The organism is Pseudomonas sp. MG-9, from assembly GCF_018729515.1.
In the GTDB taxonomy this organism is placed as follows: domain Bacteria; phylum Pseudomonadota; class Gammaproteobacteria; order Pseudomonadales; family Pseudomonadaceae; genus Aquipseudomonas; species Aquipseudomonas serboccidentalis.
Genome location: NZ_JAHHZH010000008.1, coordinates 1 through 227163, shown reverse-complemented (window position 1 = coordinate 227163; position 227163 = coordinate 1). Strand labels below are relative to the sequence as shown.

General features: G+C 60.3%; 216 protein-coding genes and 4 tRNA genes (1 of these 220 only partly in view). 125 read left to right on the top strand and 95 right to left on the bottom strand.

Going from position 1 to position 227163, the window contains the following annotated elements:
- The 3 genes in view from mpl to KKQ10_RS21450 are tightly spaced (each overlapping or abutting the next) and all read left to right on the top strand, a layout consistent with a single transcriptional unit that may run on beyond the window.
- Window positions 1–405 carry the final stretch of a UDP-N-acetylmuramate:L-alanyl-gamma-D-glutamyl-meso-diaminopimelate ligase gene (gene mpl, locus KKQ10_RS21460; protein ID WP_127651215.1) on the top strand. Its footprint begins 945 nt before the window's first position, so 405 of the gene's 1350 nt are visible here — the last part of the coding sequence; its start codon lies beyond the left edge, outside the window; its stop codon occupies window positions 403–405.
- Window positions 402–1049, top strand: coding sequence for a flavin prenyltransferase UbiX (ubiX, locus tag KKQ10_RS21455; RefSeq protein WP_215502221.1), 648 nt, complete (start codon window positions 402–404; stop codon window positions 1047–1049). The genes mpl and ubiX overlap by 4 nt, the downstream gene beginning before the upstream one ends.
- Entirely contained in the window at window positions 1042–1326 is a 285-nt protein-coding gene (locus tag KKQ10_RS21450) for a YceK/YidQ family lipoprotein (protein WP_127651213.1), read from the top strand. The genes ubiX and KKQ10_RS21450 overlap by 8 nt, the downstream gene beginning before the upstream one ends.
- A gap of 134 nt (window positions 1327–1460) precedes the next feature.
- On the opposite strand, the gene KKQ10_RS21445 is transcribed toward KKQ10_RS21450, so the two are convergent.
- The 3 genes from KKQ10_RS21445 to KKQ10_RS21435 form a co-directional block, all read right to left on the bottom strand.
- Window positions 1461–2102, bottom strand: a complete 642-nt coding sequence (locus KKQ10_RS21445; RefSeq protein ID WP_127651212.1) for an oxidoreductase — start codon at window positions 2100–2102, stop codon at window positions 1461–1463.
- A 27-nt stretch (window positions 2103–2129) separates the two neighbouring features.
- Window positions 2130–3857 carry a C13 family peptidase gene (locus KKQ10_RS21440; protein WP_215502220.1) on the bottom strand — a complete coding sequence of 576 codons (1728 nt, stop codon included), beginning with the start codon at window positions 3855–3857 and terminating at the stop codon, window positions 2130–2132.
- Window positions 3858–3968: 111 nt separating this feature from the next.
- On the bottom strand, window positions 3969–4424 hold the full coding sequence (locus KKQ10_RS21435) for a MaoC family dehydratase (RefSeq protein ID WP_003228575.1): 456 nt from the start codon (window positions 4422–4424) through the stop codon (window positions 3969–3971).
- A 180-nt stretch (window positions 4425–4604) separates the two neighbouring features.
- On the opposite strand from KKQ10_RS21435, the gene KKQ10_RS21430 reads away from it, so the two are divergent.
- The 5 genes from KKQ10_RS21430 (at window position 4605) to KKQ10_RS21410 (ending at window position 7273) form a co-directional block, all read left to right on the top strand.
- A complete protein-coding gene (locus tag KKQ10_RS21430) occupies window positions 4605–4967 on the top strand; it encodes a CidA/LrgA family protein (RefSeq protein WP_095139173.1) in 363 nt (120 codons plus the stop codon).
- Window positions 4967–5683 (top strand): LrgB family protein, encoded by a 717-nt coding sequence (locus tag KKQ10_RS21425; protein ID WP_127651210.1) that lies wholly within the window; start codon window positions 4967–4969, stop codon window positions 5681–5683. Before KKQ10_RS21430 ends, KKQ10_RS21425 begins: the two co-directional genes overlap by 1 nt.
- 10 nt (window positions 5684–5693) lie before the next feature.
- A complete protein-coding gene (locus tag KKQ10_RS21420; protein WP_127651209.1) occupies window positions 5694–6284 on the top strand; it encodes an LON peptidase substrate-binding domain-containing protein in 591 nt (196 codons plus the stop codon).
- Window positions 6285–6398: 114 nt separating this feature from the next.
- On the top strand, window positions 6399–6632 hold the full coding sequence (locus KKQ10_RS21415; RefSeq protein WP_215502219.1) for a hypothetical protein: 234 nt from the start codon (window positions 6399–6401) through the stop codon (window positions 6630–6632).
- A 68-nt stretch (window positions 6633–6700) separates the two neighbouring features.
- Window positions 6701–7273, top strand: coding sequence for a hypothetical protein (locus tag KKQ10_RS21410; RefSeq protein WP_215502218.1), 573 nt, complete (start codon window positions 6701–6703; stop codon window positions 7271–7273).
- A 55-nt stretch (window positions 7274–7328) separates the two neighbouring features.
- On the opposite strand, the gene KKQ10_RS21405 is transcribed toward KKQ10_RS21410, so the two are convergent.
- Both KKQ10_RS21405 and KKQ10_RS21400 read right to left on the bottom strand, forming a co-directional pair.
- On the bottom strand, window positions 7329–8645 hold the full coding sequence (locus KKQ10_RS21405) for a bifunctional DedA family/phosphatase PAP2 family protein (protein WP_215502217.1): 1317 nt from the start codon (window positions 8643–8645) through the stop codon (window positions 7329–7331).
- A 133-nt stretch (window positions 8646–8778) separates the two neighbouring features.
- Window positions 8779–9498 carry a DNA-3-methyladenine glycosylase gene (locus KKQ10_RS21400; protein ID WP_215502216.1) on the bottom strand — a complete coding sequence of 240 codons (720 nt, stop codon included), beginning with the start codon at window positions 9496–9498 and terminating at the stop codon, window positions 8779–8781.
- 177 nt (window positions 9499–9675) lie between these two features.
- Between KKQ10_RS21400 and KKQ10_RS21395 the strand changes: the two genes are divergently transcribed.
- From KKQ10_RS21395 to KKQ10_RS21335, 13 genes are all read left to right on the top strand, one after another.
- Window positions 9676–10947, top strand: coding sequence for a glutamate-5-semialdehyde dehydrogenase (locus KKQ10_RS21395; RefSeq protein WP_215502215.1), 1272 nt, complete (start codon window positions 9676–9678; stop codon window positions 10945–10947).
- Window positions 10948–10975: 28 nt separating this feature from the next.
- Window positions 10976–11638, top strand: a complete 663-nt coding sequence (gene nadD, locus KKQ10_RS21390; protein WP_425518809.1) for a nicotinate-nucleotide adenylyltransferase — start codon at window positions 10976–10978, stop codon at window positions 11636–11638.
- A gap of 72 nt (window positions 11639–11710) precedes the next feature.
- Window positions 11711–12205: a ribosome silencing factor gene (gene rsfS, locus KKQ10_RS21385; protein WP_007960601.1), complete on the top strand. Its 495-nt coding sequence runs from the start codon at window positions 11711–11713 to the stop codon at window positions 12203–12205.
- Between the two features lie 9 nt (window positions 12206–12214).
- Entirely contained in the window at window positions 12215–12682 is a 468-nt protein-coding gene (gene rlmH, locus KKQ10_RS21380; protein ID WP_003185785.1) for a 23S rRNA (pseudouridine(1915)-N(3))-methyltransferase RlmH, read from the top strand.
- Between the two features lie 10 nt (window positions 12683–12692).
- The gene (gene mrdA / locus KKQ10_RS21375; RefSeq protein WP_127651202.1) at window positions 12693–14588 is read left to right on the top strand and encodes a penicillin-binding protein 2; all 1896 of its coding nucleotides are present in this window, start codon (window positions 12693–12695) and stop codon (window positions 14586–14588) included.
- Window positions 14589–14619: 31 nt separating this feature from the next.
- Window positions 14620–15723 (top strand): rod shape-determining protein RodA, encoded by a 1104-nt coding sequence (rodA, locus tag KKQ10_RS21370; protein WP_164747885.1) that lies wholly within the window; start codon window positions 14620–14622, stop codon window positions 15721–15723.
- A gap of 17 nt (window positions 15724–15740) precedes the next feature.
- Window positions 15741–16751 carry a lytic murein transglycosylase B gene (gene mltB, locus KKQ10_RS21365; protein WP_007960589.1) on the top strand — a complete coding sequence of 337 codons (1011 nt, stop codon included), beginning with the start codon at window positions 15741–15743 and terminating at the stop codon, window positions 16749–16751.
- Entirely contained in the window at window positions 16751–17761 is a 1011-nt protein-coding gene (locus KKQ10_RS21360; protein ID WP_127651200.1) for a septal ring lytic transglycosylase RlpA family protein, read from the top strand. The genes mltB and KKQ10_RS21360 overlap by 1 nt, the downstream gene beginning before the upstream one ends.
- Before the next feature lie 187 nt (window positions 17762–17948).
- Complete coding sequence (locus KKQ10_RS21355; RefSeq protein ID WP_025108693.1) at window positions 17949–19106, top strand: D-alanyl-D-alanine carboxypeptidase family protein; 1158 nt, start codon at window positions 17949–17951, stop codon at window positions 19104–19106.
- Window positions 19107–19192: 86 nt separating this feature from the next.
- Window positions 19193–19468, top strand: a complete 276-nt coding sequence (locus tag KKQ10_RS21350) for a DUF493 domain-containing protein (protein WP_027612895.1) — start codon at window positions 19193–19195, stop codon at window positions 19466–19468.
- Window positions 19468–20115, top strand: coding sequence for a lipoyl(octanoyl) transferase LipB (gene lipB / locus KKQ10_RS21345; protein WP_215502214.1), 648 nt, complete (start codon window positions 19468–19470; stop codon window positions 20113–20115). Before KKQ10_RS21350 ends, lipB begins: the two co-directional genes overlap by 1 nt.
- A gap of 25 nt (window positions 20116–20140) precedes the next feature.
- A complete protein-coding gene (gene lipA / locus KKQ10_RS21340) occupies window positions 20141–21139 on the top strand; it encodes a lipoyl synthase (protein ID WP_160768663.1) in 999 nt (332 codons plus the stop codon).
- A 249-nt stretch (window positions 21140–21388) separates the two neighbouring features.
- The gene (locus KKQ10_RS21335; protein WP_215502213.1) at window positions 21389–22336 is read left to right on the top strand and encodes a S66 peptidase family protein; all 948 of its coding nucleotides are present in this window, start codon (window positions 21389–21391) and stop codon (window positions 22334–22336) included.
- Window positions 22337–22439: 103 nt separating this feature from the next.
- Here the strand turns inward: KKQ10_RS21335 and KKQ10_RS21330 are convergent, their stop codons facing one another.
- The 5 genes from KKQ10_RS21330 to leuS all read right to left on the bottom strand — a co-directional run bounded on the left by KKQ10_RS21330 (window position 22440) and on the right by leuS (window position 28540).
- Window positions 22440–23762: a lytic murein transglycosylase gene (locus KKQ10_RS21330; protein WP_215502212.1), complete on the bottom strand. Its 1323-nt coding sequence runs from the start codon at window positions 23760–23762 to the stop codon at window positions 22440–22442.
- Between the two features lie 61 nt (window positions 23763–23823).
- The gene (gene arfA, locus KKQ10_RS21325) at window positions 23824–23988 is read right to left on the bottom strand and encodes an alternative ribosome rescue factor ArfA (RefSeq protein ID WP_047296807.1); all 165 of its coding nucleotides are present in this window, start codon (window positions 23986–23988) and stop codon (window positions 23824–23826) included.
- A gap of 174 nt (window positions 23989–24162) precedes the next feature.
- Window positions 24163–25200, bottom strand: a complete 1038-nt coding sequence (gene holA, locus KKQ10_RS21320) for a DNA polymerase III subunit delta (RefSeq protein WP_127651194.1) — start codon at window positions 25198–25200, stop codon at window positions 24163–24165.
- A gap of 39 nt (window positions 25201–25239) precedes the next feature.
- Window positions 25240–25845 (bottom strand): LPS-assembly lipoprotein LptE, encoded by a 606-nt coding sequence (locus KKQ10_RS21315; RefSeq protein WP_127651193.1) that lies wholly within the window; start codon window positions 25843–25845, stop codon window positions 25240–25242.
- 88 nt (window positions 25846–25933) lie between these two features.
- Window positions 25934–28540, bottom strand: a complete 2607-nt coding sequence (gene leuS / locus KKQ10_RS21310; protein ID WP_215502211.1) for a leucine--tRNA ligase — start codon at window positions 28538–28540, stop codon at window positions 25934–25936.
- A gap of 255 nt (window positions 28541–28795) precedes the next feature.
- On the opposite strand from leuS, the gene KKQ10_RS21305 reads away from it, so the two are divergent.
- Together KKQ10_RS21305 and KKQ10_RS21300 are read left to right on the top strand one after the other, a co-directional pair.
- Window positions 28796–29119 (top strand): hypothetical protein, encoded by a 324-nt coding sequence (locus KKQ10_RS21305; RefSeq protein WP_127651191.1) that lies wholly within the window; start codon window positions 28796–28798, stop codon window positions 29117–29119.
- 106 nt (window positions 29120–29225) lie between these two features.
- Entirely contained in the window at window positions 29226–29987 is a 762-nt protein-coding gene (locus KKQ10_RS21300; protein WP_127651190.1) for a YdcF family protein, read from the top strand.
- Between the two features lie 86 nt (window positions 29988–30073).
- On the opposite strand, the gene lnt is transcribed toward KKQ10_RS21300, so the two are convergent.
- The 5 genes from lnt to miaB form a co-directional block, all read right to left on the bottom strand.
- Window positions 30074–31597 carry an apolipoprotein N-acyltransferase gene (lnt, locus tag KKQ10_RS21295; protein ID WP_215502210.1) on the bottom strand — a complete coding sequence of 508 codons (1524 nt, stop codon included), beginning with the start codon at window positions 31595–31597 and terminating at the stop codon, window positions 30074–30076.
- A gap of 14 nt (window positions 31598–31611) precedes the next feature.
- Window positions 31612–32451, bottom strand: coding sequence for a CorC family transporter (locus KKQ10_RS21290; protein WP_025108706.1), 840 nt, complete (start codon window positions 32449–32451; stop codon window positions 31612–31614).
- Between the two features lie 5 nt (window positions 32452–32456).
- Entirely contained in the window at window positions 32457–32951 is a 495-nt protein-coding gene (gene ybeY / locus KKQ10_RS21285) for an rRNA maturation RNase YbeY (protein WP_215502209.1), read from the bottom strand.
- Complete coding sequence (locus KKQ10_RS21280; protein WP_215502208.1) at window positions 32944–33942, bottom strand: PhoH family protein; 999 nt, start codon at window positions 33940–33942, stop codon at window positions 32944–32946. Before KKQ10_RS21280 ends, ybeY begins: the two co-directional genes overlap by 8 nt.
- Window positions 33943–34185: 243 nt before the next feature.
- Complete coding sequence (miaB, locus tag KKQ10_RS21275; protein WP_003228520.1) at window positions 34186–35514, bottom strand: tRNA (N6-isopentenyl adenosine(37)-C2)-methylthiotransferase MiaB; 1329 nt, start codon at window positions 35512–35514, stop codon at window positions 34186–34188.
- A 133-nt stretch (window positions 35515–35647) separates the two neighbouring features.
- On the opposite strand from miaB, the gene KKQ10_RS21270 reads away from it, so the two are divergent.
- Window positions 35648–35977, top strand: a complete 330-nt coding sequence (locus KKQ10_RS21270; protein WP_003185742.1) for a DUF1820 family protein — start codon at window positions 35648–35650, stop codon at window positions 35975–35977.
- Between the two features lie 106 nt (window positions 35978–36083).
- Here KKQ10_RS21270 and KKQ10_RS21265 read toward each other — a convergent pair whose 3' ends face one another.
- From KKQ10_RS21265 to KKQ10_RS21250, 4 genes are all read right to left on the bottom strand, one after another.
- Window positions 36084–36638 (bottom strand): tetratricopeptide repeat protein, encoded by a 555-nt coding sequence (locus KKQ10_RS21265; protein ID WP_047296791.1) that lies wholly within the window; start codon window positions 36636–36638, stop codon window positions 36084–36086.
- A gap of 224 nt (window positions 36639–36862) precedes the next feature.
- The gene (hemL, locus tag KKQ10_RS21260; protein ID WP_215502207.1) at window positions 36863–38146 is read right to left on the bottom strand and encodes a glutamate-1-semialdehyde 2,1-aminomutase; all 1284 of its coding nucleotides are present in this window, start codon (window positions 38144–38146) and stop codon (window positions 36863–36865) included.
- Between the two features lie 15 nt (window positions 38147–38161).
- On the bottom strand, window positions 38162–38785 hold the full coding sequence (thiE, locus tag KKQ10_RS21255) for a thiamine phosphate synthase (RefSeq protein WP_127651185.1): 624 nt from the start codon (window positions 38783–38785) through the stop codon (window positions 38162–38164).
- Window positions 38786–38803: 18 nt separating this feature from the next.
- Window positions 38804–39601, bottom strand: coding sequence for a hydroxymethylpyrimidine/phosphomethylpyrimidine kinase (locus KKQ10_RS21250; protein ID WP_007960553.1), 798 nt, complete (start codon window positions 39599–39601; stop codon window positions 38804–38806).
- 404 nt (window positions 39602–40005) lie between these two features.
- Between KKQ10_RS21250 and KKQ10_RS21245 the strand changes: the two genes are divergently transcribed.
- The 4 genes from KKQ10_RS21245 to KKQ10_RS21230 all read left to right on the top strand — a co-directional run bounded on the left by KKQ10_RS21245 (window position 40006) and on the right by KKQ10_RS21230 (window position 46487).
- Entirely contained in the window at window positions 40006–42360 is a 2355-nt protein-coding gene (locus KKQ10_RS21245) for a hybrid sensor histidine kinase/response regulator (protein WP_215502206.1), read from the top strand.
- 97 nt (window positions 42361–42457) lie between these two features.
- Window positions 42458–44107: an acyl-CoA dehydrogenase family protein gene (locus tag KKQ10_RS21240; protein WP_215502205.1), complete on the top strand. Its 1650-nt coding sequence runs from the start codon at window positions 42458–42460 to the stop codon at window positions 44105–44107.
- 172 nt (window positions 44108–44279) lie between these two features.
- Complete coding sequence (amn, locus tag KKQ10_RS21235) at window positions 44280–45779, top strand: AMP nucleosidase (RefSeq protein WP_164747922.1); 1500 nt, start codon at window positions 44280–44282, stop codon at window positions 45777–45779.
- A 72-nt stretch (window positions 45780–45851) separates the two neighbouring features.
- Window positions 45852–46487: a pseudouridine synthase gene (locus KKQ10_RS21230; protein WP_252191701.1), complete on the top strand. Its 636-nt coding sequence runs from the start codon at window positions 45852–45854 to the stop codon at window positions 46485–46487.
- Here KKQ10_RS21230 and KKQ10_RS21225 read toward each other — a convergent pair.
- Window positions 46482–46691 carry a DUF2788 domain-containing protein gene (locus KKQ10_RS21225; RefSeq protein WP_127652409.1) on the bottom strand — a complete coding sequence of 70 codons (210 nt, stop codon included), beginning with the start codon at window positions 46689–46691 and terminating at the stop codon, window positions 46482–46484. The two genes, KKQ10_RS21230 and KKQ10_RS21225, sit on opposite strands and share 6 nt — an antisense overlap.
- A 128-nt stretch (window positions 46692–46819) precedes the next feature.
- Window positions 46820–47299, bottom strand: a complete 480-nt coding sequence (locus tag KKQ10_RS21220; protein WP_007909658.1) for an Lrp/AsnC family transcriptional regulator — start codon at window positions 47297–47299, stop codon at window positions 46820–46822.
- Between the two features lie 456 nt (window positions 47300–47755).
- Between KKQ10_RS21220 and KKQ10_RS21215 the strand changes: the two genes are divergently transcribed.
- Entirely contained in the window at window positions 47756–48808 is a 1053-nt protein-coding gene (locus KKQ10_RS21215) for a DUF6515 family protein (protein WP_215502204.1), read from the top strand.
- A gap of 41 nt (window positions 48809–48849) precedes the next feature.
- Here KKQ10_RS21215 and KKQ10_RS21210 read toward each other — a convergent pair whose 3' ends face one another.
- Window positions 48850–49758, bottom strand: a complete 909-nt coding sequence (locus tag KKQ10_RS21210) for a cation diffusion facilitator family transporter (RefSeq protein WP_127652411.1) — start codon at window positions 49756–49758, stop codon at window positions 48850–48852.
- A gap of 9 nt (window positions 49759–49767) precedes the next feature.
- Window positions 49768–50187 (bottom strand): periplasmic Zn2+ metallochaperone PmcY, encoded by a 420-nt coding sequence (gene pmcY / locus KKQ10_RS21205; protein WP_025108718.1) that lies wholly within the window; start codon window positions 50185–50187, stop codon window positions 49768–49770.
- A gap of 364 nt (window positions 50188–50551) precedes the next feature.
- Between pmcY and hrpB the strand changes: the two genes are divergently transcribed.
- The 3 genes from hrpB to KKQ10_RS21190 all read left to right on the top strand — a co-directional run bounded on the left by hrpB (window position 50552) and on the right by KKQ10_RS21190 (window position 54211).
- Entirely contained in the window at window positions 50552–53071 is a 2520-nt protein-coding gene (hrpB, locus tag KKQ10_RS21200; RefSeq protein WP_215502203.1) for an ATP-dependent helicase HrpB, read from the top strand.
- A gap of 128 nt (window positions 53072–53199) precedes the next feature.
- On the top strand, window positions 53200–53772 hold the full coding sequence (locus KKQ10_RS21195) for a hypothetical protein (RefSeq protein WP_215502202.1): 573 nt from the start codon (window positions 53200–53202) through the stop codon (window positions 53770–53772).
- A gap of 13 nt (window positions 53773–53785) precedes the next feature.
- Window positions 53786–54211, top strand: a complete 426-nt coding sequence (locus KKQ10_RS21190; protein ID WP_215502201.1) for a hypothetical protein — start codon at window positions 53786–53788, stop codon at window positions 54209–54211.
- A gap of 181 nt (window positions 54212–54392) precedes the next feature.
- On the opposite strand, the gene KKQ10_RS21185 is transcribed toward KKQ10_RS21190, so the two are convergent.
- Window positions 54393–55802: an amino acid permease gene (locus KKQ10_RS21185; protein ID WP_215502200.1), complete on the bottom strand. Its 1410-nt coding sequence runs from the start codon at window positions 55800–55802 to the stop codon at window positions 54393–54395.
- 331 nt (window positions 55803–56133) lie between these two features.
- On the opposite strand from KKQ10_RS21185, the gene KKQ10_RS21180 reads away from it, so the two are divergent.
- The 8 genes from KKQ10_RS21180 to KKQ10_RS21145 all read left to right on the top strand — a co-directional run bounded on the left by KKQ10_RS21180 (window position 56134) and on the right by KKQ10_RS21145 (window position 65509).
- Window positions 56134–57144, top strand: coding sequence for a TauD/TfdA family dioxygenase (locus KKQ10_RS21180; protein WP_252191700.1), 1011 nt, complete (start codon window positions 56134–56136; stop codon window positions 57142–57144).
- A gap of 4 nt (window positions 57145–57148) precedes the next feature.
- Entirely contained in the window at window positions 57149–58732 is a 1584-nt protein-coding gene (locus KKQ10_RS21175) for a phenylalanine aminomutase (D-beta-phenylalanine forming) (protein ID WP_215502199.1), read from the top strand.
- The gene (locus KKQ10_RS21170; protein WP_215502198.1) at window positions 58729–59790 is read left to right on the top strand and encodes a pyridoxal phosphate-dependent aminotransferase; all 1062 of its coding nucleotides are present in this window, start codon (window positions 58729–58731) and stop codon (window positions 59788–59790) included. The genes KKQ10_RS21175 and KKQ10_RS21170 overlap by 4 nt, the downstream gene beginning before the upstream one ends.
- 79 nt (window positions 59791–59869) lie before the next feature.
- The gene (locus KKQ10_RS21165) at window positions 59870–60610 is read left to right on the top strand and encodes an alanyl-tRNA editing protein (protein ID WP_215502197.1); all 741 of its coding nucleotides are present in this window, start codon (window positions 59870–59872) and stop codon (window positions 60608–60610) included.
- A gap of 25 nt (window positions 60611–60635) precedes the next feature.
- Window positions 60636–61535 (top strand): hypothetical protein, encoded by a 900-nt coding sequence (locus tag KKQ10_RS21160; protein WP_252191699.1) that lies wholly within the window; start codon window positions 60636–60638, stop codon window positions 61533–61535.
- A 136-nt stretch (window positions 61536–61671) separates the two neighbouring features.
- Window positions 61672–63054, top strand: coding sequence for an FAD-binding oxidoreductase (locus tag KKQ10_RS21155; protein ID WP_215502196.1), 1383 nt, complete (start codon window positions 61672–61674; stop codon window positions 63052–63054).
- A gap of 38 nt (window positions 63055–63092) precedes the next feature.
- The gene (locus tag KKQ10_RS21150) at window positions 63093–64328 is read left to right on the top strand and encodes an ATP-grasp domain-containing protein (protein WP_215502266.1); all 1236 of its coding nucleotides are present in this window, start codon (window positions 63093–63095) and stop codon (window positions 64326–64328) included.
- Window positions 64325–65509: an MFS transporter gene (locus tag KKQ10_RS21145; protein WP_215502195.1), complete on the top strand. Its 1185-nt coding sequence runs from the start codon at window positions 64325–64327 to the stop codon at window positions 65507–65509. The genes KKQ10_RS21150 and KKQ10_RS21145 overlap by 4 nt, the downstream gene beginning before the upstream one ends.
- Before the next feature lie 12 nt (window positions 65510–65521).
- On the opposite strand, the gene KKQ10_RS21140 is transcribed toward KKQ10_RS21145, so the two are convergent.
- On the bottom strand, window positions 65522–66436 hold the full coding sequence (locus KKQ10_RS21140; protein ID WP_215502194.1) for a LysR family transcriptional regulator: 915 nt from the start codon (window positions 66434–66436) through the stop codon (window positions 65522–65524).
- 222 nt (window positions 66437–66658) lie between these two features.
- Here KKQ10_RS21140 and KKQ10_RS21135 point away from each other — a divergent pair, with 222 nt between their 5' ends.
- The 4 genes from KKQ10_RS21135 to KKQ10_RS21120 all read left to right on the top strand — a co-directional run bounded on the left by KKQ10_RS21135 (window position 66659) and on the right by KKQ10_RS21120 (window position 71123).
- Window positions 66659–68149 carry an aldehyde dehydrogenase gene (locus tag KKQ10_RS21135; RefSeq protein ID WP_215502193.1) on the top strand — a complete coding sequence of 497 codons (1491 nt, stop codon included), beginning with the start codon at window positions 66659–66661 and terminating at the stop codon, window positions 68147–68149.
- Between the two features lie 350 nt (window positions 68150–68499).
- Window positions 68500–69486: an ABC transporter substrate-binding protein gene (locus tag KKQ10_RS21130; protein ID WP_127652424.1), complete on the top strand. Its 987-nt coding sequence runs from the start codon at window positions 68500–68502 to the stop codon at window positions 69484–69486.
- Between the two features lie 9 nt (window positions 69487–69495).
- The gene (locus KKQ10_RS21125; protein WP_047602568.1) at window positions 69496–70299 is read left to right on the top strand and encodes an ABC transporter permease; all 804 of its coding nucleotides are present in this window, start codon (window positions 69496–69498) and stop codon (window positions 70297–70299) included.
- Entirely contained in the window at window positions 70287–71123 is an 837-nt protein-coding gene (locus KKQ10_RS21120) for an ABC transporter ATP-binding protein (protein WP_215502192.1), read from the top strand. Before KKQ10_RS21125 ends, KKQ10_RS21120 begins: the two co-directional genes overlap by 13 nt.
- A gap of 43 nt (window positions 71124–71166) precedes the next feature.
- Here KKQ10_RS21120 and KKQ10_RS21115 read toward each other — a convergent pair whose 3' ends face one another.
- Both KKQ10_RS21115 and KKQ10_RS21110 read right to left on the bottom strand, forming a co-directional pair.
- A complete protein-coding gene (locus tag KKQ10_RS21115) occupies window positions 71167–72246 on the bottom strand; it encodes an endonuclease/exonuclease/phosphatase family protein (RefSeq protein ID WP_215502191.1) in 1080 nt (359 codons plus the stop codon).
- A gap of 74 nt (window positions 72247–72320) precedes the next feature.
- Complete coding sequence (locus KKQ10_RS21110) at window positions 72321–72995, bottom strand: YciC family protein (protein ID WP_215502190.1); 675 nt, start codon at window positions 72993–72995, stop codon at window positions 72321–72323.
- A gap of 178 nt (window positions 72996–73173) precedes the next feature.
- Between KKQ10_RS21110 and KKQ10_RS21105 the strand changes: the two genes are divergently transcribed.
- The 3 genes from KKQ10_RS21105 (at window position 73174) to KKQ10_RS21095 (ending at window position 75285) form a co-directional block, all read left to right on the top strand.
- The gene (locus KKQ10_RS21105; protein ID WP_215502189.1) at window positions 73174–73929 is read left to right on the top strand and encodes a DUF2076 domain-containing protein; all 756 of its coding nucleotides are present in this window, start codon (window positions 73174–73176) and stop codon (window positions 73927–73929) included.
- 229 nt (window positions 73930–74158) lie between these two features.
- A complete protein-coding gene (locus tag KKQ10_RS21100; protein WP_007949802.1) occupies window positions 74159–74638 on the top strand; it encodes a LabA-like NYN domain-containing protein in 480 nt (159 codons plus the stop codon).
- 41 nt (window positions 74639–74679) lie between these two features.
- On the top strand, window positions 74680–75285 hold the full coding sequence (locus KKQ10_RS21095; protein ID WP_127652428.1) for a 3'-5' exonuclease: 606 nt from the start codon (window positions 74680–74682) through the stop codon (window positions 75283–75285).
- Window positions 75286–75412: 127 nt separating this feature from the next.
- On the opposite strand, the gene KKQ10_RS21090 is transcribed toward KKQ10_RS21095, so the two are convergent.
- Window positions 75413–75865, bottom strand: coding sequence for an Lrp/AsnC family transcriptional regulator (locus KKQ10_RS21090; RefSeq protein ID WP_127652429.1), 453 nt, complete (start codon window positions 75863–75865; stop codon window positions 75413–75415).
- A gap of 163 nt (window positions 75866–76028) precedes the next feature.
- Here KKQ10_RS21090 and yedA point away from each other — a divergent pair, with 163 nt between their 5' ends.
- Window positions 76029–76970, top strand: coding sequence for a drug/metabolite exporter YedA (gene yedA / locus KKQ10_RS21085; RefSeq protein WP_215502188.1), 942 nt, complete (start codon window positions 76029–76031; stop codon window positions 76968–76970).
- Window positions 76971–77035: 65 nt separating this feature from the next.
- The gene (rhlE1, locus tag KKQ10_RS21080; RefSeq protein ID WP_215502187.1) at window positions 77036–78376 is read left to right on the top strand and encodes an RNA helicase RhlE1; all 1341 of its coding nucleotides are present in this window, start codon (window positions 77036–77038) and stop codon (window positions 78374–78376) included.
- Between the two features lie 139 nt (window positions 78377–78515).
- Here rhlE1 and KKQ10_RS21075 read toward each other — a convergent pair whose 3' ends face one another.
- Together KKQ10_RS21075 and KKQ10_RS21070 are read right to left on the bottom strand one after the other, a co-directional pair.
- The gene (locus KKQ10_RS21075; protein ID WP_215502186.1) at window positions 78516–79760 is read right to left on the bottom strand and encodes a TIGR03862 family flavoprotein; all 1245 of its coding nucleotides are present in this window, start codon (window positions 79758–79760) and stop codon (window positions 78516–78518) included.
- Between the two features lie 279 nt (window positions 79761–80039).
- A complete protein-coding gene (locus tag KKQ10_RS21070) occupies window positions 80040–80960 on the bottom strand; it encodes a histone deacetylase family protein (protein ID WP_127652433.1) in 921 nt (306 codons plus the stop codon).
- A gap of 96 nt (window positions 80961–81056) precedes the next feature.
- Between KKQ10_RS21070 and KKQ10_RS21065 the strand changes: the two genes are divergently transcribed.
- The 3 genes from KKQ10_RS21065 (at window position 81057) to KKQ10_RS21055 (ending at window position 83191) form a co-directional block, all read left to right on the top strand.
- The gene (locus KKQ10_RS21065; protein WP_127652434.1) at window positions 81057–81626 is read left to right on the top strand and encodes a GNAT family N-acetyltransferase; all 570 of its coding nucleotides are present in this window, start codon (window positions 81057–81059) and stop codon (window positions 81624–81626) included.
- A gap of 105 nt (window positions 81627–81731) precedes the next feature.
- The gene (gene tesB / locus KKQ10_RS21060; protein ID WP_127652435.1) at window positions 81732–82601 is read left to right on the top strand and encodes an acyl-CoA thioesterase II; all 870 of its coding nucleotides are present in this window, start codon (window positions 81732–81734) and stop codon (window positions 82599–82601) included.
- Window positions 82598–83191 (top strand): HAD family hydrolase, encoded by a 594-nt coding sequence (locus KKQ10_RS21055; protein WP_127652436.1) that lies wholly within the window; start codon window positions 82598–82600, stop codon window positions 83189–83191. The genes tesB and KKQ10_RS21055 overlap by 4 nt, the downstream gene beginning before the upstream one ends.
- Before the next feature lie 117 nt (window positions 83192–83308).
- Here KKQ10_RS21055 and KKQ10_RS21050 read toward each other — a convergent pair whose 3' ends face one another.
- Together KKQ10_RS21050 and ypfJ are read right to left on the bottom strand one after the other, a co-directional pair.
- A complete protein-coding gene (locus KKQ10_RS21050) occupies window positions 83309–84262 on the bottom strand; it encodes an alpha/beta fold hydrolase (RefSeq protein WP_215502185.1) in 954 nt (317 codons plus the stop codon).
- Complete coding sequence (gene ypfJ / locus KKQ10_RS21045) at window positions 84263–85156, bottom strand: KPN_02809 family neutral zinc metallopeptidase (protein WP_127652438.1); 894 nt, start codon at window positions 85154–85156, stop codon at window positions 84263–84265. It lies immediately after the preceding gene.
- A 285-nt stretch (window positions 85157–85441) separates the two neighbouring features.
- Between ypfJ and KKQ10_RS21040 the strand changes: the two genes are divergently transcribed.
- On the top strand, window positions 85442–86218 hold the full coding sequence (locus KKQ10_RS21040) for an IclR family transcriptional regulator (protein ID WP_215502184.1): 777 nt from the start codon (window positions 85442–85444) through the stop codon (window positions 86216–86218).
- Between the two features lie 144 nt (window positions 86219–86362).
- Window positions 86363–87253 (top strand): DMT family transporter, encoded by an 891-nt coding sequence (locus KKQ10_RS21035; protein ID WP_127652440.1) that lies wholly within the window; start codon window positions 86363–86365, stop codon window positions 87251–87253.
- A 101-nt stretch (window positions 87254–87354) separates the two neighbouring features.
- Here the strand turns inward: KKQ10_RS21035 and KKQ10_RS21030 are convergent, their stop codons facing one another.
- Window positions 87355–88692 (bottom strand): MFS transporter, encoded by a 1338-nt coding sequence (locus tag KKQ10_RS21030; RefSeq protein WP_127652441.1) that lies wholly within the window; start codon window positions 88690–88692, stop codon window positions 87355–87357.
- A gap of 346 nt (window positions 88693–89038) precedes the next feature.
- On the opposite strand from KKQ10_RS21030, the gene quiC reads away from it, so the two are divergent.
- Both quiC and KKQ10_RS21020 read left to right on the top strand, forming a co-directional pair.
- Complete coding sequence (gene quiC, locus KKQ10_RS21025) at window positions 89039–90940, top strand: 3-dehydroshikimate dehydratase QuiC (protein ID WP_215502183.1); 1902 nt, start codon at window positions 89039–89041, stop codon at window positions 90938–90940.
- 102 nt (window positions 90941–91042) lie between these two features.
- A complete protein-coding gene (locus tag KKQ10_RS21020; protein WP_127652443.1) occupies window positions 91043–91720 on the top strand; it encodes a TetR/AcrR family transcriptional regulator in 678 nt (225 codons plus the stop codon).
- Between the two features lie 78 nt (window positions 91721–91798).
- Here the strand turns inward: KKQ10_RS21020 and KKQ10_RS21015 are convergent, their stop codons facing one another.
- Together KKQ10_RS21015 and aroQ are read right to left on the bottom strand one after the other, a co-directional pair.
- The gene (locus KKQ10_RS21015) at window positions 91799–92653 is read right to left on the bottom strand and encodes a shikimate dehydrogenase (protein ID WP_215502182.1); all 855 of its coding nucleotides are present in this window, start codon (window positions 92651–92653) and stop codon (window positions 91799–91801) included.
- Complete coding sequence (gene aroQ / locus KKQ10_RS21010) at window positions 92650–93099, bottom strand: type II 3-dehydroquinate dehydratase (protein ID WP_215502181.1); 450 nt, start codon at window positions 93097–93099, stop codon at window positions 92650–92652. Before aroQ ends, KKQ10_RS21015 begins: the two co-directional genes overlap by 4 nt.
- A gap of 332 nt (window positions 93100–93431) precedes the next feature.
- Between aroQ and KKQ10_RS21005 the strand changes: the two genes are divergently transcribed.
- Together KKQ10_RS21005 and KKQ10_RS21000 are read left to right on the top strand one after the other, a co-directional pair.
- Window positions 93432–93860, top strand: coding sequence for a DUF4160 domain-containing protein (locus KKQ10_RS21005; RefSeq protein ID WP_215502180.1), 429 nt, complete (start codon window positions 93432–93434; stop codon window positions 93858–93860).
- Entirely contained in the window at window positions 93857–94303 is a 447-nt protein-coding gene (locus tag KKQ10_RS21000) for a DUF2442 domain-containing protein (RefSeq protein ID WP_215502179.1), read from the top strand. Before KKQ10_RS21005 ends, KKQ10_RS21000 begins: the two co-directional genes overlap by 4 nt.
- Window positions 94304–94359: 56 nt before the next feature.
- On the opposite strand, the gene trmA is transcribed toward KKQ10_RS21000, so the two are convergent.
- A complete protein-coding gene (trmA, locus tag KKQ10_RS20995) occupies window positions 94360–95439 on the bottom strand; it encodes a tRNA (uridine(54)-C5)-methyltransferase TrmA (protein WP_215502178.1) in 1080 nt (359 codons plus the stop codon).
- Window positions 95436–96731, bottom strand: coding sequence for an NCS2 family permease (locus tag KKQ10_RS20990; protein ID WP_127652627.1), 1296 nt, complete (start codon window positions 96729–96731; stop codon window positions 95436–95438). Before KKQ10_RS20990 ends, trmA begins: the two co-directional genes overlap by 4 nt.
- 222 nt (window positions 96732–96953) lie before the next feature.
- Between KKQ10_RS20990 and KKQ10_RS20985 the strand changes: the two genes are divergently transcribed.
- The gene (locus KKQ10_RS20985) at window positions 96954–97403 is read left to right on the top strand and encodes a DUF4879 domain-containing protein (RefSeq protein ID WP_127652626.1); all 450 of its coding nucleotides are present in this window, start codon (window positions 96954–96956) and stop codon (window positions 97401–97403) included.
- Between the two features lie 66 nt (window positions 97404–97469).
- Window positions 97470–98021, top strand: coding sequence for a DJ-1 family glyoxalase III (locus tag KKQ10_RS20980; RefSeq protein WP_215502177.1), 552 nt, complete (start codon window positions 97470–97472; stop codon window positions 98019–98021).
- Window positions 98022–98027: 6 nt separating this feature from the next.
- On the opposite strand, the gene KKQ10_RS20975 is transcribed toward KKQ10_RS20980, so the two are convergent.
- Window positions 98028–99266, bottom strand: a complete 1239-nt coding sequence (locus tag KKQ10_RS20975) for an MFS transporter (protein WP_127652624.1) — start codon at window positions 99264–99266, stop codon at window positions 98028–98030.
- A gap of 391 nt (window positions 99267–99657) precedes the next feature.
- On the opposite strand from KKQ10_RS20975, the gene KKQ10_RS20970 reads away from it, so the two are divergent.
- From KKQ10_RS20970 to KKQ10_RS20960, 3 genes are all read left to right on the top strand, one after another.
- Complete coding sequence (locus tag KKQ10_RS20970) at window positions 99658–101100, top strand: cytochrome ubiquinol oxidase subunit I (RefSeq protein ID WP_215502176.1); 1443 nt, start codon at window positions 99658–99660, stop codon at window positions 101098–101100.
- 3 nt (window positions 101101–101103) lie between these two features.
- A complete protein-coding gene (gene cydB / locus KKQ10_RS20965; protein WP_102354486.1) occupies window positions 101104–102111 on the top strand; it encodes a cytochrome d ubiquinol oxidase subunit II in 1008 nt (335 codons plus the stop codon).
- A gap of 99 nt (window positions 102112–102210) precedes the next feature.
- The gene (locus KKQ10_RS20960) at window positions 102211–102378 is read left to right on the top strand and encodes a DUF2474 domain-containing protein (RefSeq protein ID WP_215502175.1); all 168 of its coding nucleotides are present in this window, start codon (window positions 102211–102213) and stop codon (window positions 102376–102378) included.
- Window positions 102379–102452: 74 nt separating this feature from the next.
- Here KKQ10_RS20960 and KKQ10_RS20955 read toward each other — a convergent pair whose 3' ends face one another.
- Together KKQ10_RS20955 and KKQ10_RS20950 are read right to left on the bottom strand one after the other, a co-directional pair.
- The gene (locus KKQ10_RS20955; RefSeq protein ID WP_127652621.1) at window positions 102453–103577 is read right to left on the bottom strand and encodes a methyltransferase; all 1125 of its coding nucleotides are present in this window, start codon (window positions 103575–103577) and stop codon (window positions 102453–102455) included.
- 146 nt (window positions 103578–103723) lie between these two features.
- Complete coding sequence (locus KKQ10_RS20950) at window positions 103724–104452, bottom strand: helix-turn-helix transcriptional regulator (RefSeq protein ID WP_215502174.1); 729 nt, start codon at window positions 104450–104452, stop codon at window positions 103724–103726.
- A gap of 316 nt (window positions 104453–104768) precedes the next feature.
- Between KKQ10_RS20950 and KKQ10_RS20945 the strand changes: the two genes are divergently transcribed.
- Entirely contained in the window at window positions 104769–105545 is a 777-nt protein-coding gene (locus tag KKQ10_RS20945) for a ferredoxin--NADP reductase (protein ID WP_127652619.1), read from the top strand.
- A gap of 42 nt (window positions 105546–105587) precedes the next feature.
- On the opposite strand, the gene mscL is transcribed toward KKQ10_RS20945, so the two are convergent.
- Window positions 105588–106001 (bottom strand): large-conductance mechanosensitive channel protein MscL, encoded by a 414-nt coding sequence (mscL, locus tag KKQ10_RS20940; protein ID WP_127652618.1) that lies wholly within the window; start codon window positions 105999–106001, stop codon window positions 105588–105590.
- A gap of 286 nt (window positions 106002–106287) precedes the next feature.
- Here mscL and katB point away from each other — a divergent pair, with 286 nt between their 5' ends.
- The 3 genes from katB to radA are packed head-to-tail and all read left to right on the top strand — an operon-like array spanning window position 106288 to window position 109837.
- Window positions 106288–107829: a catalase KatB gene (katB, locus tag KKQ10_RS20935; protein WP_215502173.1), complete on the top strand. Its 1542-nt coding sequence runs from the start codon at window positions 106288–106290 to the stop codon at window positions 107827–107829.
- A 60-nt stretch (window positions 107830–107889) separates the two neighbouring features.
- Window positions 107890–108426 carry an ankyrin repeat domain-containing protein gene (locus tag KKQ10_RS20930; protein ID WP_127652616.1) on the top strand — a complete coding sequence of 179 codons (537 nt, stop codon included), beginning with the start codon at window positions 107890–107892 and terminating at the stop codon, window positions 108424–108426.
- 43 nt (window positions 108427–108469) lie between these two features.
- Complete coding sequence (gene radA, locus KKQ10_RS20925; protein WP_003228407.1) at window positions 108470–109837, top strand: DNA repair protein RadA; 1368 nt, start codon at window positions 108470–108472, stop codon at window positions 109835–109837.
- A gap of 94 nt (window positions 109838–109931) precedes the next feature.
- Here radA and KKQ10_RS20920 read toward each other — a convergent pair whose 3' ends face one another.
- Window positions 109932–110300 carry a PilZ domain-containing protein gene (locus KKQ10_RS20920; protein WP_127652615.1) on the bottom strand — a complete coding sequence of 123 codons (369 nt, stop codon included), beginning with the start codon at window positions 110298–110300 and terminating at the stop codon, window positions 109932–109934.
- A gap of 159 nt (window positions 110301–110459) precedes the next feature.
- Between KKQ10_RS20920 and KKQ10_RS20915 the strand changes: the two genes are divergently transcribed.
- The 5 genes from KKQ10_RS20915 (at window position 110460) to KKQ10_RS20895 (ending at window position 117528) form a co-directional block, all read left to right on the top strand.
- Window positions 110460–112526 carry a carbon starvation CstA family protein gene (locus KKQ10_RS20915; protein WP_127652614.1) on the top strand — a complete coding sequence of 689 codons (2067 nt, stop codon included), beginning with the start codon at window positions 110460–110462 and terminating at the stop codon, window positions 112524–112526.
- A gap of 15 nt (window positions 112527–112541) precedes the next feature.
- The gene (locus tag KKQ10_RS20910; RefSeq protein WP_003228401.1) at window positions 112542–112739 is read left to right on the top strand and encodes a YbdD/YjiX family protein; all 198 of its coding nucleotides are present in this window, start codon (window positions 112542–112544) and stop codon (window positions 112737–112739) included.
- Window positions 112740–112885: 146 nt separating this feature from the next.
- Complete coding sequence (gene yjiA, locus KKQ10_RS20905; protein ID WP_425518808.1) at window positions 112886–113872, top strand: GTPase; 987 nt, start codon at window positions 112886–112888, stop codon at window positions 113870–113872.
- 309 nt (window positions 113873–114181) lie between these two features.
- Window positions 114182–114331 carry a hypothetical protein gene (locus KKQ10_RS20900; RefSeq protein WP_215502171.1) on the top strand — a complete coding sequence of 50 codons (150 nt, stop codon included), beginning with the start codon at window positions 114182–114184 and terminating at the stop codon, window positions 114329–114331.
- Between the two features lie 56 nt (window positions 114332–114387).
- Window positions 114388–117528: a type 2 lanthipeptide synthetase LanM family protein gene (locus KKQ10_RS20895; protein WP_215502170.1), complete on the top strand. Its 3141-nt coding sequence runs from the start codon at window positions 114388–114390 to the stop codon at window positions 117526–117528.
- Here the strand turns inward: KKQ10_RS20895 and KKQ10_RS20890 are convergent.
- The 8 genes from KKQ10_RS20890 to morA form a co-directional block, all read right to left on the bottom strand.
- Complete coding sequence (locus KKQ10_RS20890) at window positions 117455–118156, bottom strand: GntR family transcriptional regulator (RefSeq protein ID WP_215502169.1); 702 nt, start codon at window positions 118154–118156, stop codon at window positions 117455–117457. The genes KKQ10_RS20895 and KKQ10_RS20890 overlap by 74 nt on opposite strands.
- 24 nt (window positions 118157–118180) lie before the next feature.
- Window positions 118181–118885: a FadR/GntR family transcriptional regulator gene (locus KKQ10_RS20885; RefSeq protein WP_215502168.1), complete on the bottom strand. Its 705-nt coding sequence runs from the start codon at window positions 118883–118885 to the stop codon at window positions 118181–118183.
- Between the two features lie 49 nt (window positions 118886–118934).
- Window positions 118935–120248, bottom strand: a complete 1314-nt coding sequence (locus tag KKQ10_RS20880; RefSeq protein WP_215502167.1) for a C4-dicarboxylate transporter DctA — start codon at window positions 120246–120248, stop codon at window positions 118935–118937.
- A gap of 268 nt (window positions 120249–120516) precedes the next feature.
- Window positions 120517–120735, bottom strand: a complete 219-nt coding sequence (locus KKQ10_RS20875) for a hypothetical protein (protein WP_215502166.1) — start codon at window positions 120733–120735, stop codon at window positions 120517–120519.
- Window positions 120736–120776: 41 nt separating this feature from the next.
- The gene (locus KKQ10_RS20870) at window positions 120777–121070 is read right to left on the bottom strand and encodes a hypothetical protein (protein ID WP_215502165.1); all 294 of its coding nucleotides are present in this window, start codon (window positions 121068–121070) and stop codon (window positions 120777–120779) included.
- Between the two features lie 83 nt (window positions 121071–121153).
- Window positions 121154–121726 carry a hypothetical protein gene (locus tag KKQ10_RS20865; RefSeq protein WP_215502164.1) on the bottom strand — a complete coding sequence of 191 codons (573 nt, stop codon included), beginning with the start codon at window positions 121724–121726 and terminating at the stop codon, window positions 121154–121156.
- Between the two features lie 293 nt (window positions 121727–122019).
- Entirely contained in the window at window positions 122020–123273 is a 1254-nt protein-coding gene (glyA, locus tag KKQ10_RS20860) for a serine hydroxymethyltransferase (RefSeq protein WP_123463984.1), read from the bottom strand.
- 210 nt (window positions 123274–123483) lie between these two features.
- Window positions 123484–127332, bottom strand: a complete 3849-nt coding sequence (gene morA, locus KKQ10_RS20855) for a cyclic di-GMP receptor MorA (protein WP_215502163.1) — start codon at window positions 127330–127332, stop codon at window positions 123484–123486.
- A gap of 295 nt (window positions 127333–127627) precedes the next feature.
- Here morA and ettA point away from each other — a divergent pair, with 295 nt between their 5' ends.
- Together ettA and gdhA are read left to right on the top strand one after the other, a co-directional pair.
- A complete protein-coding gene (ettA, locus tag KKQ10_RS20850; protein ID WP_025108770.1) occupies window positions 127628–129292 on the top strand; it encodes an energy-dependent translational throttle protein EttA in 1665 nt (554 codons plus the stop codon).
- A 348-nt stretch (window positions 129293–129640) separates the two neighbouring features.
- Complete coding sequence (gdhA, locus tag KKQ10_RS20845; RefSeq protein WP_215502162.1) at window positions 129641–130978, top strand: NADP-specific glutamate dehydrogenase; 1338 nt, start codon at window positions 129641–129643, stop codon at window positions 130976–130978.
- Here gdhA and KKQ10_RS20840 read toward each other — a convergent pair.
- From KKQ10_RS20840 to KKQ10_RS20825, 4 genes are all read right to left on the bottom strand, one after another.
- Window positions 130975–131469, bottom strand: coding sequence for a GreA/GreB family elongation factor (locus KKQ10_RS20840; RefSeq protein WP_127651928.1), 495 nt, complete (start codon window positions 131467–131469; stop codon window positions 130975–130977). The genes gdhA and KKQ10_RS20840 overlap by 4 nt on opposite strands.
- 71 nt (window positions 131470–131540) lie before the next feature.
- Window positions 131541–131897, bottom strand: a complete 357-nt coding sequence (locus tag KKQ10_RS20835; RefSeq protein WP_215502161.1) for a hypothetical protein — start codon at window positions 131895–131897, stop codon at window positions 131541–131543.
- Window positions 131898–132109: 212 nt separating this feature from the next.
- Complete coding sequence (locus tag KKQ10_RS20830) at window positions 132110–133963, bottom strand: Lnb N-terminal periplasmic domain-containing protein (protein WP_127651929.1); 1854 nt, start codon at window positions 133961–133963, stop codon at window positions 132110–132112.
- Window positions 133964–134232: 269 nt separating this feature from the next.
- Window positions 134233–134721, bottom strand: a complete 489-nt coding sequence (locus KKQ10_RS20825; RefSeq protein ID WP_007950971.1) for a DUF3015 domain-containing protein — start codon at window positions 134719–134721, stop codon at window positions 134233–134235.
- A 301-nt stretch (window positions 134722–135022) separates the two neighbouring features.
- Here KKQ10_RS20825 and KKQ10_RS20820 point away from each other — a divergent pair, with 301 nt between their 5' ends.
- Window positions 135023–137461, top strand: coding sequence for a Lon protease family protein (locus tag KKQ10_RS20820; RefSeq protein ID WP_127651930.1), 2439 nt, complete (start codon window positions 135023–135025; stop codon window positions 137459–137461).
- Window positions 137462–137772: 311 nt separating this feature from the next.
- Window positions 137773–138102: a PA4575 family protein gene (locus KKQ10_RS20815; RefSeq protein ID WP_007963794.1), complete on the top strand. Its 330-nt coding sequence runs from the start codon at window positions 137773–137775 to the stop codon at window positions 138100–138102.
- Window positions 138103–138108: 6 nt separating this feature from the next.
- On the opposite strand, the gene KKQ10_RS20810 is transcribed toward KKQ10_RS20815, so the two are convergent.
- The gene (locus tag KKQ10_RS20810; RefSeq protein WP_215502160.1) at window positions 138109–139941 is read right to left on the bottom strand and encodes a hypothetical protein; all 1833 of its coding nucleotides are present in this window, start codon (window positions 139939–139941) and stop codon (window positions 138109–138111) included.
- A gap of 175 nt (window positions 139942–140116) precedes the next feature.
- Here KKQ10_RS20810 and KKQ10_RS20805 point away from each other — a divergent pair, with 175 nt between their 5' ends.
- The 3 genes from KKQ10_RS20805 (at window position 140117) to bamJ (ending at window position 141786) form a co-directional block, all read left to right on the top strand.
- Window positions 140117–140605, top strand: a complete 489-nt coding sequence (locus tag KKQ10_RS20805) for a TIGR00645 family protein (protein WP_003228371.1) — start codon at window positions 140117–140119, stop codon at window positions 140603–140605.
- Between the two features lie 135 nt (window positions 140606–140740).
- Entirely contained in the window at window positions 140741–141037 is a 297-nt protein-coding gene (locus KKQ10_RS20800) for a DUF6482 family protein (protein ID WP_215502159.1), read from the top strand.
- A gap of 131 nt (window positions 141038–141168) precedes the next feature.
- A complete protein-coding gene (gene bamJ, locus KKQ10_RS20795) occupies window positions 141169–141786 on the top strand; it encodes a BamJ family beta-barrel-assembly machinery protein (protein WP_003228367.1) in 618 nt (205 codons plus the stop codon).
- Between the two features lie 132 nt (window positions 141787–141918).
- Here bamJ and KKQ10_RS20790 read toward each other — a convergent pair whose 3' ends face one another.
- The 3 genes from KKQ10_RS20790 to KKQ10_RS20780 all read right to left on the bottom strand — a co-directional run bounded on the left by KKQ10_RS20790 (window position 141919) and on the right by KKQ10_RS20780 (window position 143842).
- Window positions 141919–142176, bottom strand: coding sequence for a PA4570 family protein (locus tag KKQ10_RS20790; protein WP_008078558.1), 258 nt, complete (start codon window positions 142174–142176; stop codon window positions 141919–141921).
- Window positions 142177–142372: 196 nt separating this feature from the next.
- Entirely contained in the window at window positions 142373–142714 is a 342-nt protein-coding gene (locus tag KKQ10_RS20785) for a zinc ribbon domain-containing protein YjdM (RefSeq protein ID WP_025108781.1), read from the bottom strand.
- 159 nt (window positions 142715–142873) lie between these two features.
- The gene (locus KKQ10_RS20780; RefSeq protein WP_215502158.1) at window positions 142874–143842 is read right to left on the bottom strand and encodes a polyprenyl synthetase family protein; all 969 of its coding nucleotides are present in this window, start codon (window positions 143840–143842) and stop codon (window positions 142874–142876) included.
- Window positions 143843–144083: 241 nt separating this feature from the next.
- On the opposite strand from KKQ10_RS20780, the gene rplU reads away from it, so the two are divergent.
- The 5 genes from rplU to KKQ10_RS20755 all read left to right on the top strand — a co-directional run bounded on the left by rplU (window position 144084) and on the right by KKQ10_RS20755 (window position 147903).
- Window positions 144084–144395 carry a 50S ribosomal protein L21 gene (gene rplU, locus KKQ10_RS20775; protein WP_003228361.1) on the top strand — a complete coding sequence of 104 codons (312 nt, stop codon included), beginning with the start codon at window positions 144084–144086 and terminating at the stop codon, window positions 144393–144395.
- Window positions 144396–144430: 35 nt separating this feature from the next.
- Window positions 144431–144688 carry a 50S ribosomal protein L27 gene (rpmA, locus tag KKQ10_RS20770; RefSeq protein WP_003228360.1) on the top strand — a complete coding sequence of 86 codons (258 nt, stop codon included), beginning with the start codon at window positions 144431–144433 and terminating at the stop codon, window positions 144686–144688.
- A 194-nt stretch (window positions 144689–144882) separates the two neighbouring features.
- Window positions 144883–146106, top strand: coding sequence for an Obg family GTPase CgtA (gene cgtA, locus KKQ10_RS20765; RefSeq protein WP_064589260.1), 1224 nt, complete (start codon window positions 144883–144885; stop codon window positions 146104–146106).
- Window positions 146107–146304: 198 nt separating this feature from the next.
- A complete protein-coding gene (proB, locus tag KKQ10_RS20760) occupies window positions 146305–147423 on the top strand; it encodes a glutamate 5-kinase (RefSeq protein WP_215502157.1) in 1119 nt (372 codons plus the stop codon).
- A 12-nt stretch (window positions 147424–147435) separates the two neighbouring features.
- A complete protein-coding gene (locus tag KKQ10_RS20755) occupies window positions 147436–147903 on the top strand; it encodes a CreA family protein (protein ID WP_025108784.1) in 468 nt (155 codons plus the stop codon).
- A gap of 181 nt (window positions 147904–148084) precedes the next feature.
- Here the strand turns inward: KKQ10_RS20755 and rpsT are convergent, their stop codons facing one another.
- Window positions 148085–148357 carry a 30S ribosomal protein S20 gene (gene rpsT / locus KKQ10_RS20750; protein ID WP_003228351.1) on the bottom strand — a complete coding sequence of 91 codons (273 nt, stop codon included), beginning with the start codon at window positions 148355–148357 and terminating at the stop codon, window positions 148085–148087.
- 252 nt (window positions 148358–148609) lie between these two features.
- On the opposite strand from rpsT, the gene murJ reads away from it, so the two are divergent.
- From murJ to ispH, 6 genes are all read left to right on the top strand, one after another.
- Window positions 148610–150148: a murein biosynthesis integral membrane protein MurJ gene (gene murJ / locus KKQ10_RS20745; RefSeq protein WP_215502156.1), complete on the top strand. Its 1539-nt coding sequence runs from the start codon at window positions 148610–148612 to the stop codon at window positions 150146–150148.
- Between the two features lie 129 nt (window positions 150149–150277).
- The gene (ribF, locus tag KKQ10_RS20740; RefSeq protein ID WP_003228347.1) at window positions 150278–151216 is read left to right on the top strand and encodes a bifunctional riboflavin kinase/FAD synthetase; all 939 of its coding nucleotides are present in this window, start codon (window positions 150278–150280) and stop codon (window positions 151214–151216) included.
- A gap of 13 nt (window positions 151217–151229) precedes the next feature.
- The gene (gene ileS / locus KKQ10_RS20735; RefSeq protein WP_215502155.1) at window positions 151230–154061 is read left to right on the top strand and encodes an isoleucine--tRNA ligase; all 2832 of its coding nucleotides are present in this window, start codon (window positions 151230–151232) and stop codon (window positions 154059–154061) included.
- The gene (lspA, locus tag KKQ10_RS20730) at window positions 154054–154566 is read left to right on the top strand and encodes a signal peptidase II (protein WP_127651939.1); all 513 of its coding nucleotides are present in this window, start codon (window positions 154054–154056) and stop codon (window positions 154564–154566) included. The genes ileS and lspA overlap by 8 nt, the downstream gene beginning before the upstream one ends.
- 7 nt (window positions 154567–154573) lie before the next feature.
- On the top strand, window positions 154574–155011 hold the full coding sequence (fkpB, locus tag KKQ10_RS20725; protein ID WP_215502265.1) for an FKBP-type peptidyl-prolyl cis-trans isomerase: 438 nt from the start codon (window positions 154574–154576) through the stop codon (window positions 155009–155011).
- 209 nt (window positions 155012–155220) lie between these two features.
- A complete protein-coding gene (gene ispH, locus KKQ10_RS20720) occupies window positions 155221–156165 on the top strand; it encodes a 4-hydroxy-3-methylbut-2-enyl diphosphate reductase (protein WP_215502154.1) in 945 nt (314 codons plus the stop codon).
- Here ispH and KKQ10_RS20715 read toward each other — a convergent pair.
- On the bottom strand, window positions 156122–156691 hold the full coding sequence (locus KKQ10_RS20715) for a GspH/FimT family pseudopilin (protein WP_215502153.1): 570 nt from the start codon (window positions 156689–156691) through the stop codon (window positions 156122–156124). The two genes, ispH and KKQ10_RS20715, sit on opposite strands and share 44 nt — an antisense overlap.
- Window positions 156692–156821: 130 nt before the next feature.
- Here KKQ10_RS20715 and KKQ10_RS20710 point away from each other — a divergent pair, with 130 nt between their 5' ends.
- Genes KKQ10_RS20710 through thiO form a run of 7 tightly spaced genes read left to right on the top strand, consistent with a single transcriptional unit; the run spans window position 156822 to window position 163589 of the window.
- Window positions 156822–157295 (top strand): GspH/FimT family pseudopilin, encoded by a 474-nt coding sequence (locus KKQ10_RS20710; RefSeq protein ID WP_215502152.1) that lies wholly within the window; start codon window positions 156822–156824, stop codon window positions 157293–157295.
- A complete protein-coding gene (gene pilV, locus KKQ10_RS20705) occupies window positions 157292–157741 on the top strand; it encodes a type IV pilus modification protein PilV (protein ID WP_215502151.1) in 450 nt (149 codons plus the stop codon). Before KKQ10_RS20710 ends, pilV begins: the two co-directional genes overlap by 4 nt.
- Complete coding sequence (locus tag KKQ10_RS20700) at window positions 157738–158451, top strand: PilW family protein (protein ID WP_215502150.1); 714 nt, start codon at window positions 157738–157740, stop codon at window positions 158449–158451. Before pilV ends, KKQ10_RS20700 begins: the two co-directional genes overlap by 4 nt.
- Before the next feature lie 10 nt (window positions 158452–158461).
- The gene (locus KKQ10_RS20695) at window positions 158462–158941 is read left to right on the top strand and encodes a pilus assembly PilX family protein (protein ID WP_127651946.1); all 480 of its coding nucleotides are present in this window, start codon (window positions 158462–158464) and stop codon (window positions 158939–158941) included.
- Entirely contained in the window at window positions 158928–162014 is a 3087-nt protein-coding gene (locus KKQ10_RS20690) for a pilus assembly protein (protein WP_215502149.1), read from the top strand. The genes KKQ10_RS20695 and KKQ10_RS20690 overlap by 14 nt, the downstream gene beginning before the upstream one ends.
- Before the next feature lie 15 nt (window positions 162015–162029).
- Window positions 162030–162431 carry a type IV pilin protein gene (locus KKQ10_RS20685; protein WP_215502148.1) on the top strand — a complete coding sequence of 134 codons (402 nt, stop codon included), beginning with the start codon at window positions 162030–162032 and terminating at the stop codon, window positions 162429–162431.
- 57 nt (window positions 162432–162488) lie between these two features.
- Complete coding sequence (thiO, locus tag KKQ10_RS20680; protein WP_215502147.1) at window positions 162489–163589, top strand: glycine oxidase ThiO; 1101 nt, start codon at window positions 162489–162491, stop codon at window positions 163587–163589.
- Between the two features lie 90 nt (window positions 163590–163679).
- Here thiO and KKQ10_RS20675 read toward each other — a convergent pair whose 3' ends face one another.
- From KKQ10_RS20675 to KKQ10_RS20660, 4 genes are all read right to left on the bottom strand, one after another.
- Window positions 163680–165026 carry a sigma-54-dependent transcriptional regulator gene (locus KKQ10_RS20675; protein ID WP_215502146.1) on the bottom strand — a complete coding sequence of 449 codons (1347 nt, stop codon included), beginning with the start codon at window positions 165024–165026 and terminating at the stop codon, window positions 163680–163682.
- Window positions 165023–166612 carry a sensor histidine kinase gene (locus KKQ10_RS20670; protein WP_215502264.1) on the bottom strand — a complete coding sequence of 530 codons (1590 nt, stop codon included), beginning with the start codon at window positions 166610–166612 and terminating at the stop codon, window positions 165023–165025. Before KKQ10_RS20670 ends, KKQ10_RS20675 begins: the two co-directional genes overlap by 4 nt.
- Window positions 166602–166835 carry a PP0621 family protein gene (locus tag KKQ10_RS20665; protein WP_127651951.1) on the bottom strand — a complete coding sequence of 78 codons (234 nt, stop codon included), beginning with the start codon at window positions 166833–166835 and terminating at the stop codon, window positions 166602–166604. The genes KKQ10_RS20670 and KKQ10_RS20665 overlap by 11 nt, the downstream gene beginning before the upstream one ends.
- Before the next feature lie 126 nt (window positions 166836–166961).
- Window positions 166962–167978, bottom strand: a complete 1017-nt coding sequence (locus tag KKQ10_RS20660) for an outer membrane protein assembly factor BamD (protein WP_215502145.1) — start codon at window positions 167976–167978, stop codon at window positions 166962–166964.
- 151 nt (window positions 167979–168129) lie between these two features.
- On the opposite strand from KKQ10_RS20660, the gene rluD reads away from it, so the two are divergent.
- The 8 genes from rluD (at window position 168130) to KKQ10_RS20620 (ending at window position 175007) form a co-directional block, all read left to right on the top strand.
- A complete protein-coding gene (gene rluD, locus KKQ10_RS20655; protein ID WP_007963852.1) occupies window positions 168130–169092 on the top strand; it encodes a 23S rRNA pseudouridine(1911/1915/1917) synthase RluD in 963 nt (320 codons plus the stop codon).
- Entirely contained in the window at window positions 169089–169811 is a 723-nt protein-coding gene (pgeF, locus tag KKQ10_RS20650; protein ID WP_215502144.1) for a peptidoglycan editing factor PgeF, read from the top strand. Before rluD ends, pgeF begins: the two co-directional genes overlap by 4 nt.
- 130 nt (window positions 169812–169941) lie before the next feature.
- Window positions 169942–172506 (top strand): ATP-dependent chaperone ClpB, encoded by a 2565-nt coding sequence (gene clpB / locus KKQ10_RS20645; protein ID WP_127651954.1) that lies wholly within the window; start codon window positions 169942–169944, stop codon window positions 172504–172506.
- 297 nt (window positions 172507–172803) lie between these two features.
- Window positions 172804–172879, top strand: a tRNA-Asn gene (locus KKQ10_RS20640).
- 9 nt (window positions 172880–172888) lie between these two features.
- Window positions 172889–172965 (top strand) — tRNA-Pro (locus KKQ10_RS20635).
- Window positions 172966–172970: 5 nt separating this feature from the next.
- Window positions 172971–173046 (top strand) — tRNA-Lys (locus KKQ10_RS20630).
- 97 nt (window positions 173047–173143) lie between these two features.
- Window positions 173144–173220: transfer RNA gene (locus tag KKQ10_RS20625), tRNA-Pro, on the top strand.
- 161 nt (window positions 173221–173381) lie between these two features.
- The gene (locus KKQ10_RS20620) at window positions 173382–175007 is read left to right on the top strand and encodes a methyl-accepting chemotaxis protein (RefSeq protein WP_215502143.1); all 1626 of its coding nucleotides are present in this window, start codon (window positions 173382–173384) and stop codon (window positions 175005–175007) included.
- A gap of 265 nt (window positions 175008–175272) precedes the next feature.
- Here KKQ10_RS20620 and KKQ10_RS20615 read toward each other — a convergent pair whose 3' ends face one another.
- From KKQ10_RS20615 to KKQ10_RS20600, 4 genes are all read right to left on the bottom strand, one after another.
- On the bottom strand, window positions 175273–176571 hold the full coding sequence (locus tag KKQ10_RS20615) for an NAD(P)/FAD-dependent oxidoreductase (protein ID WP_127651956.1): 1299 nt from the start codon (window positions 176569–176571) through the stop codon (window positions 175273–175275).
- 63 nt (window positions 176572–176634) lie between these two features.
- Entirely contained in the window at window positions 176635–176808 is a 174-nt protein-coding gene (locus KKQ10_RS20610; protein ID WP_127651957.1) for a DUF3094 family protein, read from the bottom strand.
- Between the two features lie 50 nt (window positions 176809–176858).
- Complete coding sequence (locus KKQ10_RS20605; RefSeq protein WP_215502142.1) at window positions 176859–177386, bottom strand: MOSC domain-containing protein; 528 nt, start codon at window positions 177384–177386, stop codon at window positions 176859–176861.
- Window positions 177383–178009, bottom strand: coding sequence for a DUF1780 domain-containing protein (locus KKQ10_RS20600; RefSeq protein WP_003228301.1), 627 nt, complete (start codon window positions 178007–178009; stop codon window positions 177383–177385). The genes KKQ10_RS20605 and KKQ10_RS20600 overlap by 4 nt, the downstream gene beginning before the upstream one ends.
- Before the next feature lie 130 nt (window positions 178010–178139).
- Here KKQ10_RS20600 and KKQ10_RS20595 point away from each other — a divergent pair, with 130 nt between their 5' ends.
- The 3 genes from KKQ10_RS20595 to KKQ10_RS20585 all read left to right on the top strand — a co-directional run bounded on the left by KKQ10_RS20595 (window position 178140) and on the right by KKQ10_RS20585 (window position 179574).
- Window positions 178140–178607: an FAD/FMN-containing dehydrogenase gene (locus tag KKQ10_RS20595; RefSeq protein ID WP_215502141.1), complete on the top strand. Its 468-nt coding sequence runs from the start codon at window positions 178140–178142 to the stop codon at window positions 178605–178607.
- Entirely contained in the window at window positions 178604–179293 is a 690-nt protein-coding gene (locus KKQ10_RS20590) for an energy-coupling factor ABC transporter permease (RefSeq protein WP_215502140.1), read from the top strand. The genes KKQ10_RS20595 and KKQ10_RS20590 overlap by 4 nt, the downstream gene beginning before the upstream one ends.
- A gap of 65 nt (window positions 179294–179358) precedes the next feature.
- Window positions 179359–179574: a hypothetical protein gene (locus KKQ10_RS20585; RefSeq protein ID WP_041065358.1), complete on the top strand. Its 216-nt coding sequence runs from the start codon at window positions 179359–179361 to the stop codon at window positions 179572–179574.
- 6 nt (window positions 179575–179580) lie between these two features.
- On the opposite strand, the gene yacG is transcribed toward KKQ10_RS20585, so the two are convergent.
- The 5 genes from yacG to pilB are packed head-to-tail and all read right to left on the bottom strand — an operon-like array spanning window position 179581 to window position 184192.
- Complete coding sequence (gene yacG, locus KKQ10_RS20580) at window positions 179581–179781, bottom strand: DNA gyrase inhibitor YacG (protein WP_127651961.1); 201 nt, start codon at window positions 179779–179781, stop codon at window positions 179581–179583.
- Complete coding sequence (gene coaE / locus KKQ10_RS20575; protein WP_127651962.1) at window positions 179778–180401, bottom strand: dephospho-CoA kinase; 624 nt, start codon at window positions 180399–180401, stop codon at window positions 179778–179780. Before coaE ends, yacG begins: the two co-directional genes overlap by 4 nt.
- Complete coding sequence (locus KKQ10_RS20570; protein WP_127651963.1) at window positions 180398–181270, bottom strand: prepilin peptidase; 873 nt, start codon at window positions 181268–181270, stop codon at window positions 180398–180400. The genes coaE and KKQ10_RS20570 overlap by 4 nt, the downstream gene beginning before the upstream one ends.
- A gap of 1 nt (window position 181271) precedes the next feature.
- Window positions 181272–182489, bottom strand: coding sequence for a type II secretion system F family protein (locus KKQ10_RS20565; RefSeq protein ID WP_215502139.1), 1218 nt, complete (start codon window positions 182487–182489; stop codon window positions 181272–181274).
- Window positions 182490–182491: 2 nt separating this feature from the next.
- On the bottom strand, window positions 182492–184192 hold the full coding sequence (gene pilB / locus KKQ10_RS20560; protein ID WP_215502138.1) for a type IV-A pilus assembly ATPase PilB: 1701 nt from the start codon (window positions 184190–184192) through the stop codon (window positions 182492–182494).
- Between the two features lie 226 nt (window positions 184193–184418).
- Between pilB and KKQ10_RS20555 the strand changes: the two genes are divergently transcribed.
- Together KKQ10_RS20555 and KKQ10_RS20550 are read left to right on the top strand one after the other, a co-directional pair.
- Entirely contained in the window at window positions 184419–184859 is a 441-nt protein-coding gene (locus tag KKQ10_RS20555; RefSeq protein WP_127651966.1) for a pilin, read from the top strand.
- A gap of 294 nt (window positions 184860–185153) precedes the next feature.
- Window positions 185154–185510 carry a BON domain-containing protein gene (locus KKQ10_RS20550; RefSeq protein WP_127651967.1) on the top strand — a complete coding sequence of 119 codons (357 nt, stop codon included), beginning with the start codon at window positions 185154–185156 and terminating at the stop codon, window positions 185508–185510.
- A 235-nt stretch (window positions 185511–185745) separates the two neighbouring features.
- On the opposite strand, the gene KKQ10_RS20545 is transcribed toward KKQ10_RS20550, so the two are convergent.
- The 16 genes from KKQ10_RS20545 to dksA all read right to left on the bottom strand — a co-directional run bounded on the left by KKQ10_RS20545 (window position 185746) and on the right by dksA (window position 206748).
- Window positions 185746–186042 (bottom strand): DUF2845 domain-containing protein, encoded by a 297-nt coding sequence (locus KKQ10_RS20545; protein WP_215502137.1) that lies wholly within the window; start codon window positions 186040–186042, stop codon window positions 185746–185748.
- A complete protein-coding gene (locus tag KKQ10_RS20540) occupies window positions 186042–188990 on the bottom strand; it encodes a DUF748 domain-containing protein (protein ID WP_215502136.1) in 2949 nt (982 codons plus the stop codon). The genes KKQ10_RS20545 and KKQ10_RS20540 overlap by 1 nt, the downstream gene beginning before the upstream one ends.
- A gap of 191 nt (window positions 188991–189181) precedes the next feature.
- Complete coding sequence (locus KKQ10_RS20535; protein WP_127651970.1) at window positions 189182–190198, bottom strand: class I SAM-dependent rRNA methyltransferase; 1017 nt, start codon at window positions 190196–190198, stop codon at window positions 189182–189184.
- A gap of 145 nt (window positions 190199–190343) precedes the next feature.
- The gene (locus tag KKQ10_RS20530; RefSeq protein WP_215502135.1) at window positions 190344–191216 is read right to left on the bottom strand and encodes an oxygenase MpaB family protein; all 873 of its coding nucleotides are present in this window, start codon (window positions 191214–191216) and stop codon (window positions 190344–190346) included.
- A 51-nt stretch (window positions 191217–191267) separates the two neighbouring features.
- Complete coding sequence (gene acs / locus KKQ10_RS20525; RefSeq protein ID WP_215502134.1) at window positions 191268–193205, bottom strand: acetate--CoA ligase; 1938 nt, start codon at window positions 193203–193205, stop codon at window positions 191268–191270.
- Between the two features lie 231 nt (window positions 193206–193436).
- Window positions 193437–195101, bottom strand: coding sequence for a glucose-6-phosphate isomerase (gene pgi, locus KKQ10_RS20520; protein WP_215502133.1), 1665 nt, complete (start codon window positions 195099–195101; stop codon window positions 193437–193439).
- A 230-nt stretch (window positions 195102–195331) separates the two neighbouring features.
- Window positions 195332–195712, bottom strand: a complete 381-nt coding sequence (gene panD / locus KKQ10_RS20515; protein WP_003228271.1) for an aspartate 1-decarboxylase — start codon at window positions 195710–195712, stop codon at window positions 195332–195334.
- Between the two features lie 161 nt (window positions 195713–195873).
- Window positions 195874–196734, bottom strand: a complete 861-nt coding sequence (gene panC, locus KKQ10_RS20510) for a pantoate--beta-alanine ligase (protein WP_215502132.1) — start codon at window positions 196732–196734, stop codon at window positions 195874–195876.
- Window positions 196731–197531, bottom strand: a complete 801-nt coding sequence (gene panB, locus KKQ10_RS20505; protein ID WP_127651977.1) for a 3-methyl-2-oxobutanoate hydroxymethyltransferase — start codon at window positions 197529–197531, stop codon at window positions 196731–196733. Before panB ends, panC begins: the two co-directional genes overlap by 4 nt.
- A 404-nt stretch (window positions 197532–197935) precedes the next feature.
- Window positions 197936–198421: a 2-amino-4-hydroxy-6-hydroxymethyldihydropteridine diphosphokinase gene (gene folK, locus KKQ10_RS20500; RefSeq protein WP_215502131.1), complete on the bottom strand. Its 486-nt coding sequence runs from the start codon at window positions 198419–198421 to the stop codon at window positions 197936–197938.
- A 3-nt stretch (window positions 198422–198424) separates the two neighbouring features.
- Window positions 198425–199825: a polynucleotide adenylyltransferase PcnB gene (locus KKQ10_RS20495; protein ID WP_215502130.1), complete on the bottom strand. Its 1401-nt coding sequence runs from the start codon at window positions 199823–199825 to the stop codon at window positions 198425–198427.
- A gap of 734 nt (window positions 199826–200559) precedes the next feature.
- Window positions 200560–201996, bottom strand: coding sequence for a sigma-54-dependent transcriptional regulator (locus tag KKQ10_RS20490; RefSeq protein WP_127651980.1), 1437 nt, complete (start codon window positions 201994–201996; stop codon window positions 200560–200562).
- A gap of 22 nt (window positions 201997–202018) precedes the next feature.
- Window positions 202019–204973 carry a sensor histidine kinase gene (locus KKQ10_RS20485; protein WP_007963899.1) on the bottom strand — a complete coding sequence of 985 codons (2955 nt, stop codon included), beginning with the start codon at window positions 204971–204973 and terminating at the stop codon, window positions 202019–202021.
- On the bottom strand, window positions 204957–205133 hold the full coding sequence (locus KKQ10_RS20480) for a hypothetical protein (protein ID WP_003176118.1): 177 nt from the start codon (window positions 205131–205133) through the stop codon (window positions 204957–204959). Before KKQ10_RS20480 ends, KKQ10_RS20485 begins: the two co-directional genes overlap by 17 nt.
- Before the next feature lie 77 nt (window positions 205134–205210).
- Window positions 205211–206107 carry a tRNA glutamyl-Q(34) synthetase GluQRS gene (gene gluQRS, locus KKQ10_RS20475; protein ID WP_127651981.1) on the bottom strand — a complete coding sequence of 299 codons (897 nt, stop codon included), beginning with the start codon at window positions 206105–206107 and terminating at the stop codon, window positions 205211–205213.
- 197 nt (window positions 206108–206304) lie between these two features.
- The gene (dksA, locus tag KKQ10_RS20470) at window positions 206305–206748 is read right to left on the bottom strand and encodes an RNA polymerase-binding protein DksA (protein WP_127651982.1); all 444 of its coding nucleotides are present in this window, start codon (window positions 206746–206748) and stop codon (window positions 206305–206307) included.
- 334 nt (window positions 206749–207082) lie between these two features.
- Between dksA and KKQ10_RS20465 the strand changes: the two genes are divergently transcribed.
- Together KKQ10_RS20465 and sfsA are read left to right on the top strand one after the other, a co-directional pair.
- Window positions 207083–208255: a pyridoxal phosphate-dependent aminotransferase gene (locus tag KKQ10_RS20465; RefSeq protein WP_215502129.1), complete on the top strand. Its 1173-nt coding sequence runs from the start codon at window positions 207083–207085 to the stop codon at window positions 208253–208255.
- On the top strand, window positions 208255–208968 hold the full coding sequence (sfsA, locus tag KKQ10_RS20460; protein ID WP_127651984.1) for a DNA/RNA nuclease SfsA: 714 nt from the start codon (window positions 208255–208257) through the stop codon (window positions 208966–208968). Before KKQ10_RS20465 ends, sfsA begins: the two co-directional genes overlap by 1 nt.
- Here the strand turns inward: sfsA and KKQ10_RS20455 are convergent.
- Window positions 208965–209282, bottom strand: coding sequence for a Rieske (2Fe-2S) protein (locus KKQ10_RS20455; RefSeq protein WP_215502128.1), 318 nt, complete (start codon window positions 209280–209282; stop codon window positions 208965–208967). The genes sfsA and KKQ10_RS20455 overlap by 4 nt on opposite strands.
- A 162-nt stretch (window positions 209283–209444) precedes the next feature.
- Here KKQ10_RS20455 and KKQ10_RS20450 point away from each other — a divergent pair, with 162 nt between their 5' ends.
- The 4 genes from KKQ10_RS20450 to KKQ10_RS20435 are packed head-to-tail and all read left to right on the top strand — an operon-like array spanning window position 209445 to window position 212993.
- Complete coding sequence (locus tag KKQ10_RS20450) at window positions 209445–210317, top strand: heme/hemin ABC transporter substrate-binding protein (RefSeq protein WP_215502127.1); 873 nt, start codon at window positions 209445–209447, stop codon at window positions 210315–210317.
- Between the two features lie 50 nt (window positions 210318–210367).
- Window positions 210368–211351 carry a FecCD family ABC transporter permease gene (locus KKQ10_RS20445; protein WP_215502263.1) on the top strand — a complete coding sequence of 328 codons (984 nt, stop codon included), beginning with the start codon at window positions 210368–210370 and terminating at the stop codon, window positions 211349–211351.
- Window positions 211351–212118 carry a heme ABC transporter ATP-binding protein gene (locus KKQ10_RS20440; RefSeq protein WP_215502126.1) on the top strand — a complete coding sequence of 256 codons (768 nt, stop codon included), beginning with the start codon at window positions 211351–211353 and terminating at the stop codon, window positions 212116–212118. The genes KKQ10_RS20445 and KKQ10_RS20440 overlap by 1 nt, the downstream gene beginning before the upstream one ends.
- A 20-nt stretch (window positions 212119–212138) precedes the next feature.
- Window positions 212139–212993 carry a ChaN family lipoprotein gene (locus KKQ10_RS20435; protein ID WP_215502125.1) on the top strand — a complete coding sequence of 285 codons (855 nt, stop codon included), beginning with the start codon at window positions 212139–212141 and terminating at the stop codon, window positions 212991–212993.
- 226 nt (window positions 212994–213219) lie between these two features.
- On the opposite strand, the gene KKQ10_RS20430 is transcribed toward KKQ10_RS20435, so the two are convergent.
- The 4 genes from KKQ10_RS20430 to KKQ10_RS20415 all read right to left on the bottom strand — a co-directional run bounded on the left by KKQ10_RS20430 (window position 213220) and on the right by KKQ10_RS20415 (window position 216589).
- Window positions 213220–214020, bottom strand: coding sequence for a Crp/Fnr family transcriptional regulator (locus KKQ10_RS20430; RefSeq protein WP_215502124.1), 801 nt, complete (start codon window positions 214018–214020; stop codon window positions 213220–213222).
- A 15-nt stretch (window positions 214021–214035) separates the two neighbouring features.
- Entirely contained in the window at window positions 214036–214308 is a 273-nt protein-coding gene (locus KKQ10_RS20425; protein ID WP_064392505.1) for a TfoX/Sxy family protein, read from the bottom strand.
- A gap of 288 nt (window positions 214309–214596) precedes the next feature.
- A complete protein-coding gene (locus KKQ10_RS20420) occupies window positions 214597–214941 on the bottom strand; it encodes a pentapeptide repeat-containing protein (RefSeq protein ID WP_064589208.1) in 345 nt (114 codons plus the stop codon).
- A gap of 91 nt (window positions 214942–215032) precedes the next feature.
- On the bottom strand, window positions 215033–216589 hold the full coding sequence (locus KKQ10_RS20415) for a bifunctional aminoglycoside phosphotransferase/ATP-binding protein (RefSeq protein ID WP_215502123.1): 1557 nt from the start codon (window positions 216587–216589) through the stop codon (window positions 215033–215035).
- Between the two features lie 116 nt (window positions 216590–216705).
- On the opposite strand from KKQ10_RS20415, the gene mrcB reads away from it, so the two are divergent.
- Genes mrcB through KKQ10_RS20400 form a run of 3 tightly spaced genes read left to right on the top strand, consistent with a single transcriptional unit; the run spans window position 216706 to window position 220140 of the window.
- Window positions 216706–219030: a penicillin-binding protein 1B gene (gene mrcB / locus KKQ10_RS20410; protein ID WP_127651992.1), complete on the top strand. Its 2325-nt coding sequence runs from the start codon at window positions 216706–216708 to the stop codon at window positions 219028–219030.
- Between the two features lie 16 nt (window positions 219031–219046).
- Entirely contained in the window at window positions 219047–219805 is a 759-nt protein-coding gene (locus KKQ10_RS20405; protein ID WP_127651993.1) for a tetratricopeptide repeat protein, read from the top strand.
- Window positions 219805–220140, top strand: coding sequence for a YqcC family protein (locus KKQ10_RS20400; protein WP_215502122.1), 336 nt, complete (start codon window positions 219805–219807; stop codon window positions 220138–220140). Before KKQ10_RS20405 ends, KKQ10_RS20400 begins: the two co-directional genes overlap by 1 nt.
- A gap of 99 nt (window positions 220141–220239) precedes the next feature.
- Here KKQ10_RS20400 and KKQ10_RS20395 read toward each other — a convergent pair whose 3' ends face one another.
- The gene (locus KKQ10_RS20395) at window positions 220240–220656 is read right to left on the bottom strand and encodes a DUF4124 domain-containing protein (RefSeq protein ID WP_215502121.1); all 417 of its coding nucleotides are present in this window, start codon (window positions 220654–220656) and stop codon (window positions 220240–220242) included.
- A gap of 399 nt (window positions 220657–221055) precedes the next feature.
- Between KKQ10_RS20395 and KKQ10_RS20390 the strand changes: the two genes are divergently transcribed.
- The 6 genes from KKQ10_RS20390 (at window position 221056) to msrQ (ending at window position 227033) form a co-directional block, all read left to right on the top strand.
- Window positions 221056–222780, top strand: coding sequence for an acetolactate synthase 3 large subunit (locus tag KKQ10_RS20390; RefSeq protein ID WP_098968456.1), 1725 nt, complete (start codon window positions 221056–221058; stop codon window positions 222778–222780).
- Between the two features lie 2 nt (window positions 222781–222782).
- Window positions 222783–223274, top strand: coding sequence for an acetolactate synthase small subunit (ilvN, locus tag KKQ10_RS20385; RefSeq protein ID WP_003205610.1), 492 nt, complete (start codon window positions 222783–222785; stop codon window positions 223272–223274).
- A 48-nt stretch (window positions 223275–223322) separates the two neighbouring features.
- Window positions 223323–224339, top strand: a complete 1017-nt coding sequence (gene ilvC, locus KKQ10_RS20380) for a ketol-acid reductoisomerase (protein ID WP_003228216.1) — start codon at window positions 223323–223325, stop codon at window positions 224337–224339.
- A 148-nt stretch (window positions 224340–224487) separates the two neighbouring features.
- A complete protein-coding gene (gene pssA / locus KKQ10_RS20375; protein WP_127651995.1) occupies window positions 224488–225345 on the top strand; it encodes a CDP-diacylglycerol--serine O-phosphatidyltransferase in 858 nt (285 codons plus the stop codon).
- Between the two features lie 63 nt (window positions 225346–225408).
- The gene (gene msrP, locus KKQ10_RS20370; RefSeq protein ID WP_215502120.1) at window positions 225409–226422 is read left to right on the top strand and encodes a protein-methionine-sulfoxide reductase catalytic subunit MsrP; all 1014 of its coding nucleotides are present in this window, start codon (window positions 225409–225411) and stop codon (window positions 226420–226422) included.
- The gene (msrQ, locus tag KKQ10_RS20365) at window positions 226422–227033 is read left to right on the top strand and encodes a protein-methionine-sulfoxide reductase heme-binding subunit MsrQ (RefSeq protein ID WP_215502119.1); all 612 of its coding nucleotides are present in this window, start codon (window positions 226422–226424) and stop codon (window positions 227031–227033) included. The genes msrP and msrQ overlap by 1 nt, the downstream gene beginning before the upstream one ends.
- The last annotated feature ends 130 nt before the right edge of the window (window positions 227034–227163 follow it).

Genomic DNA, 227163 nt, shown 5'->3' with positions numbered 1-227163 from the left:
GAGAAAGTCGCCGAAGTGCGCGGCATCACCATCTATGACGACTTCGCCCACCACCCGACCGCGATCGCCACTACTCTCGACGGTCTGCGCAAACGCATCGGCGACGCACCGCTGATCGCGATCATCGAACCGCGTTCCAACTCGATGAAGCTCGGCGCGCACCGTGACGGTTTGCCCGACAGCGTGGTCGATGCCGATCAGGTGATCTGGTACGCCCCGGCCAACCTCGGCTGGGATCTGGGTGCCACTGCCGCGTTGTGCACCGTGCCGTCGATCGTCAGCGATTCGCTCGAAGGCATCATCGAGCGCGTGAAGAGCCAGGCCCAACCCGGCACTCATGTGGTGATCATGAGCAACGGCGGCTTCGGCGGCCTGCACGGCAAACTCGCCGAGGCGCTTAAATGAACACTCTTTCCCAGGACGGCGGCCCGGAACGCATCACGCTGGCGATGACCGGTGCTTCCGGCGCGCAGTACGGTTTGCGCCTGCTCGATTGCCTGGTGCGCGAAGATCGCGAAGTGCACTTCCTGATCTCCAAAGCTGCGCAACTGGTGATGGCCACCGAGACCGACGTCTCGCTGCCGGCCAAACCGCAGATGATGCAGGCGTTCCTGACCGAGTACACCGGGGCGGCCTCCGGGCAGATCCGCGTGTACGGCAAGGAAGACTGGATGTCGCCGGTAGCCTCGGGCTCCGGCGCGCCGGCAGCGATGGTTGTGGTGCCATGCTCCACCGGCACCTTGTCGGCGATTGCCACGGGCGCCTGCAACAACCTGATCGAGCGGGCGGCGGACGTGACGCTGAAGGAGCGTCGCCAGTTGATTCTGGTGCCGCGCGAGGCGCCGTATTCGAGCATTCATCTGGAGCACATGCTCAAGCTGTCGAACATGGGCGTGACCATCCTGCCGGCCTCGCCGGGCTTCTATCACCAGCCGCAGACCATTGATGACCTGATCGATTTCGTCGTGGCGCGGATTCTCAATTTGCTGGGCATTCCTCAGGACATGCTGCCGCGTTGGGGCGAGCATCATCTGAGCAGCGATGAATAAGCTGCTGACGATTGTGCTGGCGCTGCAACTGGCCGGCTGCGCCACCGTGCGTACGCTGGATGCGGCTAAGCCGGGCGCACCGGTGGTGTATTCCGGGACGCGGCTGGATTTGTATGCGATGAACGGCGGGTGTTGTGCAATGGACCGTTTCGGGGCTGAAGCGCCGAGCTATCCGGGGGTGGACCTGCCGGCGAGTGCCTTGCTCGATACGCTGTTGTTGCCGTTGTCGTTGCTCACCGTGATCGGCGTGGGGTTTCAGGCGACTGGCGGATTGTAAAAGCAAAAGATCGCAGCCTTCGGCAGCTCCTACAGGGTGAACATAAATCCCGTGTAGGAGCTGCCGAAGGCTGCGATCTTTTGATTCTGGGAGTGCTGCGCACTCCATCGTCAGCTTGCTGGCGATTGCATTGATTACTTGCCGAGTTTGCGCAGCTCATCCGACTCGACAATCCGCACCCCATCCTGCTCCTCAAGCGCCAGGCGCCACATCGCCCGGGCCAGTTGGCAGGCTTCGATGCCGCGGTATTTGCCGGGGATCAGTTTGGAGAACGGCGCGGCCAGTTGTTCGCCCAGGCGCGGTTCGGTGCGCTCACCCAAGAGCAGCGACGGCCGGCAAATGGTCAGTTGCGGCCAGTTCTGGGCGCGCAGCGCTTGTTCCATTTCGCCTTTGACCCGGTTGTAGAAAATCGATGACTTCGGATCGGCGCCCAGCGCACTGATCACGATCAGATGCCGTGCGCCCATTTCCCGGGCGCGCTTGGCGAACGCCACCACCATGTCCAGATCCACCGCGCGAAATGCCGCTTCCGAGCCTGCCTGCTTGATGGTGGTACCGAGGCAGCAGTAGGCGATATCGACGCGACCGCTGAGTTGCGGCAGAAAGGCCTGTGGGTCGCCGACCGGGTTTTCCAGGTGCGGATGTTCAGCCAGTGGCCGGCGCGACGGGGCGAGCACGCGGGTGATCGTCGGCTCGTTGAGCAAGCGGTCGAGCAGGTGTTCACCGGTCAATCCGGTGGCTCCGGCAAGCAATACGTGCTGAGGCGTCAAGTACATTGTGTCTCTCCCTTGATACTGTTCAGCTTAGTTGCTGTTTGTCGCTCCGTCGTTCAATGCAGCGCTTTGCAAAGCTTTTCTTGCTTGCTGTTTGCGCAGCAGTTGCCAGTGCGACAGCACAGTCTTGGGTGCCCAGATCTGTGGTTCCGAGGCTTCGAAATTGTCGGCCAGTTCACGCTCGGCAACGGTGGCCTTGGCCAGTTTGAAGGCTTGTTCCAGATCGTCGGTCTGGTTCAGCGCCTGGGCGAACAAGGCGTCGCCGAAGTAGGTGAAGTTGGCTTCTTCCGAGCAGCCGAACGACACGCGATCGGCACGCGAGGCGGTCATGATCAGTGTGCGCTCATCTTTCAACGCAGGGATGAAACCACCGGAATAGCACGATGAAATCACGATCACCTTGTCGCGATTTTTCAGCGGTGCGAGCACGGCGGCGAGTTCATCGGCGGGCAGGTCGGCCAGCTCCATGCGTGGCTGGTCGAGCACCAGTTCGTGTTCGGCGGTGCCGTGGCTGGTCAGGTAGATGAATACCAGATCTTCCGGGCCACTGCGTTCGGCCAGGATCTGCGCGGCGCGGCGCAGGTTTTCGCGGGTGGCCATCGGCCGGTCGCCGAGGTGGTCGCGGTGGTTGACCAGACGAATCTGGCCGTAAGCACCGAAACGCGTGGTGAGCATGTTGGCGACGTAGTCGGATTCGCGTAGGAACACGCTTTGCTTGCCGTCGCCACCGAGGGTCAGGGTGTACAGCTCGACCGCCGGCGTCGAGGCGGGCACGGCGGACAGCGCGTCATCGAGCAGGCGGCCCTGAGCCAGCAAACCGAGTTCGAGGATGTCGGGCAGGAGCTTGCCGTCGGCGTCGCGCACCCGTTGGCTGTTGATCCAGGTGCCGCTGAGTACGGTGCCATCGGTCAGCACCAGGGTGCCGCGTCCGGCGTAGCTGTCGTTGTCGAAACCGCCAATGTAGAAACTGCCGTCAGACAGATTCAAACGGCCCTGACCGCTGAAGCGCCAGTCATTGAAGTAGCCGATGTAATGGCTGCCGTCGGTGCCGATCAGTTCACCCTTGCCGGTCAGTGCGCCTTCCTTGAACTGGCCGAGCCACACGTCGCCATCGGCGTTTTCATAGCGGCCCTTGCCGTGCAACTGGCTGTTCTTGAAACCACCGACATAGATGTCGCCATCGGCACTGTTGAAGGTGCCATTGCCTTCGAGCTGGCCGTTGACGAAATGGCCGCTGAACGAGTTGCCGCTGGCGTCGCCGCGTTGGCCTTCGCCGTTGGGTTTGCCGTGGGCGAACTGGCCCTGATACGAGCTGCCGTCGTCCATTTCCAGGCGGCCCAGCCCGGAATACTGGTCGGCCTTGAACTCGCCACGGTAGGTCATGGCGTTTTCCTTGAGGGTACCTTCGCCGTCGCGCCGGCCCTGCCTGAAGCCGCCGGTGTAACTGCTGGCGTTGGTGGTCAGACTGCCCTGACCATCGAACAGGCCCTGCTGGAACTGGCCGCGATAGATCTCGCCGTTACTGCCGTGCCACTCACCCTGGCCATGCCATTGGCCCTTGTCGAACTGCCCGGCGTACCAACTGCCGTTGGGATAGTCGACCCGGCCCTGGCCTTGCAGCAAGCCGTTGACCAGTTCGCCGCGATAGCGTCCGCCGTCCGGCAGGCGCGCATCCGGAGGCAACAGCGATTCGCCGTCGCCGCACGCGGTGAGCATCAGGATCAGGGCAAGGGGTGCAAGGGAAGCGAGTGGGCGCATAGCGGGATCCGGGCAATTAGGCGACCGAGTATGCCGCAGCTATGTGACCTTATACAGCCGGTAAAAACAGCGCTGATGCGAAACAGCGTGCGCTGTTTCGCATCCGGTGACTCAAACGAAGCAGAGCGACAGCGGCTCGGCGATGTAGGCCGGTTTGTCCGAGCCCTCTATCTCAAGCGTGGCGGTGGCCTTGAGCAGCCATTGACCGGGTTTCTTCTCGGTCACTTCGGCCAGATCGACCTTCAGGCGAACTTTTGAATTGACCTTCACTGGCTGGATGAAACGCACACTGTCCAGACCGTAGTTGACCACCATCTTCAGGCCTTGCGGCAGCACGAGGATGTCTTCCATCAGTTTGGGGATCAGCGACAGCGACAGGAAACCGTGGGCAATGGTGCTGCCAAATGGCGTTTGCGCGGCTTTGACCGGATCGACATGGATGAACTGATAATCCCCGGTGGCTTCGGCGAACAGGTTGATGCGCTCCTGATCGATGGTGAGCCATTCGGAACGTCCGAGTTCCTTGCCGACATAATCTTTGAGCTCTGCAACGGGAACATAGGGCATTGAGACTCTCCTTGGGTTCATCGGTTTTATAGTTTTTCAGGTGGGGGATTTGACCGCCCTGCGAACCACTGTAGATCAACATGGCGATTTGCTCCGGTCAACCGACCATGCTTTTGGCGAATGCCGATCCATAGCGCTGCCGTGCTTATAATGCCGATGACTTGCGGGGGGAGATGTCTGATGTTGTTACGTGGCCTGACCATGCTGGTGCTGTTCCAACTGCTCGGCACGGCGCTCAACCATTTGCTGTTGCCGGTGCTGCCGGGGCCGATCATCGGCCTGCTGCTGTTGCTGGTGTTCCTGATCATTCGCGGTGAAGTCGGCGAGCCGCTGAACCTGGCGGCCGGCAGCCTGCTGCGTTATCTGCCGTTGCTGCTGGTGCCGCCGGCGGTGGGCGTGATGGTTTATGCGAGCGACATTGCCGCCGATTTCTGGGCGATTGTCGGCGCACTGGTGCTGTCGCTGATCCTGTCGATGGCCTTCGCCGGGGTGCTGATGCAGCGCCTGGTCAAGCGACACGCGCCGCACTCGGAGGAGTCCTGATGCTCTTCGATTGGCAAGGCGCCTGGGTCTCGGTGATCCATCACCCGCTGTTCGGCATCGGCATCACCCTGGGTGCCTATCAACTGGTGCTGGCGGCGTTCGAGAAAACCCGCTGGATCTTTCTGCAACCGGTTCTGGTCTCCATGCTGTTGGTGATCGGTGTGCTGGTCGGCTGCGGCCTGACCTACGCCGAGTACCGCAAGAGCACCGAGATCCTCAGCATTTTGCTGGGCCCGGCGACAGTGGCGCTGGCAGTGCCGCTGTATCTCAACCTCAAACGCATCCGCCAATTGTTCTGGCCGATTTTTACTACGCTGGTGATAGGCGGGGTGGTCGCCACGGGCATGGGTGTGTTGCTGGGCTGGTGGTTTGGCGCCGAGCACATGATTCTGATGACCATGGCGCCGAAGTCGGTGACCTCGCCGATTGCGATGCTGGTGGCCGAACAGATCGGTGGAGTCGCGGCGCTGGCGGCGGTGTTCGTGTTGATCACCGGGGTGATCGGCGCGATCTTCGGCCCGGCGTTGCTGACCCGCCTCGGCGTGCACAGCCCGGAGGCGCGTGGCATGGCGTTGGGCATGACCGCGCACGCGGTCGGCACCTCGGTGGCCTTGCAGGAAAGTGATGAATGCGGCGCCTTTGCGGCGCTGGCGATGAGTTTGATGGGCGTGGCCACGGCGGTATTCCTGCCGTTGGCGGTGTCGATGGTGGTCTAAGGAAATGTCTATGAGTCTGCCGCTTTTCCCGCTGAACACGGTGCTGTTTCCCGGCTGCAACCTCGACTTGCAGATCTTCGAGGCGCGTTACCTGGACATGATTGGTCGCTGTATGAAACAGGGTGGCGGCTTCGGCGTGGTGTGCATTCTCGACGGTCACGAAGTTGGCGTCGCACCACAAGGTTTTGCTCTGGTCGGCTGTGAAGCGCGGATCACCGATTTCCAGCAGCAGGACAATGGCCTGCTGGGGATTCGCGTGCAGGGCGGGCGGCGTTTCCATGTGCTGCGCACTGAAGTGCAGCGCGATCAACTGATCCTCGCCGACGTCGAATGGCTCGACGATGAGCCGGAACAACCGTTGCAGGATGAAGACGCCGATCTGGTGGCGCTGCTCAGGGCTCTGGCCGAGCACCCGATGGTCGAGGCGTTGAACATGGGCAACGAAGCGCTGGGGCAGCAGTCGCTGGCCAATCAGTTGGCGTATCTGCTGCCGTTCGCCGAAGAAGACAAGATTGACCTGCTGCAACTCGACGATCCGCAGCAGCGGCTGGATGCGATCCAGGCGCTGCTCGATGAGTTGCAGGGCGAGTTGTTCGCGTAGTTGCACTCTGAATTAACTCGTGGCCTCTGCCAGTATTGTTTTGCTTTCGTCTTTGCCTTACTTTTTATTCATCAACAGGAAGTTGGTGGTCTTAATAATTGTAAGGATGAAGTCATGACTGTTTACGAGGACGAATGGGCGTTTTGGGATGACATAGCGGGAAAGTATATTTTCAAACACGCAGATACCGATCGCAACGTTACAAACGTTATTGAGGCGGCCGGTGTTTACGCTGACCTGATGGTCATCGCTCGTCGCAAAAGAAGGGCAGCTAAAATCCCTGAAGGCGATATGCCGAGAGTTTCAATGACAGCGGCCAGTTTTATGGCAGCCGGCGCATCCAGGTAAACCCAATATTTTAATAAAGACCCACGATTGTCGTGGATAGACAGTCTGGCGTCTGTGTGAGTGTTTTTATGTCTCTAATAAATATCAATAACAATTCATTTACAGTAAATCTTTATGTCGACGGCCTGCCGGTAGTGCTTAGTCAGCAGCGCCTGAAGCAGCGTCTGCGCGATTCGCGGATCATCAGGCGCGAGCGGCTGGAGGTCGAAGCCGCTCTTGCCAGTCGCGAGGGTTCGGACTTTCTTACATTGGCTGATCATGAAGATGACAAACCGCTGTTGCTCAGGTTTACACCCCAAGGTGACAAGTATGTCATTCAGACGATTTTAAAAGGTGATTATGATCAGGGGTACTTGGCAATCAGTCAGTCTGCTCGCCATGTTTTTGTCGGTGATGTTGCTCAGGGTAGTCAATTCACGTTGGTGAAACATGATGTAGAGAATGCCCGGTTCAGCGATCTGGATAAAGGCCCCTGTCATGTTGCTCTCGCGGCTAAGGGGCGTAACGCGATATACCTGGCCAGTGAAAATGGTAGACGCTACTTCAAGGATGTTGATCCCAATATGAGTCAGCATGATGCGTTCAATAACACGCCGGTTACGTTTATTCTGAAAGTTATCGACAGACCCGAAGAAGGATGATGAGCGCCAACCGAATTAATCCGGCAATCTCGGCCGCGCTTCATCAACGTTGTCATCAATAGGCGTAACGCAACATCGTGTGCGGCAAATGGCGCAGGACGAACAGGCTGAACAACACCAGCAGCGCCGGCAGAATCAGCCACCAGACTTTGAACGGCATCGGGTTGAGCGGCGTCTGGCGCTGACTCAGCCACAGGCCTGCTGCACACACGCACGCCGCGAGCATCGCGCCCGCCAGGATATCCGTCGGCCAGTGCGCGCCCAGATACACCCGCGACAAGGCAATCGACAGCGCCGGTATACAGCCGAGCAGCAGCCAGGTCAGGCGCATGCGCGGCGGTTGGCCGCGCCCGGCGAGGACCGCGAGCACCAGAAACAGCGCGAACGAACCCGAGGCATGGCCGCTGGGCATGCTGTAACTGGTCAGCGGATCGGTCAGCACTTCCGGGCGTACCCGGGCGAAAAACTGTTTGGTGCCCGTGTTGAGCAGCGCCGTGCACAGTAGCGTACCGCCGGCAAAGATTGCCTGGCGCCATTGCCGGCACAGCAGCAACAGACCGGTGAGCAGGGCGCTGAACATCAGCATGTTGTGGAATTCACCGATCAGGGTGAGCGTCACCGCGATTTCATCCAGCATCGGCTGACGATGTTCCTGTACCAATGTCATGACACCCTGATCGAGGGCGCTCAGATACGGATAGCCAACGAACAGCCCGATCAGAATCAACAGGCTCATGCTGCTGATCCAGACGGTCGCCCGGCGATGCTGGCGCAAGCTGCTGTTGACGCTCAGGCCGACCATCACCGCGATACTGGCGGCGACGATGCCGGCCTGCAGCCAGAAACCTTCCGGCAGCGGCAAGCGGATCGCCGCGCCAGTGGCCCAGCCCGGCAGCAGGTAGGCGACGCTCCAGCCGGCCGCGGCCAGCAGGCTGACGGCGGCAAAGCGCGGGAAGGGCATGTCGCACATGCCGGCGACCATCGGCAGCATCGGCCGCAACGGGCCGATAAAACGCCCGACCAGCAGGCTGGCGATGCCGTAACGCTGGAAGTAGGTTTCTGCACCGGCCATCCACTCCGCATGGTGGCGTAGCCCCGGCAGGCGGCGGATGTTCTGGTGGAAATGCCGGCCGAGGAAGTACGAAATCATGTCGCCCAGAATCCCGCCGAGAAAGCCCAGCAGCAGGGTCTCGCTCAACGACAGCGCGCCACTGCCAGCCAATACGGCGACAGCAAACAGCAACACCGTGCCCGGCACGATCAGCCCGGCAATCGCCAGGCACTCCACGCAGGCGACGATAAACACCGCTGCGGCCAGCCACTGCGGATTGGCGGCAAGCCACCCGGTCACGCTATCGAGCCATGGGCCCATACAAACAACTCCATCAAATCTTCAATTGATCCTTGTAGGAGTGAGCCTGCTCGCGATGGCGCCCGGTCAGTCGATTTCTTCGTTGACTGATACACCGCTATCGCGAGCAGGCTCACTCCTACAGTGAGTTCCTTTACTTCAGACCTGCCTCTAACCCCGGCAGCAGGAAGTAATCGCGCCCTTCGACCTGACCCCGACGTAGCGGGTTCCGCGTGCACCATTGTGCGTAACTGGCGTCGACGAAACGGTACATCAGGTGTTCGTCGCGGCCATGGGGGATGCCCAGGCGGGTGGTTTGAATGATCTGCGCCGGCGCCGGCCCGGTGTCTTCCACCAGCAGCACTTCATGATCGAAACGCTTGGCGTCCCACACCGGCACCTTCAATCCCAGTGCCTTGCACAGCAATGTCTGGCCGGCGCACAGCTTTTGCGAAGGCCGTGGGCGCCCCTGAGCATCAGGGTTGTTCAGCAGCATTTGCGCCAGGCTCGCCGGCCCGCTGATTTCATCGACCCACGGGTAGGCGGATTTGATCAGCACCGCGTTGCCCGGCCCTTGGGCACTGAAGTTCAGCGAATCACCGCCGCGGGCGTAATACATATAGATGTGCCCGCCATCCAGAAACAAGGCCTTACGCTTTTCCGTGTAGCCGAGGGACGCATGACTGCCTTTTTCCGCGCAGTAATAGGCTTCGGTCTCGATGATCCGGGCGCTGAGCCACAAATCGCCGACCCGGTGGCGGATGACTTTGCCGAGCAGGTCGCGGGCCAGCAGCTGCGCGTCACGGTCGAAAAAAGCGTCCGGAAGGCCCAGAGGCAGGCGCTCGGCGGTGGCGCGAACGGTCAGGTTGGACATGGCAAACGGTGTTTATCCAGGCGAAGGAGGTCGTGATGATAACAATCCGAGGCTTAATTACGGCTGAACGTCGGCAAATTGCAGTCCATTTCGACCATCCGCCTGTCACCGCTGTTAGTCCCGGGACGCGACAGCTATAATCTGCCGCTTTCCTCTTTGCCAAGACCCCAGCAGACCATGACTGAGTCCGTTCTTGACTACATGACCCGATTGGGTCGCGCCGCCCGCGAAGCTTCCCGGGTCATCGGCCGTGCCAGCACCGCGCAGAAAAACCGCGCCCTGCAGGCTGCTGCCAATGCCCTGGACGCGGCACGCGCCGAGCTGGCCGCCGCCAATGAACAGGACCTGGCTGCCGGCCGCGCCAATGGCCTGGAGCCGGCACTGCTGGAGCGTCTGGAACTGACCCCGGTGCGCATCGACGGCATGATCGTCGGCTTGCGCCAGGTCGCAGCATTGCCGGATCCGGTCGGTGCGATCCGCGACATGAGCTTTCGCCCGTCCGGCATTCAGGTCGGCAAGATGCGCGTGCCGCTGGGCGTGATCGGGATCATCTACGAATCCCGTCCCAACGTGACCATCGATGCCGCCAGCCTGTGCCTGAAGTCGGGCAACGCGACCATCCTGCGAGGTGGCTCCGAAGCGATTCATTCCAACCGGGCGATTGCCGCGTGCATCCAGCGCGGTCTGGCCGAGGCCGAATTGCCGGCAGCGGTGGTGCAAGTGGTCGAAACCACCGACCGTGCCGCCGTTGGCGCGATGATCACCATGCCCGAGTACGTCGACGTGATCGTGCCGCGCGGTGGCCGAGGCCTGATCGAGCGCATCAGCCGCGATGCCCGCGTGCCGGTGATCAAGCACCTGGACGGCATCTGCCACGTCTATGTCAGTGCCCACGCCGATCTGGCGAAAGCCCAGCGCATCGCCTTCAATGCCAAGACCTACCGTTATGGCATCTGTGGTGCGATGGAGACCTTGCTCGTCGATCAAAGTGTTGCGAAGGATTTCCTGCCGGCGATGGCTGCCCAGTTCCGCGAAAAAGGCGTCGAGCTGCGTGGCTGCGAGCGCACCCGGGCGATCATTGGCGCCGTGGCGGCCAGCGAAGACGACTGGAACACCGAGTATCTGGCGCCGATCCTGTCGATTCGTGTGGTCGACGGGTTGGACCAGGCCATCGAACATATCAACCATTACGGCTCGCACCACACCGACTCGATCATCAGCGAAAACCTCGCGGACACCCGTCGTTTCGTGGCCGAAGTCGATTCGGCGTCGGTGATGATCAACACTCCGACCTGCTTTGCCGATGGGTTCGAATACGGATTGGGTGCCGAGATCGGCATTTCTACTGATAAGCTGCACGCCCGCGGCCCGGTGGGCCTCGAAGGACTGACCTGCGAGAAGTACATCGTGGTCGGTGACGGCCAGTTGCGCGGCCAGGCGACGGTCTGACTTGACCGACCTCGACCTGACAGCGCCGCTGCCTGACAGCGAACTCCGACCCCGGCGCATCGGCGTACTGGGCGGCACGTTCGATCCGGTGCACATCGGCCATTTGCGCGGTGCGCTGGAAGTGGCCGAAGCGCTGCTGCTCGACGAGTTGCGCATGATGCCCAGCGCCCGGCCGCCGCATCGCGATACGCCACAGGTGTCGGCGCAGGATCGGCTGGCAATGGTCGAATGCGCGGTGGCCGGAGTGCCGCCGCTGGTGGTGGACGCCCGCGAATTGCAGCGGGACAAACCGTCCTACACCATCGATACCCTGGAGTTGATGCGTGCCGAAATGGCCGCTGAGACCCAGGTTTTTCTGCTTTTGGGCTGGGACGCATTTTGCGGCCTGCCCACTTGGCACCGCTGGGAAGAGTTGCTCCAGCATTGCCACATCCTGGTGCTACAGCGCCCGGACGCCGACAGCGAACCGCCGGATGCCTTGCGCAACCTGCTGGCAGCGCGTTCGGTGAGCGACCCGCTGGCCCTGAAAGGGCCGAGCGGACAGATTGCATTCGTCTGGCAGACACCGCTCGCGGTTTCCGCCACCCAGATCCGTCAACTGCTGGCCAGCGGTAAGTCGGTACGTTTCCTGGTGCCCGACGCGGTCCTGGCCTACATCGATGCGCACGGTCTGTACCGTGCGTCGAACTGAACAAGGCGTGCTTCACTGATACGAATCCACGTATCGCCAAGCCGCCGAATACATGAGCAAAACGAGTTTTATATGACCGACAAAGATGTAAGCAAAGTTAAGCGCAAAGGCACGTTCAAGAGCGCGCCGCTGCCGGAAGTCGCCAACACCAACGAGCCGCTCAAGGGCGACGAGCTGGTCAAGGTTGCCGTGGCAGCCCTGGAAGACGTCAAGGCACAAGACATCCAGATCATCGATGTTCGCGACAAGCAGAGCATCACCGACTACATGATCATCGCCACCGGTACTTCCAATCGCCAGATCAACGCGATGCTGGACAAGGTCCGCGAAGAAGTCAAAAAGCAGGGCGCCAAGCCGCTGGGCGAAGAAGGCAAGGGCGACAGCGACTGGGTTCTGCTGGACCTGGATCTGGTGATCGTGCACATGATGACCGCCTCGGCACGTCAGTTCTACGACCTGGAACGCCTGTGGGCCGGTGCCGAGCAAAGCCGTGCGGCAGATGCCAAGCACCACAGCCCGGAAAACACCCACGAGCATTTCACCAAGCTCAACAAAGACCAGCTGTAAGGGATTGCTGTGCGACTGCGACTGATCGCCGTCGGTTCACGCATGCCCAAGTGGGTGGAAGAAGGCTGGCATGAATATGCCAAGCGTCTTCCGTCCGAGCTGGCGCTGGAACTGGTGGAAATTCCGCTCAATACCCGTGGCAAGAACGCCGACGTGGCCCGTTTCATCCGCCAGGAAGGCGAAGCCATGCTGGCCAAGGTCGGGCCGAACGAGCGGATCGTCACGCTGGAAGTCCACGGCAAGCCCTGGAGCACCGAGCAACTGGCGGTCGAACTTGACCGTTGGCGGCTGGATTCGCGCACGGTCAATTTCATGGTCGGCGGCCCCGAAGGGCTGGCGCCGGAAGTCTGCGCCCGCGCCGATCAGCGCTGGTCGTTGTCGCCGCTGACCTTGCCGCACCCGCTGGTGCGGATCCTGATCGGCGAACAGCTGTACCGTGCCTGGACCGTGCTGTCCGGTCACCCTTACCACAAGTAGTCCTGCCCTCATGTCTCAGCCGATCCGCATCAAGGACCACGAAAAGGACGCCCGCCTGGTGCGTAGCCGCGTCGTGTTCGGGGCCATTGCGGTCATGCTGTTGATCGGCGTGCTGATTGCGCGGCTGTACTACTTGCAGGTGATCCAGTACGAGTACCACTCGACGCTCTCGGAAAACAACCGCGTTCATGTGCAGCCGATTCCGCCGACCCGTGGGCTGATCTTCGACCGCAACGGCGTGGTGGTGGCGGACAACCGCCCCAGCTTCAGCCTGAGCATGACCCGCGAGCGCTCCGGCGACTGGCAGCAAGTGCTCGACGTGATCGTCGAAGTGCTGCAGTTGACGCCCGAGGACCGGGTGATCTTCGAAAAACGCATGCGTCAGGGGCGCCGGCCGTTCGAGCCAGTGCCGATCCTGTTCGAGCTGACCGAAGAGCAGATCGCCCGGATCGCGGTGAACCAGTTCCGCCTCCCGGGCGTGGAAGTGGTCGCGCAGCTGGTACGCCACTACCCGCAGGGCGCGCATTTTGCGCACTCGGTGGGTTACATGGGGCGGATCAACGAGAAAGAGCTCAAGACCCTCGACCCGGTCAACTACAGCGGCACCCATCACATCGGCAAAACTGGCATCGAGCGTTTCTACGAGCCGGAACTGCACGGGCAGGTGGGTTACGAGGAAGTCGAGACCAACGCCCGGGGCCGCGTATTGCGCGTACTCAAGCGCACTGATCCGATTCCCGGCAAGGACATCGTCCTGAGTCTGGACATCAAACTGCAGGAGGCGGCGGAAGCTGCGCTGGGCGGGCGGCGTGGCGCGGTGGTGGCGCTCGATCCGAACACCGGCGAAGTGCTGGCGATGGTCAGTCAGCCGAGTTTCGACCCGAACCTGTTCGTCACCGGCATCAGCTTCAAGGCGTATGCCGAGCTGCGCGATTCCATCGACCGGCCACTGTTCAACCGGGTGCTGCGCGGTCTGTATCCGCCGGGTTCGACGATCAAGCCGGCGGTGGCGATTGCCGGCCTCGATGCCGGTGTGGTGACAGCGTCGAGCCGGGTGTTCGACCCCGGTTACTACATGCTGCCCAACTACGATCACAAGTACCGCAACTGGAACCGCACCGGTGACGGCTTCGTCGACCTCGACACAGCGATCATGCGTTCCAACGACACCTACTTCTATGACCTGGCGCACAAGCTGGGCATCGATCGGCTGTCGGCCTACATGAACAAGTTCGGCATCGGCCAGAAGGTCTCGCTGGACATGTTCGAAGAATCCCCCGGCCTGATGCCGTCCCGCGAATGGAAGCGGGCAACCCGCAAGCAGGCGTGGTTCCCGGGCGAAACCCTGATTCTGGGGATCGGCCAGGGCTACATGCAGTCCACGCCGTTGCAGCTGGCGCAGGCCACGGCGCTGGTGGCCAACAAAGGCATCTGGAACCGGCCGCACCTGGCCAAGACCATCGAAGGCGTCAAGCCTGTGGATGAGAACCCGATGCCGGACATCGTCCTGCGCGATCCGTCGGACTGGACCAAGGTCAACCACGGCATGCAGCAGGTGATGCACGGCGCCCGGGGGACCGCGCGCAAAGCAGCGATCGGGGCGCAATACCGGATCGCCGGCAAGTCGGGTACGGCCCAGGTAGTGGCAATCAAGCAAGGTGAGAAGTACGACCGCTCCAAGGTTCAGGAGCGCCACCGCGACCACGCCTTGTTCGTCGGATTTGCCCCGGCCGACAACCCGAAAATCGTCGTCTCGGTGATGGTCGAGAACGGTGAGTCCGGCTCCGGTGTCGCCGCGCCAGTGGTGCGTCAGGTCATGGATGCCTGGCTTCTGGACCAGGATGGTCGGTTGAAGGCCGAATACGCCGGTCCTATCAATGCGGAGGCTACGGCCCGTGAAGAATAATTTCGATCGCATGCTCTCCAGTGAGGATGTGATGCGTCGCCGTGCGACGCTGCTGCAACGTCTGCATATCGATGGCCCCTTGTTGATCCTGCTGCTGATTCTCGCCGCAGGCAGCCTGTTCGTGCTGTATTCGGCCAGCGGCAAGAGCTGGGACCTGCTGGGCAAACAGGCGACTTCGTTCGGCATCGGCCTGGTGTCGATGATCGTCATCGCGCAATTCGAACCGCGGTTCATGGCGCGTTGGGTGCCGCTCGGTTATGTGATCGGGGTGGTGTTGCTGATGGTGGTGGACATCATGGGCCACAACGCCATGGGCGCCACGCGCTGGATCAACATCCCCGGGGTGATCCGCTTTCAGCCTTCGGAGTTCATGAAGATCCTGATGCCGGCGACGATTGCCTGGTATCTGTCCAAGCGCACGCTGCCGCCGCAGCTCAAGCACGTCGGTATCAGCCTGATGCTGATCGGCGTGCCGTTCATACTCATTGTGCGTCAGCCCGACCTCGGCACCTCGCTGCTGATTCTGGCCGGCGGCGCCTTCGTGCTGTTCATGGGCGGGCTGCGCTGGCGCTGGATCCTCAGCGTGCTGGCCGCCGCGGTACCCGTGGCGATCGCCATGTGGTTCTTCATCATGCACGACTACCAGAAGCAGAGGATCCTGACGTTCCTCGACCCGGAAAGCGACCCGCTCGGCACCGGCTGGAACATCATTCAATCAAAAGCCGCCATCGGCTCCGGCGGCGTATTCGGCAAGGGCTGGCTGCTGGGCACCCAGTCGCACCTGGACTTTTTGCCGGAAAGCCACACCGACTTCATCATCGCCGTACTCGGCGAAGAGTTCGGTCTGGTGGGCATCTGCGCGCTGTTGCTGATCTATTTGCTGTTGATCGGTCGCGGCCTGGTGATTACCGCCCAGGCGCAGACACTGTTCGGCAAATTGCTCGCCGGCGCGTTGACCATGACGTTTTTTGTTTATGTTTTCGTCAACATCGGTATGGTCAGTGGCCTGTTGCCGGTGGTGGGTGTGCCGTTGCCCTTCATTAGCTACGGAGGAACTTCGCTGGTGACACTGCTGTCAGCGTTTGGGGTTTTGATGTCGATTCATACGCATCGCAAGTGGATCGCACAGGTTTGAATAAGGTGAAGAGTTCAATGCAAGTCATGCGCAGCTGGGCGACTCGTTACGCGCCGTGGGTCGGCCTGGTCGGCATCCTTGGCAGCGCGCAGGAAGCGCTGGCCGGCGATTACGAAGGCTCGCCACAGGTGGCCGAATTCGTCGGTGAAATGACCCGCGACTACGGTTTTGCCGGTGAGCAACTGATGGCGGTGTTCCGCGAGGCGCAGCGCAAGCAGGCGATTCTCGACGCCATCTCCAAACCCGCCGAGCGGGTCAAACAGTGGAAAGAATATCGCCCGATGTTCATCACTGACGCGCGCATCGCCCGTGGTGTGGACTTCTGGCGCCAGCACGAGGCCGTACTGGCCCGTGCCGAGCAGGAATACGGCGTGCCGGCACAAGTCATCGTGTCGATCATCGGCGTCGAGACCTTTTTCGGACGTAATACCGGTAATTATCGGGTGATCGATGCCTTGTCCACGCTCGGTTTCGACTATCCTCCCCGTGCCGAATTTTTCCGCAAGGAGCTGCGTGAGTTTCTGCTGCTGGCTCGCGAAGAGCAGGTTGATCCATTGACCCTCAAAGGCTCGTACGCCGGGGCGATGGGCCTGCCGCAGTTCATGCCGAGCAGCTTTCGCGCCTATGCGGTGGATTTCGACGGTGACGGGCACATCAACATCTGGACCAATCCGGATGATGCGATCGGCAGCGTCGCCAGCTATTTCAAGCGTCATGGCTGGGTCGCCGGCGAGCCAGTGGTCAGCCGCGCCGATGTGCGCGGCGAGCAGGTCGACGAAGGCCTGACTACCGGGATCGAACCGACAAAGACGGTTGGAGAGTTGCGGGCGCTGGGCTGGTCAAGTCATGATGCGCTGCGCGATGATATGCCGGTTACTGCATTTCGCCTCGAAGGCGACAACGGCCCTGAATACTGGATGGGCCTGAAGAATTTCTACGCGATCACGCGTTATAACCGCAGCGTGATGTACGCCATGGCCGTACATCAACTGTCTGAAGAGCTGGTAAAAGCACGGGGCGTCAAGTAATGCGGGCATTGCCTATCAATAAACCCCTGAAGCTGGTGGCTTTCGCTGCGTTGGCGGTGCTGGTCGCCAGTTGTTCGACCAGTCGCGCGCCCACCCAGAAAACTTCCTCCACCGCGGTGCGTGCGCAGCCGGGGCTGGACATCAACCGCGCGCACAAAGATGGCGCGCCGTGGTGGGACGTGGATGTTTCGCGCATCCCGGATGCCACACCGACCCTGCACACCGGCCCGTACAAGGCCAACCCGTACACCGTGCTGGGCAAGACCTATTTCCCGTTGCAGGAATCCAAGACCTACGTCGCCTCGGGCACGGCGTCCTGGTACGGCACCAAGTTCCACGGCCAGAACACCGCCAACGGCGAAGTGTATGACCTGTACGGCATGAGCGCCGCGCACAAGACTCTGCCACTGCCAAGTTACGTTCGGGTGACCAACCTGGACAACAACAAGAGCGTGATCCTGCGGGTCAACGATCGCGGGCCGTTCTACTCCGACCGGATCATCGACTTGTCCTACGCGGCCGCCAAGAAACTCGGGTATGCCGAAATCGGCACCGCGCGGGTCAAGGTCGAGGGCATCGATCCGCAACAATGGTGGGCCGCCAAGGGCCGTCCGGCACCGTTGATGCTCAACGAACCGCAGGTCGCGCAGAATAGCGCGCCGGTGATCACGGCCTCGGCCGGTACCATCGAGCAATGGACTCCGCCGCCACAGCAACATGCCTCTGACACTGTCCCTGTACAGATCAGCGCAAAAAAAAACGCTTCTGTACCAGCGTCTGGCCAGTATCTGCAGGTGGGCGCGTTCGCCAACCCGGACGCTGCAGAACTCCTGAGGTCGAAGCTCAGCGGGATGGTGAGCGCTCCGGTGTTCATCAGCTCGATCGTGCGCAATCAGCAGACCCTGCATCGGGTACGCTTGGGGCCGATCGGTTCGCCGGGTGAAATCGCCCAGGTGCAGAACAGTGTGCGCCTGGCCAATCTCGGCTCGCCGAGTGTGGTCACCGAGTAATACACGTAGCACTTGATTGACGGTTCACTTGCGGTTTTGGGGGGTGGACCAGGTTGTTGGCTCGTCGAAGAACAAAAGCCCGGCAAGGGTGACTGGAGTGAGCAACTGAACACGCGATGGCCCGTTAGAAGGCTGTCTGAATAGTTTTGCCTTCGGGCAAGTTTCCATTAGCGATTTCGAGAGACGGATGAACATCACCACCTTTGCCAAACGCCTGTGTCTGCTAGTCCCGCTGCTCCTCTCGCCTGCCGCCTTCGCGGCCGAGATGATGCCGTCGCCACCTCAACTGGCTGCAAAAGCCTACGTGCTCATGGACGCCAGCAGCGGCAACGTGCTGGTCGAGAACAACGGTGACCAGCGTCTGCCGCCAGCCAGCCTGACCAAACTGATGACCGCGTACATCGCTACGCTGGAAATCCGTCGCGGCCAGATCGGTGAGAACGACCCGGTGACCGTCAGCGAAAACGCCTGGCGTACCGGCGGTTCGCGGATGTTCATCAAAGTCGGCTCGCAAGTGACCGTCAGCGACCTGCTGCACGGCATCATCATTCAGTCCGGCAACGACGCCAGCGTCGCGCTGTCCGAGCACATCGCCGGTAGCGAAGATGCCTTCGCCGACCTGATGAACAAGACCGTTACCGATCTGGGCATGACCAATTCCCACTTCATGAACCCGACCGGTCTGCCGAACCCTGAGCACTACTCGTCGGCTCACGACATGGCGATTCTGGCCCGTGCGATCATCCACGAAGACCCGGCTCACTACGCGATCTACTCGCAGAAAGAGTTCTTCTGGAACGGTATCAAGCAGCCTAACCGCAACCTGCTGTTGTGGCGCGACAAGACTGTTGACGGTCTGAAAACCGGTCACACCGACGAAGCCGGCTACTGCATGGTGTCTTCGGCGGTACGTGACGGCCAGCGTCTGATCGCAGTGGTGTTCGGCACCAACAGCGAAGTGGCCCGTGCCGCTGAAACCCAGAAACTGCTGACCTACGGCTTCCGTTTCTTCGAAACCCAGACCTTCTACCAGAAGGGCACCGAACTGGCGCAAGCCCCGGTGTGGAAGGGCACCACCAGTCAAGTCAAGGCCGGCCTGGCTGAAGACTTGACCATGACCCTGCCAAAAGGCCAGCTGAAAAAGCTCGCTGCCAGCATGACCATGAACCCGCAACTGACCGCGCCAATCGCCAAGGGCGACGTGATCGGTAAAGTCGAAGTGAAACTGGACGACAAAGTGGTGCACAGCGCCGACCTGATCGCCCTGGACGCTGTCGAGGAGGGTGGTATCTTCCGCCGCATGTGGGATAGCATCCGTCTATTCTTCTACGGCTTGTTCAACTGATTTTGTGTTGACCTGCATGGCCCCGCCCCGATCCGGTGCGGGGCCATGTGCGTTACCACGGCTTGCGCTCTAGAGGCCGTTACGCCATGACCGATACCGAAGTAAAGGCGCCAAAGATCGAATTTCCGCAGACTGATTATCCGATTAAGGTGATCAGCGATACGGGCGTCGGCAACAAAGACAAGATCATCGACATCGTCAAGAAACACGCGACCATCAATGATGAGCGCATCGACGAGCGTCAAAGCAGCAACGGCAAATACACCACCATCCAGTTGCACATCGTCGCGACAGACCAGGATCAGCTGTACAACATCAACAGCGAACTGCGGGCTTCCGGCTTCGTACACATGGTGTTGTGATGCAGGGCACGCTGGGCTTTCGCGAACTTGGCCAGATGGCTTACGAGCCGGTCTGGCATGCCATGCAACGCTTCACCAACGAACGGGGCAGCAATGCCGCCGACGAAGTCTGGCTGGTCGAGCACCCTCCGGTGTTTACCCAGGGCCAGGCCGGCAAGGCCGAACACTTGCTGCTGCCGGGGGATATCCCGGTGGTGCAGGTCGATCGTGGCGGGCAAGTGACTTATCATGGCCCAGGCCAATTGGTCGCCTACCTGTTGCTGGACGTGCGCAAGCTGGGGTTCGGCGTACGTGATCTGGTCACGCGCATGGAACAGTGCCTGATCGAACTGCTGGCCAGCTACGGCGTGACCGCCGCAGCCAAGCCAGATGCTCCCGGCGTCTACGTCGACGGAGCGAAAATCGCTTCTCTGGGTTTGCGGATTCGCCACGGTTGCTCCTTTCATGGCCTGGCCCTGAACGTGGATATGAACCTGGAGCCGTTTCGACGGATTAATCCCTGCGGCTATGCCGGGCTGGCGATGACCCAGCTGAGCGATCACGCAGGATCGATTGAATTTGCCGAGGTAAGTGCCCGGCTGCGCGCGCAGCTCGTCAAACACCTCGACTATGCTGAGCAGACGACCCTGACGGGCGGAATCGACTGATATGACTACTGATGCAGTGCAAACCATGATCCCGACGCTCGACGTGACCGAGCGCCCGGCCCCGCGTCCCAAGGTTGAAGCCGGCGTCAAGCTGCGCGGCGCCGAGAAGGTTGCACGCATCCCGGTAAAGATCATTCCGACCACCGAACTGCCGAAGAAACCTGACTGGATTCGTGTGCGCATCCCGGTTTCGCCGGAAGTCGATCGCATCAAGAGCCTGCTGCGCAAACACAAGCTGCACAGCGTCTGCGAAGAAGCGTCCTGCCCGAACCTGGGCGAGTGCTTCTCCGGCGGCACCGCGACCTTCATGATCATGGGCGACATCTGCACCCGTCGCTGCCCGTTCTGCGACGTCGGCCACGGCCGTCCGAAGCCTCTGGACGTCAACGAGCCGGAAAGCCTGGCGATCGCCATCGCTGACCTGAAGCTCAAGTACGTAGTGATCACCTCGGTTGACCGCGACGACCTGCGTGACGGCGGTGCCCAGCACTTTGCCGACTGCATCCGCGAAATCCGCAAGCTGTCGCCGAACGTGCAGCTGGAAACCCTGGTCCCGGACTACCGTGGCCGCATGGACATCGCGCTGGAAATCACCGCCGCCGAGCCGCCGGATGTGTTCAACCACAACCTGGAAACCGTGCCGCGCCTGTACAAGGCTGCGCGTCCGGGTTCGGACTACCAGTGGTCGCTGACCCTGCTGCAGCGCTTCAAGCAGATGATGCCGCACATCCCGACCAAATCCGGCCTGATGCTGGGCCTGGGCGAGACGGACGAGGAAGTCATCGAAGTCATGAAGCGCATGCGCGAACACGACATCGATATGCTGACCCTCGGCCAGTACCTGCAACCGTCCCGCAGCCACTTGCCGGTGCAGCGTTTCGTGCACCCGGACACCTTCGCCTGGTTCGCCGAGGAAGGTTACAAGATGGGCTTCAAGAACGTTGCTTCCGGCCCGCTGGTACGTTCGTCGTACCACGCTGACGAGCAAGCGAAACTGGTCAAGGCCGAGCTGCTCGGTTCCTGATTCAGCGCTGAACGCCTCTGAAAATACCCGCCTTGGCGGGTATTTTTGTTTGGGCTGGTTTACCTCCGAACCCTGTGGCGAGGGAGCTTGCTCCCGTTGGGTTGCGCAGCGAGCCCAAGTTTTTTGGGACTGCTTCGCACTCCAGCGGGAGCAAGCTCCCTCGTCACAAGTTATTGGGTAGTCTCAGCTCTTTTGTTTATTTCTGTTCCTGACTACTGTGTGTGCATGAATTCGCAGGGAGACCCATGGATGACCGTTCGACCGACTCACACCCTCGTTGCGCACAAACCGGTGCCGGCGCTGCCGCCAGAAGGGCTGATTGGCGTGATCGCCCCCGCCGGCCCCGGTAGTCTGGACACCGACAAGGCTGTGCAGTGGATGCGTGCCCGGGGTTACCAGTTGCGGGTGTTTCCCGGTGTCTACGAGAAGGACGGCTATCTGGCCGGCAGCGACGACGTACGCCTCAATGACCTGCACGCGGCGTTCGCCGACCCCGAGGTCGACGCGATCATCTGCCTGCGCGGTGGCTACGGCACGCCACGTCTGCTGGACCGGATCGACTTCGACCTGTTGAGCCGCCACGCCAAGCCTTTTGTCGGCTACAGCGACATCACCGCGCTGCATCTGGCGATCAGTCGCTACGCCGGGTTCGTGACCTTTCACGGTCCGTTGCTCAATGCCGACCTGCTGGGCGACAAGGAGCCGCCGACCGTCACGTCATTCTTCGCCATGCTGCGCGGTCAATTGAAGGCGGGGAGTGTGCTGAGCCATCCGGTGGCTTATCCGTTGACCACCGTGGAGCCCGGCATCGCCCATGGGCGGCTGCTGGGCGGCAATCTGGCGATGATTGCCGCGACGCTGGGCACGCCTTACGAAATCGACGTGGAAGGTGTGATCCTGCTGATCGAGGACATCAACGAGCCGCTGTACAGGATCGACCGCTTGCTCACGCAGATGCGTCTGGCCGGCAAACTGGCCAGGTTGCGTGGGGTGCTGGTCGGTGATGTGGCCGGGGTGGATATCGACGCGTTGAACCGCTTGCTCAAGCAGACCTTCGAACCGTTGCGGATCCCGGTGTTGTCCGGCTGGCGCAGTGGGCATTGCGATCCGAACCTGACGCTGCCGATGGGCGCGTTGGTAAGGCTGGATGCGGGGAAGAAGGAGTTGATGCTGGAGCAGGATGTGGTCACCCGATAATGCGGGGGTGAAGCAAAAAGATCGCAGCCTTCGACAGCTCCTACAGGATAAACATCAATCCCGTGTAGGAGCTGCCGAAGGCTGCGATCTTTTGATTTTTGCTTTATTGGGTCCGCAGGCTCTCAAGCAGCTTATGCGTCGGATACCCGTCCGCCGGCCAGCCAAACGCCTGCTGTGCACTGCGAATCGCTTTACGCGTATTGGCACCGATGATCCCGTCCGCCGTGCCTGCATCGTAATTGCGCGCACTCAGCAGGGTCTGCAGTTCGATGCGCTCGGTGCGGCTCAATGGCAGATCATCTTTTGGCCAGGTGCCATTGATCAGCCCATCACCGTTGAAACGTTCGGACAGCAGGCTCACCGCCAATGCATAGGACGACGAGTTGTTGTACTTGAGGATCGCCCGGAAGTTGTCGAGGATCAGGAACGCCGGGCCGCGATAGCCGGCCGGCAGCAGCAGGGCCGCGGAGAGCTGTTCCGAACCGGCCGGGGCCTGACCGCCATTGGGCAGGATCACGCCCAATTGACGCCATTCGGCAACGCTCTTGCGAATCGCGCCATCGGCCAGGGTGTAATTGAAACCGCTCGGCAGTTGCACTTCGAAGCCCCACGGCTGACCGCGCTGCCAGCCGGAGCTTTGCAGGTAGTGCGCGGTGGACGCCAGCGCATCGGCGGGGCTGCCCCAGATGTCGCGGCGACCGTCACCGTCGAAGTCCACGGCATGGGTGTTGTAGGTGGTCGGAATGAACTGGGTCTGGCCCATCGCGCCGGCCCACGAGCCCAACATCTTCTCCGGGGTGATATCGCCTTGTTGCAGGATCTGCAGCGCCGCGATCAGTTGTGCATGGGCAAAGCCCGGGCGACGGCCTTCGTAGGCCAGGGTCGCCAGCGAGTTGATCACTGACTTGGTGCCCTGGAACTGGCCGAAATTGCTTTCCATGCCCCACACCGACACCAGCGCCTGACGGTCCACGCCATAACGCTGCTCGATGCTTTGCAGGATGTCGGCGTACTGACTGATCAGCGCCTGGCCCTTGCGCACCCGCAGCGGCGACAGGGCACCATCGAGGTATTCCCACACCGGGCGAGAGAATTCCGGCTGACTGCGGTCGGCTTTGATAACACTGGCATCGAAGCTGACACTGGCAAAGGCGCGATCGAACAGGTCAGCGCGTATCCCGGCTGCCAGCGCATCTTTGCGGAAACCTGCCTGCCATTCGGCGAAGGTCTGGGTCGGCTGGATATCGAGATTGTCACCTGATGGCACTACCGGCGGGATGATGGCCGGGGCGGTGACTGCAGGGGCGGTCTGTAGCGGTTGCGCATCGGCGGCGGTCGGTTTTTCCGCACAGGCGACAAGCAGAATGAAGCTGGAGGCAGCGATCAGTTGGCGAATGGGCCAACGACGGGAAAGACTGAAGGGCATGCACAGTTCCAGGGAATACGAATCAGGTGCAGACCTTAACATGAGCGAGGGGTACTGCGCTTCAGGCAGCCAGAAAGTAAGAAGCCTCCCAGCTGTCAGACTGGAAGGCTTCGCGACGGTAGCTGCCTTTGCCCTTGCTTGGTCGTTCCTGGCGGCTGCGGAACAGGGGTTGGGCGACGATGGATTTGGCCTTGTTCGGGCCATGTTTTGATGGCTTTTTGCTCATGATGGATCTCTCGATGGGTGGGGTTTGCGCGGAAAATAATCTGCCGATGTCGGGCGTCTGTCTATAGGGCAAATGCAGGTTTTTTTGTAGGAAAACAAGATCAAAAGATCGCAGCGTGCCGCAGCTCCTACAGGGATTAGTGTAGGAGCTGCCGGAGGCTGCGATCTTTTGAGCTTATTCGGCAGGCAATGACAGGCGTTGGCCAGCCATCAACAACGCCAATCGGCTCAGGCTCATCCACGGCGAACCGGCGGCCTGGCCCTTGATTTGCGCATCGATGCGCTGGGCTTCGAGCAGCAATTGCGCCCAGCGTTGCGCCGAGTAGCGTTGCAAGGCCTTGCTCATCAGCGGTTTGCGCTTATCCCAGACCGGTGGCTTCGACTGGCTGAAGCACTTGTCCAGCGGCGTGCCCTGGCTGTACTGCAGTGAGATATTGGCCAACAGGCGCAACTCCCGCGCCAGCGCCCAGAGAATCACCGGTGGCTCGACGCCTTCACCGCGCAGGCCTTCGAGCATGCGCAGCGCATGGGCCGGTTCGCCGTTGAGCACGGCGTCGGTCAGGCCGAACACATCGAAGCGGGCACTGTCGGCCACTGCGGCCTGCACGGTTTCGACGGTGATCTGTCCACCTTCGGCCATCAGCTTGAGCTTTTCGATTTCCTGCGCGGCGGCGAGCAGGTTGCCCTCGACGCGGGCGGCAATCAGTTCGACGGCGTCCTGACTGGCGGATAACCCGGCCTGCGACAGACGTTGACGAATCCAGCTCGGTAGCTGATTGGCGTCCACCGGCCAGATCTGGATGAACTGGGTCTGCTGACCTTCGACCAGCGCCTTGCCCCACTTGGTCTTCTGTGCACTGCCATCGAGCTTGGGCAGGCTGATCAGCAGCACCGTGTCTTCGGCGGGGCGCGAGCAGTATTCGATCAGTGCGGCAGCGCCCTTGTCTCCGGGTTTTCCCGAAGGCAAGCGCAGTTCCAGCAGACGTTTTTCGGCGAACAGCGACATGCTGGCACCGGCCTGCAGCAACGTGCCCCAATCGAAATTGGCGTCGGCGGCGAACACCTGGCGTTCGTCGAAACCTTGCTGGCGGGCAGCACTGCGGATGGCGTCGGCGGCTTCCTGGCACAGCAGCGGGTCATCGCCACTGATGATATAGACGGGCGCTAGCGCGCCTTGCAGGTGTTTGCCGAGTTGAGCGGGAGCGAGCTTCATAAGAAGGGGCGTACGGGGCGCCTGAGCGCCCCGTACGTCTTACTGCTGCGGTACTTCGAGCGGCGACTGACGCGGGGTTTCCGCTTCAGCCTTCTGTGCCGCCTTCAGCGCATCGGCTTCGGCTCTTGCCCGGTCGTTGGCTGCTTGCTGCAATTGCTGCAGTTGGCCTGGAGTCAGCTGTTGCAGGCGCAGCATCATGCGCTGAACCAGCTCGCGACGGGTTTCGCGACGGGCGTCGTTGGCTTCCTGATCGGAGCCGACGAGGTTGTTGCCGTCGTGAATGAACACTTTCTGCACTTCGAGCTTGTCGCTCAGCAGGTTCAGGTTGTGTTCGCCGACGATGTCGTAGTTCAGAACGGTGTTGACCTGATACTCGCCAGTACGGCCAGCGCCGGCGTAGCTGAGGATACGCTGGCTTTCCTGCTCGTCAGACAGGTACAGCTTGTACGGTGCACCGTTGTAAACCTTGACGCCGCTGGACTCGAGCACTTGACGCAGTTGGGTGACAGTCTCGCCATAGGCGTTGCGGGCGCCCAGATCAAGTTCCTTGATCGTCAGTTCGTTGGTGCCGGTGCCACGCAGCTGGAAACCGCAGGCGCTCAGCAGAACGGCCAGGCCCATCACCAGCAGATTGCGTTTGATCATTGTGTTGCTCCCCTTGAAACCATGTGGGCCGACCCTGCGGCCCGAAAGGTTTTACAGAGCGCCAGGCAGACCGGGCGCTCAATCCAATTTAGCTGGCGACGATGTTGACCAGTTTGCCTGGTACGACGATCACTTTGCGAATGGTCAGACCGTCGACGAAACGCAGGACGTTTTCGTTGGCACGGGCCGCCGCTTCGACTTCTTCGCGCGTCGCGCTGGCCGGCATGTCGATCTGGCCGCGCAGCTTGCCATTGACTTGAATGACCAGTTGCAGGCTGTCCTGTACCAGGGCGCTTTCATCGACCGCTGGCCATCCGGCATCGATCACGGCGTTGGCATGACCCAGTTGCTTCCACAGCTCGTGGCTGATGTGCGGCGTGATCGGGGCCAGCAGCAGCGTGACGGCTTCCAGGCCTTCGTGAATCAGCGCGCGATCCTGTTCGGTAGCTTGCGCAGCTTTCTCCAGCACGTTCATCAGCGTCATCACCTGAGCGATGGCAGTGTTGAATTTGTGGTTCTGGCCGACGTCGTGGCTGGCCTGCTTGATGGCCAGGTGGATGGCGCGGCGAACGGCTTTCTGCTCGTCGTTCAGGCCGGCGATGTCCAGTTTGCCCGGCAGGCCCTGGGTCACGTGGGTCTGCGCCAGACGCCAGACGCGCTTGAGGAAGCGGTGCGAGCCTTCGACGCCGGAGTCGGACCATTCGGCGCTCATGTCTGGCGGCGAGGCGAACATCATGAACAGGCGGCAGGTGTCGGCGCCGAACTGATCGATCATCGACTGTGGGTCGACGCCGTTGTTCTTCGACTTGGCCATTTTTTCGGTGCCACCGATTTCCACCGGCAAGCCGTCGGTTTTCAGTTTGGCGCTGATGACCTTGGCCTTGCTGTCACGCTCCAGTTCCACGTCCGCCGGGTTGAACCAGGTGTAGGCACCATTGGCTTCGCGACGGTAGTAGGTCTCGGCGATCACCATGCCTTGGGTCAGCAGGTTCTTGAACGGCTCGTTGGAGCTCACCAGGCCTTCGTCGCGCATCAGCTTGTGGAAGAAGCGCGCGTACAGCAGGTGGAGAATGGCGTGCTCGATACCGCCGATGTACTGATCCACCGGCAGCCAGTGGTCGGCTGCGGATTTTTCCACCAGGCCACCTTCGAAGTGCGGCGAGGCGTAGCGGGCGTAGTACCACGAGGACTCGACGAAGGTGTCCATGGTGTCGGTTTCACGCTTGGCCGGCTGGCCGCATTTCGGGCAGCTGCACTCGTAGAATTCCGGCATGCGTGCCAGCGGCGAACCAGCGCCGTCCGGCACCACGTCTTCCGGCAGCACCACCGGCAACTGGTCTTCCGGCACCGGCACGTCACCGCAAGTGGTGCAGTGGATGATCGGGATCGGGCAGCCCCAGTAGCGCTGACGGCTGATGCCCCAGTCGCGCAGGCGGAACTGGGTGCGCGAGGCACCGAGGTTTTTCTTGATCAGGGCGACTTCCATGGCGTCGAACGCGCCGGTGAAGTCCAGGCCGTCGAATTCGCCGGAGTTGATCAGCGTACCGTGCTCGCCGTAAGCGTCTTGCCACGGGGCCGGGTTGGTGTCGCCGGAGCTGGTACGCACCACCGATTTCACCGGCAGGTTGTACTTGTGAGCGAATTCGAAATCGCGCTCGTCGTGAGCCGGTACTGCCATCACGGCGCCGTCGCCGTAATGCATCAGCACGTAGTTGGCGACCCACACCGGCAGTTTTTCGCCGGTCAGCGGGTGCTCGACGAACAGGCCGGTCGGCAGGCCTTTCTTCTCTTGAGTGGCGACGTCGGCTTCGGCCACGCTGCCGCCCTTGCATTCAGCGATGAACGCTTGCAGCTCAGGGTTGTTCTGCGCCGCGAGGCTGGCCAGGTGGTGCTCGGCGGCGACGGCAACGTAGGTCGCGCCCATCAGGGTGTCCGGACGGGTAGTGAAGACTTTGAGGGTGCCTTCTTCGCCGATCGAGTCGACGTTGTACGGGAACTGCACTTCCATGCCGCGGGATTTGCCAATCCAGTTGCGCTGCATGGTCTTGACCTGTTCAGGCCAGCCAGTCAGTTCGTCGAGGCTCTCCAGCAGCTCATCCGCGTAAGCGGTGATCTTGAAGTAGTACATCGGGATTTCGCGCTTTTCGATCAGCGCGCCGGAACGCCAGCCGCGACCGTCGATCACCTGTTCGTTGGCCAGCACGGTCTGGTCGACCGGGTCCCAGTTCACGGTGCCGTTCTTGCGGTAGATCACGCCTTTTTCGAACAGGCGAGTGAACAGCCATTGTTCCCAGCGGTAGTAGTCTGGCTTGCAGGTGGTCACTTCACGGGACCAGTCCACCGCCAGGCCCAGGCTGCGCAGCTGGGACTTCATGTAGGCGATGTTTTCGTAGGTCCACTTGGCGGGCGCCACGTTGTTCTTCATCGCGGCGTTTTCCGCCGGCATGCCGAAGGCGTCCCAACCCATCGGTTGCAGGACGTTCTTGCCTTGCATGCGCTGGTAGCGGGAGATCACGTCGCCGATGGTGTAGTTGCGCACGTGCCCCATGTGTAGCTTGCCGCTGGGGTAAGGGAACATCGACAGGCAGTAGTAGGTCTCCTTGCCTGGCTGTTCACTGACTTCAAAGGACTTTTGCTCGTCCCAGAACGACTGGGCGGCGGCTTCGATTTCACGGGGCTGATATTGTTCGTGCATGGCTACTTTTGTACTGGATAGGGGTGGCCTAATCCTCTTCAATGCGCCATCCGGGAATGATCCGGACGAGCTGGAAGTGGAATTACAGGAAGCGCCGTAGCATACATGACCGCGCTTGGCCTAGGGAAACCCTGATTACAGCTGTTTGGCCGGTCAAAAACATGGCGAGGGCCGTTGGTCGCGGCGTGCAGCCGGTTTGTGCAGCGAAGCTAAGCTCTTATTGGGGAGTGAGTCTTATCTTCAATGAGGTGAGGGATGGTGGAGCAACGGCAAAAAAACGTGACGAAACCCGAGTTGTACGAACGGTTGATGGATCGTCTGGGCATGGCTCTGGACGCTGCCAAAACCGCTGGCCGGCTGCGCGATGAGCGCCCCTTGGAGCTGGAATTGCGTGGCTTGAGTCCCGCCGAGTTCAAACTGGTCAAGGCCTATCTGGATCGCAGTGAGCGTGAAACGCATGGATACCTGTCGCAGGCAGTGAAACAGCTCGATGCAGCACATTCAGCCAAGGTCATCTGGCTCAAGGACAAGGCGCCCGGCAGAGACACCGTCAAGGTTCGTTCTGTACAGGCCAAGTAAACGCATGGCAGGTCAAAAAACGGATCTTTTTCAACGCGATCCGACCCTACCGGTTGTAACGCTTTATTAACACTCTTAGGCTTCGGGCATCTCTGGAGATGCCCCGATGCCTTTTCGTTACTTCATCAAACAACTTTTATTGCCGCCCGGCATTCTTTTGCTGCTGTTGCTGGTTGCGTGGTGGCTGCGCCGCTCCCGGCCGCGGCTGGCCGGCCTGTGTTTTGCCATGGGTCTTGGTGGATTCTGGCTGATGAGCCTGCCGGTGGTCGTGCAGTGGGGCGCCAAAGCGCTGGAGCGTGAACCGCCGCTGCCCCGTGATGCGTGGACGGCGCTGGCGCAGCGGGCCGATGCCATCGTGGTGCTGGGTTCTGGCCGTGAGCGTGGCGATCTGGCCTGGGGCGAGGATCAGCCGACGGGCGTGGGGCTGGAGCGTCAGCGCTATGCCGCGCGGCTGGCCAAGGCGTCCGGGCTGCCGATCCTGACCAGCGGCGGTTTGCATTACGGCACGCCGCCGACCGAGGCGAAGCTGATGGCCGATTCGCTGCTCGATGATTTCGGCGTGACCACGCGCTGGCAGGAAGGTGAAAGCCGTACTACCTGGGAGAATGCCAAATTCAGCGCCGACATCTTGTTGCCCCAAGGCATCAAGCGCGTCGTGGTGGTAACGCAGGCCTGGCATATGCCACGCGCTGTGTGGTGTTTTCAGCAGGCAGGATTCGAAGTGGTGCCGGCGCCCGTAGGGTTCCTCGGGACCGATAATGCGCGACCGTTCGGTGGCTGGCTGCCGGAGTTCAAGTCGATCTGGCAGAGCGGGCAGTTGCTGAATGAGGCGGTGGGGCAGGTGGGGTATTCGCTTTTTTACCGCTGAAGATCAAAAGATTGCAGCTTTCGGCAGCTCCTACTGAGGATGTGTGATGCTTCTGTAGGAATTGCCGAAGGCTGCGATCTTTACTTTTAAAGGGTTTTCGACATTCGGCTCGCCATCAGTGCCCAGCCAAACAGCAGCACGCAGACGATGATCAGCGGCCACGAGCGCCATTGCAGGTACGGCGTCAGGTTGTGCATCGGCACCACTTCGCCGTACAGGATGCCCTGCTCGAACTGTGGGATCTGCTCGGTGATCTGCCCGAACGGGTTGATCAGCCCGGTCACGCCGTTGTTGGTGGCGCGGATCATCCAGCGGCCCGCTTCAAGTGCGCGCATCTGCGCCATCTGCAGGTGTTGCAGCGGCCCGATCGAGGTGCCGAACCAGGTGTCGTTGCTGATCGTCAGCAGCAGATCACTGCGTGCCGACAGGCCGGCAGCGAACTCCGGGTACACCACTTCGTAACAGATGAACGGCGCAATCTGGTAACCCTTGGCCTGCAGCAATGGCTGATCCGCGGGGCCGCGAGCGAAGTCGGACATCGGCAAGTCGAAGAATGCGATCAAACCGCGCAACAGATCCTGCAACGGCACGTATTCGCCGAACGGCACCAGTTTCTGCTTGAGGTAGGTGCCATCGCCTTCGCCGACCACGGTGATGCCGTTGAAGAAGCGTTTTTCGTGGTGGACCATCTCGCGGATTGGCACACCGGTGATCAGCGCCGATTTACGCTCGGCGGCGAAGGTGCCCATCATGTTCAGGTAGCCCTCGGCGGACTCCTTGAGTACCGGCACGGCGGTTTCCGGCCAGATCAGCAGATCCACCGGTTTGGAGCGCAAACTCAGGTCGCGGTACAGCGCCAGTTGCGCGTTGAGCTGCGCCGGGTCCCACTTCATGCTTTGTTCGACGTTGCCCTGAATAGCGGCAACGCTCAGAGCCGGACCGGACGGACTGGTCCAGGCGTGGCCCTTGAGGGCAATGCCGGCGACCCACGGCCCGACCAGCAACAGCAGGCCCGCGGCGATAAAGCCTTTGCGACCGCTGCTCAGCAGGCGAGGTGCGTTGTAGGTCAGTGCCGCGGTCAGGGCCAATACGAAGGACACCAGCCACATGCCGCCGACCGGCGCCAGCCCGGACAGCGGGCCGTCGAGTTGGCTGTAACCGGAGTAGAGCCACGGGAAGCCGGTGAGGAACCAGCCGCGAAACGCTTCCTGGCCTACCCACAACGCAGCGAACGCCAGCGCGTCGGCCAGCGGTGCCTCGGTGCGGCGTAGCCAGCGCGCCCAGACCCATGCGGGCAGGGCGAAGAAAAACGCGATCGCTGCGGTAAACAGCAGCATCAGGAACCCGGCCAGCAGCACGGATGCGCCACCGAAATGGTGGATGCTGTAATAGATCCAGCTGGTGCCGGCGCCAAACAGGCCGAAACCGAAGCACCAGCCACGGCCCAGCGCCTGACGCGGGCTCAGCTCGCGCAAACCGGCATAGAACAAGCCGACCGCCAGCAGAGCCAGCGGCCAGATGTTGAACGGCGCGAGAGCGAAGGTGGTGATTGCACCGGCCGCCACGGCCAGCAGATTACCGGGCCAGCCGGGGCGGGTTGTCCAGCGCATTTCAGTCCTTAGAATTAACGAGCAATTGGCGTCAGTCGCAGCAAATGAATCCGACGACTGTCGGCGTTCAGGATGCGGAAACGATAGGCGCCGATTTCAGTGATTTCGTTGCGTTTTGGCAAGTGCCCGAACGCGCTCATCACCAGGCCGCCGACCGTGTCGAACTCGTCGTCGGAGAATTCGCTGTCGAAAAACTCGTTGAAGTTCTCGATCGGCGTCAGCGCCTTGATCAGGAAGTCACCGCTGGGCAGCGGCTTGATGTAGCTGTCTTCTTCGACGTCGTGTTCGTCTTCGATGTCGCCGACAATCTGTTCCAGCACGTCTTCGATCGTCACCAGACCGGCGACGCCGCCGTATTCGTCGATGACGATGGCCATGTGGTTATGGTTGGCGCGGAACTCACGCAGCAACACGTTCAGACGCTTGGACTCCGGCACGAAGGTGGCCGGGCGCAGCAGGTCCTTGATGTTGAAGGTGTCGCCGTTCTCCTTGAGGATCAGCGGCAACAGGTCCTTGGCCAGCAGCACGCCCATCACGTCGTCGTGGCTTTCGCCAATGACCGGGTAGCGCGAGTGGGCCGAGTCGAGCACGGCAGGCAGGAATTCACGAGGGGTCTGGGTCGCCTTGATGCTGATCATCTGCGAGCGCGGGACCATGATGTCGCGTACTTGCAGGTCAGCCACCTGAATGGCGCCTTCGACGATGGCCAGCGCTTCGCTGTCCAGCAGTTTGTTCTGATGTGCATCACGTAGCAGCTCAAGCAGCTCCTGACGGTTCTTCGGCTCGTGGGCAAAAGCCTGGGTCAGTTTACCCAGCCATGACTTCTGCCCGTTGCTCGATCGATCTTCGCTCATAGCGATTACTCTGAATCCTTTGTCGTAACGATAGGGGATGTTTCGGTTTCGTCGTCCGCGTACGGATCGGGATAGCCCAATTCGGCAAGCAACTCGCGTTCCAGTGCTTCCATTTCTTCGGCTTCGTCGTCATCTATATGGTCGTAACCGAGTAGATGCAAGCAGCCGTGAATGACCAGATGTGCCCAGTGTGCTTTAAGTTCCTTGCCCTGTTCGGCGGCTTCGCGCTCGACCACGGCCACGCAGATCACCAGATCGCCGAGCAGCGGGATGTCGAGAAACTCGTCGGGTACTTCGGCCGGGAACGACAGGACGTTGGTGGCGTAATCCTTGTGGCGCCAGGTGTGATTGAGCTCACGACCTTCTTCCTCATCGACCAGACGAATGGTCATTTCCGAGTCGGCGGTGCGCTGGCGCAGGGCCAGTTCGCACCATTGGCGGAACTCGGCTTCGCTCGGGGCGTTCGCTTCGGTAGCGATTTGCAGATCCAGCTCAAGCATCGCGCGAGGTTTCCTTGGGGGCATCGGCGCGGCTCTCGAAGCGCTCGTAGGCTTCGACGATCCGCTGCACCAATGGGTGGCGCACGACGTCTTTGGGCTGGAAGTGCGTGAAGCTGATGCCGGGAACGTCCTTGAGCACTTCGATCACATGATGCAGACCGGACTTGGTGCCGCGCGGCAGGTCGACCTGGGTGATGTCACCGGTGATGACCGCAGTGGAACCGAAGCCGATCCGGGTCAGAAACATCTTCATCTGCTCGACGGTAGTGTTCTGGCTTTCGTCAAGAATGATGAAGCTGTTGTTCAGCGTACGACCGCGCATGTAGGCCAGCGGTGCGACTTCGATCACCTGGCGCTCGATCAGCTTGGCCACGTACTCGAAGCCGAGCATTTCGTAGAGTGCGTCGTAGAGCGGACGCAGGTACGGGTCGATCTTCTGGGCGAGGTCGCCGGGCAGGAAGCCGAGTTTTTCACCGGCTTCAACCGCTGGACGCACCAGCAGGATGCGGCGGATCTGCTCGCGCTCCAAGGCATCGACCGCGCAGGCCACGGCCAGATAAGTCTTGCCGGTACCGGCCGGACCGATGCCGAAGTTGATGTCGTTACCGAGGATTTCCTTCACGTAGCGCAATTGATTCAAGCCGCGTGGGCGAATCATGCCTTTCTTGGTGCGCAGGGCGACGGAAGCTTCGGCGGGGGCGTGATTGTCCAGCTCGACGACGGCCGATTCCTGCAGGAACAGGTGCACGAGATCCGGCGACAGCTCGGTACCCTTGGTTTCCCGGTACAGGCGGCGCAGCAGGTTTTCCGCAGACGTGGTGTGCTTGGGTTCGCCGATCAGTTCGAACTGGTTTCCGCGGTTGCGGATCTCGATGGCCAGGCGCTGTTCGATCAAGCGCAGGTGCTCGTCGAATTGCCCGCACAGATTGGCGAAGCGGCGAGCCTCAAAGGGCTCGAGGATAAAACGATGTGGTTCTATGGGTGCGTTCAAGGTCGTATTTAGCCGCCCTGGGGCAATTAAGATGAAATCAAGGATAACGCCAGTGGCGTGGGTGCGAAAGCTCTTAAATATCCCTGCCGGTTTGGAGCTCTTTCTCTCTGGTTAGAGGTGGGGACTGTGGCGAGGGGGCTTGCCCCCGTTGGAGTGCGCAGCGCTCCCGCTATCTTGCGACTGCTGCGCAGCCGAACGGGGGGGGCAAGCCCCCTCGCCACAAAGGCTCTACATCGCCTTTTGTTACTGGACCAGCGAGCCGCGCAGCGAGTGCGGTTGCGCCGCGTCGATGTGCACGTCGGCGAACTGGCCGATCAGGGTCGGATTATCGCAGCGGAAGTTGACGATACGATTATTCTCGGTGCGCCCTTGCAGCTCGCCCGGGTCTTTTTTCGAGTAGTCGGTGACCAGAATGCGCTGGATCGAGCCGACCATTTGTCGGCTGATCTCGAACCCTTGCTGATTCAAACGGTGCTGCAAAGCGTTCAGGCGTTCTTTCTTCAGCTCTTCCGGCGTGTCATCGGCCAGATCGGCCGCCGGCGTGCCCGGGCGCTGGCTGTAGACGAACGAGTAGGAGAAGTCGAAGCCGACATCGGCAATCAGCTTCATGGTCTGTTCGAAGTCTTTCTCGGTCTCGCCGGGGAAGCCGACGATGAAGTCCGAGCTGATGCAGATGCCCGGCACGGCGGCGCGCAGTTTGCGCAGCTTGGATTTGTACTCCAGCGCCGTGTGGTTGCGCTTCATCGCCGCCAGAATCCGGTCCGAACCCGATTGCACCGGCAAGTGCAGGTGTTTCACCAGCTCCGGCACTTCGGCGTGGGCCTGGATCAGGCTGTCGGAGAACTCCAGCGGGTGCGAGGTGGTGTAGCGGATGCGGTCGATGCCATCAACGGCGGCCACCACGCGAATCAGCTCCGCCAGATCGGCCAGGCGACCGTCATGGGTCAGGCCGCGATAGCCGTTGACGTTCTGCCCCAGCAGGGTCACTTCACGCACGCCGTTTTCGGCGAGGTGGATGATCTCGGCGATCACGTCATCAAACGGCCGGCTGACTTCCTCGCCACGGGTGTAAGGCACCACGCAGAACGTGCAGTACTTGCTGCAGCCTTCCATCACCGACACGTAGGCGCTCGGGCCATCGATGCGCGGCTCGGGCAAGTGGTCGAACTTTTCGATTTCCGGGAACGAGACGTCAACTTGCGGCAGCTTGCTGCTGCGCGCGGCGTCGATCATTTCCGGCAGGCGGTGCAGGGTCTGCGGGCCGAAGACCACGTCGACGTACGGCGCGCGATCACGGATCGCCGCACCTTCCTGGCTGGCCACGCAACCGCCGACGGCGATGACCATGTCCGGGTTGGCCAGCTTCAGTTCGCGCCAGCGGCCGAGCTGCGAGTACACCCGGTCCTGGGCGCGTTCGCGGATCGAGCAGGTGTTGAGCAGAATCACGTCGGCGTCTTCCGCGCGAGCCGTGACTTCCAGGGCCTGATGTTCGCCCAGCAGATCGACCATGCGCGAGCTGTCGTACTCGTTCATCTGGCAACCGTGGGTTTCGATGTAAAGCTTCTTGGCCATGGAGTAGGGTCGTCACGTGATTCAAAGAACCGCGCATTATAGGGAACAAGCCCTCAGGTTCCTACCGCTGCGCGTCCGGTGGCTATGCTATAGTTTGCGCCCTCATTTTTATCCCCGATGTTATCCCCCCGCCATGACCAAACGCGAAGCTCCAATCTATAAGGTGATTTTCCTCAACCAGGGCCAGGTGTTCGAAATGTACGCCAAGCAGATCTATCAAAGTGATCTGTGGGGCTTCCTGGAAGTGGAAGAGTTCGTCTTTGGCGAGCGCACGCAAGTGGTCGTCGATCCGAGCGAAGAGAAGCTCAAGGCGCAGTTCGAAGGCGTGGTGCGCAGCTTTGTGCCGATGCATTCGATCGTGCGCATCGACGAGGTGGAACGTCTGGGTACCCCGAAAATCAGCGAAGCCCGTGGTGCGGTCGGCAATGTGATGCCGTTTCCGATGCCGATGCCTGAGAAGTAAGCCGCCAAACCGAGTCGCACCATTCGCGAGCAGGCTCACTCCTACAAGAAGATCACCTGTAGGAGTGAGCCTGCTCGCGATGGGGTCAGAAAGGTCGGCGCAGAAATCAGGGAAGAGGCGAGAACGGCGTACGCCCATCGGCGTTCTGCAGTTCCATCAGGTATTTACGGAAAATTTGCCCGAGCACCTGGGTAGCGGTTTCGAGGTCTTCGCGGGACATTTTTTCGGAGACTTCGTCGGCGGTGTCCAGGGCGTCTTCAGCGCCGTTGACCGCAGCCATCTTCAGCACGATGTACGCCTGAATGTTGTTGGCCTGCACGCCTTCGCCGTGGAAGAACATGGTGCCAAGCTTGAACTGCGCCTGAGCGTGGCCTTGCAACGAGGCCTTTTCGAAATAGCTCAGGGCTTGATTGAGGTCGCGCGGCGCATTCTTGCCGTCGTAGTAGAACTCACCCAACTCGTATTGCGCTTGCGCATCCCCTTCGTCCGCCGCTTTCTGGCAGGCGGCCAGTGCCTGCGTGACGTCTTGCGGCTGAGTGTTGAGGGTGCAACGACCCATCGCCGGGATCAACAACGAGTTGCCGCCTGCTTGTGCATGCGCGAGCAGGGGCTGAAGGAGCAACAGGCAGCCCAAGGCAAGGGTGCGGCCGGTGCGGTTCATGGGAATCGACTTACCTCTGAAGGGCACGCGGACCCATCGAGGGATCCAATAAGCGCGCATTATGAAATAAGCAGGGCCAACCTTACAAAGTCTTTACTCGTTTTTCTGCTGCGCGGGGAATATATCGCCCACTTTGTGGCGGATTTTTAGCAGAGGCGTGGAAAAACGGCGTGGGTGTAGGTGAAAGCTGACGCTGGCAATGGCCAACGTCAGCGTCACGGCCATTACTTCAGTGCAGCGAAGGCGCGCTCGGCAGCGTCCAGAGTGATTTTCAGCTCGGCTTCGCCGTGGGCGATCGAAGTGAAACCGGCTTCGAACGCGCTCGGTGCCAGGTACACACCGCCTTCCAGCATCAGGTGGAAGAAGCGACCGAACAGCGCCGCGTCGCTGGCCATTACGTCTTCAAAAGTGACGATGTCGTCGGCGCCGCTGAAGTACAGACCGAACATGCCGCCAGCCTGGGTGGTGACGAACGGAATGCCCGCCGCATCGGCGCGTTGTTGCAGGCCGTCGAGCAGGCGCGTGGTGTAGTCGGTCAGCTCGGCGTGGAAACCCGGGCGGCTGATCAGGCGCAGGGTGGTCAAACCCGCGGCCATCGCCAGCGGATTACCCGACAGGGTGCCAGCCTGATACACCGGGCCCAGCGGCGCGATGCGTTCCATGATTTCACGCTTGCCGCCGAAGCAGCCGACCGGCATGCCGCCGCCGATGATCTTGCCGAACGTGGTCAGGTCAGGATTGACGCCGTAGTAAGCCTGAGCACCGCCAAGGGCGACGCGGAAACCAGTCATCACTTCGTCGAAAATCAGCACCACGCCATGCTTGTCGCACAGCGAGCGCAGGCCTTCGAGGAAACCCGGCGCTGGCGGTACGCAGTTCATGTTGCCGGCCACCGGCTCGACGATGATGCAGGCCACATCCTGGCCGACTTCGGCGAGCATCTTCTCAACGGCGTCGATGTCGTTGAACGGCAGGGTCAGGGTGTGTTTGGCGAATGCGGCTGGCACACCGGCAGAGCTCGGTACGCCCTGGGTCAGTGCGCCGGAGCCGGCCTTGACCAGCAGGCTGTCGGAGTGACCGTGGTAGCAGCCTTCGAACTTGATGATGCTGTCACGACCGGTGTAGCCACGGGCCAGACGGATCGCGCTCATGGTCGCTTCGGTGCCGGAGCTGACCATGCGCACCATGTCCATCGATGGCACCAGCGAGCAGACCAGATCGGCCATTTCGGTTTCCATCGCGGTCGGCGCGCCGTAGGACAGACCGTGTTGCAGTTGATTGCGCACGGCGTCGAGCACGTCCGGGTGACTGTGGCCGAGGATCATCGGCCCCCACGAACCCACGTAATCCACATAGCGCTTGTCGTCTTCGTCAGTGACGTAGGCGCCTTCGGCATGCTTGAAGAACAGCGGCGTGCCGCCCACGCTCTTGAACGCGCGAACCGGCGAGTTCACGCCTCCGGGAATGTGTTTCTGGGCATTGGCAAACAGGGTTTCGGAACGAGACATGGTCGGGCTCTCAAATCAGATTTTCAGAAGTTCGTTGAAGGCGCGGGCGCGGCGGGTCACTTCGGCGGTGCTTTGGGCACCAAACAAGCCGTGGACAACCGCCAGCAGGTCGACACCATGGGCCACCAGCGGGGCGGCGTTGTCGAGGGTGATGCCGCCAATCGCGCAGATCGGCAGGTGCAGTGTGCGTTTGGCCTCGTCGAGCAGATCGAGGCTGCAACTCGGTGCGCCGGGTTTGGTGTTGGAGTTGAAAAAGCGGCCGAAGGCGACATAGCTCGCGCCTTCTTTGGCGGCTTGTTCGGCCAGTTCGAGTTGCGCGTGGCAGGTCGAACCGATGATGGCCTTGGAGCCGAGCAGAGCGCGGGTCGGCGACAGTGGGCCGTCGGTCTGGCCCAGGTGCACGCCGACGTTCAGGCGCGCGGCCAGCTCGGCGTCATCGTTGATGATCAACTGCGTCTTGTAGCGCTCGCACAGGTCACGCAGGGCTTCGGCCTCGCGCAGGCGGCGGGCCTCGTCGCTGCTTTTGTCGCGGTATTGCAGCAGGGTGACGCCGCCTTCCAGCGCCGCCTCCACGTACGACAGAAACTTGCCCGCCAGCAGTGTGCTGTCGGTGATGGCATACAGGCCACGTAGTTTCATCAGGCAGACCTCACGACGTTACGAGCAAAAATCCAGCGGCAGGCGACGCGGCACGAACTGGCCTTTGCCCAGTTGTTCGGCATCGCGCAGGGTGCGCCAGGTGTAATCCAGTGCCGTGCGTACAGCGCTGGCGAGATTTTCACCTTGGGCCAGACGACCGGCGAGGGCGCTGGCCAGGGTGCAACCGGAACCGTGATAACTGCCTGGCAAACGCTGGCAATAGAAGGTTTCACGCAGGCCATCACGGCTGTACAGGCGATTGTGGATTTCAGTTTCGTCGCCATGGCCGCCGGTGATCAGCAGGTTTTTGACGAACGGCAACAGTTTTTCAGCGCACTCGTCCGCAGTGCCTTCGGGCAGTTCAGCGAGGATCCGCGCTTCCGGCAGGTTGGGGGTGGCAATGATCGACAGCGGCAGCAGACGCTCGCGCATCGCATAACCGACTTCGTCCTTGCCCAGGCGCCCACCGCCACCGGCACGCAGCACCGGGTCGCAGACCACCGGCAGGTGCGGGTGCGCCGAAAGCAGTTCGACCACGGTGTCGACCATTTCCAGCGAACCGAGCATGCCCAGTTTGACGGCGGCGACTTCGGAGTCGTTGAGCACGGCATTGGCCTGGGCCAGTACCCACTCACGGTCGAGGACGCGGAAGTCAGTGACGTTGACGGTGTCTTGCACGGTCAGGGCGGTGACGGCCGGAGCCGCATGGCAACCCTGCGCGAGCAGGGCTTCGATATCTGCCTGCAAGCCGGCGCCACCACTGGGGTCGTGGCCGGAGAGACAGAGGACAACGGGGCGGGAGCTGTAGATATTCATGGTGCGCGAGCTTACCACCAAACCTGTTTTTGGGGTGTCGTGACGGTTAATACATTGTGGCGAGGGGGCTTGCCCCCGTTCGACTGCACAGCAGTCGCAAACGCTGGTGACCAAGATCAAATGGGGCTGCTTCGCAACCCAACCGGGGCAAGCGCCCTCGCCACAAGTACTCGCCGCTGCGCGTTATTCGAAAAGCTTGACCAAGCCAACAGCTCTAGCCCGCTGCTTTGCTCTGAAACGCCCGTTCTAGAGCCTTTGTCGTGAAAATTTTAATGGTGCTTAATGGCCATCAACGGCTATGCTAGTCTGGATCCAAACCAATAACAGGTAATACCGGTTTTACGTCTACTCAAAGGGAATGGGGGGCTTCCTGACACAACCGGACGAGCCACGCTGGGGCTTCAATGCGCTATTTGCTGATGTTGCTGTTCTGCTTGCCCCTCCTCGCAAGCGCCGTCGAGTTCGACGAAAATACCCAGAGCCTTCCCCTGGGCCGCGCCTTGCAGGTGTTCGAAGACCCGACGGGTCAGGCGAGCATCGCCGACGTCCGCGCTCAAGCGGCGGCAGGCAATTTCAAACCCCACGATAAAGCCACGCTCAATGCCGGTTACTCGCGTTCGGCGTTCTGGCTGAAGATCGACCTGCATTACCGTCCGAACAATCCGGCCGCACAGCGCACCTGGCTGCTGGAGCTGGCGTACCCGCCGCTCGATCACCTTGATTTGTACATGGCCGATGCCAATGGCGACTATCGCCTGATCCGGCAAACTGGCGACGCCTTGCCGTTCGCCAGTCGCGAGATCCGCCAGAACAACTACCTGTTCGACCTGAGCTTCGCCCCCGACCAGCAACAGACCCTGTACCTGCGGCTGGCCAGCGAAGGCTCGATCCAGGCGCCGGTGACGTTGTGGTCGAGCACCGCGTACCTCGAAGACCAGCCGGTTCGCCTGTATGTGCTGGGGATCATTTACGGCGTGCTGCTGGGGATGCTGGTCTACAACCTGTTCATTTACCTGAGCGTGCGCGACACCAGCTACCTTTATTACATCTTCTACATTGCCGCGTTCGGCCTTTATCAACTGTCGGTGAACGGCGCGGCGGTCGAGTATTTCTGGCCGGACAATCCGTGGTGGGCCAACGCCGCCACACCGTTTTTCATCGGCTGTGCGGGGTTGTTCGGCAGCCAGTTCGCCCGCAGTTTTCTGCAGACCAAAAACCATAGCCGCTGGCTCGACCGGCTGCTGATTGCGCTGATCGCGTTCGGCGCCCTGGTGGTCGGCCTGTCGCTGATGACCAGTTATGCATTGTCGCTGCGCCTGGCGACCCTGCTGGCGCTGACTTTCACCGTGGTGATCTTCGCCGCCGGGGTCCTCGCCTGGTGGCGCGGCCTGCGGGTGGCGCGTTATTTCATCATTGCCTGGTCGGCGTTTTTGCTCGGCGGCATCGTCAATACGCTGATGGTGCTTGGCTTGCTGCCGAACGTGTTCCTGACCATGTACGCCAGCCAGATCGGTTCGGCGATTGAAGTGGCGCTGCTGTCGCTGGCGCTGGCCGACCGCATCAATGCGATGCGCGAGCAGCAGGCACAAACCCTGTTTGATGCCGGGCAGAAGCTCGAAGTGCTCAACCAGCAACTGGCCCACAGCAACAAGCTCAAGGATGAATTCCTCGCGACCCTGACACACGAATTGCGCACGCCGATGAACGGGGTGATCGGTTCGCTGGAGTTGATGCAGACCGTCGAGCTGGAACCTGAGCTGGAGCAGTACCAGCAAACCGCCGCCGGTTCCGCCCGGGACATGATGCGCATGGTCAACGGCATCCTCACCCTCACCGAACTGCAGGCTGGCAAGCTCAAGGCGACACCGGGCAGCTTCAGCCTGCGCGCGGTGGTCGAGGCCTTGCGCGTGCAGTTCGACGGCAATGCGGCGAGCAAGTCGCTGGACTTCAAGGTCGAGGTGCTGCCGACCCTGCCGGACCGTTTGCACGGCGACAGCGCCAAACTGGCGCAATGCCTGGAGTGCCTGCTGGACAACGCGATCAAGTTCACCCGTGTCGGCGGTCTGGCGCTGCGGGTGACCGGCAAACCGTCGGCGGACAACCGCTTGGCGCTGTCGTTTGCAGTGATCGACACCGGCATCGGTTTCACCGATCTGGGCGAGGCGACGATGTATCAGCGCTTCTTCCAGCTCGACGGTTCGATGACCCGCGAATACGGCGGCCTCGGCGTGGGGCTGGCGATCTGTCGGCAACTGGTCGAGCTGCTCGGCGGCAAGCTCACCCATCGTTCCGAGCCCGGGCGTGGCAGTCGTTTTCAGCTGGACGTCGAGTTCGAACTACCGGTGGTCGAAGCCGCGCCGAGCCCGGTCCCGCCGCATGACCGCGTCCGTGCGCCACAGGATTGCACGGTGTTGCTGGTGGACGATAACAGCGTCAATCAACTGGTGATGCGCGGCATGCTGCTCAAGCTCGGTTTCCGCGTGCGTACGGCGGACAATGGCGCGGCGGCGCTCGATTGTCTGCAACGGGAAACCTTCGATGCGGTGCTGATCGATTGCCAGTTGCCCAGCCATGAAGGCGCTTCGCTGTGCTGCCAGATCCACGCTTTGCCGGGCTGTGCCAATGTGCCGGTGTTCATGCTGGCTCTGGGCGCAGATCGCGAGCAGTGCGCGCCCGGCACTCGCATCGATTACCTGAGCAAACCGGTGAAATTCGAAGACCTGCAAACGGCGCTGGAGCGTCGGGTACTCAGCGCATAATAGGGTGAAAGCGCCGACAGTTCGGCGTATATGACACTTTGATCAGCCACGGGCCGGTGCTTAACTGAATCCCTTGGCTGACCAAAGGAGCCCCGTCATGAACCTGCATCAGTTCGCCGAAACCCACGAAGTCACCAATCAGCCGCCGTCGCTGGATGGTGCCAACCTGTACCGCATCGATCTGCCGCTGCAGGAGTGGTCGCGCCGTTTCGGCGCCGGTTGGGCCGAGTCGCGGATCGATGCCTACGGCGCGCTGGCCGGCGGTCCGTTGATGGAAGCGGGGTTCCTCGCCAATCAGAACAAACCGCTGTTCGTCAGCCATGATCGCTACGGCCATCGCATCGATCTGGTGGAGTTTCATCCGGCCTATCACGAGCTGATGCGCACCGCGATCGAACACGGCCTGACCTCGTCACCCTGGACCCATCCGCAGGACGGCGCGCACGTCGCCCGCGCCTCGATGAGCTATCTGCACAGCCAGGCCGAGGCGGGCAGCGGTTGCCCGTTGACCATGACCTTCGCCAGCGTGCCGGCGTTGCGTTTGCAACCGGATCTGGCCGAGCTGTGGCTGCCGAAAATCCTCGCCACCGAATATGATCCGCGCAACGTTGGTATGGCGCACAAGGCCGGTGTGACCATCGGCATGGCGATGACCGAAAAACAGGGCGGCACCGACGTGCGGGCCAACACCACCAAGGCTTATCCGGTCGGCGCCAGTGGCCCGGGCCAGGCGTATGAACTGGTCGGGCACAAGTGGTTCTGCTCGGCACCGATGTGCGATGCGTTCCTCACGCTGGCGCAGACCGACAAGGGCCTGACCTGCTTCCTGCTGCCACGCCATCGTCCCGACGACACGCGCAACCAGTTCTACATTCAGCGTTTGAAAAACAAACTTGGCAACCAGTCCAACGCTTCCAGTGAAGTGGAGTTTCGAGGTGCCCTGGCGTGGATGGTCGGCGAAGAAGGGCGCGGGGTGCCGACCATCATCGAGATGGTGGCGATGACCCGTTTCGACTGCATGGTCGGGTCCAGCTCGCTGATGCGTCAGGCGCTGACCCAGGCCAGCCACCACTGCGCGCACCGCAAGGTCGGCGGCAAACTGCTCAGCGAGCAACCGTTGATGCAGAACGTACTGGCCGACCTCGCTCTGGAAAGCGAAGCCGCGCTGGCCTTGAGCCTGCGCATGGGCCAAGCGCTGGATCATCTGGATGATCGCCACGAGGCGCAATTCGCCCGGTTGGTGACAGCGGTGGGCAAGTACTGGATCTGCAAGCGCGCACCGGCCATGATCAACGAAGCCGCCGAATGCATGGGCGGCGCAGGGTATGTCGAAGAGAGCATTCTGCCGCGGCTGTACCGCGAAGCGCCGGTCAACTCGACGTGGGAAGGCTCGGGCAACGTGCAGTGCCTGGACGTGTTGCGCGCGCTGTCCAAAGAGCCGGGTGTGCTCGATGTGCTGTTCAGCGAGTTGGGCGACGGCCATGGCGACAAGCGTCTGGCGGCGCACATCCAGCAGTTGCAGGCGCAGTTCAAGGACACCAGCGATATCCAGTACCGCGCGCGGCAGTTGACTGAAGATATTGCGCTGGGGCTGCAGGCCAAGTTGTTGCTGGAGGCGGGGAATTCGGCGGTCAGTGATGCTTTCATTGCCAGTCGGCTGAGCGGCGGCGGTCGCGTCTATGGCGCGTTGCCGCGTGGGCTGGACGTCGAAGCCATCGTTGCGCGCTCGACTCCGCAAGGGTTCTGACCTCATACAAAATCACCTGTAGGAGCTGCCGAAGGCTGCGATCTTTTGATCTTGCTGTTTATAAGATCAAAAGATCGTAACCTTCGGCAGCTCCCACAGGGATCGTAGGTGACCCATATATTGTGCGGTTGCCAACATGCCACTGTTCCCGTGAGACCACGATGCAGGCAAGATGAAGCTCTGCAAGTCAGAACACAGGAAGCTGATCGTGACCGAAGCGTTTATTGTCGTTCAAACCGCCGAACAAGCCGTGGACCGTCTGGCCGAGCTGCATGAGCGGGCCACCACTGCGCTGAACTCGGCGCTCAAGCGTTACCTCAAGGATCGCGTCGAGCCTGACGCCGAACAGCGTGCTCTGTTTCGTTATCCCGAACTGCGTCTGACCTACCTGTGCCAGGGCGAAGTCCCGCAGACCACCCGCGCCTACGCCAAGGTGCAACTGCCGGGCACCTACAGCGTCACCGTCACCCACCCCAAGGCGTTCCGCAAATACCTGCTGGAACAGCTGGTGCCGTTGATGCACGACTTCACCGTGACCGTGGAAGTCGGCGTCAGCCAGCAGAACATTCCGTACCCGTACGTGGTCGAGCAGGGCGATGAACTGGCCGGCTCCGGCGTCACCGCTGCGGTGCTGGCGCGGGTGTTCCCGAGTACCGACCTGTCCGCCGCCACCGATGGCATCGCCGACGGTCTCTACGACTGGGAAAACACCGATCCGCTGCCACTGGCACTGTTCGACGCTGCGCGGGTCGACTTCTCCCTGCGCCGTCTGGTGCATTACACCGGCAGCGACTGGCGCCATGTGCAGCCGTGGATCCTGCTGACCAACTATCACCGCTACGTCGATCAGTTCATCGTCCATGGCCTGGAACAACTGCGCAAAGACCCGCGTTTCGTGCGCATGGTCCTGCCGGGCAACGTGATCATCGAGAAGAGCATGGATCACGGCGAAGCCTCGGCGATTGCCGCTGGCGTGGTCTGGCACCGCTACCAGATGCCGGCCTATCACCTGATCGCCAGCGACGGGCATGGTGTGACCCTGGTCAACATTGGTGTCGGCCCGTCCAACGCCAAGAACATCACCGACCACCTGGCGGTGCTGCGTCCGCATTGCTGGCTGATGATCGGCCACTGCGGCGGCCTGCGTCAGTCGCAGACCATTGGTGATTACGTGCTGGCTCACGCCTACATGCGTCGCGACGGGATTCTCGACCGCGTGGTGCCGCCGAACATTCCGATCCCGGCGCTGGCCGAGGTGCAGCTGGCGCTGCAACAAGCGGCGGCCAATATCACCGGGGAAAAAGGCGAAGAGCTGAAAAAACGCCTGCGCACCGGCACCGTGCTGACCTACGACGATCGCAACTGGGAACTGCGCTGGGCCCAGGAGCGTCCGTTGATCAACCTGTCCCGCGCCGTGGCCGTGGACATGGAAAGCGGCACCATCGCCGCCCAGGGTTATCGCTTGCGGGTGCCGTATGGCACGTTGCTGTGCGTCTCGGACAAACCGCTGCACAGTGAAATCAAGCTGCCGGGCTCGGCCAACGCGTTCTACGAGCGTGCGGTCAGCCAGCACTTGAAGATCGGCATCGAAGCGGTGGATCTGCTGCGCACCGAACTCAACTCGCTGCACTCGCGCAAACTGCGCAGCTTCGACGAGCCGCCGTTCCGTTAACGGTTAGTCGTGGTCATTTGGCGGTCGGGGCACTAGCATTAGCAGCCCTGACCGTTAGATGTTCTTTTCGCCATGTCCCGTCCCCCGCGTCCACCTTCCCGTCGCCCTGGCGTGAAGCCTCCGTCTTCCTCTGCGCGCCGTGTCGCCAAGGCGCCGCCGGCCGAGCCGAAGCTGATCCTGTTCAACAAACCGTTCGATGTGCTGACGCAATTCAGCGACGAAGGCGGGCGGGCGACGCTCAAGGATTTCATCGACATTCCCGGGATTTACCCGGCCGGACGCTTGGACCGCGACAGTGAAGGTCTATTGCTGCTGACCAACGACGGCCAGTTGCAGGCACGGATTGCCGATCCGAAACACAAACTGGCAAAGACCTATTGGGTGCAGGTCGAAGGCGTGCCCACGACCGAGCAATTGCAGCGTTTGCGTGACGGCGTTGAGTTGAACGACGGCATGACCCTGCCTGCCGAAGCGCGGCAACTGGATGAACCCGAGTTGTGGCCGCGCAATCCACCGGTACGCTTTCGCGCGACGATACCGACTTCATGGTTGGAACTGGTGATCCGCGAAGGGCGCAATCGTCAGGTACGGCGGATGACCGCCGCGGTCGGGCTGCCGACGTTGCGGCTGGTGCGGGTGAGGATTGGCGACTGGACGATCGATGGGCTCAATCAGGGGCAATGGAAAGAAGTGCCGGCGCGCTTATAGAACGCCGGATTCGATCAGGCCGATCACCACACTCTTGATGATGAACGCGGCCACGCCCAGGCCCAGTACGAAGAACAGAATGAACGAGCCGAAGCGCCCGGCCTTGGATTTCTTCGCCAGATCCCAGACGATGAAACCCATGAAAATGATCAGGATGCTGACCAGGCCAGTCATCATCCACTCTTCGAATACTGCAGGATCCATCGGGCATCTCCGGCGCGCAGGGGGCAAAAAGGGCGCGGCGAGTATACGTCAAGGGCGCGAGGCGAGGCATTGATCTGCGTCGGTGTGCCGCAGTCATTGGTCGCCTGTGCCTGCTCGCGAAGGCGGTTTCAACTGCGCAGATGAGTCAGCGGCAATTCAGTGCTGTTGAGCACCTGGTTCAGCACAAAACTCGAACGCACGCTGGTCACCCCTTCAATCCGGGTCAAATGCCCCAGCAGCAGCTTCTGATAATGGTCCATGTCCGGCACCACCACTTTCAACTGATAGTCGGCATCGACGCCGGTCACCAGGCTGCATTCCAGTACCTGTGGCAAGGTACGGATCGCCGCTTCGAAGTTTTCGAAACGTTCCGGCGTGTGCCGGTCCATGCCGATCAGCACGTAGGCGGTCAGGCTCAGGCCGAGCATCTTGCGATCGAGCAGCGCGACCTGGCGTGAGATGTAGCCGTCGTCCTCCAGTTGCTTGACCCGGCGCGAGCAGGGCGAGGGCGACAGACCGATGCGCTCGGCCAGTTCCTGGTTGGAGATGCGGGCGTCGCGCTGCAATTCAGCCAAAATACTCAGGTCGTAACGGTCGAGTTTGCTCATGAATCTGTCCTTGTTTGTAACTATTGCGGCGGATTATCTATCCATGGTTAAAAATTGCGCAAGTAGTGTTTATTTGAGCAATCTTCGCAATCCTCTGTCGCGGCTCCCGGCCTATTCTTATCACCAGAATCACTGCTCGGTAACACAGTCCACTGCGGCCCGCCCAATCAGGCCCGCCGCGGCCGCCACCCCCACCGGGGATGTGCCGGCCCCCGAGCTGCACACTGTCCAGAAGACGGCGTGAGGTGAGCCGACGTCAAAAGCGTCGAGCCAGGACGAAGTTCTCTAGAAGGGAGGCCGACGGGTCTCCCTTTTTTCTTGCTTGCGATTTTTGTGCCTTGGCGCACGGCTATCCTCAATAAATAAGTTTCGTGACTGATAACCTGTCGCAGAACCCGGTGTGTGTATTCCCGGTCTTAGTTACAAGCCCTCTTACTACCCGCAGTGAGGAAAAGCATGAAGTCGCGCATCTGGCGTCTGGCCGGTGTTGGTTTGCTGTGTGTGAGCGTCAGTGCGCAAGCGCTTGCCGACGAGCCACAGAATCGTGGCCCCGACAATAACGGGCACGGTGGTGAACATCAGGGTAATCAGGGGCGTGGCGGCGAGCGTCAGCCCCACGGGCAGAACAATCCGCCGCCGCAAAATCAGCCGCGGCCGCAGAACAACGAGATCATTCGTGGCGACAACAGCCGCCAGTTCGAACACAACGGCCAGCAACGCAATAATAACGGTCAATGGCAAAACAACGGTCAGTGGCAGAACCAGAACCGCGCGCCCAACCCGCCAGCTCCGGTTCATCAGGCGCCACCGACGAACAACCTGCCGATCCAGCCACGGCCCGACACCGTGCGTCAGACCCAGGAGCCGCGTCAGGGTTACTACCGCGACGAGCGTCCGCAGAATGGTTACCACAACCAGCAATGGCAAACCGGTAACCGGCCCAATGACAATCGCTGGCCGGGTCGCCCGGACGGACATGGCAACGGTTGGGGCCCAGGCCCGCAATACCGCCCGGGGCATGTGATCGACCGGTTCCCGGATCGCGAATACCGCGTGCCGTATCGAGGTCAGGATTATTTCTTCTCCGGCGGCTACTGGTATCGCCCGCAAGGGCCGCGCTACATCGTCGTGCAGCCGCCAAGGGGCATCCGTATTCAGTATCTGCCGGACTATGCCCGTGAAGTGTGGATCGGCGGTGCGCTGCTGTTCCTCGCTGCCGGTTCCTACTATGCGTATCAGGAAGCCACCCAGGATTACGTGGTGGTCGAGCCGCCGGTGCAGCAACCGCCGCAACCGCAATCCCAGGGTTACGACGTCGAGGCCTACCCGGCCAACGGTCAGTCACCGGAACAGGTCCAGCAGGACGGTTACCAGTGCTACCAATACGCGGTGCAGCAAAGCGGTTTCGATCCGCGTACCGCGACGTATCAACCAGCGCCCGAGGTGGTGCAGGCCTACCGTCAGGCTCAGGGCAATTGCCTGAGCAGTCGCGGTTATCAGGTCCAGTAAGAGCAGCTACGAGCTGCAAGTTTCCAGCTACAAGCTACAAGCTACAAGCTTGAAGCTTGCGGCTCGTGGCTTGAAGCTGCTTTTATCGGGTCAGCGTGCACCAGCACCTCGGCTCGCGGGTAGGCGGCGTGAATCGCATCCGCTGCCTGATCGCTGATGCCGTGAGCGACTGACAGGGTCAGTTCACCCGGCAACTCCAGATGCAACTGCACGAACCAGTGATTGCCCGAGATCCGCGTGCGCAGATCATGCGCGCCCAGCACGCCGGGTACACCGCAGGCCAGTTCGAGCATGTGCTGACTGACGTCCGTTGGCAGCTCTTCATCCATCAGCACCGAAAAACTTTCCCGGGCGATCTGGATCGCACTCCACAAAATGTACCCGGCAATCCCCAGGCCGAACCACGCGTCCAGTTGGTGAAAGCCCATGCCGGCGAGGATCAGCGCCAGTAAAATACTGCCGTTGAGCAGCATGTCCGAACGGTAGTGCAGGGAGTCTGCGCGCACGGCGTTGGAGCCGGTCTGCTTGATCACCCGATGTTGCAGCGTCAGCAGCGCGGCGGTCAGCAGCAGGGAGAATACGATCACGCCGATGCTCAGCCACGGCGCGCCCAGCGGCTCCGGTTGCTTGATGCGCTCATACGCCTGAAAGGCAATCAACACCGCACTGCCACCGATGAACAGCGCCTGCGCCATGCCCGCCAGCGATTCAGCCTTGCCGTGGCCGTAACGGTGATCATCATCGGCCGGGCGCAGCGCGTAATGCACCGCCAGCAGATTGAGCAGCGAGGTGACGCCGTCCAGCGCCGAGTCGGTGAGGCCGGCGAGCATGCTCACCGAACCGCTCAGCCACCAGGCGATGGCTTTGGCGACGATCAGCGTGCAGGCCACCGCCACCGAGGCGCGGGTTGCCAGCCGCAGCAGGCGGGCATGTTCGGGGCTGGTGGTCATGTCATTTCCTTATGCTGCTGGTTGCAGGCCAAACATCGCCAGTTGTTGAGTGCTGCCCTTGTGCTGGATCAGGCGTGGGTCGTCCAGTGGCAGATTGCGGCCCAGCTCAGTCTCGAGAATAGCCTGCAACTTGAGGTTATCGACCTGACCGTCCGGGCCAATAGCTTGTTTGAGTTTGGCCGGATCGACCTGCGCTGTGTGGCCCGGTTCGAAATAGATCGCGCCAGTGGTGAAGTCGACCGCGAACGCGATCAGGCCGGGAATCACGTAGAAAAGCAGACCCACGGCGTCGAGCACGGCAATCGCCGGGTCAATCTTGCCATCGATCTGCCCGCGCCGGTCCGGGTAGAAAATCGAACCGCACGCAGTGAGTTGAGTGAGCAGGGTAGCGACCAGTACACCGCCGATCAGGCGAGAAGGTAAGCGCATGGGAAATGTCTCCTGAATCATCAAATAACGAAGCGTCGTTGTGTGAAGTTAAGACCCTGACGAATGCCAAGCAGTTCGCCGTTATACTCGCCCTCGGCAGGGCATGCCCACAGTAAATTGCGGCCTCGTCTCACCCCACCGAAATACGTTGAGGATTGAAGTTGTTTTCTCCAGATCGACACCGCGTGAAGGCTGATGAATCCTGTCGGGGTTCGGCCCTCCGGGCTAAAGCTGTGAGCGCGCCATGCTGCGTTGCGGAACTTGGCAAGGAAACGGCCCTTATCTGCGTCCCGCGCCTTGCCTGCCACGCTCACAGCTTTAACGCGACTCGCAATTTACTGTGGGCACGCCCTGGGGAGCCAGCATGATTTCTTTGCCGATCGATGAAGTTTTACCCGCGCTGCGTGAAGCCTTGGCGACACGCCACGAAGCCGTGCTCGAAGCACCGCCCGGCGCCGGTAAAACCACCCGCGTGCCCCTGGCCTTGCTCGATGAAGCGTGGCTGGCCGGGCAGACCATCCTCATGCTCGAACCGCGCCGTCTCGCCGCGCGCGCGGCGGCTGAGCGACTGGCCAGCGAACTGGGCGAGAAGGTTGGCGAAACCGTCGGTTATCGCATCCGCCTCGACAGCAAGGTCGGCCCCAACACGCGCATCGAAGTGGTCACCGAAGGCATTCTCACCCGACGCCTGCAGGACGATCCGGCGCTGGAGGGCGTGGGCCTGCTGATCTTCGACGAATTCCACGAACGCAGCCTCGATGCCGATCTGGCCTTGGCCCTGAGTTTGAACGGTCGCGAGTTGTTCCGGGCTGAACAGCCGCTGAAGATTTTGCTGATGTCCGCCACGCTTGAAGGCGAACGCCTGTCCGGGTTGCTCGATGATGCGCCGATCCTGCGCAGCGAAGGCCGCATGTACCCGGTGACGATGCGCTGGGGGCGGCCGTTCCAGCCCGGCGAATACATCGATCAACGCGTGACCCAGACCGTACTTGAAGCCCTGCACGATGAAACCGGCAGCCTGCTGGTGTTCCTTCCGGGGCAGGCGGAAATCCGTCGCGTGCATCAACAATTGGCCGATGCCATTGGCGAGCGCAGCGATGTTTTGCTGTGCCCATTGCACGGCGAACTGGACCTCAACGCCCAGCGCGCCGCCATCGACCCGGCCCCGGCCGGTCATCGCAAAGTGGTGCTGGCGACCAACATCGCCGAGACCAGTTTGACCATCGACGGCGTGCGCGTGGTGATTGATGCCGGGCTGGCGCGGGTGCCGCGTTTCGACCCCGGCAGCGGCATGACCCGACTCGATACCCAGCGTATTTCCAAGGCCAGTGCTACGCAGCGCGCCGGCCGGGCGGGGCGTCTGGAGCCGGGTGTGTGTTATCGCTTGTGGTCGCAGGATCAGCACGAGCAACTCGCCGCTTACGGCAGTGCGGAAATTCTTTCGGCGGATCTGGCGAGCCTCGCGCTGCAGCTCGGACGTTGGGGCGTGACCCCGGGCGAACTGGTCTGGCTGGATGTGCCACCGGCGGCAGCTTATGCCCAGGCGCAGGATCTGTTGCAGCGCCTCGGCGCACTCGAAGGTGAAGCGCTGACTGCGCACGGTCAGGCCATGGCCGAGCTGCCGGCGCATCCGCGCATCGCCCATCTGTTGCTGCGCGGTCAGGCGCTGGGGCTGGCGAACATGGCGTGCGACGTCGCGGCACTGCTCGGCGAGCGCGACATTTTGCGTGGTGCCGGCGCGGATCTGCACAGCCGATTGGTGTTGCTCTCCGGAGAGGAGCGCGCGGCGCGCGGTGCTCAAGGTGGCGTGCAACGGGCCCGGCAACTGGCGCGGCAGTATCGCGGTTACTTGCGTGGCAAGGCGAGCGAGCCGGTCAGCGACCCTGATCACCCGCGCTGGCTCGGTGCATTGCTGGCGCTGGCCTACCCGGACCGCGTCGCCCAGCAGCGTCGCGCCGGTGGCGCTGAGTATCGTCTGGCCAATGGACGCGCTGCGCTGTTCGCCGAAGCCGACAGCCTGATGAAGGAACCGTGGATTGTGATCGCTGATCTCGGCAGCCGTCAGGGCCAGCGCGAGGAACGGATTTATCTGGCGGCGGATTTCGATCCGGCGCTGTTCGATTCAGTGTTGGCCGAGCAGGTGAGCGGCGTCGATCAACTGGACTGGGACGAACGCGAAGGTGTGCTGCGCGCCGAGCGTCAGCGCAAGGTCGGCGAACTGATCCTCAGCCGCGAACCGTTGACCGGTCTTGATGAAAATGCGCGCAGTCAGGCGTTGGTCAATCTGGTGCGGCGCAAAGGTCTGGAGTTGCTGCCGTGGACGCCGGAGCTGCGTCAGTGGCAGGCGCGGGTGGCGTTGTTGCGCCAGTTGGAATTGAACAATCAGGACGACAGCCAATGGCCGGATGTCAGCGATGCAACGTTGCTGAACACCCTCGAGCATTGGTTAATGCCTTACTTGGGCAAAGTCTCGCGGCTCAGCCATTTCGCCAATCTGGACCTGTCGAGCATCGTGCGCAATCTGCTGCCGTGGCCGTTGCCGCAAAAGCTAGATGAGCTGGCGCCGCATCATTTGAGCGTGCCGTCGGGGTCGTCGATTCGCCTGGATTACAGCGAGGTTCCGCCGATTCTCGCGGTGCGTTTGCAGGAGCTGTTCGGGCTGGCGGATACGCCGCGCATTGCCGGCGGGCGGCAGGTGGTCAAGTTGCATCTGCTGTCGCCAGCACGGCGCCCGGTGCAGGTGACACAGGACCTGGCCAACTTCTGGCGCAGCACCTATGCCGAGGTGAAGAAGGATCTGAAGGGGCGCTATCCGAAGCATTACTGGCCGGACGATCCCTTGGTCGCCGAAGCCACAGCACGGGCAAAACCTCGGGGCACTTGAGCAGCAATGGCAGCGCGCCATTAGCCCATCCGCCCTAATTGCCCCTGTTCGGGCTGCCTCCTAAAGTGGCGGCCCGAACAATAACAAGTTGCTGCCTGGCAACGTGTACCCAAGGAACGGAACTGCTCATGTCATCTTTCTTCAAGTTCAAGAAGTTGATCTTCTTGTCGGCTGCGCTGCTGTTCGCCTTCAATTCGGCAAATGCCGAAGAGCCCAACCCTGTAGGCGACTGGTGGATTATCTACGGCAATGGCGTGGCCCAAAAAAACATCATGTACGTCGCCGATGCCACGTCGGTGGTGCCCTCGGAAAAAACCAAAGGCGCGACCATGGTCGCGGTGACCCTGGTTTATGAAGAGCCCGGCAAACCGATGATCGACGTCTACAACCTCGAAGCCCAGTGCTCTACGGGCAAAGTGCGCTTTATCAATGGTCAATCCGTCGAGCGTCTGGCTTACACCCTGCGCCATCTGAAAGTTGCCAATCAATGGCAGACCCCGAAAGAGTTCTGGGTACAGCAAGCGCTGAAGTTTGCCTGTGCGCCGGGCAGTCGAGCTAAAAACGACATGGCCGCCGTGGGCAAGATGGAATACCTGCAGATGATCGAGATGCTGCAGCAGATGTTCTTCAAACTCGCACCGATTCAGGAAAAGAGCCACATGATGGACAACATCGACAGTCTGCTCGAACTGAAAAAATAAGGCGGGACAGCCAATGACTTACATACGCTTATTGATGACCACTCTGTTGGCCGCCTTGCTCTTGACTGGCTGTTCCACTATTGCGCAAAGCCGCTGGGAAGGGCGTGATATGCAGGAAGCGCTGGACTTGTTCGGCAAACCCGATTCGATGCAAAAGGAAACCGGCCCGAACGGCGAACCCTTGGCCGTGCTGACCTGGTACAAGTCCGCGAGCTGGACCACCACCGAAGCGGCCGGGACATCGATGACCCATACCGGTAATGGCATGGTGTACACCGAACACTATCAACAAGTCGGGCACAGTTCCGATTGCAAATTGCAGGCGAAGATCAACCAACAAAAGAAGATTGCGCAGTTCCTGATCGAAGATGGACGAATTCTTCATGGCAAGTGCACCAATGTCAGGTATGTCCCCGGTTATATTCCCCCAGGAATGTGAGCGGTCTTCGCGGTCAGTTGTTCGCTAAGTCAGGGGCTACAACGCTGTCAACGTCGAAGGTGTCAGGTGATATTGACAATTACTGGCCGGATGATCCGTTGGTGGCGCAAGCCACTGCACGGATCAAACCTCGCAAGTGAGCCTTGCTGCCCGGTCTCGCCCGGGCAACGGCTGCCATTGATCAGGCCTCGCCGTACAGGTTTTGTGCAGCACTGCGTCGATGCTTGATGCTGTGGCATATCCACACCAACGCAATCCAGACCGGAATTGCGTAGACCGCCATCCGGTTCACGGGATCCATCAGCATGACCGCCACAATGAACACCATGAAGGCCAGACAGACATAGTTGCCGTAGGGATACCACAGCGCCTTGAACAGGGGCGTCTGCCGGGTCTCGTTCATGTGCTGGCGAAATTTTCCATGGGCCAGGCTGATCATCGTCCAGTTGATCACCAGCGTCGCAACCACCAGCGACAACAGCAATTCCAGCGCATGCTGCGGGATCACGTAGTTCATCACCACGGCGATCAAGGTCACCGCCGCCGTTGCCAGGATCGAGCGTACGGGGACGCCGCGTTTGTCGATCTTGACCAGGCTTTGGGGAGCGTCACCCTGCTCGGCCAGTCCGAGCAATATGCGGCTGTTGCAATAAGTGCCGCTGTTATAGACCGACAGGGCGGCGGTGAGGACGACGAAATTGAGAATGTGCGCGGCGGTCGTGCTGTCGAGCATTGACCACACGCGTACGAACGGGCTGCCACTGTAGGTATCGCCCGTGGCATTGAGCGAAATCAGCAGGCTGTCCCACGGCATCAATGACAACAAGACGACGAGTACGCCGATGTAGAAAATCAGGATGCGGTAGATCACCTGATTGATGGCCTTGGGGATCACGCTGCGGGGCTGTTCGGCTTCGGCTGCAGTAAAACCGAGCATTTCCAGGCCGCCGACTGACAGCATGATAACGGCCATGGACATTGCCAGTCCGCCCCATCCATGGGGGAAAAAACCGCCGTGTTGCCACAGATTGCTCACCGACGCCTGTGGCCCTCCATTGCCGCTGACCAGCAGATAACTGCCCATGGCGATCATCCCGATCACCGCCAGGACCTTGATGATGGCGAACCAGAATTCCGCTTCGCCGAACACTTTGACGTTGATCAGGTTGAGCGCATTGATCAGCACAAAGAACACGGCGGCCGATACCCAGATCGGTATCTCGGGCCACCAGTAGTGCACGTACTTGCCGACGGCCGTCAGCTCGGACATGCCGACCAGGGTGTACAGCATCCAGCAGTTCCATCCCGACAGGAAGCCGGCGAATCCGCCCCAGTATTTGTGGGCGAAGTGACTGAAAGAACCGGCAACGGGTTCTTCCACGATCATCTCACCCAATTGCCGCATGATCATGAAGGCGATCAAACCGCAGATTGCGTAGCCGAGGATCATCGAAGGCCCGGCCAGTTTGAGTGCTCCCGCCGAACCCAGGAACAGCCCCGTGCCCACGGCCCCACCCAGGGCGATCAATTGAATGTGTCGATTTTTCAGGCTGCGTTTCAGTTGGCCTGAGTGCGCATGGGGTCCGCTCATGAGAAAGAACTCTCGCAAGGTTGCATGAGTGTTCGCGGGGTGCTTGCGAGGGGCAGGGCAGGCCGTTGCCATGACACGCCGGTGCAAGTAGCGGGAGAGAGGGGCTTTTCCACAGTCATACGGATTCTGATCCTTCAGATTATTTCTATTTTTATCAAAAAGTTAGATCGGTTTTTCAGCGCGGTCGACGGCGGTTTTGCGCGTGCTGTCGCTAGAAATCTATTGGAAGAAACATATTTCTATCTGTTGAATTTGTAAATGGGGGGTGGTATCTAATGCATCGCACATGGACATGCCAACGATTCCAGGGACGTGAGGAGTGATGACTGTGATGGGCTGCAATGCAGAAGGAACATTTGATTTCGTGGTCGGCGCCGATGCCGATCCGGCACGCTATTTTTCAGCGGCGGCGCACGACATTCGGGCACAACTGCTGAGCGAAGGCGCGGTGCTCATTCGCGGTGCCAATCCGTGCAAGGATCCTGAGGTGTTCGAACGGGCGGTTGGCGCGCTGGGTTTTCAGACCCGCGATTACGTCGGTGGCAGCTCTCCACGCTCGACGATCCAGGGCAAGGTCATGGAGGCGACCCGCACCCCTCCCGACTGGTCGGTGATCCTTCATCAGGAAATGGCCTATGTAAAAAATCCACCGCAGATCATCGCCTTTGTCTGCGTCGAGCCGGCGAGTCGGGGCGGTGAATCCGTGGTCGGGGACATGCGTAAACTGGAGCAGTTGGTTGATCGTTCCACCTTGGAGCAACTGACCGAACGTGGCCTTAAATTGCGCCGAACCTTGCCCGGCGAGGCGCGGGTGCATCTCAAACCCGGAGTGAAGAAAAGCTGGCAGGAGACATTCTCCACCACCAGCACCGCCGAGGCAGAAGTGCTGTGCCGGGCGCGTGGCTGGGACTTCGAATGGAGCGGCGACGACCTGATCCTCTGGCAGGACTGTATCTCCCCGATGCGTCGGCACCCGCGCAAAGCGGCAGACATCTGGTGCAATCAAGCGCACTTCTGGGGCGCAGCCGCGATGATCGAATGGGCGCGTATCGACGGTCGTGAACAGGACGCCAGTGAACTGGCCAAGGCGCAGCGCAACAGTCCGCAATTGTTGGAAGCGATGTGTTTTGGTGACGGCGAACCCTTGCCGGAAGACCTCACCCTCGAGCTGTTCCACACCGTCAGAAGTGTTGAGCAAGATGTCGATCTGGGGGCGGGCGATATTTTACTGCTCGACAATTTCCAGTACGCGCACGGTCGGCGCGCGTTTTCGGGCAACAGGACAATCAACGTGATCATCGCCAATTGGGCCGATGGTCAGGCACACGTAGCTCAGGGATGAAAAGATGACAATTCAGGAAAAAAACTTCACGTCGGACAGCACCTTTGTACTGACCCCCGGCACCGATGTCAGTCTCCAGGACTTGATCAAGTATTCCCGTCCCGGGAAACAGGTGGTCGCCTCGCAAGCCACCCGGCAACGGGTTCAGGCATCGCGAGAGGCCCTGGAAAACCTCGTCGCACAGGGCGCGGTGATTTATGGCGTGAACACCGGAATGGGCGGATTCGTTGATCATCTGGTGCCGATCGAGAAAGCCCACGAGCTTCAATCGAATCTGATTCAGGGTGTCTCGACCAACGTTGCCGAGCGATTCCCGGACAGTGTGGCCCGGGCAACGATGTTTGCGCGAATCGTGTCCCTGTCCCGTGGCAACTCGGCGCTCTCGCTGGAGAATTTCGACCGCTACATTGCCATCTACAACTCGGGCCTGATTCCGGAAATTCCGAGCAAGGGGTCTCTGGGTACCAGTGGCGACCTGGGGCCGCTGGCCGCTGTCGCCCGGATGCTGACCGGCGACGGCTTCGCCTACCTTGACGGTGCCCGGATTCCGGCGGCGCAAGCGCTCGAACAGCTGGGCCTGGCGCCGCTCCATTTGAGTTACAAGGAAGGGCTGGCGCTGATCAATGGCACGTCCTGCATGGTCGCGGTCGCGGCGATGAATGTGGTTGAGGCCCGCGAACTGCTTGAACAATACACCTCGATTTCCGCCTTCTCCTTTGAAGCGTTGCAAGCTCGGGTGCGTCCTTTCCACCCTGATGTTCACCAGTTGAAACCGCACCTGGGCCAGCAAAAAATTGCCGAGGCCATCTGGGCCGATCTTCAAGGTTCGGAACTGGCGATTGACGATCTTGAACTTTCTTCGCAACTGAGCGCCCTGCGCACCGACCAGGTGCGCCAGGAAGACATGCCCATCGAAGATGCCTATTCCATTCGCTGCACGCCGCAGATCCTCGGGCCGGTGCTGGAAACCATCGAGTTCGTGGAGCGTGTGGTCGGCAACGAACTGAACTCATCAAACGACAACCCGCTGATCACCCCTGAAAACGGCCAGGTCTTTCACAATGGGCACTTTCACGGGCAGTACATCGCCTCAGCCATGGATTACCTGACGATCTCGGTCATCACCCTGTGCAATCTTTCCGATCGGCGGATCGATCGCTTCCTGACCAAAGCCAACAGCAATGGCCTGCCGTCATTCCTGTGTGCGGAAAACGGAGGCCTGCGATTCGGCCTCATGGGCGGGCAATTCATGTCGGCATCCCTGACGGCAGAAAACCGTTCGCTGGCCACCCCCGTCTCGATCCAGACCCTGACTACCACGGGCGACTTCCAGGACGTGGTTTCGTTCGGCCTTGTCGCCGCGCGTCGTGTGACCGAAGTGCTGCAGAACACCCGTTACGTCCTGGCGTTCGAGTTGATCTGTGCAGCCCAGGCGGCCGATATCCGCGGCAGCGCCAAACTCGGGCCAAAAGGCCGTGAGTGGCATGCGCGGGTGCGTGAACATATTCCGTATCTGGATCGGGATGTGGCATTGACCAGCTATCTGGAAGCGATCGTGGCCCAGGTACTGGGGGGACACAGCCGATGAACTCGCCAGCAAAGGGCAATCTGTTCGCAACGGCGGTCACTGAGAGTGTCCGGCTGCACGCCAATGAAAATCCGTTGGGTGCGTCCGGCCTGGCCCTGCATCTGTGCGCGTCGATGCCGACGCTGCTCAGCGAATACCCTGAAGTCACTTACAAGTCCCTGCGCTCGGCGATCGGCGAGCGTTGGCGCGTTGATCCCGAGCGTGTGGTGGTGGGGGCTGGCTCCGATGAGCTGATCGATATTGCGTTGCGCAGCCTGTTGAAGCCGGGCAGTTGCATCGTGACGCAGCAGCACGCCTTCAAGATGTACAAAATCCGCTCGGCATTGCTGGGGGCTGACTATAGCGAGATTGCCCCGAGCGCCAGCGGCGACTATGAGGCTGCACTGAAGCTTGCCCTGGAGAACAAACCGGACGTGGTGGTGCTGGTCAATCCGTCCAATCCACTGGGTGACTATCTGTTGCCATCGCAGTTGTTATCGCTGGTTGCGCTGATTCCGCCGAGTACGACCGTCATCGTCGATGAAGCCTACGCAGAGTTTGCGCCGGACCGGGAAAACACGGCGGGCATTCAGATCGTCAACACCCGGGAAAACTCGATATGTCTGCGTACCTTTTCCAAGGCCTACGGCATTGCCGGTTTACGCCTCGGCTGGGCTTATGCGAGCGCCGATCTGCTGCCGGCACTGCAAGCGCGGCGTGCGCCGTACAACGTCAGTTCGTTTTCCGCCCTGGCCGGCGAATACGTCCTGCAGGACTCCGATCATCTGGACAAGACCGCCGCGTATTGTCAGGCATGGGGGCAGGCAATCGTCAGCCTGTTCAAGGCCCATGGCATCGAAGCCAGGAGCCAGTACGTCAACTTTGTTTTCGTCGAGTGCGGCAGCCAACAACGCTGCCAGGACTTGTATGAGTACCTGGAGAGTGAGGGCTTTCTGACGTCGCGGTTGACCGACTATGGCCTGGATACGTGCCTGCGGATCTCGTTCGGAAACCAGGCCCAGATGACCCGGTTGTGCGATGTACTGAAGCCAAAACTGCAAACCATGGAGCTCGCCTGAGGCCAGCCGGGCATGGCGGCCCTCGGCGATTGCACAGGGCTTGCAACGTAAAATCAGTGAGACCTTACCTGAGGTAAAAATGAGCCAGACGCTGCCCTTGTTTCACGCTGAACCGTACTTGAAGCAACTGGACTGCCAGGTCGATCGGCTTGAGCGCGACGACGCCGGCCTGCCTTTCGCACTCCTTGGCAAGACCGTGTTCTACCCCCAGGGCGGCGGGCAGCTGGGGGATCGGGGTGTGCTGAACATCCCGGTCGCCGGGGAGGGTGGGGCGCTGCGCACGCTGGAGATCGTCGCAACGAAAAAAAGGGATGACCAGATCAGGCATTACCTGAGCATTGACGACGAAGCCTTCACGCACCTGCAGACGCGGTTGATCGGCCAGCAGGCGACCGCCACGCTGGATTGGTCATTGCGATATCATCAGATGCGTGTTCATTCAGCGATGCATTTGATCCATTGCATGCTTGAGCAGACGCTCGGGCGAGCGATTGCGCATCCGGTCCGTTCGCCGTTGAGCGACGAGGGTGGGGAGAATCAATACGAGTTTGTCGGTGAGTTCGACGAAGACGATCTGAGGCGGGCGACAGACGCCTTGAATGAGTTTTGCTCTGCAAGTCATGACATTCGTACGGAAGCGGATATCAGCCAGGGACAGGGATTTCGTTGGTGGCAATGCGAAAACTGGTCAATCCCCTGTGGGGGCGTTCATGTGCGTAATACGCAAGAAATAGGCGTGGTGACTTCCAGTATGAAGATCAAGAAAAATACGACCAGAGTGGTTGTCACTCTGTCGGCAGAGGCTGAAGAGCTTGGATAGCAAACGAGCGTTTGGCGCATTCCTCATGCAGTTTCGAATCGACGCGGGGCATCTGAAGATTTCCACGTTTCTCGATGAGGTCAATATTCCCTTTTCGGCCAATTACTACCGTGATGTCGAAGCCGGAAGGAAATACCTGAGTATCGATGCCGCCGTCGAACTGCATGACCACTTGGGCATCGACGCGGCCAGCAAAGTCAGTTTTGATTATTTCTGGCATTACTTCAGAGACCTGTTGCCGGCTGACGTCCACGAGATGTTGTTCGGCAAAGGTGTTGAGGTCACCGATCTTTCTTCGCGGCTGGAGCTGCGCGAACACGATTCCAAAATCCTGCGTCGGGCCTTGAGCCTGAGCCGGTACGAGCGTGAGTTCATCGTCACCGAAGAGGTGATAGCGGCGTTCGAGGCGCAATTCGAGCTGCTGCCGTTGATGACGTATCTCTACATGGTCGACAGCGCCTCGGTGGCGGAGATTCAGTTGGTGTGTCAGCAGATCGGCCTTGCCTACGATCAAAGCACCGAGGCGTTCCTGAACCTGGTCTCCAAAGAGCGGGCCACACCTGATGCCCCGTTTGTGCGGCATGCGCCAACGCTGAGGATGCCAAGATCGGTGGATGCCTTGAAGTTGAAGGATCAGTTCCTGCGCCATGAAGTTGATCGCTCACTGCTCAAACCGGAGAAGAGCGAGTACTTCGATGTTTCAGGTTCTTTCAAATACAGCTCGATGGTGACACTCAAAGACGCAGAAATAGAACAGATTCAGGACCGTCTTGTGGACCTGTTTTCGGTCATTGAAGTGCATAACAAATCAGGCCGTCAGTTGGAGGATTCAGGTGCCCAGCCTTACTTCTTCGGGTTGATCGTGTCTGGCCGTCCAGAGTACGACGGACGTGCGGCGCGAGCAGGCAAAAAAGCCGAGGAGTGAACCGGCCGAGGGCGGGTGTCGCCGCCCTCAATGATCTGCGACCACCCACCGTTCACAGGAGTGCGCGGACATGGCGCAGTGATCGGATCGATAAAAAGAAAACCGGCAGTAATCAGTCAGAACAGGGATGAGACGAATGAATGCGCTAGTCGTAGAGAAACTCCGTCAGTTGTTTGGCGAGCGTTTAAGGCTTGAACAAGGGATCCGGCAACAATTTTGCCAGGCACCTCCCGGTATTGAGCTGAGCCCACCCGATGCCGTGGTGACCGTGCGCAGCGAAGACGACATCGTCCAGGTCGTGAAGCTCTGTCGTGAGTACGGTGTTGCGGTGATCCCGTCGGGTGCGCGTTCATCCCTCGAAGGGCAAATCAATGCGCCACAGGGTGGCGTTTGTGTCGACTGCTCGGAAATGAACGCGATTGTCGAGGTGAACGTCACCGACATGACCGCCACGGTTCAACCGGGCGTCACCCGCGAACAACTCAACAGCCATTTGCGTGAGACCGGGCTGTTTTTTTCCGTCGACCCCGGCGCCAACGCATCCATGGGCGGGATGGCGGCAACGCGTGCCTCGGGGACCAACTCGGTGCGTTACGGGACAATGGCCGCCAATGTCAAAGCCGCTCGCTGGATCATGGCGGACGGCTCAGTGGCGCAAATCGGCTCCCGGGCGCCCAAATCGGCCATGGGCCTGGACCTGCTGGCCATTGCGGTGGGGTCCGAGGGCACCCTGGGCATCTTCAGTGAACTGCAGGTCCGGCTGCATCCGGTGCCCGAGGCCATTGTCGCCGGGGTCTGTTCGTTCGACTCGGTGGACAACGCGGTACAGACGGTGGCCAGCGCCTTGGGCCAAGGTCTCTCGATTGCCCGGATCGAGCTGCTGGATGTCACGGCTGTGCGCGCCTGCAATGCCTATTCCCCTGCACTGGGCCTGATGGAAACGCCGCATCTTTTTCTGGAGTTTCATGGCGACCGATCCACCGTTGCCAGCAGTGTTGAGCTGTTCAAGGACTGTGCGGGGGAATACGGCGGGCAGGTCAGGATTTCCGAACGTCTTGAAGAACGCACGACCTTGTGGAAAGCCCGACATGACGCCTGGTGGGCATTTCACGCGTTTTACAAGGGGCGCAAGGGGTTGGCCACCGATGTCTGTGTGCCGTTGTCTTGCCTGAGCGCCTGCATCAGCGCCACCGCAGCCGACATTGCCGCCTCCGGCCTCGACGCACCGCTTATCGGCCATGTCGGCGACGGTAACTTTCACCTGCTGATCATGCTCGATGAAGGTGAGGACGAAAGTGCGGAAATTCAGGCGTTCCTCAGTCGACTGTCGAGTCGCGCGTTGTCATTCGGCGGCACCGTCAGCGGCGAGCACGGGGTAGGTCAGGGAAAACTGAAGTGGATGTCGGCGCAACACGGCGCGGCGTTGCAGTTCATGGGGGCCATCAAATCGGCCCTGGACCCGGACAACCTCTTCAACCCCGGCAAGATGTATCAATCGTTACCTGTTGATGCTCGATAACCGTCGATTTTTCATTTTTAAGGATGGATGTGAACGATATGGATCATATTTTGATAGTGGGTATTAACAAGGTCTCCATCAAGTACGTGTGCGAGGCGATCCGCAGTGCGGGCTTCGAACCGATACTGTCCGTTGACCCTTCCGGTTTTCACGGCGCGGCGAAAAAGGTGTTCGAAGGGGTCACCTGCATTCCTGCCTTTAGCGACAAGGTCGCGCTGTCTGCTTACCTGAAGTCCAATCCTGCGCTGGTTGGCATGATTCACAGCATCACGACATTCTTTGACGAGTTGTTCCCGGTTGTATCCGCGATTGCTGAAGAGTTCGGCTTCAACGCGCCGCCGGAGGTGTTTGCCCGACTGTCATCCAAGGAGTTCGTCGGCAGCTTGATTCCGGAGCATGTGCCGGCCGAGACCTGTGTGTCGCTGGCCGAGGGCGACTTTGTCATTCCCTGGCTGAAACCCGGACAACCAAACGATGTGGTGCTCAAACCCTCGGTCGGCTCTGGCGCGGTGGCAACCACCCTGCTCTCGATCGCACCGGACGCGGACCCTGCCGCAGTGATCCGGTCGACCATTCTGGAAAGCGCAATTGATGAGCCGCAAGACATTGCCTGGATTGTCCAGGCGCATTGCGTGGGCGAGCTCGTCAGTCTGGAAGGTTATGCTCAGGACGGGCGGGTGGTTTTCCTCGGCCTGTCCAAGCGCGATCGAGTGGGATTCACGGAAGTCGCCAATCAGTTCCCGGCTGATGCGCGGATTGCCTTGCCCGTGCGTTCGAAAATCGAGACGGCGGTTCGCGACCTGATTGCCCGCTCAGCGTTTGATAACGGTTTCTTTCATTGCGAGTTCATTGCGAACGACGCCACGGCTTATCTGATCGACGCCAACATGGGACGTCTGGGGGGCGCGAGCATCGTTGAACAGATTGCGCTGGCTTATGATCTGGCGCCAGCGACGGTCCTGCAGCACGTGGCGCTGCTGCCACTGGGCTTGCTGGACGCTCCGCTTCAATACAAACCTGTCGAGTCCTGCCGCCAGACCTTGAGCTATTGGTATTGCCTGGATCACGAAGCCATCGTGCATGACTGGGAGTTGCCGCCAATGGACTCCATTCATACGCCAATCGCCAACGTCGGCAGCGTGATCCAGCCCATCGGCACCTCCGACTACGCCTGGATCGGCATGCTCACCGGCTATGCCGATGTCGTAGCGCGCGAGATTGGTCTGGTACGTGTCCTGACGGATCGCGGCCCTAGAAGCCCGGTATTCAAATGATTTACTTCGTCCGGTTTCTTTCGTCCGCCGCCTGGAGCTGTTTCTATCCGTTCATGGCCATCTGGCTCAATGCGGCTGTCGGCCTCAGTACCAGTGCGGCTGGGGTCGTTGTCGGGTTTGCGATTGTTTCAAACCGCATCGGAGCCCTGGCCTTTCAAGGCATTCTGGACAAGGTCGAGCGTCGCCGGGAAATCGCCCTGGCGTTGTTCTGTGTGGCGGTGGCGGCGCTATTGATGCTGGTCACGGCTTCGATGGGCATTACCAATGTGTTCATCTGGGTGGCGCTGGTCGTGGTGTTCGGGGTCTCCAATTCGATCGCCACGATTTCGCAGATTTCCTACATCGTTCAGTACTTTCGCGAGGGTGAGCACGAGCGCGTGCTCTCCTACGAAAATGTTGCCGCGAACGCAGGGGCCGGGGTTGCACCATTCGTGGCATCGTTGATTCTTGCCGGCACCGGATACTGGTTTGTGGCCCTGCCACTGTTGTTGGGCGTGCTTGCCACCGCGTCCACCCGATTGATTCCGCAAGTGGCGCGTGGCGCCGGGGGGGAGTTCGCCGATCGTCCCTCCACATTGGGCGAATCCGAGGCATCGCCCAAAGTGGTGGCGTTCATGGCCATCAACTTTCTGACCATGATCGGCTATGCGCAGTTTTATTACGTGTTCCCTACCTATGCCACCGAGCGCTTCTCCAGTGAACTGGTGGGCGTGCTGTTCCTGGTCGCCAGCGGGATCATCATCTTCAGTCAGGTTTACGTCACATCGTTCGCGCAGCGTGTGTCACGGCTGTGGCGAGTCATCGTTTCCAACCTGTTGATCGGCGCGGGCTGCCTGCTGTTGATCATTTCGTCGCAGGCGCAGGCGATTCTGTTTGTCGTGGTGGTGTTCATCGTGATCGGCGAGATGATCTGCGGCCCGCTGTACCAGGCGCAGGCCGTGAAGATCTGGCGCGGGCGCAGTTCCGTCGCGATGGCCGTGCAGACCTGTGTCTGGGGCGCTGCCGAGGCAACCGCCGCGGTGCTCGGTCTGCTGGCGGTGGCGAACGAACTGAGCTTCATGTCGTTCCTGTTGGGCTTTGCCGCGTGCGTGATCGCCGCCGTGGGAGCCTGGGTATCGATTGCGCTCAAACGCCCGCTTATCGGCATCGACATCGAGCACCGCTCCGTCCAGGTTTCCTGAAGGGGCAGGGCTTCAGACAGCGGTCTTGGCGGTCAACTGTTCGCGGCAGTAATCGGCAAACAGTTGCGCCGGCTTGGTCAGTTGCCCGCGCTTGAGCCAGGCCGCTACCAGGCCGGAGCCGGTGACGTCTTCGACGATCTCCACGCACACCACTTTCTTGCCGTCGTAGGTGCATTCCGAGTGGGGCCGGGTTACCAGAATCGAGAAACCAAAACCCTGACCGACCATGCCCCGGACCATCTCGATCGACGGCGAGCTGAACTCGATGCGCGGGGTCAGCCCCAGCTCTTCGAACAGGCTGACGAAGTAGGTCCGACTCGGCTGCACGTCCAGCAGAATCATCGGCTCCAGGCACAGGTCGCGCAGCGACACCTGCTTGTACTGGGCGAATCGGTGGTCGGCCGGCAGCAGCGCGTACGGCCGTTGCGCCGGCATCAGGGGGTCGGTCTGGATGGTGGCGTCGAGTTCGTGTTCATAGAGAATCACCAGATCGAACGTGCCCGAGGTCAGGCCCTGCACCAGTTCCTGTTGTTCGCCGTCGCGGATGCGGATTTTCACCCCGGGGTACAGCGCGCAAAACCCGGCGATCAATTGCGGCAAATACAGCGGGGCGACGGTTTCGAAGCAGCCGATGTCGATCTGCCCGGCGACGATGTCGTTGTCGGCCAAGGCGTTCTGCTCGAACTCCCGGGCCATGCGCAACAGCTCCTGCGCCTTGCGGAAAAACCGTGCGCCACTGGGCGTCAGGGACACGCCCTGAGCGTGATGGCGGATCAGCAGTTGCACGGCGAAGCTGTCTTCCAGGCCCTTGATCGCCGTAGAGATCGCCGGTTGCGCGATGTACAGCTTGCGTGAGGCTTCGGCAACGCTGCCGCATTCGACGGTGGTGATGAAGTATTTGAGCTGACGCAAATTGTAGGCGGCCACGGCAAACCTCAGGACGAGCGGACTCGACTTCCAAGCAATTTGTGCGCCGCCGCGTCCGCTGCGCGACGATGTTTTTATCCTTGAACCTTAGTCATTTGTGCAGGTTTCAGGGAAATCGATTGAGCAGTTTTTTCATTGCCTGCGAAGACATTTTTACTGGTTTTAGGCCGTCCGGACCTGAGCGACCATCGACTGCACAATAACGTCCAAGGAGCATCCGACGTGTTCGAGTTTGCAGAGTGGCAGCGCCAGGCCGTTGCCTTGAAGTTTCCCGATCAAGCCGTGATCAACGGTCAACACTGTGCGGCGCAATCGGGGCAGACCTTCGCCGCGATCAACCCCGCCACCGGCCAGTTACTGGCCAATGTCGCCGCGTGTGGTGCGGAGGATGTCGACGCGGCGGTGCGCAATGCGCGACAGGTGTTCGAGGCCGGCACCTGGGCGCAACGCCCGCCTGCCGAGCGCAAGCAGGTGCTGCTGCGTCTGGCCGATCTGCTGATGGAGCATCGCCAGGAGCTGGCGCTGCTCGACTCGCTGAACATGGGCAAACCGGTGATGGACGCCTACAACATTGACGTGCCGGGCGCTGCCGGGGTGTTTCGCTGGTACGCCGAAAGCATCGACAAACTCTACGACCAGATCGCCCCGGGTGCCGCCAATGTGCTGGCGACCATCACCCGCGAGGCGCTGGGCGTGGTGGCGGCGGTGGTGCCGTGGAATTTCCCGTTGGACATGGCCGCATGGAAACTTGCACCGGCGCTGGCGGCGGGTAATTCGGTGATCCTCAAACCGGCCGAGCAATCCCCGTTTTCGGCGTTGCGTCTGGCCGAGCTGGCGCTGCAGGCCGGCCTTCCGGCAGGTGTGCTCAACGTGTTGCCGGGGCTTGGCGAACAGACCGGCAAAGCCTTGGGCCTGCACCCGGATATCGATTGCCTGGTGTTCACCGGCTCGACGCAGGTCGGCAAATATTTCATGCAGTACTCGGCGCAATCCAACCTCAAACAGGTGTGGCTGGAGTGTGGTGGCAAGAGTGCCAATCTGGTGTTCGCTGACTGTCGCGATCTGGATCTGGCGGCGGAAAAAGCTGCGTTCGGGATCTTCTTCAATCAGGGCGAAGTGTGTTCGGCCAACTCGCGGTTGCTGGTAGAGCGTTCGATTCACGACGAGTTTGTCGAACGCCTGAAAGCCCAGGCGGAGCGCTGGCTGCCGGGTGATCCGCTCGACCCGCAAAGCCGCGCCGGGGCCATCGTCGATCACCGGCAGACGGCGAGCATCATGCGCGCCATCCGCAGCGCCGAGCAGGCGGGTGCGACCCGCGTGTGCGGCGGTCAGCAGCGGCGTTTCAATGGCTCGGACAACTTCATCGAACCGACGATTTTCACCGCTGTCAGCGCCGACATGCCGTTGTTTCGCGAAGAGGTGTTTGGACCGGTGTTGGCGGTGGTGCCGTTCGACAATGAGGACGAAGCGATCCGTCTGGCCAATGATAGTGTCTACGGACTGGCGGCGTCGCTGTGGACCGATGATCTGCATCGTGCGCACCGCGTGGCCCGACGACTGCGGGCGGGGACGGTGTCGGTCAATACCGTCGATGCACTGGACGTGACCGTGCCGTTCGGCGGCGGCAAGCAATCGGGCTTTGGCCGCGACCTGTCGCTGCACTCGTTCGACAAATACACCCAGCTGAAAACCACCTGGTTTCAGTTGCGCTGATACCGCGTGGACCCTATCGCGAGCAAGCTCACTCCTACATTGACCGCGTTCCCCTGTAGGAGTGAGCCTGCTCGCGATGGCTTACGTTCAATCAGCGAAAATTTCCGCTTTGCACCCACCCCGTGCATCCCCGCCAACCCCGCCCTTTAGCAGTGCGCACTACCCAGTTTTTTCATCATTTGCTGCCAACAATTTCCTGATTTTCCTCGGCCCGCACATGGGCCACCATCGATCTCGCCAGCCCGGTGTTTCACGCCAGAGTCCAGCAGAGACCGCAGCATGAATTCACATCATTGGTGCCGGCCGTACTGCCCATGACAAAACTAAATCAACAGCGTCGGGAGTGCTCCATGATCAAGTCCTTGTGTATTCGTCTCACCCATCCTCTGGCGATCACCGCCCTGGCGGCGACAGTCGCGACCAGCGCCCAGGCCGGCACCCTGTCCATCGGCCATACCACTTGGGTCGGCTACGGCACCCTCTATCTGGCTCAGGACCTGGGCTACTTCAAGGAAAACGGCCTGACCGTCGAATTGCCGGTGGTCGAAGAGGCTTCGATGTACATGGCCGCGCAGGCCTCCGGTCAACTGTCCGGCTCGGCGTCGACCATCGACGAGGTGCTCAAGTACCGTCCGCAGTTCTGCTTCAAGGCGGTCGCGGCGCTGGATGACAGCCATGGCGGCGACGGGGTGCTGGTCGGCAAGGACGTCAAATCCTTGCAGGAACTCAAAGGCCAGGCCGTGGCGGTCAACGAAGGCTCGACGTCGCAGTTCTGGCTCTCGTACCTGCTGAAAAAGAACGGCATGACAATGAGCGACATCACCGTGCAGAACATGACCGCCGATGATGCCGCCACCGCGTTCATCGCCGGGCGTGTGCCGGCTGCCGTGACCTGGGAACCGCACCTGTCGATGGTGCGTGACAAGCAGCAGGGCAAGGTGCTGATCGACAGCAGCAGTACGCCGGGCGTGATCGTTGATGTGGTGGCGCTCAACTGCAGCGTCATCGAGAAACAGCCGGAAGACGTCAAGGCGCTGGTCGCCGGTTTGTACAAAGCGGTCAAGTACACCCAGGAGCACCCGGACGAGGCCTACGCGATCATGGCCAAAGGCGTCGGCGGCTATCTCTCCGATCCGAAGGAACTGGCCGCTGCCGCCAAAGGCGTGCGCTTCTACGATCAGGCGATGAGCGAAAAACTTCTCGGCTCGCCGGGCAAGCCGGGTGACAGCGCCGCGCTGATCAAACTCGCCAACCAAACCGCCAGCGAACTGCAAGGCAAGCCCTACAACGTCAGCCATGACGATCTGGTCGACAACCGTTTCGTCAGCCCGCTCTAGGAGGTCTGCATGTTCAAGCGCAAATCATGGCTGAGCCGCTGCCTGACGCCCAAGACCGGGTTGCCGGTGCCCGTGGTGTGGAGCGCCAGCGGCCTGGCCTGGGTGTTGTTGGTCGGCCTGTGGGCCGGGTTGTCCTATGGCGGCATCGTGCCGGGGATGTTCTTGCCGACCCCCGGCGCGGTGCTCGAGGCCGCCGTGCGCCTGAGCCGCGACGGCACCCTCGGCACCCACGTCTGGGCCAGTGTCGAAGTGGTGATGGTCGGGTTCATTGTCTCGTCGTTGGTGGCGGTGCCGCTGGGTTTGCTGATGGGCAGCTTCCGCATCGTCCAGGCGTTCCTCGAACCGTTGGTCAACTTCATTCGCTACCTGCCGGTGACCTCGTTCGTGCCGCTGTTCATTTTGTGGATCGGCATCGGTCTGGAGCAGCGCGTGTCGGTGATCATCTTCGGCGTGTTCTTCCAGCAACTGGTGATGATCGCTGACGTGTCCAAGGGCATCTCCAAGGACCTGATCAATGCTTCTTACACGCTGGGCTCCAACCGCCGCGACGCGGTGCTGCATGTGATCGCTCCGGCCTCTGTGCCCGGTGTGCTCGACACCTTGCGCGTGACCATGGGCTGGGCCTGGACGTATCTGGTGGTGGCCGAGCTGGTCGCGGCCTCCAGTGGCCTCGGTTACCTGAGCCTCAAAGCCATGCGCGGCTTTCAGGTCGACGTGATTTTCCTCGCCATCGCGATCATCGGCCTGCTGGGTCTGGTCACCGATCAACTGTTCCGTTTTCTCCGCTTGAGGGTTGCCGCATGGGCTCAGTAACCGCCGCCAATCATCGTTTCATCGAACCGCAGGCCGCCGCCAGACAAGCCGCGCCGCGCCTGCAAGTGGACAAGGTCAGCCTGCGTTACAAGAAACCCGACGGTGGCACGTTTACTGCGCTGGAAGAGGTGTCGTTTGAGGTGCCGGATCAGCAGTTTGCTGTGCTGGTCGGGCCGTCGGGCTGCGGTAAGTCGAGTCTGTTGTACCTGACCGCTGGCCTCGCCGAACCGACCTCCGGCGAGATCTACGTCGGTGGTCAGCAAGTGCAAGGCCCGGGCGCTGACCGCGGGATGGTGTTCCAGAGTTACACGCTGTTTCCGTGGCTGACAGTGCGGCAGAACGTCGAGTTCGGTCTCAAGCGACGCGGCATGCCGGCGGCCCGGCGCAAGGAAATCGTCGACTACTACGTCAACGAAGTGGGCCTCGGCGGATTCGCCGACAGCTACGCCAAGCAGCTCTCGGGCGGGATGATGCAGCGCGTGGCGATTGCCCGGGCGCTGGCCAACGATCCACAGATCCTGCTGATGGATGAACCGTTTGGTGCGCTCGACAGCCAGACCCGTTTGCAGATGCAGCAGTTGTTGCTGCGGGTCTGGGGCAACAGCAAGAAGACGGTGCTGTTCGTGACCCACGATATCGACGAAGCGATTCTGCTCGGCGACCGGGTCTATGTGATGGGCGCCAAACCGGGGCGGATCAAACAGATTCTCGACGTGCCGATCGAACGCCCGCGCTCACTGGACATGGTCATGGAGCGCTCGTTCATCGACATGAAACGGGAGATCTTCGGGTTGCTGCATGATGATCTGGAGGAAGTGCACTGACCTGTAAGTCTGCACAAAACCCTGTGGGTCTTGTATTTGTGGGCTACGGAGTGGCCGGCAGCAGGAAGCGCGCAATCACTGGCAAGTGATCGGAAATGCGCAACGTATCGTCCTGCCGCACCATCGCTTGGACCCGTTTGATTTTCGGGCTGTAGAACAGGTAGTCGACGGTGCGATCCGGGCCATTCAGGCCGGGGTCGTTGGGGTAGTGGGTCAACCAGTGAGCGCGGTCGATGCCGCTGGCTTCGTTGTTGGTCGGGATCATCGGGTACTTGTCCCACAATAGATGCAGCGCGCTGTCGATCGAGTAGGGCGTGCGCTGTTCGATCGGCAGACGCTGATACTGGCCCAGCGGCAACAGGTTGAAGTCGCCGCCGATCAGCCACGGCAGGCCCTGGCTCTCGTACTTGTCGAGCACCTTGGCCACCGCCGTCACTTGCGCCTGCAAGGTGTCGTCGGGTTGGCGGGCGCGATCCAGATGCGTGTTGAACACCGTCAGTTGCCCGCCGTCGCTCAGCGGTAGCTTAGTGGCGAGCAGGGCATCCCTGGGTTCGAACTGGCGGCTGATGATGTTCGCCGGGGGCACCGGCAATTGCAGGCGTTCAGCGTGTTCGATGCGATAGCGGCTGAGGGTCGCCAATTGGCGGCCAACGCTGCCGAAGATGTGTGGATCAGGGACGAAATCGGCCTTCCAGTCGAAGGCATAAGCACTGCACGGGTAGAGGTCGGTGACCCGTTCCTGCAGCAGCTTGAGCTGATTCTGGTAATCACTGGCCTTGGCGCCGTCATCCAGTTCCTGCAGCAGCACGACGTCGGGCTGCTCGTCGCGAATCACCCGCGCCACTTCGTCGAGGCTGAAGGCCATGTCTTCCGGGGTTGGCGCCTCATCAGGGCCCTGGGCCTGGTCGTTCCAGAACACGTAACGCTTGCCCGCCAGGTACTGCACGTTCCAGGTCATGACTTTCAGGGCTTGCCCGGGCACCAGGGTCGGTGGCGTACCGGTGCAGGTGACCGGCAGGGTTTCGCGGGCGGCGGGGCGCCAGGTCAGGCTGTAGATCAGCCCGCCGATCAGGGCGATGGCGAGCACGATCAGCAACAGGGTGTAGCGCAGCAGACGGGGCATGGCTCGGCTTATCGCGTTACAAAAGTGACCCCGAGCATACCCGACCGTAGACGCTTGGCCCAAGGGCCGTGAAGTCAGACCGCTCCGTTACGTTTGTCAGGCAATTCGCTGATCAGCATGAACAGGCGGAACAGCACCACGCTGGTGAACAGCTGCAGGAAGCTGTGCCCACTGTCGATCAGTACCGCGATCAGCGGATTCTGCGGGTCGGGGTACACCGCCAGGGTCGCGCCCTTGAGCAGCCACAGCGGCCCCATCACGCACAGAATGCACAGCAGGATGCGCCAGAAATGCCCACGGGTCAGGCGCAGGCTTTCCTTCATCGCCTGCAACGGCCCCATGCCGCGCAGCACCAGCAGGTATTCGGCGAACGCCAGCATCACCATCAACATCAGGCCGGGCAGGAAATACAGCGACAGCCCGAGCAGAATCAACAGGGTATTGAGCGCCGTGAGCAGGGCGAAGCGCGGCCACAGCCGGGCAGACATCGCCAGCAGGTCGAGGTTGCGCGGGGCTTCGCCACGGGTGCGGGCGTCGAGGAACAGGATCAGCGCGGCGGTGTACAGCGGGTACACCAGCAGGCCGACCACCACGCTGGCTGCGGAGAAGCTGTCCGGGTCGGTGACATGATCCACCACTTGCTGCAGCGCCGCTTCGAAGATCACCAGTGGCAGGCACAACTGCACGATGCTGGCCAGGTGGCGTTTGAAAAAATACAGAGAGTCGCGCAGTACATCGAAGGCATTCATCAGTCGGTATCGCAGGTCGAAAACAGTGGCTCACTTTAACCGATGATGCGCGGGCCGACACAAACGTAAACATTCGGTAAAGGTCGTTGAAACATCCTGTCACTGCCTCCATTACGGAGGTGCACCCTGTCCGCAGTGGACACGGGCAACGTTATCCCCGGCAATCTACGAGGTCGCCATGAACAGCGAAGAGCAAACCCTGATCGATGGACTGTTTTCCCGGCTGCAACAGGCCGAAACGGAGGCAGCCCCGCGCGACGCCCAGGCTGAGGCGCGGATCAAGGAACACCTGACCCGCCAGCCGGCGGCAGGTTATTTCATGACCCAGGCGATTCTGGTGCAAGAGGCGGCCATCAAGCGCCTCGACGAGCAGAACAAGCAACTGACCCAGCAAGTCCAGCAGTTGCAGGCCGAACTGCAAGCGGCCAAGGCTCAGAGCGCGGCCCCGGCGCCAAGCGGTGGCGGCGGGTTCCTGTCCAGCATCTTTGGCGGCAGTTCGCGTCCGGCGCCGACACAAAGCGCTCCGGCCTCCACCGGCGGCTGGCGTGAACCGGCACCGCAGCAGAACTACGCTGCACCGCCGCCACAACAGAACTATGCCGCGCCACCGCCCAACTACGCACAACAAGCTGCCCCGGCAGCGGGCAGCAGCTTCCTCGGCGGCGCCCTGAAAACCGCCGCCGGCGTGGCCGGTGGTGTGATGCTGGCACAAGGCATCAGCAGCCTGTTCCATCACAACCAGCAGCCTGAAGAAATCGTTGAAGTGATCAAGGAAGAGCCGGCGCAAGTGGCTGACCAGAGCAACAACGACTGGGGCAACGATCAGCGCATGGCTGGCAATGACAGCTTCGGCAATGATCAGAGCGGGTTCACCGATACTGACTACAGCGACGACAACTCGTCGTTCTTCGATGACGACGATTCCTTCGTCTGACTAACGGTCAGACACCCGCCAATAGCAAAAACCTGTGGTGAGGGGGCTTGCCCCCGCTGGGTGCGCAGTGACCCCATCCTTAAAAGAAGGGCCTGCTGCGCAGTCCAACCGGGCGGGTGGCGTTCCGACAAGCTCCCTCGCCACAGTGCCTTTTACTGGCATACTGAGCGCCTTTTTCGGGCCCGGCGCCTGATCCCGCTTCGTGCGCTATGCGCTCACAGGAATCCCGGTGAAAAAAATCGCAGTGTTCGCCGACGTGCAGAACCTCTACTACACCGTGCGTCAGGCCTATGGTTGTCACTTCAACTACGCCGCATTGTGGGCAGACATCAGCAAGGACGGGCAGATCGTCGAGGCCTACGCCTATGCGATCGACCGTGGTGACAGCAAACAGCAGCAGTTCCAGCAGATCCTGCGCAACCTCGGCTTCACCGTGAAGCTCAAGCCCTACATCCAGCGCAGCGACGGCTCGGCCAAAGGCGACTGGGACGTGGGCATCACCCTCGACATCATGGACGCCGCCGACCACGTCGACGAAATCGTCCTGGCCTCCGGTGACGGCGACTTCGACATGCTGCTCGAACGCATCATCAGCAAGCACGGCGTACAGGCAGTGGCCTACGGCGTACCCGGCCTGACCGCCAACTCGCTGATCCGCGCCGCCAGCCGTTATGTGCCGATCGAAGGCGCACTGTTGTTGAAGAATTGAACTGTTACTGAAGAATTGATTTGTACGGAGTTGAACCCGGTTTGGAACGCATTGCAGTCATCGACTTTGAAACCACCGGCCTGTCGCCGAACAGCAGCTGTCGCGCCACGGAAATCGCCGTGGTCATGCTGGAAAACGGGCGCATCGTCGAGCGTTACCAGAGCCTGATGAACGCCGGCGTCCGCGTCCCGGCCTTTATCGAACAACTGACCGGCATCAGCAACGCCATGCTGCGCACCGCGCCATCGGCGGAGCGGGTGATGGAAGAGGTCAACGAATTCGTCGGCTGCACGCCGCTGGTCGCACACAACGCATCGTTCGACCAGAAATTCTGGGACTTCGAACTGGGGCGGATCAAGCGCACGCGATTGCAGAATTTTGCCTGCTCGCTGTTGCTGGCGCGGCGCCTGATGCCGGCGGCGCCGAATCACAAGCTCGGCACCCTGACCACGTTTGCACGCCTGCCGCACACCGGCCAGGCGCACAGGGCGATGGCGGACGCCGAGATGGCGGCCAACCTGATGGCGCATCTGGCGGATGAATTGCGCAGCAAGCATGGCGTGCGCGAGCTATCGCACGACCTGCTGTGCAAACTACAGAAAGTCCCCGCCGCCAAAGTCAGCGAACATCTGCAGCGCTACCGCTGATTCCGAACCTTCCCGGATCTCTGTAGGAGCTGCCGAAGGCCGCGATCTTTTGATCTTGCTTCTAAAAGTCAAAGTCAAAAGATCGCAGCCTTCGGCAGCTCCTACAGAGGCGTTTCGGTGGGGCTGACTATTTGCCGTTGCCTTCGATATGGCCGAGCGGCACGCGTTTCTCGATCGCGCTCGACAACACGATCGAGGTCTTGCTGAAGCCAAACTTCGCCACGCGATTGATCAACTCCTCCAGCTCCGGCATCGAGCCCACCGCGCCCTTCATCATCACGCACGGATCGCCCGTCACCCGAAAGCATTCGGTGAGTTGCGGGATTTTCACCAGTTCGTCGTAGACCTTCTGACTGCCGTTCTGGTGCAAGCGCAACTCGATCATGCACTGGATCGGCAGGCCGATTTTCGACAGATCGATATTCGCCTGATACCCGGTGATCACCCCGGATGCCTCAAGCTTGGCGACGCGCTCGGCCACCGCCGGGGCGGAGAGATTCACTTTGCGCGCCAGGTCGGCGTAGGACGCCCTGCCGTTTTCCAACAGGGCGCTGAGCAGCATGCGGTCGTATTTATCCAAGGCCAGACTCCTGAAATTGCCAGACTTTCGAAATCACGGTTTATCCCGCCGATCTCCGTTCTTTCAAAAGTGTACCGGCGCGATAAACAGGTTTTGTAGCTTATTTTTGCTCGCCGGCCTTTCTAGAATAATCCATCCGCTACCTCTGACCTTCGAGCTGCCCATGCCTGCCTTGCGCCGTTTTTCCTTGCCGTTGATCGCCGCGTTTTTCGCGCTGTACGTGATTTGGGGGTCGACCTATCTGGTGATCCGCCTCGGCGTCGAATACTGGCCGCCGCTGATGCTCGGCGGGGTGCGCTTCGTGATTGCGGGCAGCCTGATGTACGCCTTCCTGCGCTGGCGCGGGGCACCGGCGCCGACCTGGGCGCAGTGGAAAGCGGCGGGGATCATCGGGATCCTGCTGCTCAGTTTCGGTAACGGCGCGGTGAGCGTGGCCGAGCACACGGGCGTGGCGTCCGGCGTGGCGGCACTGGCAGTGGCGACGGTGCCGTTGTTTACCTTGCTCTTCGGCTATTTCTGGGGCGCGCGTAACACTCGTCTGGAATGGGCCGGGGTGGCGTTGGGGATTGTCGGTATCGCCATGCTCAACATGGGCTCCAACCTGCAGTCGAGCCCCTTGGGCGCGGCGCTGCTGATTTTCGCGGCGGCGACCTGGGCGTTCGGCTCGGTGTGGAGCAAACACCTGCCGCTGCCGCAAGGGGCGATGGCCAGTGCCGTGGAGATGCTGGTGGGCGGCGTGGTCCTGCTGATCGGCAGCGCGGTGAGCGGCGAACACCTGCAAGCCTTGCCGCCGGTGGAAGGCTGGCTAGCCCTGGGCTATCTGATCTTCTTCGGCTCGATCATCGCCTTTAACTCCTACATGTACCTGCTTAAGCATGTGCGCCCGGCGGCGGCCACCAGCTATGCCTACGTCAACCCGGCGGTGGCGGTGTTGCTGGGGATCGTGTTTGTCGGCGAGACCATCGGCATGGAGGAAGCGCTGGCGATGCTGGTGATCATCAGCGCGGTGGTGCTGATCGGTCTGCCGCAGTGGCGGCGGCCGGCGCAGCCGCTCGTCGTGGAGGCGCCGAAGACTGCCGTTCCAGCAGAACAGCGTGTGAATTAGGGTAAACTGCGCGCCATTGCACACTCGTGTCGCACAACTGCGCTGAATTTTCCTACGGTATTCCCATGACTTTCGCCACCCTTGGCCTGATCGAACCCTTGCTGCGCTCCCTCGAGACGCTCGGCTACCAGACTCCAACGCCGGTCCAGGCGCAAGCCATTCCGGCCGTTCTGGCCGGTCGCGACCTGATGGCTGCGGCCCAGACCGGCACCGGCAAGACCGCCGGTTTCGCCTTGCCGCTGCTGCAGTTGCTGGCCATGGAAGGGCCGAAAGTGGCCGCTAATTCGGCTCGTGCACTGATTCTGGTGCCGACCCGCGAGCTGGCGGAGCAGGTTCATGAGTCGGTGCGCCAATACGCTGAAAATCTGCCATTACGCACTTATGCGGTGTACGGCGGCGTCAGCATCAACCCGCAGATGATGAAGCTGCGCGGCGGCGTTGACGTGCTTGTCGCCACGCCTGGTCGTCTGATCGACCTGTTCCGCCAGAACGCGTTGAAACTCGATCAGTTGCAAACCCTGGTGCTGGACGAAGCCGACCGCATGCTCGACCTGGGTTTCTCCGAAGAACTGGCGAACATTTACCGCATGCTGCCGAAGAAGCGCCAGACGTTGCTGTTCTCCGCGACCTTCTCCGATGACATCCGTCTGCTGGCCGGGCAGATGCTCAACGATCCGCTGAGCATTGAAGTCAGCCCGCGCAACGTGGCGGCCAACACCGTCAAGCAGTGGGTGGTGACGGTGGACAAGAAGCGCAAGCCGGAACTGTTCGTGCACCTGATGCGCAAGAACAAGTGGAAGCAGGTGCTGGTGTTCGCCAAGACCCGTAACGGCGTCGACGCGCTGGTGGAAAAACTCCAGGGCCTCGGTGTCAACGCCGACGGCATCCATGGCGACAAACCGCAGGCGACCCGTCAGCGTGCACTGGATCGTTTCAAACTCAGTGAAGTGCAGATTCTGGTGGCCACCGACGTGGCGGCTCGTGGTCTGGATATCGAAGACCTGCCGCTGGTGGTCAACTTCGACCTGCCGATCGTCGCCGAGGACTACATCCACCGCATCGGTCGTACCGGCCGTGCGGGCTCGACCGGCGAGGCGATTTCGCTGGTGTGTGCCGACGAAGTGAATCTGCTGTCGGCGATCGAGATGCTCACGCGTCAGACCTTGAAGCGCCAGAACGAACCGGACTTCGAACCTGAACACCGCGTGCCGGATACCGATGCCAGCGGTCAGGTGATCAAGAAGCCGAAGAAACCGAAAAAGCCAAAGACCTCCGGCGGCGGTGGCGGCAAGCGCAATCTCGGCAAGTGGGTCGACAGTGGCGATACCCAGGCGCCGGAGCCTTCGATCAAGCCTGTGCGTAAGGTGCCGGTGTTCAATACTGGGCCGCGTAAGCGTAAGCCTTGATTTGATGCGGCGTCGCTAAGGACACCTTCGCTCGCACATTGGGAACGCGTTCCCCCCTGTAGGAGCTGCGGCACGCTGCGATCTCTTGATCTTGTTTTTACCGATCAAAATATCGCAGCCTCGTTTCACTCGTCAGCTCCTACAGGGTTTTGCGCTGCAACCACTCCAGCATCCCCAACCCCGCAGCCCGCCCGCTGGCAAAGCATCCGGTCAGCAAATACCCGCCCGTCGGCGCTTCCCAATCGAGCATCTCCCCCGCGCAGAACACCCCCGGCAACGCCTTGAGCATCAGACGCTCATCCATCGCCTTGAACGTCACACCACCGGCGCTGCTGATCGCTTCGTCCAGCGGTCGGGTTTTCACCAGGGTCAACGGCAAAGCCTTGATCGCCCGGGCCAACAGCCCGGGATCGGCAAAGGTTGCGGCGTCGCTCAGTTCGCGCAACAACGCCGCTTTCACCCCGTCGATCCCGACCTGACTGTGCAGATGCTTGGCCATCGAGCGTGAACCTCGCGGCTTGCTCAACGCTGCCTGTAATTTATCCACAGGCCGGCCGGGCAGCAGATCGATGTGCACCGTGGCTGAGCCATGCGCGTTGATCGCTTCGCGAATCGGCGCCGACAGCGCGTAGATCAGGCTGCCTTCGACACCCGTTGCGGTGATCACGCATTCGCCCAAGCGCGGGATATCGTCGTTCAAACCGATGGCGACGTTTTTCAGCGGTGCGCCGGCGAATTTGCTGACAAGGAACTCGCTCCAGGCCTGCACCTCGAAGCCGCAATTGCTCGGCTGCAACGGCGCCAGTCCTACGCCTTTTTGCTCCAGTGGCAGCATCCACGCGCCGTCCGAACCCAGGCGCGACCAACTGCCGCCGCCAAGGGCGAGCAGGGTGGCATCGGGTTTGACGGTTATTTCGCCGTAGGGGCTGGCGATGCGCAGTGCGCCGTGTTCATCCCAACCGAGCCAGCGATGCCGGGTGTGGATAACCACGCCGCTGTCGCGCAGGCGCTTGAGCCAGGCGCGTAGCAACGGCGCGGCCTTCATGTCGGTGGGGAACACCCGGCCGGAACTGCCGATGAAGGTTTCGATGCCCAGTTCATGAATCCAGCGGCACAACGCATCGGCGTCGAAGGCGCGCAGCAACGGCGCGATCTGCGGCGCGCGTTCGGCGTAGCGCGCGAGGAACGCCGGATAGGCTTCGGAATGGGTGATGTTCATGCCGCCGACCCCGGCCAGCAGGAACTTGCGCCCCACCGAAGGCATGCCGTCGTACAGATCGACGCGCACGCCGGCCTGGCTCAGCACTTCGGCGGCCATCAGGCCGGCGGGGCCACCGCCGATGATGGCGACGTGAGCGGGGAGGGGGGCGGAAGTCTGGGTCATGGCGTGCGCTGCGGTATGGCGGGATAAGGCGCGCATTCTAACAGCCGGGATCCGTGTAGGAGCTGCCGCAGGCTGCGATCTTTTGATCTTGAACCTTACAAAACAAGATCAAGAGATCGCAGCCTGCGGCAGCTCCTACAAGGGTATCGAAGGTGAATTCCAGGATCTGGTTGAAAATTGATCAGTGCATTGCAGGCCATATCCAGTGTGGCCTGTAGTCCCTTTCGCTCAGGTTATCCACAGGCCGTTCCACAGCCATTGTGGGTAACGCAGCACAGCTTAATGACAACCGTGTGACGTCCAGACCCGTTGCGCGCTGTGATGCAGGATGCCGTGGCGGCGGGCGAGGGCGTGGCGATCCTTGCTGTAGCCGCCACCGATGACGCCGACCACCGGGATGTCGCGGCCCAGGCAATGGCGCATCACGCTTTCATCGCGGGCGGCGACGCCGGCGTCTGTCAGCTGCAGATAACCGAGGGCGTCGTCCTTGTGCACATCGACCCCGGCGTCGTACAGCACCAGATCCGGTTGATACAGCGGCAGCAGGTAGTTGAGCGTGTCATCGACCACCTTCAAATAGTCGGCATCGCCCATGCCTTTGGGCAGTGGGATGTCCCAGTCGCTTTCGGCCTTGCGTGCAGGAAAATTCTTTTCGCAGTGCAGGGAAACGGTGATTGCCTCTGGGGTGTCGTGGAGAATTCGCGCGGTGCCATCGCCCTGATGCACGTCGCAATCGAAGATCAGCACCCGGTTCACCCGACCGCTTTGCAGCAGGTAATGGCTGATGATCGCCAGGTCATTGAAAATGCAGAACCCGGCCGGGTAATCGTAGTGGGCGTGATGCGTGCCGCCGGCCAGGTGACAGGCCAGGCCGTGCTCCAGGGCTTTTTCTGCCGCCAGAATCGAACCGCCCACGGCCCGCACGGTGCGTCGGGCCAGCGCTTCGTTCCACGGCAGACCGAGACGCCGCTGGTCTTCGCGGGACAACTCGCCGCTCATGTAGCGTTCGATATAGCGACGGTCATGGGCCAGGGCGAGGATGTCGTTGGGACAGATCTGCGGACGCAGCAGGTCGGCGTCGCGGGTCAGGCCGCTGTCGATCAGGTGATCGCGCAGCAAGCGGAACTTGTCCATCGGAAAGCGGTGATCCGCCGGAAACTCGGGGCTGTAGTCTTCGTGGTAGATCAGCGGCAGTGGCATGGTGATTTCTTATCAGAACGTGGGATCAGGAACGCAGGAAAGCGTGAAGGATCCTACCAGCGATGTAGACTTGCGGCATGGAAACGGAGGGGCACGATGGAGCCGATAAACGAACTCGAAAGCGCACGCCTGTTGATGCGCCAGTGGCGCGACGAGGATTTGCCGGCATTTGCAGCGATGTGCGCCGATCCGCAGGTGATGCGCTATTTTCCGGCGCCGATGAGTCGTCTGGAAAGTGCGTCGATGATCGGCCGGGTGCGCGGGCATTTTGCCGAGCACGGTTTCGGTCTATGGGCGCTGGAGCGCAAGGACAGCGGAGAGTTCATCGGTTTTACCGGCCTCGGTGTGGTCGGTTTCGATGCGCCATTCACTCCGGCGGTGGAAATCGGCTGGCGTCTGGCCCGCGAGCATTGGGGCCTGGGCTACGCCAGTGAGGCGGCCTGGACCGCATTGCGCGCGGGCTTCGATCGGCTGGCACTGAAGGAGATCGTGTCCTTCACCGCACAAAGCAATCTGCCGTCGGAGAAAGTCATGCAGGCGATTGGCATGCATCACGATCCGGCCGATGATTTCGATCACCCCAAACTTGCCGTCGATCACCCGTTGCGTCGGCATCTGTTGTACCGCATCACCCGGGAGCAATGGCTACAGACCTTGCATGGCTAAGCCGACACGGACGTTTACAATGGCGCGACAGTGGCTCGCGCCAGAACCTGAATGGGCCGCCGCAGCCAAGACTGCGCGGCATAGCGTTGTGTGAGGAGAGTCTGAATGAGCCAAGTGTTGGAAGATCTGGTCGACCTGCTGACCCTGGAACCAATCGAGGAAAACCTGTTCCGTGGCCGCAGCCAGGACTTGGGTTTCCGTCAGTTGTTCGGTGGTCAAGTGCTCGGCCAGTCGCTGTCGGCGGCCAGTCAGACGGTTGAAGAGGCGCGCCATGTGCATTCGATGCACGGCTACTTTCTGCGCCCGGGCGACGCCAAGTTGCCGGTGGTGTACTCGGTTGATCGTGTGCGTGATGGCGGCAGTTTCAGCACCCGGCGGGTGACGGCGATCCAGAAGGGGCACCCGATCTTTACCTGCAGTGCGTCGTTTCAGTACGACGAAGAAGGCTTCGAGCACCAGAGCCAGATGCCGGTGGTGGTCGGTCCGGAAAACCTGCCGTCGGAGCTGGAACTGACCCAGCAGCGCGCGCACCTGATCCCCGAGCTCATGCGCGAAAAACTGCTGTGCCCGAAACCGATCGAAGTGCGCCCGGTCACCGAAAAAGACCCGTACAACCCGCAGCCAGCCGATCCGGTGAAGTACGTGTGGTTCCGCGCCGACGGTGCGCTGGCCGACATTCCGGCATTGCACAAATACCTGCTGGCCTACGCCTCGGACTTCGGGCTGCTGACCACCTCGATGCTGCCCCACGGCAAGTCGGTCTGGCAGAAAGACATGCAGGTCGCCAGCCTCGATCACGCGCTGTGGTTCCACAATGATCTGCGCGCCGATGACTGGCTGCTCTATGCGATGGACAGCCCGTGGGCCGGCAACTCCCGTGGTTTCTCCCGTGGCAGCGTGTACAACCGCGCCGGGCAGTTGGTGGCGTCGGTCACCCAGGAAGGCTTGATTCGTCACCGCAAGGACTGGGCATGAGCCTGAGCGATGTGAAGCACTGGGTGTTCGACATGGACGGCACCCTGACGGTCGCGGTGCACGATTTTGCCGCAATCCGCGTGGCGCTGGCGATTCCGCCCGAGGACGACATTCTCACCCATCTCGCGGCGTTGCCTGCCGATGAGGCGGCGGCTAAACATGCGTGGCTGCTGGAGCATGAGCGTGATCTGGCGCTGGGTTCAAAACCGGCAGCCGGAGCGGTGGAGCTGGTGCGCGACCTGCACGGGCGTGGTTATCGCCTTGGCATTCTGACGCGCAACGCGCGGGAACTGGCGCATGTGACGCTCGAAGCGATTGGCCTGGCTGACTGCTTCGCCGTGGAAGATGTGTTGGGCCGCGACGAAGCCCCGCCCAAGCCGCATCCCGGAGGTTTGCTGAAACTGGCCGAGGCCTGGAAGGTGCCGGCCAGCGAGATGGTGATGGTCGGTGATTACCGCTTCGACCTGGATTGCGGGCGAGCGGCCGGGGCACGGACGGTGCTGGTGAATTTGCCGGATAACCCGTGGCCGGAGCTGACGGATTGGCATGCGCAGGATTGTGTGGTGTTGCGGCAGATGCTTTCGGCCTGAGAATCTACTTTGTCTGACCGGGCCTCTTCGCGAGCAAGCTCGCTCCCACATTGGGAATACAATTCCCCTGTGGGAGCGAGCTTGCTCGCGAAGAGGGCATCAACTCCACCAAACAGCTTACTGCTCAAACAACGCTTTTTGCCCTTCGGGCGACGTCAGCATTCCATCGCCGTTATGCCCCACCCCGGGCACTTCAACCAGCCGCTGATTCACCCCTTCCGGATGGCGGCGCAGCAGGTAGCCGAAAAACAGTTTGCCGCGTTCCAGGCGATAAGCGCCCTGGGCTTCGGCGGCGCAGCTCTTGTCCAGCGCCGGATGCTGCGGGTCGATGTCCTGTTGGCCGAGCAGATAAATCACCTCACGCTTGATGTAACTGCTTTCAAGCTGCAACGGCGTTTGCCCACCGGCGTACACCGGCATGTCGGTCAGACCGTACTTCCAGCGGTTGAAGCCCGGGCAGTGTGCGTGATCGAACGCCACCGGCCGCTGTTCATTGAAATATGCGTACGACGACGGGTTGGCCACCACATACCGCAGGCGAATGCCGTTGGCCTTCAGCGCCGGCTGATCCTTGGCGAGCAGGGCATAGCGCTGCACCACCTGACCGCCACCGGAATGGCCGAAAATCACGATCTGCTTTACGTCCGGAAACTGCTTGCGATCGCTGATCCGGGCGACGATTTCGTCCAGTGCGGCGTAGGAACTCAGCGGGTTCGGGCCTGTGGATAACCCGCCACCCATCCACTCGTTGCCTTTCCAGCGCAGCAATGTGTTCGGCAGGGAATACAGGGCGACGTCACTTTCGTTGAGAAACTGCGGGGCGATCACCAGCGTGTGCGCGGTTTGCCCGGCCAGTGCTGCGGCGCTTTCGGCGCTTTTGCGGTAGGTCTCGGCGTTGCGCAGACGACCGTGAATGACGATCAGCACCCGTTCGATTTTCTCCGGCGCCGGGCCGATGCCGACGGCCATCTCCCCGGCCTTCAATTGCAGGCGCCCGGGACTGATCGCATCGACACCGGCGGCCTGGGCACTGCCGCCGATGATCAGTAAAGCCAAAAGCCATTTGCGCATTTACAGGTTTTTCGCGGCAAAGGTATCGCACTGGCCGACCTGGCCCTGGGCGAATCCGGTTTTGAACCAGCGCACTCGTTGCGCCGACGTACCATGGGTGAACGAGTCCGGCACCACACGGCCCTGACCCTGTTGTTGCAGGCGATCATCACCGATGGCGTTGGCCGCGTTCAAGGCCTCTTCGATGTCACCGGGTTCCAGCCAGTTCAGGCGCTTTTGCGCATGGTAGGCCCAGACACCGGCCAGGCAGTCGGCCTGCAATTCCTGACGCACCAGCAAACCGCCGTCGCCCTGCATCTGCCGACCCTGCTGACGCGCGGCCTGAATTTTTGCCGAGACGCCGAGCAGCGTCTGCACATGGTGGCCGACTTCGTGCGCAATCACATAGGCCTGGGCGAAGTCGCCGGCAGCCTTGAAGCGCTGGGCCATTTCCTGGAAGAACGCCATGTCCAGATAGACTTTCTGATCCGCCGGGCAATAGAACGGGCCGGTGGCCGAGGTGGCGAGACCGCAGGCGGAATTCACCCGGTTGCTGAACAGCACCAAGGTCGGGTCCTTATATTGGCGCCCGGCCTGCTGGAAGATCGCGCCCCAGGTGTCTTCGGTATCGCCCAGGATCGAACGGACGAATTCGGCTTGTTGGTCATTGGCCGGAGGCGCCTGACGGGTTTGCGTAGTGGCCGGGGCTGATTGCTCGGTCATCTGCCCGGTGAGCTGGCCGAGGATCTGCAATGGATCCTGTCCGGTGATCCAGCCGATACCCACGATCAGCAGGATCGCCCCAAGGCTCAGGCCCTTGCCGCCACCGAAACGCATGCCGCCGCCACCGCTGTCGCCCTCATCACCCCGGGCGTCGACAACGTTGTCACTGCGTCGGCCTTTTTTCCATAGCATGTGGGAATCCTCTATCTGTACGTGGTGATGAGTGTTGCTGGTGTGTGAGTGTGGCGCCAGTCCGGTCGTCCGTCTATTGGCGCACATTCAAGCAGGCCCGGCCTCGGGTCGCGAGGGCGGGCCTGTTATTGACGAGCATGTGCGCGACTAATTCAATCGATTGGCGGATTTCTCTTGCCGCACTGTGCAGGGGGCAAGAAAGTGGGCGGTTATCGGATTGCAGTTCCAGATTTGGTGTGCTTTGCCTGTATTTTAGAATTCGCCACTTTTTTCTGGGATTTCAACATGGCCGGCAGTCAAATCGAACGGGTTTTCAGTGTGCTGGAAAGCCTCACCAGTGATCCGCGCGGGGTGCCGTTGCAGGCGCTGGCCGAGCAGATCGACATCCCGAAAAGTGCCACTCACCGCTTGCTCGCGGAGCTGGTTCGGCTGGGCTACGTGCGGCAGAATCCGGAGACCTTGCGCTATCACTTGTCGACCAAATTGGTCGCGATGAGCTTTCGTTATCTGTCGAGCAGTGGTGCCGACATCGTGCAACCGGTGCTTGATCGACTGGCCCGGGAAACCGGCGAGCTGGTGCGGCTGGGGGTTATCGACGGTGAGCGCCAGACCTGGATCGCCAAGGCTCAGGGGGCGCGCACCGGTCTGCGCTACGACCCTGACATGGGCCGCGATGCGCCGCTGTTTTACACCGCGTCGGGCCACGCCTGGCTCGCCAGCATGACCGATGCCGAAGCGTTGTCGCGGGTCGAGCGCCAGGGCGCCGGGGTGCCGGCGGATATCGGGCCGAATGCGCCGCGCTCCAATAGTGAATTGCTTGAGCGCTTGCGGCTCGCGCGCGAGCAGGGGTATGCCTGCGTCGAAGAAAGTTCGGCGCTGGGCACGTCGGCGATTGCCGCGGTGGTGCGGCATCCCGCTGACGGCCGGGTGATTGGCGTGTTGAGCATCGCCGGGCCGACTGCGCGGATGCCGGGGGCGCGGTTGCATGAGTTGGCGCCGTTATTGCTGACGTTCACCGAAGAGCTGTCGGCGGCGAGTCTGGCTTCGGAGTTGTTTGCCTGAATCGCCATCCCTGTCGATTGCGTGTGGAAGATTCAGGGAAACCGGGCGGTGTTCGCCCACTTTTCCGCTTCAGGGTTGTAGGAATCTGGAACGCAGTTCTAAATTATCCGTAGCCGCCGTTGATTCACCCATCAGAGATAGCCCATGACCGTCAGCACTCCGCTCTCCGGTGTCAACCAACCCTTCAAGGGGATCTTGCTGATTGTCGTGGCGACCTTCCTGTTCTCCAGCCACGACGCCCTGTCGAAATACCTCTCGGGCTTCTACCCGATCATCATGGTGGTGTGGGCCCGTTATCTGGTGCACACCTTGCTGATGGCGGGGATTTTCCTGCCGCAATCGGGGCTGCGCGTGCTGCGCACCAAACGGCCGTTATGGCAGTTGGCGCGAGCACTGTGCCTGCTCGGCACCAGTCTGTTTTTCACCACCGCGCTGCTGTACATCCCGCTGGCCGAGGCCACGGCGGTCAACTTTCTTGCGCCGGTGCTGGTGACGGCGTTGTCGGTGCCGTTGCTCAAGGAAAGGGTGACGCGCGGGCAATGGATTGCGGTGATCTGCGGATTCATCGGTGTGCTGATCATCGTCCACCCGGGAGGTGAATTGTTCACCCCGGCGGTGCTGCTGCCGTTCTGCTCGGCGTTGTTCTTCTGCTTCTATCAACTGCTCACGCGCAAGCTCAGCGAGGTCGATAGCCCGACCACCAGCAACTTCTTCGCCGGTCTGTGCAACACGCTGGTGATGAGTGCGCTGGTGCCGTTCTTCTGGCAAGTGCCGACATTGACGCATGCTGCATTGATGCTGGCGCTGGGCAGTTGCGGGATGACTGCGCACCTGTTTCTGACCCAGGCGTTCCGCCATGCGGCACCGGCCTTGCTGGCGCCGTTTGGTTACTGCCAGATCGTGTTTGCGGGATTGTTGGGGTGGGTGGTGTTCAATCACACGCCGAGCCTTTTGACGGTGATCGGTATCGCGGTGATCTGTTGCAGTGGACTGGCGGCAGCGTGGCAACAGAGCAGAAAACATCAACCCGTGTAGGAGCTGACGAGTGAAACGAGGCTGCGATCTTTTGATCTTCAAAATCAAGATCAAAAGATCGCAGCGTGCCGCAGCTCCTACAAGGGAGTGGTATAGGCAGGTTACTCGGTGAGGTCAGGAATCTTGCGCGGAGCCATGAAGTACATCCAGGTCAGCGCAATGAAATACATCGCCGGAATCAGCGTGAACAGCACCGTGTAGTTGTTGTTGGTGACGGTCAGGATGTGGCCGACGATCTGGGTCATGAACATCCCGCCGATCGCTGCGCACATGCCGCCGAAACCGAACACCGTGCTCATCATGTGCTTGGGTGTGTAGTCCATCACCAGGCTCCAGATGTTCGCGGTCCAGGCCTGATGCGCACCAATCGCCAGGGAGATGGCAGCCACCGCGACCCACAGATTGGCCGAGCCGGCCGCCATGATCACGCCGATGATGCAGCAGGCGAACAGGAACATCGACAGCAGCCGCGCCTTGATCGAGTTCATCCCGCGACCGATGAGGAATGAAGACAGAATGCCGCCGCCGACACTGCCGAAGTCGGCGGTGACATAGATGATGATCAGCGGGATGCCCATCTGGGTCACGTTGATGCCCAGGTTGTATTGCTGATTGAGAAACGGCGGCAGCCAGTACAGGTAGAACCAGAACACCGGCGCCGTCAGCGAATAGGCGAGGGCGAAGGCCCAGGTGCCACGCATGCGCAGGATGCGCGAGAACGGGACGCGGGCCTGTTCCGGTTCGACTTCCTGTTGAATGTACTCAAGCTCGGACTGTTTAACGCTCGGGTGGTCTTCCGGGTTGAAGTACTTCAAGCCCCAGAACAGCAGCCAGATCCCGCCCAGCGCCGACATGCAGAGGAACGCGGCCTGCCAGCCCCAGACATGGAGGATCAGCGGCAGCAGCATCGGCGTGAACATTGCGCCGACGTTGGTCCCGGCGTTGAAGATGCCGGTAGCCACTGCACGTTCACCGGCGGGGAACCACAGGCGTGTGGTTTTCACGCAGGCCGGGTAGTTGGCCGCTTCGGTCAGGCCGAGGATGAAGCGGCAGACCATGAAGCCGACGGCCGACGTTGCCAGGCCATGGGCGCCGGTGGCCAGGCTCCAGAGCAGCACCGCGCAGAAGAACACGCGCTTCACGCCGACCCGGTCGATCAGGCGTCCCTGCAGGACGAAGCCGATGGCGTAGCCGACTTGAAACCAGAAGTTGATGTTGGCGTAATCCATCGCCGTCCAGCTCATTTCCTTGGCGAGGATGGGCTGCATGACGCCGAGGGCGGCGCGGTCGATGTAGTTCAGGGTCGTGGCGAAAAACACCAGCGCCAGCATGCCCCAACGGGTCTTGCCGACGGCCATGGCGCCGCGGATCTTGTCGCCGATGCCACCCGTGGCAGTGCTCATGGCCGGAGCCATGCGGGAAGTCTGTGAAGGAATCATTGTTCCACCCGTTTTTGAATTTGTTATGTGGTGTTGTTTGCAAGGCACTGCGACCGAAGGTTCACTTGCGGACTCAATGTGACGTCGATGGTGGGCAGTGGACGAAAAATCGTCAATTCGTCGAATCGCCATTGTGTTCGATAATCGCACGCAAAACTAACCGGGTAGTACACTTTAAATTGCTGTGCGCAGTCATGCAGCCAATAATTTCCCTCACTATAAAAACCATCCTCTGTAGGAGCTGCCGAAGGCTGCGATCTTTTGATCTTGATTTGAAAAGCAGCATCAAAAGATCGCAGCCTTCGGCAGCTCCTACATTAAAGCGGCGCAGTCCGGGAGTAGAAGCATGCAGCGTTCCATTGCCACCGTTTCCCTGAGCGGCACCCTGCCGGAAAAGCTCGAAGCCATCGCCGCCGCCGGGTTCGACGGTGTCGAGATCTTTGAAAACGATCTCCTGTATTACGACGGCAGCCCGCGGGAAATCCGGCAGATGTGCGCTGATCTGGGAATCGCGATCACTTTGTTCCAGCCGTTTCGCGACTTCGAAGGCTGCCGGCGTGATCGTCTGGCGCGCAATCTGGAGCGGGCCGAGCGCAAGTTCGACCTGATGCAGGAACTGGGCACCGACCTGGTGCTGGTGTGCAGCAACGCCTCGGCGGACAGCGTCGGCGACCGGCAGATTCTGGTTGATGATCTGCGCCTGCTGGCTGAGCACGCGGGCGCTCGCGGGCTGCGCATCGGCTATGAAGCGCTGGCCTGGGGTCGGCACGTCAATACGTATCAGCAGGTCTGGGACATCGTGCGCCAGGCCGATCACCCGGCGCTCGGCGTGCTGCTCGACAGCTTCCACACCTTGTCGCTCAAGGGCGATCCGGCCGCTATCGCCGACATTCCCGGCGACAAGATCTTCTTCGTGCAAATGGCCGACGCGCCGATCCTCGCCATGGATGTGCTGGAGTGGAGCCGGCATTTCCGCTGCTTCCCGGGACAAGGCGAATTCGATCTGCCGGGGTTCCTCGCGCCGATCATCCAGAGCGGTTACACCGGGCCGTTGTCGCTGGAAATCTTCAACGATGGCTTCCGCGCCGCGCCACCTCGGGCCAACGCTGCTGATGGTTTGCGCTCGCTGCTGTATCTGGAAGAGAAGACCCGTCAGCGTCTGGAACAACAAACTACCCCGGTGGCTAACCGCGAAATCCTGTTCGAAACGCCGAAGGCCAGCGAGTACAACGGCATCGAGTTTCTTGAGTTCGCGGTGGACGAAGCGCTCGGCGCCAAACTGACGAACTGGCTGGAGCGGCTGGGCTTCGTCAAGGCCGGGCAGCACCGCTCCAAGAGCGTGAGCCTGTTGCGTCAGGGCGATATCAACCTGATCCTAAACGCCGAACCGTATTCGTTCGGCCACAGTTTTTTCGAGGCCCATGGCCCGTCGCTGTGCGCCACCGCCGTGCGGGTCAAGGACAGCGCCAGTGCCCTGGCCCGCGCCGTCGCCTACAAGGGCCAGCCCTATCGCGGACTGGTCGGCCCCAATGAACTGGAACTGGCCGCCGTGCGTGCGCCGGACGGTAGCCTGATTTATCTGGTGGATGAGGCGGCAGACGTCTATGGCACCGACTTCCATCTGCTGCCAGACGCGGTCGCCCGTGGCGGCCTCAAGCGCATCGACCACATGGCCATGGCGTTGCCGGCCGACAGCCTCGACAGTTGGGTGCTGTTCTACAAGAGCCTGCTGGATTTCGAGGCCGACGATGAAGTGGTGCTGCCTGACCCTTACGGTCTGGTGAAGAGCAGGGCGCTGCGTAGCCGCGACAGTTCGATCCGCTTGCCGCTGAACATCTCCGAAAACCGCAACACTGCGATCTCCCATGCGCTGTCGAGCTATCGCGGTTCCGGTGTGCATCACATCGCCTTCGATTGTGACGACATCTTCGCCGAAGTCAGCCGCGCCAAAGAGGCGGGGGTGCCGCTGCTGGATATCCCGCTCAACTATTACGACGACCTTGCTGCGCGCTTCGATTTCGATGACGAATTTCTCAGCGAGCTGGCCTATTACAACGTGCTTTACGACCGTGATGCCCAGGGCGGCGAGCTGTTTCATGTGTACACCGAACCGTTCGAGGGACGCTTCTTCTTCGAGATCATCCAGCGTAAAAACGGATACGCCGGTTACGGTGCGGCGAACGTCGCGGTGCGTCTGGCGGCGATGGCCAAATCGCGCAGCGGCGTGGTGCGCCAGGCGAAGTTGTAGGAAATTCGTAAGCGCGAGATTAAACACGGGCCGCGCGGCTTCCTTCACTGTGCAGCGCGGCCCATAATCGCCAACCTGTGCAGTGATGGCCGTGAGCCCGCAATGACAATGACATCAGAACTCCCCGCCGCTCCCGTCGTATCAGGCATCGAGCCGCGCAAGAGTCGCAAGAACAACCCGGAAAAGACCCGCGAGAACATCCTGCAGGAGGCGATCGTCGAGTTCGTCCAGCAGGGCTTGTCCGGCGCCCGCGTCGACGCGATCGCCGAGCGCATCCACACCTCCAAACGCATGATCTATTACTACTTCGGCAGTAAGGAGCAGTTGTACGTCGAGGTGCTGGAGAAGCTTTACGGCGACATCCGCAGCACCGAAAACCGCCTGCACCTGGCTGAGTTGCCACCGGTGTTGGCGATCCGTCGGTTGGTGGAGTTCACCTTCGATCACCATGACCGCAACGTCGATTTCGTGCGCATCGTCTGCATCGAAAACATCCACAACGCCGAGTTCGTGAAGCGTTCCGATGCGATCAAGGCGATGAACAACACCATCCTCGATTCGCTGGGCGAGATTTTGCGCCGTGGCGCCGAGGAAGGCGTGTTCCGCGCCGGGCTCGATGCGCTGGACGTGCACTTGCTGATCAGCTCGTTCTGCTTCTATCGCGTCTCGAACCGCCACACGTTCGGTGAGATTTTTCAGATCGACCTGCCGGACGAAGCCATCAAGCAGCGCCATCGCGAGATGATCTGCGAGTCGGTATTGCGCTACTTGCAGCCGTGACAAGCAAAAGATCGCAGCCTTCGGCAGCTCCTACAGGGCTTTGTGTAGGAGCTGCCGAAGGCTGCGATCTTGTGATCTTTAAACGTTCATGCTTTGGAAATGCGCGAGCATTCGCTGCGCATCCGGCACCACGCCGCTGAACAGCTCAAACGCCTTCACCGCCTGAAACACCGCCATGTTGCCGCCGTCCAGCGTGCGGCAACCGAGGGCGCGGGCGTTGCGCAGCAGTTCGGTTTCCAGCGGGAAATACACGATCTCCGCGACCCACAATGCCTTGCGCAGCCACTCGACCGGCACTGGCGTACCCGGGAGTTTGGCCATGCCCATCGGCGTGGTGTTCACCAGGCCATCAGCCTGATTCAATGTGCCCGGCAGATCGCGCCCGGCGATGGCGCGACCGGCGCCGAAATGCTGGTTGAGGTTGTTCGCCAGACTCTCGGCGCGCTCGCGGTCGACGTCGAAAATGCTCAGTTGTCGGACACCTTCACTCAGCAGCGCGTGAGCCACTGCCGCCCCGGCGCCGCCAGCCCCCATCTGCACCACTCGCTCACGGGCGACGTCGTGCAAGCCGCGACGAAACCCTTCGGCAAAGCCCAGGCAATCGGTGTTGTGGCCGATGCGTTTGCCGTCCTTGAACACCACGGTATTGACCGCGCCGATGCCCCGGGCTTCCGCCGACAGCTCGTCGAGCAGCGGGATGATCGCCTGTTTGCACGGGAAGGTGATGTTCAGGCCGGTGTAGTGCATGCGCTCGGCGGCCTGCAGCAAGTCGGGCAGGGCGTTGCTGTCGAGTTGCAACTGATCGAGGTCGATCAGACGATACAGGTAGCGCAGGCCCTGGGCGTCGCCCTCGTGTTCATGCAGCGACGGCGTGCGCGAAGCCTGGATGCCGGCGCCGATCAGTCCGGCCAGTATTGCCGGTTTACGGCTCATGCTGCACGCCCCTTCAGTCGTTGGCTGAAATGTTCCAGAGCCAGGCGGTAGCCATGGCTGCCGAAGCCGCACATCACCGCCGTTGCGATGGCCGAGACGAACGAATGATGGCGGAACGGCTCGCGCGTATGGACGTTGGACAGGTGCACTTCGATCACCGGCAACTCACTGGCGACCAAGGCGTCACGGATCGCCACCGAGGTGTGCGTCCAGGCGGCCGGGTTGATCACGATCCCGGCGCAGCGTCCGCGTGCGGCATGAATCCAGTCGAGCAATTCGCCTTCGTGATTGGTCTGGCGAAACTCCACAGCCAGGCCGAACTCTTCGGCGGCGCGGCCGCACAGGGCAGAGATATCAGCCAGGGTTTCGTGACCGTAGGTCGCCGGTTCACGGGTGCCGAGCAGGTTCAGGTTCGGGCCGTTGAGCACCAGAACGATAGGGGGCATTGGGGGCAAACTCCACTTGTTGTTTTTGGCTTGGGCCGAGGGTTTCAGCCTGTGGAGGTAAAATGTACCAGATGGTTACCATGGTCAATTGAAGTGCGTTGGCCTTGGTGCTTTTTGTTCGGTGATCGCACACAAGCCATTTGCGTGGTGAAGATTGTTCGAATTGTAACGACAGCTTTGCTTACGTTTTCCCTCGAAGATTTACCCACTTCTGACCCCCGCCGACGCTAGCCTGAGAGTGGTGAGAACCAGCGCGTGCTGTGCAGCGCCGATCGTCGGATTTGAAAGGATTATCGAATCCTGAAACTTATTAACCTAACGGATGGGTTAGCATGAAGGTATGCAGCTACAAGGGATTGTCGATGCGCATTATGTTGCGAGATGAACATTGCCCACCGCACGCTCATGTGAACGCGGGTGCCTGGAACGCCCGATTCCAGTTCAGCTTCTGGCACAACGACATTGATCTGTGGGATGTCGTACCGCTTTCTCGTCGACCGCCGATGTCCGTGCTGGAGGGCTTGTGTCGATCACTGGGGCAACCTGCTCATCTGCGTCGCGCACGAGGGATCTGGTGGTCGGGCGTGCAAACCGTCTGTCTCGACAATCAGGTGTGGGACTGCGAATCAAACGAAGTCCCCGTGATGAAGCCGGTCACCGACACGACCTACAGGATCGGTGCCGCGCGCTATGATCCAGAAGCAGACACAGTACTTCTGACATTGGTCGGCAAACTGGAAGGAGTTGAAATCCATTTATGAAAGTCATCAAGGCCAGGCCGTCGGTACATCGTCCACTGACGGAAGACATGCTCGATGCAGCCATACAGCGTGGCGAAGCACGACAAGCCAGCAGTTTGCACGCCGTTTCTGTGAGCTTTGAAAAACCATCTCTGGTCATCCATTTTGAAGACGGCAGCGGTGTGTTGTTACCGGTGAATCAGTATCCAGAGTTCGACGGGTTTGAGGCCGGCGATTATGAGGGCCTGACAGTCGGTTTCGCAGGCACTGCGCTTTGCCATGAAGGCAAAAACCTTGACGTTTCCATTGCCGGAATGATTTCGGCGAACCCGTCACTTATGAGGATGGCGGCCTCGGTGGTTGCTTCGCGCAACGGTCGTCAAAGCAGTGCTGCAAAGTCTGAAGCTGCACGAGCGAATGGCAAAAAGGGCGGGCGACCCCGTAAAACCGATATCGCACCGTAAGCCCCCACAAAAAAGCCGTCGATCACGACGGCTTTTTTGCATCCGGGAACCGGCAATCAACGCCGGGTCAGCAACACCCCGGACTCCATGTGATGCGTCCACGGGAACTGGTCGAACAGCGCGCAGCGGGTGATGCGATGCGTGTCGTGCAACTGGGCGATGTTGGCGGCCAGGGTTTCCGGGTTGCAGGAGATGTACAGAATGTTGTCGAAACGGCGGGTCAGCTCGCAGGTGTCCGGGTCCATGCCGGCTCGCGGTGGGTCGACGAACACGCTGCCGAACTCGTAGCTTTTGAGGTCGATGCCTTGCAGGCGACGGAACGGTCGGACTTCGTTCAGCGCTTCGGTCAGCTCTTCGGCGGACAGACGCACCAGCGTGACGTTATCCACAGCGTTTTCGCTGAGGTTGCTCAGTGCGGCGTTGACCGAGGTCTTGCTGATCTCGGTGGCCAGCACTTTGCGCACGCGAGTGGCGAGCGGCAAGGTGAAGTTACCGTTGCCGCAGTACAGCTCCAGCAGATCGTCGCTGCGATCGCCTAACGCTTCGTATGCCCAGTTGAGCATCTTCTGGTTCACCGTGCCGTTGGGTTGGGTGAACGCGCCTTCCGGCTGGCGGTAGCTGAAGGTGCGGCCGCCGACGTCGAGTTTTTCCACCACGTAATCGTGGCCGATGACTTCGCGTTTGCCCTTGGAACGACCGATGACGCTGACGTTGAGATTAGCGGCCAGTTGGGTGGCAGCGGCATGCCAGTGCTCGTCCAGCGGACGGTGGTAGCACAGGGTGATCATCGCATCGCCGGCCAGGGTGGTCAGAAACTCGACCTGGAACAGCTTGTGGCTCAGCGCCGAGCTGGCTTGCCACGCGGCCTTGAGCTGCGGCATCAACTGGTTGATGCGCAGGCTGGCGATCGGGAACTCTTCGATCAGGATCGGCGTGCGTTTGTCGTCCTGGGAGAACATCGCGTAATGCCGCTCACCGGCCTCGCGCCACAGGCGGAATTCGGCGCGCAGGCGGAAGTTTTGCAGCGGCGAGTCGAACACGGTCGGCTCTGGTGCATCGAACGGGGCCAGCAGGTCACGCAAACGCGTGACCTTGTCTTCGAGCTGAGTGGCGTAGGCCTGGGAATCGAAAGTCATGCGTTGAACCAACCCAACTTGATCACAAACAGAATCGACAGAATCACCAGCGCCGGGTTCAGCTCGCGGACGCGGCCCGACAGCAGCTTGATCACGGTCCAGGAAATGAAACCGAACGCGATGCCGTTGGCGATCGAGTAGGTGAACGGCATCGCCAGCGCGGTGATTACCACCGGTGCGGCGACGGTGATGTCTTCCCAGTCTATTTCCGCCAGACCCGAAGTCATCAGCACGGCGACGAACAGCAATGCCGGTGCGGTGGCAAACGCCGGAACGCTGGCCGCCAGTGGCGAGAAGAACAGCGCCAGCAGGAACAGCAACGCCACGACGACGGCCGTCAGACCGGTACGACCGCCAGCACTCACGCCGGCAGCGGATTCGATATAGCTGGTGGTGGTTGAGGTACCCAGCAGCGAACCGGCCATGGCGGCGGTGCTGTCAGCGATCAGTGCACGACCCATTTTCGGCATGTGGCCGTCCTTGCCCATCAGGCCGGCGCGCTTGGCGACGCCGATCAGGGTGCCGGAGTTGTCGAACAGGTCGACGAACAGGAAAGCGAAAATCACGCTGACCAGACCGATGTCCAGCGCGCCCTTGATGTCCAGTTGCATGAAGGTCGGCGCCAGCGAAGGTGGCATCGAGGTCACGCCGTTGAACGGGGTGAAACCCATGGCGATGGAAACGATGGTCACTGCCAGAATGCCGATCAGTACTGCACCGCGCACTCTCAGGGCTTCGAGGGCGACGATCAGGGCAAAGCCGAGGGTGGCGAGGATCGGTGCCGGGGCTTTCAGCTCACCGAGGCCGACCATGGTCGCCGGGTTGCTGACCACGATGCCGGCGTTGTGCAGGGCGATCAGCGCCAGGAACAGGCCGATACCGGCGGCAATCGCCGAGCGCAGCGGCAGCGGGATGCTGTTGATGATCCATTCGCGGATGCGGAAGATCGACAGCAGGAAGAAGCACACCGCCGAAATGAACACCGCGCCCAGCGCCACTTGCCAGGTGTGGCCCATGTGCAGAACCACGGTGTAGGTGAAGAAGGCGTTCAGGCCCATGCCCGGTGCGAGGGCGATCGGGTAGTTGGCGATCAGGCCCATGATGGTCGAGCCGATGGCGGCTGCCAGGCAGGTGGCGACGAACACCGCGCCCTTGTCCATGCCGGTCTCGCCGAGGATGCTCGGGTTGACGAACAGAATGTAGGCCATGGCCAGGAAGGTCGTGACGCCCGCCAGAATCTCGGTACGCACGTTGGTGTTGTGTGCCTTGAGTTGAAACAGCCTTTCCAGCATGTCTGCTCCCCGTGGCGCGCGTGGCGCCGTGAATGTATCGACCTCAACAGCAAAGCACAGACCGTCGCAAGCGCCTGGGAATTTGTGGTGGGCCGGAAAAAGCCGCGCATCATACCAGCAGCGTGAGGAATATGGCGGTTGTTGGCGCCGAACGTCGTCGAAGTTTTGCCACAGGGCCAACTGCGCCATACTGCGCGCTGATTTTTTCGGGATGGGAAACGCATGAGCACGCGCGGGATGAAGGCTTGGGGTTTGATTGCTGCGCTGATGGCCGGGGCGCCTGTGGTACTGGCCGCCTCGGCGCAGCCATTGACGCAAGTGAAAGTGATCAAGGTCCAGTCGCCGGCCTGTGGCCTGGAAGACATCGGTGATGGACAGACCCAGACCCAATGCAATCACGCCGGGCCGAGCATCAAGGTGTATGTGCTGGAAGTCGGCTATGGCCAGAATCAGCCGCACGCCACGCTGGACGGTTTTGAAGTGAACGGCACCCGGGCCCCGGTGTGTGCCTTCGATAACGGCAATCTGACCGAGTGCACCCCCGGCCGTAACACCGTCGGCTCGCTGTATACCTTCGATCTGGCGGGTAAACAGGAAGGCACTTTCAGCTTCAGCAACACTTCGATCAACGCGCCGCGCAATACGATGTCGACCCAGCTGTACATCAAGTAACCGTTGCGGTGAACAGAGCAGGGTAAAGCTGGCTACGCTTTAAAGGTCACTCAGCGGATTGCACTTATGACCTTTAGAGCCCTGATTACCCTCGCCGAGGGCATCGATGACCTGCAAAGCGTGACCTTGATCGACGTGCTGCGCCGCGCCGGCGTCGAAGTCGTGGCGGCCAGCATCGAAGGCCGGCGCATGCTGACCTGCGCACGCGGCACGCGCCTGACGGCGGACGGCATGCTGGTCGACGTGCTGGCGCAGACCTTCGACCTGATCGTTCTGCCCGGCGGCGCCATCGGCGCCCAGCACCTCGCCGCGCATCAGCCGTTGCAACAACTGCTCAAGGACCAGGCCAGCGCCGGACGCCTGTTTGCCGCCATCGCCGAGTCCCCGGCCATCGCCCTGCAAGCCTCAGGCGTATTACGTCAACGGCGCATGACCTGCCTGCCGAGTGCCAGCCATCAACTATCAGGCTGTACGTTTGTTGATCAACCGGTGGTGGTCGACGGCAATTGCATCACCGCCCAAGGCTCCGGCGGCGCACTGGCGTTCGCCCTGACGCTGGTTGAGCAGCTTGGCGGCAAGGCGTTGCGGGCCAAGGTAGCGGGGGAGATGTCGGTTTGACGAAGCTCAGACCTTCACCTCTTCCATCGGCACATGCATTCGGTCGCGGTTGGCCAAGCTCGGGAACAGTTTGATCCACGTCCCGGTCACCACCAGCGTGCCGATCCCGCCCATCACCACCGCCGGCACAGTGCCGAACCAGTGCGCGGTGAGGCCGGATTCGAATTCGCCCAACTGGTTCGAGGCGCCGATGAACAGGCCGTTCACTGCGCTGACCCGGCCGCGCATTTCGTCCGGGGTTTCCAGTTGCACGAAGGAGGCGCGGATCACCATGCTGATCATGTCCGCCGCGCCGAGCACCACCAGCACCGCCAGCGAGAACCAGAACGAAGTCGACAGGCCGAAGGCAATGGTTGCCACACCGAACACGCCGACGGCGGTGAACATCACCCGACCAACGTTGCGCTCGACGGCGAATCGGGCGAGGAACAGCGACATCCCCAGTGCGCCGACCGCCGGTGCCGAACGCAACAGACCGAGGCCCCACGGCCCGGTCAGCAGAATGTCCTTGGCGAAGACCGGCAGCAACGCCGTGGCCCCGCCGAGCAGTACCGCAAACAAATCCAGCGAAATTGCCCCGAGAATATCCGGGCGGCTGCGAATGAAGCGAATCCCCGCCAGCAAAGAGTCCAGCGTGGCTTTGCCTTTGTTCAGCGGCGTTTGCCGCGCGGGCAGGTTGAGCATCAAGGTGCAGGCAATGACATAGAGCAATACCGTCGGGCCATACACCCAGACGCTTCCGAACGCGTAAAGCAAGCCACCGAGGGCCGGTGCGACGATAGTTGCTGACTGTTGAGCCGATTGCGCTGCAGCGACCGCCCGTGGAAACAGGGCGCTGGGCACGATGCTCGGCAGCAAAGCCTGGGTGGTCGGCATCTCGAAGGAGCGCGCCGCGCCGAGCAGGAAGGCGAGGATGAAGATCATTTCGCGGGTGACGTGGTCGGTCGCACTGCCGATGGCCAGTGCAAGCGCGATCAACGCCTGCAACGACTGGCAAATCGCGGCGACCTTGCGTCGATCATAACGGTCGGCGACATGCCCGGTGTGCAGCATGAACAGCACCCGTGGCGCGAATTCCACCAGACCGACCAGGCCCAGGTCGAGCACGTTGCCGGTCAACTGGTACAGGTTCCAGCCGATCGCCACGGTGAGCATCTGAAAGCCACTGGCAGTGAAAATCCGGGCAAACCAGAACGCGAGAAACGGACGATGGTGACGTAACAGCAGGGGCTCTTGGCTGGGCATCTGAAGGCAGGTCTGGCTTGAGGAGAAACGCGAGATTATCACCAGTCTGTAATAGGAAGTGGCTAGGAGAAAAAATTAGTTAGCCAGACATCGATTATCCCGATACCCCACAGGGAATGTATTTCAGATCGCCGACCCAATCCTGAGGCAACTTGTCACGCGGCAAACGACCACGCGGTTCTTCGTCGGAAATGGGACTACTCTTTCAACGTTGCTTGATCCAGATCAAGACCCTCCCGGGCCATGCTCTGGTGGCCCGTTGGCCAGACTCCCTGCGCTGCGATGGTTGTTAAAAAAGAACGAATCAGAATTCGCCGCACTCCATATCCGTGGGGGCAGTAGGCAGGGGCCACAAGCCCCAACGCCGGTATTACCTGACAGAGGAAGCCATATGTTCGGTTTAGAGGCACTCGATCTCGCCCGAATTCAGTTCGCGTTTACCATCTCGTTCCACATCCTGTTCCCGGCCATCACCATTGGTCTGGCGAGCTACCTGGCGGTGCTCGAAGGCCTGTGGTTGAAGACCCACAATGACACCTACCGGGATCTCTACCACTTCTGGTCGAAGATCTTTGCCGTCAACTTCGGCATGGGGGTGGTGTCGGGGTTGGTCATGGCCTACCAGTTCGGCACCAACTGGAGCCGCTTCTCGGACTTCGCCGGCTCTGTCACCGGACCGCTGCTGACTTACGAGGTGCTCACGGCATTCTTCCTCGAGGCGGGTTTCCTCGGGGTGATGCTGTTCGGCTGGAACAAGGTCGGGCGCGGCCTGCACTTCTTCTCTACGGTGATGGTGGCCATCGGCACGCTGATCTCGACGTTCTGGATTCTCGCCTCCAATAGCTGGATGCAGACCCCGCAGGGCTTCGAGATCGTCAACGGTCAGGTGATTCCTACCGACTGGCTGGCAATCATCTTCAACCCGTCGTTCCCGTACCGCCTGATGCACATGGCGACGGCAGCGTTCGTCGCCACGGCCTTCTTCGTCGGTTCGTCGGCGGCCTGGCACCTGCTGCGCGGCAAGGACAACCCGGCGATCCGCACCATGCTGTCGATGGCAATGTGGATGGCGCTGATCGTCGCGCCGATCCAGGCGGTTATCGGTGACTTCCACGGGCTCAACACCCTCGAGCATCAACCGGCAAAAATCGCCGCAATCGAAGGCCATTGGGAAAATAAAGGCAACGAAGCCACACCGTTGATCCTGTTCGGCTGGCCGGACATGAAAGAAGAGAAAACCAAATTCGCCGTGGAGATCCCGTACCTCGGCAGCCTGATCCTGACCCACTCGCTGGACAAGCAGGTGCCGGCCCTCAAGGAATTCCCGCCTGAAGACCGGCCGAACTCGACCATTGTGTTCTGGTCGTTCCGGGTCATGGTCGGCCTCGGTTTCCTGATGATCTTCACCGGTCTGTGCAGCCTGTGGCTGCGCAAGCGCGATTCGCTCTACACCTCGCGGCCGTTCCTGTATCTGGCGTTGTGGATGGGGCCGTCCGGCCTGATCGCGATTCTCGCCGGCTGGTTCACCACAGAAATCGGTCGTCAGCCGTGGGTGGTCTACGGGCTCATGCGCACGGCAGATGCGTCCTCCAACCACAGCTTCATGCAGATGAGCATCACCCTGATCATGTTCGTCGTGGTGTATTTCGCGCTGTTCGGCGCCGGCCTGGGTTACATGATGCGGCTGGTGCGCAAAGGGCCGAAAACCGACGAGGGCAAGGAAACCAACAGCGGTGGTCCTGGCCAGAAACGCACACCGGCCCGTCCGTTGTCTGCGGCTGATGACGAAGGCGCCGACGCTGACCACCGCTCCAGCCTGACCAAGGAGATTTGAATCATGGGTATTGATCTTCCGCTGATCTGGGCCGTGATCATCATCTTCGGCATCATGATGTACGTGGTCATGGATGGCTTCGACCTGGGGATCGGGATTCTCTTCCCGTTCATCCCGGGCAAGACCGACCGTGACGTGATGATGAACACCGTCGCACCCGTATGGGACGGCAATGAAACCTGGCTGGTACTGGGTGGCGCAGCGTTGTTCGGCGCGTTCCCGCTGGCCTATTCGGTGGTGCTCTCGGCGCTGTACCTGCCGCTGATCTTCATGCTGATCGGCCTGATTTTCCGCGGCGTGGCGTTCGAGTTCCGCTTCAAGGCCAAAGACGACAAGCGTCATCTGTGGGACAAGGCGTTCATCGGCGGCTCGGTGGCGGCGACGTTCTTCCAGGGCGTGGCGCTGGGGGCGTTCATCGACGGCTTGCCGGTGGTCAATCGGCAATACGCCGGCGGCTCACTGGACTGGCTGACACCGTTCACCCTGTTCTGCGGCGCTGCGCTGGTGGTGGCCTATGCGTTGCTCGGCTGCACCTGGCTGATCATGAAAACCGAAGGCAAGCTGCAGGAGCAAATGCACAACCTGGCGCGGCCGCTGGCATTCGTGCTGCTGGCGGTGATCGGTATCGTCAGCCTGTGGACGCCGCTGGCCCATCCGGAAATCGCCACACGCTGGTTCAGCACGCCGAACCTGTTCTGGTTCATGCCGGTACCGATTCTGGTGCTCGTCACGATGTACGGCTTGATTCGCGCGGTGGCGCGCAACGCCAACTACATGCCGTTCCTGCTGACCCTGGTACTGATCTTCCTCGGCTACAGCGGTCTGGGCATCAGCCTGTGGCCGAACATCGTGCCGCCGTCGATATCGATCTGGGATGCTGCCGCACCACCGCAGAGCCAAGGCTTCATGCTGGTCGGTACGCTGTTCATCATCCCGTTCATCCTGGGCTACACCTTCTGGAGCTACTACGTGTTCCGCGGCAAGGTCACCCATGAAGACGGTTACCACTAATCTGCCGCTCCGCTCACCTTGTGGGAGCGGGTCGGTTCCGGGCGGCGTTCCGACGATGGCATCGTCAGCGCCGCCATCGCCTGACAGAGGATCGATGCAATGAGCGGCAAACATTCCTTGCATGAGATTGAAGAGGCCGAAAAAAAGCCGCTGTGGCAGCGGCTCGGCTGGTTGGCCCTGATCTGGATCGGTAGCGTCGGCGCGCTGTTCATTGTCGCCAGCCTGATGCGCCTGTTCATGAACGCAGCCGGTCTGACCTCGCACTGAAACATCCCGTCCCGTTGCCCCTGGGCACGGATTTATGACCCTCTGTACCGCGGAGGGTTTTTTTTGCCTGGCGTTTACTTGCGTGCTTTGAGAATCACGAATTTCGGGGTTGCCGCCACTTGCTCGACGCCACGGAACAGCCGCGCCAGCTTGCTGTGATAACCCAGGTGGCGGTTGCCGACGATGTACAGCGCTCCGCCCACCACCAGCGCTTCTCGCGCCTGCTGGAACATACGCCAGGCGAGGAAGTCGCCGACCACCTGTTGTTGATGGAACGGCGGATTGCACAGCACCACGTCCAGCGATTGCGGCTCTTGCCCGGCCAGACCATCGCCGGCCCGCACAATCACTTCGCGCTCACCCAGGGCGGCGCGCCAGTTTTCAGCGGCCGATTGCACGGCCATGAACGATTCGTCGACCAGCGTGTAATGCGCGTCAGGGTTCTGCAGGGCGCTGGCGATGGCTAACACGCCGTTGCCGCAGCCAAGGTCGGCGACGCGAGCGCTGCCGAGGTTTTTGGGCAGGTGCGGGAGAAAGGCCCGGGTGCCGATGTCCAGGCCTTCGCGGCAGAACACGTTGGCGTGGTTGAGCAATTCGATGGCCGGTTCGTCGAGTCGGTAGCGCGAAGGGTAGGGGGAGGTCGCCGGGGCTTTTGCCTCGGGTGCAGCGATCAGCAAGCGAGCCTTTTTCACGGCCAATGAAGCCTGTACCGGGCCAATGTAACGCTCCAGCAAATCCCCGGCTGCGCGCGGCAGGTGCTTGACCATGGCGGCCGCCACGACTTCGGCGCCGGGTGCCAGTTGCCCTTGCAGGCGAATCAGCTGTTCTTCGAGCAACGCGAGGGTCTTGGGGACCCGGATCAGCACCCGATCAAACGGCCCGACCAATGGTTCACTGGCCGCAATGCCGCGCACCGCATCGAATGCCTGACCGTTGCGCACCAGATTCTTTTCCAGCCCCTGGAACGCCAGAAACGAATCGCCACTGCTGCTGACCTGAACCTTGCCCGCCAGACTCGCCGCCAGCGCCCCGAAACTGTCGTTGAGCACCAACACCCGGGTGTCTGCCGACGGTTGCTGTGCGGCCAGGTAATTGAGCAGGTATTCGTCAGCCGCATCGAATGCTTGCAGCGGTTCATTCTGCTGTTCGGGCTGGCGGATCAAATCGAGTTGGGCGAAGGGGGTGTCGAGCAAGGGCATGGGGCGGGAACTCTGGTTAATCAACGGGTGGCCCGCAGCCCAGGGTGTCGCGCAGCGGAACCGTCCGAGTGGAATACGACGTTTAACGTCATCACTCAGGAAGGTCGCAAATGGTACGTTTTTTTCCGTTGAAATACTCGCAGCTTTTAGGGGTTGGGGGCGTCGAGAAGACCGCAACGGCTGGCGGCGATGACGGCAGAAATCTTGTTGCAGACTTTCAGTTTGATGATCACGTTTTGCACATGGTAATTCACGGTGCGCTCGCTCAGACAGAGGATTCGGGCAATCTCGTAGGCCGTCTTGCCGAGCGCCGAGAGCTTCAGCACTTCCAGTTCCCGCGGTGAAAGATGCGGATGCTCCGGATTTTTTTGAGGTTTGGGCAGGGTTCTGACGAACAGGTCGCTCAGATGGCTGATCGCGTAAAGCATGTAGCCAGAATGCTCGTATAACTCGAGCGGGCTCAGCGGATCGTGTTTTCTGGCAAGACTGAGCGTGCTGCACAGCCCGGTAGCCTCATGGTGGAACGACTGGGACCAGCCGTATCGCAATCCATGTTGCTGTTGGGCCTCCCACAACTGGGGGGTGTGGGAAAAGAATTCTTCACTCCAGACAACGGGTAGCATGGAGCGATTGCAATGCGTGACTATCGGGTCAACTGTTCTGTAGCGTTCCTTTTCATAGAGTTGATTCCAATCTTGAGGGTAATTATTGATTCGCAAGGTTTTAAAGTCGGCGTTCCGATTAATTGATGTCAATGAGACAGCACAAAAATTGAAACCAATGTTTTGAGTGAATCGCAGCAGGATCGGATAAGCGGTCTCTATTTCTCTTGCGAAAGACAGTTGCTTTAATTGCGACTCCTTCCACATTTCCATCACAAACTCTCCGTGTCATTTCTTGGGGGGCTTGTTGGATCCAATGAATCCGGCACGCAGTCGAGTGTAGGATAGATCCTACAAGTTGCATTGAATTTTTTGCTCTTTTGGAGGTGGATTCGGTTGTTTGAAGTTATTAAGGGTAGATATGTCCTTGTGGCTTTATCTTTTATTTACTGAGCATTCGGACAGTATTCAGCGGTGTCTGGGGCTTTTTCTCATTACCGCGTTTTCATGAAAAGACATCACAAAATCAGTGGTTTTCTATGGTGTGAGTTTGCGTGAAACTGGCGGAGTACTTTCAGTGGAGTAGACCATGACTGTCAGCGCAGAGAAGTTTACCGCCCAGACCTTGCTCGACGTGCAGCCCTTGACCCCCAGTCTGTTCTCCCTGCGCACCACACGTGATGCGGGTTTCAGGTTCCGCGCCGGACAATTCGCCCGCCTGGGGGTAACCAGAGCTGATGGCAGTACGGTGTGGCGTGCCTACTCGATGGTCTCCTCACCCTTCGATGAATTTCTCGAGTTTTTTTCCATCGTGGTGCCGGGGGGTGAATTCACCAGTGAGCTGAGCCGATTGCAGGCTGGCGATACCTTGCTGGTAGAGCGCCAGGCCTTTGGTTACCTGACGCTGGATCGTTTCGTCGACGGTCGAGACCTGTGGCTGTTATCCACAGGGACCGGGGTCGCGCCGTTTCTGTCGATCCTGCAGGACTTTGAAGTGTGGGAACGGTTTGAGCGAATCATCCTGGTGTACAGCGTGCGTGAAGCACGGGAACTGGCCTATCAGTCGCTGATCGCGGGGCTGGCCCAGCGTGATTACCTGGCGGAGCACGCGCATAAACTGCAATTCATCCCCACGGTTACCCGCGAACATTTTCCTGGCGCCTTGCACGGCCGCATCACCAGCCTGATCGAAAGTGGCGAGCTGGAGCGTGTTGCAGGTGTTGAACTGACTGCCGAGCATTCGCGGGTGATGTTGTGCGGCAATCCGCAGATGATCGATGACACCCGGGCATTGCTGAAACAACGCTGCATGAACTTGAGCCTCACGCGGCGGCCGGGGCAGGTGGCCGTAGAAAACTACTGGTAAAAAAAACGGCGCCATCAGGCGCCGTTTTCATTCATGAAGCCGTCAAGGCCGGTCGTTCTGGGCTTTGAGCAGATCGCGGATCTCGCCGAGCAACTCTTCTTCCTTGGTCGGAACCGGTGGCAGGGAAGGGGCCACGGCTTCTTCGCGTTTCAGGCGGTTGATGGCTTTGACACCCATGAAAATCGCGAAGGCGACGATCACGAAGTCCAGAATGCTCTGGATGAATTTTCCGTAAGCCATGACCACTGCCGGGGCGTTGCCCTCGGCGGCTTTCAGCGTGATGGCCAGATCACTGAAGTCCACCCCACCGATCAGCAGGCCGATTGGCGGCATGATCACGTCACCGACAAACGACGAGACGATTTTGCCGAAGGCGGCACCGATGATGATACCGACGGCCATGTCGACCACATTGCCTTTGACCGCGAAGGCCTTGAACTCACTTATCACGCCCATAGGTTATTTCCTTGTTACAGATGAGGTTGGTGTACGCAGTGTAAATCAGCAAAACGCGTCCTGCGCGAAACACCTTCTTACAATGCCCGTTTTTATCGACACATGAATCGACGATTAGTTTGCAAAGTGCCACTAATCGCGCGCGAAATACGCCGTAACTCGCTGACCGGGAAGCCAATTTTTTCAATCATCGGGTTACGAACTTTCTATTTATGTTCGCGGACATAGCGCTCTAGCCTCTGTTTGGCGCACCTGGATGCGCCCAAAAGAACCAGAGGAACCTGATATGAACTCCACTCTTGGACTGGGGACTTTTCCCCATCGCCGTACGCTCGGCGTACTGACCGCCAGCCTGTTGACCTTCTCCGTGCAAGCCGCGCCCCTGACCCGGGATAACGGCGCAGCGGTCGGCGACAATCAGAACTCGCAAACGGCCGGCGCCAACGGCCCGGTGCTGCTGCAGGATGTGCAACTGATCCAGAAACTGCAGCGTTTTGACCGTGAGCGTATTCCCGAGCGCGTGGTGCATGCACGCGGCACGGGTGCCCACGGCACCTTCACCGTGACCAACGACCTCAGCGACCTGAGCAAGGCCAAGGTGTTCGCCGCAGGCCAGGTCACCCCGGTGTTCGTACGTTTCTCCGCGGTGGTGCATGGCAACCACTCCCCGGAAACCCTGCGCGATCCGCGGGGTTTTGCTACCAAGTTCTACACCGCCGACGGCAACTGGGATCTGGTCGGCAACAACTTCCCGACGTTCTTCATTCGCGATGCGATCAAGTTTCCGGACATGGTCCATGCGTTCAAACCCGATCCACGTACCAACCTTGACGATGACTCACGTCGCTTCGACTTCTTCTCCCACGTACCGGAATCCACCCGAACGCTGACCGAGCTCTACTCGAACTCGGGCACGCCGGCCAGTTATCGGGAAATGGACGGCAATGGTGTACACGCCTACAAGTTGGTCAACGCCAAAGGGGAAGTGCACTACGTCAAGTTTCACTGGAAGAGTTTGCAAGGCATCAAAAATCTTTCGCCAAAACAAGTCGTGACTGTTCAGGGTCAAGACTACAGTCATATGACCAATGACTTGGTGAGTAATATCAATAAAGGCAACTTCCCAAAGTGGGACTTGTACATTCAAGTGCTGAAACCGCAAGATTTGTCCAAGTTTGATTTCGATCCATTGGACGCCACCAAGATCTGGCCGAATGTTCCAGAGCGAAAAGTTGGACAAATGGTGTTGAACCGTAATCCGGCCAATGTGTTCCAGGAAACCGAACAAGTTGCCATGGCACCGGCCAATGTTGTTCCGGGCATTGAGCCTTCCGAGGACCGTCTGTTACAGGGCCGAGTGTTCTCTTATGCCGATACGCAAATGTATCGCCTGGGCGCCAATGCCCTGCAGTTGCCGATCAATGCGCCGAAAGTTGCCGTCAACAATGGCAATCAGGATGGCGCGATGAACTTCGGTGCCACCCAGTCTGGCGTCAACTACCAGCCGAGCCGTCTGCAGCCGCGTGAAGAGCCGCAAGGTGCGCGCTACAGCGAGTTGGCGCTGGCGGGCAGCACGCAGCAGGCGAAAATTCAGCGTGAGCAGAACTTCAAGCAGGCCGGTGATCTGTATCGCTCGTTCAGCCAGCAGGAACGTCAGGACCTGATCGACAGCTTCGGCGGCTCGCTGGCGACCACCGATGATGAGAGCAAGCACATCATCCTGTCCTTCCTTTATAAGGCCGATCCGGAATACGGGACCGGTGTGACCAAAGTGGCCAAGGGCGACCTGAGCCGGGTCAAGGTGCTGGCAGCAAAACTCGTCGACTGATCTCGACGCCATGCAACGCGGGGCCTGAGTCAGGCCCCGTTCTGCTCAAGGAGAGCGTTTATGCGTCCTTATCTTTTACTGTTGCTCGGATGCCTGTCCTTTACGGCGCAGGCCGGGCAAAGCCCTGAGGCGATCAAGGCCCAGTTGCAGGATTATTACTTTGATGCCGCCCGGCGCGGTGACGTGCCGATGCTCGACACCTTTATCGAATCCGGTTATCCCCTCGATACCCGCGACAGCAAGGGCTACACCGCGCTGATTCTGGCGGCGTATCACGGCCAGGGCGATGCGGTGGACCGCTTGCTGGCGGCGGGCGCCGATGCCTGCGCGCAGGATCAGCGTGGTAACACGGCGCTGATGGGCGCGATTTTCAAGGGCGAGATGCAGATCGCCCGACGGCTGATGGCCACCGATTGCAGCCCCGATCAGCGCAACGGCGCAGGTCAGACCGCCGCCATGTATGCCGGGTTGTTCAAGCGTGTGGAACTGCTCGATGCGCTCAAGGCCAAGGGCGCCGACCTCAATGCCGAAGACCCGCTGGGCAACAGCGCCGCGCGTCTGGCCAACGGTGAAATCCGCACCGCCGCGCCGCGTTGAACGATGGCTGCGTTATCATCGCGGTTTTTGCCGGGGGATCCAGATGGCCAAGGCCAAGCGCATGTACGGCTGCACCGAGTGCGGCGCAACCTTTCCCAAGTGGGCGGGCCAGTGCGGCGAGTGCGGCGCCTGGAACACCCTGACCGAAACCATGATCGAGAGCGGCGGTGCCACGGCGCCCACCGGGCGTACTGGCTGGGCCGGGCAGCAGGCGCAGATCAAGACGCTGGCCGAAGTCAGCATCGAAGAGATTCCGCGCTTCTCTACCGCGTCCGGTGAACTGGACCGGGTGCTCGGCGGCGGTCTGGTCGACGGTTCGGTGGTGTTGATCGGTGGTGACCCGGGCATCGGCAAGTCGACGATTCTGCTGCAGACCCTGTGCAACCTCGCCAAGAGCATGCCGGCGCTGTACGTCACCGGCGAAGAATCCCAGCAGCAAGTGGCCATGCGCGCCCGCCGTTTGGGGCTGCCGCAGGATCAGCTGCGGGTGATGACCGAAACCTGCATCGAAACCATCATCGCCACCGCCCGCCAGGAAAAACCCAAGGTGATGGTGATCGACTCGATCCAGACCATCTTCACCGAACAATTGCAGTCGGCCCCTGGTGGCGTGTCGCAAGTGCGCGAGAGCGCGGCGCTGCTGGTGCGTTATGCCAAACAGAGCGGTACGGCGATTTTCCTCGTCGGTCACGTCACCAAGGAAGGCGCGCTCGCCGGTCCACGGGTCCTGGAGCACATGGTCGATACCGTGCTGTATTTCGAAGGCGAGTCCGATGGTCGGCTGCGTTTGTTGCGGGCGGTGAAAAACCGTTTCGGTGCGGTCAACGAACTCGGCGTGTTCGGCATGACTGACAAGGGTTTGAAAGAAGTCTCCAACCCTTCGGCGATTTTTCTCACCCGTGCTCAGGAAGAAGTCCCGGGCAGTGTGGTCATGGCGACTTGGGAAGGTACCCGGCCGATGCTGGTGGAAGTGCAGGCGCTGGTGGATGACAGCCATCTGGCCAATCCGCGGCGGGTAACCCTGGGTCTGGATCAGAACCGCCTGGCGATGCTGCTCGCGGTCTTGCACCGCCACGGTGGTATTCCGACTCACGATCAGGACGTGTTCCTCAACGTGGTCGGTGGGGTGAAAGTGCTGGAAACCGCGTCTGACCTGGCGTTGATGGCAGCGGTGATGTCGAGCCTGCGCAACCGGCCGTTACCGCATGATCTGCTGGTATTTGGTGAAGTGGGGTTGTCCGGTGAAGTCCGTCCGGTGCCAAGCGGGCAGGAGCGTTTGAAGGAAGCAGCCAAGCATGGCTTCAAGCGGGCGATCGTGCCCAAGGGCAATGCACCGAAAGAGGCGCCGGCGGGGTTGCAGATCATCGCCGTGACCCGGCTGGAACAAGCCTTGGACGCACTCTTCGAGTAACCCAGAATCCTGTGTGGGAGCTGCCGCAGGCTGCGATCTTTTGATTGTGTTTTCAAGATCAAAAGATCGCAGCCTGCGGCAGCTCCTACATGGATCAGATTTCAATCAGGGCGCCCAATTCGCGCTCAAGTTCCGCCTCATCCGCCAGATTGAGCTCGATCAACCGCCGCAAGCGCTGGATCGATTCCAGGCTGATATGCCGGCAGACAAACCCCAGTTGCCCATGGTCTTCGTGGGCCAGATGCACATCCATCTGAATATCCACGTCATCGCTCAGATGAATGTCGACGAAAAAATCCTGCTCCGCATCCCCAAGCCACGGTTCCGGCCGTTCGATAAGCAGGCCCTTGAGCGACAGATCGATCAGTTTCACCGGCCAGATGTATTGGCCCTGACTCAGCTCGGTTCTGGCATCGAACGCAATACGTTTGAAGCGACGACGATTGGCTGGGGGTTCACTCATGGCGCAATCCTCAATAGGGTTCGCTGACTATAGACCGTTCCAGCAGGGGCCTGCCAACCAACAAGGCGTCTAGACCAATGTCGGGGTATGGTCTTTGCCGCCAGTAGCGCTAAACTCGGGGTGGCTGTCTTTCTTGTCCACCCTGGCTGGAATAATAAAATGAAAAATAATAATAGCCTGCTACGCCACTTACCCTGGCTAGTGCTGGCAATCGTAGGAGCGTGCGCCCTGGGCGTAGTGGCATTGCGCCGAGGAGAGGCGATCAACGCCTTGTGGATCGTGGTCGCAGCAGTGGCCATCTATCTGGTTGCGTACCGTTACTACAGCCTGTTCATCGCAAACAATGTGATGCAACTCGATGCTCGTCGGGCCACCCCCGCCGTGCTCAACAACGACGGTCTGGACTACGTTCCAACCAACAAACACATTCTTTTCGGTCACCACTTCGCCGCGATTGCCGGCGCAGGCCCGCTGGTCGGCCCGGTGCTGGCAGCGCAGATGGGTTATCTGCCCGGCACGCTGTGGCTGATTGCCGGGGTGGTGCTGGCGGGCGCGGTGCAGGACTTCATGGTTCTGTTCATGTCCACCCGTCGCAACGGCCGTTCCCTGGGCGACATGGTGCGTGAAGAAATGGGCCGCATCCCCGGCACCATCGCATTGTTCGGCTGCTTCCTGATCATGATCATCATCCTCGCGGTGCTGGCGCTGATCGTGGTCAAAGCCCTGGCCGAGAGCCCGTGGGGCATCTTCACCGTGATGGCGACCATCCCGATCGCGATGTTCATGGGCATTTACATGCGCTACATCCGTCCGGGCCGCATCGGCGAGATCTCGGTCATCGGCGTGTTGCTGCTGCTCGGTTCGATCTGGCTGGGCGGGCAGATTGCCGCCGATCCGGTCTGGTCCAAGGCTTTCAGCTTCACCGGTATCCAGATCACCTGGATGCTGATCGGTTACGGTTTTGTCGCGGCAGTGCTGCCGGTGTGGCTGATTCTGGCGCCACGTGACTACCTCTCTACGTTCCTCAAGATCGGCACCATCATCGCCCTGGCGATCGGCATTCTGGTGACCATGCCCGAGCTGAAAATGCCGGCGCTGACCCAGTTCGTCGATGGCACCGGTCCGGTATGGAAGGGCGGTCTGTTCCCGTTCCTGTTCATCACCATCGCTTGCGGTGCGGTGTCCGGGTTCCACGCGCTGATCTCTTCGGGCACCACGCCGAAGCTGCTGGATAACGAAACCAACGCCCGTTACATCGGTTACGGCGGCATGCTGATGGAATCGTTCGTGGCGATCATGGCCATGGTCGCCGCTTCGGTGATCGAGCCAGGCGTGTACTTCGCCATGAACAGCCCGGCCGCCGTGGTCGGCGGTGACGTGGCATCGGTCGCGCAAATGGTCAGCAGCTGGGGCTTCGCGATCACGCCTGAGGCGCTGCAAGCGGTGGCTCACGACATCGGTGAAACCACCATCCTGGCCCGTGCCGGCGGTGCGCCGACCCTGGCGGTCGGTATTGCGCAGATCCTGCACAGTGTCCTGCCGGGTGAAAACACCATGGCGTTCTGGTACCACTTCGCGATCCTGTTCGAAGCGCTGTTCATCCTGACGGCTGTGGACGCCGGCACCCGTGCCGGGCGCTTCATGCTGCAGGACCTGCTCGGTTCCTTCGTTCCGGCGCTGAAACGCACCGAGTCGTGGACCGCCAACCTGATCGCCACCGCCGGTTGTGTGGCGATGTGGGGCTGGTTGCTGTACCAGGGCGTGATCGATCCACTGGGCGGCATCAACACCCTGTGGCCGCTGTTCGGTATCTCCAACCAGATGCTGGCCGGTATCGCGCTGATGCTCGGCACCGTTGTGCTGATCAAGATGAAGCGTCAACGCTACATCTGGGTGACCCTGCTGCCAGCGGCCTGGCTGCTGATCTGCACCACCACCGCAGGCTTCATCAAGCTGTTCGACGCCAACCCGGCGATCGGCTTCCTGTCGCTGGCCAAGAAGTACAGCGATGCGCTGGCCAATGGTCAGATCCTCGCACCGGCCAAGAGCATCGACCAGATGCAGCACGTGATCTTCAACGCTTACACCAACGCAACGCTCACCGCGCTGTTCCTGTTCGTGGTCTTCAGCATCCTGTTCTATGCGCTCAAGGTCGGCATCGCCGCCTGGGGCAAAAAAGAGCGTACGGATAAAGAATCGCCATTCCAGGCCCTGCCGGACGCGTAACCAGAGGATTGCACCATGTTCAATGACCTGAGTCGCCTCGGTAAATACCTCGGTCAGGCCGCGCGCCTGATGGTCGGCATGCCCGACTACGACACCTACGTCGAGCATATGCAAACCAAACACCCGGACAAACCGGTGATGAGCTACGAGATGTTCTTTCGTGAACGTCAGGAAGCGCGTTACGGTGGCAAGGGTGGGCCCAAGTGCTGTTGAGCTGACAGCCCTCGGTTGAGGTAATCCCCTGTGGGAGCGAGCTTGCTCGCGAAAGCGGTGTGTCATCGAGCAATGATGTCGACTGACACGCCCCCTTCGCGAGCAAGCTCGCTCCCACAGTTGTTTTTGTGTTGTTCATTCATTTTGTGAAGGGGATCGATTTGTCTTCTCCCATACCCGTAACGGTACTCAGCGGTTTCCTCGGCGCCGGCAAGACCACTTTGCTGCGTCACCTGCTCAAAGCCGAGCACGGCCTGAAAATCGCCGTGATCGAGAACGAATTCAGCGACGCCGGCATCGACACCCAATTGCTGGGTGACGAACCGGTGCAAGTCATGACCCTGGCCAACGGTTGCGTGTGCTGCACCATTCACACCGACCTGACCAAGGCGCTGTACCTGCTGCTGGAACGCCTGGACAGCGGCGAAATCGCCTTCGACCGTCTGGTGATCGAATGCACCGGGCTGGCCGACCCGGCGCCAGTGGCGCAAACCTTTTTCATCGATGAAGAGCTGCGCGAACGCTATCTGCTCGACGGCATCATCACCCTGGTGGATGCCGCTCACGCCGACCTGCACCTGACCCAGACCATCGCCCAGGCGCAGATCGGTTTCGCCGACCGCTTGCTGGTGAGCAAGACTGATCTGGTGGACGAGGCGACGTTCACCGCGCTGAGCGAACGCCTGACGCGGATCAACCGTCGTGCGCCGATCCGCGTGGTCGAGCATGGCAACATCGATCTGGCGGAACTGCTCGACGTGCGTGGCTTCAATCTCAACGCCGACCTTGGCGGCGGGGTGAGTCTGCGTCCGGTGAGCAAGGCGCCCTCGATCGACCGCATTTCCAGCCTGGTACTGCGCACTGAGCAGCCGCTGGATATCGATCAGCTCAGCGAGTTCATGAATGAGTTGCTGGAAGAGCACGGCAAGCAATTGCTGCGCTACAAGGGTGTACTGAACATCGCTGGCGAGGATCGGCGCCTGGTGTTTCAGGGCGTGCTGAAGCTCTACGGTTTCGACTGGGACACCGAATGGGCCGAGGGTGAGGCGCGGGAAAGTGTGATTGTGTTTATTGCCGATGATTTGCCGGAAGAGAAGATTCGGGAAGGTTTTGCCCGAGTGGTTATCGATTGAAAGTTTTAAATTTCATGACGAACGGCACTCGTTGGTTTTTTTGTAACGAGTGTCGAGTGTTTGATAGAGAAGTTTTGAAACTGTTGGATGTCGAGTTTTTTTGGGAGTGTCGGGGTGGTAGTGATGGATATTGTTCTGATAGGTGAAAGGATTTATGAGGCAGGATGTTGGTAGTACAACTGTGTGCATGGTTTTCGTTTGTGTTGGTCACATTTGGTTGGGTTTTTTGAAGTAAGTATTTTTCGCTCCTGTGTTAACTTTGAAATGTGCCGCTCAATGGCACCTATCAATTTATAACAGGAGAAACATATGAAAGATAAAGTTCTGGAAATGTCGGGTGATTTCGCCAGCGAGTTTGAAGCTTATGTAAAAGCAGGTGTCAACAAGATGGCCGGTGTTGAAGTGATGGCAACCACTGCCATCACCTGCGAGAGCCTGGGTTGCACGTTCGGCTGCTAAGGCCTTCTGTAACATATGGCGGATAGCTTATCCGCCATACTGCTCAAGGTGGAAAAATGCTAGCTGACATTCTGACGTTTCAAGAACGCAAATCATCGGGTTCTGGAGGTGTCGTCGATGTCGACACCCTGCGTAGCACCCTGGACATGTTGCATAAAGACGATCATGCCCTGCTGCTTTATTTTGGTATGGGCAAAAGCGACTTGGTTGAATGGTTTGAAAATAGCACCAGACAGCCTGTACTGGAAAAGCAGTTTCCGTCTCTGGAGATGCTTGAGAAGAAAATTCGACTGATTATGTCCGTGTCTGAAAAAGACCGCATCTGCAATGCGGAGGATGAACCATTTTCAGGCTTTTACGATTGCATGTTTGATTACTTTAGATATACGTTTCAGTGCGACAGCAGATACAAGCAAGCCCATGATTGTTGTAACCTCGAATCATTGATTTCCGGTGTCAGGTATTATGTGTCGGGCTGTGTTAAACGGCTCTCTGAAAAATCCCTGGTGCATTTCCTTAATACGCGCATATCTGAGGGTGTTGAGTCAGATCTGGGATCTTTCGAACAATATTTGAACGCGCGCGGATCAGGCCAGTTCCTCTTGGACTATCCGGTGCTTGCCGACTTGTTGATCAAACAATTGGAAGGCATCGCAGGTTATCTCTACAAGATCATTTCCCACTTTGCTGACGATTTGCGTGTACTTGCTCAGGTGTTCGATTTGTCTGGCCGGCGAATAGACTCGATCAAACTTGGAATGGGGGATCCCCACGCCAATGGTGAAACAGTTTGCGCAGTACGGGTCGGGAACGAATCGCTGGTTTACAAACCACGAAGAAACGGAGAAGCGCAGCTCTATAGCTCGCTGCTGGCGCTGCTGTACGAAAAAAGCGCTGATGAATGCTTTTCCGCTCATACCCCTTTGCTGGCATGCATGGAAGATCATTGCTGGATTGAAAACATCGATAATCGCGCCTGCGAGACACAGGCCGATCTGGCTCTGTTCTACCGGCGCGCAGGCGCGCAGATAGCCCTTGTCCACGCTTTGAACGGCATCGACTTTCATTACGAAAACATCATTGCGTGCGGGAGTAGCCCCGTCATGATCGATCTTGAATGTCTGTTCACTGCCTCCATGATCGATTTGCAAGACGATCTTCCCAGCAATGGAGCTTTGTTCAAAACCCTCAAGCTCAACAGCCTTTCAGTCTTTAGCAGTGGTTTTGTTCCCTATTCGCCGGATTCGGACAACGATTTCAGTGGCCTGACGTCTCAAAAGCAATTCAGCACGACGACCAGGCATTTGGTGCGCGAGCAAGGCTTGTACCATCTGAGGCGCATACAGGTCAGCAAAACCCCGATTATCAAACATCTGCCGGTTTTCAACGGCGTGCCGTGTTCGGTAGAGCTTTATCAAGAGGCTTTTCTGGAGGGGTTCGTATTTGCCTACGATGAGGTGATGACGCATCAGGCAGCGGTGCTTGACTGTATCCGGCACCATGCCTCCCAGTTGAAAACACGGGTGTTGCTCAAAAATACCCAGCGTTATATCGACTTTATCGAACTGACACTGCACCCACGCTTCACGCAATGCATGCTCCAGCGGCAGCTGTTGCTCGCGACCCTGTGGTCCGAGTCGAATGCATCGCTCATTGCAAAAAATGTGGCCGCCTACGAGTTGGCGGATCTGCAAAGTGCCAACATTCCAAGTTTCACCATGCCCATCGCATCGAATCGGATATACGATTCCCACGGCACATTTGTGGCTGCGCTCGACATCGCTAGCCCCCTGGAAAGTTGCCAACGAAAACTGAGCTCTTTCTGCTCCGGGGACAGAGCGTTCCAGACCTTTATACTGAAGGAGTGCCTGTTCCCTCCGGGCAATGAGGCGATGCCCATGCACCGGCGGCATATCGCCAAAGGCGTGCCGAACCTGCAGCCAGCTCAGTATTTGGAAGGGGCTCTCAAGGTCGCGGCGGTCATAGAACGATTTCGTATTGGTAGTTCAGGAGGGGACGTGGCGTGGACGTTCCTGAACGCTCACCCGACAACCCGCCGCAAGTACCTCTCACCCATGACCAACAGCCTTTACAGCGGCATGGGCGGACTCGCGGTTTTTTATATGAGCTTGTACCGGGTCAGCGGTCGGGCAGAACACTTGGCCCGGGCTGATCAAATTGTCGATTCGATGGCCAGATCCCATGAACATTTTGACAGTGACATGGCCGTCAGTGCCTATTTTGGTCTGGCGTCGTACCTCTACGTGCTGGTCAATCATGAGCAAGTGACGGGGCGGGATATTCACTGGGCGACGATTAACGGGTTACTGCTCAGACTTGATGATTATCCACAGCAGGGGGATGACTTCGATTTCCTTAACGGTTGGTGCGGGACCGTCACGCTACTGGCGAATCTCTATCTGCTTGGGCCGCGGAAACGCTTGATTCCTTTGATCGAAAGGCTCACGGCTGCCATCCGGGCGGAACTGCTCAATGAAGGTGGGCGATTTGTGCGCAAGGCCTGTTCGACTCCACTGCTGACCGGATTCTCCCATGGGATTTCCGGCATTCTCCATGCGCTTTCCAAGGTCTATGAGGTGACCGCAGACGCGACGTTGATTACGCTGATGAAGGATCTGCTGGAGGACGAAAATCGCCAAAAGAACCATGGATTCTGGCTGGATTTACGTGAGCCGTCGAAACCCGCTCACATGACCAAATGGTGCCACGGTGATGCAGGAATTCTGATCGCCAGGCTGCAACTCAGGCATGCGCTCAAAGACGTGATGGGCGCCGACGACCTGGCGACGGTCGAGAGCGATATCCGCAGGTGTGAAAGCAATCTCTGGCGCCATGGCCTTGGTTCCGGTTACAGCCAGTGCCATGGTGATTTCGGCAATCTAATGTGTCTGTTGTCACTGTACCGCTGTACAGAAAATCGTCAGGGTATCGCGAGAACCTTGCAGGCACTTTCCGAGGCCGCTGACAACTTTTTCAATGAAGATTTGATCACGCAAGACAGCGTGCCTGTGCTTGGGATGATGTTGGGCGTCGCGGGTGTCGGTCAGGCACTGTTAAGCGCGATTGATTCGACGTTACCCGATCCCCTGGCATTGACCTTCTTCATGGCGCCGAACCCAGCAGTTGCTGTTCAAGATCGCTCAGGTGTCGGTTCATCAGATGAGCTGCGGCATTGACGTCATTGCGCTCCATTGCATCGACAAGGGAGGTGTGTGTCTGCACCGTCGTGTCCTGGTTGGTCTGTTGTCGACATTGGGCCAGCGCCAGAGACGTCATGGGCACCAGGCTGCCGAGAAAGTGCGCCAGGGGGGCATTGCCTGCCAGTTTGGCCAGTTGCAGGTGGAATTCTCCGGATAGCCGAATGGCGGCTCCGAACTGACCAAGGGTGCGGAATCGACGCTGTTCTTCAATCAGTTCGCGCAGTCCTTCAAGTGCGGCAGGTTGCAGCTGCTGGCAGGTTAGCTCAAGCAGCATGATTTCGGTCAGGCGCCGCGCATGGAGTATCTGGCGGGTTTGTTCGGGAGTAGCTGTAGCAATTTTCGGGCGCTGATGAGTGCGCAAGATGACGACGTGCTCATGGGACAGCTGTGTCAGCGTCCGACGTATCTGGCTGCGGCTCGCGCCGAACATCTGCACCAGGCTCTCTTCTGTAAAACGACTGGTCGCGGTGAGGCGCTGATCCAGGATTGCTTCGAATACCTGCGGGTAGGGGTCGTCCGCCAGTGGCTTGTGGCGAGGCCCACGGGGAAAGGGCAGGGTGGCAGGGATCTTGCGATCATATTGCAGTGAAGCGAAGCTGTTCATGGCCTGTCTCCAGTTCGAAGAGGTTCAACGGCTGAGGTTGTCATCCGGAATATTCAACTCGATGCCCATCCGCTGGCCTTCGCGCAGAATGTGCCGACGCATTTCGGCGCTGGCCTGGGCGCTGTTCTTGCTGCGGATGGCGCGCACCACCGCTTCGTTTTCTTCCAGGCGTTCGGCCAGGTGCTCAGGCGAATTGCGCAGCACTTCGGCGCTTTGCTTGAGAGCGTTGCTGGTTTGCTGCACCACGCTCTGGAAGATCGGGTTCGAGGTCAGGGTGAACAGTTCTTCGTGGAAGGCGATGTAGGCGCTGACTCCGGCTTCGCTGTCGCCCGCGTCGAGGGCTTCGCGCATGTCCATCAGGGTCAGGCGCAGTTGCCCGACTTCCTTGCTGCTGATCGACTGCGCAACCAGGCCGACGATGAATGGCTCAAGGGTGTAGCGCAGTTGCAGCACGTCTTCGAGACTGGCGCCGGCCACCGCGCTGTCGTGGCTCTGGCTGTCACTGAGCTGGGCGTCGAGCACCACCACGCCTTTGCCCGGCATCGAACGGACGAGGCCGAGCGTTTCCAGAACGATCACCGCTTCGCGCAGGCTCGGGCGGCTGATGCCCAATTGTTCGGCCAGTTCGCGCTGGCCCGGCAGCATGTCGCCGGAGCGCCACTGACCACGGGCCAGCGCGGCGCGCAGTTTCTCTACCACTGAGTTGACGACGGTTGATGTAGTAATCACGTATTGGCTCCATGCACCGTGCCTGCGGGATGGCAGGCACGGCGGTCATTCAGAATTCTTTGGCCGCCGCCTGGGCGACCGGTTTTCTCGGCTGAAAGGTATAGCCCTGCTCGCCGTTGAGCACCTTGTTCGCCCGTTGTACATCGATGTCCTTTTCCCAACGGGCGATGGCCACGGTAGCGACACAGTTGCCGATCAGGTTGGTCAGCGCCCGGCCGATGCCCATGAACCAGTCCACCGCCAGCACCAACACCAGCCCCACCACCGGAATCGCCGGAATCGCCGTCAGCGTCGCCGCCAGAATCACCAGCGCCGAGCCGGGAATGCCGTGGGCGCCCTTGGAGGTGATCAGCGACACCAGCAGAATCGTCAGCAGATCGGTCATTGCCAGTGGTGTGCCGGTGGCATTGGCGATGAACACGATGGCCAGGGTCAGGTAGATCGAAAAGCCGTCGAGGTTGAACGAGTAGCCGGTGGGAATCACCAGACCGACCGTCGAGCTGCCGATGCCCAGGTGCTCGAGTTTGCGCATGATCTGTGGCAGCACGGCGTCGGAGGAGGCGGTGCCCATGACGATCAGCAATTCTTCACGCAGGTACTTGAGCAGTGGCCACAGACGCAGGCCGGATGCGCGCATCACCAGACCCAGGATCACACTGACGAAGGCCATGCAGGTCAGGTAGAACAAGCCGACCAGACTGCCCAGGTGCTGCAGCGAATCGAGGCCGTACTTGCTGGTGGTGAAGGCGATGGCGCCGAACACGCCGATCGGCGCCAAACGCACGATCATGCCCATGATCCTGAAGATCACATGGCTCAGTTCGTTGATCAGCCGCGAGATCCCGGAGGCCGCTTCACCCACCAGATTCAACGCGCTGCCGAACAGCACCGAGAACAGCAGCACTTGCAGGATGTTGTTGTCGGCGAAGGCGCCGATCACTGAGGTCGGGATCAGGTCCATCAGGAATTGCGTGGTGGTGTGCATGTGCTGACCGCGCTCGGCGATGTCGCCCATGTCGGCGACGGACAGCTGCTCCAGATGGATATTCGCGCCGCTGCCGATCCCGGTGCTGAAGGCGAATACCAGACCGATCACCAGCGCGATGGTGGTCAGCACTTCAAAGTAGATCACCGACTTGAGGCCGATGCGCCCGACCTTCTTCAGGTCGCCGGCGCCGCTGATGCCGCTGACCACGACGCAGAACACGATCAGGCCGATGAGCATCTTGATCAGTTTGATGAAGCCGTCGCCCAGCGGTTTGAGCTGTGCCGAATATTCGGGAAGGGTCAGCCCGCAGACGATGCCGAGCACCAGTCCGAGAACCACTTGGAGGAAAATTGAACGCGAGCACCATCTGAGCATGGGAGGAATCCTGGTCGGTGTCCTGGCTGCCGTGTGCGGGGCACATCAGATTCAGGACTTAATTATTGTGGTCTTACCGGTATGTCCAGTGCAGGCGCAGTCTACGCTCGGGTTTTTCTGGAATACAAGAGGGAAACACAAAATTGGCATGACCGGTCTGACCAGTGGTGTTTGATCAGGATTTGCAGGTGAATGGGAGATGAGAGATGCCCGGCCTTGATCGGCCGGCCGGGCGAGAGGGTGCTGAATTGACTGGGTACGCGCCAGCTCAATAAGGCACGTTGCGCTGAAGAATGTTCAGTTTGAAGTCGAGAGCACCGGCGCTGCGATTCGAGTGGGTGCGCACGAAAGTGCCCACTTTGGGATCGCGTTTGTTGCGACTCCGCCCCGCGCACAACAGCGCGCCGCTTCGGGTCTGTATTCTGATGGTGGGCGTATCCGTGTCGATCTGATCGAGGGTGATGATGTTGCCCTTGCCATTAAGCAAATTGAACGTGGTCTGGTCTCCATCTTGGGTTGAATAAGAATTCAGGAAGTCTTTTCTTCACGACTGATAGTTCTGTAGTAATACTCGCCAGGGGTGAAAATATACAGGGTGTAATAGTCGTCGAGGCACCGGAAGTAAAAGGTCAGTGCGTCCGGTGTTACATCGGGCTTGAGGAAGAGATAGTTTGAAACGTCCAGATGATGGGAAAAGGTAAAGATTTCATAATCGGGACGTGGCGTTGTGACCGTTCTGCCATACGTCAACCCAGGGAAGTGCGGATAGCCGAAACGAGTCTTCAGTGTTGCAGTAAAGGATTTTTCCTGGTCGGTGCTCATAGGTGTTACTCGATTTTTTAAGGCTGATAAGTAAACAGCCGGCCTGTTCAATGGCGTAAATATTGAATGGTTAAAAGGGGGTGTCAGACTTCGTCGGGATCACTGAGGAACGGTGCATTGCGTTCGGTGATGCGCAGTGTGAAAGGCAGACCTTCGTTATCCGTCTCGGCCAGGTAGCTGTACGGCGCACCTCCTCGGCGCATCGCGTATATCTGCCTGGCGTTGCGTGCCTTGAGCCGCACCCGCTGGGTATCACGGGCCATGTCCTGCAAGGTGATGATGCGATTGTCCAGGCTTAGCAGATTGAAGGAGGTGGTGTCGCTGCCCGCTGGCAGAAAGGCGCCCAGCAGCCCATCGGCGCCCTTGCTGATGCAGTATCCAGTGTAAGTGGCGTGTGAGCGGATATAGAGGTGGTAGTAATCATCTGTGCAACGAAAGTAAATCGTCAACGGCGGGTGTTTTCGGACTTCCCGAAAAGAACGAAATCCCAGCAGGTGGGAGTCGTCTCGCAGGGTTGACGCCCCGGTATAAAAACCACCTGAAAATAATGTGTCGTGGCGTAAAGCCGGAGTGCCATGTAACTCGCCGAGAAGGTCGACGTGTTGATAATCAAGTCCCAGTGTTGCGATGAAAGACTTTTGTCTATGGGTACTCATGAATTCATCCTTGAATTTCATAGGGTTGGTTTGAATGTGGGGTGGTCGAATATGGGTATTGATCAAGGTGTAAACGGTGACGATTTTTAGTGGCGGGTGGAACGTGGCTAACAGTATCAGTTAAGCGGTCTTTAATATCTTGGCTTGCCGGTGCTTATTGTTTCAGGCTTTTAAAAATGATGGCGTTGGAATGGCTCCAGTTGTGGTCAGGACACAGCCATGACATTCGTGCAGACGAAAAAAAAACCGGCCATCACTGGCCGGTTTTTCATGCTGCGGATTTAATGCCGCAATTAGGCGCCGTAAACCGGCAGCTTCTTGCAGATGGCTTTGACTTTCTCACGAACGGCGTCGATCACCGCTTCGTTGTTCAGGTCAGCCAGGATGTCGCAGATCCAGCCGGCCAGCTCTTTGCACTCTGCTTCCTTGAAGCCACGAGTGGTCACAGCCGGGGTGCCGAAGCGCAGGCCGGAGGTGACGAATGGCGAGCGTGGATCGTTGGGTACCGAGTTCTTGTTCACGGTGATGAACGCTTTGCCCAGCGCAGCGTCGGCGTCTTTACCGGAAATGTCCTGCTTGATCAGCGACAGCAGGAACAGGTGGTTCTTGGTACCACCGGACACCACGTCGAAACCGCGCGCGATGAACACTTCGGCCATGGCCTGGGCGTTCTTCACCACTTGTTCCTGGTAAGCCTTGAATTCAGGCTGCAGCGCTTCCTTGAAGCAGATCGCTTTAGCGGCGATCACGTGCTCCAGCGGGCCACCCTGGGCGCCCGGGAATACTGCGGAGTTCAGCTTCTTCTCGATCTCGGCGTTGGCGCGCGCCAGGATCAGGCCGCCACGTGGACCGCGCAGGGTCTTGTGGGTAGTGGTGGTGACCACGTCAGCGAAAGGCACCGGGTTCGGGTAGACGCCAGCAGCGACCAGACCGGCCACGTGCGCCATGTCGACGAACAGGTAAGCACCGACTTTGTCAGCGATGGCGCGGAAGCGCGGGAAGTCCAGGATCTGCGAGTAGGCAGAGAAACCGGCCACGATCATTTTCGGCTTGTGCTCAACCGCCAGACGCTCGACTTCGTCGTAGTCGATCAGGCCGTTGGCGTCGATGCCGTACTGCACGGCGTTGTACAGCTTGCCGGAGGACGAAACGCTGGCGCCGTGGGTCAGGTGACCACCATGGGCCAGGCTCATGCCCAGAATGGTGTCGCCACCTTGCAGCAGGGCCAGGTAGACAGCGGCGTTGGCTTGCGAACCGGCGTGCGGCTGAACGTTGGCGTAATCGGCGCCGAACAGTTCCTTGGCGCGGTCGATGGCCAGTTGCTCAACAACGTCGACGTACTCGCAACCACCGTAGTAGCGCTTGCCCGGGTAGCCTTCGGCGTATTTGTTGGTCAGGACCGAGCCTTGAGCTTCCATCACCGCAGGGCTGGTGTAGTTTTCCGAAGCGATCAGCTCAATGTGTTCTTCCTGGCGCTGAGCTTCTTGCTCCATGGCGGCAAAAAGGTCGGCGTCGTACTTGGCAATAGTCAAATCACGGCTGAACATGGCGGTCCTCAAGGATCGGGGGCAGAAAAGGGGGGCATTCTAACCCAACCGCTTTTAGAAGGGCTATGAAACACAATCAGGTTGTGGATAAGCGGGCTTCAAGCTGCAAGCCAAAAGCGGCAAGTAAAAGCCGATTCGCTCTTGCTTGTCGCTCGCGACTTGAAGCTTGCAGCTTTCTTCATGTTTGATTGAACGGAGCTTTTAGCTCCTTCAATCAAACATGAAGAGCGCGTCATTGCTGAACTGCGCCTCGAACCGGCTCGCTGGCATCGGCCGTCCGAACAGGTAGCCCTGCACCTCGTCGCAACCGTGCTCGCGCAGAAAGTCCAGTTGCTCATGGGTTTCCACGCCCTCGGCGATCACCGCCAGATTGAGGCTGTGGGCCATGGCGATGATCGCGCGGGCGATCTGCGCGTCCTGTTCACCGGACGGCAGGCCGTCGACGAAGGTGCGGTCGATCTTCAGCACATCGATCGGGAACTGCTTGAGGTAGTTCAGTGACGAGTAGCCGGTGCCGAAGTCGTCGACCGCAATGCTCAAACCGAGGTTTTTCAGCCCGGCGAGAATCTGCATCGCTTCGCAGACTTCACGCATCAGGATACTTTCGGTCAGTTCCAGCTCCAGGCACGCCGGCGGCAGGCCGGTTTCCCTGAGGATGGTGGCGATACGCGTGCCGAGCTGACCGTCGGAGAACTGGCGCGCCGAGATGTTCACCGACACCTTCGGTACGCGCACGCGGTTCTGGTGCCAGGTCTTGAGCTGACGGCAGGCTTCGCTGATCACCCAGTCACCCACGTCCACCACCAGACCCAGTTCTTCCAGCACCGGAATGAAATCCCCCGGCGGCACCAGCCCGCGACGCGGATGACGCCAGCGCAGCAGCGCTTCGGCGCCGGTCAGGCGTTTGCCGTCGCCACTGAATTGCGGTTGGTAATACAGGACGAACTCGTTCTGCTCCAGCGCGTGGCGCAGGTCGCTTTCCAGCTCCAGACGCTCCAGCGCACTGGCGTTCATGTCGGCCTGATAGAACTGGAAGTTGTTCTTGCCACGCTCCTTGGCGTGGTACATCGCGGTGTCGGCGTTCTTCATCAACTGGCTGAGTTCGTTGCCATCCTGCGGGCTCAGGGCGATGCCGATACTGGCGGTGACGAAGAACTCGCGGCCTTCGAGCACGAACGGTTTCACCAGGCTGGCGAGGATTTGTTCGGCCACGTGAATCGCCCGGTTCAGCGCCATCTCGCGGCTGGAGCGGTGTTGCAGGAGCAGGGTGAATTCGTCGCCGCCCATGCGCGCCACGGTGTCGTCTTCGTCGACGCAGGCCAGCAGGCGCGTGGCCATGTCTTTCAACATACGGTCGCCGGCGGCATGGCCGAGGGAGTCGTTGATCGGTTTGAAACGGTCGAGGTCGAGGAACATCAGCACCACCCACGACTTCTGCCGCTCGGCCGATTGCAGCGCGGTGTGCAGGCGATCCTGGAACAGCGTGCGGTTCGGCAGGTGGGTCAGGGCGTCGTAGTAGGCGAGGCGATGGATGCGTTGCTCACTGGCCTTGCGCTCGCTGATGTCGCTGAAGAAGCACACGTAACTGGCCAGATCGCCTTCATCGTCGAGCACCGCGGTGATGCCGACCCACGCCGGGTAATGTTCGCCATTGCGCCGCTTGAGCCAGACTTCGCCTTCCCAGGTGCTGTGCTGATGCAACTGTTTGAGCACATAGCGCAAGTGCGCGTCCTGTTGCTCGTCGACGGTGAGCATGTTCGGCAACTGGTCGAGGACTTCGGCCACGGCATAACCGCTGACCCGGCTGAAGGCCTCGTTGGCCTGGACGATGTAACCGGCCGGGTCGGTGATCAGGATCGCCGATGTCGAGTGCTCGAATACCGTGGCGGCCATGCGCAGGTCTTTCTCGGCGCGGCGCTGCTGACTGATGTCGCGCCCGACACCGAGCACGCCTTCGAACGCACCGTGTTCGTCCCACACCAGCACCAGACGCAGCTCGATCGGGATCTTGCGGCCATCGGCGCGCAGGCAGTCGAACAGAAATAGTTGCGTCTGCACCTGGCTACGCAACAGGGCCAGTTGCTCGGGTTTGTCCAGCGCCTTGCTGACCCGGTCCATCAAGGTATAAATGCCGCTGAGTTGCTGCGGATTGGCGATCGTCGATTGCCAGCCGTTCTGGAAAATCCACTCGGCGTCGTAACCCAGCACCGCTTGCACCGACGGGCTGACGTAGTTCAGCGACAGTTTGCTGTCGGTGGAGAAAATCACGTCGCTGATGCTTTCGGCGAGCATCCGGTAACGCTGCTCGCTGTCACGCAGCGATTCGCTGGCCTCGATCTGCTCGGTGATGTCCTTCGCCACGCCGATGATCCGCGTGACCTGATCGTGCTTGTCCCGGGCCAGCGCCTGTTCACGGATATCGAAGCGCCGCCATTTGCCGTCGCGATGGCGGAAGCGCAACTGGCATTGCAGCAACTGGCTGTAGCCGGCGTGCCGCTGCATCTGCCGCGAACGGTGGTAATAGTCGGCGTCTTCCGGGTGCAGGAGGATTTCCCAGAAGTACTCGCCCATCTGGTGCAGCTCGGTGCGGTTGTAACCGAGGGTCTGGCCGAGGTGGTGGTTGCTGAAAATCATCCGCTGGCTGATCACGTCCTGCACGTACAGGTGATCCGGTACGGTACGCACTACGTCCGACCAGAAGCCTTCGCGCTCCAGCAGCGACAGTTCGATCAGCTTGCGGCTGGTGATGTCGTTGATGCTGAGGATCACCGCTTTATAGTCGTGCTGTTCCTGCGGCAGCCGCAGCACCATCCACAGGTGCTGGTCGCGGCCGTTGATGTCCGGCAGTTTGATTTCCAGTTCCAGCTGCTTTTGCTGTTGCAGGACCGCGTCGAGTACCTGGTTGCCGATGGCGCACTGGTTGTGCGGGTGGCCGTCGATCAGCAGTTGCCAGGCGTGCTCGCAGGAATTGACGTTGAGCAGTTGCAGCGCCACCTGATTGACCTCGGTAACGCGCAGCTCCTGCAGCAATTGCTGGCGCTGGGCCGGTTGGTCGAGCCAGGCCTTGAGCTGGTCGCTGGTCTGGATCTGTGCCTTGTCGAACAGTTGCTTGAGGCCCGACAGGTCGAGCACGCACAGGGCGACGCCGGTGCCTTCGAAGATGTCCTGATACCGCCGGCGACCTTCATGCAACTGACGCTGGCGCCGGCGCATGTTGAGCAGCGCGATCACCGGCAACATCGAGAACGCCAGACCCAACAGGCATTTGCCGATGAACGCCGGCAGCAGTTCTTCGAGCACGCGCTGGCGGTCGAACAGCCCGCGCAACTGCCAGTCGCTGCTGCTCAGTGGCACGGTCAGCACGGTGTTGGCCATGTCGTCCGGGCTCAGTACGCCGGACCTGGCCGAAGGCAGCGCTTCGTCGCGGCGGATGATCTGATGGTTGAGCCGGTTTTCCACCAGCCACAATGGACGGATGCCGGTTTCGCCCGGTTTGGTCAGCGAATCGAAGAACGTCGGGGTCAGGCGCAACACCCAATAGCCGCGCGTGTTGCCGCTGGCCTGATGCAATAACAGATGCACCATGGAACCGTCGTCGGCGTTGCTGAAGTAATGCGCCTGAGCGCGGCTGCGGCGCACCAGTTCACTGAGGTAGTCGGCGTCTTGGCTGTCGCCGGCACTGTCGCTGATGATTTTGCCGGAAGGGCTGAGCAGGGCCAGGCTGCGCAGGTCCGGCAACGATTGCTGAAGCTTGCGCAGCAGCGCCTGCTGTTCGTCGGATGACTGCGGCTGTTCGACGATCGGTAGCAGGTTGAGGGCGATTTGCGCATTCAGCGACATGTTCAGACTGACCTGCGAGGCGAGCTCGGCGGTGTAGTCGATGGTGTACTGGCGCTGGTTTTTCTGGGTCTCGCGCAGTTGGTCGAGCAGTTGCCAGAACAGCAGTGCCAGCAACAACAGCACGAGTGTCGCCAGGGCGCCCTTCAATGTTCCGCGCAGGGGCGAGCCGGGCGCCGGTTGGGTGCTGCTCACAGAGGCTGGCGGAGTGACATTGGACAAGCTGAAATCCTGCGGTTTGGCTGGACTGGCGCGACGTGCACTATAAGCCGGACGCCCGAAGGGCGGCTAGCATGCCTTGAGTTGTGGCGAAGTGCCAGCCCCGCTCGGCTGGACTGCCATCGGTCATTCAGGTAGCTTTGCCGGTTACGCGGGAGCGTTCCAGCTCCTAGAATCAGACTTTTTTCAGCGCGCACGCATTGATGGCCATCAAGTGGTCTAGTGAACGACGCGCATCGGTCTGGCCGGGCATCGCCTGCGCTCCAATCATTCATCTGTCACTGACCCAAGGTTCTCCATGGCTCAATACGTATTCACCATGCATCGGCTGGGCAAAGTTGTTCCGCCGAAGCGGGAAATCCTGAAAAACATTTCGCTGTCGTTCTTCCCCGGCGCCAAGATCGGCGTACTCGGCCTCAACGGTTCGGGTAAATCCACGCTGCTGAAAATCATGGCCGGCGTCGACACCGAGTTCGAGGGCGAAGCCCGTCCGATGCCGGACCTGAACATCGGTTATCTGCCGCAAGAGCCACAACTTGATCCGACCAAGACCGTGCGTGAAGTGGTCGAGGAAGCTGTCAGCGTGATCAAGGATGCGCAAGCGCGTCTGGACGAAGTCTACGCCGCCTACGCCGACCCGGATGCCGACTTCGACAAACTGGCTGCCGAACAGGCCAAGCTCGAAGCGATCCTGCAGGCCAGCGACGGTCACAACCTGGAGCGTCAACTCGAAGTCGCTGCCGACGCCCTGCGTCTGCCGGCCTGGGACGCCAAGGTCGAACACCTGTCCGGTGGTGAAAAGCGCCGTGTCGCCCTGTGCCGTCTGCTGCTGTCTGCCCCGGACATGCTGCTGCTCGACGAACCGACCAACCACCTGGATGCCGACTCCGTGGCGTGGCTGGAGCACTTCCTGCACGACTTCCCGGGCACTGTGGTCGCGATCACGCACGACCGTTACTTCCTGGATAACGTCGCTGGCTGGATTCTGGAACTCGACCGCGGCGCGGGCATTCCTTACGAAGGCAACTACTCGGGTTGGCTGGAAGCCAAGTCCGACCGTCTGGCGGCCGAATCCAAACAGCAGTCGGCTCACGAAAAAGCCATGAAGGAAGAACTGGAGTGGGTGCGCAAAGGCGCCAAGGCCCGCCAGTCCAAATCCAAGGCACGTCTGCAACGCTTCGAAGAAATGCAGTCGCAGGAATTCCAGAAGCGCAGCGAAACCAACGAGATCTACATCCCGGCCGGTCCGCGCCTGGGCGACAAGGTCATCGAATTCAAGAACGTCACCAAGGGCTACGGCGATCGCGTACTGATCGACAACCTGTCGTTCTCCATGCCGAAGGGCGCCATTGTCGGCGTGATCGGCGGTAACGGTGCCGGTAAGTCGACCCTGTTTCGCATGCTGATGGGCAAGGAAACTCCGGATTCGGGCAGCATCGAAGTCGGCGAAACCGTGCAACTGGCCTGCGTTGACCAGAGCCGCGAAGACCTCGACGGCAGCAAGACAGTGTTCCAGCAGATCTCCGACGGTTCGGACCAGATCCGCATCGGCAACTACGAGATCCCGTCGCGCACTTACGTCGGTCGCTTCAACTTCAAGGGCGGCGACCAGCAGAAGTTCGTCAAGGACCTGTCCGGTGGTGAGCGCGGTCGTCTGCACCTGGCGCTGACCCTGAAGGAGGGCGGTAACGTCCTGCTGCTCGACGAACCGTCCAACGACCTCGACGTTGAAACCCTGCGTTCCCTGGAAGAAGCCCTGCTGGACTTCCCGGGCGCCGCCATTGTGATCTCCCACGATCGCTGGTTCCTGGACCGCGTCGCGACCCACATCCTGGCGTACGAAGACGACTCGCAAGCGGTGTTCTTCGAAGGCAACTACACCGAGTACGAAGCCGACCGCAAAAAGCGCCTCGGCGAAGCGGCTGCCCAGCCACATCGGGTACGCCACAAGAAACTGGCCTGATTCGGGTTGGTGGCATGAAAACGCGGAGCCTTCGGGCTCCGTTTTTTTTTGCCCGGTTTTTCAGGACCATCGAGTCGCACCCTTCGCGAGCAGGCTCACTCCTACAGTTGTAATGCGTCCCCCTGTAGGAGTGAGCCTGCTCGCGATAGCGATGTAACTGCTGGTGCATCAGCCAGGTTTGCGCTCCCCATTCAGGTGCAAAAAAGCCCAAAGAAGAGCCCTGATTTATATCCTGTGCACCATTTAATTTCATAACTGCGACATTTTGCGCTGTTGCTGTGCGCAATTCGTTTGTTACAGTCCGGCTCAATCTCTTCCAACGACAATAAATTTGCCGAGACTTTGCCCATGATCGAATCCGTCGAATCCTTCCTCGCCCGGCTGAAAAAACGCGACCCGGATCAACCCGAATTCCACCAGGCCGTCGAAGAAGTCCTGCGCAGCCTGTGGCCGTTTCTCGAAGCCAATCCGCATTACCTGACCTCGGGCATTCTGGAGCGCATCTGCGAGCCGGAGCGGGCGGTGGTGTTCCGTGTGTCGTGGGTCGACGATCAGGGCAAGGTCCAGGTCAATCGCGGTTTCCGCATCCAGATGAACAGCGCCATTGGCCCGTACAAGGGCGGCTTGCGCTTCCATCCTTCGGTGAACCTGGGCGTGCTCAAGTTTCTGGCCTTCGAACAGACCTTCAAGAACTCCCTGACCTCGTTGCCCATGGGCGGCGGCAAGGGCGGTTCGGACTTCGATCCGAAGGGCAAGAGCGACGCTGAAGTGATGCGTTTCTGTCAGGCATTCATGAGCGAGCTGTACCGCCACATTGGCGCCGACGTCGATGTGCCGGCCGGTGATATCGGTGTCGGTGCGCGGGAGATCGGTTTCCTGTTCGGCCAGTACAAACGCCTGAGCAACCAGTTCACCAGCGTCCTGACCGGCAAGGGCATGACCTATGGCGGCAGCCTGATTCGCCCGGAAGCCACCGGTTTCGGTTGCGTGTATTTCGCTGAAGAGATGCTCAAACGTCGCGAGCAAACCATCGAAGGCAAACGCGTGGCGATCTCCGGTTCCGGCAACGTCGCCCAGTACGCGGCGCGCAAGGTCATGGACCTGGGCGGTAAAGTGATTTCGCTGTCCGACTCCGAAGGCACGCTGTACTGCGAGTCGGGCCTGAGTGAAGAGCAATGGCTGGCGCTGCTGGAACTGAAGAACGTCAAACGCGGACGCATCAGCGAGCTGGCGGCAGCCTTTGGCCTGGAATTTCGCGCCGGGCAGTTGCCGTGGTCGCTGCCGTGCGACATCGCGCTGCCGTGCGCCACCCAGAACGAACTCGACGCTGACGCCGCGCGTACCCTGTTGCGCAATGGCTGCGTGTGCGTGGCCGAAGGCGCGAACATGCCGACCACGCTTGCGGCTGTGGATATCTTCATCGAGGCTGGCATTCTGTTCGCCCCGGGCAAGGCGTCCAACGCGGGCGGGGTGGCGGTGAGCGGTCTGGAGATGTCGCAGAACGCCATGCGGCTGCTGTGGACGGCGGGTGAGGTGGACAGCAAGCTGCACGCGATCATGCAGTCGATTCACCACGCCTGCGTGCATTACGGCGAAGAGAGCGGGCAGATCAACTACGTCAAAGGCGCGAACATCGCCGGCTTCGTCAAAGTGGCGGATGCGATGCTCGCTCAGGGTGTGGTTTAAGCCGGTTCGATGCGAATCACTTCAATCACCTGATCGCCAGCGGGGCGCTGCCACAGCACTTCGTCATTGAGCCGCGCGCCGAGCAGCGCCCGGCCCAGTGGCGAGCCCCAGTTGATCAGGCCTTGGCTGGCATCAGCCTGATCTTCGCCGACCAATTGCACCCGGCGCTCGGTGTTGTGTTCGTCGGCGTAGGTCACCCAGCTGCCGATCTGCACTTTGTCGGTAGAGGTCGCGGCGGCAGCGACCTGCGCGCTGCCCAGGCGCTGATTGAAATAGCGCAGATCCCGTTCCAGATCCGCCAGGCGCTGTTTATCGGCCTGCTCGCCGTTGGCCGATTGCTCGGCGTGCAGGCGTTGCAGTTCGGCGACTTTGGCCTGCAACTGCGCCAGCCCCTGCGGTGTGACGTAATTGGGCTGCGCGCTGACCTGCCGTTCAACGGGCTGATCGGCTTGCGCAGCGGCGTTGTCTTCGTTGACGAAAGCGCGGCTCATGGTGTCCCTCCTGTTATAGGAATTGGTCCATGGTCGCCGACGTTTGGTTTCACCGGATGTCTGGAAGCGACCTATTGCGAGCGATAAGCCCGTCCGGCGTCCTGGTCTTTCTGCTGCTGCCAGGCGCGCTCGCGTTCGTCCCAGTGCTCGTTGCGATACTCTTCGCGATCCTTGTTCTCCAGCATCGCCTGACACTGGCGAAAGCCATCGGTCCAGCCTTCGGCGTATTGCTTGTCCTTGAGATAGCGCGGCACGTTCTTGCGAAACTCGCCACTGATCGAACCGGCGGCTTGTCGGCCACTGACGCAACCGTCATCGAATCCGTCGGCGAAGGCCAGTGGATAACCTTTGGCGATCAAGTCTTCATGGGTGGTCTGGCAACCCCCGAGCAACAGCAAAACACTCAACAGCCCCGCACACCGCCACATCGCACTCTCCCGCGCCGATTCTCGGCTGATAGGGAAAGTCTAGAAGCGGATTCGTCGGACGTTGGTGAAAGGCATGTAAGTAATTCGTTGAACGTCACCGATCCCTTGTAGGAGTGAGCCTGCTCGCGATAGCAACTCATCAGTCACTTTAGCGGTGAATGACAAACTGCTATCGCGAGCAGGCTCACTCCTACAGGGGGATAAGCTCGGGATCAGTAGTGATACCACTTCACTTCGAGCATCACTTCGGTTTCAGGTGTGGCCAGGTGGCTGAACTCACGCTGCGCACTCAGGCGCAAACCCAGGTTTCGCGACAGCTCCCACTGCTGATTCAGACTCAGGCTGCGGCGTACTTCGCCGTTGGTGAAGTAATCACCCTTGGCCTCGACGCTGAGATTGCCCAGCGGGTTTTTCCACAGCACGCCGGTGTTGAAGCCGCCGGCCGGAACGACGAACCCGGCGAAGTCATTGTTGTGCTCGATGCGCACGGTGCCGAGGGCAAAACCGAGCATGTCTTCACCCAGTTGCCAGGTGCCGCCGCCACCACCATTGACGTGGCTGACCAGGGTTTCGTCATCGTGTTTGCCGGGCACGCGCTCAAGGCCGCCAGTGACTTGCCACGACAGCGGTTGCAGCAACTCATTGCGCGGGGTCAGCGAGCGAATGGTCGCCAGGTCCAGTTGCTGGAACTGCCACTGGTTGCCTTCGTACTGACGCAGCTTCATCTGCAGGATTTCAATCTGCGCGCCGAGGGGGAAGCTTTCGGCGTTGTCGTTGAGGTCGTGATAGGCCATACGCAAGCCGTACTCGCCGAAGGCACGATCACCCCGGGTGCCGACACCGGCCTGCCAGGTGCGTGATTCGTGGCCGTCTTCCGGCAGGCCCGGTTGTGGAATTTGCAGGTCCGGTGCCGGGTTCTTGTTGATCGCTCGCAGCAGTTCGAAGCTGCGCTGCGCCCGTTGCGCATCACGTTCCTGACCGTTGGCGCGGTAGCGCTCCAGACGGTACGCGGCATCGATGATCAATGCCTGACGATCCCGGGGCAGGGCCTTGAAGGTCGGGGTCTGCAACACCTGTTGATCGGCGCTGACTTTCAGCACCCATTGCTGTTCGTCACTGTTCAACGGCTCGGCGCGACTGAGCAGTTCACGCTCGCGGGACGGGCGGTATTCGATGCTTTCCACCAGCCCGGCTTCCTTCACCGCTTTGACCGTGTCGGTGGGGATCGCGGTCAGCGGGAATTGTTCGGTCAGGCGCAGGCTCGGGCGCGCCACTTGCAGCAGTTCGAGCAGGCGATATGAGCAGTTTTCGTCGAAGAAGAAATAGTCGAACTGGATCTGCTTCAGCTCCCACACATGCTCGACCATGCGCGCGGTTTCTGCTTGCGTCAGGTTCAGCCGGTATTCCCACAGGTCGCGGTTTTCCAGGCTGCGGTACTCGGAGAGTTTTTCCTGATACGGCACCAGCGCGAACAGCCCCGGGTAGCCGCCCATCAAGCCTTTCCAGGCATAGAGGATGCTGTTGTCGGAGCCTTCGATGTAGGCGCCGAAGTTGATCGCGTAGCTGAGCAGCGCGGTCTTGTCGGCCTGCACGTCGGCCTGGTCGATGCGCAGCAGGGTGTGGCCGAACATCGATGACGGGCTGTTGAGGTACGCCGCCGGGAAGATCATCACCGCGCTGTGCGGCGAGACGTCCTTGAACCACTTTTTGAATTCGGCGCAATCGGGGGCGGGCAGGTCGGTGAGGTTGAGTTGCGCTTTCAGCCAGCGCGTGCGCGCCGGGTAGACGCACTGCGCGTGCTGCTCGCCAAGACTGGCCGGTGCGTACAGCGCTTGCACGGTGGCGGCCAGTTCATGGTCAGGGTGTTCATTGCCGTCGGCGGCGAGGAAAAACTTCTTGTCGCTGACATAGCTGCGCCAGCCACCGAGCTTGGCGGTTTCGTAGTGGCCGAGGGAAATCCAGAAGCGATCATTGGCCAGTTGCTGCAAACGTTGAGGGTCGACGTGGGGCGCGGCGGACAGCGGGGCGCAGACACAGAGCGCCAGCCAGGCAAGGCGTTTGAGCATAGGTGGCAACTTAAGTCGAAAGAAAAACAAAGGCCCCGAGCAGGTAATACCAGTCAGTCGATTCTGTACGGAACCTGTGGCGAGGGAGCTTGCTCCCGCTGGAGTGCGCAGCGCTCCCGTTTTTAAGAGCGGGGCCGCTTCGCACCCCAGCGGGAGCAAGCTCCCTCGCCACAGGGTTCAGCGTAATGCTTCAACTGATCTGGCTTCGCTCCAAAAGGGCGGGCCGAAAAAATAAAACCCGCTTCCCGAAAGAAGCGGGCGGGTCGAGCTTAAGCCTGAGTCGCGTACTTGGCCAGACGAGGATCTGCTTTCAGTACGGCCAGGGTGTTGGTATGCACGTCTTCGGCGGTCACGTCAGCCTTGCTGAAGATCTGCTGGAAGTGCTCGTGAGTGACAGCGGCGAAGTGCGCACGGTCTTCCGGCGCCACGCCCAGTACCACGGCATAAGTCGTCAGCGCTTCGCCGTTGCCTTTTGCCATGTCTTCGGACAGCTCGTTCATCATGCCATTCATGGCGAACCAGGATTTACCGCCGTAAGTCAGCGACGCGTTGGTCGAGCAACCGTTGGTGCCGGAAGTCATACCGAACGTGGCGTTACCGGAAGTGCCGTTGGTGGTGGATGCCAGGAAGTGTGCCGGGGTGCCACGCTGTCCTTCGAACAGCATGTTGCCCCAACCGCAATCCGGGCCACCCGGGGCTTGCGCCATGGCATTGATGGATACAGCGGTGAAGAGAGTACCGAGAAGAATCCGTTTCATAGCTTTGTTCTCTTTGTGTGCATACCAATGGACAGGGTTCTGGCCCCCCAAGTGCTGCCTAGACAGACCCTTTTGAAGCCAGTGGGCCGGTTATTAGTTCCAGCCGCGCAGTTTGGAGTTTAGGCACGTTCCCGTGGTTCCGTGATTTTTTGCTGATTATTCGTTGAAATCCCCGGTTTCACGGGGCCGGCCGCGCAGCAGGACGCTTGTCTATGCTTTGTCACATGGCGCGCCTTGCCAGTGGGGCACGGGCAGCGCCAGAATGCCGCTATCTGCCCCGCCTGATTGTTAAGGAAGCCCGATGCCTGATCCTGTTGCTGCCAGCTTGCGTCTTGCGCCTGAAGCGCTGACCCGTCCGTTTTCCGCTGAACAGTTCAGCTTCACTACCACCAATGATCTGGAGCCCTTTCGCGGTGTGCTTGGCCAGGAACGTGCGGTCGAAGCCTTGCAGTTCGGTGTGGCCATGCCACGCCCCGGTTACAACGTCTTTGTCATGGGCGAACCCGGCACTGGCCGCTTCTCGTTCGTCAAACGCTATCTGAAAGCCGAAGGCAAACGCCTGCAGACCCCGGCGGACTGGGTCTACGTCAACAACTTCGATGAACCGCGTGAACCTCGTGCGCTGGAGCTGCCTTCGGGCACGGCCGGCGCGTTCATCGGTGACATCAACGGTTTGATCGATAACCTGCTGGCGACGTTCCCGGCGGTGTTCGAGCACCCGTCCTACCAGCAGAAAAAAAGTGCCATCGATCGCGCCTTCAATCAGCGCTACGACAAGGCGCTGGACGTCATCGAACGTCTGGCCCTGGAAAAAGACGTCGCCCTGTACCGCGACAGCAGCAACATCGCCTTCACCCCGATGCTCGAAGGCAAGGCGCTGGATGAAGCCGAGTTTTCGCAATTGCCGGAAGCCGAGCGCGAGCGTTTCCACGAGGACATTTCCGGTCTCGAAGAGCGGCTGAACGAAGAACTCGCCAGCCTGCCGCAGTGGAAGCGTGAGTCGAACAATCAACTGCGTCAGCTCAACGAAGAAACCATCACCCTGGCCTTGCAGCCGCTGTTGTCGCCGCTGTCCGAGAAGTACGCGGAGAACGCCGCAGTCTGCGGTTACCTGCAGGCGATGCAGGTGTACCTGCTGAAAACCGTGGTCGAGCAACTGGTCGACGACAGCAAGACCGACGCGGTAGCGCGCAAGCTGCTGGAAGAGCAATACGCGCCGAGCCTGGTGGTCGGTCACCCGTTCAGTGGCGGTGCGCCAGTGGTGTTCGAGCCGCACCCGACTTACGAAAACCTGTTCGGCCGCATCGAATACACCACCGATCAGGGCGCGCTTTACACCACCTATCGCCAGTTGCGCCCGGGTGCACTGCATCGCGCCAACGGCGGCTTCCTGATTCTGGAAGCGGAAAAAATGCTCAGCGAGCCATTCGTGTGGGACGCGCTTAAACGCGCCCTGCAATCGCGCAAGCTGAAAATGGAATCGCCGCTGGGCGAGATGGGCCGTTTCGCCACCGTGACCCTCAATCCGCAGCACATTCCGCTGCAGGTCAAAGTGGTGATCATCGGTGCGCGGCAGTTGTATTACACGCTGCAGGACCTGGATCCGGATTTCCAGGAGATGTTCCGGGTGCTGGTCGACTTCGACGAAGACATCCCGATGGTCGACGAAAGCCTGGAGCAGTTCGCCCAGTTGCTGAAAACCCGCACCTCGGAAGAAGGCATGGCGCCGCTGACCGCCGATGCAGTGGCGCGTCTGGCGACCTACAGCGCACGTCTGGCCGAGCATCAGGGGCGTTTGTCGGCGCGTATCGGCGACCTGTTCCAGCTGGTCAGCGAGGCGGACTTCATTCGTCATCTGGCCGGTGATGAAATGACCGATGCCGGGCACATCGAACGCGCGCTGAAAGCCAAGGCCACGCGTACTGGCCGCGTATCGGCGCGGATTCTCGACGACATGCTTGCCGGGATCATCCTGATCGACACCGACGGTGCCGCGGTCGGCAAGTGCAACGGACTGACCGTGCTGGAAGTCGGTGATTCGGCGTTCGGTGTCCCGGCGCGGATTTCCGCCACGGTGTATCCGGGCGGCAGCGGCATCGTCGACATCGAACGCGAGGTCAACCTCGGGCAGCCAATCCACTCCAAGGGGGTGATGATCCTCACCGGTTATCTGGGCAGCCGTTACGCCCAGGAATTCCCGCTGGCGATTTCCGCGAGCATCGCGCTGGAGCAATCCTACGGTTACGTCGATGGCGACAGTGCGTCGCTGGGCGAGGCCTGCACACTGATTTCGGCGCTGTCGAGAACCCCGCTCAAGCAGTGCTTTGCAATCACCGGTTCGATCAACCAGTTCGGCGAAGTGCAGGCGGTCGGCGGGGTCAACGAGAAGATCGAAGGCTTCTTCCGCCTCTGCGAAGCTCGCGGGTTGACCGGCGAGCAGGGCGCGATCATTCCGCAGGCCAACGTCGCCACGCTGATGCTCGACGAGAAGGTGCTGGCAGCGGTGCGTGCCGGGCAGTTCCACGTGTACGCGGTGCGTCAGGCCGATGAGGCGTTGAGCCTGCTGGTGGGCGAGCCGGCCGGTGAGCCGGATGCCGAAGGCCAGTTCCCCGAGGGCAGCGTCAACGCGCGGGTGGTCGAGCGTCTGCGGGTGATTGCCGAGATGATCAGCGAAGAAGACCTGAAAGAGGCCGAGAAGGAACTGGCACAGGAGGCGTTGGCAGAGGCCAAACCGGCCTGACCCTTAACACGGTCGAACTGTAGGAGTGAGCCTGCTCGCGATAGCGGAGTGTCAGTCAACGAACGAGTGACCTGATAAACCGCTATCGCGAGCAGGCTCACTCCTACAATGGTTTTTGCGGGGATCTTCGGGAAAAGTGCCACTACTCTGGCGTCAGAATTCACACAATGACCATTCGGCGCCTTCTGGTTCTATCCGGCTTGCGCGGCGGACTTTTCTTCTATTCTCAGCTCAAGGACATCGACAGTATCACTGGATCGAAACAGCCTTCGCGTGAAGGCTGAATACCGGCTTTACCGAGGGTCGCCGCCATGTCGCGCAACCTCTGCCTCACCCGTCAATGCCTGGGTCTTGTGACCCGTATCGAGTGCGCCATCAAGCCGTTGGCCGGCGATAACGGCATGTGGACCTTGCTCTTCGCCGCCGGCATGGCTGGCGAACAACCTTCCGCCATCAAGGCTCAGGGCCCGTTTCATGGGCCGGTCGCCGCCGAGTCGATTCTCGACACCATTGTTGAAAGCCTGACGATGCATGGCTATGAGCTGGCCGACGATCCGCAGATCTGGAGCCTGCACCTGCAGGCACAGCTGCGCCAGATCAACGGTGGGCGTGGGCGTACGGTCGGCGTATTCGACCATTAGGCGCAATCACGGCGTAGTATCAGACAACTGCGCCTTGTCGAGCTTGACCTCAAAGCCGTATTGCACGGTGCTGAGGTCGGTTCGCTGATAGGTCTCCACGTGCGTTGGACGGCCATAGAAGTAATGCACGCCGAACAGCGCCGGGCCTTGCGCACTCGCGTCGTGGCTGACCGAGAGAATTTGTTTCAGGTAGTTGCCACTGTCATCCTTGACGAAGAACCGCCAGGCGTTGGCCGGGAAGCGTTTCAGGTCCACCACCAGCGTGTTGTTCTTGATCTCCAGGCCTTTGGGCAGCGACTTGGCGTCGTAGGCTTGCTTGTCCACGGTCGCGAGAAACAACGGCATTGAACCCACGGCAATCGCCGGGGTTTCCGGGAACAGGTTCAAATCGTAAGTGATGGTCGCTTGCAGTGGATCGACCTGATACGCCTCGGGCGGCAGTTCGATCGGCTCATCGAGTTTGCCGCTGCGTTTTTCGGTGAAGAACGTCACCGGGCTTTCGCCTGGGTTGAAGTCATCGCCAAGCAATTCATCGTTGAAGGTTCGACGGTGGGAGAACTCGATGCGTGCAGCGCTGGGCTCTTCCACAGACTGATGGATGCGAATGCCGGCCTTCAGCTCTTCCTCGGTCAGGCTCGCGCCCTTGAGCCAGTTCGGCGCCAGATCGTCATACACCACCACCGGCAGGTCCAGCGGCTGGATGGCTTTGTCCGTGGTGTGCTGACTGAAGGTGCGCACCGGCAGATCCAGGGCCTTGCGGGTCACGGTCGCCGATGAGAAGTCGAGCACGCTGACTTCCAGGGTATCGACAGGGCCGTTGAAGTAGACCTTGTTGTAGCGGCGCGGATGCTGCTGCTCGAAGGCGTGCTGCTCGTCCTCCAGCTGTTTTTCCAGCGCCTCGCTCCAGGTTTTCTGTTGCTGCAGATGCGCCAGTTGCTTCTCGTAAAAGCTCACTTGTGCCGGGCTCTCGTTGATCGAACCGGCGCGCACCAGGTATTGCCCGGTGGTGTCGCGGGCCTGAACGATCAACGGGTTGAGCTGAGTGCCCTCGACTTCCGGGGCCAGTGGCAGGCTGTTACTGAATTCGACTTCGGCGTAGTTTTTTTCCAGCTTTAGCAGAGTGACGCTGAGGTTGTCATCGGTGCGGGTCTGGCCGATATCCTTCTGGCTCAGGTTGAAGCTGAACAAGCGGCGCGGCGTGATGACTTCGACTTTGCCTTGCAGGCTCACCGGTTGCGGCTGAGTCTTCTTGTCCACGTCCAGTCCTTCGATGAACGGGTAGGTCACGGTCAGGTCATCGGGGTTGTTGACGTTGGAGCTGGACGGGCTCAACTGGATGCCAGGATCGGTTTCCGACCACTCCGGCTGATAGGCAATCACCCGTTTGTTGCTCAGCGTTACCGACTGCCACTCCACGCCATGCGGGAACAGGAAGCCGCCGGGAATGTTGAGATTGAAGGGGAACACGGGTTGCAGGTCGGTGAGGTAGTCTGAGCTGGCGTCCTTGTGCAGCACGAACAGCCCGTTGATGAAGGTATCGACCAGCGCCTGTGGGGAAGGGTAGTGCTTGAGGATGCCGAGGGTGTCTTCGCCGTAGACGGTTTTCAGCGGTGTACTGTCGAGCTTGAGTTGCGCGCGTTCGAGCAGCAGCAGTGAGCCGCCGAGTTCGGTCACTGCGTCCTTGAGCTTCGGATCGGTGATGGCGTCCAGTGAATGTTCGAAGGTTGCCGTCTTTGCTTCGAGGCTGACCGAAGGTTTCTTTTCCTCGCCGGGAGAGCAACCACCCAGCAGCAGAACGAGGTAAATTCCGGCAGTCGTTAACGGCAATCGCACACGCATTTCCAGTCGTCCTGTCCACTTTCGCTAGGCGGTCAATGGTTTGGACAGTAGCAGAAAAAAAATCACCCACACACGCAGGTTGCGGTGATTGGAGGTGCGAGCCGGGCGGTTTCTGGCTGTCACAGGTGACTGTTATACTTGCCCCCGATTACAACCCCCCCTTGTGTGAGATTCAATGGAACGCTTTTTCGAAAACGCAATGTACGCCTCGCGCTGGCTGCTGGCACCGATCTATTTCGGCCTGTCCCTCGGGTTGCTGGCGCTGGCACTGAAATTTTTCCAGGAAGTCTTCCACGTCATCCCCAACGTGTTCTCGATGGCCGAGTCGGACCTGATTCTGGTGTTGCTGTCGCTGATCGACATGGCGCTGGTTGGCGGATTGCTGGTGATGGTGATGATTTCCGGCTACGAAAACTTCGTCTCGCAACTGGATATCGACGACAACAAGGAAAAGCTCAACTGGCTGGGCACCATGGACTCTTCGTCGCTGAAGATGAAGGTGGCGGCCTCGATCGTGGCGATTTCCTCGATCCACCTGCTGCGGATTTTCATGGACGCCAAGAACGTCGATCCCGAGCACCTGATGTGGTACGTGATTATCCACATGACCTTCGTGATTTCGGCATTCGCCATGGGTTACCTGGACAAGGTCACCAAGCACTGATCATTGATTGATCGCTGCAAAAACACCGCCCGTCTGTTGCGAAACAGACGGGCGGTGTCGTTTTTGGCTTGTGCTTTGGCCCGCACGGGCATATCCCTGTAGAGGTCCTGGCTCGCCATCGCATGAGGTGTGTTCATGAATCTGCAAGAGTTGAATGCGTTTGCCATCGCCAGAAAGGTCGATGAGCTGAACCTGATCTCCATGGAGGGCGGGATTTATCTGCTCGAGGCCCGGATGCATGGGGCGGCGTATCCGCTGAGTGATCCCAAGGGCGAGATGCTGAAGCTGCGTTCGGTGGAGCATGCGCGGGATTTACTGCATAACTTTCCGGTGCTGCCGTTCAACCTCGTACACACCTCGGTGCACGACGAAATGTGCGGCCTGGGCGGCAGCGTCGATGAAAGCCTGAAAGTGCCGCTGGCCTGGCGCTAGGCCCTATAGGCCTTCGTCCCATCCTCCGGGCATCTGTGCTAGTCTGCTCGCCCTTTTAGGTTCCGGGCGCGCCGGGACGCGCTGTGCACGCACGGCAAGTCTGATGGCCGTCCGCACAGCGGAGCAGTGTCATGTCCGAAGTAAATCTGTCCACCGACGAAACTCGCGTCAGCTACGGCATCGGCCGTCAGCTGGGTGACCAGCTGCGCGACAACCCGCCACCGGGTGTCAGCCTCGACGCCATCCTGGCCGGTCTGACCGACGCATTCGCCGGCAAGCCAAGCCGTGTCGATCAGGAAGCAATGTCCGCCAGCTTCAAAGTGATCCGCGAGATCATGCAAGCCGAAGCCGCTGCCAAGGCTGAAGCTGCCGCTGGCGAAGGCCGTGCGTTCCTGGCTGAAAACGCCAAGAAAGAAGGCATCACCACCCTGGCTTCCGGTCTGCAATTCGAAGTGCTGACCCAGGGCGAAGGCGCCAAGCCATCCCGTGAAGACACCGTGCGTACTCACTACCACGGCATGCTGATCGACGGCACTGTGTTCGACAGCTCCTACGATCGCGGCCAGCCAGCAGAATTCCCGGTGGGCGGCGTGATCGCCGGCTGGACCGAAGCCCTGCAACTGATGAATGCCGGCAGCAAATGGCGTCTGTACGTGCCGAGCGAACTGGCTTACGGCGCTCAAGGTGTTGGCAGCATCCCGCCGCACAGCGTTCTGGTATTCGACGTCGAGCTGCTGGACGTTCTGTAAGACCTGGCCTGCCTTGATGGCGGGCTAATGTAGGAGTGAGCCTGCTCGCGATGGCGTCTGTTCAGTCGACTACTCAGTTGCCTGATATGCCACTATCGCGAGCAGGCTCACTCCTACAATTTTTTGGGGGCTTCATATTTCGATCTTGTGATGCAGCTCATGGGTCGGGCGCAAGGCCCGGGCATAGCAGAACAGGAACAGATTGCGCACCAGCTCCTTGAGCACCAGCGGTTCGCTGGAATTCAGGCTGCTGACGTCCAGATCGCCCTGATCCTGCAACTCATGCAGGGCTTCTTCTTCCAGTACCGCACAGACTTCTCCGGTTTCCCGATGCAGGATTCTGAGGTAAGGGTGTGGGCGATCCAGCCAGGCGTCGATCAAATAAGTCATGGGTCTCATCTCCTTGAAAAGGTTTCAATGAGAATAATTCTTATTCGTCAAATAGCAAGTGCCTATTGGCGGAATGCGATTTTTTCCGGGTAAAGAGTGCGTAAGGTCACAACGGCTGGCGTCTGGCTATTACGCGGCTGTGCAGGGGAGGGCGAAGCACCATCCCACGCCGGGCGCGGGATGGCTGACAGCAGGATCAGACCTTTCTGACGAACTCGGACTTGAGCTTCATCGGGCCGATGCCGTCGATCTTGCAGTCGATGTCGTGGTCGCCATCGCACAGGCGGATGTTCTTGACCTTGGTGCCGACCTTGACCACCAGCGAGGTGCCCTTGACCTTCAGGTCCTTGATCACGGTGATGGTGTCACCATCCTGCAGGACGTTGCCGACCGAATCCTTCTTCACGGCATCATCGGACGCCACTTCGGCTTCGCCGCTGGCCGACCACTCGTGGGCGCATTCAGGGCAGATCAGTTGGGCACCGTCTTCGTAGGTGTATTCGGAATTGCATTTCGGGCAGGGTGGCAACGTGCTCACTAGGGCTCCTTGGAGAGGGATCGCTAAAAGTCGCACATTATATAGGGTTTTCTTTGTGTGGGGAGCTGAAAGCAAAAGATCGCAGCCTTCGGCAGCTCCTACAGGTGATTTATGCAGGAGCTGCCGAAGGCTGCGATCTTTTGATTTTGCCTGGCGATTTCAGTGCGTGCGGGCGACCGCAAACTCGCTCAGTTCCACCAGGGCATCGCGGTATTCGCTGGCTGGCAGCGCGTCGAGGCACTTGATCGCACGGGCCACGTAGTCGCGGGCCAGTTGCGCGGTGTACTCCAGCGAACCCGAGGCTTCCACGGCAATGCGGATGCTTTCGAGGTCTGCGATCCCGCCTTTCTGGATCGCCTGGCGTACCAGCGCAGCTTGCTCAGGCGTACCTTCGCGCATGGTGTAGATCAGCGGCAGGGTCGGCTTGCCTTCAGCCAGATCATCACCGACGTTCTTGCCCAGGGTCTCGGCGTCGCCCTTGTAGTCGAGCAGGTCGTCGACCAGTTGGAACGCCACGCCCAGGTGATCACCGAAGGTGCGCAGGGCTTCGCTCTGCTCGGCGGTGGCACCGGCCAGCGCCGCAGCGCTGTGGGTCGAGGCTTCGAAGAGCATCGCAGTCTTGCCGCGGATGACTTCCATGTAGGTTTCTTCGGTGGTGCTGGCGTCGCGGACCTTGGACAGTTGCAGCACTTCGCCTTCGGCGATGATGCGCGTGGCCTGGGACAGGATCTTCATCACCGGCATCGAGCCCAGTTCGACCATCATCTCGAACGAGCGCGAGTACAGGAAGTCGCCGACCAGTACGCTTGGGGCATTGCCCCACATGGCGTTGGCCGTCGAACGGCCGCGGCGCATGCCGGACATGTCGACCACGTCGTCGTGCAGCAGGGTCGCGGTGTGCAGGAATTCGATGGTGGCGGCCAGCAGACGCAGGTCATCGCCTTCGCGGCCCAGCGCCTTGCCACACAGCAGCACCAATAAAGGACGCAGGCGTTTGCCGCCGGCCGAGGTGATGTAATCGCCGATTTTCGATACCAGCGGCACTCGGGAAGTCAGCTGCTTCTTGATGATGCCGTCGACGGCGTTAAAATCGTCCGCCACCGCGCGGTAGAAAGCTTGGGGTTGCATCAGCGACAGTTGCTCCAGAAGGGTTGCGCGGCATGCTAGGACCCCCACCGGGGCCTGTCAAGACGCGATGGACGGCCTCTTGCGTGACTCTCGATGCTTGCGTACAATCGCGCACCCTGAACTTCCTGGGCAGCACCTGCCTTACGCAATTGCACTTGGGCCGTTCCAGCCCCATGCAGCCATGCCAGCCAATACCTCTTCTTATAAAGAGCTGGGTGAGCAGGATTATCGGAGAAATACCATGTACGCAGTAATCGTTACCGGCGGTAAGCAATACAAGGTCGCTGAAGGTGAATACCTGAAGATCGAAAAACTGGAAGTCGCTACTGGCGAATCCGTGACTTTTGACCGCGTTCTGCTGGTCGCCAATGGCGACGACGTGAACATCGGCGCACCTGTTGTTGCTGGCGCAACCGTCAAGGCTGAAGTGATCTCCCAAGGTCGTCACGATAAAGTCCGCATCATCAAGTTCCGTCGCCGTAAGCACCACATGAAGCGTATGGGCCACCGCCAGTGGTTCACCGAGATCAAAATCACCGGTATTCAGGCTTAATTACAGCCTAATTCCTCACTAGGAGAATTGAACTCATGGCACACAAAAAAGCTGGTGGTAGTACCCGTAACGGTCGCGACTCAGAAGCCAAACGCCTTGGCGTGAAGATGTATGGCGGCCAGGTCATCAAGGCCGGCAACATCATCGTGCGTCAGCGCGGCACCCAATTCCACGCTGGCTACGGCGTTGGCATGGGTAAAGATCACACCCTCTTCGCGAAAATCGAAGGCGTGATCAAGTTTGAAGTAAAAGGCGCCTTCGGTCGTCGTTACGTGAGCGTTGTCGCGGCTTAATCGCGAGATCGCTGGAAGAGCCCTGTCTTGCGACGGGGCTTTTTCGTTTGTGGGGTGAGTCTCTTGCAAAACTGTTTGTATGGGCTGTCGGCGTGCGATGCAGGTCGTGTCTTGGGGTCGCTGCGCTCATTTTTGCAAGAGTCTTATGTCTTGATTGTTTTTCGGCTCGTCCGTATGGCGAGAGGCGTTGAGTTATGAAGTTTGTAGACGAAGTATCGATCCGCGTAAAAGCAGGCGACGGCGGCAATGGCTGCATGAGTTTCCGTCGGGAAAAGTTCATTGAAAACGGCGGCCCGAACGGCGGTGATGGCGGTGACGGCGGTTCCATCTACATGATGGCCGACGAAAACCTCAACACCCTGGTCGACTACCGTTACACCCGGCACTTCGATGCCGAGCGTGGCTCCAACGGCGGCAGTACCGATTGCACCGGCAAGAAGGGTGAAGACCTGATCCTGCGCGTGCCGGTCGGTACCACCGTGATCGACTCGGCTACCCAGGAAGTGATTGGCGACCTGACCAAGGCCGGCCAGAAACTGATGGTGGTGCAGGGTGGCTGGCACGGTCTGGGTAACACTCGTTTCAAATCCAGTACCAACCGTGCGCCGCGCCAGACCACTCCGGGTAAACCGGGTGAGCAGCGTGACTTGAAGCTGGAAATGAAAGTACTGGCTGACGTCGGTCTGCTGGGCTTGCCGAACGCCGGCAAAAGTACCTTTATCCGTTCGGTTTCGGCTGCCAAGCCGAAAGTCGCCGACTACCCGTTCACCACGCTGGTGCCGAACCTGGGTGTGGTCAGCGTCGACCGCTGGAAAAGCTTCGTCATCGCTGATATTCCGGGTTTGATCGAAGGTGCTTCCGACGGTGCCGGCCTGGGTATTCGTTTCCTCAAGCACTTGGCGCGTACCCGCCTGTTGCTGCACCTCGTCGACATGGCGCCGCTGGATGACAGCAGTGCGCCGGACGCGGCTGAAGTGATCGTCAACGAACTGGTCAAGTTCAGCCCGTCGCTGGCCGAGCGTGATCGCTGGCTGGTGCTGAACAAGTGCGACCAGATCCTCGAAGAGGAGCACGAAGAGCGCGTCAAGGAAATCGTTGAGCGTCTGCAGTGGGAAGGTCCGGTCTACGTGATCTCGGCCATCGCCAAAGAAGGCACTGAACGTCTGACCCGCGACATCATGCGTTATCTGGAAGATCGTGCTGATCGCCTGGCTAACGACCCTGCGTACAAGGAAGAGCTGGCCGATCTCGATCAGCGCATCGAAGATGAAGCTCGTGCACAGTTGCAGGCGCTGGATGACAAGCGTGCCCTGCGTCGCAGCGGCGTGAAGTCGGTCCATGACATCGGCGACGATGACTGGGACGAAGAAGATGTGGATGATGAAGACGGTCCGGAAATCATTTACGTGCGTGACTGATTCGTTGTGTAGGAGCTGCCGCAGGCTGCGATCTTTTGCTGTGCTGAGGATCGCGGTCGGGTGCGGTGTTATGATCCTTCGCACGCCGGCTACAAAGGCGCCGCTCAATCGAGCGGCGTTTTAGTATCTGGACGGTAGTCACGAATAACGTCACGGGCAGCGCTGGGTCGCGCTGCCCTCAAGCTAAGGTTGAAGATGATGCGGAGCAAAGTGGCAGGTGCGCAGCGTTGGGTCGTGAAAATCGGCAGCGCTTTGCTGACGGCGGACGGCAAGGGGCTGGATCGCAAGGCGATGGGTGTCTGGGTCGAGCAGATGGTGGCCCTGCATGAAGCAGGTGTCGAGCTGGTGCTGGTGTCTTCCGGCGCAGTGGCTGCCGGTATGAGCCGCCTGGGCTGGACTGCACGACCCAGTGCAATGCACGAGCTCCAGGCCGCTGCTGCAATCGGTCAGATGGGGCTGGTGCAGGCCTGGGAATCGAGCTTTGCCGAGCATGGCCTGCACACCGCGCAGATTCTTTTGACTCACGACGACCTGTCCGACCGCAAGCGCTACTTGAACGCTCGCAGCACCCTGCGTGCACTGGTCGAGCTGAAGGTCATTCCGGTGATCAACGAAAACGACACTGTGGTGACTGACGAAATCCGTTTCGGCGACAACGACACGCTGGCGGCGCTGGTGGCCAACCTGGTCGAGGCTGACCTGTTGGTAATCCTGACCGACCGCGACGGCATGTTTGACGCCGATCCGCGCAATAATCCGGATGCGCAGCTGATCTACGAAGCGCGCGCCGATGATCCGGCCCTGGATACAGTGGCGGGCGGCACCGGTGGTGCGCTCGGTCGCGGTGGCATGCAGACCAAGCTGCGTGCGGCGCGTCTGGCGGCGCGGTCCGGGGCGCATACCATCATCGTCGGTGGTCGCCTGGAGCGAGTGCTCGATCGCCTGAAGGCTGGCGAGCGCATCGGCACGCTGCTGTCGCCTGAGCGCGGCATGCTGGCGGCGCGCAAGCAGTGGCTGGCCGGGCATCTGCAAACCCGTGGCACACTGGTGCTGGATGAGGGGGCGGTGTCGGCGTTGTCGCAGGGCAACAAGAGCCTGCTGCCGGTCGGCGTGAAGATGGTGCAAGGCAGTTTCCGCCGTGGCGAAATGGTGGTCTGCGTGGCGCCGGATGGTCGTGAGATCGCCCGTGGCCTGGCCAACTACAGTGCTCTGGAGGCGCAAAAAATCATTGGTCAGTCGTCGGATGCAATTGTCGGCGTGCTGGGCTACATGGCTGAGCCGGAGCTGGTTCACCGTGACAACCTGATTCTGGTTTAAGGAAAAAACGCGATGCGCATGGCAAAAGGATTGTTGGGGCTGCTGATGGCGTTGCCATTGCTGGCCTCGGCCGAGGAAATCGGTCAGGTGTCGACGGTGTTCAAGTTCGTCGGTCCGAATGACCGGATCGTGGTCGAGGCTTTCGATGATCCGAAAGTCGACGGCGTGACGTGCTACCTGTCGCGTGCCAAGACTGGCGGGGTGAAGGGCGGTCTGGGTCTGGCGGAGGATCGCGCCGAGGCATCCATTGCCTGTCGTCAGGTCGGCCCGATCAAGTTCAAGGGCGAGCTGAAGGATGGCGACGAGGTGTTCAAGGAGCGCACTTCGCTGGTGTTCAAGACCATGCAGGTCGTGCGTTTCCTCGACAAGAAGCGCAATACGCTGGTGTATCTGGTCTACAGCGATCGCGTGATCGAGGGGAGCCCGCAGAATGCGGTGACGGCGATTCCGATCCTGCCGTGGGTGCCGGTCCAGCAATAACAGCGCAAAACCAATTGTAGGAGTGAGCCTGCTCGCGATATTGGTGTACCCGTCAGCAAATGCACATCTGACTAACCACTATCGCGAGCAGGTTCACTCCTACATTTTTTTGCTTTGCGTTTATCAAATCGCAGGCAATAAAAAACCGACCCTGAGGTCGGTTTTTTAATGACTACGTCGCTTAGGCAGCTTCTTTCAGTGCCTTGACGTGGCCATTCAGACGGCTCTTATGACGAGCAGCCTTGTTCTTGTGGATGATGCCTTTATCGGCCATACGGTCGATAACTGGCACAGCCAGAACGTATGCAGCTTGAGCTTTTTCAGCGTCTTTTGCGTCGATGGCTTTAACTACATTCTTGATGTAGGTACGAACCATGGAACGCAGGCTGGCGTTGTGGCTGCGACGCTTCTCAGCCTGTTTTGCACGTTTTTTGGCGGAAGGTGAGTTGGCCACCGTCGAGCTCCTCGAAAGACTTTTTAGGAAATAGCAAACAAAATAGGCCGCGAATCATGCCGATGAAGAGAAGTCTTGTCAAGGGCACTTGAATCGTTCCGCTAAGTGGTAGGTATAAAGAGGCGGGATATTTATTTCCGGCGCTTGACCTGTAAACTCGCGAGCTTTGGCTCTGTGCTGTTGCGGCGCGGAGTATCGCACAAGTGGGCGCATTGTTCGCCTGCTGTTTATCGAAAGGCCCTGATTTCCTCAATGAATCTGCTCAAATCGTTGGCCGCCGTCAGCTCTATCACGATGCTTTCCCGTATTTTGGGCTTTGTTCGTGACACGCTCATCGCTCGCACATTCGGCGCCGGGATGGCGACTGATGCCTTCTTTATCGCCTTCAAACTGCCCAACCTGTTGCGGCGAATTTTCGCCGAGGGCGCGTTCTCCCAGGCATTTGTGCCGATTCTGGCGGAATACAAAAGTCAGAAGGGCGAAGAGGCGACCCGTACTTTTATTGCCTATGTTTCCGGTCTGCTGACCTTGGTGCTGGCACTGGTCACTGCGCTGGGCATGATCGCCGCGCCTTGGGTGATCTGGGCCACGGCACCGGGATTTGCCGACACACCGGAAAAATTCCAGCTCACCTCCGATCTGCTGCGGGTGACGTTCCCTTATATATTGCTGATCTCCCTGTCGTCGCTGGCCGGGGCGATTCTCAATACCTGGAACCGCTTCTCGGTGCCAGCGTTCGTGCCGACCCTGCTTAACGTCAGCATGATCGTGTTCTCGCTGTTCCTGACGCCATATTTCGATCCGCCGGTCATGGCCCTTGGCTGGGCGGTACTGGTGGGTGGGCTGGCGCAGTTGCTCTATCAACTGCCGCACCTGAAAAAGATCGGCATGTTGGTGCTGCCACGCCTGAACCTGCGCGATAGCGGCGTATGGCGGGTGATGAAACAGATGCTGCCGGCGATCATCGGCGTCTCGGTCAGCCAGATTTCGTTGATCATCAACACCATCTTCGCTTCGTTTCTGGTGGCCGGTTCGGTGTCGTGGATGTATTACGCCGACCGCTTGATGGAGTTGCCGTCTGGCGTACTCGGCGTGGCGCTGGGCACGATCCTGCTGCCGACTCTGGCCAAAACCTACGCCAGCAAGGATCGCCACGAGTATTCGCGGATTCTCGACTGGGGCCTGCGCCTGTGCTTCGTGCTGGTGCTGCCGTGTGCGCTGGCACTGGGGATTCTTGCCGAGCCGCTGACGGTTTCATTGTTTCAGTACGGTCAGTTCAGCGCGTTTGATGCGTCCATGACCCAGCGTGCGCTGATTGCCTATTCTGTCGGCCTGCTGGGGATTATCGTGATCAAGGTGCTGGCGCCGGGCTTTTATGCGCAACAGAACATTCGTACCCCGGTAAAAATCGCAATTTTCACCCTGATCGTCACTCAACTGTTCAACCTGGTATTGATCGGTCCGCTGGCTCACGCCGGTCTGGCGCTGGCGATCAGTGCCGGTGCCTGCCTCAATGCCGGGCTGCTGTTCTATCAGCTGCGCAAGCAAAAGATGTATCAGCCGCAACCGGGCTGGTACACGTTCGGCTTCAAGCTGGTGGTGGCGGTGTCAGTGATGTCGGCGGTGTTACTGCTCGGCATGCATTTCATGCCGGCCTGGGATCAGGGGCACATGCTGGAACGTTTCCTGCGTCTCGGTGCGCTGGTGGTTGCTGGTGTGGTGGCGTACTTCGGCATGTTGCTGCTGCTGGGCTTTCGCCTGCGAGACTTCAATCGCAAGGCCTTGAGCTGAGGTTTCAGCCTTTATGGGCGGGCACGGGCCGGCAGTTTTGTCGGCTCGATCACTTTGCGTTACGGTGTTGCCTGTCGTCGACCGTCGGGTGTGGTTATAATCGACCACTTTATGAGCAAGAAGCGCGTTATGCAGCTGGTTCGAGGCCTCCACAACTTGCGCCCCCAGCATCGGGGCTGCGTCGCCACTATTGGCAACTTTGACGGTGTTCACCGTGGTCACCAGGCTATCCTGGCCCGACTGCGTGAGCGTGCGCTCGAGTTGGGCGTACCCAGCTGCGTGGTGATTTTCGAGCCGCAGCCGCGGGAATTCTTTGCTCCCGAGACCGCGCCGGCACGTCTGGCCCGGTTGCGCGACAAGCTGCAACTGCTGGCCGCCGAAGGTGTCGACCGGGTTCTGTGCCTGGCGTTCAACCAGCGCCTGAGCAAGCTCAGCGCCAGTGAGTTCGTCGATACCATCCTGGTGGATGGCCTCGGCGTGCAGCATCTGGAAGTCGGTGACGATTTCCGCTTTGGCTGCGACCGCCTCGGCGATTTCGATTTTCTGCTGCAGGCCGGACAAGTCCATGGTTTTACCGTGGAAGCCGCGCAAACCGTCGAGCTGGACGGCATTCGCGTCAGCAGCACCCAGGTGCGCAACGCGTTGGCCGCCGCCGATTTTGCTTTGGCCGAACGCCTGCTCGGCCGCCCGTACCGGATCGCCGGTCGCGTGCTGCACGGTCAGAAGCTGGCCCGGCAACTGGGGACGCCCACTGCCAACATTCAACTCAAGCGTCGTCGCGTGCCGTTCACCGGGGTTTATCTGGTGGATGTGGACATCGACGGCAAGACCTGGCCCGGCGTCGCCAACATCGGCGTACGGCCCACGGTGCAAGGTGATGGCAAAGCCCACCTTGAAGTTCACCTATTGGATTTTGCCGGCGATCTGTATGACCGGCGTCTGACGGTGGTTTTCCACCAAAAGCTGCGTGAAGAGCAGCGTTTCGCCTCTCTGGAGGCACTGAAAACGGCGATCAACGCGGATGTCGCCGCCGCCCGTGCACTAGCCGCACCTAGCGCCCATCGCTAATGAAGAGCCTTAAATGACCGACTATAAAGCCACGCTAAACCTTCCGGACACCGCCTTCCCAATGAAGGCCGGCCTGCCACAGCGCGAACCGCAGATCCTGCAGCGCTGGGACAGTATTGGCCTGTACGGAAAGTTGCGCGAGATTGGCAAGGATCGTCCGAAGTTCGTCCTGCACGACGGCCCTCCGTACGCCAACGGCACGATCCACATCGGTCACGCACTGAACAAGATTCTCAAGGACATGATCATCCGCTCGAAGACCCTGTCGGGCTTCGACGCGCCGTATGTTCCGGGCTGGGACTGCCACGGCCTGCCGATCGAGCACAAGGTTGAAGTGACCCACGGCAAGAACCTGGGCGCGGACAAGACCCGCGAGCTGTGCCGTGCCTACGCTACCGAGCAGATCGAAGGGCAGAAGACCGAGTTCATCCGACTCGGCGTGCTGGGCGACTTCGCCAACCCGTACAAGACCATGGACTTCAAGAACGAGGCCGGTGAAATCCGTGCCCTCGCCGAAATCGTCAAGGGCGGTTTCGTGTTCAAGGGCCTCAAGCCTGTGAACTGGTGCTTCGACTGCGGTTCGGCCCTGGCCGAAGCGGAAGTCGAGTACGAGAACAAGAAGTCCTCGACCATCGACGTTGCCTTCCCGATCGCTGACGAGGCCAAACTGGCCGCCGCGTTCGGTCTGCCGTCGCTGGGCAAGCCTGCCTCGATCGTGATCTGGACCACCACCCCGTGGACCATCCCGGCCAACCAGGCGCTGAACGTTCACCCGGAATTCAACTACGCACTGGTTGATATCGGCGACAAGCTGCTGGTCCTGGCTGAAGAGCTGGTCGAGTCCTGCCTGTCCCGTTACGGCGTTGAAGGCACCGTGCTGGCCACCGCGCCAGGTTCAGCGCTGGAGCTGATCAACTTCCGTCACCCGTTCTACGACCGTCTGTCGCCGGTGTACCTGGCCGACTACGTGGAACTGGGCGCCGGCACCGGTGTGGTTCACTCCGCCCCGGCTTACGGTGTGGACGACTTCGTGACCTGCAAGAAGTACGGCATGGTCAACGACGACATCCTCAACCCGGTGCAAAGCAACGGCGTGTACGCGCCGTCGCTGGAATTCTTTGGCGGCCAGTTCATCTGGAAAGCCAACCCGGCCATCGTCGACAAGCTGACCGAAGTCGGTGCGCTGATGCACACCACCGTCATCGAACACAGCTACATGCACTGCTGGCGCCACAAGACCCCGCTGATCTACCGCGCGACCGCGCAGTGGTTCATCGGCATGGACAAAGAGCCGGTCAGCGGCGACACCCTGCGCGTGCGCTCGCTCAAAGCCATCGAAGACACCAAGTTCGTTCCGGCCTGGGGCCAGGCGCGCCTGCATTCGATGATCGCCAACCGTCCGGACTGGTGCATCTCCCGTCAGCGCAACTGGGGCGTGCCGATCCCGTTCTTCCTCAACAAGGAAAGCGGCGAGCTGCACCCACGCACCGTCGAGCTGATGGAAGAAGTTGCCAAGCGCGTTGAAGTCGAAGGCATCGAAGCCTGGTTCAAGCTCGACGCCGCCGAACTGCTGGGCGACGAAGCGCCGCTGTACGACAAGATCAGCGACACCCTCGACGTCTGGTTCGACTCGGGCACCACCCACTGGCACGTGCTGCGCGGTTCGCACCCGATGGGTCACGAGACTGGCCCGCGCGCCGACCTGTACCTGGAAGGTTCCGACCAACACCGCGGCTGGTTCCACTCGTCGCTGTTGACCGGTTGCGCCATCGACAACCACGCGCCGTACCGCGAGCTGCTGACCCACGGTTTCACCGTCGACGAGTCCGGCCGCAAGATGTCCAAGTCGCTGGGCAACGTGATCGCGCCGCAAAAAGTCAACGACACCCTGGGCGCCGACATCATGCGTCTGTGGGTCGCTTCGACCGACTACTCCGGCGAAATGGCCGTGTCCGAGCAGATTCTGCAACGCAGCGCGGACGCCTATCGTCGCATCCGTAATACCGCGCGTTTCCTGCTTTCCAACCTGACCGGTTTCAACCCGGCCACCGACCTGCTGCCGGCTGAAGACATGCTCGCGCTGGATCGCTGGGCCGTGGACCGTACCCTGCTGCTGCAACGCGAGTTGCAAGAGCACTACGGCGAATACCGTTTCTGGAACGTCTACTCCAAGATCCACAACTTCTGCGTGCAGGAGCTGGGTGGTTTCTACCTCGACATCATCAAGGATCGCCAGTACACCACCGGCGCCGACAGCAAGGCGCGCCGCTCGTGCCAGACCGCGCTGTTCCACATCTGCGAAGCGCTGGTGCGCTGGATCGCACCGATCCTGGCGTTCACCGCCGACGAGCTGTGGCAGTACCTGCCGGGCGAGCGCAACGAGTCGGTGATGCTCAACACCTGGTATGAAGGTCTGACCGAGCTGCCGGAAGGCTTCGAGTTGGGTCGCGCCTATTGGGATCGCATCATGGAAGTGAAAGTTGCGGTCAACAAAGAGATGGAAATCCAGCGCGCGGCCAAAGCCGTCGGTGGCAACTTGCAAGCCGAAGTGACGCTGTTCGCCGAAGACGCCCTGAGCGCCGATCTGGCCAAGCTGAGCAACGAGTTGCGCTTTGTACTGATCACTTCGACCGCCAGCGTGGCGCCTTTCGTTCAGGCACCTGCAGACGCGGTCGTCACCGAAGTCAGCGGCCTGAAACTGAAGATCGTCAAATCGGCCTTCCCGAAATGCGCCCGTTGCTGGCACTGCCGTGAAGACGTCGGCGTGAACCCGGAGCATCCGGAAATCTGCGGTCGTTGCGTCGACAACATCAGCGGCGCCGGCGAGGTTCGTCACTATGCCTAATGCCGTTGGCCGTTTCGGACGGTTGAGCTGGCTCTGGTTGAGTTTGCTGGTTCTGGTCATCGACCAGGCCAGCAAGTTCTACTTCGAAAACAGGCTCGAAATGTTCCAGCAGATCGTGATCATTCCTGATTACTTCAGCTGGACCCTGGCCTACAACACCGGCGCGGCGTTCAGCTTCCTGGCCGACAGCTCCGGCTGGCAGCGCTGGCTGTTCGCCCTGATCGCGATCGTGGTCAGTGCGGTGCTGGTGGTCTGGCTCAAACGTCTGGGTCGCAACGATACCTGGCTGGCCATCGCTCTGGCGCTGGTGCTGGGTGGCGCGCTGGGCAATCTGTATGACCGCATTGCCTTGGGCCATGTGATCGACTTCATTCTGGTGCACTGGCAGAACCGCTGGTATTTCCCGGCGTTCAACTTTGCCGACAGCGCCATCACCGTTGGCGCGGTGATGCTGGCACTGGACATGTTCAAAACCAAGAAAACCGGAGAAGCCGTTCATGACTGAACAAGTATTGGCTGAGCAACGCATCGGTCAGAACACGGAAGTCACGTTGCACTTCGCACTGCGCCTGGAGAACGGCGACACGGTCGACAGCACGTTCGACAAAGCTCCGGCGACCTTCAAGGTCGGCGACGGCAACCTGCTGCCGGGTTTCGAAGCGGCACTGTTCGGCTTCAAGGCTGGCGACAAGCGCACGCTGACCGTCGAGCCGGAAAACGCCTTCGGCCAGCCGAACCCGCAAAACGTGCAGATCATCCCGCGCTCGCAGTTTGCCGACATGGAGCTGTCACCGGGTTTGCTGGTGATCTTCAACGATGCGGCCAATACTGAGCTGCCGGGTGTGGTGAAAGAATTCGACGACGCGCAAGTGACCGTCGACTTCAACCACCCGCTGGCCGGCAAGACGCTGACCTTTGACGTCGAGATCATCAACGTCAAAGCGCTGTAAAAGTACACGGGAGCCTTTGTGGCGAGGGGGCTTGCCCCCGTTGGGGCGCGCAGTGCCCCTGAAATGATCCACCTCGATCTTGAATGAGATAGTGGTGATCGATTTACGATTGCTGCGCAATCGAACGGGGGCAAGCCCCCTCGTCACAACGGGTCTGCTCCCACAGTAGTTATTCACTGTTTTTTCGCGCGCAAGACACGAGGCACAGCATGCAAATCAAACTCGCCAACCCCCGTGGCTTCTGCGCCGGCGTGGACCGGGCGATCGAAATCGTCAACCGCGCCCTGGAAGTCTTCGGGCCGCCGATCTACGTGCGCCATGAAGTGGTGCACAACAAGTTCGTCGTCGAAGACCTGCGCAGCCGTGGCGCGATCTTCGTCGAAGAACTGGATCAGGTGCCGGACGACGTCATCGTCATTTTCAGTGCCCATGGCGTCTCTCAAGCGGTGCGTACCGAAGCCGCCGGCCGTGGCCTGAAAGTGTTCGATGCCACTTGCCCGCTGGTGACCAAGGTGCACATCGAAGTCGCGAAATACAGCCGCGACGGCCGTGAGTGCATCCTGATCGGCCACGCCGGTCACCCGGAAGTCGAAGGCACCATGGGCCAGTACGACGGCAGCAATGGTGGTGCGATCTACCTCGTCGAAGACGAGAAGGATGTCGCCGAGCTGCAGGTGAAGAACCCGGACAAGCTGGCCTTCGTGACCCAGACCACCCTGTCGATGGACGACACCAGTCGCGTGATCGATGCCCTGCGCACGCGTTTCCCGGCCATCGGCGGCCCGCGCAAGGACGACATCTGCTACGCCACGCAAAACCGTCAGGACGCGGTCAAGCAACTGGCCGACGAATGCGACGTGGTGTTGGTGGTGGGCAGCCCGAACAGCTCCAACTCCAATCGTCTGCGTGAACTGGCCGAACGCATGGCCACGCCGGCTTACCTGATCGACGGCGCCGAAGACCTGCAAAAGAGCTGGTTCGACGGGGTTGAGCGTATCGGCATCACCGCCGGCGCTTCTGCGCCGGAAGTGCTGGTGCGCGGCGTGATCCAGCAATTGCAGGCGTGGGGCGCGACCGGTGCCGATGAGCTGGCCGGACGCGAGGAGAACATTACGTTCTCGATGCCGAAAGAGCTGCGCGTCCGCTCGATTTAACGCTTTTCGCTTTCTCGCATAGCGCCTGCCCGGTCTTTTCTCGGGTCAGGCGCACTCGACCGGTCGCCGCCAGCACCACTTGGAGCTGGCTGACCGGCTCGTGTGCCGAACACAGATGTAGTGTCCCAGCCTGAAATGCCCGCCCGGGCATCAGCGGTTGCCCCAGACTGCTGAACCGCACGTAACGACTGACCGCCCAATTGCCGACAATCGGTACCCGCGCAGCACTCGTCTGCTCCTGTAGCAGTGGATTGTCGCTGTCCTGCGACCCCTTGCCGCTGATATCCAGAATGATCCGCCAGCCCTGACTCCAGTCGCCGTTGATGCCGTGAATCACCACGCTCTCATTGCGCGTGATGGCCTGCGTGCGAGCGTTGCGAATCCCGTCGAGTAAAGACTGGGCTGCCTGCTCGCGCTGAGTCGATTCGGTGAAGGCGGCAAACGCCGGACTGACCAGCGCCAGAACAATCGCGCCAATCGCCAGTCCCATAAGCAATTCAATCAGACTGAAACCCTGCTGCGGCATGAGCACTTCCTCCCTGAAGCATGAGGCCAGGCGCGATCCTTGCGCCGGGCAGGGCAAATCAACCGACGCGGGCCGGTTGAATGTTCTAGTTTGTAGAGGCAGGTATAGCCGACGGCAACGGAGGGCATCGATGAATCATCGTACAAAAGGTTTCACGCTGCCCGAGTTGTTGGCTGCGGTCGCCGTGCTGGTGATCCTTATCACCCTGGCGGTGCCGGGCTTCACCCGTTCGATCCAGAGCAGCAAGGCCGACACCGAAATGGGCGATCTGCAACGGGCGATCAACTATGCGCGGCTGGAGGCGATCGACCGCGGCGTGACCACGCGGCTGCGACCGAGCGCCGGTGGCAGCGTGTGGACCGGCGAGTTGTCGGTCTACGACGGTACTGGCACTCCGGCCAATGTATTGCGGGTTGTTCCGGCGATGAGCAGCGGCGCGACTCTGACGCTACCCTCAGGAGTCACCGCACTGGATTTCAACAATCTGGGCGGTCTGGCGGCCCCGTCGACGGCGGTGGTCATCAGTTACGTGCTGGGAACGCAAAGCAGGACGCTGAACGTGTGTCTGAACGGACGAATTCAATTGGGTGGAAGTTGCGGATGAGGGCAGGGAGTAAACAGGCACAGGAAGGCATGTCGCTGATCGAGGTGCTGGTCGCGTTGCTGATTCTGACTGTCGGCATATTGGGCGCGGCAGCCGTGCAGCTCAATGCACTGAAGTACACCGACAGTTCACGGATGACCAGCCAGGCCAGTTTCATCGCCTACGACATGATGGACCGCATCCGGGCCAACGCCGCCGCTGATTACACGGTCACGCCGCCGACCTCGGGCAACCTCAGTGTCGCCCGCGATCAGGACCTCTACGACTTCACCACCAACATCGTCAATTTCGGCGGGCCGACGGCCACCGGCACGATCACCCTCAATCAGCGGGTGTACACCATCACCATCAACTGGAATGACTCGCGAGCCGCGAATGCTCCCGGCACCACACGCAGCTTCGTTCTGAGGAGTCGCGCTGCGGTCGATCCGGTGGCCACGCCATGAAGTACTACAACCGTGGTTTCGGCCTGATCGAAATGCTCATCGCTTTAGCGCTCGGGCTGATCATCGTACTGGGAGTGGTACAGACGTTCCTCGCCGCGAAAAACACCTACGTCAGCCAGAATACGGCTGCGGCGATGCAGGAAGACGCACGTTTTGTGCTGAGCAAGATGATTCAGGAACTGCGCATGGTCGGCATGTTCGGCTGCCTTGGCAGCATTAACGATGCGAGTTCCGCAGGGGATTTCAATACAGCGCAGATCACTCCGATCAGTTGGGACAACAGCAACCTCAAGCTGACCCTGGTTACCGCCGACGTCGGCGGCAATGGCGGCACCCCGACCTGGACGGTGGTCTCCGATTGCCGCAACAGCGCCACGGCGTATACCGGGTTGCGCGCGGCAGCGAGCGGGCAGATCGCCTTTCCGATCCGCCGCCTGATCTACAGCTTCAGCAACAACCAGATCCTCATGGGCACCGGCAGCGGCACCCCGGCCCAGCAAGTGTTGGTGAACAACGTCAGCGCGTTCACCGTCACTTTCGGTCTGGCCACCTCCGCCACCGATGTCGCGGCGTCCTCTTACAGCAGCAACCCCAGCGATCCGGCGCGCATCCGCAGTGTGCGCCTGAGCCTGACCCTCACCGACCCGAACAATCGGGTGGCCAATCAAACCTTCAACGTGGTTGCCGCGTTGCGCAACCGCTTGCAGTGAGGGACGGCCGATGAGGATTTCTTTGCACCAGAGGCAAACCCAGCGCGGCATGGTGCTGCTGGTCAGTCTGGTGTTCCTGTTGTTGCTGACACTGGTCGGTCTGTCATCGATGCAGAGCGCCAACCTGCAGGAAAAAATGGCCGGCAGTGTCAGCCTGCGCAATCAATCGTTTCAGACTGCCGAGGCCGCGTTGCGCATCGGTGAGAGTGCGGTGCAACTGGACAGTTATTCGCTGGCCGTGTGTGCCAGCACCACACAATGTGCACCGCCGGCGGAGTCTTCGGTGGTCAGCGCGGCGGGGCTCAATTCGACCTCGGGGGTGACGTGGATCGCCGCCGGTAGCGGGTTCTATGGTGTGCAGAACATTGGCACCACTGTGACGGCGGTGAATGTGCCGAGCAACACCTCGGCGACCCTGTATCGAGTGACTGCGGTCGGCATCGCCGGCACTTCGCGAAGCGTGGTGGAGAGTGTCTATGCGAAGTATTGAGCGCTGCTGGACACTGTTGGCGGGCATGCTGCTGAGCTTGTATCTGGCGGCACCCGCGTATGCGTTCACCCCGTCCGACTCGCCACTCTTGAGCGCTGCAGCGGTGCCACCGAACGTGATGCTGCTGATCGATGATTCCGGGAGCATGAACAGCATCATTTATGCGGCAGGATTCGACCCGAACGTCGCGCGTATACCGGCACGGCAGTGCAATGCGTTCCTTGGGCTGTGCTCGGCATTGAATGCGCCAGCAATTACCGGCGATCCGGTGTTGTTATCGAGTCTGCCGACCTCTGGTTGTTCCGGCGGTGCCTTCGCCTTCTACAACAACAGCATTGCGCCTTTGTGCCTGAAACTGCCCGATCCGGTGGGTGGCGGCAACACCCGCTACACCGGGGACTACATCGCCTACGTGGTCGGGCTGGCGATCAACACCGGCACGCGCGACTTCACCACCGGGGCGATTCCCAACGACTACCGGATCAACGTGGCGCGCAACGTGTCCACCGCGCTGGTCACCAGCAACCGTACCTTGCGCATGGGCCTGTCGACCTTCAATCCGGTCAACAGTTATAACTCGGGCAACGGCGGTTACATCGCGCGATCGATCAGCGATCTGTCACCGGTGTCCGGCAGCGTGACCCAGGCGCAGGCCGACACCAACTACAACGCGCTGATTTCATCGATCAACGGCTTGAGTGCCGTGGCCAACACGCCGCTGGCGGAAACCTATTACGAAGTCACCCGCTACATGCGTGGCTTGGCGCCGTACTACAACAGCACGCCGACGACCTATACCAGTCCGATCCAGTACCGCTGCCAGAAGAACTACGGCGTGGTCATCACCGACGGCTTGCCGACTTTCGACCGAACCTTCCCGAGCAACGATCCGCTGGGCGGCAGTTTGCCAAACTGGGACGGCATCAACAATGACGGCAATAACCTCAATGGCGATAACGAAGGCAATACGCTGTACCTGGACGACATTGCCAAATTCGCCTTCGATATCGACATGCGCTCGACAGGGACTGACGCCGCCGGCAAAAGCTGGAACGCCGTGGATTTTCCCAAGCAGAACATGAACACCTACACCGTCGGTTTTACCGCGGACAACGACATGCTTTCGGATGCGGCCAGCTATGGACAGGGCAGGTATTACCAGGCGACCGACAGCACCGGTCTCAACACCGCACTGTCCTCGGCGTTGAGCGACATTACCTCCAAGGCTGGCTCCGGTGGCAGCGGCGTCACCAGCGGCACCACGCTGGCCAGTGGCACCAGTTATTTCCAGACCAGCTACGACCCAAAGGACTGGCGCGGTACAATCAAATCCTTCGGCTTCACCTCGGCCGGCGCGGTGAACACCTCGGCAGCCTTGTGGACGAGCGACACCACCATCATTCCGGGCGCGACGGCGCCGACCTACCAATCGTGGAACACCACCAGCAACACCGCCGTCACCCTGGCCTACGGCAACTTTTCCGCGGCCCAGCAGACCACGCTCAGCCAGAGCCTGCCTGGCGGCATCAGCGGCAGCGATCTGGTGGAATGGAGCAAGGGCACCAACAAGTCCGGACTGAAGGTGCGCAGCGTATTGCTCGGCGACATCATCAACTCGCCTTTGGTGCTGGCTTCGCCCGGTGACAAAACCGCCTCCGACCTCTCGGGCGACACCACCTACACCACGTACCTGACCACCAAAGCGGCGAACATGAACTCCAGTCTGGTGGTGAATGCCAATGACGGCTTCGTCAACGTGATCAACTCGGCCAACGGCACCCGGCGCTATGCCTACATGTCGTCCAGTGTGTTGCCGTCGTTGCGGCTGATTGCCGACCCTGCGTACATCAACGGCGTCAGCCACAAGTTTCTGGTGGACGGGCAGGTCGGTGTGTATGACGCGCAAATCAACAGCGCCTGGAAAACCCTGGCCATTGGCGGCACCGGTGCCGGCGGCAAAACCTTCTATGCATTGCAGCTGTTCGACGCGTCCGCTGGGAACGTCCTCAGCGCCCTGTGGGAAGTCAGCGCGCCCGCCACGGCGAACACCGCCAACGCTTTTAATGATCTGGGTTATGCCTATGCCCGGCCGGAAGTGGCACGCTTGGCCGATGGTCGCTGGGCGGCGTTCATCGCCAATGGCTATGGCAGCAGTTCCGGTGTGGCGGCGTTGTATGTGCTGGATGTGCGTGACGGTTCGTTGATCAAGAAAATCGTGATCGACAGCACCGAAACCACCAATGGTCTGTCGTCGGTGAAGCTCAAGGTCAATTCTTCGAACGTGGTCCAGGCTGCGTACGGAGGCGACTTGAAAGGGCGCTTGTGGAAATTCGACCTCAGCGCGACCACGACCGACAGCTGGGGCGTGGCGTTTTCCGGCAAACCGTTGTTCACCACGGCGGGCGGGGCGACCCAACCGATCACTGCGCAGCCGCTGTTGGCGGACAATTCGCTGGGGGGCAAACAGGTTTTCGTTGGCACCGGCAAATTCAACGAAACCGCCGACAAGACCAACAAGGATTTGCAGGCGTTTTATTCGGTATGGGATGCCGACGGTGGTTCCGGGCAACTGACGGTCAGCAGTTTGCAGGCGCAGGCAGTGACCGGGGTGTTCTCCGGCAGCACGGGGCAGTTCATCACCACCAGCCAGAACGACACGACTTATCCCGGGGAGAAGGGCTGGTATCTGCCTTTGGTGTACAACAACGTGCTGACCGGTGAACGAGTCATCAATCAGGCCAGCCTGGTGCTGGGGCGTATCGTGTTTACCACCGCCAGTGTCGACACCACGGACCCGTGTGCCAGTTTCGGTACCGGCAAACTGGTCGAACTCGATGCGTTCAGCGGTAAGATGCTCAACTACGCGGTGCTCGATACCAACGCCGATGGTGTGGTCGACAGCAACGACACGATTTCCAGCGGCGTGGTGTTCACCGGCGGGATCCCGACCCTGAACGCCATCGTCAACGGCGCGACGCGCAAGATCGTCAACGATTCCAGTGGCAGCGTCACCACGCTGGTGGAAAAATCCGGCGGCGGCAGCCGTCGTATCATGTGGCGACAAATACAGTAAGTGAGAGTTTGAGGCATGCGCAGATTCAACCGAGGCTTCACCCTGATCGAAATCATGATTGTGATTGCGATCATCGGGATCATCATCACCATCGCCGCACCGAGCTACACCGAATACCTGAAAAAGGGGCGGCGCGCCGAGGTGGTCTCGCTGCTTTCGGAACAGGCGCAGATCCTCGAGCGTTTCTATACGAAGAACAACGTCTACACCGGCATTACCGGCCTGAGCACGGGCAATGATTTCTACACCGTCACCCCGACGATCGCCGACCAGACCTTCCTGCTGACCGCCACCCGCAAGGCTGGTACCGCCATGGCGACCGACAAGTGCGGGGACTTCACCCTGACCAACACCGGCGTCAGAAGCATGAACAACGCTACCACCGGGCTGACCACCAAGGATTGCTGGGGCCGCTGAGGTACTTTCTTTCAGGCGCCCTTTGCGCCCACTGTCTTTTTTACGGTTGGATCAAACATGACCAGGCAACAGCAAGTGGTGATTGTCGGTGGCGGGGTGATTGGCCTGCTGACCGCCTACAACCTCGCCTCCGAAGTGCGCAGCGTGGTGCTGCTGGATCGCTCGAATGTCGGCCAGGAATCGTCCTGGGCCGGTGGCGGCATCGTTTCCCCGCTGTACCCGTGGCGCTACAGCCCGGCAGTCACCGCGCTGGCGCATTGGTCGCAGGATTTTTATCCACAGCTGGGCGAGCGCCTGTTTGCCGATACCGGCGTTGATCCCGAAGTGCACACCACCGGCCTGTACTGGCTGGACCTGGACGATGAAGCCGAGGCGCTGGCCTGGGCCGAGCGGGAAAACCGTCCGCTGCGGGCTGTGGATATCTCGGCAGCACACGACGCCGTCCCGGTGCTGGGCGGCGGATTTTCGCGGGCGATCTACATGGCCGATGTGGCCAATGTCAGAAACCCGCGTCTGGTGAAGTCGCTGAAAGCGGCGTTACTGGCGCTGCCGAACGTGACCCTTCACGAGCAATGCGAAGTCAGCGGATTTGTCCGCGAGGGCGAGAAGGTCGTTGGCGTTGAGACGTCCAAGGGCCTGATCAGCGGCGACCAGGTGGTACTGACGGCCGGAGCATGGAGCGGTGATCTGCTCAAGACCCTGGACCTGACCCTGCCGGTGGAACCGGTCAAAGGCCAGATGATTCTCTACAAGTGCGCGGCGGATTTCCTGCCGAGCATGGTGCTGGCCAAGGGGCGTTATGCGATTCCACGTCGTGACGGGCACATTCTGATCGGCAGTACCCTGGAGCATGAAGGCTTCGACAAGACCCCGACCGATGTCGCGCTGGAGAGCCTCAAGGCGTCGGCGATCGAGCTGTTGCCGGCGCTGGCGGAGGCCGAAGTGGTGGGGCATTGGGCGGGTTTGCGCCCGGGTTCGCCGGAGGGGATTCCTTACATCGGGCGAGTGCCGGGCTTTGACGGCTTGTGGCTGAACTGCGGGCATTACCGCAACGGGCTGGTGCTGGCGCCGGCGTCATGCCAGTTGTTTGCCGATGTGATGCTGGGGCGGGCGCCGATTATTGATCCGGCGCCGTATGCACCTGAAGGCCGGTTTTAAGGCAAAAGCAAAAGATCGCAGCCTGCGACAACTCCTATAGGAAACGCATTCCAGGGTAGGAGCTGGCGCAGGCTGCGATCTTTTAACGGCTCAATCCAGGCCGAGTTTCTTCAGCCTGTAGCGCATCGACCGAAACGACAGACTCAACCGCTGCGCCGCTGCCGTGCGATTCCAGCGCGTTTCCTCCAGCGCTTGCAGGATCAGTTTGCGCTCGACGTTCTCCAGATAATCCTCAAGGTTGTCGACCTGCGTCAGGTCGGCAATACCGCCCTCGACCGTGCAATTCCCTTCGCTCAGGCGCAGATCCTCAGCCTCGATTACCTGGTTTTCGCACAGCGTGTGCGCACGTTCGAGGACATTCTCCAGTTCCCGTACATTCCCCGGAAAGCGGTAGCTCTTCAGCGCCACAAGCGCCTGCGGGTGCAGACGGGCAGCCGGCTGGCCGCTGCCGCTGGCCAGGCGCTGGAGCATGTGCGCGGCCAGTACTTCGATGTCGTCGCGTCGTTCGCGCAGAGACGGCACCCGTAGCTCGATCACGTTCAACCGGTAATACAGGTCCTGGCGAAAGCGTTCGGCGGCGACTTCTGCTTCGAGATCCTTGTGCGTGGCGCAAAGAATGCGCACGTCGACCACGGTTTCCTGCTGGCCGCCGATGCTGCGCACGGCTTTTTCCTGAATCGCCCGCAGCAGTTTTACTTGCATCGACAGTGGCAGGTCCGCCACTTCGTCGAGAAACAGGGTGCCACCTTGCGCGGCCTGAAACAGGCCTGGTTTGTCGTCCACTGCGCCGGTGAAGCTGCCTTTGCGATGCCCGAAAAACTCGCTCTCCATCAGCTCCGACGGAATCGCTCCGCAATTGACTGGCACAAACGGCTGTTGAGCGCGCGGCCCCTGTTCGTGGATCAGTCGCGCGACCAGCTCTTTGCCGCTGCCGGATTCGCCGCTGATATAAACCGGTGCCTGACTGCGGGCTAGCTTGTCGATTTGTTTGCGCAAAGCGCGCATCGGCGGCGAGTCGCCCAGCAGTCGGCGGTCGATCGACGTAACGCTGCCGCCGGTGGCAGGCATGCGCAGCGCGGTGTTGACCAGTTCTCGCAGGCGCGTGAGGTCAACCGGTTTGGTGAGAAAGTCGAAGGCCCCGGCCTTCAGGGCGTTGATTGCGGTTTCCAGGCTGCCGTATGCGGTGATCATCGCCACCGGCACTTGTGGATGACGTTGCTGGATGTGCTGCACCAGCTCCAGCCCTGTGCCGTCCGGCAGGCGCATGTCGGTCAGGCACAGGTCGAACGCAGTGCGCTGCAACAGCGCCTGGGCTTCGCCGAGGTTGCGCGCGCTGAAGGTGTCGAGTTTCATCCGTCCCAGGGTGATTTCCAGGAGTTCGCGGATATCCGGCTCGTCGTCGACGATGAGGATTTTTTGCCGTGGGCTCGTGTTCAACTTTGTTTCCGTCCGTGAGCAAAGGTGATGCGAAAGCAGCCGCCGCCTTGGCGTGGTTTGAAGTCTAGGCGCGCCTGGTTGCTTTCGCACAGCTCACGGGACAGATAAAGACCAAGGCCGGTGCCCTGGCTGCTGGTGGTGAAGAATGGTTCGAACAGATGCGGTTGTTGATCCAGCGGCACGCCGGGACCGTTGTCCTGGACTTCGAGCACCGCCAGCTGGCTGCCGGGGTCGATGAACAGCGCCAGCCAGACTTCGGCCGGATCATGCAGCAGAGCGCTGTGGCGCCAGCCATTGCGTAACAGATTGTCGAGAATCTGCGTGAGCTGGTCCGGGTCCATCAGCGTGACGAAGTCCCCGGAATTGATCTGCAAATGAATCGATTGCCGATCATTGGCCTGTTCGCGGCTCTCGGCGACGAACTGTTCCAGCCACGGCTTGAGATCCAGGCGTTGCGGTGCACTCTGCTGGCGACGCGACAGTTGCAGGACGTTTTCGATGACTCGGTTCATGCGCTGGGAGTGGTCTTGAATGATCTGCGTCAGACGCCGATCCGCGCTATCGAGTTCCTCGGACTCGGCCAATAGCTGTGCGGCGTGACTGATGGCGCCCAGCGGATTGCGGATTTCATGGGAGATGCCGGCGGTCAGGCGCCCTAGCGCGGCGAGCTTGAGTTGCTGGGCCTGCTGTGCGACGTGCGCCAGATCTTCGAGAAACACCAGGGTTTGCTGGTTGGGGCTCTGGTCGAGGGCGATGAAGTTCGGTTGCAGCTCCAGGCCATTGCCGGGAATCTTCAGGCTCTGCGGGCGCAGCGTGGGATTGTTCAGCCATAACTGCAGGCGATCGACCAAGGGCTTGGAGTAGTCGTCGATCAGATGGCCTTCAAGGTGCGACTGGGCCAGCAGACTTTTGGCGCTGTGATTGGCCAGTTGCACCCGGCGTTGGTCGTCGAGCACCAGGATGCCGGTGCGCATGCGTTGCAGAATCAGGGCGTTGAGGGCTTCGAGGCTAATGACTTCGCTGGCGCGCTGCTCGGCGAGGTGCTCGCTGACTTCCAGGCGCCGGACCAGGCCCCGGACCAGCAGCGATGCAGCAAAACACAGGGCGCCGAGGGTGCCGGCCTGCAGGTAGTCATTGGCACTCAGCGGATGGCTGAAACTCAGCAGGAAACTTGATCCGACAATCCCGAGTGCGCCAATGGCGGCAATCAGCAGGCCGATGCGGCGGCGCAGCAGGGTGTTACTGATCGCCACCGAAACAATCAGCAGGTTGCCGATGGCACTGCCCACGCCGCCCGCTGCGTAGAACAACCCGCACAGCAGCAGAACATCCACCAGCGCCAGGCTGAACAGTTGCGTCGGCCGCCGGGTATTTTCCAGAAACACCACCAACAGGATGTTCAGCACCAGATACAACCAGCTGCCGCTGCGCAGCAGATCGTCGTCGGCCGACGTCAGCAGGCGGTTGTCCATGTTGCTGGAGATCAGCAACACCAGCGTGATGCCGACGCTTAAACGGTAGAGATGATAAAGGCGCAGCAGGCGCTGAGCCTGTTTACGGTCAGCGTTGGCGGCCTCAGCGATCACTGGAGCCTGGGCCTTGCTCAAGGTGAGCCTGGCTGCAATACCATTGTTGCTGAAGGTTCAGCGCACGATCACGGGGCAGGTGCACGCCGCAATGGGCGCAGCGCACCATCGGCGCGGCGTCTTGCTCGCGGGGCGATTGTGCAGGCGAGGCGGGCGCCTTGAATTTGCGCCACAGCCATACCGCAGCGAAAATCAGGACAATCCAGAACAGTAAACGAAGCATGATGGGCGGCTTTTCGGCTAATGATTCGGCAGTTTAGCCAAGGAGCCGGCAGGCGCACAGACTATTAATGCGCAGCCACAAAAAAGGGAGATCCGCAGATCTCCCTTTTCTGTACATCCGGTGTGATCAGTCGAACACGCCGAAGGTCATGTAGCTGAACCACGAACGGTCGGTGTTGCTCGACTCGGGCTCCGGCTCTTCGATCACGTCGCCGTTTTCGTCTTTAGGCTTGAGCTCGTTCGGGATCGCATCTTTCGCGTCCTGGAACTGCTTCTGCACGTCCTGGTTGGCGCGGGTTTCTCCCGGCGGCAGCGGTGGACGCGATTCGATCAGGCCCAGGGTGGCCTTGCTCAGGAACGAACGGTTGTCGGATTCGGCAACCGAAGGCACGAACTGGCCGTCCTGCAGGCTTGGGTGGTTCGGGTAGTTGAGCTTCAGCGTTTCCAGGCTGGTGGCGGCCAGTTCGTCCAGGTGCAGACGCTGGTAAGCCTCGGTCATCACCGCCAGGCCGTCGCCGACCGATGGGGTTTCCTGGAAGTTTTCCACTACGTAACGGCCACGGTTGGCGGCAGCAACGTACGCCTGACGGGTCAGGTAGTAGTCGGCCACGTGGATTTCGTAGGCCGCCAGCAGGTTGCGCAGGTAGATCATGCGCTGCTTGGCGTCCGGCGCGTAGCGGCTGTTCGGGTAGCGGCTGGTCAGCTGGGCGAACTCGTTGTACGAGTCGCGGGCAGCGCCCGGGTCACGCTTGGTCATGTCCAGCGGCAGGAAGCGCGCCAGCAGGCCGACGTCCTGGTCGAACGAGGTCAGGCCCTTGAGGTAGTAGGCGTAGTCCACGTTCGGGTGCTGTGGGTGCAAACGGATAAAACGCTCGGCGGCGGATTTGGCAGCTTCCGGCTCGGAGTTTTTATAGTTGGCGTAAATCAGTTCAAGCTGTGCCTGATCCGCGTAGCGACCGAACGGATAGCGCGACTCCAGAGCCTTCAGCTTGGCTGTGGCGCTGGTATAGCTGTTGTTGTCCAGGTCGGTCTGAGCCTGCTGGTACAGCTCGGCTTCGCTCAGGTTTTCGTCGACGACTTCCTTCGATGAGCAAGCAGCGGTCAATGCGAGGATGGCGATCAGCAGCAGGTGTTTCACTTGCATGGCGGCTTGCGTCCCTATGACGGCCGCTGTCTTGGGCGGGGCCGTCCTGTTATGATGAGCGCCCCGTTGAAAAGCCTCGGGGCAAAAGACGCCGTATTTAACCACAAGCGCGCAGCCGAAACCAAAGGCTGTGCCGACGCCCAGTCAGAGCATGTCCGATAAAATTGAACTTCGCGCAGAGGTGCCGTCCGATTTGGGCGGCCAACGCCTCGATCAAGTCGCCGCCCAACTCTTCGCTGAGCACTCACGCTCGCGCCTTTCCGCCTGGATCAAAGAAGGTCGCCTGACTGTGGACGGGGCGGTCATCCGCCCGCGCGACATCGTGCATGGCGGTGCCATCCTTGAGCTGACTGCCGAGCAGGAAGCCCAGGGCGAGTGGATCGCCCAGGACATCGAGCTCGACATCGTCTATGAAGACGACGACATCCTGGTGATCAACAAGCCTGCGGGCCTGGTGGTGCACCCGGCTGCCGGCCATGCCGATGGCACCTTGCTCAACGCTTTGCTGCACCACGTGCCGGACATCATCAATGTCCCGCGCGCCGGTATCGTGCATCGTCTGGACAAGGACACCACCGGTCTGATGGTGGTGGCCAAGACCATTCAGGCGCAGACCAAGCTCGTTGCCCAGCTGCAAAGCCGCAGCGTCAGCCGGATCTACGAGTGCATCGTGATCGGCGTGGTCACCGCCGGGGGCAAGATCAACGCCCCGATCGGTCGTCACGGCCAGCAGCGCCAGCGTATGGCCGTGATGGAAGGCGGTAAGCCGGCCGTCAGTCACTACCGCGTGCTGGAGCGTTTCCGTTCCCACACCCATGTGCGGGTAAAACTGGAAACCGGCCGGACCCACCAGATCCGCGTGCACATGTCGCACATCAACTTCCCGTTGGTCGGCGATCCGGCGTACGGCGGTCGTTTCCGCATTCCGCCCGCCGCGAACCCGACCATGGTCGAGTCGCTCAAGCACTTCCCGCGTCAGGCCCTGCACGCGCGCTTCCTTGAGCTGGATCATCCGACCACTGGTGAACGCATGAGCTGGGAATCGCCGCTGCCGGAAGATTTCGTCTGGTTGCTGACCCTGCTCAAGCAGGATCGCGAGGCATTCGTCGGATGAACTGGCTGACGCCGGACTGGCCTGCGCCGGCCAGCGTCAAGGCCTGTGTCACCACCCGCGAGGGGGGTGTCAGCGAGGCGCCGTTCGACAGCCTCAATCTGGGGGATCATGTCGATGATCGCCCGGAAGCGGTGGCCGAGAATCGTCGGCGTCTGACCGATCACTTCTCTATAAAGCCTGCCTGGTTGCAGCAAGTGCACGGGATTGCCGTGGCCCATGCTGATCCGGGCGTGGTGGCCAGCGCTGACGCCAGCTGGACGGACACCCCGGGCATTGCCTGCGCGGCGATGACGGCAGATTGTCTGCCGGCGTTGTTCTGCGATCGTGCCGGCACTCGCGTGGCGGCGGCTCATGCCGGTTGGCGCGGGTTGGCGGCAGGTGTGCTGGAAGCCACCCTCGATCACCTCGATACGGCTCCGGCCGACGTAATGGTCTGGCTCGGCCCGGCCATCGGTCCGAAAGCCTTTGAAGTCGGCCCGGAAGTACGCGAAGTCTTCGTCAATCAACTCCCCGAAGCGGCATCCGCCTTCGTCCCTAGCCACAATGCTGGCAAGTTCATGGCCGACATCTACCTGCTGGCGCGCCTGCGTCTGGCTGAGCGAGGTGTCACTGCGGTTTATGGTGGCGGTTTCTGCACCGTGACCGATCCGCGCTTCTTTTCTTACCGCCGTGCGTCGCGCACCGGCCGGTTTGCCTCTCTGGTTTGGCTCACCCGCTAAGCTTGTCTGATCTACATCAATCTCCCGACGCTTGAATCTCTCAGAATCGACCGCATCTACAGTGGTATCTGGCAGGTTTCTTTATTCAGGATGGTTTTTAGGTCCGGCCTGCTCAAAAGGAAGGTGACCCATGCGTATAGACCGTTTAACCAGCAAACTTCAGTTGGCGTTGTCCGACGCCCAATCCTTGGCCGTCGGCCACGATCATCCGGCCATCGAGCCGGCGCACTTGATGCAAGCGATGCTTGAACAGCAGGGTGGTTCGATCAAACCTCTGCTGATGCAAGTAGGCTTCGACGTCAACAGCCTGCGAAAAGAGCTGACCAAAGAGCTCGACCAATTACCGAAAATCCAGAACCCGACAGGCGACGTCAACATGTCGCAGGATCTGGCGCGCCTGCTCAATCAGGCCGATCGTCTGGCCCAGCAGAAGGGCGACCAGTTCATTTCCAGTGAGCTGGTGTTGCTCGCCGCGATGGACGAGAACAGCAAACTCGGCAAATTGCTGCTCGGTCAGGGCGTGAGCAAGAAAGCCCTGGAAAACGCGATCAACAACCTGCGTGGTGGTGAGGCGGTCAATGACGCCAACCATGAGGAGTCGCGTCAGGCACTGGACAAGTACACCGTTGACCTGACCAAGCGCGCCGAAGATGGCAAGCTCGATCCGGTGATCGGCCGTGACGACGAAATTCGCCGCACCATCCAGGTTCTGCAACGCCGCACCAAGAACAACCCGGTGCTGATCGGTGAGCCTGGCGTGGGTAAAACCGCGATTGCCGAAGGTCTGGCCCAGCGCATCATCAACGGCGAAGTGCCGGACGGTCTCAAGGGCAAACGTCTGCTGTCGCTGGACATGGGCGCGCTGATTGCCGGTGCCAAGTATCGCGGCGAGTTCGAAGAGCGCCTCAAGTCGCTGCTCAATGAGCTGTCCAAGCAAGAAGGGCAGATCATCCTGTTCATCGACGAACTGCACACCATGGTCGGCGCTGGTAAGGGCGAAGGCTCGATGGATGCTGGCAACATGCTCAAACCGGCACTGGCGCGCGGCGAGCTGCATTGCGTCGGCGCGACCACGCTCAACGAGTACCGCCAATATATAGAGAAGGATGCGGCGCTTGAGCGGCGTTTCCAGAAAGTCCTGGTGGACGAGCCGAGCGAAGAAGACACCATCGCCATCCTGCGTGGCCTCAAGGAGCGTTATGAGGTTCACCACAAGGTGGCGATCACCGACGGCGCGATCATCGCCGCTGCCAAGCTCAGCCATCGCTACATCACTGACCGGCAGTTGCCGGACAAGGCCATCGACCTGATCGACGAGGCCGCCAGCCGTATCCGCATGGAGATCGACTCCAAGCCGGAAGTGCTGGATCGTCTGGAGCGTCGCCTGATTCAGTTGAAGGTCGAATCCCAGGCACTGAAGAAAGAAAGCGATGAAGCGGCGATGAAGCGCCTGGAAAAACTTCAGGAAGAAATTGTCCGCCTCGAACGTGAGTACTCGGATCTGGAAGAAATCTGGAACTCGGAAAAAGCCGAGGTGCAGGGTTCTGCGCAGATTCAGCAAAAGATCGAGCAATCGCGTCAGGAGCTGGAAGCCGCACGCCGTAAAGGCGACCTCAACCGCATGGCCGAATTGCAGTACGGGGTGATCCCGGATCTGGAGCGCAGCCTGCAAATGGTCGACCAGCACGGCAAGAGCGAAAACCAGTTGCTGCGCAGCAAGGTGACCGAAGAGGAAATCGCCGAAGTCGTTTCGAAGTGGACCGGTATTCCGGTTTCGAAAATGCTCGAAGGCGAGCGCGACAAGCTGATGAAAATGGAAAGCCTGTTGCACCAGCGCGTGATCGGTCAGGACGAGGCGGTAGTGGCCGTGGCCAACGCGGTACGGCGTTCCCGTGCCGGGCTGGCGGATCCGAATCGTCCGAGCGGCTCGTTCATGTTCCTCGGCCCGACCGGTGTCGGTAAAACCGAGCTGTGCAAGGCGCTGGCCGAATTCCTCTTTGATACGGAAGAGGCGATGGTGCGGATCGACATGTCCGAGTTCATGGAGAAACATTCCGTGGCGCGGCTGATCGGTGCGCCACCGGGCTACGTCGGCTACGAGGAGGGCGGTTACCTGACCGAAGCGGTGCGTCGCAAGCCTTACTCGGTGATTCTGCTGGACGAGGTCGAGAAGGCTCACCCGGACGTGTTCAACATCCTGCTGCAGGTGCTGGAGGATGGGCGTCTGACTGACAGCCACGGGCGCACGGTGGATTTCCGCAATACCGTGATCGTCATGACCTCGAACCTCGGTTCGTCGCAGATCCAGGAGCTGGTGGGTGACCGTGAGGCGCAGCGTGCAGCGGTGATGGACGCGCTGACCAGCCACTTCCGTCCCGAGTTCATCAACCGGGTCGATGAAGTGGTGATCTTCGAGCCATTGGCGCGGGATCAGATCGCGGGCATTACCGAGATCCAGCTGGGCCGTCTGCGCAGTCGTCTGGCCGAGCGCGAGCTGAAGCTGGAACTCAGCCCGGAAGCGATGGACAAGCTGATTGCCGTCGGTTACGACCCGGTCTATGGCGCACGTCCACTCAAGCGTGCGATCCAGCGCTGGATCGAAAACCCGTTGGCGCAGTTGATCCTGTCGGGGCATTTCATGCCGGGCGAGACGGCAACCGGCAAAGTGGTGAACGACGAAATCGTTTTCGACTGAGCCTCAATGCCAATGAAATAAGGAAGGCCTCGCTTTGTGAGGCCTTTTTTTCGTTAGGCTGTTGAACTCTAAGGAAAAGGCTTGTAAAGTGCGCCCCGCAGTCAGTCACCGGCAGCGTTTCAACCCACTGGGTTGAAAACTGAAATAAGTTGCAAATCATTAACTTGAAAGCAATTTAGGGGGTTGACAGAGGTGTTCTAGGTTGTAGAATAGCGCGCCTCAGACACACGAACGCAGCGATGCGAAAACGGTGTCGAGAAGCTTCAAGTTTCACCGTTGTAAATTGAAATATGTAGTTCCGTGATAGCTCAGTCGGTAGAGCAAATGACTGTTAATCATTGGGTCCCAGGTTCGAGTCCTGGTCACGGAGCCAATTTCAAACCGGGGTATAGCGCAGTCCGGTAGCGCGCCTGCTTTGGGAGCAGGATGTCAGGAGTTCGAATCCCCTTACCCCGACCATTTTTGGGTCGTTAGCTCAGTTGGTAGAGCAGTTGGCTTTTAACCAATTGGTCGTAGGTTCGAATCCCACACGACCCACCATTTTTGAAACCAGTTAACACTGGGATCGAATCTTAAGATCAGAGGCCAAAAGCGCTGATCGAAGAAGGCGATCTTTGAAAGGTCGCCTTTTTTTTACCGGGGTATAGCGCAGTCCGGTAGCGCGCCTGCTTTGGGAGCAGGATGTCAGGAGTTCGAATCCCCTTACCCCGACCATATTAAAAATCCTCGTATCGAAAGATACGGGGATTTTTTTTGCCCTCGCGAAAGACAAATCCCTTCAAGTCATCGTACAACTTGCCGATAGCCCGCTAACGAGAGGGGACTGCCGCGGTTCGCCCCTTCTATCTGCCAATAAAAGAATAAGGGCGTTCGTCATGTTGCTTCGTCAGTTGAATATTGCTCCACGTGCCGCACTGGGTTTTGCCCTGATCGCAGTATTGGTGGCGTTGCTTGGCGTCTTTGCATTGGGACAGATGTCGAGTATCCGCGACAGTGAAGTCGCGGTGGAGAGTCAGTGGCTGCCCAGCATTCGCGGCGGTGACGAGATTCGTGAGTTGATGTTGCGGATCCGCACGATTTCCCTGCGCATGGCGCTTGATCAGGATCCGAAGAGTATCGCGACGTACCGCAGCCAGATGGACACTCGTGACAAGGAGCTGAGCGAGAAGATCGCCGCCTACGACAAACTGGTGATTACGCCGCAAGGCCAGCAGCTCTATGACCAGTTTAAAAAAACTTTCGCGGCGTATCGTACCGGGATCGCGCAATCCTTCACCCTTGCCGATCAAGGCAAGCGTGACGAACTGACCCGGCTGCTGTTGATTGATATGAAAACCGTGGTCGACGGCTCTGGCAAGCAACTCAATGACCTGGCGGACCTGTTCGCGAAACAGGTTGCCGCTGAAAGCCAGAAATCCGCCGACCATTACCAGACGTCGCGCACCATCGTCAGTCTGTTCATCGCGCTGGCGGCGCTGGCCACGGTGGCGCTGGCCATGTTTCTCACCCGCAGCATCGTCCATCCGTTGAGCACAGCAGTGGGCGCCGCAGAAAGCGTGGCCCGTGGCGATCTGACCCGACCGATTGAAACCCACGGCAACGATGAGGTCAGCCGTTTGCTCAAAGCGCTGGCGACCATGCAGCAGAACTTGCGGGAAACGCTGCTAGGCATCAGCGGTTCGGCCACGCAACTGGCGAGCGCTGCCGATGAACTCAATGCGGTGACACTCGACAGCACACAAGGCCTGCAACAACAGAACAACGAAATCGAACAGGCAGCCACAGCGGTCAATGAAATGACCACGGCCGTTGAAGAAGTCGCTCGCAATGCCGTGTCGACGTCCGATGCCACCCGTCAATCCAGTGAGTCGGCGCAACTGGGGCAGGCGCGGGTCAGTGAAACAGCCACGGCCATCAATGCGCTGGCCGGCGATGTACAGCACACAGGCGAGTTGGTGCAATCGTTGGCCAACCAGTCACAGGACATCGGCAAAGTACTGGATGTCATCCGTGCCATTGCCGAGCAGACCAACCTGCTGGCGCTCAATGCGGCCATCGAGGCGGCCCGCGCAGGGGAGAGCGGAAGAGGTTTTGCGGTGGTCGCCGATGAGGTTCGGGCGCTGGCCTATCGCACGCAGCAATCGACTCAGGAGATCGAGCAGATGGTGCAGGGCATGCGCAGTGGTTCGAGCCTGGCGCTGGATTCGATGCAGGCCAGTGCTGCACGGGCCACTACCACGTTGGCGTTGGCTGAGCGCGCCGGGGAGGCGCTGGAAACCATCACCGCTTCGGTGCATGAGATCCATGAGCGCAATCTGGTGATCGCCAGTGCCGCCGAAGAGCAGGCACAAGTTGCGCGGGAAGTGGATCGCAATCTGGTCAACATTCGCGACCTGTCGGTACGCTCGGCGGCGGGTGCCGATCAGACCAGTGCGTCGAGTCACGAACTGTCGCAACTGGCCAACGCGCTGCAAGGCATGGTGCGGCGCTTTCAGCTGTAATCGACAGCCAAAAAAGACGGGTGGAGATCCACTGCAGGAGTAAGCCTGCTCGCGATAGCGGTCTGTCATTCACCGCTTCGTTGCCTGAACCACCGTCATCGCGAGCAGGCTCACTCCTACATTTATTGCCGTCGTCTGCTGATTTTGCGGGCAGCGCAAAACAGTGTGGGAGCGTGGCTTGCCCGCGAAAGCGCCGGATCAGTCGACATCTTCGCCGACTGACCGACCGCTATCGCGGGCAAGCCAGCTCCCACAGGTTTTGGTTTTAGTGCAGCTTCAGGCGTGGCTCGGTCCCGCGACCGATCTTGCTGCCCAGCATTAGCATCGCCGTGCGGAACGGCCCGTACAGCGCCATCTGGTGCATGCGGTACAGCGACACGTAAAACATCCGCGCCAGCCAGCCCTCCAGCATCACGCTGCCGGTCAGGTTGCCCATCAAGTTACCCACAGCCGAAAAACGCGACAGCGAAATCAGCGAGCCGTAGTCGGTGTACTTGTACTCCGGCAGGGATTTGCCTTCGATGCGCAGCTTCAGCGATTTGGCCAGCAGCGACGCCTGTTGGTGCGCGGCTTGCGCACGCGGCGGCACGTTGCGGTCCGAACCCGGTTGCGGGCAGGCCGCGCAGTCGCCGAAGGCGAAGATGTTTTCATCGCGAGTGGTCTGCAGCGTCGGCAGCACCTGCAGCTGATTGATGCGGTTGGTTTCCAGGCCGTCGATGTCCTTGAGGAAACCCGGCGCACGAATACCCGCTGCCCAGACTTTCAGGCTGGCCTTGATCACATTGCCATCGGCAGTGATCAGGCTGTCGGCCGTCACTTCGCTGACCGCCGCGTTGGTCATCACATTGACCCCGAGTTTCTCCAGGGTTTTGTGTACCGGTCCGCTGATGCGCTCCGGCAGGGCTGGCAACACCCGTGGGCCGGCTTCGATCAGAGTGATGTGCATGTTTTCCGGTTTGATCCGGTCCAGACCGTATGCCGCCAGCTCATGCGCCGCGTTGTGCAATTCTGCCGCCAGTTCGACACCGGTGGCGCCGGCACCGACGATGGCCACACTGATCTGCTCGACCACATCGGTCTGCCCGGCATGGGCGCGCAGGTAGTGGTTGAGCAACTGCTGGTGGAAGCGCTCGGCCTGTTTGCGGGTGTCGAGGAACAGGCAGTGCTGTGCTGCGCCCTGGGTGCCGAAATCGTTGGTGGTGCTGCCGACGCTGATCACCAGCGTGTCATAGGCCACTTCCCGCGCCGGGACCAGCTCTACGCCGTTTTCGTCGTAGGTGGCCGCCAACTGGATTTTTTTCTGCGCGCGATCGAGCCCGCTCATGCGCCCCAGCTGGAACTCGAAGTGGTTCCATTTTGCCTGGGCAACATAGTTGAGTTCGTCTTCGGAAGAGTTCAGCGATCCGGCGGCCACCTCGTGCAGCAGTGGTTTCCAGATGTGCGTCAGGTTCGCGTCGACCAGCATCACACTGGCTGTGCCGCGTTTGCCCAGAGTCTTACCCAGACGGGTAGCCAGCTCCAGACCGCCGGCGCCGCCGCCGACAATAACAATACGATGGGACATGGGGATAACTCGCAAGGTTTTTAAAGGAAATCGGTGCGGTTACCCGAGCGAGCGCGAGGCAGCTCATAGCGTCAGGTAACTGATAAGTCGGCTCAGCAGGCCCAGACCAATGGTCACTGCCAGCACCAGCACCAGAAGCATCCACGGCCGGAAAGGCCGGCGCTCGACTCGGTGTTGGGACAATTGCAGGTACTCTTCGACATGCTTCTGGTCTTCGGGTTTCAGGCGGCTGGTCATAAAGGCCTCGTCAGGTAGACGTTGCTGAAGGTGGGGACGCTACAGCGGTTTTATCCCGGGTTGAACGCAGCATAGCCACTGGCCGGAACCGGTTCGACAGAAACACCGTCGTTGAGGCGAATGATCCCGCTTTGTAACACTCGTGCGGTAATTCCGCCATGCCCGCGTACCGCCTGAAAGGTGCCGGGGCCGAGGTTGTTTTGCAGGCGTGCGCAGGGCTGACACCAACCGGTGGTTTCGAAAATTGCCTGGCCGATGCGAAAGCGCCGGCCCTTGAGGCTGAACAGATTGATGCCGCTGATAACCAGATTGCGCCGCAGATCTTCAGGCCTCACGGGTTGATCTTCAGGCCGGCCCATCAACGCACTGATGACCGCCAGGTGTTCGAACTGAATCAGTGTGACCTGCCGCGCGTTACGCGCTCCGGGGCGGGCGTGATCGCCGGTCAACCCAGCCTCGAGCCGTGCCTCGACGGCATCGAGTTCGAGCATCGGCCCACGGGACTCCGGGCGCACGCCGATCCAGCGCACGCGGCCGGTCTGCGGGACGTCGGCGATCAACTGCTGCAGCGGCGTCACAGGCTGATCCCGACATCGAAGACGATGCTGCGTCCCAGGTTGCTGCGCAGGAAATCCGGCGCATCGGGATGGGCGAACAGCACCCGGGCGAACGTCGGGCCGACCAGCGACAGCGAACGCCAGCCCTGGCGCAGATATTCGGTGGGCGGTGGAAAGTGGCTGTTCAGATCCAGCACTTCGCGCTTGAGGCTGGCGAAGGCGATGATGTCCAGTTCGCCCAGATCCATGCCGCGTTCCTTGTAGTTGTGTGCTTTTTTGCGCAAGGTCGGCGCCAGTCGCAACAGGAACTCATTGGCCGGGATCCGCCGGGGCTTGGCTTCACGGCGCACCAGTTGGCTGAGCGAGAATGCGCTGCGCCGCCGCTGCAATTCGTCGCGCCATTCGTCGTTGAGCCGACGTCCCTCATCGAGGACGAAGAACACTTCGAAATTGGCGTCGCGAAACAGCACGTCGGGCGGCTCGCCGGCGGGGGCGAACTCGTCGGCGCGATAAGGAATGTTCAAGCCTTGCAGCAGGCGCTGGCAGACCCAACGCTCACGCTCCCATTTGCGGGCATTGGACAGGAACGCGTTGGCTTGCTCGGCCGCGATGGTCAGCAGGCGTAAATAATCTGAGTCATCCATATGCCCAAGCTTAGCGTTCAAATGCGACAAGCAGAAAGCACCATGCGGCAAAGAGCATCAGTGGGCAGGCGGAAAGGGCGGTGTAGACTGATGAAAACCGTCCATTAATGCCGAATCGAGGGGATTGAACGTGAGATATCGCTGGCTGTTGCTGTTGGCTGTTGTTCCGCTGTGGGCCCAGGCGCTTGAAATCGGCGAACGGCTGGCACCCTGGACGCTGCTGGATCAGTACGATCAAGCGTTCACCCTCGATAACCGCACCACGACGCTGCTGGTGGCGCGCGACATGGACGGTGCCAAGCTGATCAAGCAGGCGTTGAAAGACCAGCCCAAAGGCTATCTGGAAGCGCGCCACGCCGTGTTTGTCGCCGACATCCAGCGCATGCCGGCGCTGATCGCGAAGATGTTTGCGGTTCCGGCCATGCGTGACTACAGCTATCGGGTCATGCTCGACCGCGAGGGACGGGTGGCATCGCGTTATCCCGGCGCCGAAGGCTCAGTGCTGTGGCTGCAACTCAAGGAAGGCCGATTGCTCGAACAACATGAGTACACCGACGCGGCCCAACTGCACGAGGCACTGGAGAAGGCCCGCCCATGATCGGCGCGCAGCTGCTGTCATTTGAAAGCCTGACGGTGGGCTGGTTGATTTACGCACCGGTGCTGATCTGGGCGATCTGCCGTGCACCGTGGGTCGAATTGTTCAGTGACAGTCGCCGTCAGCATCTGCTGTTTGGCACCGTGTTCGCCCTGTTTCTGTTGTGGATGGTGCGCAGGGATTTCGACACCGGGGTCTCTTATCACTTCATCGGCATGACGGCGGTGACGCTGCTGCTGGACTGGCCGCTGGCGATTGTCGGCGGTCTGGTGGCGCAGCTCGGGTTGGTCATGCTCGGGCGTCAGGATCTGGCGGCGGTCGGAGTCAACGGTACGCTGCTGATCCTGCTGCCGGTGTTGATCACCGAATGCGTGGCGATCGTTGTCGAGCGCGCCCAGCCGCGTAATCCGTTCGTGTATATCTTCTGTTCCGGATTCTTTGCAGCGGCGTTGTCGGCCTTGCTGTGTCTGGTGCTCAGCCTGGGTCTGCTCTGGTACGACGGCCTGTTCGCCATGCCGGAATGGCTGGAAGACTTCCTTGGCTATCTGTGGCTGCTGATTTTTCCCGAAGCATTTATCAACGGCATGGTGATCAGCGCGCTGGTGGTGTTCAGTCCCGAGTGGCTGGAAACCTTCAACCGCACCCGCTACCTTTCAGCGCCCTGGAAGGACGACGATCCCAAGTCTTGATCCACATCAAATCCGCCTCCCGCGCGGCATTTCATGCTCGGCCAAATCCCTTCAGGAGCAGCGGCATGAGTGTGTATGAGTGGGCGAGGCAGGAAACGCGGCAGAGTCTGGAGATGGCGCTGGAGGTGGGCTTCGATCCGGGCCTGAGCCTGCGCGCCTTGCTCAGCGCGGTGGTGCAACAGAGCAAGACGGTGCGCAACGCCGAAGACCTGGCCGACGAGTTGCGCTTTCTGGCGGAAAACCTCGACGACGATCAGGACTACGGCTTTATGCGGCCCTGATCGCGATCAGTGACGCGGGTCGAAATCGCCGGAGAACATTTCGTCTTCGGCATCCGGAGCGACCGGAATCTTGTGCTCTTCCGACGCCCAGGCGCCGAGGTCGATCAGCTTGCAGCGATCGGAGCAGAACGGACGGAATTTGTTCTCGGGGGTAAATTCCACGGGGGCGCCACAGGTTGGGCATTCTACGGTCGGGATCTGGCTCATGACTGGCCTCCGGATAAAGTCAGGTAAAAGTGATGCAGGCGCTCGACTTCGCTGTGCAGCCAGGCGAGGTCGCGGTCGTTGACCACCACATCGTCGGCACGGCTCACGCGGTCTTCGCGGCTGGACTGGGCCTTGAGGATCGCCTGGACCTGCTGTTCGCTGGTCTGGTCACGCTGCAAGGTGCGTTCGATCTGCAGTTGTTGCGGGGCGTCGATCACCAGGATGCGCTGGGTCATCGCGTATTGCCCGGATTCGATCAACAGCGGCGAAACCAGAATCGCGTAAGGCGATTTTGCCAGCGCCAGATGGTGGGCGATTTCCTCGGCGATCAACGGATGCAGCAAGGCTTCGAGCCAGCGGCGTTCCTCCGGCACTTCAAAGATCAGCTGGCGCAGGGCGGCGCGGTTCAGCGTGCCATCAGCCTGCAACACCTTCGGGCCGAAGTGTTCGGCGATCTTCGCCAGCGCCGGACGTCCCGGCTCGACCACCCAGCGCGCTGCATGGTCGGCGTCGACTACATGGATCCCGAGGTCGATGAAGTGCTGGGCCGCGGCACTTTTGCCGCTGCCGATGCCGCCGGTCAGGCCGAGAATCCAGGGTTTTTCCACAGGGGTATTCATTTCAAACCGACAAACTGCCAATAGAAGTCGGTTATTTGACCACCCCAGAGCAAGGCAATCCAGCCGGCAATTGCCAGATACGGGCCAAAGGGGATCGGCGTCGAGGTTTTCTGCTCACGCAAACGCAGCAGAATTACCCCGACAACGGCTCCCACCAGCGATGACAGCAGGATCGTCAGCGGCAGAATCTGCCACCCGCCCCAGGCCCCGAGCAGCGCCAACAGCTTGAAATCGCCATGACCTATGCCGTCCTTGCCGGTCAGCAGCTTGAACAGCCAGAACACCGACCACAGCGCCATGTAACCGGCCACCGCGCCCCATAGCGCCGCGTGCAACGAGACGAACAGCCCGAAGCTGTTGACGATCAGCCCCAGCCACAGCAACGGCAACACCAGCACATCGGGCAGCAGTTGATGTTCGGTATCGATCAGGCTCATCGCCAGCAATCCCCAGGTGAGGACGATCAACAGACACGCCGCCCAGCCAAAACCCACCTGCCAGGCGACGAAGGCCGAGAGCAGGCCGCAGGCCAGTTCGGTCAGGGGATAACGTTTGCTGATCGGGGCGGCACACGCAGAACAGCGCCCGCGCAGGAACAGATAGCTGAGCAGCGGGATGTTTTCCCACGCGCGAATCCGGTGGCCGCAATGCGGGCATTCGGAGTGCGGCAGCATCAGGTTGTAGGTCGGCAGTGGCGTATCGGTCGGCAGGCCGAGGACGTCCTGGGCCTGCTGGCGCCAATCGCGCTCGAGCATTTTCGGCAGACGCCAGACCAGCACGTTGAGAAAACTGCCGACCACCAGACCCAGTAGCAGTGCGGTGAAAACAAAGGCCAGCGGATACAGACTGAAAAGTTCGTCGATAGGCATGTCAGATCGCTGAGCCGAGTTGGAAGATCGGCAGGTACATGGCCACGACCAGACCGCCGACGATGACACCGAGCACCACCATGATGAACGGCTCCATCAGGCTGGTGAGGTTGTCGACCATGTTATCCACCTCGTCCTCATAAAAACCGGCGACTTTGTCGAGCATGTCATCCAGCGCACCCGATTCCTCGCCGATAGCGGTCATCTGTACCGCCATGTTGGGGAACACCCCGGTGGTGCGCATCGAAAAATTCAGCTGCATGCCGGTGGCGACGTCCTGACGGATGCGCAGCACCGCGCGTTTGAACACCACATTGCCGGTGGCCCCGGCCACCGAATCCAGTGCCTCCACCAGCGGCACGCCGGCAGCGAAAGTGGTCGACAGGGTCCGGGCGAATCGCGCCACCGCCGACTTGTACATCAGTGTGCCCACCAGCGGTACTTTCAGCAGCCAGGTGTCTTTGCGATCACGCAGCGCCTGAGACTTTTTCAGGGCGTGACGCGTACCGAAAAACACGCCAATCAGGATCCCGAGCACCGCCCACCACCATTGCTGCATGAACTCGGAGATGCCGATCACCATCAGTGTGAAGGCCGGCAGTTCAGCGCCGAAACCGGAAAACACCGCTTGAAACTGCGGCACCACTTTCACCAGCAGAATCCCCGTGACCACCATCGCGACCAGCACCACCGCCGTGGGGTAGGTCATGGCTTTCTTGATCTTGGCCTTGAGCGCTTCGCTTTTTTCCTTGTAGGTCGCGACCCGCTCCAGCAGCGTGTCGAGGGCGCCGGACTGCTCGCCGGCATCCACCAGGTTGCAATACAGCTCATCGAAATACTGCGGCTTCTTGCGCAGGGCGGTGGCGAAGCTGTTACCGGCGGCAACTTCCTGCTTCACCTCGTCCACCAGTTTGCGCATCGCCGGGTTGTCGAAGCCTTCGCCAATGATGTCGAACGACTGCAGCAGCGGCACGCCGGCTTTCATCATGGTCGCCATCTGCCGGGTGAACAGCGCGATGTCCTGGGCCTTGATGCGTTTGGCGAAACTCAGCAGGGAGGTGGATTTCTTGCGCACCTTGCCGGGGTTGATCCCCTGCTTGCGCAGTTGCGCCTTGATCAGCGCGGGGTTTTGCCCGCTCAGCTCGCCGGTGACCTTGCTGCCTTTGCGGTCCGTGCCTTCCCAGGCGTAGATGCTGATTTTTGCTGCCTTGACCGCCATGTTCAGTCCTTGGTGACCCGGTTGATTTCTTCCAGGCTGGTGATGCCTTGCATGGCCTTGCGCAGGCCCGAGGTGCGCAGATCGTCAAAACCGTCGCGACGCATTTGACTGTCGATTTCCAGCGAGTTGCCTTCGGCCATGATCAGCCGTTGCAGCTCGGGAGTGTTTTTCACCACTTCATAAATCCCCACGCGTCCCTTGTAGCCGCCGTTGCATTGATCGCAGCCGACCGGCTCATAGATCGTGAAACTGCCGATCTGTTCCGGCGGGAAGCCTTCCTTGATCAGGGTTTCGCGAGGGATCTCGATCGGTTTCTTGCAGTGACTGCACAATTTGCGCGCCAGGCGCTGGGCGATGATCAGGCTCACCGAGGTGGCGATGTTGAACCCCGGAATGCCCATGTTGTGCAGGCGGGTCAGGGTCTCGGCGGCGCTGTTGGTGTGCAGCGTGGACAGCACGAGGTGACCGGTCTGCGCGGCCTTGATCGCGATTTCGGCGGTTTCCAGGTCGCGGATTTCGCCAACCATGATCACGTCCGGGTCCTGACGCAGAAACGAGCGCAGCGCCTGGGCAAAATCCAGCCCCTGTTTGGGATTGACGTTGACCTGGTTGATGCCTTCCATGTTGATTTCCACCGGGTCTTCGGCGGTGGAAATGTTGATGTCGACGGTATTGAGGATATTGAGCCCGGTGTACAGCGATACGGTTTTCCCCGAGCCGGTAGGGCCGGTCACCAGAATCATCCCCTGTGGCTGCTTGAGCGCGGCCATGTACAGGTCTTTTTGCGCCGGTTCGTAACCCAATGCATCGATGCCGATTTGCGCACTGGACGGGTCGAGGATCCGGATCACTACTTTTTCGCCCCACAGGGTTGGCAGGGTGTTGACCCGGAAGTCGATCGACTTGTTCTTCGACAGGCGCATTTTGATCCGCCCGTCCTGGGGTTTACGCCGTTCCGAGATGTCGAGACTGGCCATGACTTTCAAGCGTGCGGCGATCCGCCCGGCCAGTTGGATCGGCGGTTTGGCCACCTCGCGCAGGATGCCGTCGGTGCGTACCCGCACCCGGAAGTTCTTTTCGTAAGGTTCGAAGTGCAGGTCGGAGGAGCCGCTCTTGATTGCGTCCAGCAGCATCTTGTGGACGAAACGGACTACCGGAGCGTCATCGGCATCGAGTCCGCCGATGGCGTCCTGTCGGCTGTCATCGACGGATTCGACATCCACGCCGTCGAGGTCGACGTCGGCCATCTCTTCGAGGCCGCTGGTGTGAGTGTCGAAAAATTTCTCGATGGCGTCAGTGAGCTTGTCGTCTTCCACCAGGATGGCTTCGGTATTCAATCCTGTGCTGAACTGGATGTCGTTGATCGCCTGGTAATTGCTCGGGTCGGAAATGCCCACGAACAGCTTGTTGCCGCGTCGCCACAAGGGCAGGACATGGTGCTGACGCACCAGTTTTTCACTGACCAGGCCCTTGGGCTGAGTTTCCTTGTCGAGGCAATTGAGGTCCATGAAGGCCATGCCGAAATGCTCTGAAGCGATCTCGGCCACCTGTGAACTCTTCACCAGTTTGTTCTGCACCAGGTAGCTGACCAGCGACAGCCGATTGCGCTGCGCCTGTTGCCAGGCCTGTTGGGCGCTTTTTTCCGTCAGCAGTTCGGCCTGTACCAGTTGCTTGGCCAGACCGCTCAGAGCGATGTCATTCATGAGGATTCCGCACGCTTGCCGTTCATGACTTATAGCCTAGTCAAGTGACAGCGCCAAACACGTCGGGCGCAGGTGACAAAAAGTGTCAGATAGTGCGGTTGTCTGTTGTAGGAAAGGCCGCCGCATCGTGCTCATGCCGAGTATTCGGGGCCGGCACCCGGTTGGCATGGGCTATGCTGAGCCCTTCTCAGATCATGAGATTCCGACTCATGCATGGAGCTTGTCTATGAAAAAACAACAGGGCTTTACTCTGATCGAGCTGCTGATCGTCGTGGCGATCATTGGCATTCTGGCGACCATCGCCTTGCCGCAATACTCCAAGTACCAGGCGCGTTCGAAGGTGACGGCAGGTCTGGCAGAAATCAGTGCGCTCAAGGTGCCGTTCGAAGACACGATCAATCAAGGCACGGACCCAACGCTGCTACTCGTGGCCGGGAGCGCTACAGCGACCACCTCCAACTGCACACTGGCGGCATCGGGAACCGCCTCGACGGGTGCGGGCACTATAACCTGCACACTGGTGAATGCCCCGGGTCCGGTGCTGGGTAAAACCATCACGTTGACCCGTACCGGTGCTGCGACTGGCAGCACCTCGGGCGTCTGGAGCTGTGCTTCGACCGTAAACCCGGACTACGCGCCTAAAGGTTGCGCAGGCACCGGTGCCTGATTGAGTCAACAAGGTCAGAGATGCCCCGCCATGCGGGGCATTTTTGTTTTCGAACGTTGAAAAAAGCTTCAATAATTTCAGCGTGTTAGGAACTTTCCGAAAAGCCGCAACTTGCATGTCGTTTATTCAGTGGTCATGCAAATTGCATGATTTTGAAAATTTGCCTGATTCATATCTCATTGATTTATAAGGGATTATTGTCTTTCGAAAAGTTGGCACAGCCTTCGCAACATCTCCAGTAACCCTGCTGACAAGACAACCAGCAGACTTTCCAGAAAAACAGGAGTTACTCGTATGAAGAAGTTCGCTATCACTGCCGCTGCTGCTACCGCGCTGACCCTGACCATGGCTTCCGGTGCATTTGCACAAACCACTCAGACTACCCAGGCTCCAATGACTTTGGCTGCCGGTGAAATGACCAAGGCTAAAGAAGCTACTTCCGATACCTGGATCACTACCAAAGTCAAAAGCGACCTGGTAACCGAAAAAGGCATTCCTGGTACCGACATCAAAGTCGAAACCAACAAAGGTGTGGTTTCCCTGTCTTCCGATGTCGCCATCACCGAAGCTCAGAAAACCACGGCTGTGAACATCACCAAGAAAATCAAAGGCGTCAAAGCGGTTTCCGCTGACGGCCTGAAAGCCGAGTAAGGCATGACTTCTCGCCTGGACCGGGAGAAGGTGCGACAGACGGGCCGAGCAATACGTCTGCCGCAACTTTAGAGTTCATGCGAACGGTCACACGGATGTGACCATTACAGGCCCCGGCACTTGTGTCGGGGCCTGTTCTATTTTTAGAAGCAAAAGATCGCAGCCTTCGGCAGCTCCTACAATTTGGAATGCATTTCCCTGTAGGAGCTGCCGCAGGCTGCGATCTTTTGATCTTTCAGTTGCCGCGCTTGCTGTTGATCTGCCGCAGGCGATTGCCTTCAAAGCGCAGGTACTGGTACATGCCGTTGCTCGGGCCGTAGGTCCATTCTTCGACCTGAAACTCTTCGCGGCGGTTGGCGCTGCGCTTGTAGCCGAGGACATCGCGGCTGACCGGCTCGCCACACTTCTGCAGCACTTCGCTGGCGCGGGTGCCGAGACTGACCAGTTGGCTGCCACAGCGCAGGGTATCTGAGGCCAGGGCAGGGCTGGCGGCGAGCATCAGCGTCATCGCAACCAGCCACTTGTGCTTCATTACTCGGCGTCCAGGTGCATTTGCGTCACGACCCGACCATCGCTTTCGGCCTCGCCAAGATTGGCGTCGATGAAGTACACCCGGTCATCGGCCAGTTGGCCCTTGTCGACCAGATAATCCTTAATGCTGCTGGCGCGTTCCTGACCCAACTGCCGCAGCAACACGTCACTGGAGCTCCAGAACTTGATCACGCCTTCACGCATTTTCGCCGTGCGTTCTTCCTTGCCCAGATCCTTCCACTCGGCCGGTGGCTGGGTTTTCAGGCGGGTGCGGTAGATGCCTTCGAGCAACGGGCCTTTCTCGTTTTCCGGCACTTGCAGCAGCGAGGCTTGCGCCGGCACCTTGTCGCCACGGCGCTGGAGCATTTTGTAGTAGTTGTACTGATATTCGCGTTCCAGGCGCTGTTCGGCGATCAGCGGGCCGTCGCTGCTTTGGGCGGCGGTGCCTTCGATTTCCAGACGCAGGGCCGGACGCTCCTTCAGGGCTTTGGACAGCTTCTCCAGAGCGGACTCGGCGTCCTTGCTCAGGTCGCTGGAACCCGGTGCAAAGGCCACGGTACCGAGGTCTTCGGAGCCGCCACCGCTGATCAGCCCGCCAATCATCTTGAACGGCGCTGCGGCAGCCTTGACGATCAGGTTGCGCAGGGTCTGCCAGACAATCGGCATCACGCTGAACTGCGGATTGTTCAGGTCGCCGGTGACTGGCAGTTCGATGGAAATCTTGCCGTCGACGTCCTTGAGCAGGGCAATCGCCAGTTTCAGTGGCAGGCTCACGGCATCCGGGCTGTCGACTTTCTCGCCGAGTTGCAATTGCTCGACCACCACTTTGTTCTCGGCCTTCAACTGGCCCTTGGTGATCAGGTAATGCAGGTCGAGGTTGAGACGGCCCTTGCGGATGCGGTAACCGGCGAATTTGCCGGAGTACGGCGTCAGGGTGGTCAGCTCGACGCGTTTGAAACTGGTGGCGATGTCGAGGCTGGCCATCGGGTCGAACGGGTTGACCGCACCTTTGATGGTCACCGGTGCATAGCGATCGACCTTGCCCTTGATGTCGACGCTGGCCGGTTTCGCCTGACGGCTGTCGATGGTGCCGATCTGGCCGTTGAGCTGCTGGATCGCGGTGGCGAAGTTCGGGGTCAGGCTGAAGTCGGCGAAGTTGGCCGAACCGTCGTTGATCGCGATCGCGCCGATGTGAATGCCCAGTGGCTTGTCCTGGCTGGCCGGTTTGGCCGCTGCGGTTTTCGCACCACCGTCGGCGGGCTGTGGAATCAGCAGGTCGTCGATATTGGTGGTGCGGTCATCGTTGATCATGAACCGCGCGTACGGCTGGAACAGGTTGATCTTGTCGATCGACAGGCTGTCACCGTGTTGATAGTTGATGCCTTCGACCACCACTTGCTGCCACTTGAGGAAGTCGCGGGTTTTCAGGGTGTCGAGGGTGTGCAGTTGATCGATCTGCGCACGCCCGGTCACGCCGAGTGCCAGTGGCGCGGTGCTCTTGAGGTTGACCTTCAGGTCACTGCCGAGCATGCCGCTGCGCAGTTCCAGGCGAATGAACGGATTGATGTAGGACTGCGCGACACGCAGGTCGATATCCTGGGTTTTCACGTTGAGCTGGGCGGTGACCGGGGCGAGATTGACCACACCGTCGGCGTTGATCTTGCCTTGTTTGCCCAGGCCGCTGTCGAGTTTGACCTTGAAGGGGGAACCGTTGAGGCTGTCGAAATCCTGCAGATCAATGTTCAGCGGCGTGACATCCAGGGCCACCGCTGGCGTCGCCGAACGGTCGGCCAGATGCACCGTATAGTTGCGCAACTGCACGTCTTTGAGCAGCACTTGCCATGGCTTGCTCGGCGCCGGCGGCGCTTTCGGCGAGTCGGCGGCTGCCGGGGTATTGGCAGGTTCGGCTGCTGCCTTGGCCGCGGGTTTGGACGGTTGGCTGGCGAACAGTTTCTGCCAGTCCAGCTGGCCGTCGGCTTCGAGTGCGGCCCAGGTTTCCAGTTTGTTGCTGCGGATCTTGCCGACCACCACTTGCTGTTTGGCCAGGTCCAGCGAGGTCTCGCTGACGTCGAGGCGTTCAAGTTTTGCCAGCGGACGCCCGTCCGGCGCTTTGATTGCGAACGGCGCAATGCTCACCGCGACGTTGTTCAGCAGCAGCTCGGTTTCTTTCGACAGGTTGAGTTTGTATTCGGTACTGAGGTTGAGCACGCCGTCTTCGAGCACCAGCGGCACCGCGTCACGCACGTAGGGCCAGAAGGATTTCATCTTGCCATCGGTGACTTTCAGCGTTCCCTCGGAGGTGAACGGGATCAGGCTGAAGTTGCCTTTCCAGTCGATCTGTCCACCGGCCGGGCCAGCGGCGACCAGGGTCATGTCAGCGTTGTCTTCGGGCAGGGTGCTGAGGTTTTTCAGCTCGAAATCGAGTTTGTCGTAGAGGAATTCGATCGGCTCGCTTGGCCGGGCGTCCTCGAAGTGCACATTGCCGCCGGCCAGTTGAATGCGGTCGATGCGCAGCGGGAACGGCTTGGCATCCGGGTCGGCCGGGGTCGGTTCGCTGGCTGGAAGTTTGAACAGGCCCAGCAGATTGAGCTGGCCGTCCTTGGCGAAGAGGATTTCGGTCTTCGGCTTGTCCAGCTCGATATCGGCCAGGTGCAGTGCTTTGGTCCACAGGCTGTCGAGTTGCAGGTTGGCATACAACCGCTCGAAGCCGACTTGTTCCTTGCCCGGCTCACCGATGACCAGCCCCCACAGGGTGACTTCAAGGCTGAACGGATTGAGTTCGATGCGCTGAATATGTGCAGGCACCGTGGCGTAGTTGGCCAACTGCTGGTTGGCAATGCGCAGGGCGATGCCCGGCAAAATCAGAAACCCCAGCAGGCTGTAGAGGGCCAGAGCAGTCAACAAGGCGCCAATCGCGCGAATCAATCCTTTGGGCATGTGCGGCTTCATCTGTCTGAATCGGAGTGTCTTGGAGTATGGCACGCGATTCTGGTTCCGAAGTACATCGTCGGTTACAGGAATGTTCAGATTTGTCCGCAATTGTTGTAGGAGCTGCCGCAGGCTGCGATCTTTTGATCTTGTTTTTTAAAAATCAAAGTCAAAAGATCGCAGCCTGCGGCAGCTCCCACAGGGGATTACTATCAGAGCTGGAGGATCAGGGTTTTCAGCGGTGGCTGTTGGTCCATCGACGGGAAGTCGGCACCCGGGGTCATCACGCTCCACTCGCGCACCGGTCGCCCGGCCTTTTCCGCGCAGCGCAGTACCTGTTCGCGCCAGTCGTCCATGCTGACTTTCGCCAGGTTGTTGCAGCAGATCAGCACGCCGTTGTCGGCGGTGGTCAGCAGCGCCGGTTTGAGCAGGCTCTGATAGTCGCGCAGCAGGTCGACGGTGCCGAACGCGCTCTTGGCCCAGGCGGGCGGGTCGAGCAGCACCAGATCGTATTGACGCTGTTCGAGGCGCTGATAGCTCGGCAGTTTCTGCCCGCGCCGCTGGCTGATGGGCAGACCGGCGAGTTGGCGGATTGCCGGAAAGTAGTCGGACTGGATGAATTGCATCTCGGGCAACTGCGGGTTGAGCAGACCGTTTTCGCGACCGACCGCCAGGTTGCCTTCGGCAAAATCCAGGTTGCACACTTCACGCGCACCACCGGCAGCCGCACTCAGGCCAACGCCACAGGTGTAGGCGAAGAGGTTGAGCACGCTTTTGCCCTTGGCGTGATCCTTGACCCAACCGCGAGTGTTGCGCAGGTCGAGGAACAACAGCGGATCCTGCCCGGCATGCCGCCCGCGCACGCGGTAGTTCAGGCCCCACTCATGACCGACCAGATCCGCCAGCGCGGCTTCGTCGGCTTTGTAGACGCTGTCTTCGCGATCGATCCGCGAGTTGCCCCGGGAGCGGTCGTTGTAGACCAGCAGCGTTTCGAAGCCCAGCGTCTGATTGACCATGGCGTGCAGTTGCAGCAGGTCATCGCGCTCCAGCGTCTGGTGAAAGCTCTGCACCAGCAATTGCGGACCGTAGCGGTCGATGGTCAACCCACCGGCGCCTTCCTGGCTGCCGTGGAACAGCCGATAGCAATCGGTGCCCTGACTGTGCAGTGCAGTGAGCAAGTCCTGGCGTTGATCGAGAGCGGCGCGCAGCGCCTGATTCAAGGAAGACATGCGGGCGCCTTGCTGGTGAGAATTGGGGCGCGGGAGTTTAGCAGTTACTGAGCTGCAAGCTCCAAGCTTCAAGCCTCAAGCTCAAAACTTGCAGCTTGCAGCTTGCAGCTTGCAGCTTGCAGCTTGCAGCTTGCAGCTCTGAGCGTCAGCGAAGCAGCCCCATTCGGCGTTTGGCCCGTTGCACCGAACCATTGCGCATCGCCCAGCGCAGCATCGGTGCGCTGCGTTTGACGCTGGCGCGGATCAACTGGCGCTGCAGCGAGTTCTGTCGCGCATCGAACATGTCGCTGGCCCAGTCCGGCAGCAGGTCGATGCCAGCTTTCATCATCAGGTCGCCAAACGGCCGCGCCAGAACACTCGGGGCTGGCGCGTCGAGCAGCAGACGCAAGACTTCGCGGCTGCGTTCATCACACAGCAACTGCGGGCGCATGCGTTGCAGATAATCGGCCACGGCCTGCCGTGATTTCGGGACATCCCGCGCGCCGAGGCGCTCGGCGACCACGGCGATTTCCGCGTAGTAACGATCCTGTTCCGCCAGCGACAGCTGCGGGTTGCGGTAACGCAGATGCGCGGCGAGGAAGTTGCTGACTTCTGCCACATGCACCCAGGTCAGCAGGTCCGGGTCGCTGGCCGCATAGGGCCGGCCATCCGGTGCGGTGCCGACCACTTGCAGGTGAATGGTGCGCACTTTCTCGATCAGCCATTCGGCGTCGCGACGCGAGCCGAAGGTAGTGCCGGAAACAAACTGACTGGTGCGACGCAAACGTCCGAGCATGTCCTGACGAAAATTCGAGTGATCCCAGACCCCGGCCAGTGCCAGCGGATGCAGGGCTTGCAGCAGCAAAGCGCTGATGCCGCCGATCAGCATGCTGCTGAAGTCGCCATGGACTTGCCAACTGACCGAGTCGGGGCCGAACAGCCCGGGATCGCCCTTGGGGTTTTCCAGGTCGAGCTGACCGAGGGACAGCCCGGTCAGGCTCATGAGTTGGTTTTCGATGCGGCTGCGGATGAATTCCATGACAACTCATTGATGGTGGACAGACGTGGCCGGTTGACCGCGCCGTGGACATTACTGATTGAGGCGCTTGTCGATCAAGCCCTGCACCACGCTCGGGTCGGCCAGGGTCGAGGTGTCGCCGAGGCTGTCGAGTTCGTTGCAGGCGATCTTGCGCAAGATGCGGCGCATGATCTTGCCTGAGCGGGTTTTCGGCAAGGCCGGCGCCCACTGGATCAGGTCCGGCTTGGCGAAGCTGCCGATTTCTTTGCTGACGTGGGCCAGCAGTTCCTTCTTCAGCTCATCGCTCGGCTCGACGCCGTTCATGGGCGTGACGAAGGCATAGATGCCCTGGCCTTTGACGTCATGCGGGTAACCGACCACGGCGGCCTCGGCGATGCTGTCGTGCAGCACCAACGCGCTTTCCACTTCGGCGGTGCCGATGCGGTGGCCGGAGACGTTGATCACGTCGTCGATGCGCCCGGTGATCCAGTAGTCGCCGTCCTCATCGCGGCGCGCGCCGTCGCCGGTGAAGTAGTAGCCGGGGTAGGGTTTGAAATAGGTGTCGACCATGCGCTGCGGATCACCGTAAACACTGCGGATCTGCGCCGGCCAGCTCGACTTGATCGCCAGCACGCCGCTGCCGGCGCCTTTGATTTCCTTGCCGTGTTCATCGAGCAGCACCGGTTGTACGCCGAACATCGGTTGCGTGGCGCACCCCGGTTTGATTCGTTGCGCGCTCACCAGCGGGCTGAGCATGATGCCGCCGGTTTCGGTCTGCCACCAGGTGTCGACAATCGGGCAGCGCTGTTCTCCTACAACGTTGAAGTACCATTCCCACGCTTCCGGGTTGATCGGCTCACCGACGCTGCCGAGCAATCTGAGACTTTGCCGCGACGTTTCCTGCAACGGTCCGGCACCCTCGCGCATCAACGCACGCAGGGCAGTCGGCGCGGTGTAGAAAATGTTGACCTTGTGTTTATCAATCACCTGCCAGAAGCGCGAAGTGCTCGGATAGCTCGGCACACCCTCGAAGATCAGGGTGGTTGCACCGTTGGCCAACGGACCGTAGACGATGTAGCTGTGGCCGGTGACCCAACCGACGTCGGCGGTGCACCAGAACACTTCGCCATCGCGGTAGTCGAGCACGTACTTGAAGGTCATCGCCGCCTGCAGCAGGTAGCCGCCAGTGGTGTGCAGCACGCCCTTGGGTTTGCCGGTGCTGCCGGAGGTGTAAAGGATGAACAGCGGATCTTCGGCGTCCATCGGCTCTGGCGGGCAGTCGTCGCTGACATCGCGCGCCGCCTGGTGATACCAGAGGTCGCGGCCCTCGACCCAATTGACCTTGCCCTGCGTGCGCTCGACCACCACCACTGTGCTGACGTCCGGGCAGCTTTGCAGGGCTTTGTCGACGTTCTGTTTTAACGGCACGAACTTGCCACCGCGCACGCCTTCGTCGGCGGTGATCACCGTGCGGCAATCGGCGTCGAGAATGCGGTCACGGAGTGAATCCGGGGAGAAGCCACCGAACACCACCGAATGAATCGCGCCAATCCGCGTGCAGGCGAGCATGGCGTAGGCGGCTTCAGGGATCATCGGCATGTAGATGCACACCCGGTCGCCTTTTTTCACGCCACGGCTTTTCAGCACGTTGGCCAGTCGGCAGACATGGTGGTGAAGTTTTTTGTAGGTAATCTGCACCGATTCGGCCGGGTCGTCGCCTTCCCAGAGAATCGCGGTCTGCTCGCCGCGCTGCGCGAGGTGGCGGTCGATGCAGTTGTAGCTGACGTTCAGTTGTGCACCGGCAAACCAGGAGGCTTCACCGGTCTTCAGGTCGTAGCGCTGGACGGTCTGCCACGGTGTGCTCCAGTCGAGAAAGCGCGTGGCCTGTTCGGCCCAGAAGGTTGTGGGGTGTTCGAGGGATTCGCGATACAGGCGCTTGTAGTCGTCCTGACTCAACTGCGCAGCCCGGCGGACGGCATCGGCTTTGGGGAACGTGCTGATATCGAACATGACGGTTCCTTATTCTTGTTGTGCGACAAGAGGGAAGCTGTACGACCCTCGTAGGAGCTGCCGAAGGCTGCGATCTTTTGATCTTGTTTTTTAAGATCAAGATCAAAAGATCGCAGCCTTCGACAGTTCCTATAGAGGACCGCGTACGCCACCGATTCTGCGATTGGCCCGGTGCCGTGGAACTGTCGATGTTGCAAGCTGTAGGGGCAGGCAAACCGCCCCTTCAGCCTATCACCCGCGGTGACGCCCGCGGAAGTAGTTGATCAGGCCCTGAGTGGAGGCATCGTCAGCGCTGGTTTCATCGCTGCCGACCAGGCGGTTGTAAACGCCTTTGCCCAGTTCCTTGCCCAGTTCCACGCCCCACTGGTCGAAGGCGTTGATGCCCCAGACCACGCTCTGCACGAACACTTTGTGCTCATACAAGGCAACCAGCGCGCCGAGACGACGCGGGCTGATGCGCTCGACCACAATGGTGTTGCTCGGACGGTTGCCCGGGATCACCTTGTGCGGTGCAAGTTTGTGCACCTGTTCTTCGCTCATGCCTTTGTCGCGCAGTTCAGACTCGGCTTCGGCCAAGGTCTTGCCGAGCATCAGCGCCTGGCTCTGCGACAGGCAGTTGGCGTACAGCCACTGATGGTGGTCGGACACTGGGTTGAAGCTGACGATCGGCACGATGAAATCGGCCGGGATCAGCTGGGTGCCCTGGTGCAGCAACTGGTGGTAGGCGTGCTGACCGTTGCAGCCGACGCCGCCCCAGATCACCGGGCCGGTATCGGTCGACACCGAGGTGCCGTCCTGACGCACGCTCTTGCCGTTGGATTCCATGTCCAGCTGTTGCAAGTGCTTGGTGATGTTACGCAGATAGTGGTCGTACGGCAGGATCGCGTGGCTTTGCGCGCCCCAGAAGTTGCCGTACCACACGCCGAGCAGCGCCAGCAGCACCGGCATGTTCTGTTCGAACGGTGCGCTCTGGAAATGCTGGTCCATGGTGTAGGCACCGGACAGCAGTTCCTTGAAGTTGGACATGCCGATGGCCAGCGCAATCGGCAGACCGATGGCCGACCATAGCGAGTAGCGACCGCCAACCCAGTCCCACATCGGGAAGATGTTTTCTTCACGGATGCCGAATGCTACCGCTGCGGCGTTGTTGCTCGATACCGCGATGAAGTGGCGATACAGCTCGGCTTCCGAACCACCCTGAGCCAGGTACCAGGCGCGTGCGGCCTGGGCGTTCTTCAGGGTTTCAAGGGTGTTGAAGGACTTCGACGAAACAATGAACAGCGTGGTTTCGGCGCGCAGCTTTTGCGTCAGCTCGTGGAACTCACTGCCGTCGATGTTCGCCAGGTAGTGGCAACGCACGCCTTTCTGCGCGTAGGACAGCAGCGCTTCGGAAACCAGCTCCGGGCCGAGAAACGAACCACCGATACCGATGTTCACCACGTCGGTGATCGGCTTCTCGGTGTAGCCACGCCACAGGCCATCGTGGATGCGGCCGACCAGATCAGTGATCTGGTTCAGCACCTTGTGCACTTCCGGCATCACGTTGACGCCGTTGACCGACAGTTTGTCGCCCACCGGGCGGCGCAGGGCGGTGTGCAGCGCCGGGCGGCCTTCGGAGGCATTGACGATTTCGCCGTCGAACAGCGCTTTGATCGCGCCTTTCAAATCGACTTCATTGGCCAGACCCACTAGCAGATTGCGGGTCTGGGCATTGATCAGATTCTTCGAATAATCGAGAAACAGTCCGCAGCTGCTGAGAGTGAATTGATTGAAGCGCTGCGGATCGGCGTTGAAGGCCTCGCGCATGCTGAAATCCTGCATGGCTTGGCGGTGATCTTTCAACGCTTGCCAGGCAGGCAGAGCGGTAACGTCGTGAGGAGTGCGGTAGTACGCCATCGCTGCGGTTTTCCTTTTTACTTGAACGGCCTTTTGAACACAGAACAGACCGATACGCCATGTTTGGGCGAGGGTCAAATGCATCGACACGATTTTTCGACGCAGGGCGAATACAGTAAACCTCGCGCTGCGATCTGTCTTGACTTCTTCTGACCTGTTCCCTGTACTTTTTTAACATCGATACCGGGAACAAGCCGACCAACGGAAGGGGATTGGCGCGTCGAAGCGGCTCAGGCCACCTGAACCGGAATGGCATTGCTGGTGTGGCTCAGCTCATTGCCCGGTGCCATGTATAGCATGCGCGGCTTGAAATTCAGCAGCTCCGCTTCGCTGTAATGGGCGTAGGCGCAAATGATCACCCGATCGCCGACCTTGGCCTTGTGCGCGGCCGCGCCGTTGACCGAAATCATCCGCGAACCTTCTTCACCCCGGATCGCGTAGGTGGTGAAGCGCTCGCCGTTGTCGACGTTGTAAATCTGGATCTGCTCGTACTCACGGATGCCGGACAAGTCCAGCCACTCGCCGTCGATGGCGCAGGAACCTTCGTAATCGAGTACCGCATGGGTGACTTCGGCGCGGTGCAGCTTGGCCTTGAGCATGATGGCGTGCATGAGGGATTTCCCGGGTTGGAATCGAACGGCGGGCAGTGTGCCCGAAGGCTTTGGGGGCGGCAATATGGCTTGAAATGCAATTTTCAGAACGCTGAAAAACACTGTAGGAGTGAGCCTGCTCGCGATGAGGCTCACTCCTACAGGGGGTACTGCGCTGTCGTTTAAGTCGGGGTATCGAGATTCAGGTGCAGGTTGTCGATCAGCCGGGTGGTGCCGAGGAACGCGGCCACCAGAATCACCAGATCGCGGTCTTCAGCCGTCGCCGGACGCAAGGTCAGGGCGTGGCGGATTTCCAGGTAATCCGGGCGCAGGCCGGCAGCTTCCAGCTGTTGCACCTGGGCTGCGATCAGCGCCGGGTAGTCGCGCTCACCTTGCTTGATCGACTCGGCAATCGTGTTCAGGGTGCGATAGACCACCGGGGCCACGGCACGCTGCACTTCGCTGAGGAAACCGTTGCGCGACGACAGCGCCAGGCCGTCGGCGGCGCGTACGGTCGGCTCGCCAATGATCTGGATCGGCATGTTCAGGTCATGCACCAGCGCGCGGATCACCGCCAATTGCTGGAAGTCCTTCTGGCCGAAGATCGCCAGGTCCGGCTGGACCATGTTGAACAGCTTGCTGACCACCGTCGCCACACCTTCGAAGTGCCCCGGACGGCTGGCGCCGCAGAGGCCTTCAGACAGTTGCGGAACGCTGACCCGGGTCTGTCCGGCCATGCCATCGGGATACATCTCTTCAACCGTCGGGGCGAACAGCAAATGGCAGCCGGCTTGCAGCAGTTTTTCCTGATCCGCCGCCAGGGTGCGCGGGTATTTGTCGAGGTCTTCGCCGGCGCCGAACTGCAGCGGGTTGACGAAGATGCTCGCGACCACGAAATCCACCCGTTGGGTGGCTTTGGTGATCAGCGCAATGTGGCCGCTGTGCAGGTTGCCCATGGTCGGCACGAAGCCGATGCGCTTGCCTTCACTGCGGGCGCGCGCCACGGCGGCGCGCAGTTCGCGTACGGTTTTTACGGTGTTCATGCAGAGAATCCGTGTTCGACACCAGGGAAAGTAACGCCTTTGACTTCGTTGACGTAAGCCTTCAGTGCGGACTGGATGCTGTCCTGACCCTGCATGAAGTTCTTGACGAATTTCGGTACGCGGCCGGTGATCGACAGGCCGAGCATGTCGTGCAGCACCAGCACCTGACCGTCGGTGGCGCTACCGGCGCCGATGCCGATGACCGGGATCTTCACGGCCTGACTGATTTCCGCAGCCAGTTCGCTCGGTACGCATTCGAGCAGCAGCATGGCCGCGCCCGCCTGCTCCAGCGAAATCGCGTCGGCACGCATCTGCCGCGCCTGGTTCTCGTTGCGGCCCTGCACTTTATAGCCGCCGAGAATGTTCACCGCTTGCGGGGTCAGGCCCATGTGCGCGCAGACCGGCACACCGCGCTCGGCCAGCAGTCGGATCGACTCCGCCAGCCACAGCGCACCTTCGACCTTGACCATGTGCGCGCCGGCCTGCATCAGCATGGCGCTGTTGGTCAGGGTTTGTTCGACGGTGGCGTTGGCCATGAATGGCAGGTCGGCCAGGATCAGGGCATCGGTGTTGCCGCGTTTGACGCAGGCGGTGTGGTAGGCCATTTCTGCGATGGTGACCGGCAGGGTGCTGTCGTGACCTTGCAGAACCATGCCGAGGGAGTCGCCCACCAGCAGCACTTCGACACCGGCCTCGTTGCAGGCGTGGGCGAAGGTCGCGTCATAGCAGGTCAGCATGGTGATCTTTTCACCTTTCTGCTTGAGGCTCTGGAGCGTGGTCAGGGTGATGGCTGGCATGTAAAAAATCCTCGTTCAGGCGCTTTGGAAACTACTGCGAGTAACGCGCGTGATTCTTCATCTACTCAGGCGCACGGTCTTGTGTCGTGCTTATAAGGCCTGGATTGCGCCCGTATGTGCCGGGTTGGCGGCAGCGGGACGCCTATAGTCGTGAGGAGAACCTAGGAAGTCAATTGCATGTGTTACCGCATTGTTACGAGGGGAGTGTTACCGGCGTTACTGATGCGATTCAGCGGCGCGGCGGGCCTGATTTGCAGGATTTTTGTCCGACAAAAATAGCAATGCTGCACGCTCTCTCTGTGTAGGAGCTGCCGAAGGCTGCGATCTTTTGATCCTGGCTTTTTAGAAACAAAAGCAGGATCAAAAGATCGCAGCCTTCGGCAGCTCCTACAGGGGGAGTTTTGTCAGGCGTGGGGCAGGCGTTCGAGGCCGACGAACGGGCAGGCAGCGAGCAGATCGGCCAGCGCGCGGCCATCAGCCAGACGCAGATCCTCGGGTGCCAGCTCGGCGAGGGGATAGAGCACGAATGCGCGTTCCTGAATCTGGTAGTGCGGGACTTTCAGCCGTGGCTCATCAATCTGTCGAGCGCCGAATAACAGGATATCCAGATCCAGTGTGCGCGGGCCCCAGCGCTCCAGACGCTCGCGCCCCTGATCGTTTTCGATCGCTTGCAGCGCGTCGAGCAGGTCCAGCGGTGCGAGATTACTGTCGAGGGCCGCTACCGCGTTGGTATAACGCGGTTGGCCCGGCAGCAGTGAATCGCTCTGATAGAACGCCGAGACACCGGCGAGGGAGGTCTGCGGCAACTGCCCCAGCGCATTGAGCGCGCTGCGCAATTGTTCGACCGGGTCAGCGAGGTTACTGCCCAGGCCGATATAAATGCGTTCCATGCCTTATTCGCCCGATGCGCTCGGAGCCCCGGCGCGCTTGCGCTTGGAGCCGCTGCTGCGGCGACGTTTGCGCGGTGCACTACTGGCGTCATCGCCCTTGCCGCTGAGGTCACGGATCATGTCGCGACGTTCGCTGTCGTTGGCGTCCTGATAGTCGGTCCACCATTCGCCCAGGCCATCGGTCTGCTCGCCGGCGCTTTCACGCAACAGCAGGAAGTCGTAACCGGCGCGGAACCGCGGGTTGTCCAGCAGCAGGTCGGCGCGTTTGCCGCTGCGGCGTGGCAGGCGTTCCTGCATATCCCAGATTTCACGGATCGGCATGGTGAAGCGCTTTGGAATGGCGATGCGCTGGCACTGTTCGGCGATCAGCTCGTGCGCGGCTTCCTGCATGGCCGGAATCGGCGGCATGCCACGCTCCTGCAGACGCAACACACGGGCCGGCAGGGCAGGCCACAGCAGTGCGGCAAACAGGAAGGCCGGGGTCACCGGTTTGTTCTGCTTGATGCGCAGATCGGTGTTGGTCAGCGCTTCGCTGATCAGCGTGTGGGTGTATTCCGGGTTGTATTCCAGCGCCTCGGCACTGGCCGGGAACAACGGGGCGAAGAGTTGCAGATCGACCAGCATTTCGAAGGTGATCGCGCCGTGGCCGGAAAGGAACAGCTTGAGCACTTCCTCGAACAGACGCGCCGATGGAATCTCGAGCAGCATCGGCGCCAGTTCGCGGATCGGCTGCACGGTGTGCTTCTCGATGCCGAAATTCAGCTTGGCGGCGAAACGCACAGCCCGCAGCATCCGCACCGGGTCTTCCTGGTAACGCTGCTTCGGATCGCCGATCAGGCGGATCAGGTGATTGCGAATGTCGTGTACGCCGTTGGCGTAATCGAGAATGCGTTCGCTGACCGGATCGTAATACAGGGCGTTGATGGTGAAGTCGCGGCGCTGCGCGTCTTCTTCCAGGGTGCCGTAGACGTTGTCGCGCAGAATCCGCCCGCTCTCGTTACGCGAAGACTGATTGCTGTCTTCTTCGTCTTCGTTTTGCGGATGATTGGCGCGGAAGGTCGCGACTTCGATGATTTCGCGACCGAAATGAATATGCACCAGTTTGAAGCGACGACCGATGATCCGCGCATTGCGGAATTCGGCACGGACTTGCTCGGGAGTGGCGCTGGTGGCGACGTCGAAATCCTTGGGCGTGATGCCCAGGAGCATGTCACGCACGCAACCACCGACCAGATAGGCCTGGTAGCCGGCGCCCTGCAAGCGTTCGACGATATTGACCGCGTAGCGGCTGAATTGCCCCTTTTGCAGCGAATGTTGGCCGCTGTTGAGCACTTCAGGGGTGCTGCGGATGTGTTGCGTACGACGCACGGGTGTTCGGAATGACTGGAACAGCTTCTTCAGCATGGGATGCACTGTTTGAAGGAATGTTCGGCCATACCAAAGAATGACCGCATGATGGGCGCAGATTCTAGCATTTAGTCGGGGGATGGTGTAGGAGACAGCAGATTCAAGCTGAAAGCCGCAAGCTACAAGGGTGGAGCGGAGTAGAACGGAGGATTTTTTCCAGAAGGGAGAAACTACAAGGGGAGCCGAAGCTCCCCCAGAAGTAGTTGCGTGCTCTTTTTATTATTGATTCGGGCTTCTTGTTTTTGTTGAGTGCCCTCGCCATGAAGCTTTCCCTTCATGACCCTCCCAATCGGGAGCCAAGAGCAAACGGATTGCTTTGGTCGCTGAGTTGCAGTGATCTTGCGATCCAACCAGTACAGGCTCTGTCTTAGGACAGTTTTTGTTGTTCTCGGCCTGGTCGTGGGGCTAGCCCCAAATACAACGCCTCTCCAAAAGAATCAGTTAGCTGCGCCTCTCGCCGTCTTGTTTTTATTGTGCGTGAGTCGATTCGTCTTATTTTTATTGTCTTGTGCATTGCTTGTTATTGTTCTTGTACCAAACATATAGCAGGTGCCGTGCCAACTTTTGCGAAGCCCAATAAAACAAGGGGTTAGGTCGATATAACCGTTTTCTCGGGGCGAAAAAAAGCCGGGGTTTCGTTACCGATAACCCCGGCTTCTGTTACGTGAAAGGACTGAGGTAACAGTTTTTTCACATCATCAAGCGTTACCCGCCCACTCGACAGGTAACGTTCAGCTCTCGCTGGTGACCCCGGTCTTGCGTCGTGGAATGCCCAGGCGCTGACGGCGTTCCCACAGGCACTTGCGGCTGACGCCCAGTTTGCGCGCCAGTTCGGTCTCGGTCATGTGGTCCTGGTGCTCGAGGACGAAGTGCTGGAAGTAATCTTCCAGCGACAGGTCTTCGGTCGGCTCATGGCTGCTGTTGCTGGTGTTACCCGCTGTTTGCGCCGGCAAGCCGATGAACTCGTCGTCTTCCAGGTCGCTCAGCTCGATGTCGATGCCCAGCAGGTCGGCGGAGATTTCCGGGCTTTCGCTCAGGATCACCGCGCGCTCGACCGCGTTTTCCAGCTCACGCACGTTGCCCGGCCAGGAATAATGCCGGATGGCCTGTTCGGCATCGGCGGCAAATTTCAGGTCGGTACGGTTGATACGCGCACTCTGGCGGGCGAGGAACGCAGTGGCGATTTCGTTGACGTCGGCGCCACGTTCGCGCAACGCCGGCAGTTTCAGGGCGATCACGTGCAGGCGGTAATAAAGGTCTTCACGGAACTGGCCGATTTTCGCCAGGCTCTTGAGGTCGCGGTGGGTCGCAGCGATCAAACGTACATCGACCTTTTGCGATTGCACCGAACCCACGCGGCGAATTTCGCCTTCCTGCAACACCCGCAGCAGGCGCGCCTGGGCTTCCAGCGGCAGTTCGCCGATCTCGTCGAGGAACAGCGTGCCGCCGTCCGCCGCTTCCACCAGACCGGCGCGACCGGCGCTGGCGCCAGTGAACGCGCCTTTTTCGTGGCCGAACAGTTCGGACTCGATCAGGCTTTCCGGGATGGCTGCGCAGTTCACCGAAATCATCGGCGCCTTGGCGCGCTTGGACAGGTTGTGCAGGGCGCGGGCGACCAGCTCTTTACCGGTGCCGGACTCGCCCTGGATCAGGACATTGGAATCCGTCGGCGCGACCTTGCGGATCTTGCTGTACAGATCCTGCATCGGCGGGCACGAGCCGATGATGCCGATCTCGCCGTTGCTGTTGTCGACAGACGATTTGCCGCTGCCATTGCTCGCTTTGCCGGCAACCACTTCGCCGGCGGCAGGCGCCGACTGGTGATCACGCAGGATCCGCGCGACAGCCTGGAGCATTTCATCGTGATCGAAAGGCTTGGCGATGTAGTCCACCGCGCCCATCTTCATCGAGTCGACCGCCGAACGCAGGCTGGCGTAGCTGGTCATGATCAGCACCGGCTTGCCCTGGCCAAGCTTGATCAGCTCGGTACCGGGGGCGCCAGGCAGGCGCAGGTCGCTGACGATCAGATCGAATGTGGGAATACTGAAGCGTTCTTGTGCTTCCTGCACTGAACCGGCTTCGCTGACCTGGTACTGGTTGCGTTCCAGCAGGCGGCGCAAGGCGGAGCGGATAATGGTTTCGTCTTCGACGATCAAAATGTGCGGCATTGATTCGATACTCTCGACGGTCTCAGTTCACAGCGGACGTCGCTTCGACATGACGCGGTAAGGTCACCCGGATACGGGTGCCGCGCTGGCTTTGTACATCAGCCGGGCTGTCGATGGTGATTTGTCCATAATGCTCTTCAACGATGGAATAGACCAGTGCAAGGCCCAGACCGGTACCTTCACCCGGGTCCTTGGTGGTGAAGAAAGGTTCGAACAATCGGTCCATGATGTTCTGCGGAATACCACTGCCTTCGTCCTCGACGATCAGATCGACCGTGTGTTCGCCGGCTTCGCTCTTGACCCGCACCGCACTGCCCGCAGGCGAGGCGTCACGGGCATTGGAGAGCAGATTGATCAACACCTGGGCGAGCCGCTGCGGATCGCCTTCGACCCAGTGATCCGGATCGCACAGGTTGTAGAACTGCACTTCGAAATTGCGCCGGTTCAACGCCAGCAGGCCAATCGCGTCCTGCGCGACTTCGGCCAGGCAGACGGGCTCGTCGCTGTGCTGGTGGCTGCCGGCGTGGGCGAAGCTCATCAGCGACTGCACGATGCGTGACACGCGTTTGGTCTGTTCGAGGATCTGCCCGCTGATTTCCGTCAGTTCGCCGTCTTCTTCGCGCTCTTCGCGCAGGTTCTGCGCCAGACAGGCGATGCCGGTGATCGGGTTGCCGATTTCGTGGGCCACACCCGCCGCCAGTCGGCCGATGCTCGCCAAACGCTCGGAGTGCACCAGTTTGTCTTCGAGCATCTGGGTTTCGGTCAAGTCTTCCACCAGCAGCACCAGGCCGCTGTTGCCCGGTGCCAGCGGTTCGTCGATCGCTGCTTTGTGCAGGTTCAGCCAGCGGGTCTGGCCGTCGAGGGCCAGGTGCTGCTTGTGCAGGTGTTCGTCGGGCAGGTTGATGAAGCCTTGCAGCAATTGCTTCCACGGATTGGCAATGGTGCTCAGGCGCGAACCGACCACCCGTTGCGCGGCGATGCCGGTGAGTTCTTCCATGGCCTTGTTCCACATCAGGATCTCTTGATCCTTGGCCAGCGAGCAGACGCCCATCGGCAACTCCTGCAGGGTCTGGCGGTGGTAGCGGCGCAGGGCGTCGAGTTCGGCGGCCAGCCCGGTGAGGCGCGAGTGGTAGTCTTCGAGGCGGCTTTCGATGAAGTGGATGTCTTCGGTGACGTAGTTCTCGCCGCCGGCCTTGTACGGCAGGAAGGTTTCGACCATGTCCTGCGCCACGCTCGGGCCCATCAGGCCGGAAAGGTTGGCTTCGATCCGGTCGCGCAGTCGGCGTAGCGCATAAGGGCGGCGTTCGTCGAACGGCAGATACAGATCGCGCAGGGCCTGCTCCACTTCTTTCTGTGCCGCCTTGGCGCCCAGAGGTTTGGCCAGTTGCGTGGCGAATTCCTGGGGCGAGGCGGCGTGCAACTCACGGCGTTGCGGACGACGCACGTTATCCACCGCGCAGGCCTCGGCGGCGCTGGCTTCTTCCGGGCTGGCGTTGGTGAACAGCGAGATCAGGGTGAACATCAGCACGTTGGCTGCCAGCGAGGCGATGGCCGCCATGTGCCAACTGGTGTCGTCCAGCACGTAAATCATGTTCAGCAGGGGAATGTAGAAGCCCTGCAGATTGCCGACCAGCGGTAACAGCATGGTCACCACCCACACCAGAATCCCCGCCAGCAGCCCGGCGATAAAGCCGCGACGGTTGGCGGTCGGCCAATACAGCACCGAAAGCACACCGGGCAGGAACTGCAGGGTCGCAACGAAAGCGACGATGCCGAGGTTGGCCAGGTCCTGCCCGGCGCCGAGCATCAGGTAGAAGCAGAAACCGGCCATGATGATCGCGACGATCAACGCCCGACGGGTCCACTTCAGCCAGCGATAGATATTGCCTTCGGCGGGTGGCTGATAGAGCGGCAGCACCAGGTGGTTCAGCGCCATGCCCGACAGCGCCAGGGTGGTGACGATGATCAGGCCACTGGCGGCGGACAATCCGCCGACGTAGGCCAGCAGGGCCAGCGGTTTGCTGTTGGCGGCAATGCCGATGCCGAGGGTGAAGTATTCCGGGTCGGTGGTGGCGCCGAGCTTCAGGCCGGCCCAGAGAATCAGCGGTACTGCCAGACTCATCAACAGCAGGAACAGCGGCAGCCCCCAACTGGCGCTGACCAGCGAGCGCGGGTTGAGGTTTTCGGTGAAGGTCATGTGATACATGTGCGGCATCACGATTGCCGAGGCAAAGAACACCAGCAACAGTGTGCGCCACGGGCCTTCCTGCAGGGGCGTGTGCAGGGCGGCGAGGGCGGTCTGGTTCTGCAGCAGCCACAGCTCAAGCTGTTGCGGGCCGTCGAACACGCCATACAGCGCATACAGGCCGACGCCGCCGAGGGCGATCAACTTGATCACCGACTCGAAGGCAATCGCGAACACCAGCCCTTCGTGTTTCTCGCGGGTGGCGATATGCCGGGAGCCGAAGAAAATCGTGAACAGAATGATCAGCGCGCAGAACGCCAGTGCGACGCGGCTCTGGATCGGTTCGCCAGTAAGGATGCCGATGGAGTCGGCCACCGCCTGAATCTGCAACGCCAGCAGCGGCAGTACGCCGATCAGCATGAAGATCGTGGTCAGCGCGCCGGCCCAGGTGCTGCGAAAGCGGAAGGCGAACAAGTCCGCCAGCGACGACAGTTGATAGGTGCGGGTGATTTTCAGGATCGGGTACAGCAGCACCGGCGCCAGCAGAAACGCGCCGGACACCCCTAGATAACTGGAGAGAAAGCCGTAGCCGTACTGATAGGCCAGGCCCACCGTGCCGTAGAACGCCCAGGCACTGGCATAGACCCCCAGCGATAGGGTGTAGGTCAGCGGGTGGCGAATGATCGCCCGCGGGATCATGCCCCGTTCACTGATCCAGGCAACACCGAACAGCACCGCCAGGTACGCGGCGCTGATCAGGATCATCTGGGTCAGGCTAAAGCTCATCGGCATCTTTTTGGCTCTGCAGGATGAAGGTCACGACAATCAGGATCAACCAGAGCAGATACGGCCGATACCAGGCGCCCGTGGCGTCGATCCACCAATCCATGATGGCTGGAGAAAACAGATAGATTCCCACGACCAGAAGCAGGACCAAGCGATAGATGTACATCCCGGCCTCTCTTTTTTATGCGCGTGCCCGAAAACGTGCGGCGATGGTAACGGATGGGCGCGCCACTGCAAGTGTCGTCATTGCAGTTGCGCTTCGGGCAGGGTCAGTGTGCGCGGGATCCGGGTCGCATCCCAGTGGCTGGCGCCCCATTTCAGCAGTTCTTGCGCGGTGGCATGCGCCAGCTCGGCACCGGGGTTTTGTCCCAGTGCACGCAGGGCCCGCAGCAGCAGTGGGGTGGCCTGATCGGCTTCCAGTGGCGGCGAACGGTAGGATTTACCGAGCTTGTTGCCGTCCGGTTGCGTGATCAACGGCAGGTGCAGGTAGCGTGGCTGACGAAAGCCCAGCAGTTCTTGCAGATAGAGTTGGCGCGGGGTGGAATCAAGCAGATCGGCCCCGCGCACGATGTCGGTGATGCCTTGCCAGGCGTCATCCAGCACCACCGCCAGTTGATAGGCGTACAGGCCATCGCGGCGGCGAATCACGAAATCGCCGACATCACGCCCCAGATGCTGGCGAAACTCGCCCTGCACCCGGTCGATGAAGTGATACTCCAGCTCCGGCACACGCAGGCGAATCGCCGCGTCTTTCTGATCATGCCCGGCATTGCGGCACAGCCCCGGATAAATACCGTGATACGGTTCCAGCTGTTTGCGCGAACAAGTGCAGGCGTAGGCCAGACCATGATTGAACAGGCTGTCGAGAACGTCGGCGTAGGCGGCGTGCCGGTCACTCTGGCGCACCATCTCGCCGTCCCACTCGAAACCGTAGCTTTCCAGCGCCTTGAGGATCGCCGCCTGTGCGCCTGGCTCTTCCCGGGGTGGATCGAGATCTTCCATGCGCACCAGCCAGCGCCCGCCGACCGCGCGCGCGTCGAGGTAAGAGGCGAGGGCAGCGACCAGCGAACCGAAGTGCAGGTGGCCACTGGGAGTAGGGGCGAAGCGGCCGATGTAGGCGGGGGCGGTTTTGGCAGTCATGGAAACGAAACTACTTTCAGGGCATACGCAGGTCAACTTGTAGGAGTGAGCCTGCTCGCGATAGAGGTGGGTCAGTCAATATTGATGTTGAATGACACACCGCTTTCGCGAGCAGACTTGCTCCCACAAAGGCAAGGGGCAAAAGGCAGAAACAAAAACGGAGCGTTCGCACGCTCCGTTTTTCGTTCAGGTCGAGATTACTTGCCGACCTGTTTTTCCTTGATTTCCGCCAGGGTTTTGCAATCGATGCACAGATCCGCGGTAGGGCGGGCTTCGAGGCGCTTGACGCCGATCTCGATGCCGCAGGACTCGCACCAGCCGTACTCTTCGTCTTCGATCAGTTGCAGGGTCTTGTCGATTTTCTTGATCAGCTTGCGCTCGCGGTCGCGGGCGCGCAGTTCGAGGGCGAACTCTTCTTCCTGGCTGGCACGGTCGGCCGGGTCAGGGAAGTTGGCCGCTTCGTCTTTCATGTGATCAACCGTACGGTCGACTTCCTGCATCAAGTCCAGTTTCCACTTGTTCAGGATCTTGGTGAAGTGCGCGCGCATCGGGGCGCCCATGTACTCTTCACCTTTCGCCGGAACATAAGGTTCGAAACCGCTGATCGTCTGATTCTGCTGTTGCTTTACTTGGGTGGGCATGAAATGGACCGCCTCTACTCTTGTAATCCATTGCGCAGGATTGCTCCATCACCGACACCTGCCGGCCCTGCGGCTGCAAGCGGGCGAACTTACCAGATCAATTCGGCCTGCGCTACTCCCGGATGTCGAGGCCCCGGCGGGTGGCGCTTGCAGAAGTCTGGCAAGTCATGTCATCCAGTGATGAAGACCTGATCAATCTCTGATTTTAGTCAATCCTGGAACGTACGCTCATATCGTTACAGTCCAGCGTTCTTGAGGCTGTGACCGCGACGGGTTCTCGCTCGTTCCGGCAGATGGGTAGAATCGTCTCTTTTTCCCCGTTGAAGGAAAACCAATGGCTCAGTCCTACAGTGCGCGCAGTCGTGCGATCGAACCGTTCCATGTGATGGCGCTGCTGGCGCGGGCCAACGAATTGCAGGCCGAAGGGCACGACGTGATCCACCTGGAAATCGGCGAGCCGGACTTCACCACGGCCGAGCCGATCATCCGTGCCGGGCAAGCGGCGCTGACAGCGGGCAAGACCCGCTACACCGCAGCGCGAGGCATCCCCGAGTTGCGCGAAGCGATCGCCGGTTTCTATCAAACACGTTACGGCCTGAACATTGATCCGCGACGGATCCTGATCACTCCCGGTGGCTCCGGCGCCCTGTTGCTGGCCAGCGCCTTGCTGGTGGACCCCGGCAAACACTGGCTGCTGGCCGATCCCGGTTACCCGTGCAACCGGCATTTCCTGCGTCTGGTCGAAGGCGCGGCGCAGCTGGTTCCGGTCGGGCCGGACGTGCGTTATCAACTGACCCCGGATCTGGTGGCGCGGCATTGGGACCACGACAGCGTCGGAGCCTTGGTGGCCTCGCCGGCCAATCCGACCGGGACGATCCTGACCCGTGATGAGCTGGCCGGGTTATCCACAGCCATCAAGGCGCGGCAGGGGCATCTGGTGGTGGACGAGATTTATCACGGCCTGACCTACGGCACCGACACGGCGAGCGTGCTGGAAGTCGATGACAGCGCGTTTGTTCTCAACAGTTTCTCCAAATATTTCGGCATGACCGGTTGGCGCCTCGGCTGGCTGGTAGCGCCTGACGCTGCCGTCGGCGAACTGGAAAAACTCGCGCAGAACCTCTACATCAGCGCCCCGAGCATGGCGCAGCACGCCGCTTTGGCTTGTTTCGAGTCAGACACCATCGCCATCCTCGAAGAGCGCCGCGCTGAATTCGGCCGTCGTCGCGACTTTCTCCTGCCGGCGTTGCGCGAGTTGGGTTTCAACATCGCTGTCGAGCCGGAAGGGGCTTTCTACTTGTACGCGGATATCAGCCAGTTCGGCGGTGATGCCTTCGCGTTCTGCCGACATTTCCTCGAAACCGAGCACGTTGCCTTTACCCCGGGGCTGGATTTCGGGCGTTATCAGGCCGGTCACCATGTGCGTTTTGCCTACACGCAAAACCTCCCTCGCTTACAGGAAGCGGTGGAACGGATCGCCCGTGGCTTGAAGAGCTGGCAAGGCTGATGCGCTTTTATCCGGCCCTGGAAGAGGCGCGGCTGATTCGCCGCTACAAACGTTTTCTCGCTGATGTTGAAACGCTCAACGGCGAACTGATGACTCTGCATTGCCCGAATACTGGCTCGATGCTCAATTGCCAGGTCGAGGGCGGGCAGGTGTGGTTCAGCCGCTCCAACGACCCCAAGCGCAAGCTGCCCGGGACCTGGGAGATCGGTGAAACCCCGCAGGGCCGGTTGTTCTGTGTGAACACCGGGCGCGCCAATGCTCTGGTCGAAGAAGCGTTGCAGGCTGGGGTTATCAGCGAGTTGAACGGCTTCACGGCGCTTAAACGAGAAGTGGCGTACGGCCAGGAAAAGAGTCGCATCGACTTTCGCCTCGAATACCCGAGTGGCCCCGCCTATGTGGAAGTGAAAAGCGTCACCCTGGGGTTCGACGGGACGAATGTCGCGGCGTTTCCCGACGCAGTCACGCAGCGTGGCGCCAAGCATCTGCGGGAGCTGGCGCATCTGGCCCGTGACGGCATTCGTGCGGTGCAGTTGTATTGCGTCAATCTCAGCGGGATCGACGCGGTGCGTCCGGCGGAGGAAATCGATTCGGCCTACGCGGATGCGCTGCGCGAGGCAGTGATGTGCGGGGTCGAGGTGTTGGCCTATGGCGTACGGTTAAACCATGAAGAAATGGTAATCGACCGGCGACTGGATGTTTTGCTCAACGGTTAAATATCTATCCACAGCCCTTGGGTATCTTCGCGGCAAGGGATGGCGGTCAGGGATTGCCCGGCGCAGGGGCCGGCGACGCATTCGCCGTCCTCGATCAGAAACAGTGCGCCGTGGGTGGCGCACTGGATCAGGCTGTTGCTGGAGTCGAGAAACTGGTCGGGCTGCCACTCCAGTCCGACGCCGCGGTGCGGGCAACGGTTGAGGTAGACATAAGCCTTGCCCTCGCGGCGCACGGCAAACAGTTTGTTTCCGTTGATGTCGAACCCACGGCTGCCGGCCTCGGCCAGATCGGCCCCCGCACACAAAAACTTCATGGCTATCCTCAAGTGTCGGCTCGTTTTAGGAAATGTCGGAGCTTGACGTTTAAATGCAAACAATTATCAAATGGCCGCCTTCACCCACGACGCGCAACCATCGCCAAGGATACTTGGCCTGCTGTTCCGCTGCCCGGGAAAACTGTTCAAGGAAAGCTGCGTATGCGCCTGAGTACCCACGTTGTTGTGCTGTGTGTCGGACTGGTCGCCAGCCTGCAGGCACTAGCGGCCGATTTGCCACAACGTTGGGTCAGTGCCGGTGGCGCGCTGTCGGAGTGGGTGAGTGCGCTGGGCGGCCAATCGAAACTGGTCGGCGTCGACACCACCAGCCAGCATCCTGAGGCGCTGAAGACACTGCCGAGCATCGGCTATCAGCGCAGCCTGTCGGCAGAAGGCATTCTCAGCCTGCGCCCGGACATTCTCATCGGCACCGAAGAAATGGGGCCGCCGCCGGTCATTGCCCAAGTGAAGAGCGCCAAGGTGCGGGTTGAACTGTTCTCGGCGCAGCCGGATCTGCCGACGCTGGAGGAAAACGTCACGCATCTGGGGCAGTTGCTGGGTGCGCAAGCGCAGGCGACTCAGTTGCTGGAGAGTTATCGACAGCAACTCGCGGTGCAGAAATCCCGGGTCGCCAAGTTGCAGACTGAGCATAAAGCCCCCGGCGTGCTGGTGCTGATCGGGCATGCCGGCGGCAAACCGTTGATCGCCGGTAAAGACACTGCTGCCGACTGGCTATTGCAACAGGCGGGCGGGCATAACCTGGCGACGCATACCGGTTACAAACCGTTCTCTGTGGAATCGCTGGCCGGTCTCGATCCGCAGGTGCTGGTGTTCGCCGATCGCGCGCTGAGCGGTGCGGCCGCGAAAGCGGCGCTGTTCAAGGAAAACCCGATTCTCCAATCAAGTCGCGCGGCCAAGGCCGGACGGGTGCTGGAGCTGGATCCGACGCTGCTGGTCGGTGGGCTCGGGCCACGTTTGCCGGCGGCGTTGCAGCGTCTGTCTGACGGTTTCTACCCGACCAAGGGCCATCCATGACTCCATTGGTCAAACCCCGCAGCCTGTTCATCGGCCTGACACTGTTGTGTCTGCTGGCCATCTGGCTGTCATTGGCGCTGGGTCCGGTCAGTCTGCCGCTGTTGGATATCTTGCGTGCTGCGTTACGCATGCTCGGCGTGCCGCTGGCGCCGGACGGTCTGGAGCAGGCTGAACTGATCCTCGGGCAAATTCGCTTGCCACGCACCTTGCTCGGGTTAGCGGTGGGTGGTGTGCTGGCGCTGTCCGGTGTGGCGATGCAGGGCTTGTTTCGCAATCCGTTGGCCGATCCCGGGTTGGTCGGGGTGTCCAGTGGCGCGGCGCTGGGCGCAGCAGTGGCGATTGTCGGTGGTGCTTTTTTTGGCGGTTTGCCGGAGTGGTTCGGGCCGTATCTGTTGTCGGCGTGTGCGTTTCTCGGTGGGCTCGGGGTGACCGCGCTGGTCTATCGGCTCGGGCGGCGTAACGGTCAGACCAACGTCGCGACCATGCTGCTGGCGGGGATTGCCTTGACGGCGCTGGCAAGCTCGGCGGTGGGACTGTTCACTTATCTGGCGGATGACGCGACCCTGCGCACGCTGACGTTCTGGAACCTGGGCAGCCTCAATGGCGCCAGTTATGCGCGGCTCTGGCCCTTGCTGATCATCAGCACCGGTGTGGCATTGTGGTTGCCGCGTCGCGCCAAGGCCCTGAATGCCTTGTTGCTCGGGGAGTCGGAGGCGGGGCACCTGGGGATCGATGTCGAGCGGCTCAAGCGCGAATTGGTGTTTTGCACCGCGCTGGGGGTTGGTGCGGCCGTCGCGGCTGCGGGGATGATTGGTTTCGTCGGGCTGGTGGTGCCGCATCTGGTGCGTTTATTGGCTGGACCGGATCATCGGGTGCTGTTGCCGGCGTCGCTGTTGGCCGGGGCCAGCCTGCTGTTGCTGGCGGATCTGGTGGCGCGGCTGGCGCTGGCGCCGGCGGAGTTGCCGATCGGTATTGTCACTGCGTTTATCGGTGCGCCGTTCTTCCTTTATCTGCTGTTGCGAGGGCGTGCCTGATGCTGTGTGCGCACAACCTGCATATCCGTCGTGGGCGCAAGACGGTGCTCAGCGAGGTCAGCCTGCAACTTGAACCGGGTGAGGTGCTGGGTGTGCTCGGGCCGAACGGTGCCGGTAAAAGCACGCTGCTCGGCGCCCTGTGCGGCGAACTGACGGCCAGTGAAGGCGAGGTTTCGCTTGAGGGCCAGGCCTTGAGTCACTGGACGGGCACCCAGCGCGCGCAGCGTCTGGCGGTGCTGCCGCAGGTGTCGACGCTGGACTTTGCCTTTCGCGTCGAGGAGGTGGTTGGCATGGGCCGCCTGCCTTATCAGAGCGGTCGGGTGCGCGATGACGAGATTGTCGCGGCAGCACTGGAGGCGGCGGATGCCGGGCATCTGAGCGGTCGCAGTTATCTGGCATTGTCGGGCGGCGAGCGTCAGCGCGTGCATCTGGCGCGGGTGTTGGCGCAACTGTGGCCGGGGCAGGCCGGGCAAAGCTTGTTGCTGGACGAGCCGACTTCGATGCTCGATCCGCTGCATCAGCATACGACGCTGCAGGCGGTACGCGAATTTGCCGATCGTGGCGCGGCAGTGCTGGTCATCCTGCATGATCTGAATCTGGCGGCGCGCTATTGTGATCGTGTGTTGTTGCTCGAAGGCGGGCGCCCGGTGGCGTTGGATACGCCGCAGCAGGTATTGCGACCGGATACGCTCAAAGCCGTTTTCGGTCTCGAGGTATTGGTGCAGCCGCACCCGGAACGTGGGCATCCGCTGATCATCGCCCGCTGATTTTTCATCGAGGTGATGGCATGCGCGGGATGTGGCTATTGATCGTGTTGCTGCTGGCGGGGTGTCAGCATGTTGCCGCGCCGCCCCCGCCGATCAGCGGCGAGATTCGCGATCTGCACAGCGGCGAGTTACTGACAGCAGAGGAACTGCTGACGCGTTTGGCCAAGCCGCAACAGCTGATCATCGGTGAACAACATGACAACGCTGATCACCACACTGTGCAGTTGTGGCTGTTGCAGACGCTCGGTGAGCAGCGGCCCCAAGGCAGTTTGCTGCTGGAAATGCTCACGCCTGATCAACAGCCGAAAGTTGATCAAGTTCGTCACGCGGCCACGGCGCCCACTGATCTTCCCGGCGCATTGGCCTGGGAGGACGGTTGGGATTGGAATCTCTATGGGCCGATCGTTCGGTTCGCCCTCACGCAACCCTATCCGTTGTTGGCGGCCAATCTGGATAACCGCGAAATCCGCGCCTTCTATCGTCAGCCGCCAGACCTGAGCGGTGCTCTCAGCAATGCGGCTTCGGTGAAGACCACGCTGCTTGAGCAGATCAGCGAATCACACTGCGGCTTGCTGCCAAAATCACAAATGCCGGCGATGCTTGCCGTCCAGCAGCAGCGCGATCGACGCATGGCCGAACGCTTGCTCGCGGCGCCCACGCCAGCCGTACTGTTGGCAGGGGCCTGGCATGCGCGCAAGGATGTTGGCGTGCCGCTGCATGTTGTGGATCTGGGCGCAGCCCGGGCGCCGACGGTGCTGCTGTTGGCTGAGCAGGGGGCTGAGGTCAGCGAGGCGATGGCCGATTACGTCTGGTACACCCCCGCGACACCCAAGCAGGATTACTGCGCTCAGATGCGCAAACAGTTCGGCCAATGACTTTTCCACAGGCAAAAAAAGACCCGGTAAAAACCGGGTCAAATAACCGTGATTAGCCTGATGAGGAGATAATCTGAGAGTCCGAACCAAGGGCTTTTCAGAATATCGACTGATCTCGCGACCAGTTGTGATAATCATAGCGATTCTCATTAACGAGTCAACCTCTGTTTCTCGATTTGCTTGATTTAGTCGTTTAAATAGCCGGAATGCCCCGGAAACACGGGACTTAACGCTGACCTTTGAGTGTGCTCATCCGGGTGATCTGCTGGTTGAGCTGGCCGATGCGCCGGGCCATGCTCTCAATCAGGCTGTGAGCGATTTTCGGATTGTTGCGGGTCATGTTCAGAAACTGATCGCCGGGGATCAGCATCACGGTGCTCGGCTCGCGAGCGATGACCGTGGCATTGCGCGGTTCACCGGTGAACACTGCCATGGCGCCGAAAATCTCGTCCTTTGGCACTTCACCGACCTTGTGCCCGTCAACAAACGCTTCGGCATGCCCCTCGATGAGCACAAAGACGTGATCGGCAACATCGCCCTGCTGGATCAACACTTCACCGCTCTCGACCCGCTTGAAGCCATTGGTGCTGCGAAACTCCCGGGGTTTCAGTTCGGCCACCGCATGGGCCAGCATCGCCATCTGCCCCAGTAGGTACTCCAGCAATTGCTCGGCCCGCTCAGGCTCGGCAAACACGTGTTGAATCAGTTCAGTGCGTCGATACGGCAGCAACCGCAATGGTCCGTCACTGCACAGGCGGCAGTCAGACCAGGCCTGGCCCTGTTGTAGACCGATCAAGTCGCCTTCCTGCCAATAAACGATCGCGCGCCCGCCAATGCAGCCGTTGATCACGCCTTCTGTCAGCAGAAACAGTTGATCGCCGGGTAATTGTCGCTGCAGATCGTCAGAGGTTTCCGGCTCCAGCGTCGGCCCGCACGGCGCAAGCCCTTCGAGCCAGCGTGCAGGCAAGCTCTGCAAACGATTGATCAGTGCATCGACTGATACCGACTGTTCCCCAAGCAGGTACATGGCAGTCAGGCCTGTTCAGTTCTTGTGACGCGAAGAAATGGCATCGAGCTGCTTGTTCAAAGCGTCTTTGCGTTCGGCAGGGATGTCGTTCCAGTGCACATCCATCAACGCCCCTTCGATCGCATACAGCAACACCTTTGATGCGCGAAACCCGCGGGTACGCACGGCCCGATAGGCATCCACCGCCCCCAGGCGACGCAAGTCCGAGGCGCTGTGGATGCCCACGGCATGCAGCCATTGCGCCGACGTCTTGCCAAGATTCTTCAGGTGTTGCAGTTCATCATTCATCAAGCCTCCTTGCGACGGCCGAATGGTGCGTGGGCGATCTTCTCAGGAGTGTAGCCATCAGTAGGAAAAGCGTGGTTGTTTGGTCGGATTCAACGCAAACGCTTCTAAGAAAGGGAGCTTGAAAGGCCTGCGAACGCAAAAAGAAGGGAGAAAACACACATCAATGTATGAGTGAGCCCGCTCGCGAAAGCGGTTTAGAGCTCAAATTTATGGTGACTGACACTACGTCTTCGCGAGCAGGCTCGCTCCTACAGGGTGGAGGCGTTGTGTCAGGGGAAAATGGGTGTATCAGCGGGTGCGATAACGCAAGCGCGTACCAAAATTCATCGACATCAGGATTTCGTCGGCACTCAGTTCCGGCGGAAAGTACGCCCCGGAAATCTGTGCGTGGGCCAGGCTTGCGCCTTCGAGCGATGAATTGCGGAAATCGATACCGCGCAAATCGGCGGAACGGAAGTACGCGTCCCTGAAATCCACGCCATCGGCGTTCAGTTCACGCAGATCGAGGCCACGGAAATCGCCGCCGACCATGTCGATCGGCCCGTCCTTCGGGCGTTCTTTGTTGAAGCCTGCGATGTCGTCTTTGTGCAGCAAGGCATAAAGCGGGGTGTCGAGAAGTTTCGGCTGGCTCATGTCACATCACCTGTTGGTTTTATGACGCCAGTATAGTGCCACTATTTGGCGGCCGTGAAGCCAGCGAGGACTTCACGACCGAAATAGTTTCTTACAGGCCCGGCAGACGCTGGCGGATTTGCGCCACGACGGTGTCCAGGGTCCCGCTTTCATTGGTTTGCACGCGCTTGCTGCGCAGGATCTCTTCCGGCGTCAGTGCTTCGCGACTGGCCTGTTGCGACTCGATCACGGCCAACGTGGCGTCGGACGGATCTTTCTTGTCCGCCTGACGAATCGCCAGCCAGCTCTCGATCACCGCTTGCGGCGCGTTGCAGTCGAGGATCAGGAACGGCGTGCCGGTGGCTTCGGCGATTTTTGCCGCGCTGTCGCGTTGTTCGCGCTTGAGGTAAGTCGCGTCGATCACCACCGGGAAACCGGCATGCAGGATAACTTCAGCGATTTCATGCAGGCGGGCGTAGGTGGCAGCGCTGGCATCGGCACTGTAAATACCGGCCTGCACGTCGTTGGCCACGGTTTGCTCGCCGAACAGGCGCTTGCGCTCGACGTCGGAACGCAGGCGAATCGCGCCCAGTGCTTCGACCAGACGCATCGCCACGTGGCTCTTGCCGACTGCCGATACGCCGTGGGTAATGGCCATGAAGCGCGAAGGAATGGTGCTGTAGCTTTCCGCCAGGTTGGCGTAGTTGCGGTACTGGCGCAGGGTGGTGGCGCGCTGCACCGGCGTGGCGTCCGCCGGCATGCTGAACAGAGCAACCTTGGCACGAACCAGCGCGCGGTAGGCTTTGTAGAAGTTCAGCACTTCCAGGCCCTGATAGTCGCCGGTCAGCTCCAGGTACTGGCTGATGAAGCGACGGGCCAGGGATTTCAGGCCACGGTCTTCCAGGTCCATCGCCAGGAAACCGGTGTCGGCCCAGACGTCGGTGAAGCGGAACGGTTCGTTGAACTCGATGCAGTCGAAGATCACCACTTTGCCGTCGATGACGGTGGCGTTGCCCAAGTGGATGTCACCGTGGCATTCGCGGGTGAAACCCTCGGCCTTGCGCTGGGCGAACAGTGGCTTGAGGCGTTCGAAGCTGCTTTCGGCCCAGGCTTTCAGCGCTTCGAGTTGCAGCAGATCGTTTTTGTCGCTGAGGAACGGCAGGATCTGTTCGAAGTTTTGCGAGACCGGGGCCATCACGCTGTCCGGCGTGCCGGCGTCGTGTTCGGCCGGGACTTTCGGCGCGCTGAGGTGGAAGTGAGCAATTTGCTCGGCCATTTCATCGATGTGCCGAGTGGTCAGTTCGCCATTGGCTTGCAAGGTGCTGAGCAGGCCGGTCTGCGGGAACTGACGCATCTTCAGCACGTATTCGATCACCGGGCCGTCGCCGCCCAGTTGTGGCGTTTCGACGCTGCCGGTGACCGGCAACACGTCCAGATACAAATCATCGGTCAGGCGCTGGTTCAGGCGCAGTTCTTCAGCGCAGAAGTGCTCGCGCGATTCGAGGCTGGTGAAGTCGAGGAAGCCGAAATTCACCGGTTTCTTCACTTTATAGGCAAAGGGGCCAGTGAGGATCACCCACGAGATGTGGGTTTCGATGACCTGGAACCCTTCGACGGGGTGCGGGTAGAGGGCCGGGTTTTGCAGGGCAGCGATCAGGGACTGGCTCACGGGCGATCCTTCAGAGACTGGGACATTCGAGGTCGCCATTATGGCCGCTCGCCAGCCTGACGCAAACCTCGGAGCGCTCCTGTTGAGTATGAATAAAGTGCGTATAATCCGCCGCCATGACTCGAACTCGATCCCCCCGTACCAAGAAAAAACCACCTGCCAAGGGCTTGAGCCCATGGTTGGGCTGGGCCATTAAACTCAGTCTGGTCGGCCTTGTGGTGCTGGCCGGCTTCGCCGTTTACCTCGATGCCGTGGTGCAGGAGAAGTTCTCCGGCAAGCGCTGGACTATTCCGGCCAAGGTATACGCGCGTCCGCTTGAGCTGTTCGTCGGACAAAAGCTCAGCAAGGACGATTTCCTGACCGAACTCGATGCCCTCGGCTATCGCCGCGAAGCCGTGAGCAATGGCCCCGGCGCTGCGGCGGTCAGCGGCAATACCGTCGACCTGAACACCCGCGGTTTCCAGTTCTATGAAGGCCTGGAAAAAGCCCAGCCGGTGCGCGTGCGCTTCTCGGGTGACTATGTGGCCGAGCTCTCGGGGCTCAATGGTTCGAAATTGTCCGTGGTGCGGCTGGAGCCGCTGATGATCGGCGGCATTTACCCGAAAAACCTTGAAGACCGCATTCTGATCAAGCTCGATCAGGTGCCGCCGTACCTGCTTGAAACCCTGGTCGCGGTTGAAGATCGCGACTATTACAGCCACTGGGGCGTGTCGCCGAAATCGATTGCCCGGGCCATCTGGGTCAACACCTCTGGCGGCAAGATGACCCAGGGCGGCAGTACGCTGACCCAGCAACTGGTCAAGAACTTCTACCTCACCAACGAACGCAGCCTGAGCCGCAAGCTCACCGAAGCGATGATGGCGATGCTGCTGGAGCTGCATTACGACAAGAAGGAAATTCTTGAGGCGTACCTCAACGAAGTCTTTGTCGGGCAAGACGGTCAGCGCGCAGTGCACGGCTTCGGTCTGGCCAGTCAGTTCTTCTTCGGCCAGCCATTGTCCGAGCTGAAGCTGCATCAGGTCGCGCTGCTGGTCGGCATGGTCAAGGGCCCGTCCTACTACAACCCGCGTCGCAACCCGGAACGTGCGCTGGAGCGCCGTAATCTGGTGCTCGACGTGCTTGAACAGCAAGGCGTGGCGACTGCCGAACAGGTCGAAGCGGCGAAGAAAATGCCGCTGGGTGTGACGACGCGCGGCAAGCTCGCCGACAGCTCGTTCCCGGGCTTCATCGATCTGGTCAAACGCCAATTGCGCGAAGACTATCGCGACGAAGACTTGACCGAAGAAGGCCTGCGGATCTTCACCAGTTTCGACCCGATTCTGCAGATGAAGGCCGAAGCGTCGGTCAACGACACCTTCAAGCGGCTGGCCGGACGCAAGGGCTCTGATGACGTGGAAGCGGCGATGGTTGTGACCAACCCGGAAACCGGCGAAGTCCAGGCGATGATCGGTAGCCGTCAGGCCAGTTACGCCGGTTTCAACCGGGCGCTGGACGCCGTGCGGCCGATCGGCTCCCTGGTCAAGCCCGCGGTGTATCTGACCGCGCTGGAGAAACCGAGCCACTACACGCTGACCAGTTGGCTGTCGGATGATCCGTTGTCGATCAAAGGCGCTGATGGCCAGGTGTGGAAGCCGCAGAACTATGATCGACGCTCCCACGGCACGGTGTTCCTCTATCAAGGGCTGGCGCACTCCTACAACTTGTCGACCTCGCGTCTGGGCCTGGAAGTCGGTGTGCCGAATGTGCTCAAGACCCTTGCGCGTCTGGGTGTGACCCGTGAATTCCCGGCCTTCCCGTCGATGTTGCTGGGTGCTGGCGGCATGACCCCGATCGAAGTGGCGACCATGTACCAGACCCTCGCCAACGGCGGTTTCAATACGCCGATGCGCGGGATTCGCAGCGTACTGACTGCCGAGGGCGAGCCGCTCAAGCGTTATCCGTTCCAGATCGAGCAGCGTTTCGATCCGGCGTCCATCTACCTGATCCAGAACGCCATGCAGCGGGTGATGCGTGAAGGTACCGGCAGCTCGGTCTATAACGTGCTGCCCAAAACCCTGACGCTGGCCGGCAAGACCGGTACCAGTAACGATTCGCGCGACAGCTGGTTCGCCGGTTTCAGTCAGGATCTGCTGGCGGTGGTCTGGCTCGGACGTGACGACAACGGCAAGACCCCGTTTACCGGGGCGACCGGTGCGCTGCAGGTCTGGACCAGTTTCATGCGCAAGGCCGACCCGCTGCCGCTGGACATGCCGCAGCCGGACAACATCGTTCAGGCGTGGGTCGATTCGCGTACCGGACAAGGCTCTGACGCCAACTGTCCGGGGGCAGTGCAGATGCCGTATATTCGCGGCAGCGAACCGCCACCCGGCGCCGCGTGTGCAAGCGAGACGCCTGCTTCGCCGGAGTCGGTGATGGATTGGGTCAAGGGCTGGATGAATTAAGCAAAGAGGGTTTCAAGTGAACAAGTGGTTGATTCCAGCGGTGACCGCCGTGGCTTTGCTCAGCGGCTGCTCTACCGTACAGCGTGGTTCGATCCCGGTGGTGGACTCCGGCACGACGGTGTCCAATAGCGAGCGCCTGTCGGCCAACGGCGGTTTCCGCAAAACGACAGTCAAACGCCCGGTGCAGGGCCAGGCGCAATCCCAGGCCATCCCGCAAGGCGATACCGGCGTAGTGGTGATGGTGCCAGGTGGCGGTGCCACGACATCGGCGCCGATCAGCACGTCGCCGATCGTTCCGGGCCCGGCTTCCGGCGGTATCACCCCGGGGCCGTACAACCCGTCGTCGGTCGAGTCGGCGCCGATCAACTCTGGTAGCTACAGCATGCCGTCGACGCCAAGCGGCATTCCTTCGGCCAGCAACAGCGGCGGCGGTCTGTCGGCGGACGAGCAACTGGATGGTCCGGTGCTCGCCTTGCTGACCACCGCGCAGCAGCAACAGGCTGGCGGCGATCTCAATGGTGCGTCCTCCAGCCTGGAGCGTGCCCAGCGCGTCGCGCCGCGTGAGCCGCAAGTGCTTTATCGTCTGGCGCAAGTGCGTATGGCGCAAGGTGATGCGCCGCAGGCCGAGCAGTTTGCCCGTCGCGCGCTGACCATGGCCAACGGCCGCCCGGATCTGCAAGCCAATCTGTGGGAAATCATCGCGCAGTCCCGTGAGAAGCAGGGCGATTCCGCCGGTGCAGCGCTGGCCCGTCAGAAGGCCAAGGTTTCGCTCTGATGGATACTCGCTTCCCGAAAATCGCCGACCAGTTACTGCTGATCGAGCGCGAACTGCGCACGCAGGGATGGTGGGATGAGGTTCAGCCGTCGGTCGAAGCCCTGAGCAGTGTCGAACCGTTTTCGGTCGACACGCTGGATTTCGAGCAATGGCTGCAATGGATCTTCCTGCCGCGAATGAAGATGATCCTCGAACAGGACCTGCCGCTGCCCAATGCCTCGGGCATTCAGGAAATGGCTGAGATGGTCTTCGCCCAGCGCAATCTGCAGGGCAAGGATCGACAGCTGCAGGTGCTGCTCAAAGAGTTCGACCTGCTGATCACCGCCTCTCGCTAGCGCCGATCCCCTGTAGGAGCTGCCGCAGGCTGCGATCTTTTGATCTTGCTTTAAAAACAGAATCAAAAGATCGCAGCCTGCGGCAGCTCCTACACGTCGCTATTCGCAGTTCTGCGCGATCTGTTTCTGTGCTTCGACAATGCGCTCCTGCCGTTGTGCATCGTCGAGGCGCCGCGTTTCTCCCTCCACTTCCTCCCTCAAGCGCGGATTGTTCTGCAGTTGCGCCAGGTTCGTCCGTGCCTGTTCGCAAAACGCCTTGAGCTGCACCTGCTGCTCGGTTACCTGTTTCTTGACCTTGTCGTCGATAGCTTTCTGATCGCCCAGCGCGCCGCTGCCAGGCATTACTGCAGGTTTCGGCGGGGGCGAGGAGGGCGTTTGCACAGTGGTGGCCGGCTGACCTTGTGGAGGCTGCGCATCGAAGTGCGTGACGCCTTGGGCATCGACCCATTTGTAGATTTGAGCGGCCGAGCACCAGGGGCTGAGGCCGATCAGCAGAGTTAACAGAAGCGTTCGCATGCTGATTCCTTGGCAAAATTGCGCAATTGACGCTAACAGAGTAGCGGTTTTCAGGTTTTTTCTTGCGTTCTCATGTGCTTACCCACAATTAAACACATTGACGGCTTGACTTGGAGAGGGCGAAACAGAAGAATCCAAAGTCCGCTGTAGAGGGACTGCCAGAAGCAGACCCACTCGGTAGATCATGAGGCGCATATCCGCGTCGACCTGTTACACCCGCAACGCGTTACCTCGCGCTGGGTGGGAAAGGCCCGCAACACTTGGGACGATCCCAATACTTGCTCAGTCAGTGCTGACGTAGTCGGCGACCACCGTCGCTCATGCTCTGCCGAGAAGTAAACCTATTAAGACCCGCCCCTTTTTTGTGGACGGTATTCTGGCGTTTTAGAGGTGAACAACGTGGAGCTTTTATCTGGCGGTGAGATGCTCGTCCGCTTCTTGCGTGACGAAGGCGTCAAATATATCTACGGGTACCCGGGTGGTGCTCTCCTGCATGTTTACGATGCCCTGTTCAAAGAACCGGAAGTGACCCACATCCTGGTTCGTCACGAACAAGCGGCTACCCATATGGCTGACGGCTACGCCCGTGCCACCGGTAAAGCCGGCGTGGTATTGGTGACTTCCGGTCCAGGCGCCACAAACGCCATCACCGGTATCGCCACCGCCTATATGGATTCGATTCCAATGGTGATCATTTCCGGTCAGGTGCCAAGCACCATGGTCGGCACCGACGCGTTCCAGGAAACCGACATGATCGGTATCTCCCGGCCGATCGTGAAGCACAGCTTCATGATCAAGCACGCCTCGGAAATCCCGGAAGTCATGAAGAAGGCGTTCTACCTGGCGCAATCCGGTCGTCCGGGCCCGGTCGTGGTCGATATCCCGAAAGACATGACCAACCCGGCCGAGAAGTTCGAATACATCTTCCCGAAAAAAGCCAAGCTGCGTTCCTACAGTCCGGCCGTTCGTGGTCACTCCGGGCAAATCCGCAAGGCGGCAGAAATGCTCCTGGCGGCCAAGCGCCCTGTGCTCTATTCCGGTGGTGGCGTGATTCTGGGCAACGGCTCCGCGCCGCTGACCGAACTGGCGAAAATGCTCAACCTGCCAGTGACCAACACCTTGATGGGCCTGGGCGGTTTCCCAGGCACTGACCGTCAGTTCATAGGCATGCTCGGCATGCACGGCAGCTACACCGCCAACCTGGCGATGCACCATGCCGATGTGATCCTGGCCGTTGGCGCACGTTTCGATGACCGGGTGATCAACGGCGCGGCGAAGTTCTGCCCGAACGCCAAGATCATTCACATCGACATCGACCCGGCTTCGATCTCCAAGACCATCAAGGCCGACGTGCCAATCGTTGGTCCGGTGGAGAGCGTCCTGACCGAAATGGTCGCGATCCTCAAGGAAATCGGCGAGACCCCGAACAAGGAGTCCGTCGCCAGCTGGTGGAAGCAAGTCGACGAATGGCGTGGTGATCGCGGCCTGTTCCCTTATGAAAAGGGCGACGGCAGCCTGATCAAGCCACAGACCGTGATCGAGACCCTGTGCGAAGTGACCAAGGGCGATGCCTTCATCACTTCCGACGTGGGCCAGCACCAGATGTTCGCTGCGCAGTACTACAAGTTTAACAAGCCGAACCGCTGGATCAACTCCGGTGGTCTGGGCACCATGGGCTTCGGTTTCCCGGCGGCCATGGGCATCAAGTTGAGCTTCCCGGATGACGACGTTGCCTGCGTCACCGGCGAAGGCAGCATCCAGATGAACATCCAGGAGCTGTCGACCTGCCTGCAATATGGCTTGCCGGTGAAAATCGTCATCCTGAACAACGGCGTTCTGGGGATGGTTCGTCAGTGGCAGGACATGAGCTACGGTAGCCGTCACTCGCACTCTTATATGGAGTCGCTGCCTGACTTCGTCAAACTGGCTGAAGCCTACGGTCACGTTGGCGTGCGCATCACCGATTCGAAAGATTTGAAGTCGAAGATGGAAGAAGCGTTCGCCATGAAAGATCGTCTGGTGGTGATCGATATTTCGGTCGATACCAGCGAGCACGTCTATCCGATGCAGATCAAAGACGGCTCGATGCGCGATATGTGGCTGAGCAAGACGGAGCGTACTTAATCATGCGGCACATTATTTCCCTGCTTCTGGAAAACGAACCCGGCGCTTTGTCTCGCGTAGTCGGCCTGTTCTCGCAGCGTAACTACAACATCGAAAGCCTGACCGTGGCGCCGACCGAAGACCCGACTCTGTCGCGTCTGACGCTGACCACTGTCGGCCATGATGAAATCATCGAGCAGATCACCAAAAACCTGAACAAGCTGATCGAAGTGGTCAAGCTGGTGGACCTGTCGGAAAGCGCTCATATCGAGCGCGAGCTGATGCTGGTCAAGGTCAAGGCCACTGGCGCCCAGCGCGCCGAGATCAAACGCACCACCGATATTTACCGTGGACAGATCGTCGATGTCAGCGCCAGCGTGTATACCGTTCAACTGACCGGTACCAGCGACAAGCTCGACAGCTTCATTCAGTCCATCGGCACCGCATCGATTCTGGAAACCGTCCGTAGCGGCGTGACCGGCATTGCCCGCGGCGACAAAGTACTCAGCATCTAAACCAAATTAGCGAATGGCCTGAACGGCCTGGATATATAGGGGAAATTCATGAAAGTTTTCTACGATAAAGACTGCGACCTGTCGATCATCCAGGGCAAGAAAGTTGCCATCATCGGTTACGGTTCCCAGGGCCACGCCCAGGCATGCAACCTGAAAGACTCCGGTGTCGACGTTACCGTCGGTCTGCGTAAAGGTTCGGCCACTGTTGCCAAAGCCGAAGCTCACGGCCTGAAAGTGACCGACGTTGCTTCCGCTGTTGCTGCTGCCGACCTGGTCATGATCCTGACCCCGGACGAGTTCCAGTCCTCGCTGTACAAGAACGAAATCGAGCCGAACATCAAGAAAGGCGCCACCCTGGCCTTCTCCCACGGCTTCGCGATTCACTACAACCAGGTTGTTCCGCGTGCCGACCTCGACGTGATCATGATCGCGCCGAAAGCCCCGGGCCACACCGTGCGTTCCGAGTTCGTGAAGGGCGGCGGTATCCCTGACCTGATCGCGATCTACCAGGACGCTTCGGGCAACGCCAAAAACGTAGCCCTGTCCTACGCTGCTGGCGTGGGTGGCGGTCGTACCGGCATCATCGAAACCACCTTCAAGGACGAGACCGAAACCGACCTGTTCGGCGAACAAGCCGTACTGTGCGGCGGTACCGTTGAGCTGGTAAAAGCCGGTTTCGAAACCCTGGTTGAAGCTGGCTACGCGCCGGAAATGGCCTACTTCGAGTGCCTGCACGAACTGAAACTGATCGTTGACCTCATGTACGAAGGCGGTATCGCCAACATGAACTACTCGATCTCCAACAACGCTGAATACGGCGAGTACGTGACCGGTCCGGAAGTGATCAACGCCGAATCCCGTCAGGCCATGCGCAATGCCCTGAAACGTATTCAGGACGGCGAGTACGCCAAAATGTTCATCAGCGAGGGCGCAACCGGCTACCCTTCGATGACCGCCAAGCGTCGTAACAACGCCGCTCACGGTATCGAAATCATCGGCGAGCAACTGCGCTCCATGATGCCGTGGATCGGTGCCAACAAGATCGTCGACAAAGCCAAAAACTAAGTCGTCGTCCCTTGTATGAAAAAACGCGGCCTCGGCCGCGTTTTTTCGTTTGAACCGGAGGTTCTGGTATAAAGCTGCAGCGTTTGTGGCCGAACCGTCGTCCCAGACACCTGTCGAAACTTTCCAAATACGTTGCAAGGTAATGTCCATGAGCGAACGTCCCGAAGAGCCGAACCAGGCTTCTGACGCCGAAAGCCTGCTGCCCATCGATGAACACATCGAAGAAGGGCACGACGCAGAAGGTCGTAAAGTCCGGCATCGTGGTATCTATCTGCTGCCGAACCTGTTCACCACTGCGAACCTGTTTGCAGGGTTTTACTCCATCATCAACTCGATGAGTGCCCAGGCTGCCTTGAGCGCCGGGGACTCTGCGAACGCGAGCAAGTATTTCGCCTTCGCCGCGATCGCGATCTTCGTCGCCATGGTGCTCGACGGCCTCGATGGCCGCGTGGCGCGCATGACCAATACGCAAAGCGCGTTCGGTGCCGAGTATGACTCGCTGTCCGACATGGTTGCCTTTGGTGTGGCGCCGGCGCTGCTGGCCTTCGGCTGGGCGCTGGGCGACATGGGCAAGGTCGGCTGGATGGTCGCTTTCATCTATGTCGCCGGTGCCGCGTTGCGTCTGGCGCGTTTCAATACCCAGGTCGGTACGGCAGACAAACGCTACTTCATCGGTCTGGCCAGTCCGGCGGCTGCCGGTGTGGTGGCGGGGATCGTCTGGGCGTTCAGTGATTACGGGATCCAGGGTTCGAAGATGTCGTTCCTGGTCGCCTTGATGGTGGCGGCTGCCGGCATGCTGATGGTCAGCAATATCAAGTACAACAGCTTCAAGGAGCTGGATTTGAAGGGCCGTGTGCCGTTCGTGGCGATCCTTGCGGTGGTGCTGGTGTTCGCCGTGGTCTTCAGTGATCCACCGCGGATTCTGCTGCTGGTGTTCCTCGCTTACGCCGCTTCCGGCCCGGTGCAATACCTGTTGCGTCTTCGTCGTCACAAAAACGCCGAGTGATGTAATTTCCCGCATACTCCGCAGTCTATGGGTGCATCTGTCCTCCAAAGCTGCGGAGTTGCCATGCTGATCAAAATCCCCAAAGCGTCCGACTGCCATGAGTCGGATGTCACGCCTGAATCCATTTATCTTTCTCGTCGACAGCTGCTCGGAGCCACCGCGGCAGGCATCGCCGTGAGCAGCTTGCCACGTTGGGCTGTCGCAGAAGAAGCGGCGCGCTATGCCGATGTCGAGCCGGGCAAGGCGCCCGCCTGGTTTGCCGATAAGCTCCCGTCTACTAAATGGGGCGCGGTCAACGTCAAGGATGAGGCCATCACGCCTTATAAAGACGCGACCCACTACAACAACTTCTATGAGTTCGGTACCGACAAGGGCGATCCAGCGGCGAATGCTGGCTCGCTGAAAACTGAACCGTGGAGCGTGGTCGTGGATGGCGAGGTGGGGAAGCCCGTGCGCTATGCGCTGGAAGACTTCATGAAACCTTACCAGTTGGAGGAGCGCATCTATCGCCTTCGCTGCGTTGAAGCCTGGTCGATGGTTATCCCGTGGATCGGTTTTCCGATCTCTGCACTGCTCAAGCAGGTCGAACCGACCTCTAACGCCAAGTACATTCGGTTTGAAACCTTGCAGGATTCTAAAAGCATGCCCGGACAGCGCTCGGGTTTCGCCCTGATCGACTGGCCTTATGTAGAAGGCTTGCGTCTGGATGAGGCAATGAACCCGTTGGCGATTCTGGCGGTTGGCATGTATGGCCGTGAACTGCCGAATCAGAACGGCGCGCCGCTACGCTTGGTGGTGCCGTGGAAGTATGGCTTCAAAAGCGTCAAATCCATTGTGCGTATCAGTCTGGTCAGCGAGCAGCCGAAAACTACCTGGCAGAGCATTGCGGCAGATGAATACGGCTTCTATGCCAACGTTAACCCTGCCGTGGATCACCCGCGCTGGACTCAGGCGCGGGAGCGACGGTTGCCCAACAGTCTGTTCAAACCGAACGTGCGTGATACGCAGATGTTCAACGGGTACGCCGATGAAGTCGCTTCTCTCTATGCAGGGCTCGATCTGCGGAAGAACTACTGATGCGATATCCGTACTGGCGTGTAGGCGTTTTCATTGCTGTGGCGATATGGCCATTGCTTTGGTTTTATCAGGCGTTTGCGGATTTGCTCGGTCCGGATCCTGGCAAAGTGCTGGTTGATCGGCTGGGGCTGGGAACGTTGGTGTTGCTGTTGATCACATTATCCATGACGCCCTTGCAGAAATTGACCGGGTGGGCGGGGTGGATTGCTGTGCGTCGTCAATTGGGGCTGTGGTGTTTTGCGTATGTGGTGTTGCACTTGTGCAGCTATATGGCATTCATTCTGGGTTTCGACTGGTCTCAGTTGGGCGTGGAGTTGCGTAAGCGGCCGTACATTATTGTCGGTGCGCTGGGTTTTCTCGGATTGTTGGCGTTGGCGATCACGTCCAATCGCTACAGTCAGCGTCGTCTGGGTACGCGCTGGAAGAAACTGCATCGGTTGGTGTACGTGATTCTGGGGCTGGGATTGCTGCATATGCTGTGGATTGTGCGGGCAGACCTTAAAGAGTGGGCGATCTATGCCTTTATAGGTACCGTGCTTTTACTGCTGCGTGTGCCTGCGATTGCTCGTCGAATCCCGCGTTTAGTGGCTAAAAAGCAGGTTTTGCAATAAAACTGAAATTAACGGTTGACGGCAGATTCTGGAGGTCTATAATTCGCCCCACTTCCGGCGCAGTCGAAACGGAAAACTCCTTGAGATTCAATGAGTTATACGATTTTCGACAGTGACTTGCTTCAGTTCA

Bases quoted from the DNA above. Each gene is read 5' to 3' on its own strand.
- ubiX (WP_215502221.1), top strand. From the start codon at position 402: ATGAACACTCTTTCCCAGGACGGCGGCCCGGAACGCATCACGCTGGCG.
- KKQ10_RS21450 (WP_127651213.1), top strand. From the start codon at position 1,042: ATGAATAAGCTGCTGACGATTGTGCTGGCGCTGCAACTGGCCGGCTGC.
- KKQ10_RS21445 (WP_127651212.1), bottom strand. From the start codon at position 2,102: ATGTACTTGACGCCTCAGCACGTATTGCTTGCCGGAGCCACCGGATTG.
- KKQ10_RS21440 (WP_215502220.1), bottom strand. From the start codon at position 3,857: ATGCGCCCACTCGCTTCCCTTGCACCCCTTGCCCTGATCCTGATGCTC.
- KKQ10_RS21435 (WP_003228575.1), bottom strand. From the start codon at position 4,424: ATGCCCTATGTTCCCGTTGCAGAGCTCAAAGATTATGTCGGCAAGGAA.
- KKQ10_RS21430 (WP_095139173.1), top strand. From the start codon at position 4,605: ATGTTGTTACGTGGCCTGACCATGCTGGTGCTGTTCCAACTGCTCGGC.
- KKQ10_RS21425 (WP_127651210.1), top strand. From the start codon at position 4,967: ATGCTCTTCGATTGGCAAGGCGCCTGGGTCTCGGTGATCCATCACCCG.
- KKQ10_RS21420 (WP_127651209.1), top strand. From the start codon at position 5,694: ATGAGTCTGCCGCTTTTCCCGCTGAACACGGTGCTGTTTCCCGGCTGC.
- KKQ10_RS21415 (WP_215502219.1), top strand. From the start codon at position 6,399: ATGACTGTTTACGAGGACGAATGGGCGTTTTGGGATGACATAGCGGGA.
- KKQ10_RS21410 (WP_215502218.1), top strand. From the start codon at position 6,701: ATGTCTCTAATAAATATCAATAACAATTCATTTACAGTAAATCTTTAT.
- KKQ10_RS21405 (WP_215502217.1), bottom strand. From the start codon at position 8,645: ATGGGCCCATGGCTCGATAGCGTGACCGGGTGGCTTGCCGCCAATCCG.
- KKQ10_RS21400 (WP_215502216.1), bottom strand. From the start codon at position 9,498: ATGTCCAACCTGACCGTTCGCGCCACCGCCGAGCGCCTGCCTCTGGGC.
- KKQ10_RS21395 (WP_215502215.1), top strand. From the start codon at position 9,676: ATGACTGAGTCCGTTCTTGACTACATGACCCGATTGGGTCGCGCCGCC.
- rsfS (WP_007960601.1), top strand. From the start codon at position 11,711: ATGACCGACAAAGATGTAAGCAAAGTTAAGCGCAAAGGCACGTTCAAG.
- mrdA (WP_127651202.1), top strand. From the start codon at position 12,693: ATGTCTCAGCCGATCCGCATCAAGGACCACGAAAAGGACGCCCGCCTG.
- rodA (WP_164747885.1), top strand. From the start codon at position 14,620: ATGCGTCGCCGTGCGACGCTGCTGCAACGTCTGCATATCGATGGCCCC.
- mltB (WP_007960589.1), top strand. From the start codon at position 15,741: ATGCAAGTCATGCGCAGCTGGGCGACTCGTTACGCGCCGTGGGTCGGC.
- KKQ10_RS21360 (WP_127651200.1), top strand. From the start codon at position 16,751: ATGCGGGCATTGCCTATCAATAAACCCCTGAAGCTGGTGGCTTTCGCT.
- KKQ10_RS21355 (WP_025108693.1), top strand. From the start codon at position 17,949: ATGAACATCACCACCTTTGCCAAACGCCTGTGTCTGCTAGTCCCGCTG.
- KKQ10_RS21350 (WP_027612895.1), top strand. From the start codon at position 19,193: ATGACCGATACCGAAGTAAAGGCGCCAAAGATCGAATTTCCGCAGACT.
- lipB (WP_215502214.1), top strand. From the start codon at position 19,468: ATGCAGGGCACGCTGGGCTTTCGCGAACTTGGCCAGATGGCTTACGAG.
- lipA (WP_160768663.1), top strand. From the start codon at position 20,141: ATGATCCCGACGCTCGACGTGACCGAGCGCCCGGCCCCGCGTCCCAAG.
- KKQ10_RS21335 (WP_215502213.1), top strand. From the start codon at position 21,389: ATGACCGTTCGACCGACTCACACCCTCGTTGCGCACAAACCGGTGCCG.
- KKQ10_RS21330 (WP_215502212.1), bottom strand. From the start codon at position 23,762: ATGCCCTTCAGTCTTTCCCGTCGTTGGCCCATTCGCCAACTGATCGCT.
- arfA (WP_047296807.1), bottom strand. From the start codon at position 23,988: ATGAGCAAAAAGCCATCAAAACATGGCCCGAACAAGGCCAAATCCATC.
- holA (WP_127651194.1), bottom strand. From the start codon at position 25,200: ATGAAGCTCGCTCCCGCTCAACTCGGCAAACACCTGCAAGGCGCGCTA.
- KKQ10_RS21315 (WP_127651193.1), bottom strand. From the start codon at position 25,845: ATGATCAAACGCAATCTGCTGGTGATGGGCCTGGCCGTTCTGCTGAGC.
- leuS (WP_215502211.1), bottom strand. From the start codon at position 28,540: ATGCACGAACAATATCAGCCCCGTGAAATCGAAGCCGCCGCCCAGTCG.
- KKQ10_RS21305 (WP_127651191.1), top strand. From the start codon at position 28,796: ATGGTGGAGCAACGGCAAAAAAACGTGACGAAACCCGAGTTGTACGAA.
- KKQ10_RS21300 (WP_127651190.1), top strand. From the start codon at position 29,226: ATGCCTTTTCGTTACTTCATCAAACAACTTTTATTGCCGCCCGGCATT.
- lnt (WP_215502210.1), bottom strand. From the start codon at position 31,597: ATGCGCTGGACAACCCGCCCCGGCTGGCCCGGTAATCTGCTGGCCGTG.
- KKQ10_RS21290 (WP_025108706.1), bottom strand. From the start codon at position 32,451: ATGAGCGAAGATCGATCGAGCAACGGGCAGAAGTCATGGCTGGGTAAA.
- ybeY (WP_215502209.1), bottom strand. From the start codon at position 32,951: ATGCTTGAGCTGGATCTGCAAATCGCTACCGAAGCGAACGCCCCGAGC.
- miaB (WP_003228520.1), bottom strand. From the start codon at position 35,514: ATGGCCAAGAAGCTTTACATCGAAACCCACGGTTGCCAGATGAACGAG.
- KKQ10_RS21270 (WP_003185742.1), top strand. From the start codon at position 35,648: ATGACCAAACGCGAAGCTCCAATCTATAAGGTGATTTTCCTCAACCAG.
- KKQ10_RS21265 (WP_047296791.1), bottom strand. From the start codon at position 36,638: ATGAACCGCACCGGCCGCACCCTTGCCTTGGGCTGCCTGTTGCTCCTT.
- hemL (WP_215502207.1), bottom strand. From the start codon at position 38,146: ATGTCTCGTTCCGAAACCCTGTTTGCCAATGCCCAGAAACACATTCCC.
- thiE (WP_127651185.1), bottom strand. From the start codon at position 38,785: ATGAAACTACGTGGCCTGTATGCCATCACCGACAGCACACTGCTGGCG.
- KKQ10_RS21250 (WP_007960553.1), bottom strand. From the start codon at position 39,601: ATGAATATCTACAGCTCCCGCCCCGTTGTCCTCTGTCTCTCCGGCCAC.
- KKQ10_RS21245 (WP_215502206.1), top strand. From the start codon at position 40,006: ATGCGCTATTTGCTGATGTTGCTGTTCTGCTTGCCCCTCCTCGCAAGC.
- KKQ10_RS21240 (WP_215502205.1), top strand. From the start codon at position 42,458: ATGAACCTGCATCAGTTCGCCGAAACCCACGAAGTCACCAATCAGCCG.
- amn (WP_164747922.1), top strand. From the start codon at position 44,280: ATGAAGCTCTGCAAGTCAGAACACAGGAAGCTGATCGTGACCGAAGCG.
- KKQ10_RS21230 (WP_252191701.1), top strand. From the start codon at position 45,852: ATGTCCCGTCCCCCGCGTCCACCTTCCCGTCGCCCTGGCGTGAAGCCT.
- KKQ10_RS21225 (WP_127652409.1), bottom strand. From the start codon at position 46,691: ATGGATCCTGCAGTATTCGAAGAGTGGATGATGACTGGCCTGGTCAGC.
- KKQ10_RS21220 (WP_007909658.1), bottom strand. From the start codon at position 47,299: ATGAGCAAACTCGACCGTTACGACCTGAGTATTTTGGCTGAATTGCAG.
- KKQ10_RS21215 (WP_215502204.1), top strand. From the start codon at position 47,756: ATGAAGTCGCGCATCTGGCGTCTGGCCGGTGTTGGTTTGCTGTGTGTG.
- KKQ10_RS21210 (WP_127652411.1), bottom strand. From the start codon at position 49,758: ATGACCACCAGCCCCGAACATGCCCGCCTGCTGCGGCTGGCAACCCGC.
- pmcY (WP_025108718.1), bottom strand. From the start codon at position 50,187: ATGCGCTTACCTTCTCGCCTGATCGGCGGTGTACTGGTCGCTACCCTG.
- hrpB (WP_215502203.1), top strand. From the start codon at position 50,552: ATGATTTCTTTGCCGATCGATGAAGTTTTACCCGCGCTGCGTGAAGCC.
- KKQ10_RS21195 (WP_215502202.1), top strand. From the start codon at position 53,200: ATGTCATCTTTCTTCAAGTTCAAGAAGTTGATCTTCTTGTCGGCTGCG.
- KKQ10_RS21190 (WP_215502201.1), top strand. From the start codon at position 53,786: ATGACTTACATACGCTTATTGATGACCACTCTGTTGGCCGCCTTGCTC.
- KKQ10_RS21185 (WP_215502200.1), bottom strand. From the start codon at position 55,802: ATGAGCGGACCCCATGCGCACTCAGGCCAACTGAAACGCAGCCTGAAA.
- KKQ10_RS21180 (WP_252191700.1), top strand. From the start codon at position 56,134: ATGGGCTGCAATGCAGAAGGAACATTTGATTTCGTGGTCGGCGCCGAT.
- KKQ10_RS21175 (WP_215502199.1), top strand. From the start codon at position 57,149: ATGACAATTCAGGAAAAAAACTTCACGTCGGACAGCACCTTTGTACTG.
- KKQ10_RS21170 (WP_215502198.1), top strand. From the start codon at position 58,729: ATGAACTCGCCAGCAAAGGGCAATCTGTTCGCAACGGCGGTCACTGAG.
- KKQ10_RS21165 (WP_215502197.1), top strand. From the start codon at position 59,870: ATGAGCCAGACGCTGCCCTTGTTTCACGCTGAACCGTACTTGAAGCAA.
- KKQ10_RS21160 (WP_252191699.1), top strand. From the start codon at position 60,636: ATGCAGTTTCGAATCGACGCGGGGCATCTGAAGATTTCCACGTTTCTC.
- KKQ10_RS21155 (WP_215502196.1), top strand. From the start codon at position 61,672: ATGAATGCGCTAGTCGTAGAGAAACTCCGTCAGTTGTTTGGCGAGCGT.
- KKQ10_RS21150 (WP_215502266.1), top strand. From the start codon at position 63,093: ATGGATCATATTTTGATAGTGGGTATTAACAAGGTCTCCATCAAGTAC.
- KKQ10_RS21145 (WP_215502195.1), top strand. From the start codon at position 64,325: ATGATTTACTTCGTCCGGTTTCTTTCGTCCGCCGCCTGGAGCTGTTTC.
- KKQ10_RS21130 (WP_127652424.1), top strand. From the start codon at position 68,500: ATGATCAAGTCCTTGTGTATTCGTCTCACCCATCCTCTGGCGATCACC.
- KKQ10_RS21125 (WP_047602568.1), top strand. From the start codon at position 69,496: ATGTTCAAGCGCAAATCATGGCTGAGCCGCTGCCTGACGCCCAAGACC.
- KKQ10_RS21120 (WP_215502192.1), top strand. From the start codon at position 70,287: ATGGGCTCAGTAACCGCCGCCAATCATCGTTTCATCGAACCGCAGGCC.
- KKQ10_RS21115 (WP_215502191.1), bottom strand. From the start codon at position 72,246: ATGCCCCGTCTGCTGCGCTACACCCTGTTGCTGATCGTGCTCGCCATC.
- KKQ10_RS21110 (WP_215502190.1), bottom strand. From the start codon at position 72,995: ATGAATGCCTTCGATGTACTGCGCGACTCTCTGTATTTTTTCAAACGC.
- KKQ10_RS21105 (WP_215502189.1), top strand. From the start codon at position 73,174: ATGAACAGCGAAGAGCAAACCCTGATCGATGGACTGTTTTCCCGGCTG.
- yedA (WP_215502188.1), top strand. From the start codon at position 76,029: ATGCCTGCCTTGCGCCGTTTTTCCTTGCCGTTGATCGCCGCGTTTTTC.
- rhlE1 (WP_215502187.1), top strand. From the start codon at position 77,036: ATGACTTTCGCCACCCTTGGCCTGATCGAACCCTTGCTGCGCTCCCTC.
- KKQ10_RS21075 (WP_215502186.1), bottom strand. From the start codon at position 79,760: ATGACCCAGACTTCCGCCCCCCTCCCCGCTCACGTCGCCATCATCGGC.
- KKQ10_RS21070 (WP_127652433.1), bottom strand. From the start codon at position 80,960: ATGCCACTGCCGCTGATCTACCACGAAGACTACAGCCCCGAGTTTCCG.
- KKQ10_RS21065 (WP_127652434.1), top strand. From the start codon at position 81,057: ATGGAGCCGATAAACGAACTCGAAAGCGCACGCCTGTTGATGCGCCAG.
- tesB (WP_127652435.1), top strand. From the start codon at position 81,732: ATGAGCCAAGTGTTGGAAGATCTGGTCGACCTGCTGACCCTGGAACCA.
- KKQ10_RS21055 (WP_127652436.1), top strand. From the start codon at position 82,598: ATGAGCCTGAGCGATGTGAAGCACTGGGTGTTCGACATGGACGGCACC.
- KKQ10_RS21050 (WP_215502185.1), bottom strand. From the start codon at position 84,262: ATGCGCAAATGGCTTTTGGCTTTACTGATCATCGGCGGCAGTGCCCAG.
- ypfJ (WP_127652438.1), bottom strand. From the start codon at position 85,156: ATGCTATGGAAAAAAGGCCGACGCAGTGACAACGTTGTCGACGCCCGG.
- KKQ10_RS21040 (WP_215502184.1), top strand. From the start codon at position 85,442: ATGGCCGGCAGTCAAATCGAACGGGTTTTCAGTGTGCTGGAAAGCCTC.
- KKQ10_RS21035 (WP_127652440.1), top strand. From the start codon at position 86,363: ATGACCGTCAGCACTCCGCTCTCCGGTGTCAACCAACCCTTCAAGGGG.
- KKQ10_RS21030 (WP_127652441.1), bottom strand. From the start codon at position 88,692: ATGATTCCTTCACAGACTTCCCGCATGGCTCCGGCCATGAGCACTGCC.
- quiC (WP_215502183.1), top strand. From the start codon at position 89,039: ATGCAGCGTTCCATTGCCACCGTTTCCCTGAGCGGCACCCTGCCGGAA.
- KKQ10_RS21020 (WP_127652443.1), top strand. From the start codon at position 91,043: ATGACAATGACATCAGAACTCCCCGCCGCTCCCGTCGTATCAGGCATC.
- KKQ10_RS21015 (WP_215502182.1), bottom strand. From the start codon at position 92,653: ATGAGCCGTAAACCGGCAATACTGGCCGGACTGATCGGCGCCGGCATC.
- aroQ (WP_215502181.1), bottom strand. From the start codon at position 93,099: ATGCCCCCTATCGTTCTGGTGCTCAACGGCCCGAACCTGAACCTGCTC.
- KKQ10_RS21005 (WP_215502180.1), top strand. From the start codon at position 93,432: ATGAAGGTATGCAGCTACAAGGGATTGTCGATGCGCATTATGTTGCGA.
- KKQ10_RS21000 (WP_215502179.1), top strand. From the start codon at position 93,857: ATGAAAGTCATCAAGGCCAGGCCGTCGGTACATCGTCCACTGACGGAA.
- trmA (WP_215502178.1), bottom strand. From the start codon at position 95,439: ATGACTTTCGATTCCCAGGCCTACGCCACTCAGCTCGAAGACAAGGTC.
- KKQ10_RS20990 (WP_127652627.1), bottom strand. From the start codon at position 96,731: ATGCTGGAAAGGCTGTTTCAACTCAAGGCACACAACACCAACGTGCGT.
- KKQ10_RS20985 (WP_127652626.1), top strand. From the start codon at position 96,954: ATGAGCACGCGCGGGATGAAGGCTTGGGGTTTGATTGCTGCGCTGATG.
- KKQ10_RS20980 (WP_215502177.1), top strand. From the start codon at position 97,470: ATGACCTTTAGAGCCCTGATTACCCTCGCCGAGGGCATCGATGACCTG.
- KKQ10_RS20975 (WP_127652624.1), bottom strand. From the start codon at position 99,266: ATGCCCAGCCAAGAGCCCCTGCTGTTACGTCACCATCGTCCGTTTCTC.
- KKQ10_RS20970 (WP_215502176.1), top strand. From the start codon at position 99,658: ATGTTCGGTTTAGAGGCACTCGATCTCGCCCGAATTCAGTTCGCGTTT.
- cydB (WP_102354486.1), top strand. From the start codon at position 101,104: ATGGGTATTGATCTTCCGCTGATCTGGGCCGTGATCATCATCTTCGGC.
- KKQ10_RS20960 (WP_215502175.1), top strand. From the start codon at position 102,211: ATGAGCGGCAAACATTCCTTGCATGAGATTGAAGAGGCCGAAAAAAAG.
- KKQ10_RS20955 (WP_127652621.1), bottom strand. From the start codon at position 103,577: ATGCCCTTGCTCGACACCCCCTTCGCCCAACTCGATTTGATCCGCCAG.
- KKQ10_RS20950 (WP_215502174.1), bottom strand. From the start codon at position 104,452: ATGGAAATGTGGAAGGAGTCGCAATTAAAGCAACTGTCTTTCGCAAGA.
- KKQ10_RS20945 (WP_127652619.1), top strand. From the start codon at position 104,769: ATGACTGTCAGCGCAGAGAAGTTTACCGCCCAGACCTTGCTCGACGTG.
- mscL (WP_127652618.1), bottom strand. From the start codon at position 106,001: ATGGGCGTGATAAGTGAGTTCAAGGCCTTCGCGGTCAAAGGCAATGTG.
- katB (WP_215502173.1), top strand. From the start codon at position 106,288: ATGAACTCCACTCTTGGACTGGGGACTTTTCCCCATCGCCGTACGCTC.
- KKQ10_RS20930 (WP_127652616.1), top strand. From the start codon at position 107,890: ATGCGTCCTTATCTTTTACTGTTGCTCGGATGCCTGTCCTTTACGGCG.
- radA (WP_003228407.1), top strand. From the start codon at position 108,470: ATGGCCAAGGCCAAGCGCATGTACGGCTGCACCGAGTGCGGCGCAACC.
- KKQ10_RS20920 (WP_127652615.1), bottom strand. From the start codon at position 110,300: ATGAGTGAACCCCCAGCCAATCGTCGTCGCTTCAAACGTATTGCGTTC.
- KKQ10_RS20915 (WP_127652614.1), top strand. From the start codon at position 110,460: ATGAAAAATAATAATAGCCTGCTACGCCACTTACCCTGGCTAGTGCTG.
- KKQ10_RS20910 (WP_003228401.1), top strand. From the start codon at position 112,542: ATGTTCAATGACCTGAGTCGCCTCGGTAAATACCTCGGTCAGGCCGCG.
- KKQ10_RS20900 (WP_215502171.1), top strand. From the start codon at position 114,182: ATGAAAGATAAAGTTCTGGAAATGTCGGGTGATTTCGCCAGCGAGTTT.
- KKQ10_RS20895 (WP_215502170.1), top strand. From the start codon at position 114,388: ATGCTAGCTGACATTCTGACGTTTCAAGAACGCAAATCATCGGGTTCT.
- KKQ10_RS20890 (WP_215502169.1), bottom strand. From the start codon at position 118,156: ATGAACAGCTTCGCTTCACTGCAATATGATCGCAAGATCCCTGCCACC.
- KKQ10_RS20880 (WP_215502167.1), bottom strand. From the start codon at position 120,248: ATGCTCAGATGGTGCTCGCGTTCAATTTTCCTCCAAGTGGTTCTCGGA.
- KKQ10_RS20870 (WP_215502165.1), bottom strand. From the start codon at position 121,070: ATGAGCACCGACCAGGAAAAATCCTTTACTGCAACACTGAAGACTCGT.
- KKQ10_RS20865 (WP_215502164.1), bottom strand. From the start codon at position 121,726: ATGAGTACCCATAGACAAAAGTCTTTCATCGCAACACTGGGACTTGAT.
- glyA (WP_123463984.1), bottom strand. From the start codon at position 123,273: ATGTTCAGCCGTGATTTGACTATTGCCAAGTACGACGCCGACCTTTTT.
- ettA (WP_025108770.1), top strand. From the start codon at position 127,628: ATGGCTCAATACGTATTCACCATGCATCGGCTGGGCAAAGTTGTTCCG.
- gdhA (WP_215502162.1), top strand. From the start codon at position 129,641: ATGATCGAATCCGTCGAATCCTTCCTCGCCCGGCTGAAAAAACGCGAC.
- KKQ10_RS20840 (WP_127651928.1), bottom strand. From the start codon at position 131,469: ATGAGCCGCGCTTTCGTCAACGAAGACAACGCCGCTGCGCAAGCCGAT.
- KKQ10_RS20835 (WP_215502161.1), bottom strand. From the start codon at position 131,897: ATGTGGCGGTGTGCGGGGCTGTTGAGTGTTTTGCTGTTGCTCGGGGGT.
- KKQ10_RS20830 (WP_127651929.1), bottom strand. From the start codon at position 133,963: ATGCTCAAACGCCTTGCCTGGCTGGCGCTCTGTGTCTGCGCCCCGCTG.
- KKQ10_RS20825 (WP_007950971.1), bottom strand. From the start codon at position 134,721: ATGAAACGGATTCTTCTCGGTACTCTCTTCACCGCTGTATCCATCAAT.
- KKQ10_RS20820 (WP_127651930.1), top strand. From the start codon at position 135,023: ATGCCTGATCCTGTTGCTGCCAGCTTGCGTCTTGCGCCTGAAGCGCTG.
- KKQ10_RS20815 (WP_007963794.1), top strand. From the start codon at position 137,773: ATGTCGCGCAACCTCTGCCTCACCCGTCAATGCCTGGGTCTTGTGACC.
- KKQ10_RS20810 (WP_215502160.1), bottom strand. From the start codon at position 139,941: ATGCGTGTGCGATTGCCGTTAACGACTGCCGGAATTTACCTCGTTCTG.
- KKQ10_RS20805 (WP_003228371.1), top strand. From the start codon at position 140,117: ATGGAACGCTTTTTCGAAAACGCAATGTACGCCTCGCGCTGGCTGCTG.
- KKQ10_RS20800 (WP_215502159.1), top strand. From the start codon at position 140,741: ATGAATCTGCAAGAGTTGAATGCGTTTGCCATCGCCAGAAAGGTCGAT.
- bamJ (WP_003228367.1), top strand. From the start codon at position 141,169: ATGTCCGAAGTAAATCTGTCCACCGACGAAACTCGCGTCAGCTACGGC.
- KKQ10_RS20790 (WP_008078558.1), bottom strand. From the start codon at position 142,176: ATGACTTATTTGATCGACGCCTGGCTGGATCGCCCACACCCTTACCTC.
- KKQ10_RS20780 (WP_215502158.1), bottom strand. From the start codon at position 143,842: ATGCAACCCCAAGCTTTCTACCGCGCGGTGGCGGACGATTTTAACGCC.
- rplU (WP_003228361.1), top strand. From the start codon at position 144,084: ATGTACGCAGTAATCGTTACCGGCGGTAAGCAATACAAGGTCGCTGAA.
- rpmA (WP_003228360.1), top strand. From the start codon at position 144,431: ATGGCACACAAAAAAGCTGGTGGTAGTACCCGTAACGGTCGCGACTCA.
- cgtA (WP_064589260.1), top strand. From the start codon at position 144,883: ATGAAGTTTGTAGACGAAGTATCGATCCGCGTAAAAGCAGGCGACGGC.
- proB (WP_215502157.1), top strand. From the start codon at position 146,305: ATGCGGAGCAAAGTGGCAGGTGCGCAGCGTTGGGTCGTGAAAATCGGC.
- KKQ10_RS20755 (WP_025108784.1), top strand. From the start codon at position 147,436: ATGCGCATGGCAAAAGGATTGTTGGGGCTGCTGATGGCGTTGCCATTG.
- murJ (WP_215502156.1), top strand. From the start codon at position 148,610: ATGAATCTGCTCAAATCGTTGGCCGCCGTCAGCTCTATCACGATGCTT.
- ribF (WP_003228347.1), top strand. From the start codon at position 150,278: ATGCAGCTGGTTCGAGGCCTCCACAACTTGCGCCCCCAGCATCGGGGC.
- ileS (WP_215502155.1), top strand. From the start codon at position 151,230: ATGACCGACTATAAAGCCACGCTAAACCTTCCGGACACCGCCTTCCCA.
- lspA (WP_127651939.1), top strand. From the start codon at position 154,054: ATGCCTAATGCCGTTGGCCGTTTCGGACGGTTGAGCTGGCTCTGGTTG.
- ispH (WP_215502154.1), top strand. From the start codon at position 155,221: ATGCAAATCAAACTCGCCAACCCCCGTGGCTTCTGCGCCGGCGTGGAC.
- KKQ10_RS20715 (WP_215502153.1), bottom strand. From the start codon at position 156,691: ATGCCGCAGCAGGGTTTCAGTCTGATTGAATTGCTTATGGGACTGGCG.
- KKQ10_RS20710 (WP_215502152.1), top strand. From the start codon at position 156,822: ATGAATCATCGTACAAAAGGTTTCACGCTGCCCGAGTTGTTGGCTGCG.
- pilV (WP_215502151.1), top strand. From the start codon at position 157,292: ATGAGGGCAGGGAGTAAACAGGCACAGGAAGGCATGTCGCTGATCGAG.
- KKQ10_RS20700 (WP_215502150.1), top strand. From the start codon at position 157,738: ATGAAGTACTACAACCGTGGTTTCGGCCTGATCGAAATGCTCATCGCT.
- KKQ10_RS20695 (WP_127651946.1), top strand. From the start codon at position 158,462: ATGAGGATTTCTTTGCACCAGAGGCAAACCCAGCGCGGCATGGTGCTG.
- KKQ10_RS20690 (WP_215502149.1), top strand. From the start codon at position 158,928: ATGCGAAGTATTGAGCGCTGCTGGACACTGTTGGCGGGCATGCTGCTG.
- KKQ10_RS20685 (WP_215502148.1), top strand. From the start codon at position 162,030: ATGCGCAGATTCAACCGAGGCTTCACCCTGATCGAAATCATGATTGTG.
- thiO (WP_215502147.1), top strand. From the start codon at position 162,489: ATGACCAGGCAACAGCAAGTGGTGATTGTCGGTGGCGGGGTGATTGGC.
- KKQ10_RS20665 (WP_127651951.1), bottom strand. From the start codon at position 166,835: ATGCTTCGTTTACTGTTCTGGATTGTCCTGATTTTCGCTGCGGTATGG.
- KKQ10_RS20660 (WP_215502145.1), bottom strand. From the start codon at position 167,978: ATGCAAGTGAAACACCTGCTGCTGATCGCCATCCTCGCATTGACCGCT.
- rluD (WP_007963852.1), top strand. From the start codon at position 168,130: ATGTCCGATAAAATTGAACTTCGCGCAGAGGTGCCGTCCGATTTGGGC.
- pgeF (WP_215502144.1), top strand. From the start codon at position 169,089: ATGAACTGGCTGACGCCGGACTGGCCTGCGCCGGCCAGCGTCAAGGCC.
- clpB (WP_127651954.1), top strand. From the start codon at position 169,942: ATGCGTATAGACCGTTTAACCAGCAAACTTCAGTTGGCGTTGTCCGAC.
- KKQ10_RS20620 (WP_215502143.1), top strand. From the start codon at position 173,382: ATGTTGCTTCGTCAGTTGAATATTGCTCCACGTGCCGCACTGGGTTTT.
- KKQ10_RS20615 (WP_127651956.1), bottom strand. From the start codon at position 176,571: ATGTCCCATCGTATTGTTATTGTCGGCGGCGGCGCCGGCGGTCTGGAG.
- KKQ10_RS20610 (WP_127651957.1), bottom strand. From the start codon at position 176,808: ATGACCAGCCGCCTGAAACCCGAAGACCAGAAGCATGTCGAAGAGTAC.
- KKQ10_RS20600 (WP_003228301.1), bottom strand. From the start codon at position 178,009: ATGGATGACTCAGATTATTTACGCCTGCTGACCATCGCGGCCGAGCAA.
- KKQ10_RS20590 (WP_215502140.1), top strand. From the start codon at position 178,604: ATGATCGGCGCGCAGCTGCTGTCATTTGAAAGCCTGACGGTGGGCTGG.
- KKQ10_RS20585 (WP_041065358.1), top strand. From the start codon at position 179,359: ATGAGTGTGTATGAGTGGGCGAGGCAGGAAACGCGGCAGAGTCTGGAG.
- yacG (WP_127651961.1), bottom strand. From the start codon at position 179,781: ATGAGCCAGATCCCGACCGTAGAATGCCCAACCTGTGGCGCCCCCGTG.
- coaE (WP_127651962.1), bottom strand. From the start codon at position 180,401: ATGAATACCCCTGTGGAAAAACCCTGGATTCTCGGCCTGACCGGCGGC.
- KKQ10_RS20570 (WP_127651963.1), bottom strand. From the start codon at position 181,270: ATGCCTATCGACGAACTTTTCAGTCTGTATCCGCTGGCCTTTGTTTTC.
- KKQ10_RS20565 (WP_215502139.1), bottom strand. From the start codon at position 182,489: ATGGCGGTCAAGGCAGCAAAAATCAGCATCTACGCCTGGGAAGGCACG.
- pilB (WP_215502138.1), bottom strand. From the start codon at position 184,192: ATGAATGACATCGCTCTGAGCGGTCTGGCCAAGCAACTGGTACAGGCC.
- KKQ10_RS20555 (WP_127651966.1), top strand. From the start codon at position 184,419: ATGAAAAAACAACAGGGCTTTACTCTGATCGAGCTGCTGATCGTCGTG.
- KKQ10_RS20550 (WP_127651967.1), top strand. From the start codon at position 185,154: ATGAAGAAGTTCGCTATCACTGCCGCTGCTGCTACCGCGCTGACCCTG.
- KKQ10_RS20545 (WP_215502137.1), bottom strand. From the start codon at position 186,042: ATGAAGCACAAGTGGCTGGTTGCGATGACGCTGATGCTCGCCGCCAGC.
- KKQ10_RS20540 (WP_215502136.1), bottom strand. From the start codon at position 188,990: ATGAAGCCGCACATGCCCAAAGGATTGATTCGCGCGATTGGCGCCTTG.
- KKQ10_RS20535 (WP_127651970.1), bottom strand. From the start codon at position 190,198: ATGTCTTCCTTGAATCAGGCGCTGCGCGCCGCTCTCGATCAACGCCAG.
- KKQ10_RS20530 (WP_215502135.1), bottom strand. From the start codon at position 191,216: ATGGAATTCATCCGCAGCCGCATCGAAAACCAACTCATGAGCCTGACC.
- acs (WP_215502134.1), bottom strand. From the start codon at position 193,205: ATGTTCGATATCAGCACGTTCCCCAAAGCCGATGCCGTCCGCCGGGCT.
- pgi (WP_215502133.1), bottom strand. From the start codon at position 195,101: ATGGCGTACTACCGCACTCCTCACGACGTTACCGCTCTGCCTGCCTGG.
- panD (WP_003228271.1), bottom strand. From the start codon at position 195,712: ATGCACGCCATCATGCTCAAGGCCAAGCTGCACCGCGCCGAAGTCACC.
- panC (WP_215502132.1), bottom strand. From the start codon at position 196,734: ATGAACACCGTAAAAACCGTACGCGAACTGCGCGCCGCCGTGGCGCGC.
- panB (WP_127651977.1), bottom strand. From the start codon at position 197,531: ATGCCAGCCATCACCCTGACCACGCTCCAGAGCCTCAAGCAGAAAGGT.
- folK (WP_215502131.1), bottom strand. From the start codon at position 198,421: ATGGAACGCATTTATATCGGCCTGGGCAGTAACCTCGCTGACCCGGTC.
- KKQ10_RS20495 (WP_215502130.1), bottom strand. From the start codon at position 199,825: ATGCTGAAGAAGCTGTTCCAGTCATTCCGAACACCCGTGCGTCGTACG.
- KKQ10_RS20490 (WP_127651980.1), bottom strand. From the start codon at position 201,996: ATGCCGCACATTTTGATCGTCGAAGACGAAACCATTATCCGCTCCGCC.
- KKQ10_RS20485 (WP_007963899.1), bottom strand. From the start codon at position 204,973: ATGCCGATGAGCTTTAGCCTGACCCAGATGATCCTGATCAGCGCCGCG.
- KKQ10_RS20480 (WP_003176118.1), bottom strand. From the start codon at position 205,133: ATGTACATCTATCGCTTGGTCCTGCTTCTGGTCGTGGGAATCTATCTG.
- gluQRS (WP_127651981.1), bottom strand. From the start codon at position 206,107: ATGACTGCCAAAACCGCCCCCGCCTACATCGGCCGCTTCGCCCCTACT.
- dksA (WP_127651982.1), bottom strand. From the start codon at position 206,748: ATGCCCACCCAAGTAAAGCAACAGCAGAATCAGACGATCAGCGGTTTC.
- KKQ10_RS20465 (WP_215502129.1), top strand. From the start codon at position 207,083: ATGGCTCAGTCCTACAGTGCGCGCAGTCGTGCGATCGAACCGTTCCAT.
- sfsA (WP_127651984.1), top strand. From the start codon at position 208,255: ATGCGCTTTTATCCGGCCCTGGAAGAGGCGCGGCTGATTCGCCGCTAC.
- KKQ10_RS20455 (WP_215502128.1), bottom strand. From the start codon at position 209,282: ATGAAGTTTTTGTGTGCGGGGGCCGATCTGGCCGAGGCCGGCAGCCGT.
- KKQ10_RS20450 (WP_215502127.1), top strand. From the start codon at position 209,445: ATGCGCCTGAGTACCCACGTTGTTGTGCTGTGTGTCGGACTGGTCGCC.
- KKQ10_RS20440 (WP_215502126.1), top strand. From the start codon at position 211,351: ATGCTGTGTGCGCACAACCTGCATATCCGTCGTGGGCGCAAGACGGTG.
- KKQ10_RS20435 (WP_215502125.1), top strand. From the start codon at position 212,139: ATGCGCGGGATGTGGCTATTGATCGTGTTGCTGCTGGCGGGGTGTCAG.
- KKQ10_RS20430 (WP_215502124.1), bottom strand. From the start codon at position 214,020: ATGTACCTGCTTGGGGAACAGTCGGTATCAGTCGATGCACTGATCAAT.
- KKQ10_RS20425 (WP_064392505.1), bottom strand. From the start codon at position 214,308: ATGAATGATGAACTGCAACACCTGAAGAATCTTGGCAAGACGTCGGCG.
- KKQ10_RS20420 (WP_064589208.1), bottom strand. From the start codon at position 214,941: ATGAGCCAGCCGAAACTTCTCGACACCCCGCTTTATGCCTTGCTGCAC.
- mrcB (WP_127651992.1), top strand. From the start codon at position 216,706: ATGACTCGAACTCGATCCCCCCGTACCAAGAAAAAACCACCTGCCAAG.
- KKQ10_RS20400 (WP_215502122.1), top strand. From the start codon at position 219,805: ATGGATACTCGCTTCCCGAAAATCGCCGACCAGTTACTGCTGATCGAG.
- KKQ10_RS20395 (WP_215502121.1), bottom strand. From the start codon at position 220,656: ATGCGAACGCTTCTGTTAACTCTGCTGATCGGCCTCAGCCCCTGGTGC.
- ilvN (WP_003205610.1), top strand. From the start codon at position 222,783: ATGCGGCACATTATTTCCCTGCTTCTGGAAAACGAACCCGGCGCTTTG.
- ilvC (WP_003228216.1), top strand. From the start codon at position 223,323: ATGAAAGTTTTCTACGATAAAGACTGCGACCTGTCGATCATCCAGGGC.
- pssA (WP_127651995.1), top strand. From the start codon at position 224,488: ATGAGCGAACGTCCCGAAGAGCCGAACCAGGCTTCTGACGCCGAAAGC.
- msrP (WP_215502120.1), top strand. From the start codon at position 225,409: ATGCTGATCAAAATCCCCAAAGCGTCCGACTGCCATGAGTCGGATGTC.
- msrQ (WP_215502119.1), top strand. From the start codon at position 226,422: ATGCGATATCCGTACTGGCGTGTAGGCGTTTTCATTGCTGTGGCGATA.